This is a genomic window from Hymenobacter ruricola, assembly GCF_015694525.1.
Classification (GTDB): Bacteria; Bacteroidota; Bacteroidia; order Cytophagales; family Hymenobacteraceae; genus Hymenobacter; species Hymenobacter ruricola.
In genome coordinates, this window is sequence record NZ_JADQDM010000002.1 from 628,452 (window position 1) to 855,776 (window position 227,325).

A 227,325-nucleotide genomic window follows, 5' to 3' on the forward strand; every position below is an offset into this window, starting at 1 on the left:
GCCGAAGGGTTGGCCGGCGTGTCCGTTTTCGAGTCGGAGCAAGCCATGGAGCCCAGTAATAGGAGCAGAAGCAGCAGCCAGGCAGCAACGGGCTTGAAGGGTGCAGCTATTTCAGGAGTGTGTTGCATGGGGTTTGAACGAGAATGAAGTTGGAAATCATGCGTTAGAAGCAGACGGTGCGGCCCTGATAACTGTCTAAAACTACCCGCCTCTATCAGGCGCTGCCAGCTTAATAGCCCAGCCGTGCGCGGGCAAAGGCGACGCCGCAGCGCGATGGATTAACGACCTGTTCTGTCGTTTATCGACCGCACCAGGTGGCTGGTCGATGGCCGGCGCAGGCGACCTTCACGCTTGCCGGGGAAATGATTCTATTTTTGCAGCCACCCCCAACCGCCCCTCACCCCTTCTTTTAATGCCCACCCATACCATCTCGTCCGCGCAGCCCCTCACCCTGGCCGCGCTGGCCACCGTGCTGGCCGACGGCCACCCCGTGCAGCTCGGCAACGACGCCAAAGCCCAAATTGCCGCCTGCCACGCCTACCTGCACCAGCGCCTCTCGCACGACGACAAGCCGATTTACGGCATCAACACCGGCTTCGGCTCCTTATATAATGTGGGCATTGCGCCCGAGGAGCGCGCCCAGCTGCAGGTGAACCTGATGATGTCGCACGCCTGCGGCACCGGCGCCGAAGTGCCCCAGCACCTGGTGCGCCTCATGCTTTTCCTCAAGGCTCAAAGCCTGAGCTACGGGCACAGCGGCGTGCAGGTGGCCACCGCCGAGCGCCTCGTGGCCATGTACAACCGCGAAATCCTGCCCGTGGTCTACGAGCAAGGCAGCCTGGGTGCCTCCGGCGATTTGGCTCCCTTGGCCCATCTGTGCCTGCCCCTGCTGGGTCTGGGCGAAGTGAATTATCAAGGATACCGACTGGCGGCGGCCGACGCCATGAGCCTGTTTAGCTGGGAGCCCATTGCGCTGCAAGCTAAGGAAGGCCTGGCGCTGCTCAACGGCACGCAGTTCATGCTGGCCTACGCCGTGGAAGGCGTGCTGCGCGCCCAGCAGCTGGTCAGTGCGGCCGATGTCATCGGCGCGCTTTCCACCGAAGCCTTCGGGGGCTGTACCGACCCGTTCAACGAGAACCTGCACCGCATCCGGCCGCACGCCGGGCAGGTGACGGTGGCCCGCCGCCTGCGCGAGCTGCTGGCCGGCTCGGAGCTGCAAACCCAGCCGCGCCACGCCGTGCAGGACCCCTACTCTTTCCGCTGCCAGCCGCAGGTGCACGGCGCCTCGCGCGATGCCCTGGCCTACGTGGCCCAGGTGGTGGAAACCGAGTGCAACTCCGTGACCGACAACCCCAACATCTTCCCCGACGAAGACCTGATACTAAGCGGCGGCAATTTCCACGGCCAGCCCCTGGCCCTGGCCCTCGACCACCTGGCCGTGGCCGTGGCCGAGCTGGGCAGCATCTCGGAGCGCCGCACCTACCAGCTCATTTCCGGGCAGCGCGGCCTGCCCACCTACCTGGTGGCCGAGCCGGGCCTGAACTCCGGCCTGATGATTCCGCAGTACACCGCCGCCGGCATCGTGAGCCAGAACAAGCAGCTCTGCACGCCCGCGTCGGTCGACAGCATCGTGAGCAGCAACGGCCAGGAAGACCACGTGAGCATGGGCGCCAACGCCGCCACCAAGAGCCGCCGCGTGCTCGACAACGTGGAGCAGGTGCTCGGCATTGAGCTGCTCACGGCCGTGCAGGCGCTGGCCTTCCGCCGCCCCGGCCGCACTTCGGCTGAGCTGGAGCGGGTGGTGGAGGCCTTTGGCAAAGAAGTCAACTTTGTGGCCCGCGACCGGGTGCTGTACCCCGATTTGCACAAAGCCGCGGCCTTCGTCCGTAAGTTTGACTGGCAATAAGGCGCCGGCTGCGCTTTCAAAGGAAAAGCGGCAGCGCGGCTTTGGCGCCAAGCGCGGCCTGAATTTTGCGCGCCCCGGGCGCTAAGCCGCTGCCTTTTGCGTTACGAGTGCTGTTTATGAAGCTGGTGAACCGCTATTTCTTGCTCCTGACCCTGTGGCTGGGGGTGGCCGCTGCCGCCCGTGCCCAGGTATGCCCTTCGCCAAACCAGCCCGCCTGCACGTTCGATGCAGTAGACAACGTTAGCGGCCAAGTGGTTACCTCTTTTTGCGTGGGCAAGCCGGTGCGCTTCGTGCTGGCCTGCGGCCGCAATATTCTCCCCACCGAGCTGTATTATGGCGTGCGGCCCGGAGTAAGCACTGTTTTTCCCGGTTGCAAACCATCTACCTCGCCGAATGCCGCCACTTTCGTGTATACCCCCACCCGGGCTGATGTAGGACCAGTTACTGTTTCGGAGCTGGCCACCGCCGACCCCACTGCGCCAGGCGGCTCTACCTACTATATCCGTAACTACCAGGTCTACGACAACGTGGCGCCCGCCTTCACCGTGGCGCCCTGCCCCAGCAGCAACGCGCTGATTACCATTACCGACCTCACCTACGACTTCTACTCGGTGCAATTTGGGACCAATCCGCCGGTGAACCTGGCGCCGGGCCAGCGCCGGGCGGTGGTGCCGGTGCCCGGCGGGGCTACGTCCGTGACGGTAACCGGTCATTACACGGCGCCCAACATTTGCGAAAGCCTACCGGCCACGCAAAACATTGCGCCGCTGCCGCCACCCCAAACGCCACTTTTCACCACCCTGACCCTGCTGGCGCCCCTGCCCGGCGGCACGGCCACGCTGGCCATTGGGCAGTTGCCCACCGGCTACCTCTACACCCTGCAGCGGACCGATGCCAGCGTGCCCGGCGGCTTTGCCACGGTAGCCAGCCTGCCCGCCAACGCCAGCAGCTTCACGCTGACTGGCGCCGTGGCCGGCGGCTACCGCGTGCGCCGCACCGACCCCTGCCACCTCGATTCCGCGTTTTCGCCGCTGCGCTACCCGCTCAGCCTACGGGGCACGTCGACCCAAAACAGCAACCAATTGCTGTTTGACGACGGCGGCAGCCCGGGCACCACCTACACCGTCACGCGCGATGGCAACAACCTGCCAGGGTTCACGCCCATTGCGGGCGGGGGCGGGCTGGAAGACGCCACCGGCGAATGCGGCACCAGCTACCGCTACGTGGTGACGGCTACCTACCCCGACGGCGGCAAGTCGGTTTCCAACGAAGTGACCATTCTCACGGCTTCGACACTGCCGCCGGCCCGGCCGCTGCTGCTGGCCAGCTTCAACGTGCGCAACGTGGTGGAGCTGACGCCGTTGCTGGCCAGCCCGCCGCTGGGCAAGGGCAGCACCCTGTTTTACCGCCGCACGGCGGGCGCCAACGCCCCCGCCGATTACGGCACCGCCACCACGCTGCGGCCACAACGTGATTCTTCGGCCCTGACGGAGCTGCGGAAGGCGCCGCCCTGCTACTCGGTGCGGGTGGTGGACGTGTGCGGCAACGCCTCGGCCGAGAGCCCCAGCACCTGCCCCGCCCTGCTCGCGGCCCGGCCCACCGATGCCGCCGGCACCACCACGGCCCTGACCTGGTCCGCCTTCACCGGCCCCGACCCCACCGCGCCGGCCACCTACGTGCTCCAGCGCCTCGGCCCCGATTTCAGCGTGCTGCCCAACCCGGTGCCGGTGAGCGGCGGCAGTTACACCGACCTCGGCCCGCCCACCGACGAGCAGGTGCTGCGCTACCGCCTCCAAATCAGCGGGGCGGGGCTGCCCGCCAGCGCGGTGAGCTACTCCAACGTGGCCACCGTCATGCGGCCGCTGTTTCTCACCATTCCCACGGCCTTCACGCCCAACGGCGACGGGCTGAACGACGTGCTGGAAGTGAAGGGCAAGTACTTGAAGGACTACACCTTTGTGATAGTGGACCGCAACGGCCAAGAGGTTTTCCGCGGCTCGCAACGCGCCGACGTGTGGGACGGGCGCATTCAGGGGCACGCGCCGGTGCTGGGCACCTACGTGTGGCGCTTCCGGCAAGACAACGCGGACGGCACGCCCTTCACGGCCTCGGGCTCGGTCACGATTTTGAAGTAAGCCCTAGCCGCTGCGAACCCTGGGGCCATTTCCGGCGTCTTTGAGGAAGCAAGTCGCCCACTTTTGGGCTTTGGCTTGTTCCTGCTAATACAAAAACTGTTAACTGATACCATGGCATTCGACCTGACCGGCATGATGGGCAAAGTGAAAGAGCTGCAAGACAAGATGCAGCAGGCCCAGCAGGAAATTCAACACCTCACCGCCACGGGCGAGGCCGGCGGCGGCCTGGTGCGCGCCACGGCTAGCGGCCACCGCAAGGTGCTCAAGCTCGAAATCGACGAGAGCCTGCTCACCCCGCAGGACCGCGACATGCTGGCCGACCTCGTGGTGGCCGCCGTCAACAAAGCCCTGGACGAAGCCGCCGAGCTGGCCCGCCAAGAGCTCCAACGCAAAACCAGCGGCCTGATGCCCAACGTGCCCGGCCTCGACCTGAGTGGCTTTGGCGCCTAGGCCCGCCGCGGTCGGCGCCTGCGCCGACGTGGCCATTGTCATCCTGAACTGGAACGGCGCGGGCTTCCTGCGCCGCTTTCTGCCCGGCGTGCTCACCCACGCCGACGGCGCCCGCGTCATCGTGGCCGACAACGCCTCGACCGATGACTCGGTGGAGGTGATGTCGCGCGAGTTTCCGCTGGTGGAGCTGCTGCTGCTGGAACGCAACTTTGGCTTCTGCGAGGGCTACAACCAGGCCCTGGCCCAGGTCGACAGCGACTTTTTTGTGCTGCTGAACTCCGACGTGGAGGTGACCCTGGGCTGGCTGCGCCCGCTGCGCGCCCTGCTCGAAGCCGGCCCGCGCATCGCCGCCGTGCAGCCCAAAATCCTCGCCCACGCCGACCCCACGTACTTCGAGTACGCCGGCGGCGGCGGCGGCTACCTCGACCGGCTGGCCTACCCCTTCTGCCGCGGCCGGCTGTTCGACACCCTCGAAAAAGACCACGGCCAGTACGACGACCCGCGCCCCGTGGCCTGGGCCAGCGGCGCCTGCCTGCTGGTGCGCCGCAGCGCCTGGCAGGCCCTGGGCGGCCTGGAACCGGCCTTTTTCGCGCACATGGAGGAAATTGACTTCTGCTGGCGCCTGCAGAACGCGGGCCACGAGGTGTGGTACCACGGCGGCAGCGCGGTGCACCACGTGGGCGGCGGCACCCTGCCCAAAACCAACCCGCGCAAAACCTACCTCAACTTCCGCAACGGCCTGACGCTGCTCTACAAAAACGCCGCGCCCGGCGAGGTGTTCTGGGCCATGTGGCAGCGGCTGGTGCTGGACGGCGTGGCCGGCATGAAATTTCTGCTGGGCGGCGAGTTCGGCAATTTCCGCGCGGTGCTGCGGGCTCACTTCAGCTTCTACGGCAAGCTGGGCTACTGGCGCAAGCGGCGGCAGGCGGCCCGGCCGCACCTGCGCGTGGCCGAGCGCCAGGGCGTGTACAACGGCAGCCTGGTGTGGGCCTACTTTGCCCGGGGCAAGCGGCGGTTTTCCGATTTAGGCATCAAATAAGGTCTTCATTCGGCCGGGGCTATATTTGGCGGCCGTTGCGTAGCCGTTGCGCCGCCGTCTTCCCGTTTTGCTTACCGATGCAAAAAGCCCTTCTCCTGCTGCTGGCTGGCACGCTGCTGGTCCTAACCTCACTGGCCCCGGCGTCGGCGCAGGGGTTCCACCGCTTTGGCCACGCCAACCGCGCCCTCACCAAAAAGAAAGAGCATTCGACCAAGCACGTCAAGCACCGCGATAAAACCAAAAAGGTGAAAAAGCGCAAGCCCAAAAACGGCGAGGAAAAGCGCCACAAACAAGCCAAACAGCAAGAGCTGAACCGGGAGGCCAAGAAATACGACGCCGAGGAGTAAGCCAGTCGCTCAACAGTCCTCTAAAAAGCGTTGGCCGGTGCGGAGGGCCTGCCTACAAGTCCCACACGGTGCTGCGCTGCTGGCGCATGGCCCTGCGCACGTTCATCCAAAAAGCCCCCGCGAAATAGAGCACAATGGGCGAACCAAACGTGAAAAACGAGGCGTACACGAACGACAGCCGCACGCTACGCGTGCTGAACCCCCACTTCTGGGCCAGGGCCGAACACAACCCAAACGATTGGGTTTCGAGGTAGTCGGTGAAGCGTTTCATGGGCGGTAGGGACTGGCGAAATACGGATTGTCTGGGCTAAGATAGGGCTTCGGCGGCGCGGGGGCAAGCCCGGCCGTGTAATTTCGCCCATTCCCGTTTGACTAATTTTGGGTCTTTTACGTTGAAAGGGCAGGTTTTCGTTTCCCCGTTGCACCATCTTGATGAGTAAATTTTTGCGGCCAATGGCCCACGGGCTGCTGGCGGCCCCGCTGTTGCTCTCGGCCTGCGCCCTGCCGCGCGTGCTGAAGCAGGCCGAAGCCGGGCGCACCGTGGCGGCCCGCCCCACCCCGCTGCTGGCCTCGGGCGAGGCCGTCCCGTTTGAGGTAACAGCCCGCGTGCCGGCCAGCCACCTGCACAAAGGCGTGGCCTACGAGCTGCTGCTGCGCTACCGCTACGAGCACGGCCTGCGCGAAGACACCCTCGGCCGCCTCACCTTCGCGGTGGGCAATTTTGTGTACGACGACGAGCACAAGGGCCAGCTGGTGGCCACCCAGAAGTTCAGCATTCCCAACACGCCCGGCCGCAACCCCGGCGAGCTGCTGGCCCGTGGCCAGGTGCGCGAGCTGAAGAAAAACGGCAAAGTGCTGCGCGCCAACGCCGACCTGCTGGTGGCCCGCGGCATCGCCGACCCCGCCCGCCTCGTCACCCGCGAAGACACCGTGCTGACGCTGCTGCCCGAGCACGCCAGCAATACCATGAGCGGCACCCGCGTGCTGCCCTTCTACTTCGATGAGGACAAGTGGTTTATCCGCGGCTACCTGGGCACCAACGTGCAGGCCCTGGAAGACCTCATCGACGCCAACCAGCACACCCGGCAGGTGCTCATCATTGCCGGCCACTCGCCCGACTCGACCGACGCCCACAACCGGGCCCTGGCCAGCAAGCGCGTGCGCATGCTGCTGTACTACTACAAGCAGCGGGTGAAAACCTTCTCGTACCTCAATAAGAACGAGAACATTCGCTACGACACCCTGGCCTACGTACGCAAGTGGGACACTTTCCTGGGCAAGGTCACGTCCTCGGCCCTCAAGCCTGAGCAGATGGATTCGGTGGTGTCCATCATCAACGACACGAAGGGCACGTTCGAGCAGAAAGAAAAGGCCCTGCACCAGCTTTCCTACTTCGACTACATCGAGCAGTACATCTACCCGGTGCTGCGCTTCGGCACCGTGGCCGTGACCTACACTGCCCCCAAGCGCTACGATTCGGAAGTGTACCTGCTGTCGAAGAAAATAGTGGAAAAGCAGGTCGAAGCCGATGCCCTTACGCCCGAGGAGTTGCGCTACTCGGCCACGCTCACGCCCCTGCTGGCCGAAAAGCAGCGCATCTACGAAGTGGCCGCCGCCAACAACCCCAACAGCTGGGAAGCCTTCCACAACCTGGGCGTGGTGCTGCTGCAGCGCGGCGAAAAGGAGCCCACTCCCAAAACCCAGAAAGCGTATTACCACCGCGCGGCCGTCAATTTCACGCTGGCGGCCCACCGCAACCCCACGGCCGAGTTCTTCTACCACGCCGCCACGGCCTACCACCGGGCCGGCGACCGCCTCGAAGCCCTGCAGAACTACGATTACGCCATCAAGCTGGGCGGCCCGCGCCCGCTGCTGCGCAAGGTGTTCTCCGACCGCGCGGCGCTGGAAATTGAAGTGGGCCAGCCCGATGAGGCCCTGCGCAGCCTGCAATACGCCGGTCCCTCCTACCAGAACGCCCTTAACAAAGGCCTGATTCTGGTGGGGCGCGAGGGCTACGACCTGGCCCTGGAGCAGTACCGCCTCGCCCAAACCCTGCGCCCCGCAGCCGCCGCGCCCGTCTACGGCATGGCCGTGGTGGCCGCCCGCCAGAAAAACGAGGCCGAAATGGGCCAACTGCTCAAACAAGCTGTAGCCCTGGACCGTGCCTACGCCCAGCGCGCCGTGGAAGACCTGGAGTTTCAGGATTATGCCCAGGGCAAGGTATTTCGGGAGTCGTTGAAGTAGTTTTTGCCCGGGCGCCGGGGCCGTCGTAGCTTTGTCAGACGGCATTGGGCCGTTTTTTACTTAGCTGAACAGATGCGTCAAATTCAATTTCGTGAGGCCTTGCGCGAGGCCCTGTCCGAGGAAATGCGCCGCGACCCGCGGGTGTTCCTCATGGGCGAAGAAGTGGCCCAGTACAACGGTGCCTACAAAGTGAGCCAGGGCATGCTCGATGAATTCGGGCCCGAGCGGGTGATTGATACCCCGATTGCCGAACTGGGTTTTGCCGGCATCGGCGTGGGCGCCGCCGCCAACGGCCTGATTCCGGTCATCGAGTTCATGACCTTCAACTTCTCGCTGGTGGCCATCGACCAGGTAATTAACTCGGCCGCCAAGCTGTATTCCATGTCGGGCGGCCAGTACTCCTGCCCCATCGTGTTCCGCGGCCCGACGGGCAACGCCGGCATGCTCAGCAGCCAGCACTCGCAGAACTTTGAGAACTGGTACGCCAACACGCCCGGCCTGAAAGTGGTGGTGCCCTCGAACCCCTACGACGCCAAGGGCTTGCTGAAATCGGCCATCCGCGACCCCGACCCGGTCATTTTCATGGAGTCGGAGCTGATGTATGGTGACAAGGGCGAAGTGCCCGAAGAAGAGTACCTGCTTGAAATTGGCAAGGCCAACGTGGTGCGCCAGGGCCAGCACGTGACGCTGGTGAGCTTCGGCAAAATGATGAAAATTGCCTACGCCGCCGCCGATGAGCTGGCCAAGGAAGGCATCGAAGCCGAAGTCATCGACCTGCGCTCGGTGCGGCCGATTGACTACGACACCCTCGTGGCCTCGGTGAAGAAAACCAACCGCATGGTGGTCATCGAAGAAGCCTGGCCGCTGGCCAGCATCTCCAGCGAGCTGGCCTACATCGTGCAGCGCCGCGCCTTCGATTTCCTCGACGCGCCCGTCATCCGCATCACCTGCGCCGACGTGCCGCTGCCCTACGCGCCTACCCTCATCGAAGCCTCGCTGCCCAACGTGGCCCGCGTGGTGAAAGCCGTGAAGGAAGTGACCTACGCCAAAGCCTAAGCAATTCTTAAGTCTTGCTCTCAAAAAAGCCTGCCCCAGCGCAGGCTTTTTTATTGCTCACAGGCGTGGGAATGTCCATTTACGTTATGCACGCTGCTTCCCCTTTTCGCTCAACCCGAACGTTGACCTGCTTTTGGGCTGCGTTGCTCGTCGGTGGGTGCCTGCCGGCGCTGAGTGGCTGCGACTCACGCCCCAGCCAAGCGCCGGGGGCTACCTCTGTGCCGGCTCCAGACAGCACCCAGCGGCCTCAAGCCGATACTGCAACGACTACCGCACCGCCCGCCTCAGCGGCCGAACCGGCGCCGGCGCCCATCAAGCTCCGGGTTGAGGACGGCAAACCGCCCTACCGCCTGCTGCCCGGGAGCACTACAACGTATCGACGCTACGTGGGGCGGCTGGGAGCGCGGCCGGTGGTGATGGAAATATGCATGGGCAGCGAATACGCCGACCAACGCGAGCCCCAGCTTTTTGGCAGGTGCTACGACGCCCGCAGTGGAAAAACGATGGCGTTTTCGCACCCGGATTTTAATCTGCGTCGTCCCCTGCGCCTGCAACTGTATTCCGAAACCGACTCGGCTGAGCACTGGCAGATGCGGCAGCCGCTGGGCCCCTGGCTGACGGGCACCGTGACGACCGCCGGCCAGCCCGCCCGCCGCTTCACGCTCCGCGAAGACTATCGCGGGGCGGTGCCGCTGGCCATCCGTTCGGCCACCATGTATGGGCGGCCGGTGGTGGCCGAGCTTGGCGACCGGGGCACGCCGGGCCAGTTCACGGGCAGCTATTACCGGAAATACGTGCAGCTGTTGGGAAGCGCTGCTCAGCGGCCCGAGCTGCAGCGCGCCCTGCCCAGCCGCCCGGCGCAGGTGCGGGCCCAGCTGCGGCAGGCGTTTGAGGAAGGCGAGGCCGGCATCTGCAACATCGAGGATTACGGCTTTGGCCTGGACCTGAACGACTACGACATCTTGAGCTACAGCAAGGCCGTGAGCGACTTCATGGCCGGGTCCGCTCACCCGCTAAACCTGTTCGAGTCATTCAGCTGCGACCTGCGCACCGGCCGGCGCATCACGCTGGCCAGCTTGTTGCGGCCCGGCCGCGAGCCGGCCCTGCGGCGCCTGGCCCTGCGCTACATGAACAGTAGGTATCGTACAGACATCGAGGAATGGAACAACGACCCGCAAGCTCCCGCCGAACTGTTGGAATCCGTGGACCTGGAAGAATCTTTCGGCCTCACGCCCGAAGGCCTGCTGCTGGATGCCAACATTGGCCCGCACGTCATGGGCTCCACCACCATTATTATTTCCTACGCGGCCCTGCGCCCCTTGCTGCGCCCGCGCACGCCGCTCAATCGGGTGCTCGTGGCGCGTGGGCTGGCGCCGGTGCAGTAGCCACATCGGCAGAAAAGTGGGGCTAGTGTTTTTGCTTTGACGCTTAGTATTTCCTGCCTCTCAAAGAGGCCTTTGCCGCAGTGAGTGCGCCGCTTCGCCTACCCAACCCGAAAGTTCTCGTACCTTCTGCCCTCTCCCACCCCTCAATCTTCATTTTCATGAACCACCGGCTGCACCTCAAATTTGAACAACTGGAGCGCGCCACCGAGCGCCTGCTGGCCACGGCCGAAGCGCTGGGCGCCGACGCCGGCACGGCACCGGCGCCCGGGCACTGGTCGGCTACGCAGGTGGTGCACCACTTGCTTTTCATCGAAGGCAACATTCTGCAGTACATCCAGAAAAAGCTGCACGCCGAGGAAATGCTGCCCAAAGTGAGCTTGTTCACGCGGCTGCGGGCCCGCTTCGTGCGCCTGCTGTTGCGGCTGCCGGGCTTCAAATACAAGGCGCCGCGCGGCGTGGCCACCATCACCGACGCCGGTAATCTGCCCACGCTGCCCGAGCTGCGCCGCACCTGGGAAGCCACGCGCCGCGGGCTGGAGCGCCTGCTCAACGAGTTTCCGGGCCGGCTGATGAACCGCGCCATTTTCCCGCACCCGCGCTCGGGGCGCATCACCATCAGTCAGGTCATGGAGTTTCTGCTCGACCACCTGTTGCACCACCAGCAGCAGCTGGGGCGCATCACCAAAGTTCTGCGGCCGGCGCCGGCCGCGGCCTAGCCCTTGGGGGCCGGGGCTTCGTAGCGCGGCATCGAGGCGAAGGCCGCGGCCAGCTCGGCGGGCGGCACGGTGAGCTTGCGGCGGTCGAGGTCGAGCCAGGCGCCGTCCACGGCCACGGTGGCGGCCAGGCGGCCATCGGCTTTGAAAATGCGGTGCACGATGCTCCAGCGCGAGCCGTCTTCGTTGACGGCGGCCAGCTGGCTGTCGACGCGGATTTCTTCGCCGATGTGCACTTCTTTCAGGAATTTGGTTTCTTCCCGAAACAGAATGGGGCCGATGCGCAGTTCGCCGAAGCGCTTGATGTCGAAGCCCCATTGCGAGAGGAGCACCACGCGCTGGTCGGCGGCAAAATCGGCGTAGGCGGAGTGGCGCATGTGGCCGTTGGGGTCCATGTCGGCCCAGCGGGTGCGGTAGGTAATGGCGTTGTCCAAAGTGAGTTAGTTGATTTGAGGAGATGAAACGCCTTGCGGCGTCAGGCGCACGAGGTATTGTTCGTTGTCGTCTTCGCCAATGAAATCGGCCGTGTAGCCGGCGGCTTCGGCGGCGTCGTTGAGCAGGGCCGCGTCGATGAAGAGCCACGGGAAGGGCTCGCCGTCTTGGCCCTTGTAGCTCAGGGTGTACTGCACTTCGCCGTAGTACGGGCCGTTGAGGTTGATGCGCAGGGCGCCGTCTTCGTCCTCGTACAGGTAGCGGACGTCGGAGGAAGTGGCCAGAATCTGGCCGTCGGGCGCCAACAGGGTTTTGGCGTGGGCCAGGAACTTGTCGAGGCCTTCGAGCGTGCCCGTCAGCCCGAGGCCGTTCATGAGCAGCAGAATGGTGTCGTAGGGCAGCTCAGCGGGCGCCCGAGGCGCAAACAAGTCGTGGCGCGCCACCTCCCGCACGCCGCGCTCGGTCATCACCTGCGCGGCGCCAGCCGAGACGTCCACGGCTTTCACGTCGAAGCCGCGGCTTTGCAACTCCAGGCTGTGGCAGCCGGCGCCGGCGCCGAGGTCGAGCACGCGGCCGCGGCTTTCGTCGAGGGCCTGGCGTTCCAGCTCGGGCATCTGGAGCACGGTGCGGAAGAAGTAGGCGGCGGGCAGGGGCTCGTCGTCGGCCGCGCTGCAGTGCACCGTGACGGTGGCGCTGGCCTGGCCGCGGTGGTAGTCGAGCAGGGCGTGGCCCAGAATGTCGGGAGCAGAGGTGGTGGTCATACAGAAGAAATGGCCCGGTAGCGGCCGCGGCGCCGAAACCGTCGCCGGGTGCCTTACGGCTTTGGCGCCGAAAAGTACCCAAAACTTCGCGGGCGTGCCGGGCGTTTGATTGGCATTCGCCCGTATTTCCCCGCCCCATGCTTCCCGCCAAACTGCGCAAAGGCCAGCTGCCCACCAAAATCTGCCTCACCTGCGGCCGGCCCTTCGAGTACCGAAAAAAGTGGCGCAACAGTTGGGCCGAGGTGAAATACTGCGGCGAAAAGTGCCAGCGCAACCGGCCCGCCAGCGGCCCCCACGCTCCGGCTGCCTGAGCCGCCAGCGGCTACGGCTGTATCTTTTGGGCCCATTGGCCCGTTTTTGCTCCCAACCCTGTCCTTATCAAGCTTCCCCTTCATGGCTTCCAACCTCGATTACCTTGACCCTGCCCTCGTTCCGCTGGAAGAAAAAGTGGATGCGTACCTGGAAACCGAAAAAGCCCTACAGCGCGCCCTCGTGGCGCAGAAAGCCAACCCGCCGGGCGAACCCGCCCAGAACCCGGAGCAGCTCCGCCAGAACCTAACCCGCATGGAGCAGGAAATCATCGCCATGCTGCCCACGCGCGACGAATGGCTGAAAGTGAACCTCGGCTACGGCCCCAGCCGCGTGGGCGCCTGGCACGTGCCCGGCACTCCCGAGCGCTACGAGTTGCGGATAGTGCACTAGACACTGCACTTCATGAAAAATGAGGAATGAAGAATTAGCCCAACGACAATTCTTCATTCCTCATTCTCAATTCCTCATCAAGCAAAGCGTCAGTGCCCCGAGTCCCAGTCGTAGCCCAGCTCGGCCCAGTAGTCGCGCGGGCGGGCGTCGGCGAAGGCGATGGTGCCGATGCGCTTGAGATGCTTGATGCCGTATTTGAGCGGGGTGACGAGGCGGAGCGGCGCGCCGTGCTCGGGCGTGAGGGGCTGGCCGTTCATTTCGTAGCACAGCAGCGTTTGCGGGTGCAGGGCGCTGGCCATGTCGAGGCCCACATAATAGAGGCCGTCGGGCGTTTCAATGCCCACGTAGGGTGCCAGGTCGGCCGACGGGTTTTGCGGGTCGGCTGGACGGCCGGCGCGGGACGCCAGCGGGTGTTTCGCCAAAAAATCGGACAGCCGTGCGCCGGCCCAGTGCACCACAATGCTCCAGCCTTCGATGCACTTGAGCTCGGTGGTCATCTCGATTTTGGGCAGGGTCTGGACGTCGGCCAAGGTGAATTCCTGAAGTGTATTGGAGCCGTAGGCCTGCACGCGCAGGCGCCAGGCGGCCGGGTCCAACTCTGATTCCAGGCCCACGTCGCCGTTCACGCGGGGCCGGCGGGCGCGGCTGCGGGCAAACTCCGGCGCAAGGCGCGTTTCCTTGAAATAAGCGCCGCTGAGGCGGCCGTTGGCATCGAGCACCTTGCGCAGGGGGCGCGGAATGCCCTGCTCGGTGGGCTGAGAAATGAGCCAGTTCCAGCCGGCCAGGCCCGCCAGGCCCGCCAGCCCGAGGCCAATAAACGAGCGGCGCGAGCGGCGCCGGGCTTCGGCCAGCACTTCGGCTTCGGGACGCAGGGGCTCCTGGGGGTTCCCGGCCGGAGCCGGAACGGGCGTTTCTTCAGTCATGGCTGCTGCGGGCAATTATTTGGCAGAAAGAGAAGCATCGGCGGCCGGCAAGGCCGTGGGGCCGGCCGTGACTTCGTGCGTGGCGGGATTGACTTCCACCACCTCGAAGCCGGCCACCATGGCCCGGAAGTTGTTCCAGCCGGCGCGCACCACCTGAGCAATGTGCAAGACGAAAAACAGCACGTAGCCGATGGTGAGGGCAAAATGGATGATGCGGGCAAACTCATACCCGCCCAGCAGCTGCGTGAGCCAGCCGAACTGCACCGGCTTGTAAATGGCCAGCCCCGTGAGCAGCGAGCCCAGCCCCATCAGAATCACGCTGGTGTATGCAATCTGCTGGGCGCCGTTGAACTTGCGCACCGGCGGGTGCTGCTTGCGCAGGCCCAGGTCGAAAAGCGTGACCTGGATGGCTTCTTTGAAGGAATGGCGGGTGGGCAGCAATGCGCGCCACTCGCCCGAAAACAGCGTGTAGAGCACGTAGAGCAAGCCGTTGAGGAAGAACACCCACATCAACACAAAGTGCCAGCTCATGCCCTGGGCCAGCTTGTGGTCGAGGTGAAAAGCCTGGTAGAATGAGTTGGGAAAGAATTTGAGCAGTGTGGTCTTGCCCCAGCCGAGGCGGTACACGTCGTTGGCCCAGTAAATCCACATCCCGCTCCAAATCATCAGGCTCAGGACGGGGAAGTTGACCCAGTGAAACCAACGAATGGCCAGCGGGTGCTTTTCAACGAGTTGCTTCATAAACGACGCGGCGGCAAAAATTAGCAGGCGCAAGGTACACCCTACTACCGGCCAGCCTTCGAACTCATCAGACGCCGCCTCCGGCCCGGCCTTACACACCAGGCAATAAAAAAAGAGGCGTCCCAAAGGGGCGCCTCTTTCCATACCAAAACACCTTAAAAAACTATTCTTTCACGATGATGCTAACAAGAATTGCTCCAAAAGATTCCGGCGCTTATAGTTTTCTTGGTAAGTCACTTGAAATTTGTGATTTAACCCAACTATTTTCCTTTTCAATTCAATTGCTAACATAAAAAAGCCCGGACTTTGGTCCGGGCTTTTTTGTTGCTTCAGGGCGAAGGGCCTGCCGGCCTAGCGGCCCATCATGCCGCCGCCACCGCCGCGCATGCCGCCCATCATCTTCTGCATCTGGGCCAGGCCGCCTTTGGTCTGGCTGAGCTTGTTCATTTTGCGCATCATCTGGCGCATCTGGTCGAACTGTTTCATCAGGTCGTTCACCTGCTGCAGCTCCGTGCCCGAGCCTTTGGCCAGGCGGCGCTTGCGCGAGGCGTTCAGCAGGTCGGGGTTGGCGCGCTCCTGCTTGGTCATGCTCCGGATGATGGCCTCAACGGGCTTGAAGGCGTCGTCGTCGATTTCGACGTCCTTCATGGCCTTGCTCATGCCCGGAATCATGCCCATCAAATCCTTGATGTTGCCCATCTTCTTGATTTGCTCAAGCTGGCCGAGGAAGTCGTTGAAGTCGAACTGGTTTTTGCGGATTTTCTTCTCGATGCGCTTGGCTTCGTCCTCGTCGAACTGCTGCTGCGCGCGCTCTACCAGCGAAATCACGTCGCCCATGCCCAAGATGCGCTGGGCCATGCGGTCGGGGTAGAACAGGTCGAGCGCGTCCATCTTCTCACCGGTCGAGATGAACTTGATGGGCTTCTCCACCACCGCACGAATCGAGAGGGCCGCGCCGCCGCGCGAGTCGCCGTCGAGCTTGGTGAGCACCACGCCGTCGAAATTGAGGCGGTCGTTGAAGGTTTTGGCGGTGTTCACGGCGTCCTGGCCGGTCATGGAGTCCACCACAAACAGCGTTTCGCTGGGGTTGATGGCCGACTTCACGGCCTCAATTTCGCGCATCATCTGCTCGTCCACGGCCAGGCGGCCGGCGGTGTCGATGATGACCACCTTCTTGCCGTTTTTGCGGGCGTAGTCGATGGCGTTGCGCGAGATTTCAACCGGGTTTTTGTTCTCGACTTCCGAGTACACTTCCACGCCGATTTGCTCGCCCAGTACTTTCAGCTGGTCGATAGCGGCCGGGCGGTACACGTCGCAGGCCACCAGCAAGGTATTGCGGCCCTGGCGCTTCACGTAGCTGGCCAGCTTGCCGGCGAAGGTGGTTTTGCCCGAGCCCTGCAGGCCCGAGAGCAGAATCACGGCTGGGTCGCCCTTAATGACGATGTCCTTCTTCTCGCCGCCCATGAGCTCGGTGAGCTCATCGTAGACGATTTTGACCATGAGCTGGCCCGGCGACACGGCCGTGAGCACGTCGCGGCCCATGGCGGCGTCCTTAATCTTGTCGGTTACTTCTTTGGCAACCTTGTAGTTAACGTCGGCATCGACCAGCGCGCGGCGGATTTCCTTGATGGTGGCCGCGACGTTGATTTCCGAGATGCTGCCCTGCCCTTTGAGGGTTTTGATGGCCCGGTCGAGCTTATTGGAGAGATTATCAAACATGAATCGCTGAGTTGAGCGGGAGGTAGGGAGAGGTCAGCTGGAAGCGGGCGAGCCCCGCAAAACCAGTCAGTTATTGAACCCCAAAAGTAACCACAAAAGGCCGAAAACCGGCAAAGCGTGTACCTTCGCGGCCCGCTTGCCCTCCCCCGTTCCCGTGCCCGCCACCCGTCCGCTGCGCCTGCTCGTCATCACCTATTATTGGCCGCCTTCGGGCGGGGCCGGCGTGCAGCGCTGCCTCAAGTTTGTGAAGCACCTGGGCCAGTTCGGCGTGGAGCCCACCGTGATAACCGTGGACCCCGCCCAGGCCACCTACCCCGTGCGCGACGAAAGCCTGCTGGCCGAAGTGCCGCCGGCCGTGCGGGTCATCCGCACCAAGACCTCGGAGCCTTTCGAGAGCTACAAGAAGCTGACGGGCCGCGCCGTGCCCTACGGCGGCTTCGCCAACGAGGGCAAGCCCGGCCTGATGCAAAAGGCCCTGCGCTTTGTGCGCGGCAACCTGTTCATTCCGGACCCGCGGCGCGGCTGGAACCGTCACGCGCTAGCTGCCGTGGAGCAATTACTAGCCGCCGGCGAACGGTTCGACGCCGTGCTTACGTCCTCGCCGCCACATTCCACCCAGCTTATTGGCCTGGAGCTGAAAAAGCGCCACGGCCTGCGCTGGCTGGCCGACATGCGCGACCCCTGGACGGATATTTATTATTACAAAGACTTGCATCACACACCGTTGGCATCCTGGCTCGATGCGCGCTACGAGCGGCAGGTGCTCACGCAGGCCGACACCGTGCTGGTGACTTCGCCTGAAACCAAGCGGCTGTTTATGGCCAAGCTGCCGGAGCTGCCGTCGGGCAAGTTTCAGGTGCTGCCCAATGGCTATGACGAGTCGGACTTCCGGCAGCCTTCGCAGCCGCCTGCCGACTGCTTACGCATCACGCACACCGGCACCATCACGGAGCTCTATAACATTGAATGCCTGCTGGAAGCCGTGGCCGAGTGCGCCCAGCACCACCCCGACGTGCCGCTGCGGCTGCGGTTTGTGGGGCAGGTGTCGGCCCAACTGCGCGGGCAGATTGCGCGGGCCGGGCTGCTGAACAACACGGAGTTTATTGCCTTCGTGCCGCACGATAAATCGGTGGAATACCTGCTCAGCGCCTCGGTGCTGCTGATGGCCATTCCGGACGTGCCGCGCAATTTTGGCATTCTGCCGGGCAAGATATTTGAGTACCTGGCGGCGAATAAGCCCATTTTGTGCGTGGGACCGGCCGGCTCCGATGCCGATAACCTCCTGCAGGAATGCGACGCCGGCCAGGCCCTGCCCTACCGCAACTCGGCGCTTATGTTCAGCACATTGGAAGATTTGGTGGCGCAGTGGCGCATCAGTCCCAACCTCGACTTGCCGGCCGTGAGCCACCACCGCTACTCCCGCCGGGCCCTGACGGCGCGACTGGCTGAAATTGCCGCCAGCTAACCTTTCCGACGACGCGCTATGAAAAGCGGCAGCCTTTTTTTGCGGCCTCTGAGCCTGGCATTGCTTGGGCTGTGCCTGTTTTTGGTACCGTTTCTGTTGTTGCGCAGCCACAGCTTCATCACCATTCACGACAACCTCGACACGGAAATCGGCAGCCCCTACCTGCTGAATAAGTTCCGCGTGGTGTTCGACTACCGGCCCGCCGCGGTCATTCCGAGCATCATGAACGGGCTGCCGCGCAACGCCCTGCGTTCGGGCCTGAACCCGACGGTGTGGTTGTTTGGAGCGTTTTCGCCGTGGGCCGCCTACCTGGTTAATCAGGCGTTGGTGCGGCTGCTGGGGCTCCTGGGCATGTGGGCGCTGCTGCGGCGCCGCTGGCTGCCGGGGCCGCGGCGGCGCGGGCTGGCGGCCGGGCTGGCGCTGGCCTGGGCCACGCTGCCCATTTATTCCATTTACGGGCTTACGGTTCTAGGGCAGCCGGCTCTGCTACTGGCGGTGCTGCGCCTGCGCGAAGGGCGGGGGCGCTGGTGGGACTGGCTGCTGGTGGCGTCGTTTCCCGTGTGGTCGTTTTTTGTGTTCGTGGGGCCCTTCCTGGGCGGCGCGATGGCCGGGCTGGCGCTCTACGATGCCTGGCACGGGCAGCGGGCGGCAGCGCTGCGGGTAGGCGCCGCCACGGCCCTGCTGGGGCTGGTGTACGTGGTGGTGGAATGGCCACTGTTTTACTCCCTGCTCGTGGCGCAGCAGTTCGTGTCGCACCGCGTGGAGCATGACCTGCTGCGGACGGTGCCGCGCGGACTAGGTGCGGGCCTGCGCTCGGCGACTAACTTCCTGGTGCTGGGGCAGTACCATTCCAGCCAGTTTTTCCGTGGGGCCATGGCGCTGGCGGTGCTGGCGGCCCTGGCCTGGGCGCCGGGCGGCTGGCGAGCCGCGGCGCGGCGGCTGGCGCCCTGGCTGCTGGGCATGGTGGCGGTGGCGGTTTTTTGCGGCTTTGTGCTGCAAGGGGTGGCGTTGGTGCAGCACCGGCTGCCGCTGCTGCACGCCTTCAACCTCACGCGGCTGGGATTTTTGCTGCCGCTGGCCAGCTTCGGCGTGCTGGCGCTGAGCCTGCGGCTGCTGCCGCCGCGGCGGCACGTGGCGGCCGGGCTGCTGGTGGCGGCCCAACTTGCCATCGGCCTGCTCATGAATGCGGAGTGGACCAACAACCTCCGGGAACTGGCCGGGCGTCCGAAAAAGCATCAGCCCAATTACGCGGCTTACGTAGCTAAACCCCTGTTTGACAGCATCAAGACTTATTTGAGCAAGCGCACAGGCGGGCCGCCCAGCAGCTACCGCGTGGGCTGCCTGGGCTTTGCGCCAGCCGTGGCCCAGCTCAACGATTTCTACACCCTCGACAGCAACCAGAACAGCTACCCGCTGAGCTACAAGCACCAGTTCCGGCCGCTGATTGCGGGCGAGTTGGCCAAAGACGCGGCCCTGCGCACTTACTTCGATGCCTGGGCCAACCGCTGCTTCTTTTTCTCGCACGAGCTGGGCCGCGACTTTCTCGTGCCAGCCACGCCCGTACGCACCGTCCAGGATTGGGCGCTGGATGCCGCGGCATTTCAGCACCTCGGCGGGCGCTTCATTTTCAGCGCGGCGCGGCTGGCCCACCCCGCCCGCAGCGGCCTGCGTTTCGTGGCCGATTTTACCAACCCGGATGCCTACTGGCACATTTACGTGTACGAAGTGGCCGGGCCATTGCGCTAGCCGCCGTTAGCGCGTCAGTTGCCGGGCCAGGTCCTGGGCCAGGCGCTGGCTGAACGGCCCGCTGGCTTCGCGCTGCAAATGGTTGCCGTCGGTGGTGGCGTAGGGCTCGCGGCTGTAGTCGAGGTAGGGCACCGCCGCTTGCGTGGCCACTTGGCGCATCAGGCCATCAAAACCGGGCTGATAATCGTTTTCCAGCGCCAGCAGCGGCGAGCCCACCGGCAGGCGCACCAGCACCACCTGGCCGTGCTTTTGCAGGAACTGAATGGTTTGCCGCAGGGCTTCCAGGCGGCCGGCCGAGAGGTGCTGGCGGGCGGCCAAGAGGCGGTAGTCCTGCAGCTTGCGGGCGGTGCGGGCCTGCACCTGGGCGCTGTCGGTGCCGATGTTGACTTCCAGCCAGCCATCGGGGTGCAGGCGCTCGGTGGCGGTGGCGTAGTCGAGCAGCAGGCGGTAGAGCGGCTTGGTTTGATAGGCGGTGAGGTAGGCGAAGTTGGGATTTTGGCTGACCTGATGGAGCTGACCGATGAACGACTGGTCTTCGGGATAAACGCCTTCCGGCCCGCTGAGCGACAGCGACCACGGGTCGACGGCCACGACGAACAGGCCGTTTTTCACCTCCGGCCGCAGCTTGCGCCCGATGCTGCGCAGGTAGGCCGGGCCGTAGGGCGAGTGCGTGAGCGTGAAGGAATAGTTGAGCAACGGCCCTGCAAACCGCGCCCCCAGCGCACCCGCCAGCACCGTCGGCTGAATGCCCTGCGCGGCCCGCGAAGTCCCCAAAACCAAGGAGCCCGCCGGCGGACTCGCAAACCGCCCGTAGAAAGCATCGACCTGCCCCCGCAGCACCACCGGCGCCAGCGCCAAAGCGCCCAGCAGGGCCGCGCCGGCCAGCAACCCCAGCCGCCCCAGCAGCTTCCAAACCGCGTAAGGTTGAGGCGTTTTCAAAACTGAAAATAGATAAAGGACGTGCTGTTGAACACGCCCAGGTACAGTATCAGCAGGGCCAGGCCCACGTAGCCCGCCCAGCGCCCGGCCGCCGGCCGGGCCGAAACCCAGGCTTGCAGGCTGCGCGCCCGGCCAACATATTCGAGCCCCAGCATGACCACCACGCTGAAGGCGGCCACGGCCAGTTCGGGGCGGTAGTGCTGCGAAAATTCGAGCAACAGCGTGGCCGTCCCCCGGCCGCCCAGCCCGCTCCACCCGCTCAGCAGGTGCTGGCTGATAAAAATGGCATCGGTAAAGCTGTTGGCCCGGAAGAAAATCCAGGCATAGGCCACCAGCCCGAACGTGAGCAGTCTGCCGCCGGCCCGGCGCAGGCGCGGGTGCGCGGCCAGCCCCATGAGCCGGGCCAACCGGTCCTTCAGCGGCCGTGCCCAGGTGCTGAGCACCAGATACAAACCGTGCAGGCCGCCCCAGGCCAGAAACGTCCAGTTGGCCCCGTGCCAGAGGCCGCTGATGAGGAACACGGCCAGCAAATTGCCGTAGGCGCGGGCGGGCCGCACCCGGCTGCCGCCCAGCGGGATGTACACGTAATCCCGAAACCAGCTGGAAAGCGAAATGTGCCAGCGCCGCCAGAACTCCGGCACCGAGGCCGACAGGTAGGGCTGCCGGAAATTGAGGTTGAAATCGAACCCCAGCACGCGGGCCGCGCCGCGCGCCATGTCGGTGTAGCCGGAAAAATCGCCGTAAATCTGGAAGGTGAAGGCCAGCGTGGCCAGCAGCAGCAGCGGCCCCTCGGGGTGCTGGCGCGGGTTGTTGAACACCGGGTTGACGAGCAGGGCCAGGCGGTCGGCCACCACCACTTTCTTGAACAAGCCCCAGGCCATGAGCCGCAGCCCGCTCACCACGCGGGCGTAGTCAAACGTGTGCACCCGCCGGAACTGCGGCAGCATGTGCCCCCCGCGCTCGATAGGGCCCGCCACGAGCTGCGGAAAAAAGGCCACGAACAAGGCAAACCGACCGAAATTCCGCTCGGCCTCCAGCCGGCCCTGGTACACGTCGATGATGTAGCCGACGGACTGAAACGTGTAGAACGACACGCCCACCGGCAGCAGCAAGCCCAACGTGGGCCCGGCCGCGTGCGGCAGGTGCAAGGCCTCGGCCAGCTGCAGCACGGTGTCGCGAAAAAAATTGAAGTACTTGAAAACGAACAGCGTGCCCAGGTTGCTGGCCAGGCTGAGGTAGAGCCAGGGCCGCCGCGCCGGCTTGGTGGGCAGCTGGCTCATGCGGTAGCCGCTGTAGTAGTCCAGCAGCGTGGTGGCCAGCAGCAAGAGCGCATACACGGCCCGCCAGCTCATGTAGAAATAGTAGCTGGCCAGCAGCAGCAGCGGCCCGCGCCAGCGCGGCGGCAGGCCAAAATACAGCCCGACAACCAGCGGGAAAAAGACCAGAAAATGGAGGGAATTGAATAGCATTCTAACCGCGGCAGACCACTCCGCCGGCCAAAGGTCGGGATTGTAGCGTGGACTCTGCGAGTCCGCGCATGGCGGTTTTGTTTGGTGCAGGTGCGGTCTTGCTTCGTGCAAACGCGAACTCGCAGAGTCCACGCTACAATCCTGCCGACTACTTTTGTCCTCCTGTTTCGGATTCCTTCATTTCATGGCTCTCGACCTCAACCACAAATCCATCCTCGTCACGGGGGGCACCGGCTCGTTCGGCAAGCAGTTCGTGCGCACCGTTTTCGAACAATTTCCGCTGGTGAAGCGGCTCGTGGTCTTCTCGCGCGACGAACTGAAGCAGTACGAAATGAGCCAGGAATTTAGCCCGGCCAAGTACCCGGCCATCCGCTACTTCATCGGCGACGTGCGCGACCCCCAGCGCCTGCACCGCGCCTGCGAAGGCATCGACATCGTGATTCACGCCGCCGCCCTCAAGCAGGTGCCCGCCGCCGAATACAACCCGATGGAGTGCATCAAAACCAACATTTTCGGGGCCGAAAACGTCATCAACGCCGCCCTCGACTCGGGCGTGAAGGACGTGGTGGCCCTGAGCACCGACAAAGCCGCCGCGCCCATCAACCTCTACGGCGCCACCAAGCTGTGCTCGGACAAGCTCTTCGTGGCGGCCAACAACATGAAGGGGGCCCGCGACTTACGCTTTTCGGTGGTGCGCTACGGCAACGTCATCGGCTCGCGGGGTTCGGTGGTGCCCTTCTTTTTGCAGGAGCGGCACAAGGGCGTGCTGCCCATCACCCACCCCGACATGACGCGCTTCAACATCTCGCTCGAAGAGGGCGTGGACCTCGTGCTGTACGCGCTGGAGCACGCCTGGGGCGGCGAGATTTTTGTGCCCAAAATCCCGAGCTACAAAATCACGGAAGTGGCCCGCGCCATCGGGCCCGAGTGCGAGCAGCGCATCGTGGGCATCCGGCCCGGCGAGAAGCTGCACGAGGCCATGATAACCGAAACCGACGCCCTGAGCACCGTGGAACTGGACCGCTACTACGTCATCCTGCCCTCGATGCCGACCTGGGACGTGGAGAAATTCATCGCGAATTTCCACGGCAAGCGCGTGCCGCTGGGCTTTCAGTACGACTCGGCCAACAACGAGGAGTGGCTGGACGCCGAGCAGATTCGCGAGGAAATCCGCCTGCACGTCGACGCTGATTTCGTGGCCTAGCCACTAGCGGCGCACTTCCAGCCAGCCTTTGAGCTGCTGCCCGGAGGCAGATTTGGTCAATAAGTAATAATAAGAACCGTCCGGCTGGCCCTGAGCCGTCCAGGAATTGTCGTAAGCGGCTTGCGAAAAAACTTCGCGGCCCCAGCGGTTAAAGACCCGCAGCGCCCAGTCGGGCGCGTGCAGTCCTTGCAGCACGAAGGCCTCGTTCTGGTCATCGCCGTTGGGGGTGATGATGTTGGGCACCACCACGGCGCAGCCCGCGTCCGCCACGTTGATTTCGTCGTAGCTGCTGCAGCCGTTGCGCATGACTTCCACCCGGTAGGTTCCGGGCACGGTCACGGCCAGTGTGGGCTGGGTAGAGCCGTCCGGCCAGCGGTATTGCGTGCCGGCGGGCTGCGCGCTCGGGCGCAGCACCAGGGTGGTGCCCTGGCACATGGCGGTGTCGGGGCCGAGGCGGACGCTGGGCCGGGCTACGTACTCGATGCGCACGGAATCCTGCACCGAGCAGCCCTGGGGCGAGGTCACCGAGACGCGGTAGGTGCCGGGCGCGGTCACGGTCACGGCCGGCCCGGTGAAGCCGGATTGCCAGCGGTACGTAGCGCCGCCCGGCTGCGCGGCCGACAGCGTCGGCGTCTCGCCCTGGCACACCTGCTGCACTTTGGGGCCCAGCTGCACCACGGGCCGGGCGTGCACCAGCACCGTGCGGGTGGTCGTGAACGGCCCCGCCCCGTTGGGCGACACCACGCTCAGCGTCACCTGAAACTGCCCGGCGCGGCTGAAGACGTGCGTGGCGGCCAGGCCCGTCGCGGCATTGGCCGGCCCCGAGCCCGGGTCGCCGAAGTCCCAGCTCACGCTGCCCACGCGCCCGAGCGGGGCCGCCGTGGCGGCAAAAGCCACCGGGGTGCCTTCGCACTCATCGGCGGCCGTGATGCGTAGCGCGGGCACGGGGTACGCGTTGGGGAAATTGGGCAGCCCGCCCATCAAGGTACGGCCCATGGGCAAGGAATTGGGCCGGTAGCCGCAGGCCGTGCCCAGGGCGTTGGGGGCGGTAATGACGTACAGGCTGTTGCGCCCCCACACGCTCATGTAAATTTTATTATCGGGCCCCAGCAGCATGGCGCCCAGCTGCGCATCGTCGGAGCCCAGGAGCTGGGCCGAGTTCAGGATGGCCGTCGGCGACCCGGCCAACAGGTTGTACTGAAACAGCCTGCGGGCAAACCCGGAATTGACGTACAGGCGGGAATTGTCGGGCGAGAACTCCAGCCCATAGGCACGGCCGCCGCTGTTGGGGAGCAGGGGCAGGCTGACGGGGTTGGCAACCACGCCCGTGGCCGGGTCGAAATCGAACAGTTCCAGGGGCAGGTTTTCGGCCGCCACGGCTATGCGGCGCCCGTCGGCGGAAAAGCGCATGTACCCTATCGAGTTATTGACGCCCCCGGCAGTAGCGGAACTGGTGTGCACCGTTCCCACCCGGCTGACCACCGGCGTAAGGCCAAGGCCGGCTTCGGTGAGCGGAAAGCTATAAAAAGCGTCGCTTTGCCACCCGTGCACCACAATCCAGTAGTCGTAGCCGTTGGCGTGGCGAATGGCCGCCAGCTTTTCGGTAACGGGGCTACTGAGCGTGGGCGTGGGCATGCGCACGCCCTTTACCGCCGTGGCATTTCCCAGCCCTCCGTTCAGGCGCATGTCCACGATGGTGTGGCGCAGGCCGCCGACGAGAGATTGCTCGACGGCGTCGAGGGCGAAGACGTGAAACAGGTCGGTGCTGCCGGGGTCGGGCACAATCAGGGCGCCCTGCGTGGCCGACTGGTGGCCGCCCAGGCCGGTGGCCATCACGTTGTCGTTGCGGTTCCAAAGCGTTTCGCCGTTGGTGTAGAACAACGGATTGCCCCGCGGGTCAGAGGCCGCCGAACAGGCCTCGTTCGACGCGATGGAGCTGATGAGCACCACGGGACTGCCCGTGCGAAAGCTCAGCCCCGACCCGCTGCCAAAGTACCAGTTGCTGGTTTCGAGCTGGCAATAGGCCGGCCGCGCGTCCAGCAGCAAGCCCCACAGCAACAGCGGGACGAGCACGGCCCGGAAAGACACGGCCCCGGCCAACGGAGCACGAAACAAAGCAAGCATACGGCGCAGCACAAACGAAAAAGACTGGTAGACCAACAAACTTACGGCCGCCCGCGCGGAGTCCAATTGTCGCCGCCGTAGCAGCGTCTTCTTGGCCCAGCGCGCCTACCTTTGCCGGGAGGAAGCACCACGCCGGTTGCCGCGGCGCTTCCTTCCGGCTTTTAGCGCAAGTTCTCCGTGGTTCCTACCCGCCCCCTCCCCTACGGCCGCCAGCACATCACCGAGGCCGACGTGGCCGCCGTCACGGCCGCCCTGCACGCCGACTACCTCACCCAGGGGCCCACCGTGGCCGAGTTTGAAAAGCAGTTTGCCGCCTACGTGGGCGCCCGCTACGCCGTGGCCGTGGCCAACGGCACGGCCGCCCTGCACCTGTGCGCCCTGGCCCTGAACGTGCAGCCCGGCCAGCGCGTCATCACCACGCCGCTCACCTTCGCGGCTTCGGCCAACTGCGTGCGCTACTGCGGCGGCGAAGTCCATTTTGCCGACATCGACCCGGCCACGGGGTTGATTGATTTGGCGAAAGTGCGGGCGTTGCTCGAAACGCATTCTAACGGCTATTTCACGGGCCTGATTCCGGTGGATTTTGCCGGGCTGGCCGTGAACCTGGAAGAAGCGCGCCGGCTGGCCGATGAGTTTGGCCTCTGGATAATCGAGGATGCCTGCCACGCGCCGGGCGGCTTTTTTGTTGATTCCAAAGGCCAGGAGCAGCGCTGCGGCAATGGCCAGTTTGCCGAGTTGGCCATTTTCAGCTTCCACCCGGTGAAGCACATTGCCACCGGCGAAGGCGGCATGATTACCACCAACTCCGAGCAGTTGTTCCACCACTTGCTGCGGCTGCGCACCCACGGCATTACCCGCGACCCGGCCGACCTCCGGCGCGAGCCCGACGGCGGCTGGTACATGGAAATGCAGGAGCTCGGCTACAACTACCGCCTGCCCGATTTTAACTGCGCTCTGGGCCTGAGCCAGCTCGCCCGCGCCGACGAAGGCCTGGCCCGCCGCCGCCAGCTGGCCGCCCATTACGATGCCGCTTTCGCCCAGGTGCCCGGGGTGACGGTGCTGGCCCCCGGCCGGCCCGGCCACGCCTACCACCTCTACGTCATCGAAGTAGCCGACCGCAAAGGCCTGTACGACTTCCTGAAAACCCGGCAGATTTTCGCCCAGGTGCACTACATTCCGGTGCACCGCATGCCGTATTACGAAGGCCTGGGCTGGCAGGCCGGCGACTTCCCGCTGGTGGAAGAATACTACGCGCACTGCCTCAGCATCCCGCTTTTTCCCACGCTGACCGACGAGGAGCAGGCCTACGTGGTGGCCTGCATCACTGAGTTTGTGACTGCTGAAAATGCCGGCTAGCGTCGCCCTTACAGCAGCTGATTTCGTGGGACGGCTGGCGCTGGGCACGGCGCAGCTCGGGCTCGATTACGGCATCAACAACACCGCCGGGCGGCCCCCCGACGCCACCGTGCACGAGGTGCTGAGCACGGCCCAGGCCGCCGGCATCTCCCTGCTCGACACCGCCGCCGCCTACGGCGACAGCGAAGCCCGCCTGGGCCAGTGGCTGAGCCGGCACTATCCGTCGGGCTCGCTTTTCCAAGTGGTGACCAAAGTGGCGGCGGGCCCGGCCGCCCAGGTGCAGCAGCAGCTGCGGGAGTCGCTGGGGCGGCTGCGGCAGCCGGCGGTGTATGGGGTGATGTTTCACAGCTTCAGCGCTTTTCGGGAGCAGCCCGGTGGCTGGGCGGCCTTGCAGGAAGCCCGGCACGGCAGGCTGGCTCAACGCATTGGGGTCTCGCTTTACCATCCGCAGGAAGCGGTTTGGCTCTTGGAAGAAGGGCTTGACGTGGACCTGGTGCAGGTGCCGTACAACGTGCTCGACCAGCGGTTTGGCCCGCTGCTGCCGGAGCTGGCGCGGCGCGGCGTGGAAGTGCACGTGCGCTCGGCGTTTCTGCAAGGGTTGTTGCTGCGCGAACCGGCCACTTTGCCCGCTTTTTTTGCCCCGCTGGCCCCCAAGCTGACTCGGCTTCAGCGCCTGGCTCAAACGGCCGACGTGCCGCTGCCCGCGCTGCTGCTGCAGTTTGCCGCGTGTGCGCCCGGCGTGAGCCGGGCCGTGGTCGGCGTGGACTCAGCGGCCAATCTGCGCGAAAACCTGGCCGCGGCTACGCACTTGATTGCCGCCGAACAGCGTCGGCCGGAACTGCAGGAGCTGGCCGAAAAAACCGACGACTTCATTCTCCCCTACACATGGCCGCCCCGCTCCTAGCCGATTATTCGCAGTTGTTCAACCTGTCGGGCCGCCTGATTCTGGTGACCGGCGGCTACGGGCACCTGGGCCGGGCCGTGGTGCTGGGCCTGCTGGCGCACGGCGCCCGGGTGGTGGTGCTGGCCCGCCACGAATCCAGCTTCGCGGAGCAGTTTGCGGCCGAAATTCCCGCCGGCCACCTGCACTTCCAGTCCTGCGACGTGGCTGCTACGCCTTCGGTGCAGGCCGCCCTCCGCGCCGTTCGTGAGCGGCACGGCTTGCCGCACGTGCTCATCAACAACGCCGTGTACAGTGCCGGCCAGCAGCCCGATGCCCTGACCGATGAGCAGTTTGCCCTCGGCCTCGACGGCTCGGCGGGCAGCGCCTACCGCTGCCTGCGCGAAGTGCTGCCCTACCTGCGCGAAAACGGCGGCGGCAAAATCATCAACGTGGCGTCGATGTACGGCGTGGTGGCGCCCGATTTCGCCGCTTATGAGGAGTACCCCAGATTTCTGAACCCGCCCCACTACGGCGCGGCCAAAGCCGCTGTCATCCAGCTCACCAAATACTTTGCGTCCTATCTCGGGCCGGAGAATATTCAGGTGAACTGCGTGTCGCCGGGCCCCTTTCCCAGCGAAGGCGTGCAGGCCGAAAGCGGTTTTGTGGCCGAGCTGCGGCAGCGCAACCCGTTGGGGCGCATCGGCCAGCCCGCCGACCTGGCGGGTGCCTTTGTGTACTTGAGCGCCGCAGCTTCCGATTTTGTGACCGGCCACAACCTGGTGGTGGACGGCGGCTGGACCATTCGCTAACTTCCTATGACTACCTCCTGGCCCGTGCGCGTCGTCGTCGTCATTCAGGCGCGCATGAATTCCTCCCGCCTGCCGGGCAAGGTGTTGCTGCCCCTGCCGCTTTCGGCCGGAACCACCGTGCTGGGCCACGTGGTGGCGCGCGCCCGGCAGGTGGTACCGGGCGCGCAAGTGGTGGTGGCCACCTCCGCGCTGGCCGCCGATGATGCCGTGGCGGCCGCCGCTGAAACCTTGCGGGCCTCCGTGTTTCGGGGCGACGAGCAGGACGTGCTGAGCCGCTTCGCGGGCGCCGCGCAGGCCCACCACGCCGAGGTCGTTGTGCGCCTCACCGCCGATAACCCGGCCCTTGACCCGGCTTTTGTGCGGGCAGCAGTAGCGCAGCACCTCGCCACCCGGGCCGATTACACACTGACCACGGGCTTGCCCCTGGGCACCAACGTGGAAGTCATGGCCGCCGCCGCGCTGCGCCGGGTGGCCGCCGAGGCGACGCGTCCCGAGGAGCGGGAGCACGTGACGCCCTACCTGCGCCGCCACCCCGAGCTTTTCCGGCTGGAAGAGTTGCCCTGCACCGTGCCAGCTTTGGTGGCCGGGCTGCGCCTGACGGTGGACTACCCAAGCGACTACGCGCTGCTGCATTTGCTGTACTCGCAGCTGCCCGCCGATTTCTCCCTGACCGACCCGGCCGGGCTGCCCGCCTTGCTGGCAACGCACCCCTGGCTCATGCATATCAACGACCAAAACAGTCAGGTTCAGCCTTAAACTTTGTTTTTTGATTTGTCGCAACGGCTTGGGGTAAGCTGAAGGCTCCTAAAAAAAACAACGCCCGGCGAGTGGCCGGGCGTTGCTGGTATGCGGCTTGCGACGCCGGCGTTAGCGGGTGAGCACCATGCGTTTGCTGGTGGCTTCTTTGCCATTCACGGTGAGGGTGTAGAGGTACACGCCGGCCGGCAGCGAGCCGGCTTTGATTTCCACGGTGTGCCGGCCGCTGGCCAGGTCCGCTATGCTGCGCACCGTACGGCCCTGCATGTCGACGATGCTGAGCACGGCGCTCGTGACGCCGGCGGGCAAGGCGTACTCAATGCGGGTAGCCTCCTGGAACGGATTGGGGGCGTTCTGCTCCAGTTTCACCTGGCTCATGTCGGGAGCGGTGGGCGTCGGCTGCGTGCCCGGGGCCTGCCCAGTTTTGCCTTCCACCAGGGCCCGTAGCTCGGCCATTTGCGCTTTCAGGTCGGCCACTTGCTGCTGCAGCTCCGTGGTTTCGGCCTGTTTGGCATCGAGCTGCTTCACGGCCTCGACCAATACCGGCACCACCTCGATGTAGTTGACGCCGTAGAAGCCATCTTTCTGTTGCTTAACGGCTTCGGGCAGCGTTTTCTGCATTTCCTGGGCAATGAACCCGTACTGCCGCTCCTTCGGAAAGTTGCGTTTGGCAAACTCCGTCGACTGCTTAAAAGTGTACGTCGTCCCGCGCATCTGCCGAATCAGGCCCAGCCCATTTTCGATGGTTTTCACGTCCTCCTTGAACCGTTGGTCGGAAAACGTGATGAAGTTATTGGCATACACATCGCCAAAAGCGACAATGGTCCCGGAGGTAATACTACCTCCGCTAATATTACCAGAGCTGACATCTCCGGTTGGCGAAACCGTGAACACGGGCTGGGTAAGGTTGCTTACGGCAAAAATGGGCCGGTTGACAACCTGCGTGTTGTTGGAGAGGCGCCCCTGGACGTTGACGAGGGGGCGCAAATTCCCGAAGGGGTCCGCCACGTCGTTGCCCGGGGTGATGTTGCCGCCAAAGAACAGGGCTTCGCGCGTGTCAGTGGTCCGGGTGCCCACGATGGTGGGAATAAACTGCCCGGCGGCCCCGGTGCCGTTGCTGATGGTAAAGAAATCGGTGGGCGCGTCGGCCACGCCGATGCGCAGCGGGGTTTCGCCCCCCGTCAGGGCGGTGGCCGTGATTTCGGCCGCCGGGGCAAGCGTGCCGCCTTGCAGCTTCAGCACGTCGGTGAACTGGTTGGTGAACTGGTTGCTGAGGAAGCGCAGGCGCAGCAGGCTGCTTGCATTCTCGCCCCAGCCCACCACCAGGTCCTCGGCGCCGGTGGCCGGGTTCGTCACTTGGTTGAAAAGGCCGAATTGGCTGTTTTTCTGCAGCCGCAGGCCGTAGGGCAGCACGCCGCCCACGCCGAAGGGCGACTCGCCCAACGCCAACCAGTTGTCGCTGGGCGCGAACTGCCCGAACAGGCCGCTGCGAATCTGACCCAGGGGCCCCGTGGCGCCGGTAGCCGGAGCCCCGTTTACCGAAGGGCCCTGAATGGTGGCGCCCGGGGTCAGCACCTGGGCAACGGATGAATGGACGGCAACAATGCCCAGGGCGAGGGCCAGCGCCGAGGCGCGGGCCAGTGTAGTTTTTTTCATGGCGAGGAAGTGCGATGTGGTTGATGATAAATGCCGAGGAATGATGACGCTGCAATGCACGGGCGCTTCGGCAGCTGCCCGGCGCAGCACGCTGGCAATCAATGGTGAGCAACAGCATTACTTGTGCGCTTCCTACCAGCGGAGCGGGCACAGCTGTCCTGGCTACCTCCTTTCAGAGCTTAGAAGTTGGGCAAATCCGATATCAGCCGGGAAAACCGTAGACAACACGGTTTTGAAACGGCCCAAAACAAGGCCGTTCAGCGAGTGCAAAACCCAAGAAGCCAATGCGGGCCGCCGGCGGCCGCATCCTTCCCAAACCGTGAACTGAGATTTCTCTGCCAGCAGGAGGTGGTCCTTAACGGCGCAGAGAGAAAGGGTAGAGTGGTTGACACAACACCTGTGATTCCGAACAGGCGGGCAATAGGCAACCGGTTTCAGGACCGGTAGAGCAACAGTCAATCCGCGGGATTGATGATGTAAACGTACCCGCTAATTAATTAACAGTCAATACACAATTATTATATTATGCATAACCTTTCTAATATCCTTGATGCTTCGGGCTAGCTGCGTGGTTTGCGGGGAGCCTTGCGCTAATTGGCGCGGCCAGTATCTTAGCGCACGGCTCCGCAGGCGCCGTTGTCGACGGCCTCGCCTGCCCGGAGGTTGGGTGTGGCCCTTGCCGAGGGCCTGTGGAGGCCTGCATTCCCATCCCGTTGCCTATGCCCGCGCGCTCCTACTCCGCTTTGCGTTTAAACCAGTACGAGCAGGCTGGCTACCAGCTAGTGCCCATCCGCTACGAAGACCGGGAGCCCATCCGGCAGTGGCGCAACGCTCAATTGGCGGTGTTGCGCCAGGCCGCGCCGCTCACGGCCGAGCAGCAGGACGCTTATTTCCAGCGCGTGGTGCTGCCGCTGTTTGAGCAGGCGCGGCCGGGGCAGTTGCTGTTTTCGTTGCTGCGTGAGGGCGAGTTGGTGGCGTACGGCGGCCTGGTGCACATTTCCTGGCCCGACGAGCGGGCCGAAGTGTCCTTCCTGGCCGACCCGGCGCGTGCCCTGGCCCCCGCCACTTACCGGCAGGACTTTCTCGCGTTTCTGCAGCTGCTCTACCGGGTGGCGTTTGAAGACCTGCGCCTGAACCGGCTGGTGACCGAAACCTACGACCTGCGGCCGGCGCACGTGGCCATTATGGAAGAAAGCGGCCTGAAGCCCGAAGGCCGGCTGCGCCAGCACGTGCAGCTGGCCCCGGGCACCTTTGCCGACTCGCTCATGCACGGCCTGCTGGCCGCAGACTACGCGGCCGGGAAGCCCGGGGCCTAAGCAGGGCCCACTACTTTTACCCCGGGGCCGGCACCATTCCCCGCTGATTTCTCCAGTGAAACCCCGTTCTCTTTTCGTTGCCCATGAATAACGACATCCTGCGCCCCCTCACCGCCGACGACCTGGAAATGGTGCGCGCCTGGCGCAATTCCGACGCCGTGGCTCAGTACATGTACACGTCCACGCCCGTCTCGGCAGAGCAGCAGCAGGCGTGGTTTGCCCGCATCAGCGCCGACGCCAGCAAGGCATATTGGGTTATTCAGAACCAGGGCCGGCCCGTGGGCGTGGCCAACCTCTACGACATCAATGCCGCGTTTAAATCCTGCTACTGGGCCTTTTACCTGGGCGAGACCGACCTGCGCGGCAGCGGGCTGGGGGCCAAGGTGGAAATGGCCGTGCTCGATTACGTGTTCGAGGAGCGCAAGCTGAACAAGCTGCTCTGCGAGGTGTTCGTGAGCAACGACAAGGTGATTGCCATGCACGAGAAGTTTGGCTTTCGGCGCGAGTCGTACTTCCGCCAGCACGTCCACAAAAACGGGGTGTTTCACGACGTGGTGGGCCTGGCCATGCTGCAACGGGAGTGGCAGCAGTTGCGTGAGGGCCTCAGGGCCCGTTTTTTGCGAACCTAAACGCGGCCCCGGCCGGCCGGTGCGGTGGCCGGCCTGCCCTTTTCTCCAACCCTGCGCAATGCCCCTGGCCCCCGGCGATACCGCCTCCCTCAGCAAAACCATCACCGACGCCGACGTGCAGCAGTTTGCGGCGCTCTCGCTCGACACCAACCCGCTGCACCTCGACGAGGAGTACGCGCGGCAGTCGCGGTTTGGGCAGCGCATCAGCCACGGCATGCTCTACGGCGCGCTGGTGAGCGCCGTGATTGGCACGCGGCTGCCCGGGCCGGGCACCATTTACATCAGCCAGAGCTTTACCTTCCTGAAACCGGTGTTTCGCGAAGACGTCATCACGGCCACCGTGACCGTGACGGCGGTGGAAGCCGCCCGCCGGCAAGCCGTGCTGCGTACCGACTGCCACAACCAGCACGGCACCCTGGTGCTCACCGGCGAGGCCCGCGTGCTGCTGCCCGCCTCCGCAGGTCAGTAAGCGCCGAATGGGCCGCGCGGCGGCCGTTACCTTTGCGTTCTTGCTTTTTGCCTCATGACTGAGATTACCATTGGCGGCCGCTCGGTGGGCCCTGCCCACAAGCCGTTCATCATTGCCGAGATGTCGGGCAACCACAACCAGAGCCTGGAGCGGGCCCTGGCCCTGGTGGATGCCGCCGCCGCGGCCGGCGTCGACGCCCTCAAGCTGCAGACCTACACCGCCGACACCATTTCGATGGACACCGGCTTTGCCATTGCCGAGCAGGGCCAGTCGCTGTGGGAAGGCCAGAACCTCTACAAGCTCTACCAAGAGGCGCACACGCCCTGGGAATGGCACGCCGAGCTATTTGCCCGCGCCCGGCAGCACGGCCTGCTGGCTTTCAGCTCGCCGTTCGACGAAACGGCGGTGGATTTCCTGGAAACGCTGGACGTGCCCGCCTACAAGATTGCCTCGTTTGAAAACGCTCACTGGCCGCTGCTACGCAAGGTGGCCGCCACCGGCAAGCCCGTGATTGTGAGCACCGGTGCCGCCACCCTGGCCGAAATCGACGACGCGGTGCGGGTGCTGCGCGAAGCCGGCTGCCGCGAGCTGGTGCTGCTGAAGTGCACCAGCACCTACCCCGCCTCGCCGGCCAACACCAACCTGCGCACCATCCCGGTGCTGGCCGAAACCTTCGGCTGCCCCATCGGCCTGAGCGACCACACCATGGGCGTGGGCGCCAGCGTGGCCGCCGTGGCCCTGGGCGCCTGCGTCATCGAAAAGCACTTCACCCTGAGCCGGGCCGAGGGCGGCGTGGACGCGGCGTTTTCGCTGGAGCCGGCCGAGCTGCAAGCCCTGGTGGTGGAAACCGAGCGCGCCCACCAGGCCCTGGGCGGCGTGCAACTGTGCGTGCAGCGCAGCGAAGAGAAAAGCCGGCTCTACAAGCGCAGCATTTACGTGGCCAAGCCCATTGCGGCCGGCGAGGAATTTACTACTGACAACCTGAAAATCATTCGCCCCGGCGACGGCCTCTGGCCCCGCCACTGGGAAACCGTGCTGGGCCGCAAAGCTGCGAAAGCCCTCAAGCCCGGCACGCCGCTGAACTGGGACGCCATTTAGGGTAAGAGGGTAAGAGGGTAAGAGGGTAAGAGGGTAAGAAGGCTCACTTTAACCAGGATTTCAGGTTTCACACGCATGTCAACTGCCTCAACAGAAACAACTCCTGCCCCCATACCCTCCCACCCTCCCACCCTAATCAAGCGCCTGCGCGACATCCTGCAGCTCCGTTTCTCGGACGTGTACGCCGCCGTGCCGGCCGCGGCCATGGCCAGCATTTCGCCCGCCAACCCGCTCAAACGCCTGGCCCGCGTGCTGGCTTACGCCGGCCTGCGGCTGGTGGGCAACGTGTTTCGGCCCATTAAGAACCCGGAGAACCTGCACGGCAAGGTGTGGCTTTACGTGGTGAGTGCCAACAACTACGACGCGCTTTCCTTCATTAAAGAAGCCCGGCCCGACGCCGTGTTGCTGGCCGGACAGGCCAAAAACATCGGGCGCTACAACGGCGCGGTGAACCGGCTTTCGCTGCGACGCAAGCTGCTGTACTACTGGCAATTTCCGGTGGTATTTGCGGGCTTGCTGCGGTCGGAGGGCCGGCGGGCCTGGCGGTTTTTCGACTTTATTTTCTACGCCATCGGCTACTACGAGGTGTACCGCCGGGCCCTGCGCCACTACCGGCCGCAGGCGGTGGTGTTTTCCAACGACCACAACGACGACTCCCGCTCGCTGCTGCTGGCCTGCCGCGCCGAGGGCGTGCCCACCGCCTACGTGCAACACGCCAGCGTGAGCACCAGCTTCCCGCCCCTGGGTTTCGACCTGAGCCTGCTCGAAGGCCAGGACGCGCTGGACAAATACCGGCAGTGCGGCCCCGTTCGTGGCCGCGTGGAACTGGTGGGCATGCCCAAAGCCGACGTTTTTTTGAGCGCAAAAAACAACGCGCCGGCCGTGCGGCGCGTGGGTGTAGCCAGCAACGTGCACGACCCCGTTCCGGCCCTACAGGAATCATTAGGCTTTTTAATACAGGAATTTCCAGACCTCACGTTCACGTTGCGGCCGCACCCGAGCGACCCGCGCAACTTCGGGCCCTTGCGCCGCGCCTTGCCCGCCTTGCAGTGGTCGGATGCCCGGCAGGAAAACGTGTTTGCCTTCCTGCAAAACCATGACGCGCTAATTGCCGGCGATACCTCGACGCACCTGGAAGCCACGCTGTTGAACCTGGTTAGCATTTACTATCAATTCAGCGCCAACCCACTTATCCACGACTACTACGGCTACGCGGCCCACGGGCTGGTAGACCAAGCCCGGACGCTGCCCGAGCTGCGGGAGCTGCTGCTACGCTACCAGACTCAGAAACCGGCCACCCACTTTCGGCGGGCAGCTTATTACAACGCGACGCTGGGCACTGAGCACGAAGGCCATAGCCAGCAACTGGCCTTGCAGTTGCTTTCCGAATGGCTGGCGTGAGAAGCGCCGACGACCAACCGGGCGCGGCGGCCCCCGGGCTTATCTTCGCGGCCGTGTCGGCCCGTTCTTCTTCCCCGTCTTTGCCCGCGCCCAGAGTCGTGGCCATCACTTCGGAGCTGCGCTTGGCTTACGTGTTGCGGCACTTTTGGCAAACCTATCCCGCCGCGCCGCGGGTGACGATTGGCTACGGACCCGCGGTGGGGGCCGTGGCCGTGGCCGACGGGGCCGGCGACTTTTTCGCCCAAGCCCGGCCCTACCCGGCGGCGCCCAACTGGCGCGAATGGCAGGGCCAACGCATTCCGTTCTTTTTCGACAGCTCGCCCGAAAAAGACCTCCTCACGCTGGGCCCGGAAACCGTTTTACTCAATGCCGACATCATTGCGGGGGCCTTTTATTTGCTGAGCGGCTGGCAGGAATATTTCTCGGCCGAGCGGGACCGGCACGGCCGCTTCCCCTACGCCGCCAGCGTGCAGCAGCAGTACAATTTCGTGACGCTGCCCGTGGTCAATTACTACTTCGACGTGCTGAAAACGGCGGTGGAGCACGTCACGGGCCAGCGCCTGCAGCCGCGGACGTGGGGCGCCAATGCTCCTTTCGCCGCCTTCATCACCCACGACATCGACAACCTGCACAGCGCCTGGAAAGCGCCGGCCAAGGCGGCCCTGCAACAGCGCCAGTGGCGGCGCTTCGGGCAGCTGGTGTGGCAGCACCTCACCCGGCCCGATGCCTGGAATAACCTGGAAGCCGTGGCCGCTGGCACGGCGGAATATGGGGCCAAATCAACCTTTTTCTTGTTGCCCGAAACCCGGCCGGGAGCCGACGGCACGCCCAATGCCGACTACAACGCCCAGTCGGTGCTGCCCCGCCTTGCGGCGCTGCAAGAGGCGCTGGGCGCCGAAATCAGTCTGCACGGCAGCATCGGCACGGCCACCGACGCGGCCCGTCTGGCCCGCGAGGCCGAGGCCCTGCAATACGCCACGGCTGGCCTGCGCTTTCATTACCTGCGCTGGGAGCCGCGCCTCACGCCGGCCGTGGTCGACGCGGCGCAGTCGTTCATCTACGATTCCACGCTGGGGTTTGCCGAGCATTTTGGCTTTCGGAACTCCTACTGCCTGCCGTTTTACCCGTTCAACTTCGCCACCGGCAGCGAGCACGACTTTCTGGAAATCCCGCTCAACGTGATGGATGCCACGCTGCACCACCCCAACTACCTGCAGCTGCGTCCCGAGGAAATGCTGCCCGCCCTCGCGCCCATGCTGGCCGAGGTGGCGCGCTTTGGCGGCGTGGCCACGGTGTTGTGGCACAACGAAAACTTCGACCCCGCCAACGAAACCAACGGCCCCCACCAATTCGCCGAGCTGATGGAATATTTGCAGCAGCAAGGCGCCGCTTTCCTTACGGGGCGCGAAATTTGGCAGCAGTTTCCCGCTTAGCGGCGGCGCCTTCACTTTTTCAACTTCGCACTTTTGGGCATCGTTCTGCGCCAGGGCATCCGCAACACCCTGATTTCCTACGTTGGCTTGGCCATCGGCTTTGCCAATACCATTTTCGTGCTGCCGCGGCTGCTGACCACCAGTCAGTTGGGCCTGGTGGGGGTGTTGGTGTTCCTGGCCACGGTGGGGGCGCAGTTTGGCATGTTTGGGTTTGCCAGCGCGGGGCTGCGCTACTTCCCCTACTTCCGCAACCAGGGGCGCAACCACGCGGGGTTTCTGCCCCTGCTGCTGGGGCTGCCGCTGCTGGGCTACTTGCTGGTGGCCGTTCTGATGGCCGTGGGCCAGCCGCTGGTGCTGCACTGGTACAAATCCAGCGACGCCGCCCTCATCGCGCCTCACTACGGCGTGGCCATTGGGCTGGCGGGCGTCATCATGCTCGGGGCCTTGCAGGATGCCTACCTGAAGTCGTTGTTTCACACATCGTTTGCTTCTTTTTGCCAGGAAATCCTGCTGCGCCTGCTCATTGTGGCGGCGGCCCTGGCCTACGGCGCGCACTACCTCACGTTTGCGGGCTTTGTGGTGGCCTACGCGGGCGCCTACGCGGTGGTGGCGCTGCTGCTGGCAGTCTATCTGGCGGCTATTGGCGAGCTGCACCTGCGGCCTACCCGGGCGGCCCTTCGCATCAAGCCCTTGGGCGAGATGCTGGCCTTCGGCGGCTTCGCGCTGCTGAGCAACATCTCGGGCACGGTGCTGCTGCAGGTCGACAACGTGATGGTAAGCGCCAAGCTCAGCCTGGCGGCGGGCGGCATCTACCTGCTGGCCACCAACGTGAGCACGGCCCTCACCCTGCCCTTTCGGGCCCTGAATAAGACGGCCTTTTCCCTCATCGCCGAATATTGGAAGGAAAGCGACATGGCCCAAATGGGCCTATTCTACCAGCGCGTCACGCGCATCAATACCCTGCTGGGCTGCTACCTGGCCCTGGGCATCGGCTTGAATCTCAATTTCATTTTCGGCCTCATTCACAAGCCCGAGTACGCCGCCGGGGCCGGCGCGGTGCTGCTGCTGCTGGCCGGCCGGTTGTTCGACGGCATCACGGGTGTCAATGGCACCATCGTGGTTACCTCGCCGCGCTACCGCTACGACCTGGGGTTCAACGTGTCGCTGGCCCTGCTCATCGTCGGGCTGAACTGGGTGCTGATTCCGCGCTACGGGCTGGAAGGCGCGGCGCTGGCGTATTGCGCGGCCCTGGTCGGCATCAACACCCTGCGCACTTGGTTTGTGTGGCACAACTATCGGCTGCAACCCTTCGACAGCCGCTTTCCGCGCATCTTGCTGGTGGCCGCCGTGGCCGGCGTGGCCGCCTGGGCCCCGCCGGAGCTTCCCAACATCTGGCTTACTCTTTTGATGCGCGGTGGCGTTCTAACGCTGGTGTACGGCCTAGGCATTTTGCTAACCAATGCAGCACCGGAAGCAGTAGCCTTGTGGGCCAGCCTGCGGCATCGGTTTTTCCCGGCAGCGTAGACGTTCAGCCCAAACGCCCCGCCCACAGGCAGCAATAAAAAAGCCGGCCCCGCAAACGGGACCGGCTTTTTGGTTAAACCAGAAGTTATTGCGCTGCTCAGGCGCCCACCAGCACCGGCCGTTCTTCCAGCACTTCTGGCGCGGGGCCGTCCTGGTGCATTTCGCGGTAGAAGAAGGCGAAGATGAGCGGGAAAATCAGCAGCGTGAGCACGGTAGCCGTCACCAGACCGCCAATTACCACGATGGCCAGGGGCTTCTGCGTTTCGGAGCCGATACCGGTGCTGAGGGCCGCCGGAAACAGGCCAATCATGGCCATGAGGGCCGTCATCACCACGGGGCGCACGCGCGAGGCCACACCGTCTTTCAGGCTTTGGGCCAGCGTCATTTTCTTGCGCAGGTTCTCTTTGAACACCGTAATCAGCACGATGCCGTTTTGAATACATATCCCGAGCAAGGCGATGAAGCCGATGCCGGCCGAGATGCTGAAGTTGACGCCGGTGATGTGCAGCGCCGCGATGCCGCCGATGAGCGCGAAGGGCACGTTGGCCAGCACCAGCGCGGCATCTTTGCCGTTGCCGAAGGTGATGAACAGCAGGATGAAAATGATGACCAGCGACACCGGTACCACCTGCGTGAGGCGCTTGGTGGCCCGCACCTGGTTCTCAAACTCGCCGGCCCACTCGATGCGGTAGCCCTTGCCGAGCTTGATTTGCTGGTCCATTTTCTTCTGCGCCTCGGCGATGGTGGAGCCCATATCGCGGTCGCGAATGCTGAACTTCACGGCGATGAAACGCTGGCCGTTGTCGTGGTACACGAAGGCCGGGCCGTTGCTGGTGCCGATGTCGGCAATTTCCTTCAGGGCCACCTTGCTGCCGCGGATGGTGGGCACGCGCAGCTCGCCAATTTTGGCTTCGGTGTCGCGGTCCTGCTGCGGGTAGCGCACGGTCACGTCAAACTTGCGCTCGCCCTCGTAAATCTGGGTCGCGGCCTTGCCGCCCACGGCCATCTCCACCACGGTTTGGGCATCGGCGGTTTGCACGCCGTAGGCGGCCATGCGGGTCTGGTCGAGCTTCACGCTCATCTCGGGCTGGCCCAGGTTGCGCAAGATGCCCAGGTCTTTCACGCCGCGCACGCCGCCGAGCACCTTCATCACCTCGTTGGCCTTGCCGTCGAGCTCCTTGAGGTCGTTGCCGAAAATCTTCACCGCCAGCGCCGCGTTGATGCCCGCCACGGCCTCTTCCACGTTGTCGATGATGGGCTGCGAGTAGTTGAAAATGATGCCGGGGTACTCCTTCAGCTTTTTGTCCATCTCGTCAATCAGCTGCTCCTTCGTGATGTTGCGCTTCCACTCCTCTTTGGGCTTGAGGTTTACCTGGGCCTGCACGTAGTAGATGCCCGAGGGGTCGGTGCCGTCGTTGGAGCGGCCGGTCTGCGAAAGCACCGACGTCACCTCCGGAAACGAGCGCAGGATGCGGCGGTAGTTGGCCGCCATCTTGTTGGTTTCCGTGAGCGAGGACGACATCGGCAGCTTGGTTTCCACCCACAGCGCGCCCTCGTTCAGCTCCGGCAAAAACTCCGAGCCCAGGAATTTGAACGAGTACAAGCCCGCCACCACAATGGCCATGGTCACCCCGAAGCTCAGCAGCTTGTGCCGGTAAGTGAAGCCAAACGCACTCGTCACAATGTTGTCGAAGAAGGTCACAATGGGGTTGTGCTTCTCCTTCACGTTCTTGTTCAGCAGCAGCGCCGACAGCACCGGCACCAGCGTGAGGGTCAGAATCAAGGCGCCCACCAGGGCAAAGCCCAGCGTGTAAGCCAGCGGGCTGAACATCTTACCCTCCACTTTCTCGAAGGAGAAAATGGGCAACAAACAGGTCAGAATGATGAGCTTGGAAAAGAAAATGGCCTTGCCCAACTCGCCGCCGGTTTTCTTAATCATGCCCAGCTTGGCCAGCTTGTTGAACTTCTCCATGCCCACCTGCTGGGCCTTGTGGTCGAGCACCACGAAGATGCCTTCCACCATCACCACGGCCCCGTCGATGATGATGCCGAAATCGATGGCGCCCATGCTCAGCAGGTTGGCACTCATGCCTTTGAGGCGCAGGCACACGAAGGCAAACAGCAGCGCCAGCGGCACCACAATGCCCACCGTGAGCGTGGTGCGCCAGTCGGCCATGAAAATGAGCACGATGAGCGTCACCAGCACAATGCCCTCAATCAGGTTGTGAATGACGGTGTGCGTGCAGTGGTCCATCAGCACGTCGCGGTCGTAGAACGTTTTGAGGTACACGCCGCTGGGCAGCACTTTCTCGTTCAGTTCCGCGATTTTGGCTTTCACGCGGCCCAGCACCTCGGCCGGGTTTTCGCCCTTGCGCATAATCACGATGCCTTCCACCACGTCGCTCTGGTCGTCGAGGCCGGCCTGGCCCACGCGCGGGGCGTGGCTTTCGGTCACTTTGGCCACGTTGCGCACCAGAATGGGCACGTTGTTGATGTCCTTGACGATGATGTTGCCGATGTCCTCGGGCTTGGTGAGCAGGCCGATGCCGCGCACCACGTAGCTCTGCGAGTTCTTTTCAATCACGTCGCCGCCCACGTTCAGGTTGCTCTTCTGCACGGCGTCGTACACTTCCAGCGGCGTCATGTCGTACTTGGCCAGCATGGCCGGGTTCACGCTGATTTCGTACACCTTACGCGTACCGCCGAAGGCCGCAATGTCGGCCACGCCGGGCACCGATTTAAGCTGCCGCTCCACCGTCCAGTCCTGAATGGCCAGCAGCTCGTTGGTGGTGCGCGGCGTGCGGCTCTGCACCGTGTAGCGGAAGATTTCGCCCGTGGGCCCGTACGGCGGCTGCACGTTCGACTCGCAGCCCGGCGGCAGGTTCACGCCCTGCAACAGGTTGTTGACCTGCTGCCGCGCGAAGAAATCCTCCACGTTGTCCTCGAAGTTAATCTTGAGCACTGACAAGCCGAACATGCTGATGCTGCGCATGTTGCTTTTCATCTGCACCGAGTTCATGGCCACCTCAATGGGCGTGCTCACAAACCGCTCCACTTCCTCGGCCGAGCGGCCGGGCCAGAGGCTCACAATAATCATCTGGGTGTTGGTGACGTCCGGAAACGCCTCGATGGGCGTGTGCACGTAGCTGTAGGTGCCGCCCGCCACCAGCAGCGCCGTCATGAAAAACACGAAAAACCGGTTTTTCAGCGAAAAGGCAACGATGCCCGAAATGAATTTATTCATGGATAGACAAGAATTAATATGGTGTCATGCAGAGCGCAGCGAAGCATCTTGCTCGGAGCAGTAAACCAATCGTAAATAATTACTTGCGCAAGCGAGATGCTTCGCTGCGCTCGGCATGACGGGCTGGTTACGTTGCCCTATCTAGTCGTTCAGTTCATCGTACACCAGCAATTGCTCCTTGGCAATCACCACGTCGCCGGGCTTCACGCCGGCGCTCACGTAGCTGTAGTCGCCCACGGTTTTGTTGATGGTCACGGGCCGGGTTTCCACGTGCGTACGGTCCTTGTACACCATCACGAAATTGCGGTCCTTGTCGAACACCACCGACTTGGCGGGCACGGCCAGCGCCTTGGCGGCTTCGGTGTTCTCGACGCGCACCTGGGCGTACATCTCGGGCTTGAGCAGGTAGCCGGGGTTCTGGAGGCGCACGCGCACCTTCATCACCTTGCTGTCGGGGTCCAATACGTTGAACACCTTGTCAATCCGGCCGCGGAAATGCTTGTCGGGGTAGCTCAGCGTGGTCACGTCGGCCGCATAGCCCACCTTCACCTTCGAAATGTCCGACTCGAAGACGTTGGCCATAATCCAGACGTCATCCAGGTTGCTCACCGTGAACAAGTTGCTGACGTTGTCGTTGTTGAACTGCTCGTGCTCGGTGGCGTTTTTCTCGGTGATGAAACCCGAAATGGGCGCCCGCAGCTCGTACACACCGTCTTTGCCGATGCCGTACACGCTGAGCTGCTTCACGTTTTTGCCCACGGTGCCGCGGGCTTTGGTCACCTCCGCACGGGCCAGCACCACGTCGCGCTCCGAGTTCAGGCCGGCCTTGTACATGTCCTCGGCCACGGCCAGGTTCTTCCTGGCAATGTCGAGGTCGGAAGTGGCGGCCGTGGTCTGGTTCTGCACGTCGGCAATTTCGCTCGACTTGATGACGGCCAGCACTTGTCCCTTGGTCACCTTGTCGCCGAGCTGCACGTTCAGCTTTTCCACCACGCCGCCCACCAACGGGTACACTTTCACGGTGTTGTCGCCGTCCGACTGGATTTCGCCGGTCAGCACCAGCTCGTCCTGCACCGGGCGTTCGCGCACGGTGTCCAGCACAATCTGGTGCATCATGGTGTCCGATAGCCGAAAAGGCGCTTTCGCTTCTTCTTGCGCTTCGGGTTTTGAACAGCTGGCTAGTGCAACAGCCGCCAGCAGGGCAAAATAGGTACGTTTCATTATTTTAAGCTGTTAGCTATTAGCGACTAGCCGTTAGCCTTTGATGAGTTATAGTAAATTGACGGAGGCAAGAGTTGCTGGCGAACAACTAGCAGCCAATGGCTCAGCCCTTTCTATTCGGCCCGGAACACGGGCTTGCCCACGGCAAAATTCAATTGCTCGAACGCCCGCACGCGGTTGGCCCGCAGCGTGTTCAGTTGCACAAGGTTGTTCTTATAAGACTCAAAGAAATCCAGATACTCCACCACCGAGAGAATGCGCTTGGCGTAGCTCTGCTCGATGCCGGTCATCAGGCGGGCGAAGGGCTCCGTGTCGCGGTTGGTATTCTGAAACAGTTCGTCGTTGCGGGCCGCCAGCTGGTAGGCCTGCTGCACCTCGCTCTGCACAATGAGTTGCTGCTGGTCGACTTGTAGTTTGCTGCCGGCTATCTGCGCCTTGGCCGCCTGAATATTCCCCTGGTTGCGGTTGAAGATGGGCACGGCCACGCCCAGCGTGAAAGCGTGATAGTCATTGATATAAGAGCCCGCTTTGTCGTAGGTGTAGCCCACGGCCAGGTCGGGTGTGGCCAGCTTTTGCTGCAGGCGCAGGTTGAGGTTTTGCTGCTCCAGGGCGGCGCGCCGGGCGTTCAGGTCCGTGCGCAGCGCCTGGGCCGTGTCGGCCAACTGCTGCTCGGAGTAGCCGGTCAGGCTCAGGGCCCGGGTGCGGGCCAGGTCCACCACGGGCACGTACTGGGCGCCGGTGGCGTCGCGCAGCAGTACGTGCAGGTCGGTTTGCTCGGCGGCGATGTCGGTTTGCAGCGCCTGGCTTTCGCTTTGCAGCGAAAACAGGAAGGCCCGCAAGCGAATCACCTCTTTCAGCGCCACGTTGCCCTTTTCAAACTGGGTCTGGTACAGGCCCACCGTCCGGCTCAGCGAGCTGATTTCGGTGTTGTACACCTTCAGCGTTTGCTGCTTGAAGAACAAGTCGAAGTACGTGGTGCGCAACTGGTAGCGCAGCGTACGCAGCAGGTCCTGCAGGTTGTACTGCTCCACCACGGCGTTTTGCTGGGCCACCTTGCCCGCCGCCTTGCGCCGCCCGGCAATGGAAAACAGCTGCTGCACCTGCAGCACCACCTCGCCCGGGGTGCGCCCCTCGAAATGCTCGCGGTTGATGTTCTTGTTGATGGCGTTCTGCTCCAGCGTCACCGTCGGGTTGTCGATGAGGCGGGCCTGCAGGGCCTGGGCCTGGGCCACCGTCACGTTGTATTGCTGGGCCAGCACGGCCAGGTTGTTCTGAAAAAAGTGTTGCTCGGCCTCGGGCAAGGTGAGGCGTACCGTGTCGGCGGCCGGAACTGCCGCGGGGGCTTGGGCCGCGGCGGGGCCGGCCAGTGTCCAGGCGCCCAGCAGGGCCAAAAGGGTTACTCGAAACATACTCGGCGTTGATTACCTGACAAAGGTGACCGGGCCAGCATGAGGATAAAATGAAACATTCTAATAGGCCACGAACAGCATCGGCCGCTCGGTGAACCAGCCTTTTTACCAAGCGAAATTCCAAAGCTTGGCCACCTCAAGCGTGGCCAGCGGAAAACTCAGGTCCACGGCGGGCAACATCCCAATGGCCCACTTAGACAGGGAAACGTGACCGCCGGCTAGCCGAAGAATGCCGGCAAAGCCGCCCGCCATCCCAGCCAGAGCCGCCAGCCCCTGGCTAACGCGAAGGGGCCATTCCATTGCCGCGCCGCTACGCCGCGCTGGTTCGGGCACGCTGTTGCGCTGCGCCTTTCTCGGTTTTTGCTCCGGCACCAGCTTGGTCAGCAGCGCCAATTGGCCCGTGGGCAATGTTTTTTGTACCTGCCCATGCCAGCTCGCAAGTGCTGCGGCAAGCTCCTGCGCGCACAGGTGGTGGGCGGCCGCGTGCGCGGCCAGCATGGCAGGCAACACCGCCCCCACAAGCGGCAGCAGCGCCGCCGCCGTCGCCGCTTTCACGCCGGAAAACTCACCAACCGCCTCTTGGGCCACCGTTTTAGTGGCCCCAAGCAGCTCCACGAGCAGGGCCTCGGCCTGCCACATGGCCCCGCCCACGGCTGCCCCGCTCCCCAGAATGCCGAGTACGCCTGTGACTGTGCTGGCTCCCGCCGGCGCGAGGCGCAACGCCTGCTGGCTCAGCCCCAACAGCTCTTGCGCAGAGCCTGTGGCTGCTTTGGCAACAAGGCCGCCCAAAAGCACGGGTATAGCCGCATCCAATGCCTTTTGGGTTCGCTGCTCGCTTTCGCCCAGGCGCGCGGCCAAGTGCCCCACCAGCTCCGGCGAAAAAGTAGTTTTTAGGGTATCAGGTAACGTATTCATATCGGTAGAAAAGGAGTCGGAAAGCTTTCGGATTCGGAGATAAGCAAAGGTGGCCCCGGCAAAGTCTTTACGGATGAGTTTGCCGATAAAACCCGTTTTTCACACGGTTAACCGCGTGTAATTTCCGTCGAACGATTTTCAGTCATTCCCAAATGCAATCGTTCCTCTTTTCTCTTAACGATAAAAAAGACCCAATGGCTGACAAGAGCTTGAATAGATTAATAAATAGATGTTTACAAACGTAATCCAAGTATTCCTTTGGTGCAAGGTGGCTTTTGTAACCAGTTGTATTCCCTTTTAATCGTCTTCGTAATCCAGCCCCAGGCAGTGGTTCAGGGCCTGCAGCAATTCGCTGGCGGCGTGCTGCTGGCCGGCTTTTTTAGCCACCGCCAAGCCGGTGCGGTAAACTTTTTCGGCCTCGTCCTTCTTACCAAATTGCTCCAGCAGCTTGCCAGCGTGGTAGTACGTGCCCACGTAATCAGGGTGTTCGGTCAGCAGCTTTTGATAAAACTCCCACGCGCGCTCCGGCTCCTGGGCCCGGTATTCGGTGGCGAGGGCGTAGACGGTGAAGGCGTCGGTCGGGTCGTCTTCGTAGAATGCCAGCAACTGCTGCAAACGGGTGGGCGGAGTGTTCATCAGGGCGCGAGTTTTGTTTACCTTTGGGGCAAAATTGCGGCTTTTCTACCGCACTTTGCCTGTTAATAGTTTGGCTACCGGAAACGGTAAGAGCCAATAGGTTGTTATGCATGCAGCCTTTTTTCTCGCTTTTTCGCTCACTCAAGCCCCGTTTAGATGAAGTTTCTGGTTTGCATTTCCAACGTGCCCGACACGACCACCAAAATCACCTTTACTCCTGATAATAAGGAGTTCAACAAGGCCGGGGTGCAGTTCGTGATTAATCCTTGGGACGAATACGCCCTCACCCGCGCCATCGAGCTAAAGGAAGCCGCCGGCAACGGCACCGTAACGGTGCTGAACGTGGGCGAGGCCGACACCGAGCCCAACATCCGCAAGGCCCTGGCCATCGGCGCCGACGACGCCATCCGCGTCAACGCCGCGCCAACGGATGCCTACTTCGTGGCCGAGCAGATTGCCGCCATTGCCAAGGAAGGTGCCTACGACGTGATTCTAATGGGCAAGGAAAGCATTGATTACAATGGCTTTCAGGTGCACGGCATGGTGGGCGAAATGCTGGGCATTCCCACGGTGGCTCCGGCCATGAAGCTCGACCTGAGCGGCAGCACCGCCACACTGGAGCGCGAAATCGAAGGCGGCAAGGAGATTGTGACCGTGAACACGCCCTTCGTGGCCTCCTGCCAGCAGCCCATGTGCGAGCCCCGCATCCCGAACATGCGCGGCATCATGACGGCCCGCACCAAGCCCCTGAAAGTGGTGCCGCCCGTGGGCGAGCCCGCCCGCACGCAGGTAGCCGAGTATGCCCTGCCGCCCAAAAAGCAAGGCGTGAAGCTCATCGACGCCGAAAACGCCGGCGAGCTCATCAAGCTGCTCCGCAACGAAGCCAAAGTAATCTAGTTTAGAACTAAGATTTGAGAACTCAGAACTTAGACCGGAGAGAAAGTCTCCAAGGGTAAGTTCTAAGCTCAAAAAATCTAAGCTCTACGTTCTAATCTCTAAGCTCTAAAAAAATGTCTGTATTAGTTGTAGTTGAATGCGCCGATGGCGAAGTAAAGAAGTCATCGCTGGAAGTGGCCTCGTACGGCGCCCAGGTGGCGGCGCAGCTGGGCACCACCGCCACGGTCATTGCCGTGGGCGAAGCCAACGAGGCCAACCTGGCCAAGCTGGGCGAGCAAGGCATCACGAAAGTGCTGTATGACGCCGAACCCCGCCTCAAGGATTTCGTGAACAATGCTTACACCAAGCTCATCGCCACAGCGGCCGAGCAGGAACAGGCCAAAGTCATCGTACTGGCCAACAGCAACATTGGCGCGGCCGTGGGCTCACGCCTGTCGGTGCGCCTGAAGGCCAGCCTGGCTACCAACGTGGTGGAGCTGCCCAAAACGGACGGCGGCCAGTTCACCGTGAAGCGCGGCGCTTTCTCGGGCAAGGCGTTTTCGGACGTGGTGCTGAGTGGCGACCGCAAAATCATTGCCGTGAAGAAGAACTCGACCGAAGCCCAGCACGACGCCGGCAAAACCGCCGAAGTGGTGAGCTTCTCGGCCCAGCTTTCGGACGCCGATTTTGCGGATGCGCCCAAGCAGGTCATCATGCAGGACCAGGCCGGCGGTGTGCTGCTGCCCGAGGCTGAGCGCGTGGTATCGGGTGGCCGCGGCATGAAGGGCCCCGAGAACTGGAATCTGATTGAGGACCTGGCCAAAGCCCTGGGCGCGGCCACGGCCTGCTCCAAGCCGGTGTCGGACGTGGACTGGCGCCCCCACCACGAGCACGTGGGCCAAACCGGCATCACGGTGTCGCCGAACCTGTACATTGCCTGCGGCATTTCGGGTGCCATTCAGCACCTGGCCGGCGTGAACAGCAGCAAGGTCATTGTGGTCATCAACAAAGACCCCGAGGCCCCGTTCTTCAAAGCCGCCGATTATGGCATCGTGGGCGACGTGTTCGACGTGTTGCCCAAGCTGACCGCGGCCGTGAAGGCGCTGAATTAAGTTGTTTTTAATGAATTTGGGGGCTTGAGCGGCTGGTTTTCGTGCGAAAACCGGGGCTTGGGCCCTCAATCTTTTTTTGGCATTCCCGTATTACGAGGCAGGATTTGGGCGGCAGATGGCCGGACTTTTCTTTATTTGCACGTACATCCCTCCTACCGGCCGCGGCCGGGCTGCCTGCCCTTCCTTTCCAAGCCACCCAAGCCACTCAGTACCATTCCCTTGAAAAAAATCCAGCTTGAAATCCTGGGCCTGTCGTCCAGCCAGTCGCAGTCTGGCTCCTTTGCGCTGATTTTGGGCGAAAAGGGCGGCAATCGCCGCTTGCCCATCATCATCGGCATGTTTGAAGCGCAGAGCATTGCCATTCAAATCGAGAAAATCAGCCCCAACCGCCCGCTGACGCACGACTTATTCAAGTCTTTTGCCGAGCACGTACACGTGGTGATTCTGGAAGTGGTGATTTCTGATTTGAAGGAAGGCGTGTTCTATTCGCGCATCGTGTGCTCCGACGGCGCCACCACCTTCGACATCGACGCCCGCCCCTCCGACGCCATTGCCATCGGCCTGCGCTTCGGCGTGCCGATTTACACCGTAGAAAGCGTGCTCAGCGAAGCCGGCATCATTCTCTCGGACCTGGACGAAGCCGAAAGCGAGGCCGAAGACGACGAGGATGAAGACGACGAGGACGACGACTCGGACGCTCCCCGGCCCAGCCGGGCGCAGCCCGAGCCGCGCGAGCCCAGCGGCCAGGTTTCGTTGGACGAGCTCACCAAGATGCTGGCCCAAGCCCTCGAAAAAGAAGATTACGAGAAAGCCGCCAAGATTCGCGACGAGCTCAACAAGCGCAACGGTTGACCGCAGATTTAACAGATTTCAACGGATTGAACGGATTACCTGCGGAGCCTTCTTTCCCTTAGCTCCAATGCAAAGCGCTGCCTCCATCCGGGGCAGCGTTTTTGCTTTCTTTGCAGCCATGAATCAACCTGAGGAAACCCTGAAATACCCCATCGGCCGGCCCCAGCTGCCGACCGGGCCTCTCACCGCAGCTGAGCGCACGGCGCTCATTCAACAGATTGCGGACTTGCCTGCCCAGCTCACGGCCGCGGCCAGGGCCGTGGGCGGCGTGGGCCTGGAGCGCCCCTACCGCCCCGGCGGCTGGAACGGCCGCCAAGTCATTCACCATGTGGCCGACTCCCACATGAATGCCTACGTGCGCTTCCGGCTGGCCCTGACGGAGGACAACCCGACCATCAAGCCCTACGAGGAAAGCGCGTGGGCCGAGTTGCCTGATGTGGCCGCCACACCCATAACCGTGTCGCTGACGCTGCTGGAAGCGCTGCATTCGCGGTTTGTGACGCTACTGCACCACCTTACGGACGAGCAGTGGCAGCACACGTTCTACCACCCGGGCAACCAGCGCACTTCGACGCTGGACCAGACGCTGGCGCTGTACGCCTGGCACGGGCGGCACCATTTGGGGCATTTGCAGCTGTTGCTGCCCAATGTGTGAGGAAAGGGCACTTTGGGATGTAAAAACGTCATGCTGAACGCAGTGAAGCATCTCTACCGCAGTAGTAATTGCTATTGCGGTAGAGATGCTTCACTGCGTTCAGCATGACGTTTTTATTTTTTACTCTTTCAGTCAAATGCCGCCGCCGGCTTCACTTTCCTCGGCGAAGGCGGAAATGCCACCTTCGGTCTCTTCGTCGATGCGCTTGGCGGCGCGGACGAGGCTGCTGCTGAAAATGAACTCCTTGAGCTCGGGCACGGTGGCGTTGAGGATTTCGTCTTTGGTGCCGTCCCAAAGCTTTTTGCCCTGGTGCAGGAAGATGATGTGCTCGCCGATTTCAATCACCGAGTTCATGTCGTGGGTCACGATGACGGTGGTGATGTTGTATTCGTGCGTGATTTCGTGAATCAGCTCATCAATCTTGATGCTGGTGGCGGGGTCGAGGCCGGAGTTGGGCTCGTCGCAAAACAGATAGGTACACTGCGGGGCAATGGCGCGGGCAATGCCGACGCGCTTTTTCATGCCGCCCGAAATTTCGGCGGGCATCTTGTTGCCGGCGTTTTCGAGGCCCACGCGCTTGAGGCAGAACTCGACCCGCTCGCGGCGCTCCTCGGGGCTCATTTCCGGCGTCAGCATCTGAAGCGGAAACTCCACGTTCTGGGCCACGGTCATGGAGTCGAACAGGGCCGAGCCCTGAAACAGCATCCCGATTTTGCGGCGAATTTCCTGCCGGATGTCAATCTTGCTGTTGGTGTACACCGTGCCGTCGAAGGTAATGGAGCCGATGTCGGGCTTCATCAACCCGACGATGCACTGCAGCAGCACACTTTTGCCGGTGCCCGAGCCGCCGAGCAGCAGGTTGCACTTGCCGGATTCGAACACGCACGAAATGCCTTTGAGCACCGGCGTGCCGTTGAACGACTTTTCGATGTTGGATACTTCAATCATTTTCGTAAGCTGATAGCTAGTAGCTGATAGCTGGTAGCTTTTTTGAATCAACGTTTTGAAATGCTAACAACTGACAGCTGTTAGCTTAAAGCTTAAAGCTTAAAGCAAAAGTGCCGCCAGGGCGAAATCCGCAATCAGGATGGCGATGATGGAGTTGGTGACGGCGCCGGTGCTGGCTGCGCCTACTTCAAGAGCGCCGCCGGTGGTGAAATAGCCTTTGAACGACGAGATGCCCGAGACCAAGAAAGCAAACACGACGGCTTTGATGAGGGCAAACAGGATGTTGTAGGGAATGAAGTCGGTGCGAATGCCTTCGACGTAGTCCTGTGCCGTCATGACGCCGGTGAGGGTGCCGGCCAAGTAGCCGCCCAAGATGGAAAGCAGCATGGCCATGATGACTAGGAGCGGAAACATGAGGATGGCCGCCAGAATGCGCGGCAGCACCAGATAGGAGGTCGAATTGATGCCCATGACTTCGAGGGCCGAAATCTGCTCAGTGATGCGCATGGTGCCCAGACCGCCAGCGATGCTGCTGCCCACTTTGCCAGCCAGCACGATGCTGGTGATGGTAGGCGCGAGCTCCAGAATGGTCATTTCGCGCACCATGTAGCCGATGGTGGACTGCGGAATGAGCGGGTTGGTGAGGTTGTAGGCAATCTGGACGCAGGTAACGGCCCCGATGAAGGCCGACACGATGGACACGATGACCACGGAATCGACCCCGATGAGGATGGCTTCGTCGATGGTGCGGTTCCAGAGGACGCGGAACCGCTCGGTGCGCGTGACCATGCCGCGCAAAAAGAGGACGAACGAGCCGAAAGTTGTTAGCATGAGGAATTGTTGAGAATTAAAAACCGAAGTTTGGGCTGGGGAATTACTGCCAGGGTAGTTCCGCGCGACTCGGGACTTTACGTAAAATCAAGTTTAAACAGTGGAAACGAACGAAAAATTAATTGTCGTGACCGGCGGCAGCAAAGGTATCGGCCGCGCCGTAGTGTCGCGCTTCCTGCGGGCCGGCTACCCAGTGGCCACCTGCGCCCGCTCGGCGGAGGATTTGGCTGCCCTCACAACCGCACTGGCAGACGAAGTTCCCGCCGGAATATTGCACACGCGGCCCGCCGACCTCAGCCAGGCCGCCGACTGCGCCGCGTTTGCCGCCTTCGTGCTGGGTTTGGGCCAGCCGGTGGAGGTACTCGTGAACAACGCCGGTGCCTTCGTGCCCGGCCGCCTGCAGGACGAGCCCGACGACGGCTCGCAGCTGCGCCAGATGCTGGCCGTGAACCTGCTCAGCGCCTATGACGTGACCCTGCCCCTGCTGCCGGGCTTCCTGGCCCGGGGCCGGGGCCACATTTTCACCATTTGCTCCACGGCCAGCATCACGGCTTACCCCAATGGTGGCTCCTACGGCATTGCCAAGCACGCACTGCTGGGCTTCACCAAAAACCTGCGCGAAGAGCTGAAGCCCAGCGGCGTGCGCGTGACGGCCGTATTGCCCGGGCCTACTCTCACGGCCAGCTGGGCCGGCGTGGAGCTGCCCGCCGAGCGGTTTGTGCAGGCCGAAGACGTGGCCGAGGCCGTGTTTGGCACCTACTCGCTCTCGCCCCACGCCGTGGTGGAAGAACTGCTAATTCGGCCGCAACTCGGCGACTTGTGAGGCTAGGCCTGGGGCGAAGCTGGCTCTGGCCGCCGAATCCAGCGCTGGTAACCATAAAGCAGCGCCATGCCCCAGAAAAGAGCTTCGGCAATGCCGGCCACGGGCCTTACGAGGGCATGAGACGTGGCCATGGCCACCACCGAGGCGCAAGCCGCCAGCACCCAGGCCAGCTTGAGGTGGTCAAGCAGGCGGCGCGGACGCTTGGCCCGGTACCACCAGGCGTAGGCACTCGCCATGAGGGCCGCGCCGGCCAGCAGCAGCTCCGAACCAAACGCCCAATGCTCAATTTTGAACAGCGTGCCAATGGCCGTGAGCCCGGCCCCGCCCACCAGCAGCGCCACCAGCAGCCAGCCGCTTTTGCGCCATAATTCGCTGCTGAACGCCATCAGAACTAGCAGCCCGAATTTTATCACCGGGTAAGCCAGCGCTAATCCCGAAGCAAACTGAAAATCCGGCAGGCTCATGTGGGGTTGTGCTGAAGCAAGCGGGCAAACTTACTCGGTTTTCTTGCCGCCCTTGCCCGTCACGCGGATGTCGACGAACGCGGGCTGCCCGCCGTAATACAAGGTGCCGTTGCCGGCCACGGTGCCGCCCAGGCGCTGCGACGCCCGCACGTGCGCGTCGCCGTCGCTGTCGCGGGTCAGTTTCACGTCGCAAATCTGCGGGGTGATGCCCTGCGCGAAAAGCCGGCCCGCGCCCCCCACCGTGCAGTTCATGTAGTCGGCGGTGCCGCGCACGGTGAGGTCGCCCAGCTCGTACTGGTCGACGAACAGCTGCTTGGCTCTCACAGTGAGGTCAAAGTCGCCGGCCCCAATGAGGTGGAAGAAAATGGTGTCCTGCACGAATTCGCCCACGGTGCTGCCGTTGCCCTGACCGCGCAGGAAGACGTTGGTGATGCGGGGCAGGTGCAGCGTGACTTCGCGGGGCGAGTCGTAGCTGCGGGTCCAGTTGCAGGTGCTGGTGTTGGCGATTTCGAGGGTGTTGCCTTTGCGGGTGAGCACGATTTCGTCAATCAAATGCTCGCCGGCGCGCACTTCGGCGTAGGTTTTGGTGTCCTGCACCAGGCGCAAGTCTACGTTGTCGAAAGCCGTGACGGTGACCAGGCCGGCGTCGACGGCGCGCTGCTGCGTGACGATGGGGCCGGTGCTTTTGAGGCAATCGGCGGTGGGGCCGCAGGTGCTCAGGCCCACGGCCAGGGCCGCGCCCAGCGCGCCGCGGGCCGCGGCGCGCATTCCGTTGAACCACCCCAGGCCGCTAACTTGCGGCCGCAAACTCGTATAGCGCATTTGCATCCTTAATTTTCTCAAAGATAAATGGACCTCACCGGCAAAGTCGCCATTGTTACCGGCGCAAGCAAAGGAATTGGCCGCGCCACTGTGGAGGCGCTGCTGGCGCGCGGCGCAGCCGTGGCCGGCTGGGCCCGCACGGCTCCTGCTGGCCTCGTCCACGACCGGTTTCAGTTTTTCGAGTGCGACGTGCAGGATGAGCACTCCATCACCGAAGCCTTCACCAACACGCAGCGCGAACTGGGCCCGGATATTCACGTGCTGGTCAACAACGCCGGCCTGGGCATCATGGGCGAGGTGGACGGCTTCCGGACGGAGGACTGGAAAACGATGTTCGACACCAACGTGCTGGGCACTTTCCTGTGCACCCGTGCCGTGCTGCCCCAGATGAAGCGGCAGCACGCGGGCCACGTCGTGAACGTAGCCTCGCTGGCCGGCACGGCAGGCACTGCCGGCATGAGCGGCTACTGCGCCACCAAATTCGCGGTGCGGGGCTTTTCGGATGCCTTATTCAAGGAGGTGCGGCCGGCCGGCATCCGCGTAACGTGCGTGATGCCGGGCTCGGTCGAAACCAACTTCAACGGCAAGGAGCCCGGCCCCGCTCCCGACCCGCACAAGATGCAGCCCGAAGACATTGCGGCCGCCATTGTGCACGCCATCGAAGCGCCCGACACGACCATGATTTCGGAAATCCAGCTGCGGCCGGCGCAGGTGAACAACTAGTGCTTGGTGCATGGTGCTTAGTGCCTGGCACCAAGGAAGCAAGCGAGAAAACCAAGCACCAGGCACCAACAACCAAGCACCAACCAATGGTAGAAATTGAACACCTGACCAAAACCTACGGCGCCCAGAACGCCGTGGACAACATCAGCTTCACGGCGGGCAAGGGCGAAATCGTAGGCTTTCTGGGACCGAACGGCGCGGGCAAGAGCACGACGATGAAAATTGCCACCGGCTACCTCCCGCCCACCGCCGGCACCGTGCGCGTGGCCGGCCACGACGTGCTCACCGACAGCTTGGCCGTGCGCCGCCACGTGGGCTACCTGCCCGAGCACAACCCGCTCTACCTGGATATGTACGTGCACGAGTACCTCGAATTCATCGGCTCGGTACACGGCCTCGGCGGCAAAGCCCTGCGCGCCCGCGTGGCCGAGCTGGTGCGCCGCGTGGGCTTGAGCCGCGAGCAGAACAAACAGATTGGCGCGCTCAGCAAGGGCTACCGGCAGCGCGTGGGCCTGGCCCAGGCCCTCATCCACGACCCCGACGTGCTGATTCTCGACGAGCCCACCACCGGCCTCGACCCCAACCAGATTCTGGAAATCCGCCAGCTCATCCGCGAAGTGGGCGAAGATAAAACCGTCATTTTCAGCACCCACATTCTGCCCGAAGTCACGGCCCTGTGCTCGCGCGTGCTCATCATCAGCCGGGGCAAGCTGGTGGCCGACAGCCCGGTGGCCGAGCTGGCCGCCCGCGCCGCCGGCGAAACCGTGGTCCGCGCCGAGTTTGAAGGCGCCGTGGACACCGCCCAGTTGTCCCAGTTGCCCGGCGTGCGCCACGTGGAGGCCGCGCCCGATGGTGCCGTGCTACTCCGCACCGCGCCGGGCGTGGATGTCCGCGCGGCCGTGTCGCGCCTGGCCGGGCAGGAAGGCTGGATACTGCTGGGGCTGCGGCAGGAGCACCAGAGCTTGGAAGAGGTGTTTGGGGAATTGACGAAGTAGAATTTAATATCCAGAACAACCAGAAAGAACGTCATGCTTCGCTGCGCTCTGCATGACGTTCTTTGACTGACGTTCAAACCAGTATGCTCACCATTCTCCAAAAAGAATTCAACGCCTTCCTGAACTCCCCCGTGGCTTACGTAGTGCTGGGGGTTTTTCTGGTTGCGACGGGCCTGTTTGTCTGGGTTTTCCCGGATAGCAGCGTGCTCGATTACGGCTACGCCGACCTGCAAACGCTGTTCAACCTGGCGCCGTGGATTTTCCTGTTCCTGATTCCAGCCATCACCATGCGCACGTTTGCGGAGGAAAAAAGGGCCGGTACCATTGAGCTTTTATTAACCCGCCCGTTGACGGACGGGCAAATAATTGGCGGGAAATACCTAGCGTGTTTTCTATTGGCTTTGTTGGCATTAATTCCAACGCTGCTGTATTATTTCTCAGTTTATAAACTTGGCAGCCCGGAAGGCAACATCGACTCGGCCGCGACGGTCGGTTCCTATTTAGGCTTGGCGCTGCTGGCGGCGGTGTTTGCGGCCATTGGGGTGCTGGCCTCGGCGCTCACGCGCGACCAGATTATTGCGTTTCTGGTGGCGGTGGTGGGGTGTTTCCTGGTGTATTCGGGGTTCGATTCGCTGGCGTCGGTGCTGGAAGGCAGCGCGGCTTATTACGTCAGCCAATTGGGCATTGCGGCGCACTACCGCGACCTGAGCAAAGGCCTGATTGACTCGCGGGACCTGGTTTATTTCTTTAGTGTGGTAGCCGTGGCGCTGCAGGCCACGCGGCTGGCCTTACGCAGCCGCAATTGGTAATGGAAGATACGTTGACCCCCGCTCCGGTTCCGGCCGCCGCCTCGCGCAAGCAGCGCGACTTGCTGACGTTTGCCGCCATCCTCGGCGGACTGCTGCTGTTCAATTTCATTGCGCAGCGCTTCTTTTTCCGGCTCGATTTGACCGAGGAAAAGCGCTACACCATGTCGGATGCCACCAAGAAGCTGCTGCGCGACCTCAAGCAGCCGGTCACCGTCACGGTGTACCTCACCGGCGATTTCCCGCCCGCCTTCCGCCGCCTAGAGCAGGGCGTGCGCGAAACCCTGACCGAATTCCAGGTCTACGGCGGCGCCAACCTGAACTACATTTTCATCGACCCCAGCGCCGGCGGCACCGAGGCGGCGCGCAACGCCTTCTACACCAGCCTTTTCAAGAAAGGCCTGAAACCCACCAACCTCGGCGCCACCGAAAACGGCAAGCGCGTCGAGAAAATCATCTTTCCCTGGGCGGTGGTGAGTGTGGGCGGGCACGACAAAAACGTGCTGCTGCTGCGCGGCAACCAGGCTGCTCCGGCCGACGTGCGCCTCAACCAGAGCATCGAGGGCCTGGAATACGAGCTGGCCAGCACCATCCGCACGCTGGTGCCGGCCCTGCGCAAGCGCATCGGCGTGATTGAGGGCCATGGCGAGCTGACCAACGCCCAGGCCGGCGACATGCTCGGCACCTGGCAGCAGCAATACGACGTGTTTCGCGTGACGCTGAGCAAGGTGAAGGACCTGAGCGCCCTCGATGCCGTGGTGGTGGCCCAGCCCAAAACGCCCTACACCGAGGACGAGAAATTCAAGCTCGACCAGTTCATCACCAGCGGCGGCCGGGCCTTGTTCTTCATCGATGCCCTGCGCGTGGACCTCGACAGCGTGAGCCGCAACGGCGTGGCTTTGGCCACGCCCTACAACCTCAACCTCGACGACCTGTTCTTCAAGTACGGCCTGCGCCTGAACCAAGACCTGCTGCTGGACCTGAACAGCGGCCAGATTCCGCTCGTGACCGGCATGGATGGCAACAAGCCCAAAATTGAGCCCATGCCCTGGCAGCTCTACCCGCTCATCAACAAGTTTAGCCCCCACCCCATCACCCGCAACCTCGACGCGGTGTACCTGAAATTCGTGGGCAACATGGACACGGTGAAAGCCACCGGCGTCCGCAAAACCGCGCTGATGACCACCTCGCGCTACACCCGCGTACTGCCCGCGCCCGTGCCCATCAACTTCAACGACGCCCGCCTGGAGCCCAACCCCAAGCTCTACCAAAAAGGCTTCCAGCCGGTGGCGTATTTGCTGGAAGGCCAGTTTACCTCGCTCTTTGCCAACCGCGCCCGGCCGGGCACGCTGCAATTCCAGCCCGAAAAGCCGGCCAATGCCAAGCCCAGCAAAATCCTGGTCGTGTCCGACGGCGACTTCATTCGTTCCGACATCGACCCCAAAACCGGCAACCCCTACCGCCTGGGTTTCGACCGCCTCGCCAACACTGAATTCGCCAACCGCGAGTTGGTGCTCAACGCCACCGACTACCTGCTCGACGAAACCGGCCTCATCGCCGTGCGCGGCAAGCAAATCACCCTCCGCCCCCTCGACAAGGTGAAGCTGGCCGAACAGCGCCGCCGCTGGCAGCTGCTGAACATCGGGGCTCCGCTGGCGCTGCTGGGCGTGTTCGGGGCCGTGCGGGCTTGGCGGCGCAAGCGGCGGTACGCGGGGTTTGGGGCTTAGCTGAATTCAGGTCAACTTTATTAAACCTTGCCCGAACTGCATGGAAGAGCTATTTGGAGAACTCATCGGCCAGGCTTTCATGGCTGTGGTGTTCACTGCCATTGGGTTTGGGTACTTGTACTTGCGCTACCGTAACACAGTGCAGGTGCAGCAGGTATTGGTCAGAAAATACGAAAACAGCTACGCAAACGCTGGGATGGCCGTGGTGCTCAACGTGGCCGCCGCTACCTTCATCCTGCTCATAATCGGCTTGCTAGTGGCGCCGCTGCTCCATTGGCTTCGCGGCTTGGGCTCCTTCAGTAGCTGAGCGCAGCGGGATATTCGCCACCTTTCGCCGTAGCCGGAACGGCCCTCCGGCAAAGTCTCAAAGGCCTGCGGAAACCGAATGGTGCCCGTAACTTAAGTTGCAGAGCACTTTCAATTTCCGCAGGTGCCGGTAACCCGGGTTACCGGCACCTATGTATATCTGCAGGCCTCTGTAACCCGGGTTTTGGAGACCTGTGTATTTCCGCAGGGGTCCGAAACCCGGGTTACAGAGAAGACGCATCGAAAGAAGCGTTAAGCGGCCCGCTGCGCGCTTCCAAAGCCCACGGCCACCGCCTATCTTTGCCCTCCCCTAGCCCAAACCTTAGCCTTACGTCATGAAATTTATTGTCTCGTCATCCGCGCTGCTGAAGCAGCTGCAAAGCATCAACGGCGTGGTTACGAACAACCCCGTGGTGCCCATTCTGGAGAACTTTCTCTTTGAGATTGAGGCCGGTAAGCTCACCATCACCGCCTCCGACCTGGAGACGAGCATGATAACGGAGCTGCCCGTGGAGGCCCGCGACACCGGCCGCATTGCCGCGCCCGCCCGCATCCTGCTCGACACCCTCAAGAACCTGCCCGACCAGCCCGTGACCTTCACGCTGGACGAGGAAACCTACACCATCGAAATCAGCTCGGCCAACGGGCGCTACAAGCTGGCCGGCGAAAATGCCGCCGACTTCCCCCGAGTGCCGGTGGTGAAGGGCTCGGCCCCGATTGAAATGCCGTCGTCGTCGCTGGCGCGCGCCATCAACAAGACCATTTTTGCGGTGAGCACCGACGAGTTGCGCCCGGCCATGACCGGCATTCTGGTGCAGCTGGCCGACTCGCAAGTGACCTTCGTGGCCACCGACGGGCACCGCCTGTTGCGCTACCGCCGCCAGGACGTGGGCGCCGGCCAAACCGCCAACCTCATCATCCCGCGCAAGGCCTTTAACCTGCTGAAAGGCACACTGCCCTCGGAGGCCACGCCGGTGAAGATGGAGTTCAACCAGAGCAACGCCTTCTTCTCCTTCAACCAGATGCGCCTCGTGTGCCGCCTGATTGACGAGCGCTACCCGGACTACGAAAACGTGATTCCGGTGAGCAACCCCAACAAGCTCATCATCAACCGCCAAGAGCTGCTCAATTCGGTGCGCCGCATCAGCATCTATTCCAACAAAACCACCCACCAGGTGCGCCTGCGCCTGGCCGGCTCGGAGCTGGTGGTATCGGCCGAAGACCTGGATTTTAGCAACGAAGCCAAGGAAACCCTCACCTGCCAGTACGACGGCGAGGACATGGAAATTGGCTTCAACGCCCGCTTCCTACTCGAAATGCTGTCGAACATCGACTCCGACGAAATCACCCTGGAGCTGAGCACGCCCAACCGCGCCGGCCTGCTGATGCCCACCACGCCGGACGACAGCGAAAGCATCCTGATGCTGGTGATGCCGGTGATGCTGAATAACTACGTTTAACTTTTTGCCCTCATTTCTGTCATCCTGAGCGCAGCGAAGGACCTTATTCCCGCCGAACGATTATCGTTCTAGCTTGATAAGGTCCTTCGCTGCGCTCAGGATGACACATTTTTACCTAAGATGAAAAAATCAGAAATTCGTTTCAGCATCGCGCTGGATGACAATAAAGTACCCGAAGCCATCAGCTGGTCGGCTACCGACGCGGGGCCGGACATTCACTTTGCCAAGGCCATCAACATCGCGCTGTGGGACCGGGAGCAGGTGGGCACCATGAAAATTGACCTCTGGACCAAAGACATGCCCGTGGACGAGATGAAGCGTTTCGTGGTCGACAACATCGGCTCGATGGCCGAGAACATCGTGACGGCCACCGACGACAAGGAAATGGCCAACAAGATGCGCGCGCTTTGCAAAGAGCTGTCGGACTACCTGGACAAGCAGGAGCAAGGGCAATAGTCTACGATTAAAATAGAAAAAGCCCCGTCGGATTGCTCCGATGGGGCTTTTCAACGGAAGTAAAGGCGGAAGTTACCGGGCGTTTCGGCCCAGGTTGCCGGCCGGCCGGTTGACCGGCTTGGTGCTGGCGGGCGCGATGGTGGCGTCGTTGGCGCGGGCCGGGGCCGGGTTCTGCACCGAGTTGGTGAGCAAAATGCTGGCGGACTGGGAAGCGTAGTCCTTGTCGTATTTGTTGTAGGAGGCGCGCGAGCTAAAGTAGCTGCTGTACTGGTCGTTGCTCAGGAAAGCCTGAAACTCCTTGTCGCGCTCCTTGCACACGCCGTTGCACTCGGCGTCGATAAGGCTGGGGTTGCCGGCATTTCTGCGCTCAATGGCGGCCATTTTGGCGACTTTCTCGGCATTTACGGCGCGGAGCTTGGTAGCCTGGTAGTTGTTGAGGTGCAGGTCGCGCACCATGTGGTCGCTCAGCCGGTCGGCGCGGGCCTGCACCGGGTTCAGGCGGGGCGAGGATTGGGTCTTGTCCTGCGGCTCCACGGTGGTAGCGCGGGAAGCTTGCTGGGCGGAAGCGGTGCCGGCCATCAGCGCCAGCAGCAGAGAAGCAAAAGCTGATTTCGTCGTCATCGTCGTAGGGGGTTAAGTACACACTTACGCAAGGACCGGGCCAGAGGGAAAGGGCTCAGTAGTGGGTTTAAACGCAAGAAAACCTCCGACGGTTCGGAATCAACCGGCACGCATAGTGACGGTTGAATATGCTACCAGTTATTTTTCCACATCATCGACTCCACCGGTTTGTCGGTGCGGTCGTTGTATTTGGCGTTTTGCTTGCGGTTGTAAAACGTCTCAACGTCGCCCTGCACGGTGAAATAAATCAGCTGGCCGATGGGCATGTTGCGATACACCCGCACGGGCATCGACACGCTGATTTCCAGCGTCCAATGGTTGCAGAAGCCCACGTCGCCCTTGCCCGCGGTGGCGTGAATGTCGATGCCCAGGCGGCCCACGCTGCTCTTGCCTTCGAGGAAAGGCACGGTGGCGTGGGTTTCGGTGTATTCCTGCGTCACGCCGAGGTAAAGCTTGCCGGGCTGCAGCACGAACCCTTCCGTTTCGGGGATTTCAAACGTGTCGATTTCGTTGTGGCGGCGCGCGTCCAGCACCGCGTCGCGGTAGGTGGCCAGGTAAGGGCCCAGGTGCACGTCGTAGGAATTGGTACCCAGGCAGCTACGGTCGTAGGGCTCGATGACGATGGTGCCTTTTTCGATTTCCGCGAGGATTTGCTGGTCGGTAAGAATCATTAAGTTGAAAACAGAAGAGAATGCAGAAAAAGTAAGCGGGGCGCCAATAGGCATTAGTCATCGTCGTGGTGGCGGGCCGGGTCGGTGGGCTCGAAGTCGTCCTCGTCTTCGTAGCTGTCCTCTTGCAGGCCCTGCGAGCGGGTGGGCCGCAGGCGGCTCACGATGCTGCGCGGCTCGGGTTCCGGCTCGGGGTCGGCCGCCAGGTTGTTGATGCGCCGGCTCATGCCCGGCAACACGCTGGTGGCGAGGTAGAGCAACGTGAGAAAGCTGCCCAGGCTGAGCAGCAGCGTGAAGTAGTCGAGCCAGTCGTGGCGCGGGGCGCCCGCGGGGTCGGGCGCCGCCACGGGCGAGCTGCTGAGCGGGGCTTCGTCGGACGAGGCGGCGGGGGCTGCTTCCAGGCCGTCGGCGTCGTGGGTGGTGAGGGGCGCGGCCACGGGCGCTTCGGGCTGGGCGTCGGCATCAGCGGGGGGCACGGCGGCCGTTTCCTCCGAGCCGGAGGCGTTGAACTGGGCACTGGCCTGCTGAATGAGGCGCTGCTCGGCCCGGATGAGGGCCACCCGCTCGTCGCGCGGCAGGTTGTGAATGAAGAACTCAAAGTTCTTGTCCAGCAGCACCGATTTGAGTTGCTTCTCGAACTCGGCCAAGGTCATGGGGCCGTTGCCGAAGCGGTTTTTATACCGTTCGGCAATGCCGTTGTAGTTCATGAACAGCTGCTTGAGCGCCGCGTTGGTGCCGAAACCGTCGAACTGCCGGCGGGCGGCGGCGGTGCGCAGCGTGAGCGGAAACTTGCCGCGGGTGAACGACTTGTCGTACACCGTTTCCATGGTCCGGAAATTCAGCTCGTCGATGGTTTTATCGAAGAGGCGCTTGTTGGCCTGGGCCGGCGTTTCGGCCCGGGCCAGCGGCCCAAGAAGTAGCAGCAGAGCAAGAAAAAGCTGTTTCACCATGGGGCAAAGGTCGCTGAATAATTCAGCGCAAGGTTAATCAAAGCGAAAAATAGGTTTTGACCCGCCGTAAAAACGCCGCGCGGCCAAAACCTATTTTGCTTCGCCAGCGACGCGCGGCTACAGATTGTGCGCCTCTGCCAACGACTCGCGGCACGCCTTCAGGTACATTTCCACCAGCTCGTCGGTGATGGCCGTGGACACGAACAAGGCCTCAAACTGCGAAGGTGCCAGGTAAATGCCGCGCTCCAGCATGGCGTGGAAATAGCGGCCGAACGCAGCGATATCGCACTTTTTGGCGTCGTCGAGGTTGGTCACGGGCTCAGCGGTGAAGAAGAGGCTGAACATGGAGCCCACGCGGTTCACGGTGTAGTTCAGGCCCAGCTCGGCGGCAATCTGGCGGGTGCCGTCGGCGAGGCGGGCGCTGCTGGCTTCCAGGGCCAAGTACAGCTCGGGGTGCTCGTGCAGGTAGCGGAGCTGGGCCATGCCGGCGGCCGTGGCCATGGGGTTGCCGGAGAGCGTGCCGGCCTGGTACACCTTGCCGGCCGGCGCCACGCAGTTCATGATGTCTTCGCGGCCGCCGTAGGCACCCACGGGCAGGCCGCCGCCAATGATTTTGCCCAGCGTGGTCATGTCGGCCTTGATGCCATAGAGCTCCTGCGCGCCGCCGGGCGCGAGGCGGAAACCGGTCATCACCTCGTCAAAAATGAGCACAATGCCGTGCTCGGTGCACAGGTCGCGCAGGGCCGGCAGGAAGCCTTCGGCAGGCGCCACGAGGCCCATGTTGCCCACCACGGGCTCCAGGATGAGGGCCGCCACCTGGCCGGGATTGGCGGCGATGAGGGCCTGCACGGCGGGCAGGTCGTTGTAGGGCGCGGTGAGGGTGTCCTGGGCCACGCCATGGGTCACGCCGGCCGAGTCGGGCTCGCCGGCGGTGAGGGCGCCGCTGCCGGCCGCAATCAGGAAGGCGTCGCCGTGGCCGTGGTAGCAACCTTCAAACTTGATGATTTTGGCGCGGCCGGTGTAGCCGCGCGCGGCCCGGATGGCCGACATGCAGGCTTCGGTGCCGGAGTTTACCAAGCGAACTTTCTCGATGCTGGGCACCATTTCACGAATCAGCTCGGCCATTTCTACCTCGCGGTGGGTGGGTGCGCCGAAGCTGAGCGAATGCGGCAGCGCCTTGGTCACGGCCTCAAGCACCACCTGCGGGGCGTGGCCCAGAATCATGGGGCCCCAGGAATTGATAAAATCGACGTAGCGGTTGCCGTCCACGTCGGTCAGCCAGGCGCCGTGGGCGCTTTGCATGAATACCGGCGAGCCGCCCACCGAGCGGAAGGCGCGCACCGGCGAGTTGACGCCGCCGGGAATAAGGTGCTTGGCGCGTTCGAAGAGGGTAGCGGAAGTGGTGAGGTTGAGCATTAGGGATTGAAAATCGGGATAAAAGTCGAAAGGCCGCCCTGTCGAGCCACCTCGCATGAGAAAGTGAATAATTACTTCATCGCGCGAGATGTCTCGACAAGCTCGACATGACGTTCTGGGTTTTTTAGTAAAAAAGGCATCACCGCACTACCTGCAGTTCCAGGTTATTGAGCTTGATGATGGGCACCACCTGGTTGTCGTGGGTGCCGCCAGTATAGTTCTGGCCCTCAAAAATGGCGCCTGGCACCGCCCCGGCACTGGCCAGATTAGTTTGAAAAGCGGGCCCGTACTGGAAGAGTGCCGTGCCGAAATACATCAGCAATTCAAAGCCCTGGCTGGCAAAAAGCGACGGCGGCAGGTGCTGGCGCTGCAAATACAATTGGCGAAACCGGCGGAAACCCGGCCCCTGCTCGTCGTAGTATTTCGGCTGCAGCATGTACACGCCGGGGGCGGCGAACTGGCCCACATCGAGGCGGGCGTTATCGAGCCAGGAGCCGGGGCAGAGCAGCGCCGGGCGGGTGGCCGCGGGCTGTTGCTGCCAGAGCCTGAAGGCGGCCGGCCCCACGCGGCGGTTGTCCGAATACACCACCAGGTGGCTGGCATTGGTGAGGTCGAGGCCGGTGAGCGCGGCGTTGAGGCTTTCGTCCACGTCGGGGTCGAAGCGGCGCAGGGCGCTGATTTTGCCGCCGTCGGCCTCGTAGGCGGCTTTGTAGGCGTTCGCGAAGGCGGCGTCGTCCTTGCTGTCTTCGTGGAGCACGATGCCGGGCCGGCCCGCGCCAAAAGCCGTGAGGGCAAACTGGGCGGCCACCCGGCCCTGAGTGGCCGTGCTGGGCGCAAACAGGTAATGCCAGGGGTTGTCAAACACCAAGTCGGCGTCCTGCGACAAGGGATTGACGCACACAATCTGGTGCTCGCGGGCGTAGCGGCCCAGCAGCTTGGCGCCCGATTTATAGACCGGGCCGATGAGCAAATCCATGCCGGCCAGCTCGGGCAGGGCCAGTACCTGCTTGAGGGTGAGGGTGTCGGCGCCGGTGTCATAGGCGAAAATCTGCAGGGGCCGGCCCGCCCGCTGCAGGCTGTCCTGGGCCAGGCGCAGCCCGGCGTAGAGGTCGGTGACGAACTGGTTTTTGCGGATGTTCTGCCAGCTGGGGTCGTTCAGCTCAAAGGGCAGCAGCACGGCCACGTTGTAGCTGGGTTTCTTGGCCACCACGGCGCGGGGGCGCGGTGTGTAGCGGGTGCGGTCGAGGCTGAAGCGGCTTATCAGCGCGTCGAGCTGGGGCCGGTCGGCGTCGGTGAAGGTGCCGCCGATGACGAGGTTTTCGGCGTAGGCGCGGGCCAGGGTGGCGTCGTCGGGGTAGCGGCGGAGGTTGCGCTGCCAGGTGCTGCGCTCCTTGATGCGGGGCAGGTAGGTGGCCTTCATGGCCTCGCGCTCGGGCCCGAACTTATCGGCCGGCAGCTGGGCCAGGGTTTTGAGGGCGGTGTCGTAGTCTTCCTGCTCGAAGGAAGCCTGGCCTTGCAGCAGCAGGGCGTCGGGCAGGTTGGGGTAGGCGGGGTACTCGGTGCGCAGCAGGTTGAGCATCTGCTCGGCCTCGGGCCACTGCTTGAGGCGGGCGTAGGCCACCGCCGCGAGGTAGGCCGCATCGGCGGCGCGGGCGAAGCGGGCGGCGGGCTGGGCCAGCGGCTCCAGCAGCGCGGCAGCGGCGGCGTAATGGCCCTGGTCGAGCTGGGTTTTGCCGCTGCGGTAACGGGCGGCCGGGTCGGCGGCCGGGGCAGTGGGTGCGGGTTTGGGCCGGGCAGCCGGGGGGGCGCTGGCCGGCCGCGCAGCTGCCCCAGCCGCCGGGGGCGCGGGTTTGGGCTGGGCGGGCGTTTGGGCCAGCGCGGGCGTAGCCAGCAGCAGGCCGGCCGCCACCCACCGCAGCGGGCGGCACAGCAAAGAAACTAGTGTCATCAGGAGCAGTAAACAGGCTTTCGCGTCTACGGAAAGCCGGGCAAAATTAGCCATAAATAGCGGGGCACTGGCCAACCCGTTGCGCCGTACCCGGGGCCTGCTTATGGCTCAAATTAAAGCGCCATTAAACGCGAATTAAAGCGTAATTAAACCCGGGTTAAATCGCAATTAAAAGCACTGGAATGGCTTTCACGGGCAAAAACGGGGGTGAAATTTTGCACCATCAAAGGCTCACTCATGCTTTCCCCGCTTCGTTCCGAGGTCCAAACGCTGGGCGGTCGATTTGGTGGCGGCGCCGGCCGTGAACCCGGTTTTTGCCCACCCGCAGGGGCTAATGACTCCCCGTGGGAATCGGCGAACACGCAGCGCTTCTGCCCCTCTCCTCCCCTTGCAATGACTTTGGTGCGCTGGCACCTTTCTGAACTGGCTGGTGCCAGCTTGATTCAATTCCCCTGCAACGGCTTGTAATTATGGCAACTACGCATTCGTTAACTCCCGTGCAGCGCTTGTTCCGCCTGTTTGCGGCCGAGCGCACCGACATCACCTACCTCTACGTGTACGCGGCGCTGGCGGGCCTCATCAGCCTGAGCTTGCCGCTGGGCGTGCAGTCGGTGATTGGCTTTGTGAGCAGCGGGGCGGTCAGCACCTCGCTGGTGGTGCTCATCGGGCTCATTGTGCTGGGCACGCTGCTGGTGGGCGGCCTGCAAATCATGCAGGTGACGCTGGTGGAGTACATGCAGCAGCGGCTGATGGCGCGGATGGCCCTGGACTTTGCCGTGCGCCTGCCTCAGGTGCGCGCCGAGGCCCTGGAAGGCGAATACCTGCCCGAGCTCATGAACCGCCTGCTCGACGTGCCACCCCTGCAAAAAGGCCTGGCCACGCTGCTGATTGAGTTTTCAGCGGCCGCGCTGCAAATTCTGTTTGGGCTGCTGCTGCTGTCGTTTTACCACCCCATCTTCATTGCGTTCGGCGGGCTGCTGGTGCTGGGCTTGTACGGGCTGATAGTGGCAACCGGTCCCAAAGGCCTGAGCACCAGCATTGCCGAAAGCCAATACAAATACCGCGTGGTGGCCTGGCTTGAGGACGTGGCCCGCACGGTGAGCAGCTTCCGGCTGCCCCTGCGCCAGGGCCTGGCCCTGGGCCGCACCGACGACCTGCTGAACGGCTACCTCGGGGCCCGCGCCGCGCACTTCCGGGTGCTACTCACGCAGTCGTGGGGCTTCGTGGTGTTTAAAACATTGATAACAGCCGCGTTGCTCAGCATCGGGTGCTGGTTGCTGATTGAGAAACAGATAAACATCGGGCAGTTCGTGGCCGCCGAAATCGTCATCATCCTCACCATTGGGGCGGTGGAGAAGCTGGTGCTCAAGCTCGACGTGGTGTACGACGCCCTCACCTCGCTCGATAAAATCGGGCACGTGCTGGACCTGGAAGCGGTGCCGCCGCCGCGGGGCACGGCCCTCCTGCCGGCCCTGCCCGCTGCCGGCGCGGGGCCGGGCCTGGCGGTGGAAGTGCGGGACTTGGCTTACCGCTACCCCAAGGCCACGCACCCCACGCTCGACGGCGTTTCGCTGACCTTGGCCCCCGGCCACCACCTGGCCTTGGCGGGGGCCGATGGCGCCGGCAAAACCACCCTGCTGCGCCTGCTGGCCGGCTTGCTCGATGGCTACTCCGGGCAGATTGTGTACGCGGGCCTGCCCCTGAACGACCTGAGCCCGGAAGCGCTGGCCGCGGCCGTGGGCGACAACCTCTCGCACCAGCACCTGTTTTCGGGCACGGTGCTCGAAAACATCACCCTCAACCAGCCCCACCTCAGCGCCGCCGACGCGGCCTGGGCCGTGGAGCTGGTGGGCCTGCGCGACCACCTCTACGCCCGCCCCACCGGCCTGCAAACGCCCGTAGGGCCCGGCCACGCGCTCGGGGCCGGCGTCACCCAAAAGCTGCTGCTGGCCCGGGCCGTGGTGGGCCGCCCCCGCCTGCTGCTGCTCGACCACATGCTGCCCGCCGCGTCGCTGGCCGAGCGGGTGCGGGTGTTGCGCCGTCTGCTGGCGCCCGGCCTGCCGTGGACGGTCGTCCTCGGCACCACCCAGCCGGAGCTGCTGGCCCTGCTGCCCCGCGTGGCCGTGCTGGACGAAGGCCGCCTGGTGGCCGAAGGCACCCTGGCGGAAGTGAGCCAAACGCAGGAGATGCGCGCCTTGCTCGGGGCCTAGCGCCAGCATCGCTGCCGGCCCACTGGCCGGCAGCCAACGCGGGCCGGCCAGCGGGCCGGCGCCCTGATTAACTGCAAAATTTAATACCTGACCACCATGCCATTTGCTGAGCATCCTCATCCGGAAACCCACCCCGACGCGGGGCGCTTCACGGCGTTTCGGCGGGCGCGCACGCCCCGGGCCGGCCGCACGCTGGCCCGCTGGGCGGGCGGGCTGGGCCTGCTGGTGCTGCTGAGTGGCTTTCTGCCGTGGACGCAGAACATCCGCTCCACGGGCAAGCTGACCACGCTACGGCCCCAGGACCGGCCCCAGACCGTGCCCAGCACCATTGGCGGCCGCATCAAAACCTGGCGCGTGCAGGAAGGCCAGCTGGTGCAAAAAGGCGACACGCTGGCCGAAATCGTCGAAATCAAAGACAAGTACTTCGACCCCGAGCTCTTGGCTCGCACGCGCGAGCAGCTGGAAGCCAAAATCGCCGGCCTGCGCGAAAACGCCGCCAAAACCCAGGCCCTGGGCAGCCAGCAGGACGCCCTGCGCCTGGCCCTGCAAGCCAGCCTGGCCAAAGCCCGCAACAAAGTGCGCCAGGCCGACCTGAAAGTGCGCTCCGACCGCGCCGAGTTGGTGGCGGCCCGCGCCGACTACGCCATTGCCGAGCGCCAGCTCGAACGCCAGGAACTGCTCTACAAGCAAGGCCTCAAAAGCCTGACCGAGCTGGAGCAGCGCCGCCTGAAATTCCAGGAAAGCACCGCCAAGCTGCAAGCCGTGCAGAACAAGCTCGGCGCCTCGCGCCAGGACTCGGTGAGTGCCCGCATCGAACTGCAATCATTGGATGCCGAGTACGCCGACAAGCTGGCCAAAAGCGAAAGCGACCGCCGCTCGGCTACCGGCTACCAGTTTGATACCGAAGGCCAGATTGCCAAGATGCGCAACGAGCTGGCCAATCTGAGCATTCGGGCGGGCTACTACTTCATCACGGCGCCCCAAACCGGCTACGTGGTGCGCGCCCTAAAAGAAGGGCAGGGCGAAATCGTGAAAGAAGGCGAAGACTTGGTGACGCTGATGCCCGCCAACCCGCGCTTGGCCGCCGAGCTCTACGTGAAGCCCATGGACGTGCCGCTGCTGCGGGTGGGCCGGCGGGTGCGGCTGCAGTTCGACGGCTGGCCCGCGCTGGTGTTCACGGGCTGGCCGGGCAGCAGCTTCGGCACCTTCGGCGGCGTGGTGCAGGTGATTGACAACATCGACTCGCAGGGCCAGTACCGCATTCTGGTGACGCACGAGCCCGGGACGGAGCCCTGGCCCGCCCCGCTGCGCGTGGGCTCGGGCGTGTACGGCTGGGCCCTGCTCGACAACGTGCCGGTGTGGTACGAACTGTGGCGTCAAATCAACGGCTTCCCGCCCAACTACGTGGGCGCCGAGCCGGCCTACGCGGGCGGCGCGGGCAAGGAGAAAAAAGCGGACAAAACCAAATCGGCGGGCTATGGCGAGGAAGAGTAATTTGGCTTTTGGCGCGCGTATGGCCCGGGCGCTGCTGCGCCGCTTCGGCAGCTGCTGGCTGCTGTGGCTGCTGCCGCTGGGGGCGCGGCCGCAGGTGCCTTCGGCCGTGGCTGACTCCGTGGAAATCTCGCACGCCGAATTTCTGGCTTTGCTGGACCAGTTTCATCCCATCGCGCGGCAGGCCAACCTGAACCCGGAGCGGGCCCAGCAGGAAATCCGGCAGGCCCGCGGGGCGTTCGACCCCAGCCTGACGGGAAAGTACTACGGCAAACAATTGAAAGGCAACGACTACTACCACGACTGGGAAACCGCCCTGCGCGTGCCCACCTGGTTTGGGGTGGACGTGAAAGCCGGCTGGGACCGTGGCGTGGGGCCCTACGTGAACCCGCAGGAATACACCGCCAGCAGCGGCCTGAGCTACGTGGGCCTGAGCGTGCCCCTCAGCCAGGGCTTGCTGATTGACGAGCGGCGCACGGCCGTGCGCGTGGCCCAGGCCCTGAGCGGCTTGGCCGAAGCCGAGCGCCGGGGCATCCTGAACAAGCTGCGCCTGAGCGCCAGCAAGGACTACTGGGAATGGGCCCTGGCCACCCAGCGCCTGCGCCTGCTCACGACCAACGAGCAGGTGGCCGGCACGCGCTTCGCCGCCACGCGCCAGCGCGTGCTGGCCGGCGACTTGGCGGCCATCGACTCGGTGGAAGCCCTTTCGGAACTGCTAAACCGCCGGGCCCAGCGTGTGGCGGCGCGCGTGCAGTGGCAAAACGCCGCGCTGGTGGCCTCCAGCTACCTCTGGGACGCCGACGGCCGGCCCCGTGAGCTGCCGCCCACGGCCCGGCCGCAGGCCCTGCCGCCCGCGCCGGCCTGGCGCCCGCTCCGGCCCGATTCGCTGGCCCAGCTGACCGAGCAAGCGCTGCAACGCCACCCGGACCTGGCCAAAACCCGCGCCAAGCAAGTCCAGCTGGGCCTGGAAAACCGTCTGGCTCTCAACAAGCTGCTGCCCAAGCTCAGCGTCGACTACAACCTGCTGCTGCCCGGCCAGCCCTTTGGCCTGGAAGGCAGCCCGCGCCCCTTCGCGGGTGGCTATTCCGCCAACAACTACAAGCTGGGCCTGAGCTTTGCCCAGCCCATTATGCTGCGCGCCGAGCGGGCCAAGCGCCAGCTCGTGCAGCTCAAGCTGCGCGATGCCGGCTACCAACTCAGCCACGAGCAGCGCCAGGTAACCAACGCCCTGCAAACCGCCGCCAACGACTGGCAGGCCCTCCTGGAGCAGTTGCGCCTGCAGCAGCAGGCCACCGCCAACTACCAGCGCCTGCGCAACGGCGAGCAAATCCGGTTCGAGAACGGCGAGAGCACCGTTTTTCTCATCAACTCGCGCGAAGCCAGCCTGCTGGCCGCCCGCCAGAAGCTGGCCGAGCTGCAAGCCAAATACGCCCAGACGCAGGCCCAGGTCCGGTACGCGGCCGGCGGGGGGTGAGGTCCGTTTAACAAGGCAAAAAACCTCTTTATGAACGTCATGCTGAGCTTGTCGAAGCATCTCGCGTGTGGTAGTAATCCAATCGTAAGAGTTAGTTGAAGCACGCGAGATGCTTCGACAAGCTCAGCATGACCGTTTAAATACTTTTTCACGCAGTCACGTCTGAAGCTGCCTTTGCCGGCACAATACGCCGGGGCGTTTTGCAGTTCTGCCTGCCGTGGCCGGCGGTACCTCCCGTTCGGCCCATCCGTATATTAGCGTTATGCAAGCAGTTCCTCTGTCCAACAGTCCCTTTTCCCGCGCCCGGCTCACGCTGATGTTTGTACTGGGCACTTCGCTCGCCCTCAGCTTCTTGCTAATAGTGGGCCGGGTGCTGATGACGGGGCATTTTACGTTTCTGTTCCTGATTTGGAACCTGTTTCTGGCGGTCATTCCCTTTGCCTTGAGCACGCTGCTGGGCATTGCGCAGGGGCCGCTGCGGGTGCGGCTGCTGCTGCCGGTGGGCGCGGCCTGGCTGCTATTTTTCCCGAACGCACCCTACATCCTCACCGACCTTTTTCACCTCGATGCCCGGCCCGGCGTGCCGCTCTGGTACGATTTGGCCCTGATACTGAGCTGCGCCTGGAACGGGCTGATGCTGGCCTACGCCTCGCTGTCGGACATGCAGCGGCTGGTGCAGGCGCGCCTGGGTTTCTGGTCGGGCTGGGTGTTTGCCACGCTGGCGCTGCTGCTCAGCAGCTTCGGCATCTATTTGGGGCGCTACCTGCGCTTCAATTCCTGGGACGTGCTGGCCAACCCACTCACGCTGTTCTACGACATCGTGAACCGGATTTTGCACCCGTTTTCTTTTCCCGGCACCTGGGGCGTGACGTTGGTTTTCGGCCTGTTTTTACTGGTGGGCTACGGCACGGTGCGGCTCATGGGCCGGGCGCAGGTGGAAGCCTAAGGAGCGGGAAATTCCGATTATCAGGCAGCTTTTGCCTTGGCCACGGTCAGCCAATACCACAGGACCGGCGGCACCAGCAGCAGCCCAATGAAGACGGGCAATGACCAGGCGCCCAGGCCCTCGGCCTGCCCCGTGGCCACTTGCGCGGTCTGGTACACGAGCAGCAGAAATACGAGCACCATCCCGATTCTCAGGCTGCGGCCCAGCCGGATGGCCCCGCGGTACTGCCGCAGCGCATTGGCGGGCGTGATGGCGACGGGGTAGTTCAGCGCTTGAGGGTACTTGCTGGTGACCGCCGTGACGGCCGATAGCCCCGCAAACAACGCCGAAGCCACCAGCGGCAGCGCCAGCAGGCTGCCCCTTTCTCCGTAGCGGTCGGGAATACCGGCGCCGTTGAAATGCACCGGAATGGTGTCGGGCAGCCGAAAAAGGTACCAGATGGTCAGGGCCCACAGCAGGGCCAGCGCCCCCCAGGCGAAAAAATCCACCGCCTTATCGGCTGGCCTGGGCGGCACGTCAATTTTCGGTCTTGCTTCCATCTCTTTCTGGTCGAAAATCAGGTCACGTTTTGCTGCCTGGTTTTATCGCCGAGGTCAGTCAATCATTACCAACGCGGCTCCAACATCAACTCAGCCGGCAATGATGCGCAAGGTTTTTTCGTCGCGGGCGCCGTCATAAAACCGGTCCAGCACCTGTTGAAACACCGCCGGGGCGCCGGGCAGCGCGGCAAATAAGGTCATCGAGGATTTCAGCTTGAGCTCGTCGGGGCTGCCGAAAATGGCGTGCGCGTCGCTGGATGTTAGCGCCAGCAACGCGGTGCTGATTTCGACCAGGCGGGCGCCCAGCACCGGGTGCTGCAAATACGCGGCGGCTTCGGCCCGGTCGCGCAAGGCGTAAAACCGCGCGGTTTCGCTCAGGCCCAGTCCCTGAATCTGCGGGAAGATGTACCACATCCAGTGGCTGCGCTTCCGGCCGGCTTTTATTTCGGCCAGGGCGGTTGGGTAGGAGGCTTGCTGCGCGTCGAGAAAGCGTTGCAGGGAAGTGGCGGTGGGCATGGAGTGCGAGCGGCTGATGAGCTCCGTTGAACGAAATTCCTGCCGGTGGCGATGCAAAGTGCGGCGCCGGTTGGTAGCCGCGCGCCCGCGTCCTGCCGTTCTGTTCTCCGCCGCGCCGTAGCTTCGCCCCGGGGGCGCGGCTCTACTCCCGGCCCACCGATTTCAGCATGACAAAACGTTTCCTCTTCGGCCTGTTGGCCCTCCTGCCCGGCCTGGCCCTGGCCCAGCGCCGCTCCAAACCCAAGCCCGCCGCCCCGGTTAAAGTCTCGACGGCGTCTTATTTCCAGCAGGAAGTCAACTACTCCATCGACGTGAAGCTCGACGACCGCAGCCATTTCCTGCGCGGCCACGAAGAACTCACCTACCTGAATAATTCGCCGCAGCCGCTGACGTTCATCTGGTTTCACCTGTGGCCCAATGCCTACCGCGACAACCACGCCGCCTTTGGGCGGGAGCAGCAGCGCCAGGGCAACCGCAAGTTTCTGTTTGCCAAAGCCAAAGACCGGGGCTTTATCGACAGCCTCGGCTTCGTGGTGAACGGGCAGGCGGCCAAGCTCGAATTCGACCCCCAGAACCCCGACATTGCCAAGCTGCTGCTGCCGCAGGCGCTGGCGCCGGGCGCGTCGGCCACCATTGCCACGCCGTTTCGGGTGAAGCTGCCGGCCTCGTTCTCGCGGATGGGGCACGTGGGGCAGAGCTACCAGATTTCGCAGTGGTACCCCAAGCCGGCGGTGCTGGACCGCCGCGGCTGGCACCCCATCCCCTACCTCAGCCAGGGCGAGTTTTACTCGGAGTACGGCTCCTTCGACGTGAGCATCACCCTGCCCAGCAACTACACCGTGGGCGCCACCGGCCTGCTGCAAAACCCCGACGAGCAGGCCCGCCTGGCCGGCCTGGCCGCCGCCACGGCGAAGAAGAAAACCGCCGCTGATTTCGGCAGCGACCTGGCCTTTCCCGCCTCGGCGCCCACCACCAAAACCCTGCGCTACAAGCAGGACCGGGTGCACGACTTCGCCTGGTTCGCCGACAAGCGCTTCAACGTGCTGCGCGACTCGGTGCAGCTGCCCTCGGGCCGGGTCATCACCTCGTGGGTGCTCTTCACCAACCGCCAGCCCGAGCGCTGGACAAAGGGCCTGCAGGAGGTGAACGACGCGCTGCTCAATTACTCAAAATGGGTGGGCGACTACCCCTACGCCAGCGCCACGGCCGTGGACGGGGCCCTCTCGGCCGGCAGCGGCATGGAATACCCCATGGTGACCGTGACCGAGCCCGACGCCATTGTGCACGAGGTGGGCCACAACTGGTTCTACGGCATTCTGGGCTCGAACGAGCGCGACTTTCCCTGGATGGACGAGGGCGTGAACACCTACGAGCAGTTCCGCGTGGAAGAGCTAAGCACCCCCCAGGTAGGCATGCTGGCGCCGCTGCTTAAGGTAAAACCCGTGGCCAATGCCTTCGGCCTGGAAAACCTGCCCAGCTCGGCCCTGAGCTGGCTGCCCTACCAGGCGCTGGCCACGCGCGGCCTGGCCCAGCCCGTGCAGGGCCCCACCTCCGCCGACTATACGGCAATCAACTACGCAGCCACGGTGTACGAGAAAACCGGCCTGTCGCTGAAGTACCTGGCCGGCTACCTCGGGCAAGAAAAGTTCGATGCCGCCATGCACCTCTACTACACGCGCTGGCAGTTCCGGCACCCCTATCCGGAAGACATGCAGGCCGTGTTTGAGGAAAGCACGGGGCAGAAGCTGGGCTGGTTTTTCCGCGATTTCCTGGGCACGGCGCAGCCCTACGACGCCGACATCAGCGCGCTGGCCGTGTTCAACGACGTGGTGAAGGTGCTGGTGCGCACCGACTCCTCCATTCCCTGGGCGGTGCCGGTTTCCACCGTCGATGCCCAGAACAAGGTGCTGGAAACGCTCTGGACGCCGCCCTTCGGCAACACCGACCCCAACGCCGACGAAGAAGTGACGAGCCAGCTCAACTTCAAGCGCGAAAACGTGGCCGCCGTGGTGGTCGACGCCACCTACCTCACCCCCCAACTCAACCGCCGCAACGACCGGGTGAAGCTCGAAAACGGCCCCCTCGACCGCTCCGAGCCCGTGCGCCTGCGCCCGCTCTTCAGCGTGGAGCGCTGGGACAAGGCCACCGTCAACTGGCTGCCCGTGCTGGGCGCCAACACGTCCGACAAGCTCATGCTGGGCGCCGCCTTCTACAACAACCCGCTGGCCCCCAAAAAGCTGCAATACCTGGCCATGCCCCTGTACAGCTTCAACCGCAACGAGCTCAACGGCATCGGGCGCATCCAGCTGAATGCCTTGCCCCAGCACGCCTCGCGGCAGTTCATCACGGCCCTCACCGTGCAGCGGTTCGAGCGCTATTTCAAGACCGAGCCCAGCCTCACCTTCGTGCTGCCGCACCGCGTGGGCTACGTGCCCCGGCAGCAAATTCAGGTGGCCCTCACCTCCGTCACCGACCAGGACCGCGACCGCACCAGCAGCATCGTCACGGCCAACTATTCGGTGCGGCACAGCGATGCCCTGCAGGACTGGTCGGCTAATGTGGAGCTCAATCACCTGCTGGCCAATTCGGTGGAAAGCAACGACCAGGGCGCCATTCTGCTGCGGGCCGAGGCGGCGTACCAGCGGTTCTACAGTCCCCAAAAGCGCGTGCAGGTGCGCCTGTTCGGCGGCCGGTTTCTGCAAAGCGGCGCCCAAACCGATTTCGTGCTGGGCCTGAGCGGCAGCCCCGACTACCGCCGCCAAACCCCCTTCCTCGACCGCCAGCAGATTTCGCACGCCCTCACCGCGCAGGTGCACCAAACCGACAACCGCGACGGCGCCTTCAAAGCCTTCGTGCCCGTGGCCAGCCAGAAATGGCTCAGCTCGCTGAACGTGCAGGCCGACGTGCCCGCACTGCCCCTGGCCGTGTTCGCCGACCTGGGCGCCACCAGCGAATCGCAGTTTCTGGCGGGCCGCGCCACGTCGCAACGCCTGTTCTACGACGCAGGCGTCACGCTGCCCTTCGTGCGCAACGTCTTCGAGGTGTACGTGCCCGTGGCCGGCTCGCAGTTCAACAACGGCCTGCCCGGCAGCCGCCAGGAGTTCACCGACGGCATCCGCTTCGTGCTGAACCTGAACAAGCTAAGCCCTTTCCGCCTGCTGGACGAGAACCTGACACGGTAGGGCTATTATTTGCCTTACCAATGTCGGCAAGGACGTATTTGAATCCAAAGACGCCGCTACCAACGTTGGTAAGGCCGCCTTCAGGACCAAAGATGCCGTTACCAACGTTGGTAAGACTATCTTCGGGGCCAAAGGTGCCATCAGCAACGTCGGTAAGACCCTGTTTGAGTTTAAAGATGCCGTTACCAACGTTGGTAATGGCATCTTTGCTTTTAAAGCCTGCCCCCTGCTCTAACGGGTGGCCGGAGTTTCCCTTATGCCCGCACCCATGCTCTGGCCGCGCCTGCTCTCGCCGCGCCGCTTCCCCGACCAAAAACTCAGCACCCCCAGCGTGCTGCCCGAGCGCGGCGACTTCGTGCGCGACTACGACCGGGTGGTGTTCAGCTCGGCCTTCCGGCGCCTGCAGCGCAAAACCCAGGTGATGCCCCTGCCCGAAACCGACTTCGTGCACACCCGCCTCACCCACTCGCTCGAAACCGCCGTGGTGGGCCGCTCCCTGGGCCGCCTCGCTGCCCGCCACCTCCAGGAAGCCGATGCGGAGCTGGCGAGCCAATTGCCCAACCTCGACCAGGATTGCGGCGACATCGTGGCCGCCGCCTGCCTGGCCCACGACATCGGCAACCCGCCCTTTGGCCACTCCGGCGAAGACGCTATCAGCAGCTACTTCCTGAGCGCGGCCGCCGCGCCGTATCTGGCCAGGCTGACCGAGGCCGAAGCAGCCGATTTGCAGCATTTTGAGGGCAACGCGGCCGGTTTCCGCATCCTCACGCACACCTACGCGGCGCACAGCAGCGGCACCGCCGGCCTGGGCCTTACCTACGCCACGCTGGGCGCCTTCACCAAGTACCCACGCCCCAGCCTGGTGGCCGAGGCTTCCAAAAAAGGCGGTGCTTCGGAGAAAAAATACGGCCACTTCCAAACCGAGGCCGCCCGCTTCCGGCACGTGGCCGCCGAGCTGGGCCTGCTGCCCAAAGACGCCGCGGCCGGCTTCTACCACCGCCACCCGCTGGCCTTCCTGGTCGAAGCCGCCGACGACCTCTGCTACCGCATCATCGACTTCGAGGACGGGCTGAAACTGGGCCTGATAGCACCCGAAACCGGCCTGCCGCTGCTCAAAAAGATGCTCAACGACCCTGCCGGCCGCAAGGGCAGCGTGCAGTGGCACGACTGGCGCGAGGAGCTGGGCTACGTTCGTGCCCGCCTCATCGGCAAGCTCGTCGCGGAGCTGGCCGACTTATTTGGCCAGCACGCCCCCGCCATCCTGCGCGGCGAATACGACCAGTCCCTCATCAAGGAGCTCAGCTGCTGGGCCGATTTGCAGGAAGTGCAGCGCCTGAGCATCAACCAGCTCTACCGCAGCCGCCCGGTGCTCGAAATCGAAGCCGCCGGCTTTGAAGTCCTCGGCGGCTTGCTCGACGCTTTTCTCTGCGCCGTGTTTGACGAAAGCCAGGGCCACCGCAGCCGCAAGCTGCTGCTGTTGCTGCCCGAGCAGTTCCGCGCCGAAGGCCACCAGGCCCACGTTTCGGCCTACGAAAAAATCCTGCTGCTCACCGATTTCGTGGCCGGCATGACCGACCAGAACGCCCTGAGCTTGTACAAGACCATCAAGGGAATCGAGTTGCCGAAGGGATTTTAATTGCTTGGTATGAACGATGTAGAGACGCAACACTTTGCGTCTCGTCGTTGAACGATGACGACGCGAGCATGGTGCGTGGACGAAATCCGCACGGCGCGGCTCTTTCCGTTCAGCGATGAGACGCAAAGTGTTGCGTCTCTACATCCCTTCTTCCTGCCCTTGCAGCGCCACCAGGTTCGCCAGCAGCGCCTCCAGTAGCTTGCGCCCCTTCCACACCGATTTCAGCTTGCTGCGAATCTGCCCGGCCGTTTGCACGAATTCCTGCTCTTCGGCGTGCTCGTGGTGTTCAAATGCCATGAGCTGCTCCACCATTTCCACCGTCATTTCGGGGTGAAACTGCAGGCCAATCACCCCATCGCCCCACACGAAACCCTGCGTGGCCGTTGCGGCCGACATGCCCACCCGCACGGCCCCCGGCGGCACCGTAAACGTGTCCATATGCCAGTGCAGCACGACGGCCTTCTCGGGCCACCCGCGCAGCAGCGGGTGTTCCAGAGACTTCGCCGAAAAGCGCACCGTCCAGAAGCCAATTTCCGGCGTGTGGTTGGGCCGCACTTCGCCGCCCAGGGCCTCGGCCACCAGCTGCGCCCCGAGGCAAATGGCCAGCGTGATTTTGCCCACCCGCAACGCCTCGCGGATAAAGGCTTTTTCCGCCCGCAGCCACGGGAACACGTCCTCGTCGTGTACGCTCATGGCTCCGCCCAAAATTAGCAGGCCATCGAAATCGGCCAGCGCCGGGAACGTCAGGTTGGGCTCAAACAGCTTCGTAAACGTGAGCGCATGGCCGTGCGCGGCCAGCCAGTCGGCGGCGTGGCCGGGGCCCTCGTCGGGCAGGTGTTGGAGGCAGTGCCAGCGCATGATTATTTGTTAGAGGAAATCGTAAAAATAGAACGTCATGCTGAGCGCAGTCGAAGCATCTCGCGTGTGGTAGTAAATCTTTCCTTGCGATTGAATTACTACCACACGCGAGATGCTTCGACTGCGCTCAGCATGACGTTCTGGGAAGGCCATGGCCGACTACTCCCACTCAATCGTCGCCGGGGGCTTGCTCGAAATGTCGTACACCACGCGGTTGATGCCCCGCACCTGGTTGATGATTTTGTTGCTCACCTCGGCCAGAAATTCGTAAGGCAGGTGCGCCCAGTCGGCGGTCATGCCGTCCACGCTGGTCACGGCGCGCAGGGCCACCACCCGTTCGTAGGTGCGCTCGTCGCCCATCACGCCCACGCTTTGCACGGGCAGCAGCATGGCGCCGGCCTGCCACACGTGCTGGTAAAGGTCGTGCTCCTTGAGCAGGTTGACGAACACGGCGTCGGCGCGCTGCAGCAGGTCCACTTTCTCGGGCGTGATGTCGCCGAGGATGCGGATGCCCAGGCCAGGGCCGGGGAAGGGGTGGCGGTTCAGGATTTCGCCCGGCAGGCCCAGGGCCGCGCCCACTTCGCGCACTTCGTCTTTGAAGAGCATGCGCAGCGGCTCCACCACTTTCAGGTGCATTTTCTCGGGCAGGCCGCCCACGTTGTGGTGGCTTTTGATGGTCACGGCCGGGCCTTTCACCGACACCGACTCAATCACGTCGGGGTAAATGGTGCCCTGGGCCAGCCACGCGGCGCCCTGCACCTTGTGCGCCTCGCGGTCGAACACCTCGATAAACGTGCGGCCAATGGCCTTGCGTTTGCCCTCTGGGTCGCTGATGCCGGCCAGGGCGGCGTAGAACTCGGGCGCGGCGTTCACGCCGGTCACGTTCAGGCCCAGGCCCTCGTAGGCTTTGAGCACGGTTTCAAACTCGTCCTTGCGCAATAGGCCATTGTCGACGAAAATGCCGTGCAGGCGCGGGCCGATGGCGCGGTGCAGCAGCAGGGCCGCCACGCTGCTGTCCACCCCGCCGGAGAGGCCCAGAATCACCTGGTCGTCGGGCCCGATGGTGTGCTGCAAGGCTTCCACCGCCGAGTCCACGAAGTGGTCGGGCGTCCAGCTTTGGCTGCACTGGCAGATGTCGACCACGAAGTTTTTCAGCAGCTGCTTGCCTTCGGTGGAATGCGTGACCTCGGGGTGGAACTGGATGCCGTAGGTGTCTTGGCCTTCAATTTTGAAGGCGGCCACGGCCACTTCCGGCGTGCTGGCGATGATGTCGTAGCCGGCCGGCAGCGTCTGGATGGTGTCGCCGTGCGACATCCACACCTGCGAGCCGGCGTGCATGCCGGCCAGCAGCGGGGAGGCGTCGTTCAGTTCGGCCAGCCGGGCGCGGCCGTACTCGCGGATGGTGGCCGGCAGCACCTCGCCCCCGCCCTGCTGGGCCAGCAGCTGCGCGCCGTAGCACACGCCCAGCAGCGGCACGTGCCCCAGCAGGTGGCTCAGGTCAGGGTTGGGCGCGCCTTCCTCCCGCACCGAACAGGGCGAGCCGGAAAGAACAACGCCCCGAATATCGTCGCTGAGGACGAGGTTCGGGGCGTGGGTGTAGGGGTGAATTTCGCAGAACACGTGCAATTCGCGAATGCGTCGGGCTATCAATTGCGTGTATTGCGAGCCGAAATCCAGAATGAGTAGTCGTTCCATGCCGCAAAGCTACTCACGGCGGCAACCGCAACGCGACACCCCAGCGAAGATTCCGCCTTGGGTTTCCCATCCATCCGTTCGGGCTGAACACTTACCCGAAAATATGTACCCTTTCGTATATTGTCGGCCCGTCCTTCATTTATCATTCATTCCTTCCTCGCTATGAAAAAACTCTTACTGCTGTTTGCGCTCACCGGCAGCTTTGCGGCGCAGGCCCAGGTCGTCACGGTGTCGGCGGGCACGTCGCTGAATATTTACCTGCCGCTGAACCAGTTCAACGCCTACGGGGCCTACGAGGTGGTGTACTTGCAGAACAGCCTGAACCAGGCCGGCACCATCACGCGGTTGGCGTTTGAGAAAAACGATGGCACCGACCTGCGCGCCATCGACGGCGTGAGCATCTACCTGAAAACGACCGCCGCCGCCCTTTCCACCAACGCCACCATCGACAGCACCGGCTACCAGCGCGTGTTCAAGGGCAGCTTCACCAACGCCACCACCAGCGGCTACCAGGAAATCCAGCTCGACCAGCCGTTTGTGTACACCAACACGGCCAACCTGTCGCTGCTGCTCATCCGCCGCAACGGGCAGAACGTGGCGGCTGCCAGCAATGGGCCGCGGGCCCGGTGGCTCTACGGCCTCAACACCGCCGGCATTTCGCGCCGCTACGATGGCGGCGCGCCCATCACCAGCACCACGGCATTTCAGTCCTCCAACGTGCTGGCCAACCTGCGGCTCACGTTCAGCACCGGCACGGCCACGCGCACCCTCACGCTGGCCACGTGCAGCCGGCTTTTCCCGGTGCCCGCCACCAGCTCCGTTTCGCTCGATGCCGCCGGGCTGACCGGTCCGCTCACCTATTTCATTACCGATGCGCTGGGCCGCACGGTGCAGGCACCCGCCGCCCTGCCGCCCACCACCGATAGCCAGTACCAGTTCGATATCAGCCAATTACACGCCGGCCTGTATCACCTGCACCTCACCCACGGCACGAGCCAGGAGGTGATGCCCTTGGTGCGGGAATAGGCCGACCGCGGCGTAACGGCCCTCCTACAACTGATAGGCCGCAAGGAAAGCGTTTTGGGCTTGCCTCTTTGCTTTTTCCGTCGTCCCGCTTCCACACCTCGTCACCTCACCCAATCAGCAAGTTACTCTTGCACATTTTACTATGAAAAAACTCTTATTCCTTCTGGCCTTCACCGGTGGCCTCACGGCGCAGGCGCAGGTTGTCACCGTATCCGTCGGGACCAGCGGTTCGGCGCTGAGCCCCTTCAACAGCACCCAGGCCAACAGCGTGTACGAGGCCATTTACAAGCAAACCCAGCTCAACCAGGCCGGCAACATTGTCCGGCTGGCTTTTGAGAAAAACAGCGGCGCCTACCAGTCGCCCCTCACCCGCACGGTGGTTTACATGAAGCACACCACGGCCGCCGTCTTCACGGCGGGCCCCCTCGACACCACGGGCTACCAGCGCGTGTGGGCGGGCGCCTTCACCAACAGCGGCACCACCGGCTACCAGGAAGTGGTGCTGACCACGCCCTTTGCCTACAACAACACCGACAACCTCTCGCTGCTGGTGCTCCGCAACGGCGGCAGCACGGGCACCACGCTCTGGAACTACAATTTTATGGGCACCAACATTGCCCGGCGCAACACCTCGGGCACGGCCATTGCCAACACGCCTGCCCTCTCGGCCAGCGACGCGCTGCTGAACCTGCGCCTGACCTTCGGGGTGGCCTCGGCCGCGCGCACGGCCGCCACGCTGCTGGCCGATGTGTACCCCAATCCGGCCAGCACTGCCTGCCGGGTGCAGCTGCCCAACGGGCTGCCCGCCAGCTACCGCCTCACCGACATGCTCGGGCGGACCGTGCGGGCCACCGCGCGCCTGGCCCCGGCCGCCGATGGCATCGCCACCCTGCCGCTGGCCGACCTGCCGGCCGGCTCCTACCTGCTGCACCTCACGCAGGGAGCGGCCACCTCGGTGCAGCGCCTGGTGCGGGAATAGGGCCGCCGCCCGCGGCGTGCCCGATGCGGGCGGCTCGTGCAGCAGCACCCTATGCACTGCCTAATCAACCCACTACGCCCAGCGCGTCCACAAAAAGGAGAAATCCTTTTTAATCTGCGCCAATTCGTGCTTACCTTTGCAGCGGCAAGTCAGAACGACCAGCTCCTGCTGAACTCCCCCAGGACCGGAAGGTAGCAAGGGTAGGTGGTTGTAGCGGTGCGATTTTGGCTTGCTTTTTTTTGCCTTTTTCCGTCGGCCCCGGCGTTACTCCCTTCCGCAGTTTGGCGGGCGAATGAGTAGCTTTGGGGCCGATTCTTTTTTAGGGACTTGGGGTCCTGGAGACGTAGGAGTTTGGTTTTTAAACCAATTCACTGCCTCTGAAAACCACGACCCTACGCTCCCAAGTACCCAAGACCCCATTATGAAATTTTTCATTGACACCGCCAACCTCGACGACATCCGCGAAGCCGTGGAGCTGGGCGTGCTCGACGGCGTGACCACCAACCCCTCGCTGATGGCCAAAGAAGGCATCCGCGGCCTCGATGCCGTGATGGCGCACTACCGCCAGATTTGCGAGCTGGTGGACGGCGACGTGTCGGCCGAAGTCATTGCCACCGATTTCGACGGCATCATCCGCGAAGGCGAAGCCCTGGCCGACCTGCACCCCAACATCGTGGTGAAAGTGCCCATGATTAAGGAAGGCATCAAAGCCATCAAGTACTTCGCCGACAAAGGCATCAAAACCAACTGCACCCTGATTTTTACCGCCGGGCAGGCCCTGCTGGCCGCCAAAGCCGGCGCCACCTACGTGTCGCCCTTCGTGGGCCGCCTGGACGACATCGGCCACGACGGCCTGCAACTCATCGAGCAGATTGTGCAGATTTTCAGCAACTACGGCTACCCCACCGAAGTATTGGCCGCCTCGGTGCGCCACGTGCCGCACCTCATTCAGTGCGCCGAGATTGGCGCCGACGTGGTGACCTGCCCGCTCAACGTCATCACCGGCCTGCTCAACCACCCACTGACGGACAAGGGCCTGGCCACCTTCCTGGCCGACCACAAGAAAGTCAATGCTTAATGTGCTGATTTTTTGATGTGCTGATGTGCTGGCCTCTGGAGGCGATGCACCGCAGCACATCAGCACATCAATCAATTAACACATCAACACCATGTACATCATCAAAGTAAAGGGCAAGGCCAAAATTCCGGATTACATCCAGCTGCGGGACGAGGCTTTTGTGCTCATCGCCTACTTCCGGGCCGACCGGCCGCTCAAGGACCTGCACCGCTACGGCCTGGAGGGCAAGGAAACGGAGCTGGCGGCCGTCATTGCGGGGCTGGAATTTGGGAAACTGCAGCCGCTGAGCTTGTAAGGACATGACCGAAAACGTGATTGAGTTGCACGACGCCACCATCATGCAGGAGCAGCAAGCCGTGCTGCAGGGCGTGACGTTCGCGCTGGAAAAAGGCTCCTTTGCCTACTTGGTGGGCCGCACGGGCTCGGGCAAGTCGTCGCTGCTGAAAACGCTGTATGCCGACCTGCCCCTGCAAATCGGCATGGGCACCGTGGCGGGCTTTCCGCTGGCGAAGCTGCCGGCCAGCCAGGTGCCCTACCTGCGGCGCCGGCTGGGCATTGTGTTTCAAGACTTCCAGCTGCTGTCGGACCGCACGGTGGCCGAAAACCTGCTGTTCGTGCTCAACGCCACGGGCTGGAAGGGCAAGGCCAAAAAGCAGCAGCGCGTGAGCGACGTGCTGACCCAGGTGGGCCTCAACGGCGCCGCCAACCGCATGCCGCACCGCCTCTCGGGCGGCGAGCAGCAGCGCGTGGTCATTGCCCGCGCCATGCTCAACGAACCCGTGCTGCTGCTGGCCGACGAGCCCACCGGCAACCTCGACCCGGAAGTGTCGGACAGCATCATGCGCCTGTTTGCGGAGATAAACAACGCCGGCACGGCCATTCTCATGGCCACGCACAACTTCCAGCTGCTGGAGCGCTACCCCCACCGCGTGCTCACGTGCAAGGACGGCGAGCTGCTGGACTCGGCGCGCGGGTAACGGGCCTGATAGTAAAATTCTCTCTTGGCTTAGATGACGGGCATGAGCAGCGCATCCATCCGAAAAGCGGTATCCGTTTTATCCCTGTTATTGATTGCCGTTTCAGGCCATGGACAGGGTGTAAACTTTAACACTGGCAAAGGACAAGATAAAAAGCTTTTTGAGGCTGTTTCGGCTCAAGACTCCACGCAGGTGAAGGCGGCGCTAAACAAAGGTGCCAACCCAAATTTTCGGGTAAAAGCGGGCTTTTTTGAAATGAGCTTATTAATTCTGGCCGTTCAGAAAAATGATTTTGCAACGGTTAAGCTTTTGCTTGACCATAACGCCGAGGTCGATTTTAGGGATGCGTTCAACATGACTGCGTTGATGTTTGCAGCTCATGGGGGAAATACCAGGATGGTTTCGTACCTGATTTCTAAAGGGGCTGATGTGCAGGCGAATGATGGGAAAGGCAACTCGGTGCTATCTGCCGCTCAGGAAAGCAAAAACCAAGAAGTTATCCAACTGATTGAATCGAAGTTGAAGAACTGAATCGAAGAGTCCTCGGACCGTAACCCATTTTTTCAAGTTGAATGACACCCGGCTTATCCATTCTGATTCCAGTATATAATCGGGTTGTTAAGCAATTAGTTACTTCGCTCGTTAGCCAAAACGGTACGTGGCCCGGGCCGGTCGAAATCTGCTTATTCGATGACGGCTCACTAGAAGAATTCCGGCAGCCGAACCGGCCACTGGCCGACCTGCCCGGCGTGCGCTACCACGAATTGCCCCGCAACGTGGGCCGCGCCGCCATTCGCAACCAGCTGGCCGCCGCCGCGCAACACGAATGGCTGCTGCTGCTGGACAATGACAGCCTGCTGCCCGATGCGCAGTTCCTCGGCCGCTACGCTGCTGCGTGCGCGCTGGCCCCGGTACTCATCGGGGGGACTTGCTACCACGCCACGCCGCCGCCCGACCCGGCGTTGCGCCTGCGCTGGCAGTACGGCCGGGCACGGGAGGCACGCCCCGCCGCGGTGCGCCAGATGCAGCCTTATCAGCAACTTACCATCAACAACGCGCTGATTCGGGCCGAAGTGTTTCGGCGCTACGCGCTGGATGAGCAACTGACCGGCTACGGGCACGAAGACACAGCTTTTGGCGAAGAGCTGGCGGCGGCCGGCGTGCCCGTGCGCCATCTCGATAATCCCGTGCTGCACGACGGGCTGGAACCGGCCGACGTTTTCCTGCAAAAAAGCGAGCAGGCGGTGCGAAACCTGGCTCAGGTGCACCGCCAGAAAGGCCAGTGCGCCGACTCCCGCCTGCTGCAAACCGCGTTGCGCCTGCGCCGCCTCGGGCTAGGGGGCGCCGTCGGCGCGGGCCTGAGCGCGGCGGCCCCGGCCCTGCGCCGCCAGCTGCTGTCGGCCGCCCCAAAGCTGCGGGCATTCGACCTGCTGAAATTGCATTGGCTGCTGCGGGAACTGGCCTGAGTTTGGCCAGTATCTTTGGCCGCTCCAGCTCCTCGTGTTGCTTTGATACTTCCCGCCCCGCCCGTCCCCATTCACCTGCTCGATTTGGCCGCTGAGCACGCGGCCCTGCAACCGGCCCTGGACGAGGCGATTCAGGAAGTGCTGCGCACGGCCGCGTTCATTCAGGGGCCGGCCGTGGGCGCGTTTGCGGCGGAGCTGGGCGAGTATCTGGGCGGCGCCCACGTCATTCCCTGCGCCAACGGCACCGACGCCCTGACCCTGGCCCTGATGAGCCTGGACTTGCCAGTGGGCGCGGAGGTAATTATACCGGCTTTTACTTACGTGGCCACGCTGGAAGCCGCCGCCCTGCTGGGGTTGAAGCCGGTGCTGGTGGACGTGCGGCCCGATACGTTTAATGTGGACCCGGCCGCCGTGGCGGCGGCCATCACGCCGCGCACGGGCGCCATCGTGGCGGTGCATTTGTTTGGGCAGTGCGCCGATTTGAAAGCTTTGCAAGCCATTTCTACCCATCACGGCGTGGCGTTGATTGAAGACAATGCCCAGGCCATTGGGGCCACGTTCCAGATGACTAACGGCAAAACCGCCGTGGCCGGCACCGTGGGCGAAGTGGGCACCACGTCCTTTTTCCCATCTAAAAACCTCGGCTGCCTCGGCGATGGCGGCGCCCTGCTCACCCGCGACCCGGCCCGCGCCGCCCTGCTCCAGCAGCTCGCCAACCACGGCCAGAGCCGCAAATACCACCACCAGCGCATCGGCCTCAACTCCCGCCTCGACACCCTGCAAGCCGCCCTGCTGCGCGTGAAGCTGCGGCAGCTTTCCGCCAACACGGCCGCCCGCCAGGCCGTGGCCGCGCGCTACGACGCCGCGCTGGCCGACGTGCCCGGCATCAGTATCCCGGCCCGGGACCCGCGCAGCACGCACGTCTTTCATCAGTACACCATTCAGGTGGCCGAAGCTGGGCGGCGTGATGACTTGCAGCACTTCCTCAAGGGCTGCGGCGTGCCGACCATGATTTACTACCCGCTGCCGGTGCACGCGCAGCCGGCGTATCAGTATCTGGGCTACCGGGCCGGCCAGTTTCCGGTGGCCGAGCGGCTGTGCGGGGCGGTACTGTCGCTGCCCATTCACCCGCTGCTGATGGCCGAGCAGCAGGATTACGTAGTGGAAATCGTGCAGCAGTTTCTACAATAATTTCATTGGGTGACCTTTTGAAACTTGTTTCTATAAAGGGCATGGCTAATTCGCAAAGTGCCGCATGGTGGCATTGTCCGGAGGGCTGGCTACTAGCTGGCCAGTCCTTGTTAATCAGTGCCTTCCTATTCTTCGCCGGCTGGGTTTATTATAAGGGGTTCTACGCTTATGTACCCCCGGCTAATGAAAAGTGGCGCTGTGCTACGGGCGAAGCGGCGGCGCTCATGGCCAGCCTGCTGCTAATTGGCTATAGCGTCCCGTTCTGGTTGTGGCAGCTAGCTTTGGTCAAGCGCCGCCGACGGGGCCTGCCGCCAAGCTGGTGGTGCTGGCCAGCCTTCGTCGGAGCATTATTGCCCATCATGTGGCTGATTGGCTAGGGTTTTCAAACTGCAACATGTCTTCCTCCCCTCTCGTCCGTTTCGCCATTTGCGGCGTGGGCCACATTGGCCGGCGCCACGCGGCGCTGGTGGCGCGCCACGACGGTGCGGAGCTGGCCGCGCTGATTGACGTTCGCGCTGACTTGCAGCCCGGCCTTGCCATGGAATTTCCCGGCGTGCCGTTTTTCGCTTCGCTCGAAGACTACCTGCAAACCGGCCCCGCCGCCGACGTCCTCACCGTGGCCACGCCCAACGGCCTGCACGCCCCGCAGGCGGTAGCCGGCCTGCGCCACGGCCTGCACGTGGTCATCGAGAAGCCCATTGCCCTGCACAAAGCCGACGCCGAAACCATTGTGCACACGGCCCTGCAAACCGGCCGGCTGGTGTTTGGGGTGATGCAGAACCGCTACTCGCCCCCGGCCGCCTGGCTGAAGCAAGTGGTCGATGAAGGCCGCCTGGGCCAGGTGTACTTGGTGCAGCTGAACTGCTTCTGGAACCGCGACGCCCGCTACTACCGCCCCGGCGGCTGGAAAGGCACCCAGGCCCTCGACGGCGGCACGCTCTTTACCCAGTTCAGCCACTTCGTCGATTTGCTCTATTGGGTGTTCGGCGACATTACCAACGTTTCGGCCCGCTTCCGCGATTTCACCCACGTCGGCCTCACCGAGTTTGAGGACAGCGGCCTCGTCACCTTCGACCTGCTGCGCGGCGGCAGCGGCACGCTCAGCTACAGCACCGCCGTGTGGGACCGCAACCTCGAAAGCTCCCTTACCGTGGTGGCCGAGCGCGGCAGCCTGCGCATCGCCGGCCAGTACATGGACAAAGTCGAGTATTGCCACCTCGACGGCTACCAGATGCCGGAACTGGCCCCCACCAACCCCGCCAATAATTACGGCGCCTTCCAGGGCTCGGCCGCCAACCACGTGCAGGTCATCGAAAACGTGGTGGACACCGTGCAGCGCCGCAGCTTTGCTACTACCAATGCGCTGGAAGGGCTGAAAGTGGTGGAAATAATCGAGCGGATTTACGCGCTGCGGCCTTCTTGACCAGTTGCATATAAATTAATTTCTCTTCCTCCCCAGAATGAAATACTTCTTGCTGTTTGCGTTGCTGCTGGTAAGTTCCCCCATCTTTTGTCAGGACCTGGGCGTGGGTCAGCATATACCCGCATTTACCATCAGCAACGACCAGGAAACCATAAAATCACTGGACTTAAAAGGCAAGGTTGTCCTGATTAACTTTTTTGCCACTTGGTGCGGTCCCTGCATGCAGGAGCTGCCGCTAGTGCAACAGTTCTGGGCCACCCACAAAAGCAATAAAAAGCTAGTCATCATAGTGATTGGGCGCGAGCATTCGCAAAGCGAGATAACAGCTTTCAAAGCCAAGAAAGGCTTTGACCTACCGATGTATCCGGACGAAAAAAGGCAGGTGTATTCGCTTTTTGCTACGCAATACATTCCCAGAAACTATCTCATCGATGCCAAAGGCAATGTTGTCTTCACGTCCGTAGGATTCGTGCAAACGGAGTTTGACCAAATGGTCAAAAAAATTGACGAGTTGATAAAATAACAGGCCTTAATTGACGGTGCGTGTTGTTTTAGCATAAAGGGCTGGCTTACTTCGCGCCGCTATTGTCAGCAATGCCCCCGCTTTTTATGATGTGGTGGATTATGCGCTACGAATTGGCGCACGCGGGGCGAGAATGCGTTGCAGACCATTCGGAAAAGTTGGGTAGTAATCGAAATTCATTACTTGAAATACCCCATCACAATATGGAAAGCAATAACATTTCACACGGCGAAGGCTTCATTTTAGATGCCGGCCCTTTTTACCATGGCACCAAAGCGGATTTGCAGATTGGCGATTTGCTGACGGCCGGGCATCGGTCGAATTACAGGCCCGAAATCGTCATGAATCACATCTATTTTACCGCTTTAGTAAATGGGGCGGGCCTTGCTGCGGCCTTGGCCGCCGGAGAAGGTCGCGAACGGGTGTACCTCGTGGAGCCAACCGGAAGCTTCGAGAACGACCCGAACGTGACGGACAAGAAATTCCCAGGCAATCCGACCCGCTCCTACCGCAGCCAGGCACCTGTGAAAATTGTGGGCGAAGTGACTGATTGGGTACGGCTAACTCCTGAAGAACTCAAAATGTGGCGCGAAAGGCTGGCGAGAATTAGCGCGGACTCCGGCGCACAAATTATCAATTAATTTCTGCCCTGACCTAGCCCCATGCCCCATTCCCTCCCCGACCTGGCGGCCCGCTGGCACGCCCTCACCGCCCCGCTGCTGCCCGAGGCGGCCCGCCGCGAGGCCGTTTTTCAGAAGCTGGCCGCCGCCTATGAGGTGCCGGACCGGCACTACCACACCTTGCACCACATCGAAAACCTGCTGACCCTGGCCGACGCGGCCCCGCTGCAAGACGCCGTGGTGGTGCAGCTGGCGGTGTGGTTTCACGACGTGGTGTACCAGTCGCTGCGCTCCGACAACGAAGCGAAAAGCGCCGAGCAAGCGCTGGCATTCTTGCAGGAAACCAACCTGGAGCCGGCGCGGCAGCAGCGGGTGGCCTTCCTCATTGAGCGCACCGCCGACCACACCCAGCCCCAGCCGCCCGACGACGCCGACCTGCTCTGGTTTCTGGATGCCGACCTGAGCATCCTCGGCGCGCCGGAGCCGGCGTATTGGGAGTACGCCCGGCAGGTGCGCCGCGAATACCGCCTCGTGCCCGACCTGCTGTACCGCCCCGGCCGGCGCAAGGTGCTGGCCAAAATGCTGGCCGCGCCGGTGCTCTTCCGCACCCCAGCGATGCAAGCGGCGCTGGAGGCGCGCGCGCGCCGCAACCTGGCCGCCGAAATCGCAGCCTGGGACCGGGGCGGGCTGTAGCGCGGACTTTTAGTCCGCGGGTATTGTCACCCCGCGGACTAAAAGTCCGCGCTACTTCTTGGCGTCCGCGAAATTCTGCACGGCGTAGGCCACGCCGATGGTGAGGCCCTGCGAAAACTGCACGCCGTGGTCCTGGTCGTAGTCGTAGAGGGCGATACCGTTGAGGGCCACGTTCACGTACTTGCCCACTTTGGCGGTGAGGCCGACGTCGAGGCGGTGGTCGATTTCTTTTGGGTTGATGTTTTTGTAATTGGCGAAGAGCAGGTAGCGGGCCTTGAGGTTGACGTTGGGGCTGAGGTTGCGGTCCAGTTCGGCCAATACCTGCGCGGCCAGCACCTCGAAGCGGGTGCTGTGGCCGGGGTTCACGCCGTAGGGCGTGTTGCCGAGGGCCTCCACGAACCGCTCGGCGCGGCTCACCACCGTCAGGCGCGGGGCGAAGGGCGACAGGCGCAGGTGGAAGTAGGTGGCCGGGTGGTATTCGAAGCCGTAGGCGGCCGTGAGGAAGGCCGGGGCGAAGAAATCAGAAGTCAGCCGGGCGCGGTCGAGGCCGTTGGCGTCGGTATCATACTTGTAGCCGGGGGCGAATTGGGAGAGCAGGTTCAGCGACAGAAACATGTCCCACTGGCTGCTGATGGCGCGGCCGTACTTGGTGTCGAGGTAGAGGCGGTCCTGGCCCTTGCGGTAGCCCAGGCCGGCGGTTTCGGAGAAGGCAAAGAGGAAATCGGCTTCGTTGTCGAAGCTATGGCCGCCGAGCTTGCGGTTGGCGCGGGCGTTGAACAAGGCGTTGAAGCCGATGGTGTTCACGCCCCCGCCGCGCCAGTTGCTGCTGAGCAGGGACTCGTTCAGGCCCAGCCCGGTTTTCAGACTTTTGCGCCAGAGCGGCTCCGGGGCGGGCGCCACCGGCGCAGGCTCGGGGATGACGGTGGGCGTGGTTTGGGCCCGGGCGGCGGTAGCCAGCAGGGCCAGCAGCGGCAGGAGGAGACGTGCTTTCATGGAGAAGCGTAATGAGCGGCGGATAAGCTGGGCTGAAGTAAACGCAAAGAAGCTTATTCGGCGCCGCGCGGAAGTAGCGCGGACTTTGTAGTCCGCGTCCCCACTTGATAGCCGAACGAGGCCTACGGCTTTATTGGCGCGGGGACGCGGACTGCAAAGTCCGCGCTACTGCGCCACGGCCTTGGTATCTTTACGGTGATGCCCGCCCACCCTGCTTCCGACGTTTTTTCTGCCGCTACGGCGCCTTCCGCGGCGCCGGTTTCCTTCCTGGCCACGGTGGCCCGCGAGCTGCTGGACCGCTACGGCTCGGGGCCGCTCGATGAACTGTCCGACATCGTGGTGGTGGTGCCCACGCGCCGCGCCGTGGTGTATCTGAAGAACGAGCTGGCCGTGAACCTGCCCGTGGGCGCCCCGCTGTGGGCCCCGCGCGTGGCGGCCATGGAAGACTACATGGTGGAGCTGGCCGGCGTGCAAGTCGAGGAGCCCATTGCCCTGCAGCTGCTGCTCTACGACATCCTCAAGCGCATTGATGAGCACCTCGATTTCGACCAGTTTGTGGGCTGGGCCGGCCTGCTGCTGAGCGACTTCTCCAACCTCGACCAGAACCTGGCCCCCACCCACAAGCTGTTTGAATACCTCAGCCAAGCCAAGGCCCTGGAGCGTTGGGACCTCGAAGCGCTGCCTGAGAAAAGCCGCGCCGCTGCCCACTCCTTCAGCTTCTGGGACCAGCTGGAGCGGGTGTACCGCGAGCTGCAGCGCCGCATGAAGGCTAACCACCTGGCCTACCCCGGCCTGGCCTACCGCCTGGCCGTGGAGAAGCTGGAAAAGAGCATCCAGGACCCGGCGGCGCCCGAAGTAGCCCGGCACGTGTTCGTGGGCCTGGGCAATTTGTCGCGCTCCGAGGAAAAGCTCATTCGCCTGCTGCTGAATGCCGGCCGGGCCGAAGTGCGCTTCGACGCCGACCCCTTTTACCTCGAAAAAAACTCGCCCAACCGCGCCGGCCAGCACCTGCGCCGCTACTTCGAGAAGTGGCAGTTGCCGCTCGACAACTTCGGGGGCGGCGTGGAATGGCTGCGCGGCCGGGCCCACCACGTGCGCTACCTCGGCGTGGCCAACCCCAGCATGCAGGGCAAGCTGGCCGGCCAGCTCCTGGCCGAAGCCCGCCGCCAGCACCCCGACGCCACCGTGGCCGTGGTGCTGCCCGACGAAACCCTGCTCCTGCCCGTGCTCCACGGCCTGCCGCCCGACGAGGTGCCCGACTACAACGTGACCATGGGCCTGAGCTTCCAGGCCACGCCGCTGTTCAACCTGGTCGATTTGCTGTTCGAGGTGCACCTCACCGGCATCCGCGAAGGCAGCCAGGAAACCGGCTACGGCGTGCCGCGCTACCACCACCTGGCCGTGACCAAGCTGCTGAGCCACCCCTTCCTGCGCCGCTACCAGCAGTGGCAGGACCGCCAGCCCGACGAGCCGCAATACCACGGCGTGCTCGACCAGATTTGCCGCGAAATCGTGCGCCTCAACGCCGTGCTGCTGCCCGCCGAGGAGCTGCTGAAGCTGGGCGCGCACCACCCGCTCATCGAGGCCCTGTTCCGAACCTGGGACAACTGCGACGACATCATCGCCGCCTGCAACACCCTCATCGACCTGCTGAAGCAAGTGTACGCTGACCAGCAGGGCGGCATCGAGGCCGAGTATTTGTACCTGTTTTACACCTTGGTCAAGCAGCTCGATTCGGCTTTTGACTGCCGCGAGCAGCGCCTGTCGGTGCGCTCGTTCCGCCGGTTTTTGTACGAGCAGATGGGCCGCACCCGCCTGCCCTTCTCGGGCGAGCCGCTGGCCGATGTGCAGGTGATGGGCCTGCTGGAAACGCGGGCGCTGGATTTCGACCACCTCATCATCCTCAGCTGCAACGAAGGCGTGCTGCCGGCCCCCAAAAAGCAGCAGTCGCTGTTTCCCTACGACGTCCTCACCGAGTTCAAGCTGCCCACCTACGCCGACGCCGAGGCCATCACGGCCTACAACTTCTGGCGCCTGCTCCAGCGCGCCCAACGCGTCGACCTGGTGCACGTGTTGCCCGGCGCCGAAGGCATGAAAAGCGGCGAGCGCAGCCGCTTCCTGCTGCAACTGCAGAACGACCTGCTGCCCCAAAACCCGCAGCTCACGCTGGAAGACCTGACGGTTTCCGTAGCCGGCCCCGACACCGAAGTGGGCGTCAACCCCTACGAAGGCGACCTCATTTTGGAGAAAGATGAGGAAATGCTCACGTCGCTGCGCGGGGTGCTGGAGCGCAACATTTCGCCCTCGCGCCTTAACGATTTCCTGGCCTGCTCGCTCCGGTTTTATTTCTCGAAAGTGGCCCGCTTCCACGAAAACGAAGCCGTGGAAGAAACCCTCGAAGCCAGCAGCTTCGGCACCATGATACATGAGGCCCTGGAAAACCTCATGCGCCCTTTCGAGCAGGACGCCCGCCTCATCACCGCCGCCGACATCCCCGAAATGGTGCGCCAGGCCCCGGCCGAGGTGCAGCGCGTGCTGCGCCAGGAAGAATCGGAAAAGCACGCCCGCGCCGACGAAGGCCTTAACCACGTCTACGGCCAGGTGGCCACCCGCTTGGTCATTCGCCTGCTCGAAAGCCTCACCGCGCAGCCCGACCTGCTGCCCATCCGCCTTTTCGGCCTCGAAGCCGAACTGGCCGCCACCATCTTCGTCGACGTGCCGGGCCGGGCCGAAAAGCTCGCCGTGCGCCTCTTCGGCCTAGCCGACCGCGTGGACGAGCTGCCCGACGGCCGCCTGCGCGTGGTCGACTACAAATCCGGCCTCGTGAAGCGCAACGACCTGCAGCTGCGCGGCTACCGCGACCGCCTCACCCCCGCCGAAGCCGTCGACCGCCTCCTGCACGAAGCCAGCAGCAGCGCCGACAAAGTGCGCCAGCTCTGGCTCTACCGCCTCATGCTGGCCCACACCGCCCAGCGCGAAACGGCCGAAACCGCCATCCTCTCCCTGCGCAACATCGACGAAGGCCTGCTCTCCGCCGACCTCAGCTTCATCACCGACGGCGGCCAGGACTTCGTGGCCACCTCCGAAGAATTGGTGCGTAAAATTGTGCTGCGAATCCTGGACCCCGCCGAGCCCATCCGCAAAACCGACGACTTCACCAAGTGCGAGCATTGCCCCTACCGCGGCATTTGCGCCCGCTAACCCCGCCGCCCGACCACCCAATGAAGTACGTTCTGAGTCTGTTGCTGGTCCTGAGCTTACGGCCGGCGTTGGCGCAAACGCCTCCGTTCACGGTGCGCCCGGTTTCGCTGCCCAAGGAGTTGGCGTTCTACGACAACCAGTTTTCCGGGCTCGCCATCAGCCGCGGCAAGCTCTACTTGCTGTCGGAAAGCCGGCTGCAAGACAAGGCCGAAGCCAAGCTCTACACCGTGCCGCTCGCCGACCTGGACCGCAAACTGCGGGATACCGCCTACGTGCTCCCCTTTCGGAAGCTGCCCATCACCGGCCTGCCGGGTTTGCGGGGCCAGATGAAAGCAAGCGGCCAAGATTACGAAGGGCTTGAGGCCATGCTAATTGACGGCAATACCGTCTATTTCTCCGTTGAAACGGCTACCCCTTCCACCAGCTGCTACATTCTCAAAGGCCGCATCACCTCCACGGCGGTCATCCTGGACAACCAGTTGCTGGCGGCGCTGCCCAAGCCGCTGGCCGCCGACGGCTCCCACGTTTACAACGCCGGATTTGAGGCGATAACCAAAGCCCGAAAGCAGCTGGTTGCTTTTTTCGAGTACAATTCCTTTCCCGGCCAGAACTACGTTTGCGGCTTTGATAAGCGCCCGCGCCCCTCCGCGCCGGTCCCGCTCCAGCTCCCATTCACCCCGCTGCCGTTCCGCATCACGGATATTACCCCGGTCGGAAAAAATCATTTCACGGCCATCAATTACTTCTTCAAAGGCGACGGCGAAGATGCCGTGTACCGCGTCCCGGCCACCGATTCCGCCAACACCAAACTCATTACCGGTCCCACCGGCTTCAAGAACTACTGCCGACTGGTAGACATCGCGTTCCACAACAACCGCTTCACCTGGCAGCCCCTGTGGGAGTTGCCCGAGCCCTACATGGGCTACAACTGGGAAGGCATCGCCGCCTACAAAGGCGGCTATTTCATCATCAACGACAAGTACACCCCGAGCCGCCCCTACCGCACCACACTTTTGTACCTGCAAAGCAGCCACTAAGCACCTTTTTTACTTCACTCCACTTCCTATGCAACCCCAAAACTCCTCCCCCGGCAAAGACGAATTCATGCAAGCCGCCATCGACGAGGCCCGCCTGGGCCGCTCGCAAGGCGGCATCCCCATCGGCTCGGTGCTCATCCGCGACGGCAAAATTGTGGGCCAGGGCCACAACAAGCGCGTGCAGGAAGACTCTGCCATCAAGCACGGCGAAATGGACTGCCTCACCAACGCCGGCCGCCAGCGCACCTACCGCGACACCGTCATCTACACCACCCTGATGCCCTGCTACATGTGCGCCGGCACCATCGTGCAGTTCAAAATCCCGAAGGTCATCGTGGGCGAGTCGCGCACGTTCGGCGAGTCGCGCGCCTTCCTCGAAAGCCACGGCGTGGAAGTGGTCGACCTCGACCTGCAAGAGTGCGTCGACATGATGAACGAGTTCATCGAAGCCGAGCCCACCCTCTGGAACGAGGACATCATGGAGCTATAAGCGGGCCCGACCGTTGAAAATTAGTGCCCTGACCAAAAGGCTAGTGAGTGTTTGCTTACCAATAGTGAGCTAACACTTATACGGCTTTAGCAAACGCTCACCTACCTTTGTTTCGCTATCGGAAATCACGGTGACCGGTCAGCCAATTCCCACGTCCTCTTTCGCTAGGTGTATCCCACCCCACCTAGGAAAACATCGGTTGAATCTGTTCGGGTCTCCGCCCTAGGAGCTACGGCATGCAGAGGTCAACACGTTACAGCCGGCTGAGTCGAATGCGTTCGATTTGGCCGGCTGTATTGTTTTAGGAAATGAGGCGCAGCCAAAGTGAGGCGTTGAATGAAACACCGGGCGGCGGAAGCGGCGGGCACGCCAAATGCCTGCGGTCGGCCTTATCTTGCCGCCGGGCTAGGTCTGAAAAGGGCCCTGGGACTGATTTTTGGCGGTTTATTTATATTCGGTTGGGCTATGACCAGTCATTCTAAAATTGAGCAGGCGGCCCTGCAGCTGTTCGGCGAGCGGGGCTACGACAGCACCTCCACCCTGCTGATTGCCAAGGGCGCCGGGGTGTCGGAGGCGTTGCTGTTTAAGTACTTTCTGAGCAAGGAAAAGCTGTTTGAGTACCTCATCAAGCAGGGCTTCCGGCGCATTGTGGAAGCCAACCGCGGCATTCTGACCGAGAAAAACCCGCGCGTGCTGGTCGAAAACGTCATCGACCTGCCCTATAAGCTGGTGCACGACGAGCCCGATTTTTGGAAGATGCAGGACAAGGAATTCAACCGGCCGCTGGTGCAGAAGTACTTCCAACGCTTCATGAGCCCGATTGACAGCCTGCTCAAGCAAGCCTTCACCGACCTGGGCACGCCCAGCCCGGAAATGACCACCCAGCTCCTGCTGCTGCTCATCCAGAGCCTGTGGCGCAACCTGCTCTACGAGCACGACCCCAACCTGCTGCAACTCGGCGCCCACCTGAAACGGACGTACCTGCAGGGCGTGCCCGCCGCGAAGTGAGCTGCCCGCAGCCGCCGGCCTGAGAGGCCATGCCAAGCAACCCGCCGGCCCCGGCCTCCGAATCAGCAAGGACGAAGAAGATACTTTCGGCTATAAGAGCTGTGCATCTGTCGGCATTTTATTTGCGTTGATGCTTCTGCGTTGACTTTCCGCTTTCGCTTATGCACCACCACGCCGTTCACCGCTTGTTGCGCCCGCTGCTGGTTTGGCGGGCCCGCCACATCAGCGAACGGATGTACATGCTCATTCTGAGCATCTTGGTGGGTGGGGCGGCGGGCCTGGCGGCGGTGCTGCTGAAAACCTGCGTCCGGGCGCAGTCGCAGCTGTTGCAAAGCGCCGTGACGGAGCCCAACCGGGTATTTGCCCTGTCGGTTTACCCCATCGTCGGCATCACGCTTACCGTGCTGGTCACCAAGTATTTGCTGGGCGGGCAGCTGGGCCGCGGCATCGGGCCCATCATTTACAACACGGCCCGCGAAGGCAGCATCGTGCCCCGCTCCAAGCTCTACTCGCAAATGATAACGGCGTTTCTGACCGTCAGCTTCGGGGGCTCGGCCGGTACCGAGGCGCCCATTTCGGTGACGGGGGCCGCCCTGGGCTCCAACGTGGGCCGGGTGCTGCACGTGGACCGGCGGCGGCGGCGCCTGCTCACGGGCTGCGGCGCGGCGGCGGGCGTGGCGGCCATCTTCAACTCGCCCATCGCGGGCGTGCTGTTTGCCGTCGAAACCATCTTGCTGGAGCTGCCGGCGCAGTATTTCATCCCCCTGCTCATTTCCTCGGCCACGGCCACGGTGATTTCAAAAGCCTTGTACGCCGGCCAGCCTTTCGTGCTCATCACCACCAGCTGGCCCGTGGATGCGGTGCCGTTTTACGTGCTGCTGGGCTTGTTCACGGCCTTTTTCTCGGTGTATATGATTCGGACCTACCACTGGTTCGAGCATTTTTTTGAGCGGTGGCCGGGGCTGAACTGGCGCAAGGTGCTGCTGGGCGGCCTCACGCTGGGCGGCCTTATTTTCCTGTTTCCGACGCTGTACGGCGAGGGCTACAACACGGTGGAGCTGCTGCTGCGCGGCCACCCCGAGCACATCACCGACGCCAGCATTTTCTCGGTGTACCAGGACAACAACCCCTGGCTGCTGCTGGTGCTGGTGGTGTTCAGCATGCTGCTGAAGGTGGTGGCCACCAGCATCACGGTGGGCAGCGGGGGCAACGGGGGCATGTTCGGCTCGTCGCTGTTTACGGGGGCGCTGGCGGGGTTTTTCTTTGCCCGCCTGATAAACCTGAGCGGGCTGATTCACATTCCCGAAGTGCATTTTGTGGTGCTGGGCATGGCCGGCGCGCTGGCGGGCGTCATCCACGCGCCGCTCACGGCCATCTTCCTCATTGCTGAAATCACGGGCGGGTACGCCCTGTTTGTGCCGCTGATGCTAGTGAGCAGCTCTTCCTACCTCATCACCAAGTACTTCGAGCCTTATTCTGTCTATACCCGCAAGCTCACGGCGCGGGGCGTGGACGTGTACGCCAACCGCGACCGGGGCCTGCTGGCGCAGCTCGACCCGCGCCAGCTGCTCAAAACCGATTTCATTCCGGTGCGGCCCAGCACCACGCTGGGCGAGTTGGTTGACATCTTCCGGCATTCCTCGCGCGACCTGTTTCCGGTGGTGGCGGCCGGCGGCCGGCTGCTGGGCGTGGTGAGCCTGAATTCGGTGCGCGACGCGCTGTTTGACGACGCCCACTACGCCACCACGCACGTGCGCGAGCTGATGAAGCCCGTGGAGGCCGTGGTGGGCCCCAACGACAACCTGGAACACACCCTGGGCCTGTTCGACCGGCACGAATTCTGGGCGCTGCCGGTGTGCGAAGAGGACGGCCGCTACCTGGGCTTTATCCTCAAAACCGACATTCTGGCCCGCTACCGACGCCAGCTCATTCAGGAGAGCGAAGCGTGAGCGCAGAATTTGTGGCCGTTATCGGCGGGGGACCGGCGGGCCTGCTGGCCGCCCAGCGGCTGGCCGAAGGCGGCCTGAAGGTGCGCGTGTACGAGGCCCAGGCCACGGTGGGGCGCAAGTTTCTGGTGGCCGGGCACGGCGGCTTCAACCTAAGCAACGCCGAGGACGCCGAGCCCTTCGCCGGCCGCTACGGCGCCGAGGAAACGCGCTTTCGGGCGCTGCTGACGTACTTTTCGCCCGACGACCTGCGGGCCTGGGCCGCCGACCTGGGCATCGCAACCTTTGTGGGCACCAGTGGGCGCATCTTTCCGGTGGCGGCGCACAAGCCCGCTGACTTGCTCCGGGCCTGGCTGGGCCGGCTGCGCGAACTGGGCGTTGAAATCAACACCCGCCGGCGCTGGATGGGCTTTGATGGGGCCAATGGGCTGCGGCTGCGCGACGAAACTAGCGGGCAGGAAACCACCCTGGAGCCCGCCGCCACCGTGCTGGCCCTGGGCGGCGCCAGCTGGGCCAAAACCGGCTCGGATGGCGCCTGGGTGCCGCTGCTGCGGGAAATCGACGTGCCCGTTGCGCCCTTTGCCCCGGCCAACTGCGGCGCGGAAGTGGCGTGGTCGGAGTTCTTTAAGCAGAAAGTTGGCCGGGCGCCGCTCAAAAACATCAGCCTGCGCGTGAACGACGGCCCGCCGCTGCGCGGCGAGGCCATGCTGACCGAATACGGCATCGAGGGCACGCCGGTGTATGCCCTCACGCCCCAGCTTCGCACGGCGCTGGCCACGGGTCCGGCCACGCTTTTTCTGAACACCAAGCCGGACCTGCCCCCCGAAACGCTGCTGGCCCGGCTGCGCCAGCGCCGAAATAGCGCTTCGCTGCCCGATTTTCTGCGCAAGGCCCTGGGCCTGGGAGCGCCGGTGCCCACGCTGCTGCGCGAGGCGGCGCCAGCCGTGGCCACGTACCCACCGGAAGCCCTGGCCGAACTGCTGGCGGCCGTGCCCCTGCCCGTGAGCGGCCTGCGCCCGCTGGACGAAGCCATTTCTACGGCCGGCGGCATTCCCTTTTCGGAAGTAGATGAGCACCTGCAGCTCCGGCAGCGGCCGGGCACCTACGTGGCCGGCGAAATGCTGGACTGGGAAGCGCCCACGGGCGGCTATTTGCTGCAAGGCTGCTTCAGCACCGGGGCGTGGGCGGCGCGGGGGATTTTGGTGAGGCTGAGTTGAAGGCAAGTAAGTCGTTTGTCATTGCGAGCGCAGCGTGGCAATCCGTCCTCTCTCAGCGGCCAATGCTCTTTCCCAAAAACCCTATCAATTAGAAAGCCCCGACGCGGTGCGGTGTCGGGGCTTTGTCACAAAAGAAAAGGTCTGGTTTTGACAGGACGGGTTGCTTCGCTACGCTCGCAATGACAATTCCCGCTCCTGCTCTATTCCTTCGCCAGCGCTTTGGCCTTCGCTTCGGCTTCGCGCAAAATCTGGCGGGCTTCGCCGAGCAGGCGGCGGCCGGGGTCCAGCTCTTCGCGGGCGATGAGGGCGAACAGCAGAAAGAAGGAGGCCAGCGGCAGCACCCAGCCCAGCACAAACCACAGCCAGAACGAGCGGCCCCGGCTCTGGGCGCAGTAGCCGGTGAGGATGGGGATGAAGGAAATGGCCACCGCCACCACAAAAAGCATGTCGACGAAGAGCATAGGCTGGCGTGCGAAAGGGCGGTGGAAGCCCGGCGGCGGCAGGGCCGGCGGGGGGCCGAAGTTACGAATTTCTGAGCGGCAGATGAAGCCCGAAAACAGGAAATTTGTTTGGCTATACCTCTATCCGGCGGTTTTTTCCGTAGTTCGGCCTGAAGCCGGGGCCGCAGCGAGGCCCGGCCGTCTTGTATTTGCCCATGTGGGAACACCAAAGTCTGTTTCGCGTTTCGGCCCAGCTCTTCGCCGAGGGGGTGTTTAACTTGCTCGACCGCAACCTGCGGCCGGAGATTTTTCTGCTCGGTTTTGCCTCGGCCAAAGAAGGCGACGAGCCCGACGCCGTGGTGGTGGAGCCGCCCACGGCCCGCTACGCCCCCGCCGATTTCCGGTACGTGAAAACCCACGCCGCCGCCCTGGAGGCCGACACCGGCCCGCAGGGCTCCGTGTACCACCTGCACCCCAACGACCACGACCGGTTCGAGAAGCACCACTGGTACGAGCTGATGTGCCGCGCCACCGAAACCACCCTCAACGACCTCACCCGCGCCCGCCGCGAAAACCGCCGCTCCTTCTGCTCGGTGCCGGTGAGCCTGCAGGGCTACCTCGTGACGGTGGTGCTGCAGCTCTCGGCCGATTGCTACGACGGCTACTACGCCCTGCCCAAGTCCACCAGCGCCCGCCCCGCCAACCTGCCCCACGCCACGGTGACGGAGTTTCTGCACGACTGCTCGCGGGCTTTGCGCGAGGCGGATACCGCCGACAACGACCAGCCCGTGCTCGACCGCGACTACAACGAGCTGCTGCGCTCGGCGGGCCGCCGGCTGATGCTGCGCGTGGCCCCCGCCGGCACCCACGGCCTGTACGATGCCTGCAACGGCGTGGCCGCCCTGCGCCACGAGGGCGACGAAGGCATCGGGACCATGCTGGTGAGCCGGCGCCTGCACCCGGCCGTGATTCCGGTGCTGACCCTGGAAACGCCCGTGCCCATGCGCGACCACCGCTCCATCCGCAAGCTGCTGGAGCTGAGCGAGGGCCACACGGCCCTGATTTCGGACGCCTCGCACGTCTTCGGCCTGGGCCAGCTGGTGCCCGAGTCCGACGGGCAGTACGAGCCCCTGGTCACGGTGCACTTCACCAACCACTACAGCTGGGAAATGAGCCACGCCGGCCACGTGCTCATGCGCGTGGTGAGCAACACGCCGCGCCTGCCGCAGGGCCGCGTGGCCCAGGAAAACTTTGCCCGCATCGTGCGCATCGTGTTTCCCAGCCTCGACGTGGACAGCACCGACTACCTTTGGGACCTGGCCCAAAAGGCCAGCACGCAGCCCACGGGCACCATTCTGGTCATCAGCACCGGCGCAGCCCAGGAGGCCCAGCGCCTCACGCGGCAGTGCTTCCGGGTGGTGCCGCGCATCATGACGCCCTCGGTCCTCAAGCTGGTCACCAACATCGACGGGGCCGTGCTCATCGAGCCCAACGGCATGTGCCACGCCATCGGCGCCATCCTCGACGGCCTGGCCACCGACAAGGGCGACTCGTCCCGCGGCGCCCGCTACAACTCGGCCCTGCGCTATGCCAACAGCAGCAAGTACCCCATGCTGGCCGTGGTGGTAAGCGAAGACGGCTGGATTGACCTGCTGCCGAGTTAGAATGACGTCGTACAGAATAAAGAACGTCCTGCTGAGCTTGTCGAAGCATCTCGCGTGCCGAAGTAATTACTCTTGCACGCGAGATGCTTCGACAAGCTCAGCAGGACGTTCTTTTTGAGCCTAGCGGCTAGCCGTTTACCGAGCCCATCATGGCCGCGGGGTAGCGCAGGCCAGCCGTGGCGCCTTTGGGCGCGATTTCATCCAACTGGGCCAGCTCATCCCGCGTCAGTTCCACTTCCAGCGCGCCCAGGTTTTCTTCCAGGTATTTCACCCGCTTGGTGCCGGGAATGGGCACCACGTCGTCGCCCTGCGCCAGCACCCAGGCCAGGGCCAGCTGGCCGGCGGTGCAGTCTTTTTGCTGCGCTAAGTCGTTGATGCGGGCCACGAGGTCGAGGTTTTTCTGGAAGTTTTCGCCCTGGAAGCGGGGCGTGTGGCGGCGGTAGTCGTCTTCGGCCAGGTCCTCAAACTTCTGGATTTGGCCGGTGAGGAAGCCCCGGCCCAGCGGCGAATACGGCACGAAGCCCACGCCCAGCTCCCGCATTGCGGGCAAAACTTCGTCTTCCGGCTCGCGGGTCCAGAGCGAATATTCGCTTTGCAGCGCGGCGATGGGATGCACGGCCACGGCCCGGTGCACGGTGGCCGGCGCGGCCTCGCTCAGGCCCAGGAAGCGCACTTTGCCTTCTTCCACCAGCCGGCTCATGGCACCCACGGTTTCTTCGATGGGCGTGTTGGGGTCCACGCGGTGCTGGTAGTAGAGGTCGATGTAGTCGGTGCCGAGGCGCTTGAGGCTGGCTTCGCAGGCGGCTTTCACGTATTCGGGCCGGCCGTTGATGCCGCGCCGGGTGGGGTCGGTGGGGTCGCGCTCGATGCCGAATTTGGTGGCCAGCACGATGCCGCCGCGCTGGCCTTTGAAAACGCGGCCCAGCAGTTCCTCGTTTTTGAAGGGGCCGTACATGTCGGCGGTGTCGAAGAATGTCACGCCCAGCTCGCGGGCGCGGTGCAGGGTGCGGGTGCTTTCGGCGTCGTCCTGGCCGGCGTAGAAGTCGGACATGCCCATGCAGCCCAGGCCCAGGGCCGAAACGGTGAGGCCGGAGCGGCCGAGTTGGCGGGTTTTCATAAAGCGAAACGGTAGGTGAAGTGGTTAATGGGATGGCAGCGCCTGCTGGCTCTACGCAACGCCCCCTTCAACCGGCCAGCCTGGGCTTTTGATTTCGGCTTTTTCCCAACCCCCGCCTCAATGAGCCCAACCCCGGCCACGCCTTTCCCAAGCCCCGCCCTAAGCATCCAAACCTTCGCCTCTGCTGCCCAAATCCTCGCCGCGAGTCTCCAAACCCCCGCCACGGGTTTCCAAATCCAAGTCACGCATAGAAAAATCCTAGTCTCCGTTTTCCAAACTCCCGCCACGCCTTTCCAAAGCCTCGACACAGGCTTCCAAACCGTCGCCACGCCTTTGCCAACCACGGCCTCACCCTTCCCTCACGCCCGCCGGCCGTACCTTTGCGCCGTGAACATCGCCCCGAAAAACCTCTTCCCGCTGGCCCTGGCTGCCCTGGCCTCCGCTTGCTCGCCCGGCACCATCAGCGAAAACGGCGCCCCTTCCGAAGCATCGGCCGCCGAGATGGCCCTCATGAACCGCCACGACTCGCTGATGGCCGAAACCTCGAAGCTTTACGAGTACAAGGCCAAGCTTTCGGGCTACCACACCGAGGCCGCCGCGCCCTACATCCACGGCCTGCTGGCCGCCGATGCCGCCATGATGAGCTGGATGCATCGGTACAAAGCGCCCGACACCACGGCCACTCCGGCCGCCCGGGTGGCCTATTTCCGGCAGCAGCAACAGATTCTGGCCGGCATCAGCCGGCAGTACCGCGCCACGCTGGATTCGGCCGTGCGCTTCACTACCGAGCACCCCGCCGCCGGCGACGTACCGCCCCCCGCTTCCAAGTAGCCTATTACCTATCAATATGTTGAGACGCCTGTTGCTGCTGCCCACGCTGGCGGCCACCCTGCTCACCTCCTGCACCGAAGCGCCGAAACAAGCCGCCCGGCTGCCCATCATGGGCGAGCGCGACGTGGTGCCCCGTGCCGACGGCGGCCCCGCCGACACCGTGTACGCCGCCGTGCCCGCCTTTCGCCTCACCGACCAGTTCGGGCAGGTGCTCACCAACCAAAGCTTCGCCGGCCGGGCCTACGTGGCCGATTTCTTCTTCGCCACCTGCCCCGGCATCTGCCCCAAAATGCAGGCCGAGCTGTTGAAAGTGTACAAGCAATTCGGCCAGAAACCGGAGCTGGCCTTCCTCTCGCACACCATCGACCCGGCCCACGACTCCATCCCGGTGCTGCGCGACTACGCCGAGCGCCTGGGCGTGGGCACGGCCCGCAACTGGCACTTCGCCACCACCGGCGCCCACGGCGAACCCACCGCCCGCGACACCGTGTTTCAGTTGGCTCAGGCCTACTTCACCGCCGCCCTGCCCGACAAGCAGGCCCCCGGCGGCTTCGCTCACAACGGCACCTTCGCCCTCGTGGACGACCAGGGCCACATCCGCGGCCTCTACGACAGCCTCAACCCCAAAGAAGTGGCCCGCCTGCTACAGGAGCTGCCCATCCTGCTGGCCGAAGTAGACGGCCGCCGGAAGGGCGTGGCCCGGAAATGAAGGGCTGTCTGGCTAGCGTGTCTTCAATCCAGAACGTCATGCTGAGCTTGTCGAAGCATCTCGCGCGCAATAGTAATTACTTCGGCACGCGAGATGCTTCGACAAGCTCAGCATGACGTTCTTTAGCTCTGCCTGACGTTCTGCGACCGTTATTTTCCATGACCCTCCGCTCTTCCCTTCCCTTCGCCGCCCTGCTCCTGCTGCTGCCCGGCTGCTTCAGCAACAACCGCCACCAGGGCGAGAAGCTGTACGCGCAGCACTGCTCCGGCTGCCACGGCGACGAGGGCCAGGGCCTGGGCCGCCTCATCCCGCCCCTGGCCGGGGCCGACTACCTGACGGACCACCGCGCCGAGCTGCCCTGCCTGCTGCGCAACGGCCAGCGCGAAGTCATCATCGTGAACGGCGTGGCCTACCACAACGTGATGCCCGGCAACAAGGCCCTGAGTCCCGCCCAGCTCACCAACCTGCTGAACTTCATCGAAACCCACTGGGGCAACAGCGCCTCTCCGCGCACCATCCGCGAGGTGGAGCAGCAGCTGGATGCCTGCCGCGTGCCGTGAGCGGGCATTCTAACCCCGAGTGGGTATTCCAAACGCGAAAACCCAGCACGTCATGTCGAGCCTGTCGAGACATCTCGCTTGAGAAAGTATAACTAATTACTGCTGCTCGCGAGATGTCTCGACAGGCTCGACATGACGTTTTGGAGTACTACTTCATTCTGTTCCCACCCCTCAGAAACCCGTTTTTCGCCGTAGATTGCACCCCAATCCATCTGCATTCCAATTCCATTATGGGCCTGTTTGACTTCCTGAAAAATAAACCCGCCGACACCCCGGCCACCCCCGCTCCCGCCGCCAACCCCGCCGGCCCCGCCGCCGAAAAACCCGCCGGCGGCCCCCGCTACCAGGGCTCCAAATTCGTGGCCCCGCCCGAGCCCGCGGCCCCGGCCCCGGTGTACCAGCTGCCCGAGCCGCCGCCCCTGCCCTTCCAGCCCGAAAACGTGCTGGAGCAGCTCCTGCTGCTGGCCGCCACCGACGAAAATGCCCGGCCCGCCTTCTACCAGGCCCTGCTCCAGGAAGAAATCCTGATGATACTGGCCCCCACGGAAGGCATGGAGCCCGGCGAAGTGACGCTCACCGAAGGCCAGGAAATCCAGCTCCAGATACTGAACGACGGCAAGCTGCCCATCTTCTCCTCCGTGCCCCGCCTCTCCGACGGCGGCATCGAGCAGCCGCCCATGAGCTACGTGCGCCTGCCGGGCCACGCGTTTTTCCAGATGGTGCAGGGCCAGGACTGCGTGCTGAACCCCTTCTCGCCGGCCGGCAAGCTCCTGCCCAAAGACGAAGTGGCCGCCCTGCTGGCCGGCCAGCTCACCGGCCCGCTCTCGCCCGGCGGCGGCGAGGCCCAGGTGCTGCTCAGCCAGCCCGCCGAGTACCCGCAGGCCGTGGCCGACGCCATCGCCGCCTGGGCCGCCACCCAGTCGCACATCGAAGCCGCCTACCTGGCCCAGATGCAGCTCGCCGACAACCCCGACGTGCCGCGCCTGCTCCTCGCCTTCGTCAGCACCAGCCCCGACCCGAGCTTCATGCAAGACCTCGGCCCCGTGCTGCAAGGCCAGACCAACGCCTACCAGTTCGTGGACTTGATGCTGCTGGACGTGAACTCGGAAGAAGGCGTGAACCCCTATTTCCGCACGGTAGAGCCGTTTTATCAGAAGGGGTAACGGCTAGTTCTCGCCAGCATGGCTTTCCTCCGAACGTCATGTCGAGCGCAGCCGAGACATCTCGCGTGCCGCCACTAACTCAATCGATTGGATTGGTAGCGGCACGCGAGATGTCTCGGCTGCGCTCGACATGACGTTCTTTTTTATTTTGTTTCATGTCATCTTCCTGTCATTCGATTCCCTACCTTCCTTCTTCCTATGAAACTTGCTGCTCTCTTCCTGGCTTTTGCGCCCTTCGCCGCCCTCGCCCAAAAGCCCGCCCCGCTCCTGCCGCCCGCCGACCCCGCCATTCAGAAGCTGGTGGATGAAATCTCGGCCAAAAACCTGGAAGCCGACGTTCGCAAGCTGGTTTCTTTCGGCACGCGCCACACCCTGAGCGACACGCAGAGCCCCACCCGCGGCATCGGCGCGGCCCGCAACTGGGTACGCGACGAGTTTCTGAAATACAGCAAAGCCGGCGGCGGAAGAATGACGGTGGAAATGGACACCTTCACCATCCGACCCGACGGCCGCCGCATCAACCGGCCCGTGCTCATGGCCAACGTGCTGGCCACCCTGCCCGGCACCGACCCCACCGACACCCGTGTCATCCTGGTGAGCGGCCATATCGACTCGCGGGTGAGCGATGTGATGAACGCCACCGCCGACGCGCCCGGGGCCAACGACGACGGCTCCGGCACCGTGTTGGTGATGGAGCTGGCCCGCGTGCTGGCCGGCCAGCGGTTTCCCTGCACCCTCAAGTTCGTGGCCGTGCAGGGCGAAGAGCAGGGCCTCTACGGCTCCGGCCACCTGGCCGAGCGCGCCAAAAAAGAAGGCTGGAACCTGATTGCGATGCTCAACAACGACATCGTGGGCAACTCGCACGGCTTCGACCCCGAAATCAGCGACGACCAGCACTTGCGCGTGTTCAGCGAAGGCGTGCCGGCCAATGAGACGCCCGAGCAGGCCAAAACCCGCCGCCAGCTCAGCTCCGAAAACGACGCGCCCAGCCGCCAGCTGGCCCGCTTCATTGCCCGCGCGGCGCAGCTCTACGGCCACGGCCACCAGGCCGTGCTGGAGTACCGCCCCGACCGCTTCCTGCGCGGCGGCGACCACACGCCCTTCAACCAGCAGGGCTTCGCCGCCGTCCGCTTCACCGAAATGAACGAGGATTTCACCCACCAGCACCAGGACCTGCGCACCGAAAAGGGCCGCGCCTACGGCGACGTCATTGAGGGCATGGACTTCGCCTACCTGCGCCGCAACGCGGGCATCAACCTCGCCACCATGGCCGCGCTGGCCCTGGCCCCCGCCGCGCCCGCCAAAGTCGAAGTCCTCACCGCCAACCTCACCAACCGCACCGAGTTGCGCTGGCAGGCGCCCGCCGCCGGCCCCCGGCCCAGCGGCTACGTGGTGCTGGTGCGCGAAACCAGCGCCCCGCAGTGGCAGCAGCGCATCCCGGTTTCGGGCCTCACGGCCGATTTGTCCATTAGCAAGGACAACTTCATTTTCGGCGTGGCGAGCATTGACGCGGCCGGGCACGAGAGCGTGGCGGTATTGCCGATGGTGGGGCGGTAGGTTCTAAAAACATGGCTAAATCAAACAGAGACAACTTTCCGCAAAAAGTGATTACGACTCTGGCAGGGCGAGTAGCTTACCTGTGCTCAAATCCTTTTTGCAGAAGAGTGACAATCGGTCCACACACTGCAACCGATAAAACTACTTTAATTGGTGTAGCAGCTCATATAACAGCTGCTTCCCCAGGTGGACCGCGCTATGACCCAAGCTTATCTGATATTGAGAGAAAAAGCATTGGAAATGGTATTTGGCTTTGTAGCAACTGCGCAACTCTGATTGATAAAGATGAAAAACATTTTCCGGTTTCTCATTTAAAAGATTGGCGCAATAAAACAGAGGCATATGCTGCGCAACAATTAGGCAATGGTCAACCATTACTTACACTCAGGCCCAAAATTGAGGCTATTCTCTTATATCAAAACGGAATATCTTCAAATGAAGGGTTTGCAGAATATATTTCTCCAGGCAGTCTTATACGCATTGAAGAAGCAAAACTTATCATTAGTGCTAAAAGACACTACAAGCTTCAATTAATAAATAACTCAAGCATCGCTGCAATCAATATACGACTGCAACAGACTGGGAGCAATCACCTAATTCTTGATGAATCGATTCCATCAGTAAACAACCTGGGACCTTTTCTAGAGAGAAATATCAAATGCACGTTATCTAATTTTTATATCATGACCGGCGGGGAACGTGTTACTAGCCAAAGAGCCGAAATGGCGTACCCAGAAGAATTGTCTGACCTTCAATTAGCTATTGATTACACTAACGAACATGGGCAACAATTTCAAACCCTGACCTCTTTCAGCGGCAAGCAACCTAATAATATTTTCCATTAATAGTCCCTCTGTAATGCCTACCCCACTTCAGCGATACATCCCCCGAAAACCTCACCAACTCCCTTTCGGCCATGTCGCTGTATATCGTTCTCCTCGTTGTTGCCTTCCTGCTCTCCGGCCTGCGCATTGCGCAGGAATACGAGCGGGCCATTGTGTTTCGGCTGGGCCGGTTTGTGGGCACGCGCGGGCCGGGGCTGTACTGGATAATTCCGCTGCTCGAACGCCAGCAAACCATTGATATCCGCACCAAGACGGTGGATTTGGAGCAGCAGGAAACCATCACCAAGGACAGCGTGACCATCAAGGTGAACGCCGTGCTGTGGTTTCGGGTGGTGAACCCGGCCGATGCCATCATCAAAGTAGCCAATTTCAACCAGGCGGTTTACCAACTGTCGGTGACGGCGCTGCGCAACATCATCGGCCAGCACCAGCTGGACGAGGTGCTGCGCGAGCGCGCCGCCATCAACGCCTCGCTGATGCAGATTGTGGACGCCGCCACCGAGGCCTGGGGCGTGAAGATTGAGCTGGTCGAAATCAAGGACGTGGAAATTCCGGAGTCCATGCAGCGGGCCATGGCGCGCGAGGCCGAAGCCATTCGCGAGAAGCGCGCCCGCATCATCAAGGCCGAGGCGGAGCTGGAAGCGTCGATAAAGCTCACGCAGGGCGCCAAGCAGATGGAGGAAAGCCCCGTGGCCCTGGAGCTGCGCCGCATGCAGATGCTGTCGGAAATCGGCATCGACAACAACACGACCACCATCATGCTCATCCCCTCGGAGTTTACCAACGCGGCCAAGAGCTTCTCGCAGCTGGTGAGCCAGCAGGGCACCCAACCCGGCGCTTAATCCTGGGCCACGCGCTGGTGGCGTTGCTGGTTCAGCCAGAGGGCCAGCACTCCAATGGCGTAGCTCAGCAGGGCATGGCCAAGGAATTGGACAAGCCAGCGCGGGTCCAGGGCTATTCGGGGCAGTACGGACAACAGCGGCAGGCAGCCCAACGCCGTGCTCAGCAACAGCGCCTGCCCCGGCACCAGCCAAACAGCCCGCGCCGGCCACCCCAGCGGCCGGAACCGCTGCAGCTGCCGCAGCACCAGCCACCAGATGCCAAACAGCACCATCGGGCCCACCAGCCACTGCCAGTAGACGGTGCGGTATACCTCGACAAGGGAACCGAAGAGCAGCCAGCGCAGGACCCAAAACAGCCCTTGATTGAGAAAGAAACTGGCCCCAACCAGCGCCAGGGCCACGCCCCAGGTACTGGCCTGGGGCTGGGTGCGGCCGGCCACTTTGCTGGCGGCCCACAGCCACACCGCAAAAGGCAGCGATGCCGCCAGAAAGGGATTGAGGTCGCCAAAAAAGGGAATGCCGCCGCCGTTGTCGCGGCTAAACACCTGTTCCCAAACCAGCCCCGGTAGCAGGCCTACCGCATTCACCGCGTAGCTGGCCGCTGCCAGTCGCCAGGAGTTGGGCTTCCAATAGGCCAGTGCGCTGAGCCCCATGCCCAGCAGGGCCAGCCCCCATAAGGCGGCCAGCACTTCCAGCATAAAAACGGCACCGTCCAGGGCATCGGCATGCGCCAGGCACGGTCAAAAAAGCAACAGCCCGATGGCTAGCGGAATAATTCGACGCATGAAGGTGCAGAAACAGGAACGAGATGGAGAAGGGCAAACTTACGCCTGCCCCGCCGCCGCTACATCCAAGGCTCCGCGTAACCATTGTCGAAGTCAGGGTTTTGCACGACCTTAGTCACCCGACCCTATTTCTTCTTGGCTCAACACCACTTACGCTTACAACGATGAAACAACCCGTACTCCTGCTACTCGCAGCCGTGCTTAGCACCTATTCGGCCCGGGCCCAATGGAGCCCCAACCCCGCCCAGAACCTGGCCGTGCGCGACGCGGCCGCCACCGGCGAGGTGACGCCGCGCATCTCGCCGGCCCTGAACGGCGGCACCTGGGTGGCCTGGTTTGAAACCGTGGCCACCACCAACTACCAGATGCGCCTGCAGCTGCTCGACGCCAACGGCCGGGCCCAGTTCGGCGCCGCCGGCCTGCTGGTGAGCAACCAGCCCCAGGGCAGCGCCCTGTTCCGCTACGACCTGAAAACCGACAACTTGGGCAACGCCGTCCTGGCGTTTCAGGACACGCGCTCGGGCGCCAACCAGTGCGTGGCCTACAAGGTATCGCCCACCGGGCAGCAGCTGTGGGGCGCCACCGGCATCCCGCTGCTGGACCCCAACGCCACCTCGGGCCTTTCGCCCGCCATCGGGTTCACCTTCGGCAACAACGTGGTCATTGCCTGGAATTCGAGCGGCGTGGCCAATGTCGCGCACGCCAGCAAGTGGGTTTCTTTCCAGAAGCTTTCGCCGGCCGGCGTGGCCCTCGGCGGCGTGAACCGCGTGCAGGACCCCGTAAAAAAGTACACCCGCCCGGGCATCATCGGCATGACCATCAATGCCTTCGGGGCCGATGACGTGGTGATGCAGTACGTGGAGGAAACCGGTTCGGGCCTGGGCATTTCCACCGTTTTTGCCCAGCGGTTCAGCACGGTGGGCGCCCCGGTGTGGGCGGCCCCCACGCGCGTGAGCGACAAGACCATCGGCTTTGCGGCCATCCCGGAGCTGGTGCCCGATGGCAGCGGCGGTTTCTACGTGCTGCTGGGCTCGGGTAACCCCGCCAACGCCAACCTGGGCGATATGTACGCCCAGCGCGTGCTGGCCGACGGCACCCTGCCCTGGGGCGCCACCGGCACCGAGCTGCTGGCGGGCACGGCCACGGCCCGCATCGGCGGCTCCTTGCAATACGTGGCGGCCCGCAACGAGGTGTGGGCCGTGGTGAACGAGCTGAACAGCACCCAAAGCAACTCGGGCTTCACCGTGCAGCGCCTCGACCCGGCCACCGGCGCCGTGCAGCTGGGCCCCGGCGGCGTGCCCGTGATGGGCGTGAGCGCCAGCTATTATGCGGCCCAGACCCTGCGCGACACCGGCACCGGCCTCATCATCACCTATAGCGAAAACACCGGCGGGATGAACCGGGCCTTGTGGGCCACAAAGGTTGATTACCAGGCCCAATCGGCGTTCCCGACGGGCAGCGGCATCATTCCGCTCAGCGTCGTGGCCAGCCCTAAGCAGAACTACGCCACCCTGCCCTTCGCCAATGGCCAGCTGGTGAACGTGTGGCAGGACCAGCGCACGGATGACGGCATTTACGCCCAACCCATCAGCGACACCGGCGCGCTCGGTGTGCTGGGCACCCGCAACGCGGTGGCCGCGCAGCCGCTGGCCCTCAGCCCCAATCCGGGCGTGGTCCCCGCCCTGCACCTCACGCTTGGCCGCGCCCAGGCCCTGACCGTACAGGTGCGCGACCTCACCGGCCGCACCGTGCACCAACAAACCACCGAGGCGCCCGCCGGCGCGGCCAGCGTGGCACTGGAAGCGCCGCAGCTGGCGGCCGGGGTCTACATCGTGGAAACCACCGTGGCTGGGCAGCCCTGGCGCGGCCGTTGGGTAAAACCTTAAAACCCAGGAGTATTTCTTTGCGGAAGGCCTCGTCGAGCAATTGGCGGGGCTTTTTAGCAATTTATCAGGTGGGAGTCGGGGCGTGGCTGCCCGGGAAGGCCCGGCTGCAGTTCCGCATCGCGGACCAGCCCGATGGCACCACGCCGTGGAGCAGCTGGCCGCCTACCGCCCGCGCGGGTTGGCGGGCCGGCTGTACTGGTACTCGGTGCTGCCTTTCCACGGCATCATTTTCAAAGGCATGGTGAAGAACTTAGTGGCAAACAAGCCCAATTTGAAAAGTCAGACTAATCATCTTTAAAACAATTAACAACAATAGTTTACGGTAAGAATTTGAAAAAACTAAAGTCTGGGCAGCAGACATTTTGACTGGCGCCGCAGGAGTAACGGGGAGTTCCTTTGGAGCATCAATTCACCACTTTTTTTCCGCACCCCATGTTCCGCCGTTTCGTCGCCGTTTTCGCCGTTTTGCCCGCGCTGCTGGCATCTTCATTCGCCCACGCTCAAACGGGCAGCCCCGAGCCCGCCAAAATCGAAACTTCCCGCAGTGTGGAGCTGCGCGGCGGGTACACGAGCGGTCGGTTCTCCCACGGCACCGAGGACATTCATTCCTCCTTTAGCTTGTTTGGCGGCGGGGGCAACTCCCGCCCGGGCGTAGCGGTCGAACACCGTTTCGACGGCCTGCTGCTGGGAGCCGACTACGCGCTGGCCCAGCACCGGCCCGGCCGCTCCACCACCACGCTGCGCGTGGGCCTCGACGTGGTGAGCGCCGCCGACCGCCTGCGCATTGGTGACGGTCGCCGGGCCACGGTGGGCCTGTTGGCCGCGCACCCGCACATGAGCGTCGATATCCAGAAGAACCGGTGGCAAACGCGCGTGGGGGTGGGCATGCTGGTGGGCCGCGTGGGCTACTACGGCCAGGAAAAATCCTTCGACCTGCTGAGCACCAACATCGTGGTCGACACGGTGCGGGCCGTGCCCACCTTTCAGTTCGAAATGAACTGGAACCATTGGGTACAGTACGAACTCGGCTACGGCGGCAACGGGCTGCTGGGCTTGGCCAACCCAACATCTTACCTGGGCGTGGGCACGGGCTTTGGGCCCCGCAGCCCGCTGGCGCTGGTGGTGGGCGTAAGCAGCGCCGCCTCGCTCAACTTCGAGCGGTCGGCGAGCTCTTTCACCTACGCCCGCGTGGCGTTGGCGCCGGCCGGCAAGCCGTGGCAGGCGAACGCCTTTGCCACGTTCGGGTCGGGGCAGTACCAGCGGATGGCCGTGCAGGTGGGCTACACGCTGCCCGGCAAAGCTGCCCGCAGTGCCGGGCACTAGGCCGGCAAAAAGCCAGAAACTCGCTCTAGTCTACGCAAACACCGGCACCACGCGGCCCTCCTCCACCTTCAGCGCGGCGTCGTATTTCTTGCCGGTTTTGCCGGAGATGAAGCCTTTGATGACGCCGGTTTCGCCGCGGCGCAGCAGCAGCTTGAGCTGCGCTTCGGTGAGCTGCTTGCCGCCCCACTCAAAGGGCAGGCGGAACTGGCAGTCTTCGCGGAAGCGGGAGCAGCCGTAGGCGGCTTTGCCTTTGAGCATGGTGCCCAGCTTGCACACCGGACACGGAATCTGGCCGGAGTCGGGCGCGGCGCCCGGCTTGGCGTCGGCCACCAGCAGCACGGTGGGCTGAAAGGCCATATCAAGCCCGATGGCGGCGTCGAACTTCTGCCCGTCGGCCCCGACGAAGCCTTTCATCACCGGCGTGCGGCCTTTGGCCAGCAGGGCTTTCACCTGCGGGTCGCTCAGCTTCTTGCCGTGGATTTCGGCGGGCAGGCGGAAGGTGCAGCCCTCGCGGAAGCGCGCGCAGCCGAAAGCGGTTTTGCCGCGCACCACGTGGCCGGTTTTGCAGGCCGGGCAGTAGCCCAGGCCGTTGGCGCCGGGCAGGGTGGCCGGGCCGTGGGGCGTGGCGGGCCGGCCGCCGGTCATGCCGGCGGGCACTTTGCTGCCGCCGTTGGCGCCGCTGGCCTGGGCTTGCTGCACGGCCAGCTCGGCGCTGCCGGAGGTGACCATGCGGCCGCGGCCGTCGTTCTTCACTTCGGCCACCATCTCCTTCACCAGTCCCGACAGCTCGCCCAAAAAGCCTTCCGACGACAATTCGCCGCGCTCAATCTGGCGCAGCTTGTGCTCCCACTGGCCGGTGAGCTCCGCCGATTTCAGCGTGGGGTTGCGAATCAAGCCAATCAATTCTACCCCCGTCGGCGTGGGCACGATGCGCTTCTTCTCGCGCCGGATGTAGTTGCGCTTAAACAGCGTTTCGATGATGGCGGCGCGGGTGCTGGGCCGCCCGATGCCGTTTTCCTTCATGGCCTGGCGCAGCTCCTCGTCGTCGATGTTGCGGCCGGCCGTTTCCATGCCGCGCAGCAGCGTGGCCTCGGTGTAGTCTTTGGGCGGCTGGGTCATCTTGCTTTCCAGGCGCGGCTCGTGCGGGCCGCTTTCGCCCTTCACGAAGTTGGGCAGCACCGTCGATACGGCGTCGTCATCATCTGGTGCCTGGTTGTTGGTGCCTGGTGCTTGGGCTGGTTTCGGAGCGGCTTGTTGGGTCGGGTCGCCGTACACCACGCGCCAGCCGGGGTTCAGAATCTGGCGGCCGCGCACGCGGAAGGGGCGCTCGGCGGCTTCGGCCAGCACGGTGGTGTTGCTCACCTCGCAGTCGGGGTAGAAGGCAGCAATGAAGCGGCGCGCAATGATGTCGTACACGCTGGTTTCCATGCCGCCGCCGGGGCCGGCCGCGCCGGTCGGAATGATGGCGTGGTGGTCCGTCACCTTATTGTTGTTGAAGACCTTGGGCGTCTTCGGAATCTTGGTGGCCAGCAGCGGCTTGGTCAGCGCATCGTAGCCGATGCCGCGCAGGATGCCGGGGATTTTGGCATACTGGTCATCGGGCAAAAACGTGGTGTCGACGCGCGGGTAGCTCACGGCCTTTTTCTCGTACAGCGCCTGCACGATTTTCAGCGTGTCTTCGGCCGACAAGCCCAGCTGGTTGTTGCACTGCACCTGCAACGAGGTCAAATCGAACAGGCGCGGCGGGGACTCCCGGCCTTTCTTGATTTCCACGTCCGTCACGCGCAACGGGGCAGGGCGCACGGCTTCCAGAGCTTCGCGGGCCTCTTCCTCGGTCACGAAGTAGCCCAGGGCGCGCAGGCGGCTCTTGGTATCGGGCGCGGCGTCGGCGTCCTTGGCTTTGTCGGGCGCGGCCATGTGGCTGAACAGGGTGCCGCGGTATTCGGTCTTGAGCACCCAGTAGGGCTCGGGCCGGAAGTTCTGGATTTCGTGCCAGCGCTCCACCAGCAGGGCCAGCGTAGGCGTTTGCACCCGCCCGATGCTGAGGAGCTGCTTGTCCTGGTAGGTGGTGTATTTCAGGGTGAAGAGGCGGGTGGCGTTGAGGCCCAGCAGCCAGTCGCCCACGGCCCGGCTCTTGCCGGCTTGGTAGAGCGAGTCGAACTCCTTAGCCTCGCGCAGGTTGGCGAAGCCCTGGCGAATGGCCTCCTCGGTGAGCGACGAAATCCAGAGGCGCTTCACGGGCTTGCGGCACTTGGCCTCCTGCAGCACCCAGCGCTGAATCACCTCCCCTTCCTGCCCGGCGTCGCCGCAGTTAATGACTTCGGTGGCTTCGTCCACCAGCTTTTTGATGGTGTGGAACTGCTTCACCACGCCCTCGTCGCGGCGCATGAGCTTGATGCCGAACTTGTCCGGAATCATGGGCAGGTTGTGCAGGCTCCAGCGCTTCCACTCGGGCTGGTAGTCGTCGGGCTCCTTGAGTTGGCAGAAGTGTCCGAAGGTCCAGGTGACCTGGTAGCCGTTGCCTTCCATGTAGCCGTCCATGCGGCGGGTGGCGCCCAGCACGTTGGCAATCTCACGGGCCACGCTGGGCTTTTCGGCAATGCAAACTATCATGGATTTTCGCTGATTGAATCGGGGACGCGGATTGATTTCGGCGCGAAGAATCAACAAAGGTAACCGTAGAAAAGGTCGGTTTTCGCACCCAAAGCCGCGGGCGCGCCCGGGCCACGCGCGGCCCGGGCGGCGGGCAGCTGGGGCGGGCCCGGTGCCGCGGGTGGCTTTGGCCTGACTTATTTCAATGCTATGTATGAATTAACTCTGGTTCATGCTTAGCTTTCCGCAAGCGAATGCCGGCCTTGCTTCATCTAAGCAACACCTTTTCACCCGGTTATTCCTGCTGGCCTTGCACCGCCCATTTCTCTTTTTACCTAACCAACCCCCTACTTCCCCCCTGATGAAAAAACCCTTTACTCGTTATTCGCGGCTGTTGCTGCTGGCGCTGGCCGGGGCCTTTGCGCGGCCGGCCGCCGCCCAAACCTACACCCCAGTGGCCCTGACCGGCTACAACCACGACGTGATAGCCGAGGGCACCGGGCCCACCACCGCCATGACCACCTACGACGTGGACGGGGCCGTGGGCACGGGCTACGTGTTTGCGAGCGCCAGCTACGTGAACCCGGCCGGCGAAACCCCGGCCGGCAAGGGCATTGTGAACCCGCTGCCCAACAGCGGGCTCATCACCAGCATTGCCTCGGCCACCACCGGCCTCACGTTTCAGCTGGCCGGCTACGCGAGCAACAACGTGCTGCGGGTGCCGGCCACCGGCAACACCGGCACCGGCACGGGCGCCGGCCCGGGGCCCGACCAAGGCACGCTGGGGCTGGCGTCGCCGGTGGCGGCCAGCACGGTGTACGCCCTGGTGACGGGCGGCGGCGGCCCCCTGAGCAGCAACGTGAACGTGACGCTCACCTTCACCGACGGCACCACGCAGGCCTTTACGGGCCTGTCGATTAGCGACTGGTTTTCGGCCGGCACGGCTACGGCGGCGTACCGGGGCTTCGGCCGGGTGGGGCGCACGGCCACCAGCGCCATTGACGCGGCTTCGAGCACCACGCCCCTGCTGTACCAGCTGACGTTTGCGGTGGCGGCGGCCAACGTCAACAAGCCGATTTCGGCCATCACCTTCGGCAAAACCTCGACGGCCACGGGCGTTATCAACGTGTTTGCCGTGTCGGTAATCCCCACGAGCGGGGTGCCGGCCTGCAGCGGCACGCCCACGGCCGGCACGGCCAGCAGCAGCGCCAGCAGCACCTGCCCGGCCGGCTATTTCACGCTGAGCCTCACGGGCAACACCAGCGCCGCCGGCCTCACCTACCAGTGGCAGTACTCGACCGACAACACCACCTGGACCAACCTGCCCACCACCAACGCCACCGGCCCCTACAGCCAGAACGCCAACGCCGTGACCTGCGTGGTGACGGGCCAGCAGGCGGCCAGCACCTCGTACCGCTGCCAGGTGAGCTGCCAGGGCAGCACCGCCACCTCCACGGCGGTAGCGGTGACGCGCAGCCCAGCCGCCAACTGCTACTGCACGCCCCCGGCCCGCTCCAGCAGCACCAGCACCAGCTACGCCAGCGTGTCGGCGGTGAGCCTGCCCGGCGACGGCGGCGTGACGCTGAGCAACGCGCCGGGGGCGCTGACTACGCCCTTTTATACCCTCTACCCCACCAGCACCACCACTACCGCGCTCAGCGTGAATTCCAGCTACACGCTCAGCGTGGGCGTAATTGCTTTCGCCCGCGCCTCGGCCTGGATTGACTTCAACCAGGACGGAGCTTTTGACGCCAGCGAGTTTTTCATTCTGCGCACCAGCGGCGGGGCGGTGTATTCGTCTTCGGCCACTACGCTCACGGCCAGCATTGCGGTGCCGGCTACGGCCGTGGCCGGGCCTACCCGCCTGCGCATTCGCAACGACTACTACAACAACGCGCCGCTCAACACCCCCGAGAACTCGTGCACCCAGACCCAATACGGACAGACGATGGACTACACGGTGAGCATCACGGCCGCGCCCTGCACGGGCGGTCCGACCAGCGTGACGGCGGCGGCTTCGGCTGCGAGCACCTGCCCGGGCAATGCCCTGACCTTGAGCGTGACGGCCGGCAACGCGGGCATCAGCGGCCTGAGCTACCAGTGGCAGAGCAGCCCGGCCGGCGCCAACACCTTCACCAACCTCGGCACTGCCCAGGCCTCGTCCACTTACACGGTGCCTGCCCAGACGGCCGCCACCGACTACCGGGTGCTGGTGAGCTGCACCAGCGGCGGCGCTACCACCACCTCCAACGTGGTGGCGGTAGCGCAAACCCCCTTCCTGAACTGCTACTGCACGCCTACTTACAGCAATGGCGGCGTCAACGAGACGATTACGCGGGTGCGGCTGGATGTGCTCGACAACGCCACCACGGGCAACGCCTCGCCCTACTACCGCGACTACGCTTCGGCCCAGACCGGCAGCGCGGCCACGCTGCAAGTGCCCACGCTCTACGCCGGCACCCCGACGCCGCTGACGCTGAACTTCGGCTCGGACGGCAACCAGTACAACGGCGTCTGGGTTGACTTTAATCAGAACGGGGTATTTGAAACCAGCGAATTCTTCACCTCCGGCACCAATGCGGGGGTCAGCGGCACGGCCACGGTCACCATCACCATTCCGGCCACCGCGGCCGTAGTGGCCGGCCAGACCAAGATGCGCATCCGGGGCGGCGACGACAGCCAACCCACCAGCGCCCAGGCCTGCGGGGCCAGCAACTCCGGCTACGGTGAGGCCGAAGACTACCTCGTGAACATCGTGGCCACGCCCTGCGCTGGCACCCCGCCGGCCCTCACGGCCACGGCTTCGGCCACGAGCGTGTGCGGGGGCAGCAGCTTCACGCTGACGGCCACGGGCCTGGCGCCGGGCACCACGGGCGTCACGTACCAGTGGCAGCGCCGCACGGGCACCAATGCCTTTGCCGACATCATGGGCGCTACCACCAATCCCTACACCGTGGCCAGCCAGACGGCGGCCACCGACTACCGGGTAATTGCTACCTGCGGCAGCGGCAGTGCCACCACGTCGAGCGTCGTGACCGTGGCGCAAAACACGTTCCTGAACTGCTACTGCGCCCCCGTGAGCACGGGCACCAACGAGTACGTGAAGAGCGTGGCCCTGCCCGGCACCCCGGGCTTTGCCAACGCCACCGGCGCCAACTCGACGGGCGGCTACGGCGACTTCACCGCCGACCCGGCCCTGACCACCACCCTGGTGGCCGGCACCACCTACACCGGCAGCACGGGCGTGAACGTGACGGTGCGCTCGAACGCCACCAACTCGCAGGGCGGCCTCTGGATTGACTACGACCACAGCGGCACCTTCGAGGCCAGCGAGTACACGCTGCTGGGCACCTCCAGCCTGACGGCCACCGACGTGACGTTCGCGGGCGTGACGCTGGCCGTGCCCGCCACGGCCCTGGCCGGCCCCACCCGCGCCCGGGTGCGCTGGCGCAACAGCGCCTTCACCGGGGCCGACGCCTGCGTGTCGGGCGCCACGGCCTGGTACGGCGAAACCGAAGACTACCTGGTGAGCATCTGCCTGCCCGCCACGGCCGGCTTCAGCTACGGCAGCGCCAGCTACTGCGTGAGCGGCGCCACCAACCCCGCAGCCACGCTGGCCACCGGCGCCACGGCCGGCACCTTCACCTCAACGGCGGGCCTGACGCTGAACGCCACCACCGGCGCCATCACGCTCAGCAGCAGCACGCCCGGCACCTACACCGTGACCAACACGGTGAGCGGCAGCTGCAACGCCCCGGGCACCACGACGGTTACCATCAACGCCGCGCCCACGGCGGGCTTCAGCTACGGCAGCGCGACGTATTGCGTAAGCGGCACGACCAACCCCACGGCCACCCTGGCTTCTGGGGCTGCGGCGGGCACATTCAGCAGCACCACCGGCCTGACGCTGAATGCCACCACCGGCGCCATCACGCTCGGCAGCAGCACGCCGGGCACCTACACCGTGACCAACACGGTAGCGGCTGCTAACGGCTGCGCAGCGGTGACCAGCACGACCGTCGTTACCATTACGAACGCGCCGACGGCGTCCTTCGCTTTCCCGACGGCCACCACCTGCGCCGGCAGCACCGCCACGCTCACGCCCACGCTCAGCACCGGCGCCATTGCCGGGACCTTCACCTTGCCCGCCGCTACGGGCCTTTCGGTGAATGCCACTACGGGCGCCGTAACCGTGGGCGCCACGGCCGCCGCCGGCACCTACACCGTGACCAACACGGTACCCGCGGCTAATGGGTGCGCCGCCGCCACCAGCACCGCCACCTTCACGCTGACTCCTCAGGCGTCGGCGGCCTTCAGCTACGGCACCGGGCCTTTCTGCACCAGCGGCACCACCGTCCCCACGCCCGTCATCACCGGCGCGGCCGGCGGCACCTTCTCTTCGGCCACGGGCCTGACGCTGAATGCCACGACTGGTGCTATTACCCTCGCCAGCAGCACGCCAGGAACCTACACCGTAACGTATACAGTGGCAACCACTGCCACTCAGTGCGGTGCGGCATCCACTTATTCTGTGACCATTACGGCCCCTGCCACGGCAGCCTTCAGCTACCCCACGGCCACGACCTGCGCCGGCAGCAGCGCCACGCTTACGCCCACGCTCGGCACCGGCGCCACGGCTGGCACCTTCTCGCTGCCGGCCGCCACGGGCCTCACGGTGAACGCCACGACGGGCGTGGTGACGGTAGGCGCCACGGCCCCGGCCGGCACCTACACCGTGACCAATACCGTGGCCGCTTCGGGCGGCTGCGCGGCCGTGACCGGCACGAGCACCTTCACGCTCACGGCGCCCGCCACGTCTACCTTCACCTACCCGGCCCCGGCGTTTTGCCTGAGCGGCATCGTGCCGCCCACGCCCACCGTCACGGGCACGGCGGGGGGCACGTTCTCGGCGGCCCCGGCGGGCCTGGTGCTGAATGCCAGCACCGGCGTCATCAACCTGGGCAGCAGCACGGCCGGCACCTACACCGTCACTTACGCGGTGAGCGGCACTTGCGGCAGCAGCAGCACGGCCACCGTGACCATTACCACGGCGGCCACGGCGGGCTTTAGCTACCCCACGCCGGCCCTGGGCACGGCTTGCGCGGGCAGCACCGGCAGCTTCACGCCCACCCTCACGGGCGTGGCGGGCACGTTCTCGGTGGCCCCGGCGGGGCTCACGGTGAACGCCACCACGGGCGCCATCAGCCTCACGGGCGCGCCGGCCGGCACCTACACCATCACCAACTCGGTGGCGGCGGGCGGCGGCTGCGCGGCGGTGAGCAGCACGGCTACCTTCACGGTGAACGCGCGCCCGGCCACGCCCACCATCACGGCTACTTACAACGGTACGACCACTACGCTCACGTCGAGCACGACGACCGGCAACCAGTGGTACCTGGGCCAGGGCGCCGTGACCGGCGCCACCGGCCAGACGCTGGTGCTGACGGGCCTGCCCGCCCAGCTCGGTTCCTATACCGTGACGACGACCAACGCCACCGGCTGCACTTCACTGCCCTCCAACCCGCTGGTGGTGACCTCGGCCAAGAACAGCCTGGCCGGCACTTCGCTCACCGTGTACCCCAACCCCACGCCCGACGGCCGCCTCACCCTGGAGCTGAGCGGCTACCGCGAGGCGGTGGCCCTCACGGTGCTCAACGCCCTGGGGCAGCGCGTGTACGAAGGCACGGTGACGGGCAACGGCCTCACGCAGCAGCAAACCCTCAACCTGAGCGCGCTGCCCAGCGGCATGTACACGCTGCAGGCCCGCACGGCCAGCGGCAGCGTGGAAGTGCGCCGCGTGGTGCGCGAATAGCGCCGGGATGAACCCACTGCTTTTCCACAAAAAAGGCCGGCCGCGACATGCGGCCGGCCTTTTTGTTGGGGCGGGCGGCTTAGCGCGGGGCGCCGTTGATGTAGACGGTGGTGTTAGGAAACCGGGCAACCAGGCGCTGGGCCTCGGCCGGCGCGATGGTGCCCGTGAGCCAGAGCGTGCCGATGCTGATGCGCGTGAGCTCGTCGGGCACCACGATGTCTTTCAGAAAATTGAGGTGCAGCTTGTCGATGCGCTTCAGGGCGTAAATGTCTTCGGGCACGACGCTGACGTGGCTGATGGACAGGTCCTCGATTTCCGTGGTGTTGCGGAACTCGGAATGGCTGGCGTTGAAATGCTCTTTGTTGACCACGGCCCAGGCGATTTCGGGGCGCAGGGCGTAGGAGGCGCGGTCTTGCCGCAGGCCCACAAAGCCGGCCCAGAACTCCATCTTGTACGTTTTGCGCGCGGGCTCGTCTTTCAGGATGAAGGGCACTTTCACCAGTTCGGGGGCCAAGGTGCCGATGTGCTTGATGGGCTTGAACTGGGTGCGCTGGCCCTTGTTGGTGAAGGGGTAAAACTTCACTATCCAGCCGTCGATGGTGGTGGGCGAGCCGTACTTCTTCTCGGTGTGGGCCTTCACCATGTTCATCCAAAACTGCTTGCGGCCGTGCCCTTTCGCGGTGCTGATGAACTCGCGCAGGATGGGCTCCAGCTCCGACGTCCACCAGCCCAGCTGGTAGCGCGAGAGGTACTGGGTTTTGCGCAGCACTTTTTCCCAGTCTTCGGGCGTGCCTTCCAGCGTCACGCGCGGAATGCCGCAGCCCAGGATGATGACTTCGTACTCAAAGTACGACTTCACCGCTTCCATGACGGTGATTTGGCTGGCCACGCGCGTGACGGGCGTGGTGGTGCTGAAGTCGCAGGTGAGCGCCGCGGTCAGGTCCGGGCCGGCGTAGTCGGCAATCTGGGCGTTGAACTGCGGAAACACCTGCTCCCAGTGGCTGGCCGGGTTGCCCACCTGAATGTCGGTCACGGCCACAATTAACTTCTTTTTGCCTTCAAAGCCCACCAGCTCGTGTTGCAGCAGGGCCGCGTTGGTGGCCACGTGCCGCGCAAAGCCCTGGCTGATGAGCAGCCACACCATGTCGGGCGACAGCACCACGGGGCGGTGCTCCTTGTAGGCCGTCAGGAAGCCCGTCAGCACGGGGTTGTCGCCGAAATAGGCGAGGCTGTCGGGCAGCGGCGACGTCTTTTCCACGTCGGCCCGCCAAGCGCCCACTACTTGCTGGGCCGAGAGCTGAAAGACGTGGTTTTTGGGCTTGGGCAGCGTTTCAATCTCGAAGGTGACGCCGGGTTGGGCGCGGCCCGCGAGGGAGGCCAGTAGCAGCAGGCAGAGGGCAAAGGCGGTTTTCATAAGCGGCCGGAAGGTACTGCTTCCGTCGATGCCGAACCGGCGCGTTCTGCACACGGCGCGGCTGGCCCACGGGCCGGCCGCCCCTACTGCCCCAGGCGCCGGAGCGTGGCCTGCAGCTCCTGCTGGATGAGGCGGGTGATGTGGGCGGCCTCGTCGAGGCTGGACTGCTGGTAGGCGCGGGCTTCTTCGCTGTCGGGGGTTTCCCACTGGCTTAGCCCGGCGAGGGTGTCGATGCGGTCGAGCGACTGGCTGACGTGCTCGTCGAGCACGGTGCGCAGCTGGGCCAGCAGGGCGGGGTTGTCGGACTGGGCGGCGCGCAGGTCGAGCAGGCTCATGGCCACCTCGGCGAGGTTGTGGAGCAGGGTGCGCTCGGGCATGGAGAAGGGACGGGCCTGGCGGTCCATCACGCAGAGGGCGCCGATGGGCATGCCGGCGGCCGTGCGCAGGGCGCAGCCGGCGTAGAACTGCAGGTTGAAGTTCTGGGCGGCGGCGTCGGTGGTGAGGTGGCAGGGGCGCTGCAGCAGGTCCTCAAACAGGGTGATGCCGTCTTGCAGGATGGCCACCGCGCAGAGGCTGTCGGCGCGGGGCACGGCGGCCACGCCGGGCAGGCCGGCGTTGCCGAGGAAGTGCACGTCTTCGGCCTGCACCAGCGAGAGCAGCGCCACCGGCACGTTGAAGAGCCGCGCCACAATGGCCACCAGGGTGTCGAACGCCTCGCTGCCGGTCACGCTCCGCACGTGGTAGCGGCGCAGGGCCGCCAGGCGCTGGGGCTCGTAGGCCGGGATGAGCTCGGGGTGGTACTGGGCGGTGGAGTTCATGGCGGAATAGGCGACCGGCGAGGGAACAGGAAGGGGAAATTTTACCGCAACATAGTGCAATTGGAGCGGGGGCCCACGGCGGTAGGCGGCGAGTGGCGGGGTTTGGCCCGCGAATGGTTGGGCTTACCCGGTTAACGGAATGGCCAATGCCGGGCGGTTTATTTCACTGGAGCCTTCCGGCGCAGCTCCACCACGCAAGCACACCGAAACCCGAGCCACTCGCGTGGTCCGTCGTATGGGAAACCCGTTTTCAGGGTGAACTCCAGAACGGAATGCTCAAACGAGCCGCCTTTGGCAACGCCAGGCGTGGCAGTTAATTCGGCTGCGTTGCCAATCATGTTGAACAGCCCAAAGCCGTTGGGTGGATGGGCATAGAGGTACTGCGGAAAGGCTCCACCGCCATATCTTCCATTAAACAAATCCGTTGCTTGTTGGGAGTTGCAGCGAAAGGGGGCCATTGTGCGCCCCACATAAGCTTTTTCAAGAAGGGTGAATTCCATCTTAAAAATGGGTTCATCAGCGGGCTGGGCTCCGGCGATACGGGGCAGGCACTTATCAAAATCGTTGCTCTTCCGCAGCAATTGGTGCTTGTAGCGCGCAGTGCCCGGCGTGGGCGGGCGCAACACGCCAAAAGGCGCCTTAATCGGGTCGAGGCCACCGGCGGCGGCGGCTTCCCATTCGGCTATGGTAGGCAAGCGGTAGGTGACGCGTACCTCATATTGCGCCAACAGTTTCTTGTGTTTCTTTTTGAACTCCGCCGATTGCAGATATCCCCGTTGCACCGTCGCCGTGCGCCAACGGCAGTAGTTTACCGCCTGCTCGTAGCTGATGCCAACCACCGGGAAGTAGTAAAAATCCCGATACCCGTAATAGTAATATGGGTTCGCGTTAAGGGTATCATGCCGGGCATAGAGCCACCGGCGCAAGCGGATGGTATCGGGCTGCTGCGACTGATAGAAGGCTTCAGAAGAGTCTTTTTTCAACGCATGCAAATACTCCAGCCAATGGATGTTGGCCACTTCTGCTTCGTCCATGAACAAGCTGTCCTGCACCGGCACCACGCCGGGCGCATTCACGGAGCGTAGCAACTCCCGCCGGGCCTGGGCTGCACTTGGGGTAAGGCCACCCAGCTGTAACAATGAGGCAAGCATAAAAACCAGGAGTAGCTTCATGCTTCAAAATAACAACCCGGAACTCCGCAATAGCGTCTTCCCCGCCGGCGAGCCCACTCCGGAGCTCCGCAACGCCCATTTGCAGCCGGCGAAGCCCACTCCGGAGCTCCGCAACGCCCGTTTTCGTCTGGCGGAGCCCGTTGCGGAGCTCCGCGACGGCCGTTTCCACGCGGCGGAGCCTATTCCGGAGCTCCGGAGTGGGCAAATTGGCACGAAAAAGCCCGTTGCGGAGCTCGGCAACGGGCTTTTCGGCAAAAACAGCTTTTTACGCGCCTTCCGGTACTAAGCCGCGGGCAGTTTGGCTTTCTTGCCGCCGCCCGTATCGGCGTTGCTGAAATCGAAATACGCGGCGGCGCGCCGGGGCTGCTCGGCGTATTCCAGCAGCAGGGCGAGGTAGGCGCGAAACAGGGCCAGGCAGGTGGCTTCGCGGCCGTCGTGCAGGTCGAGGCGCTGGGTGTCGGTGGTTTTGGCGGCGCCGTCGGTGCGCTTGAGGGCTTCGCTGAGGACTTCCAGCAGGCCGCGGCCCTCCGTGCGCAGGGGCGAAGTGAAGACGGTGGGGCGGGCGTCGAGGGCGTCGAGGAAGGCCGCGAAGGCGTCTTCGACCTCGGTTTGGGCGGCTTTGGTGAGGGCGGGGCGGCCCTGGGGGAAGATGGCCTTCAGGTCGGCGCTGCCCTCGTCGTAGGTGGGGTTGATGACTTTGCGCTCCAGCCGCTTCACGTAGGCCTTGAAATCGGCCAGGGCCTGGCCCAGGGTGATGGTGGCGGCCTGCCCGGCGCCGGACAGCTGCCCGGCGTGGGTGGCGCGGTAGTTGGCCAGGGCCTTGCCGAGGGCTTTGGCCGGGGCCGCGAAGGCGTCGTTGTCGTCCTGCTCCAGGGCTTGCAGGGTGAAGGCGGCCATGTCGGCAAACTGGTCGCGGTTGAGGCGCAGGTTGAGGAAGAAATTCTCGAACCGGGCGGCGTACTTGGGCTGGGCCATGCGGTAGACGGGGGGGGGGGTTGGTGCAACGGGCCGGGCGCCTTGCCCGGCCGGGCGGTAAGGTAGCGGAATAATCCGGCATTGGGCCCCCGCCCCGGCCCGGCCCTTACGCCAAAAAGCAGGACGCCCCTCGCGAAGCGTCCTGCCCGATGCGGTGTGTGCCAACCGGCCCGGTTTGGCGCGGCGCCCGCGCCTAGTAGATGCGGTAGAACAAGGTTTTGCCGTTGCCCGAGCCGCCGCTGCCGGTGGTGGTGATGTGGCCGGTGTTGCCGTTGCCGTCGTAGCCGCTGGCCTTGTTGTTGCTCGAGGTGCAGCCCGTGACGGTGTGGGCCACGTTCTGGCCCGCGCTGCCCAGCTTGAAGCCGTTGCCATCGCCGCTGCCGCCAAAGCCGTTGTTGGTGGCCGTGCAGTTGGTGATTTTCACGGTGGAGGGCTGGCCGTAGAGGTCCCAGCCGTCGTCGGAGTTGTGGTTGGCGGTGCAGTGGTCGAACTTGTTGTTGGCCCCGGCCGAGAGCTTGCAGGCGAAGCCGTCGGCGTTTTCGCCGCCGTTGGCCACGTCGTAGTTTTCGGTGGAGGTGCAGTAGGTGATGTTGCAGTCGTGGGCGCCGTTGTACACCTGCAGGCCGGAGTCTTTGTTGGCCGTGGTGGTCACGTTGTTGGCGTAGTTGTAGCCGCCCAGCTGAAACACCAGGCCGCAGTCGGGCGCGTTCTTGATGGTCATGTTGGTGATGTTCCAGTAGCTGCCGTTCACCTTCACGCCCCAGCCCGAGGCGATGCCCGAGCAGTTGAGGGTGCCGCCGGTGAAGTTGATTTTGGCGCTGGCCGTGCCGCTGCGCAGCAGCTGCAGGGTGCTGGTGAGGTTGATGGTGCCGCTCACGGTGATGACGTCGCCGGGGTTGGCGGCGGCAATGGCGTTTTTCAGGGCCGTTTCGGTGGTCACGGTCACGCTGGCGTTGGCCGAAGCGGGCGCCGCGGCGGGGGCGTCGGCCGCGGCGGGGTCGTTGCGTTTGGAGCAGGCCGTCAGCGACGCGCCCAGGAGTAGAAGAGCAAAAAGTTTGTTCATGGCATGGTGGGTTTTGGGAAGTAACGGTGGGTACTGAAAGCCGCTTTCCAAACGGCCGGCTGGAGCCCCAAACGTAGACGCTTTGGTACAGGCCACAAGGCGTTTAGCCGCATTAAACTGCGCAATCGATGCCGGCATCGATACCGGCATCGATTGCATAGCAATAGCTCGATTTTTGCTGATTCTGCGCCGCCCGCCGGTGTGGTAGCGCCGCAACGCGCCCCCGGCCCCGCCGTAGAACCCGCACACCTTCCCCGCATCCTCATGGCCCGTACCGTCGTCGGCTTATTCAACCGCGCTTCCGAAGCCCAGGCTGCCGCCGAGCAGTTGCTGGCCGCCGGCTTCCCCGGCAGCGCCCTCCACCTCGCCACCTCCGCTACCCTGCGCGCCGAACACCTCCCCGCTCCCACCGCCGATGCCCCCGACGCGCACATAGAACCAATGGGCACCGGCTTCATCCGCTTCTTCACCGACCTCTTCGCCGGCAACGAAAACGCGGCCGATGATGCCCAGGCCCACGCCACCGCCACCCACGCCGACAGCGCCGTGCTCACCGTGCGCGCCGCCACCGAGGACGAAGCCAACCGTGCCCGCCAAACCCTGGACGCCGCCGCCGCCGTGGACGTGTACAAGCAAGCCGCGCCATCTGCTCCCGCGGGCGCGGCCGATGACGTGGTGGACCTGGAAGGCAGCCTCGGCCGCGTGCGCGACAGCGACGAGTTGGATGCGAACGGGCTGACCACGCATTAGCAGTTAAGGGTTAGGAGTTGGGGGGCGTCTGTCATCCTGAGCGCAGCGAAGGACCTTCTCACGCGAGAACGAATTGCATAAATTCATTTTCCGCAAACGTGAGAAGGTCCTTCGCTGCGCTCAGGATGACAGACGCCCCCCAACTCTTAACCCTTAACCACCCTCCTGTGCCAGCCGCAGCTTGCTGTGCTTGCGCCCGTAGCCGTAGTAAATGGCCAGGCCCAGCGCCAGCCACACGAGGAGCCGCAGCCACGTTTCCCAGGGCAGCGAGGCCATCATCACGAGGCACACCACGATGCCCAGGATGGGCACCACCGGCACCCACGGCGTGCGGAACGAGCGCGGCGCGTCGGGGTTGGTCCGGCGCATCATCATCACGCCCAGGCACACCATCACGAAGGCCAGCAGCGTGCCAATGCTCGTCATTTCGCCCACCACCGAGATGGGCACGAAGCCCGCAAACAGCGCAATGAACGAGCCCAGCAGCAGCGTCGACTGCGCCGGCGTGTTGAAGCGCGGGTGCAGGCGCGAGAACACCGGCGGCAGCAGCCCGTCCTTCGACATGGAGAAAAACACCCGCGACTGCCCCAGCAAATCGACCAGAATAACCGAGGTGTAGCCCACGAGAATGGCCAGAATCACGGCCGAGCTGAGCCAGGCGTAGGGCGTTTTCTCAATGGCCACGGCCACCGGCGCGGCGTTGTTCTTGAACTCGGTGTAGTTGGCCAGGCCCGTGAGCACGTGCCCAAACAGCACGAACAACACCGTGCACACCGCCAGCGAGCCGAGGATGCCCACGGGCATGTTGCGCTGCGGGTTCTTGGTTTCCTGCGCCATGGTGGCCACGATGTCGAAGCCGATAAATACGAAGAAGATGACGCCCGCCCCGCGCAGAATGCCGCTCAGCCCAAACTCGCCAAACGTGCCGGTATTGGCCGGGATGTAGGGTTGGTAATTGGCCGGGTCGATGTACTGCCACCCCAGCGCGATGAACACCAGCACCACCGCCACCTTCAGCGCCACCACCAGCGCGTTGAACCACGCCGAGCCCTTGGTGCCCCGCGTCACGATGGCCGTAATGGCCAGCACGATGAGCATGGCCGGCACGTTCACGAAGCCTGACACCGTGCTGCCATCAGCCAGCTTCGCACTTTCAAACGGCGACATCACCAGCCGCGCCGGGATGTGCAGCCCGTACTTCCCCAGAAACTTGATGAGGTACTGCGACCAGCTAATGGCCACCGTGGCGGCGCCCACCGAATATTCCAGCACCAAATCCCAGCCAATAATCCAGGCGAACAGCTCGCCCATGGTGGCGTAAGAATACGTGTAGGCCGAGCCCGACACGGGCACCAGCGCCGCAAATTCGGCGTAGCACAGCGCCGAGAAGGCGCAGCCCACGGCCGCCACCACAAAGGAAAGTGTCACGGCCGGCCCGGCGTTGTTGGCCGCCGCAATGCCCGTGAGCGAAAACAAGCCCGCCCCGATGATAACGCCGATGCCAATGGCAATCAGGCTGACGCCGTTGAGGCTACGTTTGAGGGTATTCGCCCCCGTTTCGGCCGCTTCAGCGCGCAGCAGGTCTAATGATTTTTTAAGCATGAACTGTTTGGGCACCCCGGTTGGGGTGCCTTGAAATGAAGCAGTATTGCGCTAACTGCGAAAAGAACAGCGGTGATAATACCGTCATGTCGAGCTTGTCGAGACATCTCGCGTGCTGAAGTAATCACACCCGATTGAATTACTTGCTGCACGCGAGATGTCTCGACAAGCTCGACATGACCGTTCTACTGATTGACGCTCTACGCCAGCACCCGAATAACCGACTCCGAGAACCGCTCCATCTCCTCCAGTTGCGGGCTGGCTTGCAGCAGGAAGAAGTCGACCCCCACCTGCCCGAACGCGCCGATGCGGTCCTGAATCTGGGCGGGCGTGCCCGTCAGGCCCGTGCGCAGGCCGCGGTTCGACACCGAGTAATCCTGCAGCGACACCTGCTGCTCCAGCTGCGTGCCGGCCAGCCACTGCTGGTAGTTGCCGTAGCCCGAGGCCGAGGCCTGCACGTTGGTGATGCGGTCGAGCTCGCGCTTCACGGCCTGCTCGGTTTCGCGCACCACCGTGTAGCCGGCCACGCCAAATTTCATCGGCGGCAGGCCTTTCTGCTCGCGGCGGCGGCGCATGTCGGCAATGCGCGCCCCAATTTGCTCGGGCGAGTCGCCGTGCATCACGTAGCCGTCGCACTGGCTCGAAATGAGGTCCTTGGCCGCTTCCGACTCGCCGCCCGCGTACAGGAACGGGGCCTTGGCGGGCTTGGGCTGCAAGATGTTATCCGCCACCTGGTAGTACTTGCCCTCGTAGCTGAAATGGTCCTGCTTCCACAGATTGGTCACCACGTCGAGCCACTCTTTGGTGCGGGCGTACCGGTCGTCGTGCTGCTCGAAGTGCAGGCCATACTTGGTAGCCTCATCGCGCCACCAGCTCGACACCACGTTCAGCGACAGGCGGCCCGGCGCAATCAAGTCGATGTTGGCGGCTTGCTTGGCCAGCAGCGCGGGGTTGTGGAAAGTGGGGCGCACGGCCACCATGATTTCCAGCTGCTCGGTGACGGCGGCCAGCGCGGCGGCCGTGCTCCAGGCTTCCAGCGAGGGCGCTTCGGTGCCCTTGATGTCGTTCAAGTACAGCTCCGCAATCAGCGTGAGGTCGTAGCCCCAGGCCTCGCTGCGCTGCGCCAGCTGCTTCACGTAGCTCCAGTCGGTGGGCATGTGCTCGTCTTCCACGTTGCGCAGCCAGCCCCCGAAAATGGGCATCCAATATCCGAATTTCATAGCGGTTTTTCTGATGAAAGACCGTCAGCTAGCGCGCAGCGAAGCATCCTCACCAAGTGAGTATTCTTCGCTGCAACGAAGCGGCAAGAATGCCTCGCTGCGCGCCGCGTCGACGGCCAATTTATTTCTGATGAGCAGCTTAAACAGCGGCCAGCTCCCGTTGCGCGGTGGCCGCCGCAGTAGCGGGCAGCTGCGATTCCAGATAATCCACAAACCGCGCGTAGGGGTCAAACCCCACCACGTTCACGGCATCGGCCACGAAGTTGGACAGGGCGTTGATGTCGTAGAACAGCACGTCGCCGGTGCGGTCGTCGATGAGGTATTCGATGCCGCCCACGTCGATTTTGGCGGCGGCCACGATGCGCTCCACGGCGGCCACCACCTCAGCCGGCGGCGTGAAGGCTTCCACCTGAATGCCTTTTTTCGGTGCCTCCGTCAGGCAAAACTCGGCCGACTGCTCTTCCGGAATCTGGCAGATTTCGGCCGGGCACAGGTTGAAGCTTTCGCCGGTGGTGTACACCTTCATGGCGTAGAGAAACTTACCATCCAGCGTTTCGACGCGGTGGATGTGGCCACCGCGGGGCGTCACGTATTCCTGCACCAGCGCGGTCTGGTCGATGCCGAGGTCAATCTGGTTGGCGTCCACGGCGGCCTGCAGGCCTTCCAGCGTGTCGAAGCGGATGATGCCCGCGCCGCTGCCGCCGATGTTCACCTTCACCACCACCGGAAAGCGCAGCTCGCGGGCCGCGTCCACCGCCCGGGAGGCGTGGTTGATGACGCGCGAGGCCGGGTATTTCAGCCCCAGTGACTCAAACAGCGAGAGCTGCCGGGCCTTGTTCGTCTCGATGGCCGTGGCCGCCGAGCCGTTGATGATGCGCGTGCCGATGCGCTCCAGGTGCGTGGCGTAGCCGGCCGTGTGGAAGATGCCCTGCCCGTGCCCGCGCAGGTAGGCCGAGGAACTCATCCGGTTCACCACCAGCGAGTAGCGGCTTTCTTTTTCGGAAGGGTTGAAGAGGTGATGCGCGGCGTCGATTTTCTCGTAGGGCAGCCCGCGCCGGTCCAGTTCGGCGAAGAGCGGCTTGAACCATTCGGGGTGCTCGAAGTAGATGCCAATGGGCTTTTGCAAGTGCGACATAAGGTAAAAAAGAAGGGGGATGATGCGGTGAAAAGGCCCGGGCGGCGCTTCGATGCGCCAGTGCCGGCGAACCCGGAAAAATGAGATAAAGCCCTGCTATGGGTTCTGAAGCGCCTAAAATCTGCTGAGTTGCCGCCGGGCCACGACGCTCAGAAACCGCAGCAGACGCAAGCACAAGCCGCCAAATGAGCGCACGGCACAAAGCCGCATCCCTCAAAGGCCAGAGCAGGCAACAACCCAAAAAATTTAGAACGCCAGCGCCGCGAAGCATTCCGCTTCCGCTCGCGCCGACCTACCCGCGGTGTTTCACCCGGGGCAGGTTAGGCCAGGCAACAACAGCAACAACACGCCATGCCAGTCCGCGGCATGGCAGCCAGACGGGCACTAAAAGCAGCGAGAAAAACGGGTTGGTTGTTGGAGGCTTCCACGGCAACTTGTTTTTATATGGTCAGGAATTAGCTTCGCTGACCTTCGGTTGGCACCGTTTCAGGAGTATCCTGAATGGTTGCCGGCGCGTCGTCGAGCCTGTCTCTCAGCGCCTCTGTATAAAAACAATCCTTTGGGGGAAAGAATTGATACGGCAAAGATACAGCAAGGCCTCTCGATTTGTTCAAACCGAGGGGCCTTGCTGCCGAAAAACGGCCTACTTGCGCAGGGCCAGCCGCAGGCCGCCCATCAGCCAGCGGGTGGGCATCTGGGCGCCCAGCAAGTCGGCGTAGTGCTCGTTAAATAGGTTCTGAACCTGCCCGGTGAGCCACAGCCGCTGCGGCAGTAAAGCCACTTCCAGCCGGGCATTGAACACCACGTACTCGGCGTTTTGCACGCGGTTGATGGCCGCCACGGCATTGGCATCGCGCTGCTTCCACAAGCCGCTGAGGCTGCCATTGAAGCGGTTGGCAGTGAGGCTGAGCGTGCCCGAAACCACCTGCCGGGCTATGTTGGCCAGGTATTGCGAGGCGAGGTTTTCGGCATTGCTTACCTTCACCAGTGTGTAGCCCACGCTGCCGTCCAGGCGGGTTTTGGCCGTGAACTGACGCTGGTAGGTCAGCTCCGTTTCCAGGCCGCGGGTGGTCACGTCGAACAGGTTTTGGGCAAAGCGGTAGGTGGCAGCGGGGTTGAGGTTGGCAAGGCCGCTGGCTTCGATGACTTGCGCGCCGGGCGTGGGCACGTAGTCAATCTGGTTGCTGCCCTTGCGCAGGAAGCCGGTTACTTTGGCCGTGAGCCCGGGCAGCGGGCGGTAGTCGGCGCCCAGCTCATAGTTCATCGTGCGCTCGGCTTGCAGGGCGGCATTGCCCACGTTGAAGCCATTGGGCACGACGCCGGGCCGGCCGTTGGCGTTGTAGCGCTCGGTGAAATCGGGCGCCCGGATGGCGCGGCCCACGGCGCCGCGCACGGTCAGTTCCGTTCCCAGCTGCTGGCTCACATTGAGTTGGGGCACCACTTCGGTGCCGTAGGCCTGGTCGTGGTCGAGGCGCAGGCCGCCGGTGAGGGCCAGGCCGGCCGTGGGCGTGAGGGCCACCACGCCGAAAACGGCGTAGTGCCACTGGTCGTGGTTGCCGCGGTCGTTGCTCAGCACCGCGCGGTGGTCGGCCTGGGTGCCCAAAGTAGCGCGCAGCTTGTCCGAAAACTGCTGCTGGTGGCTGAGCAGCACGTTGGTGTAGTGCGTGAGGTGGTCGCTGGCCACCGAAGTGGGCGTGTAGAGGTAGTAATCGGTGCCGCGGCTGGTCGAAACCTGGGCTTCGGTGCGGGCGCGCTCGGTGGGCTGGTAGCGCAGCTGGCCCTGGTACCAGTCCTTGTTGGTGGTTTCGCGCGAGAGGTCGCCAATGGCCGTGGTGTAGAAATACTGGGCGCTGTAGTCGCGGCGGTCCAGGCTGGCGCGGGCGGCCACATTCAGCCTGGGCGTGAGGTCGTAGGCCGCCGAGAGCGAGTAGGTTTTCAGGTTCACGTCGCTGCGCGAGGTGCCAGGGTAGTCGCGCAGCTGGCCATCGGTGGTGTTCAGCAGGAGGCCGCCGCCCAGCCGCAGCTTATCGGTGGCCAGGAAGCCGCCGGTGTTGGTGTGCCACAGGTTCCACTCGCCGCGCAGGGTGGTGCTGGCCAGTTCGGCCTCGCGGCGGTGCTCGGAGGCGGCGAAGGTCTTGGTGACGATGTTGATGACGCCGCCCACGGCATCGGGGCCGTAGAGGGCCGCGCCCGCGCCGCGGATGATTTCAATCTGCTCAATCTCGCTGGGCGTGATGGGCAGGTAGGCGCCAAAATGGCCCGTGAGCGGGTCGTTCAGCCGCATGCCGTCGAGCAGGAAAAGCACCTGGTTGAAGGTGCTGCCGCGCATGCTCACGTCGGCCTGCGCCCCAAAGCTGCCGCGGCTCTGAATCTCCAGCGCTGGCAGGCAGCGCAGCAAGTCATCGAGGGAATTGACGGGGTAGCGGGCCACGCTGGCCCCGGAAATGACCGTGACGGCGTGCCCGGTCTGGTTGCCGGGCTGGCTCAGGCGCGAGGCAAAAACCGTGACTTCGCGCAAGCTGCGGGCGCTATCGGCGGCCGTCTGGGCCAGGGCGTTAACCGAGATGAAAGCTAGAAGTAAAGAGGGTGAGTAGCGAGAGAGCCGCATTAAGCAGAAAATTGATGAGGCCGCAAACTTACGGCTGGGAGTAGCGCGGACTGTGTAGTCCGCGTCCCCGGCGGATACCCGAACGATTCCGTCTGAACGGCGCGGGGACGCGGACTACACAGTCCGCGCTACTTTCGTGGCCGGGGCGGGCAACCTCCGCGCCGTTGCCCGGTCCTTCGCGCGAACTCCCATTTTCACTCACCGCCGTTACTTCATGAAACATCTTTCCCTGCTGGGCCTGCTGGGCCTCGTGGCCGCCAGCCCCGCCCAGGCCCAGGCCCCCGCCGCCAAGCCGGAATCGCCCTACCGCGCCTCGGCCACCAAGGTTAACGACCTGGTGCACACCAAGCTCGACGTGCGCTTCGACTACGCCAAGCGCTACCTCTACGGCAAAGAGTGGGTCACGCTCAAGCCCCACGCCTACCCCACCGACTCGCTGCGCCTCGACGCCAAAGGAATGGACATCAAGGCCGTGGCCCTGGTGAGCGGCGGCCAGCAAACCCCGCTCAAGTACAGCTACGCCGATGGCCTGAACCTGCGCATCAACCTGGGCCGCAGCTTCAAGCCGGGCGAAGAATACACCATTTACCTCGACTACACCTCCAAGCCCGACGAGCTGAAAGTGAAAGGCTCGGCCGCCATTACCGACGCCAAGGGCCTGTATTTCATCAACCCCGACTCCGCGGTGGCCGGCAAGCCGGTGCAAATCTGGACGCAGGGCGAGACGGAGGGCTCCTCGGCCTGGTTCCCGACCATCGACCGGCCCAACCAGAAAACCACCGAGGAAATCTCGATGACCGTGCCCGCCAAGTACGTGACGCTGAGCAACGGCAAGCTGGTGAGCAGCACGCCCGCCGGCCCCGGCCTGCGCACCGATACCTGGAAAATGGACCTCCCCCACTCGCCCTATTTGTTTATGATGGCGGTGGGCGACTTCAAAATCTACAAAGACACCTGGCGCGGCAAGGAAGTCAATTATTACCTGGAGCCCAAGTACGCGCCCTTCGCCAAGCAGATTTTCGGCAACACGCCCGACATGCTGGAGTTCTATTCCAACCGCCTCGGCGTGGAGTACCCGTGGAATAAATACGCCCAGATTGTGTGCCGCGACTACGTGAGCGGGGCCATGGAAAACACCACCGCCACCCTGCACGGCGAGCAGGTGCAAATGACGGACCGCGAGCTGCTCGACCGCCAGTACAGCAGCGAGTCGGTGATTGCGCACGAGCTGTTTCACCAGTGGTTCGGCGACTACGTGACGGCCGAAAGCTGGAGCAACATCACCGTGAACGAAACGATGGCCGACTTCTCAGAAGGCCTTTACGCCGAGCACAAGTACGGCAAAGACGCCGCCGACGCCCACTACTACACCTACCTGCGCCGCTACCTGATGAGCCCGCGCGACGCCGCCAAAAACCTCGTGCGCTTCCACTACGACAACCAGGAGGACGTATTCGATTTGGTGAGCTACCAGAAAGGCGGCGCCGTGATGGACATGCTGCGGACGTATCTGGGCGATGACGTCTTCTTCGCCGGCTTGCAGAAATATTTGAAAGACAACGCCCTGGGCAACGGCGAGGCGCACCAGATGCGCTTAGCATTTGAAGCCGTGTCGGGCCAGGATTTAAACTGGTTCTGGAACCAGTGGTACTACTCGCCCGGCCACCCCGTCGTGACCATCGACTACGCGTGGGATGCGGCCAAAAAGGTGCAGTCCGTGACCGTGAAGCAGACTCAGACCGGCCAGACCTTCCAGCTGCCCTTCACCATCGACTACTACGTGGGCGGCAAGGTGATGCACCAGCCCGTGATGATGACCGAGGCCACCCAAACCTTCACCATGCCCCTGGCCGCCAAGCCCGAGCTGGTGAACGTGGACGCCAATAAGAAGCTGCTCTGGAACAAAACCGATAACAAATCGGCCGCCGAGTTTGCCTATCAGTACAGCCACGCCCCCATGTACGTGGACCGTCGCGAGGCCGTGGCCGCCGCTGCGAAAGACCAGACCACCAACGCCGCTTCGCGTGCGGTGCTGCTGGCTGCTCTCAACGACAAGTTCTACGCCATTCGCGGCGCGGCCGCGCAGGCGCTGAAACTGGACGACAAAACCGTGGCCAAAGCCGCCGCGCCCGCACTCCGCAAGCTGGCAGCTAGCGAGAAAAACACGGTGGTGCTGGCCCAGGTGCTTAACTCGTTGGCGCAGCTTAAGGACAAGAAAGACGAGAAGCTGTTCAACCAGAACCTCAACAGCCAGTCATACAGCGTGCAAGCCGCTGCATTGAAAGGCCTGGCCGCCGTGCAGCCCGCCCAGGCCCTGACCCGTGCCAAAGCCCTGGAAAAAGACAGCAACGGCGCCCTGGCCCAGGCCGTGACGCAGGCCTATGCCCAAGGCGGTGGGGTGGCCGAGTGGGCCTACCTGCGCGACAAGTTCGACGCGGGCCGCCCGCAGACGCAATTCGGCATGATGGAATCCATCGGTACGATGGCCGGGCGCCTCAACGACGCCACCGCCATCACGGAAGGCATCACCCGCCTCAAAACCATGGGCGTGAAATACAAGATGTACGGGGCCGACAAACCCGTCATTGAGCAGTTGAAAGCCATTGCCGACAAGCAAGCCAAAGGCCCCAACGCCGCCCTGGCCAAAGAGCAAACCGACAAGGCCATTGCCGAAATCGAAGCCGCCAAGTAAGCCCTGCTTGCTATTCCAGCTCACAAAAAAGCCTGCCGCACAATGTGGCAGGCTTTTTTTGTGGGCGGCGGGTGGGCCGGGGAAAACGATTATTTTTTGGCCGCCTTGGCAAAGCCGGGTACTTCTTTGGCAGGGTCCTCGGTGGGGCCTTCGTAGGTATTGGCCTGGTTGTCGGCCGGCTGGTCGGGTTCGGGCACGGCCGCCTCGGTGGCGTAGATGGACTCGATTTCGCTCATCACTTTCTCGCTGCTGATTTCGAGGTCCTTGAGCACGCCGTCGGCGATGTCGTAGACGAGGCCATGCAGGCGGGGCGGGTTGTCGCCGCGCATGGCGTTCTGGATGATGTTGGTTTTGGCCAGGTTGCGCACCTGCTCAATCACGTTGAGTTCCACGAGGCGGCGGGCGCGCTGGGTGTCATCCTTGATGCGCAGGTATTCCGTTTCGTGCGCCCGAATCACGTCGCGGATGTTCACCAGCCAGTTGTCAATCAGGCCGTACTGCTTGTTGCTGGCCGCCGCGGCCACGCCGCCGCAGCCGTAGTGGCCGCACACCAGAATGTCCTGCACGCCCAGCACTTCCACGGCGTATTGCAGGACGCTCAGCAGGTTCATGTCGGTGTGCACCACCAGGTTGGCGATGTTGCGGTGCACAAACATCTCGCCCGGGCCCGTGCCGGTGATGCCCGACGCCGGCACCCGCGAGTCGGAGCAGCCGATGAACAGGTATTTGGGCTGTTGGCCATTGGCGAGGTTCTTAAAAAAGTTGGGGTCCTTGGCGTTGCGGTCCGAAACCCATTTCTTGTTGTTTTCGAGAATTTTGCTGATTCCAGCCATAAGCGTGAAAAATGGTAAGTTGACAGCCCGCGCGACTGCGCCAAACGGTGGGCTGAATATACGGCCGCAACCAAATTAGGCTGTCGGCCAAGGGGCAAGGGCGGCTAAGGTAGCGCCTCAGCGGCGCACCACTCGGCGGGCCGGGACCGCGGAATAATTGCCCGCCCGAGTTCGGCCTAGTGCCCGGCCAGCGCCACCTGCCGGATGCCGCGCAGCTCCAGGTTGATGCCGCGCGCCGGGGCGGCCTGCCGGAAGGCCTCGATGGCTTCGAGCACGTCGTGGTCGATGACGTCGGAGCGGCTGCCGTCGAGGATGACCTGGCTGCCGGTGGGCAATTGCTCCAGCGTGGTCACGATGCTGGCTTTGTTGAGGAAGGACACGTGCTCGGGCAGGCGCAGGTGCAGCGGGGCGTCGGGGTTCTCGGCATTGTCCACCGACTCGTCGCGGCGCAGGTAGGAGCCCGCTTTGGCGTTGTCGCGCAGAATGAAGAAGAAGCCCAGCGCCAGCCCAATGCTCACGCCCTTCAGCAAATCGGTGAAGAGCACGGCCACGATGGTGATGATGAACGGAATGAACTGTTCGCGCCCCAGGCGCCACTGCGTGCGGTACAGCGCCGGCTGGGTGAGCTTGTAGCCCACCAGCAGCAGCACCGCCGCCAGCGCCGACAGCGGAATCATGTTCAGCACCGAGCCCAGAAACAGCAGGCTGGTCAGCAGCAGCAGGCCGTGGATAAAGGCGGACATTTTGCTTTGAGCCCCGGCCGCGATGTTGGCCGACGAGCGCACGATGACGGCCGTGAGCGGCAGGCCGCCCAGCAGGCCGCTGGTCATGTTGCCCACGCCCTGGGCCAGCAGTTCGCGGTTGGTGGGCGTGTGGCGCTTCTGGGGGTCGAGGTTGTCGACGGCTTCCACGCTGAGCAGGGTTTCGAGCGAGGCCACGATGGCAATGGTGAAAGCCACGCCGTAGGTGGCGGGGTTGCGCAACACGCTGAAATCGGGAAAGGTCATTTCGCCGGCCAGCTGGCCCAGCGACGTGAGCACCGGCAGCTTCACCAAGTGCTCGGGGCGCACCTGGATTTCCGGGGCCACGGCCTTCAGCAGTTGGTTGATGGCCACGGCGGCCACCACCGCCACCAGGGCGCCGGGCACCAGCCGCGACCACGCCTGCCGCCGCACGGGGGCCGTGTTCCAGAGCAGCAGCAGGCCCAGCGACACCACGCCCACCAGCACCGAGCCGGGGCTGAGCCCCTTCACCGCCGCGCCAATGGCCGAGAACGTGTTCAGCCCGTCGACCTGCAGGAACTTCATGTCCTCAAAATAGTCGGCATCGGCCCCAAAGAAGTGCGGCAGCTGCTTCAAAATCAAGATAATGCCAATGGCCGCCAGCATGCCGCGGATGACTGCCGCCGGGAAATACAGGGCGATGATGCCGGCCCGCGCCAGCCCCAGCACCACCTGAATGGCCCCCGCTACCACCGTGGCCGCCAGCACCGCCGGCCAGGAACCCAGCGTGGCAATGGCCGAGAGCATGACCACGGTGAGGCCGGCCGCCGGCCCGCTCACGCTCACGGCCGAGCCGCTGAGCAAGCTCACCAGCACCCCGCCCACGATGCCCGCCACCACGCCCGCCAGCAGGGGCGCGCCCGAAGCCAGCGAAATGCCCAAACACAGCGGCAACGCCACCAGAAATACCACCAGCCCCGCCGGCGCGTCCTGGCCCAGGGTGCTGAACAACGACTTCCTGGGCGCGGCCGGCTCGGGGCTGGCGGCGGAAGAAATGGGGGTACCGGTATGAGACGGCGACGAAACAACCTGGGGCATAAACCGATGCGAAGGGCAGAAGAGGGCGAAAAGAGACGGTGGCCGGAAGCAAACCGCCGGAATCGTTCCCGGAGAGTCCAACGCAAGGTTACGGGGGCGTTATTAAGACTGAATTAAAGGCGAATTAAAACGGAATTAAAACCACCGAAGCGGCCTTTACCGGTGGCGCAGAGGCCATTCCAGCCACACTTGGGTGCCGTGGCCGGGCTCGCTTTCGAGGCGCACCGTGCCGCCGTGCAACGCCATGATGCGGGCCGCCAGCGGCAGCCCAATGCCGTGCCCCGGCACCCCGCGCGCCGACGCCGCCCGGAAAAACGGCACGAACACCTGCTGCAAATCGGCGGCCGGCAAGCCGGGCCCTTCGTCCGTCACCTGCAGGGCAATGCCCGTGCTGCTGCGGGCCAGCGTGGCCGTGACGGGCCGGCCCGTGCCCGCCGAAAACTTGCAGGCGTTGTCCAGCACGTTCAGCACCGCAGACAGCAGCAGGGTTTCGTTGCCCAGCACCGCAAAAGGACCGGCACCGGCGTCCCCTCCCTCGCCAAAGTCCAGGTCGACGCGGCAGGTGGCGTGGCGGCGCAGCAGCTGCTCGTGGGCCTGCAGCAGCAGCTCGTCGAGCTGCACCTCGGCCATGGGCACCTGCGAGGGGTCGTCGGAAGCCCGCGCAATCTGGAGCAGGCCGTTGGTGAGCTGGTTGAGCTGCCGGGCCGAGTCGAGGGTGCTTTGCAGCACGCGGCGGTACTCGGCCGGCGGCCGCTCGGCCTGCAGCAAGGCCACTTCCAGCTCGCCAATGAGGGCCGTGAGCGGCGTGCGCAGCTCGTGCGAGGCGTCGCGCACGAAGGTGCGCTGGCCCGCAAAAGCCGCCTGCAGGCGGTCGAGCAGCCGGTTGAAGCGCTGGGTGAGCAGGCCGATTTCGTCGGTACTGCCGGCGCCCTGGGTCAGGCGCTGGCCCAGGTCGGTGGCCGTGATGCCGTCCACTTCGCGCACCATGCGCCGCAGGGGCCGCAGGGCCCGGCCCGCAAAAAACCAGCTGCTGCCGCCCATCACCACCAGGGCGGCCAGCAGGCCCAGGGCCAGCAGGTGGCGCAGCTCGCCCAGCTGCTGGCGGCTGTCTTCGTCCACGGAAGAGGCCACCACCACCAGCGGGCCCAGGCGGGCGTCGTGATAGAGCAGGCCCACGGTTTCGTGGTAGTTTTTTTCGGGTTCGAGCACGGCGCGGCCGTTGCGGCGCACCTCGGCCAGCCACGCGTTGGGCACGGGCTTGGCGGCCCCCTGCCCTTCCCGAAACACCAGCCGGTCGGCGGCGTCGTACACCCGGCCTTCTTCGTCGGGCAGCGTGCGGTAGAGCTGGCGCAGGTAGCGGCGGTAGAGCGCGTGCTGGCTGGCTTCGTGCTGGTTGCGGTGGCCTTCGGCGTAGGCGTGCCCCACCACCAGCGTGCGCTTGAACAAGCTCTGGGTAAACAAATTACGCCGCGACTGCAGAGTGGCGAAGTAGATGGCCAGCGCAAACAGCAGCAGTATCACCGCCAGTATCATCCCAAACTGCAGGGCAAGCCGAAGGCGAATGGTCATTGTCTAGTATGCTGATTATTTGATGTGCTGATGTGCTGATACATTGATTTTCTCGGTGTATCAATGTGCTTTATTAACTAATCAACACTGCTGAAAAACAGCACATCAGCACATCAAATAATCAGCACATTAACGTCAATCCACCTTCATCACATAGCCCATGCCCACCAGCGTGTGTATCAGCTTCGGGTCGAAGCCTTTGTCTACTTTCTTCCGCAGAAAATTGATGTACACGTCAATCACGTTGGAGCCCGTGTCAAAGCTCATGTCCCAGACGTGCTCCAGCAAATCGGCGCGCGACACCACCCGGCCCTGGTTGCGCAGCAGGTATTCGAGCAGCGAAAACTCGCGGGCGGTGAGCTGAATGGCCTGGCCGGCCCGCTCCACGCGCTTGGCGCCGGGGTCGAGGCTGAGGTCGGCCAAGTGCAGGGTGGCCTTCGGCGCGGGGGCTTCGGTGCGGCGGCGCACCAGGGCCCGCAGCCGCGCCAGCAGCTCTTCAAAGGCAAAGGGCTTGACGAGGTAGTCGTCGGCGCCGGCGTCGAGGCCCCGGATTTTGTCGTCGGTTTCGCCCAGCGCGGTGAGCATGAGGATGGGCACGCCGGGGTCGTGGGCGCGCACCTGGCGGCACACTTCCAGGCCGCTGAGGCCGGGCAGCATCTGGTCCAGAATCAGGCAGTCGTAGTGCGCCGACTGGGCGCGGCGCAGGCCGATGAGGCCATCGGCGGCGAGGTCGACGGTGTAGTCCTGCTCGGTGAGGCCCTGGTGCAGGAACGCCGCCACGGAGGGCTCGTCTTCAACTAAAAGGATTTTCATGGCGCCGGAAGGTAGCGCGCGGGCGCCGAATCTGCCGGTTTTGCGGCCGGGCCAGGCGCTGCGTTGGGGTATGGCGCGGGCCTAGCGGGCCGCCGTAACCGCCGCGGCTGCCGGCGCCACCGGGGGCCGGGCAGGCTGCTCAACTGGCATCTGGGCCGAGCCCAGCGGCGCGGCCTGCAACCGAATGCCCAGCGCCAACAAAGCCGAAAGTATCAACGCCAGATAAAAGCGAAAATGCTGCTGAAGATTGGTGAGCATGACAATAAAGCAACTTCCACATTGACCAGCCAGCGCGGCAGAGTCAAATTTTTATGCTCAAAATTACTTTTAGCCGGGGTTGAAAACCGTGTTTCTAGCCGAGCTTAAGTTTACGCAGGACAAATGGCCGGTTCTTCTCGGCGAGCAAGCGCACCGCTGCGCGGACACCGGGAACCGCCCAGGCAACGGCCATACAACCTGCGCTGCCACCGCCCCCATCCCGCGCCCGGGGCGCAAACGGATTAGTTGCTAGCGACAACACTACCCCGCCCCCGGCACGTATAGGAAACTCAGCCGTGGAAAGTGAGGACGTTGATTCCGAGCATCTTTTTTCCGCGCCCCACTTCTTCCTTTTCCACCTTATGAGCCACGTTACCCAAGCTCCGCTGGGCCGCCCGCCGGTGGCCCTGGCCCCCACCCAACCCGTTGCGCTGCGGATAAACGGCGCACTCCATTCCCTCAACATTGCGCCGTGGACCACGCTGCTCGATGCCCTGCGGGAATACCTGGACCTGACCGGCACCAAAAAAGGCTGCGACCACGGCCAGTGCGGCGCCTGCACGGTGCTCGTCGACGGCAAGCGCATCAACTCCTGCCTGAGTTTGGCCGTGATGCACGAGGACTCCGACATCACCACGATTGAGGGCCTGGGTACGGCGGAACAACTCAGCCCGCTGCAACAGGCCTTTATCGACCACGATGCCTTTCAGTGCGGCTACTGCACGCCGGGCCAGATTTGCTCGGCTCAGGGCCTCATCAACGAAGGCCGGGCCAAAACGGAGGATGAAGTGCGCGAACTGATGAGTGGCAATCTGTGCCGCTGCGGGGCGTATTCCAACATCCTGACCGCCGTGATGGAAGTATTGGACAACCAGCAGGCCGGACTGCCCGCGGGCGAATGGTCGGCCGGCGCGGCCCGGCCCCACGATGCGCCCGCCGAGGCGCCGAAGCAATAACTCCTCATTCAGACCTGATGAACAGCTTCACCTTTACCCAAGCCCCGGCCGTGGCCGCGGCCGTGCAGGACAACCTGGCGCACGAAGACGCGGCCTACATCGGCGGCGGCACCAATCTGCTGGATTTGATGAAGGAAAACGTGGCCCGGCCCACGCACCTCATCGGCCTCAAAAAGACCGGCCTCGCCGCCATTGAGTCCCTGCCGGATGGCGGCCTGCGCCTCGGCGCCCTGGCCACCAACGCCGACACCGCCTGGCACCCCGACGTGGAAAAGCGTTACCCGCTGCTCAGCCAGGCCGTATTGGCCGGGGCCAGCCCGCAGCTGCGCAACATGGCCACCGACGGCGGCAACCTCATGCAGCGCACCCGCTGCTACTACTTTTACGACCTGGCCACGCCCTGCAACAAGCGCGAGCCGGGCTCGGGCTGCTCGGCCATTGGCGGCTACAACCGCATTCACGCCATTCTGGGCACCAGCGAGAGCTGCATCGCCACCCACCCGTCCGACATGTGCGTGGCGCTGGCCGCCCTGGCCGCCACCGTGCGGGTGAGCGGGCCCCACGGCGAGCGCACCATTGCTTTTGGGGATTTTCACCGCCTGCCCGGCGACGCGCCCGAGCGCGACAACACCCTGGAGCCCGGCGAGTTAATAACCGGCCTCGACCTGCCTGCCAAAGGCTTCGAGAAAAACTACAGCTACCTCAAGCTGCGCGACCGCACCAGCTACGCCTTTGCGCTGGTGAGCGTGGCCGCCGCGCTGGAGCTGGACGGCGACACCATAAAGGATGCGCGGCTGGCGCTGGGCGGCGTGGCCCACAAACCCTGGCGCGACCCAGCGGCCGAAGCCCTGCTCATCGGCCAGCCCGCCACGGCTGACACCTTCCGGCGCGCGGCGGCGCAGGTGTTGGAAGGCGCTCAGGGCTATGGCCACAATACGTTCAAGATTGAGCTGGCCCGGCGCGCCATCGTGCGCGCCCTCAAGCAAGCCACCGAAATGACCCAGCGCACCGACGACAACGCCTTTCTAAATTCCAACCCGTGAATGTTTGGCCGTCATGCAGAGCGTAGCGAAGCATCTCTACCTCAATACTAAAATCAGTTAGTTGCGCGGTAAAGATGCTTCGCTGCGCTCTGCATGACGTTCTCAATTCTAGTCGGAACACACAACATCCCACGCTCTGAAACTCCATGACACTCCAAACCGACTACATCGGCAAGCCCACCAACCGCGTGGACGGCCCGGCCAAAGTGCTGGGCACCGCCAAGTACGCCGCCGAATTCAACGTGCCCAACTTGCTCTACGGCTACGTGGTGAGCAGCCCGATTACCAAGGGCAACATCACGAAAATCGACGCGGCGCCGGTGCTGGCGCTGCCGGGCGTACACCGGGTGTTCTCGCACGAGAACGTGCCCTCGCTGGCGTGGTTCGACCGCAGCTACAAGGACGACGTGGCGCCCGGCGGCTCGCCGTTTCGCCCGTTGCATTCGGCCGAAATCAAGTTCAGCCAGCAGCCGGTGGCGCTGGTGGTGGCCGACACGTTTGAGCTGGCCCGCTACGCGGCTTCCATCCTGCACATTGAGTACGAGGAAGAGGCCCACGAAACCGAACTGGCGAAGCACCTGGACGAGGCCTACCAGCCCGGCAAGGGCAAAACCGGCTACCAGCCGCCGAAGTCGCGCGGCAACTTCGGGCGCGGCTGGGCGCAGGGCGTGGCCCACATGGAAGGCCAGTACTCGCACCACGCGCAGCACCACAACCCCATGGAGATGTTTGCCAGCACGGTAGAATGGCTGGGTGACAAAAAGCTGAACGTGTACGACAAAACCCAGGGCGCCTTCAACAGCCAGCAGTACATCATGAAGGTGTTTGGGCTGAGCAAGGAGCAGGCGCGGGTGGTGTCGAAGTACACCGGCGGCGGGTTCGGCTCGGGATTGCGGCCGCAGTACCAGCTGTTTATGGCCGTGCTGGCCGCGCTGGAGCTAGAACGCTCGGTGCGCGTGTCGCTCACGCGGCAGCAGATGTTCAGCTTCGGCCACCGGCCCGAAACCCTGCAGCACGTGGCCCTGGCCGCGGCGGCTGATGGCTCGCTCACCGGCATCAACCACGTGGCGGTGGCCGAAACCTCGCAGTTTGAGGATTTCACCGAAAACGTGGTGGGCTGGAGCGGCACACTCTACGATTGCAAGAACGTGCAGCTGGACTACCGCCTGGCCAAGCTCGACGTATTTACGCCCCTCGACATGCGGGCGCCGGGCGCGGCCACGGGCTCCATCGGGCTGGAAATTGCGATGGACGAAATGGCCTACGCCGCCGGCCTCGACCCGCTCGAATTCCGCATCCGCAACTACTCCGATTTCGACCAGGCCCAAAACCTGCCCTACAGCAGCAAAAACCTGCGCGCCTGTTACCGCGAAGGCGCCGCCAAATTCGGCTGGGAGCGGCGCGACCCGCGCCCCGGCTCCATGCGCGACGGCAACCTGCTGGTGGGCTGGGGCATGGGCGGCGGCATCTGGGACGCCCAAAAGCAGCCCGCCCAGGCCCAAGCCAGCCTCGACGCCGACGGCCACCTCACCGTGAGCAGCGGCTCCAACGACATCGGCACGGGCACCTACACCATCATGACGCAGATTGCGGCCGAAAGCCTGGGCCTGCCCCTCGAAGCCGTCACCTTCGTGCTCGGCGACACGGAGCTGCCCGAAGCGCCCGTGCAAGGCGGTTCCTGGACGGCTGCGTCCATCGGCACGGCCGTGCAGGAAGCCTGCGCCGCCCTGGGCGAAGAGCTGCTGAAACAGGCCCAAAAGATGGACCATGCCGCTTTCAAAGGCGTCAAAATCGACGACGTGCAGTTTGCCAACGGCCAGATGCGCCTGCGCACCGACCTCACCCAGGCCGTAGTGCTGCGCGACCTGGTGCAAGCCAGCGGCCAGCCCAAAATCGAAGCCAAAAACGCCAAGCTGCCCGGCCTCATCGACATGGTGAAACCGCCCAAATACTCCATGCACGCCCACAACGCGGTATTTGCCGAGGTGAAAGTGGACCCGGACCTGGGCACCGTGCACGTCACCCGCGTGGTGAACGCCGTGGCCGCCGGCCGCATCGTCAACCCTAAAACGGCCCGCAGCCAGGTGCTGGGCTCGGTGGTCTGGGGCATCAGCATGGCCCTGATGGAGGAGTCGGTGATGGACCACCGCTTCGGCCGCTTCATGAACCACAACTACGCCGAGTACCACATTCCGGTGAACGCCGACATCCACGACATCGACGTGATTTTCGTGCACGAGGAAGACGCCGAAGTGAACCCGCTCGGCATCAAAGGCCTGGGCGAAGTGGGCCTGCTGGGCGTGGCCGCGGCCGTGTGCAACGCCATCTACCACGCCACCGGCAAGCGCGTGCGGGACTTGCCGGTCACCATCGACAAGCTGCTGTAGCGACTGCGGCGGCCGGTGCCGCTGACGTAACACGAGAACGCCCCGCAACTGGTTAGTTGCGGGGCGTTTTTTATAGGTTACTATTTCAATGCTATGCTTTCACCTGCACCACTTTGCCATTCTCGGAAACTACTACATAAGAATTCGTCTGGCGCTTTTTCGTCAGCATCCGCTCCACTGCCAGCTTAGTGCCTTGCAGTACTTTTTCTTTAATTTCTGTCTGAGTCATAGCCAGCGAGTTGGTGGATTATCTGCCACTTAGGCAAATCTACAATAGTATCTGATAGCGTACTCTGGCTTTCGGCAATTAGTTCGGGTTGGGTGCGCGAATTGTCGATGAGCAGCCAGTAATCTACCCGGCTTTTATACAGATGCAGAAAGTTGCTCAACCCCGCCCGGTAGCGGCGGGCAATAACCTCCGCAGGGATATGATGCCCGCCCTCCGCCACGCGCGCCCGCACCCGTACAACCGCTAGCTCTATGCTATCTAACCAGTAGTACACCAGCGTAACGGTGTAACCCTGCGCTTTGGCGCGCTCAATCAGCCCCACAAAGCTGCGGGTTGCCAGGGTGGTTTCAAACGCGAAATCAGCCTGTTGGGCTAGCAAATCCTGTATCCGACGCAGCATGATGCGGCCCGCTTCTATCGACACCTTTTCCGGTCGGAAAGGCGAAAGCCCCCGGGCAATTTCATCCGCGTTGACAAACTCCCGCACTTGCAAAAGCTCCGGCAGCACCGTGAAGGAAGCCGTGGTTTTGCCAGCCCCGTTGCAACCGGCAATGATATAGAGACTGGGCAATTTGGTGGACTGGTGAATGATTCTCCGGCAAAGAAACCTTCTCCGCTCCAAACAAACCGCAGAAGTGGGCCTGCTGGGCGTGGCCGCGGCCGTGTGCAACGCCACCTACCACGCCACCGGCAAGCGCGTGCGCGACCTGCCCGTCACGATTGACAAGCTGCTGTAGCAACCCCGGCGGCTGGTGCCGCTGCAGTGACATGGAAACGCCCCGCGACTGGTTGGTTGCGGGGCGTTACTGTTTTAATATTATGCTTCGCTACCGGCCCAAAGCCTGTATTATAGGTCTTTTCTCTATTGTATTTCGTACTCTGACACTTTATGCCATGTCGAAATATTTCCTTGAAATTTTTTATATCCTTCTGAAATCATGCTTCCTTGCCCAAATCCAAGTTCAGTTAACTTTTTATCCAATTCATCAATCTTTGGAATGTCATGCAACAACATTTCGATAATCATCCTCGAAGCCAAAATTTGTGCGTATTCAAAGAATAATTCGAACTTAGCAAAATCCTTACTATTCATACCTGAATGGACTAATTTCGAACGGTAATTATAAAGTAAATTAGCGTTTTTGTATATTTTATTGCCTCTTTCGTAAGATTCAGAGCACAACACTGCAAGATTTCTCCTAAACCTATAGGAAAGTTGTTCATTTCCTGGAACTATTGTCTCTAAACAAATACACAGGCAGATAAACGACATTTCAATACTATTTACATTAAAAGAATCTAAGTAGTATTTTATTGCATTGCGAACATAGTCTCTCTTTCCATAATTCTTTTTATAAAACGCCAAGAAATCGTTAGTTTCTTGAATATGCTCCTCAGGGTATATAAAGTAATGTTTTTCCGGTTCTTGGTATTTGTGCCAATGATAATTGTTGTATGTACTCCAACCATTGAAGTAAATTCCTTTTCCATCAAAGTATTGAGCGTCCAGCACATTCAATATATACAATTCTGATGGATGGATAACTTTAATAGCTCCTATTACCTCAAAATAATCTTTCTCTGACGGAGGGTTATTAAAATCTAATGGCCAAAGGAGATTCATATATTCCCAATCCCCATGCATACCCGCCCCTCCGATTCCGTCTGAACTTTGAGAAACATCCTTTACGCGTTTCCAATTTCTGTCTGCCATATCGGGCATAGAATTCTTTCGAATAAATTCCTCGGTACTCTTACTTTCTATCAAACCACCTTTTATACCCCAAGGTGTTAAATCTAAATGGTCAAAGTCAATGTAAGTACCACCAACAGTTGCAAAATGTACATATGATTCTTTTAGCTCCATTGTGTCGCTTTGTGAAATGATGTATAACATCTAGATTGCTGCTGTTACCAGTAGCAGCAGTTTGCGTTTAGTAAGCAGGTTAACTGTGGCAATCTACCAAGCGTTGGCTAGATAACCGCTACCACCACCTAGAAACTTCATTAATAGTACTCGCTAGTTCCACCCATACCAAACGCTGGGTCCACCGAAACCAAATGGTGGTACAGGATATATGGGGTACATTTATTTTTGTACCAGCCCCATCCTGTACCACCCCATGCGTACCACCCTCCCCCGCGCCGGCTCAATGCCGGCCCTGCGCCGCTACCTGAGCCTCTCCCAAGCTGACCTGGCGCGCCTGCTGGGAATAAACAGGGTGCGCGTGGCCGAGGCCGAGGCCGGCACCCGCTTCCTGACTGCCGAGGCGCGTGAGGCGCTGAGTGCCTTGCTGGCGGCCCTGCCCCTGGCCACGCGGCAGGCGCTGGCCGTGGCCCCCGGCGATGCCCCGCCGCCCCTGCCGCCGACGGTGCCGGCCCCGCCCGCGCCCCTGCCGCGCCCGCTGGCCCGCCGCCGGCACCTGGCCACCCAGGAGCTGGATAGGGTATTGGCTACGCTGGCCCCGCTCGAAGCGCGCCGGCTGGCCAGTGCCGCCCGCCTGGCCCTGCTGGCGGCCCCGGCTTGCCCGCCGGCGCTGGCCCAGGACGAGCTGTTTGCCGCGCAGGCCCGCCTGTGGGCCGGCCCCGCCGCCGAGGCCGAGCGCCGCCTGCTGCTGGCCCGCGCCGCCGGCCTGCGGGCCGAGCTGGCCGCCCTGGCCGGCGAAGCAGGCCGCTAGTGCCCGTCAGCACGGAGCTTCGCGCCCCTGCCCGAACCGGTGAACGAAGCAGCCGGCCGCGGGCACACCCCCTTCCTGCCATTATAGAGCCTGTTTAGGAAAGGGGTCGGCGGTTGGCGCGCGCCTGTGACGCGTGCCGCTTGGCTTCGAGCCTGGGGCTCGGGAATAGAATGCCAACCTGCGGGTCGTTTGAGTACGAGCCGCAGGCTCGGGCCCAGGCGGCACGCGTCGCAGACGCGCGCCAACCGCCGACCCCTTTCCTAAACGATTTGATGCTACGAGCTTACGCTACCAAAATCTTATTAGAATAATTAATAATACAGCCTTATGCATTTTCGTTACTTGCGGGGCCGGCGGGTGCCGGTGAGTTGTCTCTTTTCCTTTATTTACCCATGAACGTTCCCACTTTCGATTTCTCCGCCCTCACTACCCGCGCCGCCTGCGACAAGGCCCTCGCGCCGGCTCGCCGCATCCAGAGCCGGCTCGAAAAAAACGAGGCCGTGCTCGGCTTCAACGAGTCGGAAGGCAACATTCGCACCAGCCAGGCCCAGCAGCAGTACGCCCGCGCCGACCGCAACCTGCAAAGCGTGACCGCGGAGCTGGCCGACCTGCCCGCCGGCCCCTCCACCGAGCGCGACCAGCTCGAAGCCGAACAGGCGACGCTCGTGGCCCGCAAGAAAAACCTGGCCCTGCAAGGCGCTTCCGGCGACGAAAGCTCGCTCCAGGACCTGGCCGAAGCCCGCAACGACGCCGACCTGGAAATGGTGACCGGCTACATCGGCCAACTCGAAACCCACCGCCTCGGCTTGCCCGCGTAACGGGAAGGGGTGCTGCGCCTCGCCGCGAAGGAATTTGCGCCGGGGAAAGCCGTTGCTTTTACATCAAAACGCCCCGCAACTGGTTGCGGGGCGTTTTTTATACGGCTGGTTCAGGAAGTCGCTGCAATCAGCTCAGGTCGGACGGGCAATTTATTTTCGGCCCTACCCCGCCGCCTGAAACGCCGCGGCAAATTCCTGGGCGAAATCCTCCAGCTTCACCCGGCCCAATGCGGACTTGTGCTGCTCGTAGTCCTCGCTCAGCGTGCCGTTGCCGATGCCGGCGTAGATGTCGACCACCTCGGTGGCCCGGGTGGCGGGCAGGCCGGCCCGCTCCAGGTTTTCCTGCATCTGCTCGTTGGTGAAGGCCACCCATTGCAAGTCGGGCCGGCCGATGGCAGCGCCGAAGACGCGGGCCACGTCGTGGGCCGTGCGCTCGTCGCTGGCCACGTAGCGCACGTGCCGGCCGGGCGTGGCCGGAGTGGCCAGCTCGTCGGCGGCGGCGGCGGCAATGTCCTGCGTGTGCACGAAGGCCACCCGGGTATCGCCGGCGTAGTTGACGCCGATGATGCCCCGCGCTTTTATCAGGCCGATGAAGCTGAACATGTTGTAATAAAACGAGGTGGCCCGCAGGTGGGTAAGGGCCAGGCCGGGCAGCTCGGCCAGGATTTCCTCCACGTCGTGCGTGCCGATAATGCCGCCGATGCCCTCCGAGCGGTGCGCCCCCCAGCTGCTGAGCTGCACCACCCGCCGCACGCCCGACTGCTGGATGGCTTGGGCGTAGCTGCGCCCGAGGTGCTGGTGGTAGGCCCGCGAATCGCGGACGGTGAAGTTGGGCGGCACCATGAGGTACACGGCATCGGCGCCGCTGAACGTGGCGGTAAGAAACGCCACATCGTCGACGGAGCCGATGGCGGCGGTGGCGCCCAGTGCCTCTATTTCCGCTTGCCGTTCTGCCTTGCTGCTGATGAGCGTGACGGCGTGGCCCTGCTGCACCAGTTCGGTGGCCAGGGGCTTGCTGATGTTCCCGAGGGAACCGGTTAGGATGATTTTCATGGGACAAAGCTCCGGCCGGCGGCGGCCCGGCGAAAGGGCCAAACGGCGGGAAGATTGGGCCCAAGTGCGGCAGGCCTCACGTTGCCGAGAAAGCGACTACCCTCTACAGCCGCTGCCGGAATGCCGCGGGCGAAACCCCCGTATTGTTCCTAAAAAACCGGCCAAACGTGGACTGGTCGGCAAAGTGCAGGGTATCGGCCACTTGGGCGATGCTCAGGGCCGGGTTCTGCAGCAACACGTTGGCTTCGAGCAGCACGGCTTCGGCCAGCCATTCCACGGCGCGCTTGCCGGTCACTTCCTTCACGGTTTCGGCCAGGTGCTTGGGCGTGATGCAGAGCTTATCGGCGTAAAAAGCCAGGCTGCGCTCGGTGGCGTAGTGGCAGCTGGCCAGCTTCTTGAATTCAGCGGCAATGAGCTGGCTGCGCGTTTGAACGGCGCTTCCCAAAACGTGCACGCCACTGTAGATGGGCGCAATTTCGTGCAGCAGAATGTGAATGAGGCTGCGCAGAATTTCCTCGCGGTAAGCATGGGCCGCCGCGTATTTCTGCCCAATGCTGCGCAACACCGCCCCGATGCCCTCGGCCTGGGCAGGCGTCAGCTGAAACACGTGCCGGGCATCCCGCTCGAAAAAAGCGAACGAACCCAGATTCAGGCTGCTGGTGGCCGCAATAAATTCCTGGGTAAAAAAAATGCTCAGCCCTTCAAAATCAGCCGAGAAAAACGGCCATTGCTTGATGACGTAGGGCGAAAGCACCATCAGCGAACCAGGGCCCACGTCATAGGTTTCGAGGTCGACCTGCAGGCGGGCCCGGCCGCGCAGCACCAAACCAATCTTGTAGTAATTGCTGCGGTATGGCCGGTTGATGGGCAATTGCGAATGCGCGGAATCCGGCCCCAGGAATAACACCGTCGCCGGCTTTTCCCTAGGCTCGGCCAGGGCGCTTAATTGATAGACGGGGATATTAACGCTCATACCCAACAATATTACAAGCCATCAGCGGGTGGCCTACTGCTGCCCAAACCACTTTCGCCGGCCAGTAGTTTTCATAACCCCGCCCCGCTGCCGGGCGTACAGCCTGCACCCGCCATGACCGAACTCCAACGCCTGCTCCTCGCTTACGACCAGCACCGCGCCGCCGCCCGGCCCTGCGCCCTGGCCACGGTGGTGGAGGTGCTGGGCTCGGCCTACCGCCGCCCCGGCGCCCGCATGCTCGTCACCGAAGACGGGGAGCTCACCGGCGCCATCAGCGGCGGCTGCCTGGAAGGCGATGCCCGCCAGCGGGCCCGGCAGGCCATTTTCCGGGGCCAGCCGGCATTGGTAACCTACGACACCCGCGACGAGGACGACCCGCGCCACGGCCTCGGGCCCGGCTGCCAGGGCGTGGTGCGCATCCTGCTCGAACCCCTGGATTTTGCCGCGCCCGACAACCCGCTGGAACTGCTCCGCAGCTTCGCGCAGCACCCGGAGCCGGCGGTGCTGGCCACGGTTTTTGAGACGGATGCCGCCGGCCTGCGCGCCGCCGTGGGACAGCGCGTGCTGCTCTCGGGCACGGGCGCCGTGCGCGGCACTCCCCTGCTGGCCGGGCCCCTGGCCGAGGCCGCCCGCACCACGCTAGCGCAAGGCCGCTCGCAGGTGCTGGACCTAGAAACCGACGCCGGACCCGTGCGCGCGCTGCTCGAAATGCTCACCCCACCCCTGCGGCTGGTCGTATACGGCGCCGGCAACGACGCCCAGCCGCTGGTGCGCCTAGCCGCGTCGCTGGGCTGGCATATTACTGTGGTCGATGGCCGCCCGAACCTGGCCACCGCCGCCCGCTTCCCCGAAGCGGCCGAAGTACGCGTCGTGCCGGTGCGGGAGCTGGAAACGCAGGTGCCGGAGGCCACTGCCTACCACGTGCTGCTCAGCCACAACTACGCCTACGACCTGGCGGCCCTGCAAACCCTGCTGCCCTCGGCCGCGCCCTATATTGGCCTGCTGGGGCCCCGCGCCAAAGCCGGCCGCCTGCTGGAGGAGTTGAACTTATCCGAAGCCGAAAGCCGCCGCGTGCTGCGTGAGCGGCTGCACAGCCCCATCGGCCTGGGCTTGGGCGGCGAAACGCCCGAAGAAATTGCACTGTCCATCGTGGCCGAAATTCAAGCCGTAAAAAACGCGCGGCGCCCGCAGCACCTGCGCGATACTACCGCGGCCATTCACGCCGACTCGCCCCAGCCGGACCTTGCTGTTGCCGAAGCTCAGCCGGTCGAACGCGACTAAGCTCCGTTTGAAACCAAGCCTGGTTCAGGGCGTCGGCACGCGGTAGCTCAGGACCAGCCGAAACGCCAGCCCCTTTTCAATCGCGGGATTGAGCGGCGTGGGTTCCTTGCCCAAGCCGATGTAGTCGATGGTGGCCGGCCATTGGTCGTCCTTCTCGAACACGTCCAGTCGGCGCGTCACAGCGTAGGCCGCGGTGGCCCGCAAGGCCCAGTGCGCGCTCAGGTAGGTTTCGGCAAACAGCCCATAGTGCCCCTGCTGGTACTGGAAATACCGGTCCTGCTCCCGCAGGCGATAGGCCGTGTTGATGCCATTGAGGTTGAACCCCACGTTGACGCGCTCTGCCACCGCATAGCCGACGTTGAACGTGGTGGGCAAGTCGCCAAACACGCGCCAGCGCGGCCCCAGCCGCCAGTCGACGCCCAGCAGCAGCACATATTGGGGCCCGTAAAATTGCTGCCGGTAGCCCACCGTGAGGCGATACGCCCGCCGGGGGCTGGCCTGGTACGCGGCCCGCAGCACGCCGCCCCAGGTTACGTCGGCGCCGCGTACCTCGCGCAGGTCCGAGTTTAAAGCCGGCAGGGCTAGTGCGGTCAGTTCCACGCGGGGCGAAACACGGGCCCGGTAGCCCAGGACGGGCGAAATGCCATACACGTCATCAACCGCAAAGCCCGGCCGGCTACCGCTGAACTTCAGCGCTTCCAGGCTGGCCCCGACGAGCAGGCTGCGGCTGCTATCAGCCGCCACGGCCACCGGCGCAACCACGCTGGCGCGAAAAACATCGGCCCGAAAGCGATACTCGCCGGCATTGCGCAGCGTCAGGGGCAGCACTTCGTAGCTCAGGCCCACGCCCTCCGCGTAGCCCTGGGCGTGGCCAGCCAGCGGCAGCAAACCCAGCCCCAGCAGCGGCACAAACCGGGGCACCCGTGCGGTAAATTTCATAAAAGCAAAACCAGGATTTTGCCAAAGAACGGGCACGAAACCCAACCATGCCGAAACCGGGGCGGACGGGCACAAAAAAGAGGCTACCCGCCTCGTCAGCGAACAGCCTCTTGTTAATTTTTTGCCTCTGCGGCTGCTTATTAGCGGCGCCGACTGTGGCCGCCGTGGTAGCCATTGTCGCCCTGGTAGCCACCGTGGTAACCGCCACCATGGTAGTAGGGCCGGGCCGGCACTATCACGGCCGGGCGGGGCGCCCGGTAGTACGGGCGGGCGTAATAAGGCCGGGGAGCATAGTACGGCTGAACCGGTGCGTAGTAAGGTTGAACCGGCGGGTAGTAAGCGGCATCGTAGCCAGTGCCCACCGTAGCAGCGCAGCCGCTCAGCAGCAGCAGGCACAGCCCCAGAGCAAATATGAATGGTTTCGTTTTCATGGCAGTAGGTGCATCAGCACGTTAGATGACAAACAAGTATCGTCTTGATAGTAAGACAAAATGCGCGCCAAAATAGTTGACTCCAACGGCAATTGCCTTCCCTTACCAGACCTTGTTTTATACGAACCAAGCACTTTGTTAGTTGAATTTTGCTGGTCGCAGCCTTCGTTCCGCTGCACCCTTTTTACTGCTCAGTAAGTGCGTAAAATGAAATCCTGAGCTAAACTCCGCGCAAAGAAGAAGGCCTGCTGAGTCATCAGCAGGCCTTCTTTATCCTTGCATCTAGTGCCTAGTTCAGGCATCGGCGGGCACTTCGGTTTCGCCAGCGTACACGCGGGCTTTGCCGGGCAGCGTTTTGTGGCGCTCCTTGCCCAGGGCCGCGGCCGGCTCGGGCACCCAGTGGTGGCGGCCACCGGCCTTCTCGTCGTTGAACTCAACCGGGATGTCGCCGGCTTCGGTGCGCTCCTTCCAGGTGAGGTGCTGGGTGCCGGAATCCGTCTGCTCCATGGTGATGCAATTTTCCACGGGGCACACCAACGAGCACAAGTTGCAGCCCACGCAGTTTTCCTCGATGATTTCGGGCACCCGCGTGCCGGCGTTCAGCTTGATGGCCTGGTGGGCGCCGTCCTCGCAGGCCGTGTAGCACAGCTGGCAGCCAATGCACTTGTCCTCGTGGATGTTGGCCGTCACCTTGTACTTCATGTTGAGGTCTTCCCAGTGCAGCACGTTGGGCAGGGCCTTGCCCACCATCTGGTCGATGGTCTGGAAACCCTTCTCCACCATGTACTGCTCCAGGCCGGAAGTCATCTCGCGGATGATGCCGAAACCGAAGTGCATGGCCGCCGTGCACACCTGCACCGAGCTGGCCCCCAGCAGGATGTGTTCCACCGCGTCGCGCCAGTTCTCGATGCCGCCGATGCCGGAGATGGGCAGGCGCACGTCGGGGTGCTGGGCGCAGTTTTTCACCATGTTCAGGGCAATGGGCTTCACGGCCGGGCCGCAGTAGCCGCCGTTGGTGCCCTTGCCGTCCACAATCGGATACGGCGCAAACTTGTCGAGGTCAACCCCGACAATGCTTTGAATGGTGTTGATAAGCGAAATGGCGTCGGCCCCGCCGCGCCGCGCCGCCATGGCCGGCTCGGTGATGTCCGAAATATTCGGCGTGAGCTTCACGATGACGGGCTTCTGCGCCACTTCCATCACCCACTCCACTATCATTTGCAGCACCTTGGGCTCCTGCCCTACTGCCGAGCCCATGCCCCGCTCGCACATGCCGTGCGGGCAGCCGAAGTTCAGTTCGAAGCCGTCGGCGCCGGCGTCCTGGCTTTGACGCACGATGTCGTGCCATTCCTGACGCGACTGCACCATGAGCGAGGCAATGACGGCGTGGTTGGGAAAGCGCTTTTTCACTTCCTCAATCTCGCGCAGGTTATCGGCCAGCGGGCGGTCCGAAATCAGCTCGATGTTGTTGAAGCCCACGAGGCGCTTGTCGCGGTAGTTCACGCCGCCGTAGCGGCTCGACACGTTCACGACGGGCACGCCCAGCGTCTTCCACACCGCGCCACCCCAGCCGGCGTCAAACGCCTTCATGACCTGGTAGCCGGAATTAGTGGGCGGGGCCGAAGCCAGCCAAAAAGGGTTCGGCGATTTGATGCCGGCGAAATTGATGGATAAGTCTGGCATGAATTATTTCCAATTAAAACAGTCATGCCGAGCGCAGCGAAGCATCTTGCCCGCAACAAGTGATTAATACCATCACAACGAAGCGGTGAAGATGCTTCGCTGCGCTCTGCATGACGCGCGTTTTGGTGCGAAAAAGGATTTACTTGCTCAAATAAGCATGAATGCCCCGCGCAGTCAGCTTGGCTTCGGCGGCGGCGTTCACCACTTCCGCGCCGCCGTTCCAGGCATCGCCGGAAGCGAAGTATTTGGGGTTGGTGGTTTGCCCGGTGTGAGCATCTGCCACAATGCGGCCTTTGCTATCGGTTTTCAGACCTGGAATCAAACTTAGGAAATTGGTTTGCTTGGCCTGGCCGGTGGCCTTAATCACCATGTCGCAAGGCTCCACAAACTCCGAGCCCGCCACTTCCGATACTTTGCCATCTTTGGTTTCGGTGCGAATGAATTTCACGCCCGACACGTAGCCGTTGCCCATGATTTCGACCGGCGCTACGTTGAATAAGCCCTGCACGCCCACGCCTTTGGCTAAATCGTACTCGAACTCGTAAGCGCCCATTTCCTCTTTGCCGCGGCGGTAGGCCAGAATTACATTTTCAGCTCCGAGGCGCGACGATTCCGAAGCGGCGTCCATGGCGGTGTTGCCGCCGCCGAGCACAATCACCTTGCGGCCCACAGCCACTTCGTGATGATGCTGACGCAATTCGGCAATAAATTCTACCGCGCCTGTGCAGTTTATTTTGTCTTCGCCGGCCAGTCCCAATTCATTGGTTTTGCCCAAGCCAATTCCGAGGAAAATAGCATCGTATTTCTCCTCTAATTGAATTAATTCTTCGCGGGAATTAATAAGCGAATTAAAGTGCACATTATATCCGAATTGCGCCTGCAGATAATCCATTTCGGCCAGCGTTTCTTCGTTGGTAATTTTATAGGGCGCCACGCCGTAAACCGTGAGACCCGAAGGCTGCGCCTTGGCTTCAAATACATCCACCACATACCCCAGCGCACGCAGTTCACAAGCCGCCGAAATGCCCGAAGGCCCGGCCCCAATTACGGCCACGCTTTTGCCATTCGCTTCGCCAGGGCCGAATAGCTTTTTGCCGCTTTCAATGACCTTGGTGGTGGCATAGCTCTGCAAACGACCAATCTCAATGGGCTTCACATCCTGCAGGTTATACACGCAGGCGCCTTCGCACAGCACTTCGGTGGGGCACACTTTGCCGCAGGCGTTGCCGAAGTAATTGGCTTCGTATATGGTGCGTGCCGCGCCGGTGTCGTTGCCCGAATTTATCTGGCGAATAAACTGCGGAATGTCGATGCCCGACGGACAGGCTTTGATGCAGGGCGCGTCGAAACAAAACAGGCAGCGCGAGCTTTCGTACAGCGCCTCCGTCCGGTTCATGTGCGGCTTGAGCTGCGCGAAATTCAGCTGGAATTCCTGCTCGGTGGTTGGGGTGGAAAATTCGGCCATAAGTAGGCGTATTATTTCATTTGTTAGAAAATCAGAACGTCATGCCGGGCGCAGCGAAGCATTTTTACCGCTTCGTTGTAATAGCATTAATTACCATTGCGGTAAAGATGCTTCGCTGCGCCCGGCATGATGTTCGACCCGATAGTAAGCGGAAGGCCTACAATTCCACCAGTTTCTCGTAGGTCTCCGGACGGCGGTCGCGGAAGAACTGCCAGGTGTTGCGCACCTCGTCAATCATGTCGAGGTCGAATTCTGAGATGAGCAGTTCGTCTTTGTATTCGTCGGCTTGCGCGATGATTTGGCCGCGCGGGTCCACGAAATAGCTGGTGCCGTAGAAGCGGCCCAGGTTCCAAGGCTTCTCTTCGCCCACGCGGTTGATGCAGCCCATGAAATAGCCGTTGGCGGCCGCGTGCGCGGGCTGCTCCAGTTTCCAGAGGTACTGCGAGAGGCCGGCCACGGTGGCCGAGGGGTTGTACACGATTTCGGCGCCGTTTAAACCCAGGATGCGGGCGCCGTCGGGGAAGTGGCGGTCGTAGCAGATGTAGACGCCCACTTTGGCGTATTTGGTCTGGAACACGGGGTAGCCCATGTTGCCGGGCTTGAAGAAAAACTTCTCCCAGAAGCCGGTGGTGTGCGGAATGTGGTTTTTGCGGTATTTGCCGAGGTAGGTGCCGTCGGCGTCAATCACGGCGGCCGTGTTGTAGAGGAAACCGGCCGATTCGCGCTCATACACGGGCACAATCATCACCATGTTGTACTTTTTGGCGTATTCGGCCATGCGCTCGGTGGTGGGGCCGGGCACCGCTTCGGCCGAGGCATACCAGGCTTTGTCCTGGCCGGGGCAGAAATACGGGGTGTTGAAAATCTCCTGCAAACAGAGGATTTGCACGCCCTGGCGGCCGGCTTCCTCAATCAGCGGGATGTGCTTTTGCACCATGGCTTCCTTGATTTCCTCGATGGAGCCTTCGCCTTCGGTCATCGGCAAGCTCATTTGGATGAGGCCGGATTTAATAATTCTGGGCATTGTGTAGGTTGTGGTGGGGTTAGAATCTTTTTGTTATTGCGAGGAGGCACGACGAAGGAATCCGTCCTGGCCTAGGCGCAAATGGTTGAAATGTAATAAAGGCAAATTTGAGCAGTGAGCCCAAAACGGGCTAAAAGTTAAGCAAAAAACAGGGCTTCTCACTTTAAAAAGTGAGTGCTTTTGAGGGGACGGATTAGCTGCGCTGTCCTTCGGGTGCCGCGTTGCGCTGCGCTCCACTCGCAATGACAAACGGAGGCCTAAAAAGCGGTTTTGCCGCGCTTGATGAACTGCCCGTAGCCTTTCTGCACTTTGGTTTCGCCAGCGGCCACGGCTACCTGGCCGCGCAACAGCACGGTGTCGATTTTGCCGGTCAGTTCCCACCCTTCATAGGCGGAGTAATCGACGTTCATGTGGTGGGTTGCGGCCGAAATGGTGTGCTTTTTCTGTGGGTCAATTACCACCAAATCGGCGTCCGCGCCGATGCTAATGGTGCCTTTGCGCGGAAACACGCCGAAGATTTTGGCGGCGTTGGTCGAGGTGACTTCCACAAATTTCTGGAGCGTGATTTTGCCCTTCTGTACGCCTTCCGAAAACAGCAATTCCATGCGGTGCTCCACAGCGGGGTGGCCGTTGGGAATCTTCGAGAAGTCGTCTTTGCCCATTAATTTCTGCTCCCACATGAAGGGGCAGTGGTCGGTTCCCACCACGTTCACGAGGCCCTGGTTCAGGCCGGCCCAGAGCGTGGCCTGGTCCTTCTTCTCGCGCAACGGTGGCGACATCACCACTTTCGCACCGTTGGCTTCGTCTTCGTACAGCGACGCGTCTAGCGTGAGATACTGAATGCAGGTTTCGACCAGCACGCGCTGGTTGCGCTCGGTGGCGCGGCGCACCTGGTTGAGGGCGCCCTCGCAAGTGAGGTGCACGATGTAGGCGTTCACGCCGGTGTAGTTGGCGATGTCGGCGAAGCGGCCGGAGGCTTCGGCTTCAGTTACTTCGGGCTGCGAGAGGTAGTGGTAGAGCGGCGTGAGCTTGCCCTGCGCCCGGTGCTGGGCGATGAGCGTGTCAATCATGTCGCCGTTGGTGGCGTGGGCCGTCACGAGGCCGCCGTGCTTTTTCACTTCCTGCATCAGGCCTACCATCTGCGCGTCGTCAATCATGAGCGCGCCCTTGTAGGCCATGAAGGTTTTAAAAGACGTAATACCCTCGGCCACCATGTCCTTGATTTCCTCCTTCGTGCTGGGGTTGAAGTCGGTCACGGCCATGTGGAAACTGTAGTCGCCCACGGCGTTGCCGGTGGCGCGCCCGCTCCATTCTTCAAAGGCCGAGCGCAACGAGTTGCCCTGCTTTTGCAGAATGAAATCAATGACCATAGTGGTGCCGCCGTGCAGGGCCGCGCGGGTACCAGTCTCGTAGGTATCGGAACTGAAGGTGCCCATGAAAGGCATTTCCAGATGCACGTGCGGGTCGATGCCGCCGGGCACGATGATTTTGCCGGTGCAGTCGATTACCTCTGCTCCTGCCGCCGCCAGGTTGCGGCCGATGGATACGATGGTTTCGCCTTCAATCAGGATATCGCAGACGGCGTCCGAGTCGGCGGTGACGACGCGGCCGTTTTTGAGGAGAATGGACATGTGGAAAGTAGCGCGGACTTTGTAGTCCGCGTCCCGAAACGAATGGTGAAACGATAGTGTAAGTGCGCGAAGACGCGGACTACAAAGTCCGCGCTACTTGCCTAATCCACGTGCTGGTCGGCGATGCTGATGGCCTCCGAAATAATGGCCAACCCTTCGTCGATTTCATCTTTCGTAATGTTCAGCGGCGGGCAGATGAAAATGTAGCTCCAACGCACGAAGGTGTACATGCCCAGTTCGCGAATTTTGGCAGCTACCTGGTTCATCACGTCCATTTGGGCGGGTGTGGCGTTCCAGGGGGCCATGGGCTCTTTGGTTTCCCGGTTGCGTACCAGTTCCAGGCAACCAAACAGGCCGGTGTTGCGCCAGTCGCCGATGCTGGGGTGGTGGCGCATGAGCTGGGCCACTTGCTCGTCCATGTACTTGCCCATCTCCACCGTGTTTTCGAGCAGGTTGTCGCTCTCGTAGATGTCGAGCACGGCCACGGCGGCGGCACAGGAAACCGGGTGCGCCGAGTACGTGAGGCCCAGCGGCAGCGGCTTGTCGTCGAACGATTTGGCAATTTTCTCGTCTACCATCACGGCGCCCAGGGGCAGGTAGCCGGCGGTGATGCCCTTGGCCATGCACATGATGTCAATTTTGACGTTGTGATGGTCAGAACCGAACCACTTGCCGGTGCGACCGAAACCCGACATCACTTCATCGGCAATGAGCAGGATGCCGTGCTTGTCGCAGATTTCGCGGACGCGCGTCCAGTAGCCGGGCGGGTACTTGATGCAGCCCGACGTGCCCGACTCCCCTTCCATAATGATGGCGGCCACGCTGCCGGGATTTTCGTAGCCGATGATGCGCTCCATGGCATCGGCAGCGCGCTGGGCGCACTGCTCAGGCGTTTCGGAATACCAGGGGCAGCGGTAGAAATAGGGGTTTTCGACGTGCACGGTGCCGGGCATGGCCTGGCTGTCAACGGCAAATTTGCGGGGGTCGCCGCCCACGCTCATGGCGCCGTAGCTGGCCCCGTGAAACGACTGGTACAGCGACACAATCTTGTGACGGCCGGTGTACACCCGCGCTAGCTTGATGGCGTTTTCGATGGCCTCGGCCCCACCCAGCGTGAAAAACGCTTTAGTAAGATTGGGTGCGGTGATTTCCGCCAGCTTCTTGCCGAGGTCGCCGCGAGCTTTGGTAATCATGCCGGGGTACACGTAGCTGAGCTCGCGCATCTGGGCAGCCACGGCTTCGGTCACGCGCTGGTCGCCGTGGCCGATGTTCACGTTCATGAGCTGAGCCGAGAAGTCGATGTAGCGCTTGCCGTCGCGGTCCCACACGTACACGCCCTCGGCGCGCTCGGCGTTGATGGGGTTCAGGCCGGTTTGCTTCGACCACGAGAAGAGCGTGTGGTCGAGGTTGTCGTGTAGGATTTGGTCTTTGTCGAGGTCGTAGGTGGTTTCCATGAAATGGCGAAGGAAAGGATTAGGGGAAACGGAAGCGGAGGACTGTCCCGTTGAGCGCAACAACTTACGAAGCAATGGGCAGCCTTCTATCTCTGCGGCCCGGTGCCAGTAAAATGTCTGGGTGAAATGCGCTTTTCAGAAGAGCCCTCCGTTCCGCCACGGCGCGGGGCGGAATCGCGACGTGTTGAGTGGGAATTCTCGTGTGGTGTTGGTTGGGGTTTATTTATTAGTTGCTGGCTACCAGTTGTTGGCCACGTCTGTCATCCTGAGCGAAGCGAAGGACCTTATCACGGTTGAGCTAGTTATCAGCAGGCACAAACGGCGCGAACCTGATAAGGTCCTTCGCTTCGCTCAGGATGACAGACTACTAACAATCGTGACTACCTAGCTCATCCAGTTCACGCGCGACTCGGGGTTCCACTTCGTCGTGGTTTTCTTAAGCTGCGTCCAGAATTCGATGGAGCTTTTGCCGGTAATATCGCAGGCGCCGAATTTCGACTCGTTCCAGCCGCCGAAGGAGAAGGGCTCGCGGGGCACGGGCACGCCGATGTTCACGCCAATCATGCCGGCGTTGGCGTGGTCCATGACGTAGCGGGCGCTACTGCCGCTGCTGGTGAAGACGGCGGCGGCGTTGCCGTAGGGGTTAGCATTTTCGATGGCCAGGGCCTCGTCCAGGGTGTTGGTGCGCATGATGGCAAGCACCGGGCCGAACACTTCTTCCTGGGCAATGCGCATGTCGGGCGTCACGTAGTCGATGATGGTGGCGCCCACGTAGTAGCCGTCTTCGTGGCCGGGCACCACGGCGTTGCGGCCGTCGAGCAGCACCTTGGCCCCGGCGGCTTCGGCTTCGGTGATGTGCTGTTCGATGCGCTGCTTGGCTTCCTTGCTGATGACGGAGCCGAGGTTTTGGCCGGCTATAATCTTGCGGGCTTCTTCCACGATTTTAGCCACAATGTCATCCACCGGGCCCACGCCGACCATGGTGGAGCCGGCCATGCAGCGCTGGCCCGCGCAGCCCGACATAGAGGCGGCCACGTTCGAAGCCGTCATTTCGGGGTGAGCGTCGGGGAGCACCATCAGGTGGTTTTTGGCGCCGCCGAGGGCCACGCAGCGCTTCAGGTTGCTGGTGGCGCGGATGTACACCACTTTGGCAATTTTGGTGGACCCCACGAAGCTCACGGCTTGAATATCCGGGTGGTCGCAGATGGCTTCCACGATTTCCTTGTCGCCGTTCACCACGTTCAGCACACCGTCGGGCAGGCCGGCTTCTTTCAGCAACTCGGCGATTTTGACGGCACTCAGGGGCACTTGCTCCGAGGGCTTCAGAACCATGGTGTTGCCGAGCACGATGGCGTTCGGGATGGTCCAGTGGGGCACCATGTTGGGGAAGTTGAACGGGGCGATGCTGGCCACCACGCCCAGCGGCTTGCGCTCGGCGCGGGCTTCCACACCTTTGCTCACTTCCAGGAATTCGCCCTGGATGAGTTGCGGCATGGAGCAGGCGAATTCGGTCAACTCGATGGCTTTTTCGACTTCGGCGCGGGCTTCGTCGTAGGTTTTGCCGTTTTCCTCGCGCACGAGGTCGGCCAGGGCTTTCATGTCGCGCTCCAGGAGCGTTTTGTAGCGGTAAAAAATCTGCACCCGCTCCTTGATGGGCGTGGCCGACCACGAGGGAAACGCGGCTTTGGCGGCTTGCACGGCGGCGTCGAGCGCGGCGGCGTTGCTTAGCGGCAGGGTGGAAATCACTTGCCCGTTTAGCGGGCTGAATACGTCCATGGTGGACGTGGAGGCATTTTCAAGGGGCTGGCCAGCCACGTAGTTGCGGATGGCGGGATACTTCAACGTCTGGACTTCCATATTACCTTATTGTTAAGCGGGGTGCAAGCTAAGGGTTTTGCGGGACTTGATTACGCAACCACAATCGTTTCCGGAGAAAATATTTTGTTCCGGACGAACGGCAGGCTCGTTTTGTACTGATTGGGAAGCCAAGGTACTCAGGCTGCTGATGAAAATACTCAGCGGCGCGAAGCTGACCGGTTTTTGGGAAAACGGCTTGCAGCGCTTCCTGAAATCTGGCCGCAGCATCCTCAGCTTTGGCTACTGACTGGCCCTGTCATTCAATGCCGGTAGCAAGGCCCTGCTCCTCGCCATGCCACAGTTCGATGCTGCCGACTCTAGCGCGCCCTGACCAACTCAATGGCGCCCGCATAGTTGGCTTTTTGTTTCCAGTGAAGCCAACGCAAGCAAGCGCAAATAAAAACCGGGGTTGGCCTCATCTCTGTGTTACGCTAATGTTAAGTTTCCCGTATGAGCCCATGTTAAATCACTTCCATTCCTCGATTCCATCATGCGCTCCCCACTTTTATCTTACCTCACAGCATTTTTCCTGCTCATAGGTAGCATTGCTCCGGCTTATGCGCAGGTGCCCACGGCCCCGGCCCCCACCGATACCACCAAAAAATACGCAAACCCCGGCGGCGTGTCGGCAGCGGTGAAGGCGCCCTGGTACAAGAGCAAGCTGGTGAAGGCCGTGGCCATTCCGGCCGTGATGATAACCTACGGCGCCATCACGGCGCAGGGCGACGCGGGCATCAACCACCGGGAAAGAACCTTCGTCCAGAAGCAATTTCGGCCCGTCAATACCACCATCGACAACACGGTCATTTTCCTGCCTTACCTGGAGCTGGGCGCCGTGGCGCTGGCGGGCGTGCAATCCCGGAACGACCGCATCAATACGCTGCTCATCATTGCCAAAGGCGAGGCCATCATGCTGGCGTCCACGTTTGCGGTGAAGTACCTCGCCCAGGAAACCCGGCCCAACGGCTCCGACAACCTCTCCTTTCCGTCGGGGCACACGGCGCAGGCGTTTCTGGCGGCCAGCATCGTGCACACCGAGTTCAGAGACAAAAGCCAGTGGTACGGCATCGGCGCCTACACCATTGCCAGCAGCGTGGCCGCCCTGCGCATGATAAACGACAAGCACTGGCAGAGCGACGTGGTGGCCGGCGCCGGCTTCGGCATCCTCTCGGCCCACCTGGCCTACCTGAGCCACCGCAACCGCTGGGGCCGCAAGCCCATCGGGCGCGACGTGAGCCTGTCGCCCACGTATTTCGGCAACGGCACGCCGGGCATGGCCATTACCTGGCGCCCCACCAAGTAGGGCCGCTCGCCCATTTCCCCAGAACTGAAAAGGCCCGCGCCGGCCCCAAATTCTGGAGCCGGTGCGGGCCTTTTTCGGCACTTAGGGCTATTGGTGGGCGCCGAACTGGAAGGCGGCATAGACCTGAAACACCCGGTTTTGCAGGCGCGGGTCGTTGATGCCGGCCAGGTTTTTGGCGTCGTTGATGTCGTTGAGGCCAGCCACCAGCCGGGCGCCCAGCGAGAAGCCGGAAGAGAGTTTCAGGCCGGCGCCGCCCACCACGCTGAAATCGCCGCGCTTGAAGCTGCCGGTGGCCGGGCGCGACACGTTGCCGTAGGCCGGGGTGCCATCGGGCGCGAGGCTCACCTGCATGTCGCCCGACTGGTTGGCGTTGAGCAGCACGCCAAACTGCGGCCCGGCTTCCAGAAACACGGGGCCCACGGTGAGCTTGGCCAGGACGGGCACGGTGAAATAGTGGAGTTGGGTGTCGTAGTTGGTATAGGCCGACTTCAGGGTGCCGCCCTGCAACGAATACTGCACCTCGGGCTGGATGGACAGCGGGCCGAGAATGTTGGCCTGGTAAAAAATGCCGACGTGGTAAAACGCTTTGTACGAAGCGTCTTCGCCGTTGCGGCCCGTGAGTTCGGCCACGTTCAGGCCGCCTTTCACCCCAAACTGCGCATGCGCGGCGGGCAGGCAAAACAAACTCAACAGCAGGATAATCAGGCTCTTTTTCATAGCGCACAAAATGAATAAGGAGGGTTGAGAAATCGTAAGGGCCAGCTAAAACGGGGCTCGTCATCGTGGGGCTTCCCCAGTTTCAGTCGTTGCCGCTGAGAGAATTACGGCTGCCTGCCCCCGGAATGTTGCGGGGCAAACGCGCATTCACCAACGGGAAAAAGACGTTTTTCGCGCCTTGCCCGTTCGCTCAACCTCTCTTTGATTCAATTTCGCACCTCAGCACGAATATCAACCATATGATAATCACTGTACTAATTCGAATTTACCCGCTTTAGCCAAGCCGGGTATTCCTTTTCCAGCAGCTCCGCGGGCCAGGTGCTGGCGTAGACGTAGCCGGCCCGGCGCTCGTTCTCAATCTCGCTGAGCTGGTAGTGCACCCGGCTGTCGCGCCCCACGTAGATGGGCCGGTTGGTGCCCAGCTCGTAGAAGCGGGCCCAGAGCGTGGCGCCCGGCTGCGGCACAATCACCCGGTCGCGGTGGGTTTTCTCCTGCGGCGCGGCAATTTCGCGCAGGGCGTAGCCGGGCATTTTCACCTGCTCAAACCACGCCATAGCCCCCTCGATGGCGGCTTTGACGGCGGGCGTGGCGGGCTCGTCCAGCAGAAACCGTACAATGCCCACCGATTCGGCCCCGCTGAGCGAGGGCAGCTCGAAGGCGCGGGCCTTGGCCGGCAGCAGGCTCACTTCGTCGTATTGGGCGCACCAGGCGGTGGGCCGGCCGTTTTGAATTATCTGCGTTTTGAGGATGCAGTCGACGCCGCGGGCCACGGCGGCCTGGGCCAGCGGCCGCAGCTCGGGGGCCACGGCGGCGTAGCGCTCCTCCTGCCGGGCCACGCGGCGCAACACGGTCAGGGCCCGCACCATGGCGTCGTCGTTGAAGGTGATTTCGTGGCGGTAGCCGCTCAGGTCGGGGTAAAACTGGGGTAAGCCGCCGTTGGGGTACTGCATTTTCAGCAGGTAGCGAATGCCGGCTTCGGCGCCCTGGCGGTAAGCCGGGTTGTGGGTTTGCTGAAAGGCCTTGAGCAGGTAGTGGATTTCGCGGGTAGTGGCGTCGTTGTCGATGGTGGCGTCGTTCTGGTTTTTGCTGTCGAGCAGGCCCGCGCGGGCGCCTTCGCTGAGGCGGGCCGCGTAATTAATTTTCACTTCGCCCAGGGCTTTGGGCCAGCCGCCCACGGCACGCTGGTAGAGCAGCATCTTTTCGGCAGTGGTGTCCACGCGCACGGGTTGGGCGGTTTCGGTGGCGGCCACGGCGCCCGTCAGCGGGTTCCAGCGCCCGCCGAAGGTCCAGGCGGGCGTGAGGTCTTTGGGCCGAAGCGCGCCCTCGGCCGAAGCGAGGTTGTCGCGGTGCCAGGCGTAATCGCCGCCGCGGCGGTGGCAGTTGGCATAGTATACGCGCCGGCCCCACTGCCTAGGCCCGGGGCCCGAAGCCGCATGGTAGATATCGGCATCGGCCATATTCCGGGCAAAAGTGCAGTCGACCAGGTAAAACTGCGCTTCCTTGTGAAAGCGGCCCAGCTTGAAGCCGTCGTCGCCGCTGAAGCTGCAGTTGCGCAGCACCGTTTTCGAGTCGCGGTGGCCGGAGCCGTCGTGCCAGATGGCCGCCTCCTTGCTGTGGCAGATGAAGCGGCAGTTTTCGGCGTAGGCCCAGCCGCGCGGGCAGTAGAAGTCCACGCCGCCTTCCAGGGTGCAGTCCTGGAAATAGTAGGCGCCGGCCTCGGTGTCCCAGGGGCTCACCGTGTCGCCGCCCAGCGCCCGGAAAGTGCAGTGCCGCGCCACGAGGCGCGTGGCGCCGGGCAGGGCGCGCAGGGCCATCTGGTGGCCGGTTTTGCTCACGGTTTTCTGGCCGCCGGGGGCCGTGGGGCAGTCAATTTTCACCTCACCCGCCGCCTCAAAGCCGTAGCTGTTGATGACGCTCAGGTTTTCGAGGGTGACGTCGGGGCTGTTGCGCAGGTTGAGGGTGGCCACGCCCCAGTCGCCGGCTTTGGCGTCGGGGCCGCATAGCCACATGTCGCGGGCCTGCGGAAAAGTGAGGACAACGCCCTTTTCGCTCTGGCCTTTTAGCGTGATTTTGGCCTTGCCGTCGATGTAGACTTTCTCGCGGTAGGTGCCGTTTTTGAGGTAGACCGTGCGCGGCGTGGCGGCCGTGGCGGGCAGGCTGTTGATGGCCTCCTGCACGGTGCGGAAATCGCCGGAGCCGTCCGCCGCCACCGTCACGGTCTGGGCCACGGCCGGGCGCAGGCACAGCCCCAGCAACAGTAAAATCAGCAGGCCCAGCAGGCGCAGCGCGGTTGTTTTCATGGGAAGCAGCAGAGTAGCAGCACAAGCAAGCCCGGTGGGCCTAGGCCAGAAAATCGTCGCGCCGCGGCGTGAAGGCGTCCACCAGCACGCCGGCCTCCCGGCACTGCACGCCGTGCCAGGCCAGCGGTGGCACGTAGCAGCTGTCGCCGGCGCGCAGCGTCTGGGTTTCGCCGGCAATGGTGTACTCAAACACGCCGCTTTCCGCGTAGCTCAGCTGGGCGTGCGGGTGGTTGTGCACGGCGCCCACCGCGCCCGTTTCGAAGGCCACGCGGGTCAGCATCAGGTCGGGGCCGTGGGCCAGCACCTTGCGGCGCACGCCGGGAGCAGTGGCTTCCCAGGGCGCTTGCGCGTCGGGCACGAAGGCGTGCGGGGTGGTTTCGGCGGGGGTGGCAGTATTCACTTCTATAAGGCCGTGAGGGTGGAAATCCTGGTTAAAAGTCCGACCATTTAGGGTATGGGGCAAGCTTCCGGGTGCTTTTACTTGCGCAATCGTTCCCGAAAACGAGGCCGCCGCGGGACCTTTTGCCCAAGCATTCGGCAACAAAAAAAGCCCCCGCAGTTGCGGGGGCTTTTCTGCCTCAAAGCGTCCGGACCAGCCGGCGCCCTGAGAAAGGCTTAGTTCTTCTGAATGCGACGCACGGCGAACACATCACCCTGGCGCACTTCGAGCATGTACACCCCAGCCGCGAGGCCGGCCGGCAGCAGCACCTGCTTGTCGGCGCCCAGCGCGGTGGGGGCCAGCACCAGGCGGCCCGCCAAATCGCGCAGGGCCACCGTGGCGGCACCGGCGGCGGGCAGGGTCACCGTGAGGCGGTCGGTAGCGGGGTTCGGGAACACCGTCAGGCCGGGCAGGGCCTGGCTGGCCAGCGCGGCCGACACGATGTTGAACGAGCCGGTGCTGGTGGCCGTGCCACCGGGCGTCACCACCGTAATGGGGCCGCTGAGGCTGCCCGTACCATTGGGCACCACAAACGTGATGGTCGTGGCCGATACCACCGAGTAGTTGGTTACGTTAACCGCGCCGATGCGTACTGCCGTGGCATCCATCAGGTTAGTACCGGTCACGGTAACCGTGGTGCCGGGGCCGCCCGAGGTGGGCGTGAAGCTGGTGATGGTGGGCGCCGGGGGCACGATGGTAAAGGTCACCGTGTTTGAAGTACCACCGCCGGGGGTGGGGTTCACCACGGCCACGGTGTAGGTGCCAACCGGGGTTCCGGCGGGAACGGTGCCGGTGAGCTGCGTAGCCGATACAAACGTGCTGGGAATGGGCTGGCCCCCGGCCACCACCGTCGAAGCGCTGGTGAAGCCGGTGCCCGTGATGGTCACGGTGACGGTGGTGTTCACCACGGCCGAGTTCGGCGTGATGCTGGTTATAACGGGCACGGGGTTGGAGGCGCCGGCGAAATCCGAAATCGAGATGTCGTCGATGTTGATGCGCTGCGTATTGATTGTGGCAGTGCTGGTGATGCGGAAACGCACGTTACCGGCCTGGTTCACCGTGAAGGTGTAGGGGGTAATAACGTTGGTGAGGGTGGCCGGGGCGCCGGGCACCGCGGTGAAAGTGGCGCCGCCATCGGTCGATTTTTCGAGGACGAAGGTGGCGCCCGTGTCGGTGCCGAAAAGGCCGGCATTCACGATAACCGTACCGGCCCCGTTTGGCTTGTCAAAGTCCATCCGAATGAAGCCCACGCGAATGCGGGCCGCCTTCAGGCCGTTGGCGCGGTCGTTGAACGCGTTGCCAATCAAGGCGTCGGAGAACGTCCAGGAACCGCTGGTCAGCACCACCGCGGCGGAGGCGTAGCCCGTTTTGGTGCCGGTTTCGAAGTTTTCGAACGCCCCGGCCGTGCTCACGTTATTCACCGTGAAGGTGAAGGCGTTGGAAGTGCCGGCCGAGTTCGTCACCGTCACCGGAAACGAGCCGACCGTGGTGAATGCGCTGGCCGGAATCAGGGCCTCAATGCTGGTGGCCGTGCTGGTGGTCTGGGGGTACGAAACGCCGTTGAAGTTAACGGTCGAGGTAGAGGTGAAGCCCGTGCCGGTAATCACAAACGTGACGGCGGCACCGCCTACTACCTGCACGCCGGGCGCCAGTTGCGTAATGACGGGCGTCACGGCCGGAACCGTGACCGTGAAGCTGGCGGTGCTGGTGCCCGTGCCGGCCGGCGTGGTGATGGCGATGACGCCGCTGGTAGCGCCCGTGGGCACGGTGAACGTGGCCGACGTGGCGCTAACCACCGTGAAGGCGGTCACGGCCGTGCCGTTGAGGGTAGCGCCGGTGGCGCCCGTGAAGTTGGTGCCCGTCACGGTGACCGTGGTGCCCACGGGGCCGCTGGTGGGCGTGAAGCTGGTGATGGTGGGCGCCGTGGCCGGCGCGTTGAACGTGAAGGTGCCGGTGCTGGTGGCGGTGCCACCGGGCGTGGTCACGGCAATGGTGCCCGACGTGGCCGTGGTGGGCACGGTGAAGGTGATGGTGGTGGCATTCACCACGGTATAGCCCGTGATGGCCACCCCGTTCAGGGTCACGGCCGTAGCGCCCGTGAAGTTGGTGCCCGTGATGGTGACCGTGGCCCCGGGGCCGCCGTTGGTGGGCGTGAAGCTGGCGATGGTGGGCGCGGCCGCCGCCGCTACGGGCGCGAAAGTAGCGCCGCGGAAAGCCGTCATGCTGGCCGCCGTGGCAATGGGCGCAGGCACCGCCGTGGTGCTGGGTGCGGCGTTGTAGCCGGCGTTGTCGCTCAGCACGTACAGGCCGCCGTTGCCGGCCGCTACCATCGACACCGTGGTGCCGGTGGTCTGGCCGTCGAGGCCGCGAATGGGCGTGGCGTTCGTGATGGTGCCATTTAGCGTCCAGGTGCTGCCCACGAGGCTCCACTTCTGGATGCCGCCGCCCGTGGCGGTGGCGCCGTCATCGGCCACGTACACCACGTCGAGGCCCGGCACGGTGGTGCTCAGGTCGGCGAAGTAGAAAGCCAGCGGGCTGATGCCGGCCGTAGTCGACGTGGTGCCCTGCATGCCGGGCAGCAAGGTGGTGGTTTGGCCGCTGGTGGTGGGCAGGCCCGTGCCGACTTGGCTCAGGCCGATGTAGGGCGAAGAGCCGCTGCTCACGTACAGGTTGCCACCAAACGTGTTGACGTAACGCAGGTTGCTGGGCGTGCCGCTAATCACCACCGAAGCGCCCGCGTTGGCGTAGGGCACGTAGCGCACGCCGCCGCTGGAGCCCGACGTGTAGAAGCTGCTGCCGTCGACCGTGGCCGCGGAGCGCAGGTTACCGGTGGCATCGGTCAGGCGCGTGCTGGTGTCCACGGTGCCATCGGCGGCCACGCGGCCCACGATGCGGTTAGCGCCGGTAGAGGGGTCGAGGCCGGCCACCGCAGCCGTACCAGGAGCGGCGTCGTAGCCAGCCAGCACCAGGTAGGCGCCGTTGGCCGAGCGGGTCATGCCGCCGTCGGTGCTCGACGAGCCGGCCACGGTCAGGCTGCGGTTGTTGCCCGAGGTGGCCGTGGGCAGCGGGATGGTTTGCACCAGCACCCCGGCCGGGGTGTACTCCTGCAGGTAGGCGGGCGTGGCAGCCGAGGTCAGCGAAGCCGCGCCGTCGCCGACGCGCAGCACCACGAGGTTGCCGGGGGTGAAAGGGGCTGCCGAGCCCAGCATGGGCCACAAACACAGCAGAAAGGCCAGGCATTTGAGCAGCCTTGTTGTGAAGAGTTGCTTCATAAAAAATGAAAAGGTTGGAAAAAAGTAGGACAAGAATGACAGAAGAAGCCGGAGCAGGCGCGGCAAAGGTAGCCCCATTGGCGCCGGGTGGAAAGTTACGGAATAATGACCTCCCGCGCGGCCGAATGGTTGCCGGCCGTTATTCCCACAAGGGGTAGTGCTCCAGGTGAACTTCCTGCTCGAAAAAGATGCGCGTGCTTTCTTCAAACGAACGGGTGAAATCGGAAACGTAGAAATGGTGGGCGGGCGCAGTGGCCGCAGGTGGGGCCAGCAGGCCGTGCGCGGCCAGGTAGGCTTCGGCGTCGGCGGCCACCACGTCGGAGGCGTCCAGCACATCTACACGGCCGGCGTAGTAGCGGGCTATCTGTTCCTTAATGAGCGGGTAGTGCGTGCAGGCCAGCACCAGCGCGTCGATGTCGGCCAGCGTGGCATTGCCGAGGTACGCCCCGATGATGTCGTCGCTGATGGAATTCTTGAAAAAACCTTCCTCAATCATGGGCACCAGCAGGGGCGTGGCCAGCGAGTGCAGGTCGACGTTGGCATCCAGCTCATCCACCTTCTTCTTATAGACGTTGGAATTCACCGTTTGCTTGGTGCCGATGAGGCCCACGCGCCGGCCGGCGTAGGCCCGGCCCAGGTGCGCCACAATGGGGTCTATCACGTTCAGCACCCGCGCTTTGGAACCCACGTACTCGCGCACCAGCTCGTATGCCGCGGCCGAGGCCGAGTTGCAGGCTATCATGATGAGCTTGCAGCGCTGGCGCAGCAGCAAGTCGCAGATTTTGACGGAATAGGCCTGGATGGCGGCGGCGCTTTTGTCGCCGTAGGGCAGGTGGGCGGTGTCGCCGAAGTACACGATGCGCTCGTGGGGCAGCCGTCGCGCCACGGCCCGCGCCACGGTGAGGCCGCCAATGCCGGAGTCGAACATACCAATGGGGCGGGCAGCCAGGCTTTCGGCCGAAGCCGCGGGCGCCGCAGGGACAGCAGTTGTCATGCCGCAAAGGTAGCGCCGGCCCGCAAGGCCGCCGTGGTGGCCCGGCAGGAGTTTTTTGGATTCTGGAAAACCTCGTTATATTTCCGCCCCTTTTCAGCTCACTCGTTTATTATGAGCACCATTCTGGCCGAAATCGACCACGCCCTGGCCGCGCACGACGCCCGCCAGGGCCGTCCCGTGGCCATCTACCTCGGCGCCCGCAAGCTCACCCAGCTCACCCTCGACGCGGCCCGCGCCCCCCTCCCCGACCTGAGCACCGACGCCGGCCGCCCCCTCGCCTACCGCAACCTGGAGCTGCTGCGCGACGAAGTGAACCTGGACGGCCTGCGGGTGATATAGTTGGGCAGTAGCGGCTGCAGCACCGTCCACACCGTGCGCGCCACAATGCGGTGCCCGGCCGGCGTGGGGTGGATGCCGTCGGCCTGGTTGAGGCTGCGGTCGCCGCCCACGCCTTGCAGCAGGAAGGGTATCAATACCAGATTGTTTTGGGTGGCCAGGTCTTGGTAAATGGCTTTGAAGTCGGCGGCATACTTCGCGCCCAGGTTGGGCGGAATCTGCATGCCGGCCAGCACGATTTGAGCCTTGGGGCTGCGGCGGCGCACCGTGTCGATGATGCCTTGCAGGTTGCGGCGGGTGGAGGCGAGCGGCAGGCCGCGCAGGCCGTCATTGCCGCCCAGCTCCAGCACAAACACCGCCACCGGCTGGCGCAGCACCCAGCCCACGCGGCTGAGGCCACCGGCGGTGGTTTCGCCGCTCAGGCCGGCATTGACGACTTCATAATCGAGCTGGAGCGAATCGATTTTCTGGCCAATCAGGCCGGGGAATGCCTGGTCGGGCTCCACGCCGTAGCCTGCCGTGAGGCTGTTGCCGAAGAAGAGCAGGCGCTTTTTGCCGCTGGTGGCGCCGGGCTTGGGGCCCACGGCCGGCGCGGCGGAAGTGGCGGCCGGGGCCTTCGCCGTTTCGGAAGAAGAGTTGGAATGGCAGGCGGTGAGCGCCAGGGCCAAGAGGCCGGCGAGGGAGAAACGAACGAAGCGCATGGATGAGGATTTGGGCACGAAAACGGAAAGGCAGAAAACATCGGGAAGGTTTTCGCGTCTTTGGTAACGAAGGGCGGCCGGGGTGGTTGTGGCGGGTGAATTCTCGAACGACCAATGAAACGGTCATGCCGAGCGCAGCGAAGCATCTTGCCCGCAGCAAGTAAACCAGTCAATTGGAGTTTAGTGGTGGCGGGCAAGATGCTTCGCTGCGCTCGGCATGACGTTCTTTTCTACGCTTGTCTTCTTCCTGCCCGCCTACCCCCAACCCCTCCTGCCTTACATACATGAGCATTCTTCGCGTCGATAACCTCACCAAAACCTACCCCAGCGCCGGGCACGAGCTCACCGTGCTGCACGCCGTCAGCTTCGACCTGGCGGCCGGCGACACCTTTGCCATCGTCGGGCCCTCGGGCTCGGGCAAAACCACGCTGCTGGGCCTTTGCGCCGGCCTCGACCGCGCCACGTCGGGCAGCGTGTGGCTCAACGGCATTCAGCTCGACCACCTGAGCGAGGACCAGCGCGCCGCCGTGCGCAACGAGCACGTGGGCTTTATTTTCCAGAATTTTCAGTTGCTGCCCACCCTCACGGCCCTCGAAAACGTGCTGGTGCCGCTGGAACTGCGCGGGCAGCGCGGTGCCTCCCAAACGGCCCTGGCCCTGCTCGACCGCGTGGGCCTGGCCGCCCGCGCCCACCACTACCCGGCACAACTCTCGGGCGGCGAGCAGCAGCGCGTGAGCCTGGCCCGCGCCTTCGCCAACCGCCCGGCCGTGCTCTTCGCCGACGAGCCCACCGGCAACCTCGACCCCGACACCAGCGAGCGGGTGGTGAACCTGCTATTCGACCTCAACCGCGAAGCCGGCACCACCCTCGTGCTGGTGACCCACGACCTGGAACTGGCCGCCAAAACTCAGCGGACCTTGCGGCTGCGCGGCGGCAAAGTGGTGGAGGAAGCCAGCCCCGCCGTCCCGGAAAAACACTAACTGGTTTTTTTTGCCCTCGTCCCCGGCAACCGCGTTTGCAGCGAATGGGGGCCGGTTCTCAACTCATCAGTATGTTTTGCCCAAAACATACTGATGAGTTGGGCAAAAGGTCCCGTCGAGTTGGGCAGCTCGACGGGACCTTTTGCCCAAAAGAACAAGGGCTTTTGCCGCCTTCGTATTGTTCAATTCTGATTTGTCTCCCGTGACGCCATCCTTGCCGCCTACTTCCCGCCCCACTTTCTCCTGGCTTTTCCGCATGGCCTGGCGCGACAGCCGCCGCAGCCGGGCGCGGCTGCTGCTGTTCATGGCCAGCATCATCCTGGGCATCGCGGCGCTGGTGGGCATCAATTCCTTTGGCGACAACCTGGCCGGCAGCATCAGCGGGCAGGCCAAGGAATTGCTGGGCGCCGACCTGGTGCTGACCGGCAGCAAGGCCTTCTCGAAGGCCCTGCGCCCGGAGCTGAACAAGCTCGGCACGGCCCGCACCCGCGAAATGGCCTTTGCGTCGATGGCCGAGTTCCGGCCCGGCGGGGGCGTGCGGCTGGTGCAGGTGCGGGCCCGCGACGGCGGCTTCTTTTACGGCGACTGGCAGACGGAGCCGCGCAACGCCGCCCAACGCTTCGTGCAGGACAGCACCGCGCCGGGCGCGCTGGTCGACGACGCGCTGCTGGCCCAGTTCGGGGCCCGGGTGGGCGACTCCGTGCTGGTGGGCCGGGTGCGGCTGCCCATCATCGGGCGGGTGCTGAAGACGCCGGGGCAGTCGGGCATCAGCACGGCGGTAGCGCCCACGGTGTTCATCCCGCTGAACCTGGTGCGGCAGACGGGCCTGATTCAGCGGGGCAGCCGCCTGCAATACCGGCGCTACTACCAGTTCGCGCCCGGCACCGACGTGACGGCCGTGGTCAAGAACCTGCAAACCCGCCTCGACAAGGCCGACCTCGACGCCGACACCGTGGCCACCCGCCAGGAGCAAACCGGCCGCGCCTTCGCCGACCTCACCCGCTACCTCAGTTTGGTGGCCTTCGTGGCCTTGCTGCTGGGCTGCGTGGGCGTGGCCAGCGCCGTGAACCTCTACGTGCGCGAAAAGCTGGCCGCCGTGGCCGTGCTGCGCTGCCTGGGTGCCAGCGGCCGGCAAGCCCTGCTCATTTACTTGATTCAAACCGCCGGGCTGGGCTTGGTGGGCGCGGTACTGGGCTCACTGCTGGGGGCGGTGGTGCAAAGCCTGCTGCCGCGCGTGCTGGGCGACTTTTTGCCGGTCGATATCACCGTCAGCGTGTCGTGGCCGGCCGTGCTGACCGGCCTGGCTACCGGCCTGCTGATGGCGGTGCTCTTTGCCCTATTGCCGCTGCTGAGCGTGCGGCGCGTGTCGCCGCTGCGGGTGCTGCGCACGGCGTTTGAGGACGAGGCTGAGCGGCCCGACCCGTGGCGCGGACTGGTGCTTGCCGTCATCGGCTTGTTCATTCTCGCTTTTGCCTACCAGCAAACCCAGAGCTGGAAGATGACGCTGGGCTTCGGCGCGGGCCTGCTGGTGGCGTTTGTGGCGCTGGGGGCCTTGGGCCGCCTATTGATGGAGCTGGTGCGCCGCTTCTTTCCCAGCCGCTGGAGCTACGTGTGGCGGCAGGGCCTGGCCAACCTCTTCCGGCCTCAAAACCAGACGCTCACGCTGGTTACGTCCATCGGCTTGGGCACCTTCCTGCTGGCCACGCTTTTCCTCACGCAGTCGCTGCTGCTGGGCCGCGTGCAGGTAGCCGGCCAGGGCCAGCAGCCCAACCTGGTGCTCTTCGACATTCAGCGCGAGCAGCGGGCCGGCGTTGAGGATTTGCTGAAGGCGCAAAAGCTGCCGGTGCTGCTGCGCGTGCCCATCGTGACCATGAGCCTGAAGGCCATCAACGGCCGCTCGGTGGCAGAGCTGAAAAAGGACACCACCACGGGCATTCCGCCCTGGGCCCTCACCCGCGAGTACCGCGTCACGTACCGCGACTCGCTCAACTCGTCCGAAAAGCTGGTGGAAGGCAGCCTGCCCGGCCTGGCCCCCGACGGGACCCCGCGCATTTCGGTGGAGGCCGGCTACCTGCAGCGGGCCAAGCTCAAGCTCGGCGACACGCTCGATTTCAACGTGCAGGGCGCGCCCATGCGGGTGGTCATCGGCGGCACCCGCGAGATTGACCGGGCGCGGGTGCAGCCCAGCTTCCTGGTGGTGTTTCCGGCGGGTGTGCTGGAGCAGGCGCCGCAGTTTACCGTCCTGCTCACGCGCACGCCCAACACGGCGGCGCTGGCGGCCGTGCAGCAGCGGCTGGTGCGCGATTTCCCCAACGTGTCGGCCATCGACCTAGCCCTGATTCTACAAACCCTGGACGACCTCATTGGCAAAATCTCCTTCGTCATTCGTTTCATGGCCGGGTTCAGCATTCTCACTGGCTTGCTGGTGCTCAGCAGTTCGGTGGTCATCAGCCGCTACCAGCGCGTGCGCGAAAGCGTGCTGCTGCGCACGCTGGGCGCCAGCCGGGCCCAGATTCTGCGTATCACGCTGGTCGAATACGGCCTGCTGGGGCTGCTGGCCGCGCTGGCCGGCATCGGGCTGGCCCTGCTGGCGGCCTGGGCGCTGGCCGTGTGGGTGTTCAATGCCAGCTTCGGGCCGGCGCTGCTGCCGCTGCTGGGCTTGGCCGCGCTGGTCACGGTGCTCACGGCGGCCATCGGCCTGTTCAACTCCCGCGACGTGCTGCGCCGCTCGCCGCTGGAAGTGCTGCGGGCGGAGGGGTAAGCCCGGCTTGCGGCGGGGATAGTGCCGCCGTTAGAAGGTCACCTCGAAGCTGCCGTTGGTCACCGCAACCTGGCCGGTAGCATTCGCGTTGGCATCGGCCACAAACTCAAAGCGGCCCGTGGCGATGCCCTGTTCCGCATCGTAACGGGTGAGGGTGACGGTGCCCACCGGCGCGCCCACCGAGTAGGTTACGTACCGGGAAAAGCTGGCCAGCGGGCCGTTTGGATAGGTGGTGAACTCGGCAAAAGCACCCGCTTCGCTCACGCCCAAGGGGTAAGTGCCCGGCCCGGCAAATATTTTTCCCTGTTTGTTCTCTTCGGGAATAACGAGGAATACATCGTTCCATTGCGCGGGAGCTCCGGCGGCTTTATAGGAGCCGCGCAGGTACAAGTAGGGCCCAAACTTACCGCCGAACTCCGTGGCCGAATAGGTGGTGCCGTTCAGCGTCCAGCTCATCTTTCCCCGCACCACGTTGTCGTGCGTCAGCACTGGCACCTGGGCCGTGGTGGTGCTCCCGGCCACCACGGTTACCGGGATTCGCCACGGAGATGACGTGCTGGTGTTGGTGCTGAACGTGAGGGTGTAAGTGCCGGGGGGCAGCGTCGGAAAAGAGAAATTACCCTGGGCATCGGGCGTTGCCGTGTAGGTGTGCCCGTCGGCGGCGGTGGCCGTCACGGCGGTGATGCTGCCCACCCCGGCCACGGGGGCCAGCGCCCCCACCACGGCCCCGCTGGGCGCCACGGCATCGCGCGAACACGAAGTAGCAAACGTCAGAAAGGCCAGGCTCAGCCCTGATAAGTAGGTCCGGAAGCGGGGTGCAGTGCGCATAGTGGTGCGGGAAGGCTAATTGTAAAGCAAATATATGCGCCGCGTGCCGCTAAGCATCCACCCGTTGGGACGGGTGGCGGTGGAAGCCGGCGCGACCGGGCTCACGTCTTCCCGAAGCAGCACGCAAGGTTCAGCGCCGGCCTCTGAGCAATGCGCTGCATTACCCCAAGTCCACGGCAATCCTGCGGGCTTCTCAAATAGCCTAATCGCAAAGGCATTCACCCCCAACAGCACTCATTCCAGAAAATCTTAGCCAAAGCCCACCTCCAATTAATTCTGTTTGCACTATTTGAATTACCCCCTGAAAAATAATTAAAAAAGACTATCAAAGCTCATTATTTCGTACAATAAGTTAATTGAATTATGTTTTGAAATACATTGGACTTATTCGTAAAAATCATTGATTCACAAACTTTTCAAAAAAATAATTTTTACATTTTTCTGATAAATCAACTCTATTCATAAGCGCAGAAACTATACTTGCAATTACGCTTTCAATTCAAGTGCTTCACTGCTACTTGAAAGCAATTAAATCATATTCCGCACTCATTTACTTAACCTACCCTTATGAAACAACTCTCCTTTTTCAGTTGGTCTTGGCCAACCCGTCCGCTGGCCGCCTGGGCGCTCGGCTTTATGGCGTTGCTGGGCTCCGCGCATCCGGTGCGGGCTCAGTTTCCGCGCGTCGAGTCGTTCCAGAACAGCACGGCGGCGAGCTTTACGCTGGGCGGCACCGCGGCCCTGACGGCCGCCACCAGCACCGACCCCAACGGCGCCGGCTACCTGCGCCTGACCACCGACGCCACCAACCAGTCGGGCTTTGCCATCGACCAGGGTTCCTTCCCGGCGCCCAACGGGTTCAGCATCTCGTTTGAGTTCTTTGCCTACGGCGGCACCGGGGCCGACGGCTTTTCGGTGTTTCTGGTAGATGCCGACCAAACCTCGGCGGCCACCTTCACGCCGGGTGCCTCGGGCGGCTCGCTGGGCTACGCCCAGAAAACCGTGGCCCCGCTCAGCAACGGGGTGCCGTTTGGCTACATCGGCATCGGCATCGATGAGTTTGGCAACTTCTCCAACGCCACCGAAGGCCGGGTGGGCGGCATCAACTCGCCCAACCGGACGCCCAACGCGGTGGCCCTGCGCGGCGCCGGCAACGGCAACAGCTCTACCGATTATCAGTACCTAACGGGCACGCCCACCCTGCCCTTCAGCCTCGACGTGCCCACGGTGCGGGCGCAGGCCGGCGCGGCCGACTACCGCCGGGCCTACATCGACGTGGTGCCCACCAACGGCACCTACCGCGTCACGGTCCGCATTCAGCACGGCTTCGCGGTGGAAACGGCGGTGCGGAATTTCGTGGTGCCCCGGCCGCCCGATAACCTGCGCATCGGCTTTGCGGGCTCGACCGGCAGCAGCACCAACTTCCACGAAATCCGCAACCTGGCCATCCGGCAGACGCCGACCCTGGACGACGACGTGGCCAGCACCACCTACAACCAGCCGGTTTCGGTGAACGTCATCAGCAACGACCTGTTTTCCTACGCCAACTACGCGCCCGGCAGCGTCGACCTGAACCCCAACCAGGCCGGCATTCAGACGACGCTGGCCGTGCCGGGCCAGGGCTCGTTTGCGGTGACGCCGGCGGGCGTGGTCACGTTTACGCCCAGCGGCACGTTCGCGGGCGTGGTGACGGTGCCCTACACGGCCAACGACGTGCTGGGCGAAACCGGCTTTCCGGCCAACCTCACGGTCATCGTGCGCGGGGCCGACATTGCCAACAGCGTGAGCGGGCCCACGGCCGCCGCGCCCGGCAGCCAGGTGCAATACACCGTCACGACGGCCAACCTGGGCTCGCTGCCCGCCACCAACGTGGTGCCCACGCTCCAGCTGCCCGCCAACTTGGGCGGCGTGGTGGTGAGCAACGGCACTTACGCCAACGGTTCGGGCCTCGTCACCTTCGGGAGCAGCAGCCTGGCGGCGGGCGGCACCCCGGCTACCAACACGGTCAGCTTCACGGCCCCGGCCAGCGGCTCGGTGACCGGCACCACGGCCAACACGGCCACCCAGCCCGACCCCGTGAGCGAGAACAACATCGCCACCATCACCACGCTCATTAGCGGGCTGGCCAACGTGAATGACGTGTGCGCCACACCCGGCAACGACGGCGTGGGCAGCCTGGGGGCCGGCTCGGCCCCGAACACCTACTTCCCCGGCGTACTGGCCACTACTACCGGCGGCGCCACGAGCATCGTATTGGGCCCGGCCCTGACCGGCACGGGCGCCAGCAACACGCCCATCGCGGCCGGCGATTTGGTGCTGGTGATGCAGATGCAGGGCGCCGTGCTCAACACCACCAACGCGGCCAGCTACGGCAGCGGCGGCAGCGGCGGCAAAGGCAACCTGACCGGCAGCAACGACAAGTTCACGGCCGGCCTCTACGAATACGCCGTGGCGGCCAATAGCGTCAGTTCGCTGGGCGGCATTTTGGTGCTAAATCAGGCGCTGACCAATGCCTATGACAACCTCGACTTCGACGCCAGCAGCAACCCCACCGGGCAGCGGCGCTTCCAGGTGGTGCGGGTGCCGCAGTACTCGGCCCTGGCCGTGGCCGACTCGGTGGCCGGCGCGGCCTGGAACGGCGCGGCCGGCGGCGTGCTGGCCCTTGACGTGGCCGGGCAAACCACCTTCGCCACCAATGCCCGCCTGACCATGACGGGCCGCGGCTTCCGCGGCGGCGGGGGCAAGCTCTACACCGGCGTGGGCGCGAGCGCGCTGTTCAGCAGCACCGATTTTAATCAGCTCAGCAGCCTCACTCTGCTGGGCACCGGCGGCTCGAAGGGCGAAGGCACGGCCGGCACCCCCACCTACGTCAACGGCAACTACACCTCGCTCATCGGGCAACTTCTGCAGGGCTACCGCAACGGCAGCAACGGCCGCGGCGCCCCCGGCAACGCCGGCGGCGGCGGCACCGACCTTTCGCCCAGCAACAACGCCCGCAACACCGGCGGCGGCGGCGGCGCCAACGGCGGCGAAGGCGGCTTCGGCGGCTACGGCAACAGCTACACCGGCAACGTGAGCGACAACGCCCAGGGCATCGGCGGGGCCGCGTTTGGCGCGTCGGTGGGCCGCCTGACCATGGGCGGCGGCGGCGGGGCCGGCGTGGCCAACGACGGCGGCCTGGCCAGCGGCGGCAACGCCGGCGGCGGCATCATCCTGCTGCGCACCGGCGCCATTGCCGGCACCGGCGCCGTGCGGGCCAACGGCCTGGGCGCGGCCACCACCACCACCGACGGGGCCGGCGGCGGCGGTGCGGGCGGCTCGGTGCTGCTGCTGGTGAGCAACGTCAGCACCCTGGCCAACCTCACCGTGACGGCCCGCGGCGGCCGGGGCGGCAGCGCCAACCTCAGCGGCGCGGCCTACGGCCCCGGCGGCGGCGGGGGTGGCGGCGTGGTGCTGGCCAACGGCGCAGTGGCCGCGGCCTCCTCGGTGGCGGGCGGCGCCAACGGCACCACCGGCGGCCTCACCAACGCTTTCGGGGCCACGGCCGGCACCAGCGGCAGCCTCCTGACCAATGCCGCCACCAGCGGCTCGGGCACGGCGGCCTGCCTGCCGGCTCTCACCGTGGCCGTAAGCACCTCCACGCCTCTGGTGGCGCGCGCCGGCGGCGCGGCGGGACCTGTCAACCCGGCCCTCTACACCATCACCATTGCCAACACCGGCGGCACGGCCACCGGCGTGAGCGTGCTGGGCAGCCTGCGCAACAACCTGTTTAAGTACGACGGCACCTACGCGCCCACCGCCACGCTTACCCAGGCCGACGGCAGCACCTCCACCCCCACCGGCATCAGCCTGCCCACCAGCGGCGTGAGCCAGCCGGTGTTTGCGGGCTTCACCATTCCGGCCGGGGCCACGCTCACGCTCACCTTCCGGGCCACCATCGATGCCACGGCGCAAAACGGCGTGCCGTATCGGGCCTCGGCCACGGTGAGCTACACCAACCCCCTGCGCACGTCCGTGGCCACCGCCACCGTGCAGCCCGGCGAGAACTACGCCGGCGGCACCGACACCAGCCTGGGCACCGCCACGGGCAGCAACTACGCCGGCGGCGCGGGCACGCCCGAAAACGTGACCATCCAGGCGCCCCTGCCGGTGACGCTGACCCGCTTCGCGGCCCTGGCCGCCCGCACCGATGCGCAGCTGAGCTGGCAGACCGCCAGCGAGCACAACAACGACCGTTTCGTGGTGGAGCGCAGTGTAAACGGCACTTCCTTCGCCGAAATCGGGGTGGTGCGCGGCCAACGCGAAAGCCGCACAGGTGCCGACTATGCCTTCACCGACCTCGGCGCGGCCCGCCAGGTAGCCGCCGGCAAGCCGGTATACTACCGCCTGCGGCAGGTCGACGTTGACGGCACGAGCAGCTACTCGGCGGTGCGCCCGGTGGTGTTTGGCGCCACTAGTGTGGCCACCGTGTACCCCAACCCCGCCGGCCGCGCGGCCACCCTCGACCTGAGCGGCCTGCCCGCCGGCGACTACACGGTGCAGGTGCTCGACCTCACCGGCCGCCAGGTGGCCTCCTACGCCCTGCCCGGCGCCGGCCAGCACCCGCTCGACTTGCAGCCGCTGGCCACCGGCACCTACGTGGTGCGCATCCGCGGCGGCGCCGTGAGCCAGTCGCTGCTCCTGACGCGGGAGTAGCCGCAGAAGCTTGTAGAAGAAAAGGCCCCTGAGTTGCTTCAGGGGCTTTTTTTTATTGGCGTGTTGGCATCAATTGGTAAACCGGCCTGCAAGCGGCCTTCGCCCTCGCCGTGTTTGCGTATAAATTCATTCGTCGCATCCAAAACGCTGGCCGTCCGCCTCGTCATTCCGCCCGCCATGCATTTCCTCCCCACCCTCCTGCTGGCCGGCGCCGCCGTGCTGGCCGCCCCCGGCCCGCGCTACCTGGTGGTGCCCGGCCGCAGCATCGGCACCGTAGCCCTCGGCACCGACCCGCTCAACTCCCTGGCCCCCCTCGGCCCGCCCACCCACACCGAAGGCGCCCTGGGCGAGTCGTGGAACACCTGGGTGGGCAAGGAAACCGTGGCCGGCAACCGCCCCAGCCAGCTCGACGTGTTCTGGGCCCGCCCGGCCGGGGCCGCGCCGGGCTCCAAGGCCCGCACCGTGCAGCTCATTCGCACCACCTCGCCGGCCTTCAAGCTGGCCAACGGCCTGCACATCGGCTCGCCGGTGGCCGACATTGCCCCCCGCTACCCGCGCCACGACAAAGCCCTCACCCTGCAGCTCGGCACCGAAGAGCCCCGCTCCCTCCTCGACGCGCCCTTCGACGGCATTGCGTTCGAGCTGAGCCGGCCCGAGCGCGGCAAGTCGGCCGCCATCGTGGCCTTCCTCGTGCACGCGCCCGGCGTCATGCTCTACAAGCAGGACTTCGGCCTCAAAGCCTACCTCGAAGCCCAGGCCCGAAAGTGAGAACGGCAGCCCCGCGGGTGTAGCAGCAACGCAAAAAGCCCATCTCCGCGCGGGAAATGGGCTTTTTGTAGGGCGGCAAGCCGGGGCTGGCCTACGAAGTTTTGGGCTTGGCCTTGCGCACGGGCTTCTTGCGTTCGCTCTTGCGCACGCCGCCGGCCATCTCGTATTGCGAGCTGTCGTCGCCGTACTTGAACTTCACGCCGTTCAGGGCGCGGGCGCTCCAGGTGCCGAGGGCCTTTTCCTGCGCGTTGAGCTGGTTGAGCAGGTCGTCGGCGGTTTTCAGGGCCTTGTTGTAGTCGCTGAGCGTTTTGGCAGCGGCCGCGATGCTGGCCGTGCCTTCGGCCACGGAAATGGTTTCGCCGAGGTCCAGCTTGGGGTCGATGGCGGCCAGGCCGTTGACGCGGGCCTGGGCTTTGGCAATGGGGGCAGATTCTCGGGCTTTGTATGCCATAAGATGGGTAAATGAAAAGGTGGTAAGAAGTTTACCTCCGCAATATACCGGTATTCTACGGCGCTGCTAATTACCCGGCTTTTTTATCTTCTTCAAGGCGTTGCCCGGCGCTAAACGGCTCATTGCCGATGCCTTGCAGCCATATGCAAACAGCTTCAAGCTGTTTGCATATGGCTGCAAGCTATTTGCATATGCAAACAGTCTATTTGCATGTACCATCAAGCCATTTGGATATGTCTTGAAACTGTTTGGATATGCAAATAGCTTGAAGGCATATCCCAACAGGCCATTCGCATATTCCATCAAGCCATTTGCATCTCCGCCGCCCCTACGCCCCCGCCGCGACGGGGCGTGTCGGGCGCCGCGGGTGGGGCTGGGAGAAACAGAAATGATATTATTAGTTGTCGGGGCCATTCATGTGCCAACGCTCGACATGAGCATCACCACCGCGAATGTATGCAGCTGCTATCTGCGTAGTCAACGCGTCATCTTTTGAAATTGAACGAGGGTTAGTACCTGCAAAAGAGCCTGTGAAAAGCACAGGTGTTCCAGCCAGTCCGAAAGCGCCATCGGGGTCCGGTTTACCAGCGGTAGTGCTGTCAGTAATTCGATACATGCCGTATTCGTCGGCCTCGTCAGAGAATTGCAGACCCATCCATTCATTGCCCCCCGTTTTTTTATCACGGTTAAAGCCAGTAAGTGTCTGGCCAAATTTGTTTGCGACCATTATCATCGTCGGACGCAAACGGGCAATTAGCTTCTTGGTGATTTGTAATTGCTCCCAACAGAAACCCGCTGCTTCTGGCGTGGCCCACAAATCTTTCTGCAACTGTTGTTGCTTGGTTGTGCGCATGTAAAGCAGGTCTAAGTGCGACCATTCTAGTTTCCCAGAAAAGAACAACTGCCCATAAGCCTCTTCAGGCACTTGATGCAATAAAGCATCGTATTTGTCACTTGCCTGACGCATAAAATTCTCCATTCGATTAAAATATCCTTTGCTGAAATAATCCGGTTTGTAGGAGGTCAATGAGCGGTGCTTTTGATTATAAGATGGGTTTAGCCCTAATACCAAAATTTGCTCCCGCAGTGCGTAAGCTGGGAATAACGGAGCTAGCGGGCCTTGCTCGTCGTGAGTCCAGGGTTGAATGGAATACCGTGACCATAGTTCTGCCAAAGCGGGTCTAATTGCTGATTCGAAGTTGATTTGATTGGTGTCCATGAAATGTTGAGGTAGTTGAGAAATCTAGTATACCACCTTTTCATCCGGAGTTCAAGTTCAGCCGTCAAAAGCAGCACATTATCCCAACCCCGCCCGCCCCGGCCGTACCTTTGCGGCCTATGAACCTGTTATCCGCCGAGAACATCTCGAAGAATTACGCCGACCGCTGGCTGTTTAAAGACCTCAACTTCGGCCTCAACCAAGGCCAGCGCGTGGCCTTTGTGGGCATCAACGGCACCGGCAAAACTACCCTCATGAAGGTACTGGCCGGCCTCGAAGCCCCCGACACCGGCGAGGTGAGCGTGCGCAAAGGCATCCGCGTCACCTACCTGGGCCAAAACCCCGTGTTCGACGAAAGCCTGAGCGTGGAGCAAACCATCTTCGCCAGCCAGAACGACACGCTCAAGGCCATCCAGGAGTACGAGCACGTCGTCAACGACCCCGACCACAAGCCCGACGACCTGCAGCGCGTGCTCGAACGCATGGACGCCCTCAACGCCTGGGACTACGAAGCCCAGGTGCAGCAGATTCTCGGCCGCCTCGGCATCCTCGGCGAGCTGCTCACCCGCAACGTGGCCCAGCTCTCGGGCGGGCAGCGCAAGCGCGTGGCCCTGGCCCGCGTCCTCATCGAAGAGCCCGACGTGCTGCTCCTTGACGAGCCCACCAACCACCTCGACCTGGCCACTATCGAGTGGCTCGAAAACCGCCTCTCCTCCCCCACCCTCACCCTGCTGATGGTGACCCACGACCGGTACTTCCTCGACAAGGTGGCCAACGAAATCGTGGAGCTCGACAAGGGCCAGGTGTACCGCTACCAGGGCAACTACGCCTACTTCGTGGAGAAAAAGGCCGACCGCGAAATGCGCGAAACCGTGGAAGTGGAGAAGGCCCGTCAACTCTTCAAAAAGGAGCTCGACTGGATGCGCCGCATGCCCCAGGCCCGCGGCACCAAGCAAAAAGCCCGCATCGACGCCTTCTACGTCACCAAGGAAAAGGCCAGCACCAACCTCACCAAGCAGCAGGTGGAGCTGAGCGTGAAAACCACCCGCCAGGGCGGCAAAATCATCGAAGCCGACCACCTCAACAAGCGCTTCGGCGACAACGTGGTGCTCGACGATTTCAGCTACGTGTTCAAGAAAAAGGACCGGATTGGCCTCGTGGGGCCGAACGGCGCGGGCAAGTCCACGCTGCTCAACATGCTCACCGGCAAGCTGCAGCCCGACTCCGGCACCATCGACGTGGGCCTGACCACCGTGTTCGGCTACTACACCCAGACCGAGCTGGAATTCGACCCCTCGCAGCGCGTCATCGACATCGTGAAGGAAGTGGCCGAAGTAGTGGAGCTGGCCAACGGCGACGTGCTCACCGCGAGCCAGTTCCTCAACCTGTTCCTCTTCCCGCCGGCCCAGCAATACACGCTGGTAAGCAAGCTGAGCGGCGGCGAAAAGCGCCGCCTGCAGCTGCTGCGCGTGCTCATCAAAAACCCCAACTTCCTCATTCTTGACGAGCCCACCAACGACCTCGACCTGGCCACGCTCAACATCCTGGAAGACTTCCTGCTGCACTTCTCCGGCTGCCTGCTCATCGTCAGCCACGACCGGTACTTCCTCGACCACCTCGCCGAGCACCTCTTCGTGCTCGAGCCCGGCGGCGCCGTCCTCAACTTCCCCGGCAACTACACCGACTACCGCGAATACCTCGAAGAGCGCGAAGCCGAAGCCGCCCTCATCGAAGAAGAAAAAGCCGCCAAAGCCGCCCGCGCCGCTGCCAAGCTGGCCGCGCCCGTACCCGTGAGCACGGCAGTAGCCCCGTCGCCACAGAAGCGCCGCGCCACCTTCGCCGAGAAGAAGGAATACGAGCAACTCGAAAAAACCATGGCCACGCTCGAAACCGAGAAGCAGGACATCACCGCCAAATTGAACGGCGGTAGTGGCTCGCCGCAGGACTTTGCTGCCTGGGGCGCACGCCTGTCGGCGCTGAATCAGGAGTTGGAAGAAAAGGAGTTGCGCTGGCTGGAGCTAGCCGACCTCCTGTAGCTCCTACCGCGCTGAAACAAAAAGGCCTGCGCAACGGTGTTGCGCAGGCCTTTTTGTGGTCGTTTGGCTTGGATTACTGCCGCTTGCGCACCTGCGCAAATTCCAGCGGCACCACCGCGCTGCCCACCGGCGCGCGCAGCACGAAGCCATCGGCGGCGTCGTAGCGCGGAAAATAGAGGTAGCCGCGCACCTGCTGGCCGGGCTCCAGCGTGACCTTGCGCAGCGCGTAGTCTTGCAACATAGCCGCGCGCTGCTGCAATACCTCGGCTGCCACGGCGTGCTCGATTTTGGTGGCCGCGGAAATGGCGTTGTAAGTCACGGCTGCGTCGTGGATGGCGGCGCGGCTTTGGTACTGCGCGGCCGTTTCGCGCTTGCCGATGCTGGCCACATCGGTGGCCAGGCTGGCGGCGCCCAAAGCCAGCCCCAGCCAGTCGAAGCGGGCAGCTTTCTCGGCTTCTTTGTCGGCTTTGGCACGCAGCGAGCTGATTTCGGGCTCGGGGTCGAAGGCGGCCACGGGCCGGGGCGGCAGCGGCGGCAAGGGCAGCGCCATGCTGGCTGCGGCCACGGCGGCCGTCACTTCGGCGCCGGGCAGGGGCTTGGGGCGCTTGGCTTTGGTCTGGGCGTCGGGGGCCGGGGCGGGCAGGCGGTTGGCTTCGTACTGGAAAGCGGCCGGGTCGACCACCAGCGAGCGGCGCGTGGGGTTGCGGTATTCGGCCTCAAACACCACCCGGTTGGCCTCGTAGCACACGAAGCTCAGGCGCACTTCCACGCTGTCGGCCACGGCCTGGGCCTGCTCGCGGCCTTCGGCAAACAGGCCGGTTGATTTGGCGGGTTTCACCCCCAGCTGATAGGTGGGCGCGCAAGCCGTGGCCAGCCCCACCAGGGCCAGCCAGCGCAACGGACGGAAGTAAAAAGACAGCATAAAACTGACTGTTTAAGTATAGAAGCTTCTGGGCGGAAGATGCACGGCGCCGCGCCACGGTTGCACGGCTTCAAAAAAATTATGCGCCGGCCGGCTGTAACTCAGGAGGCAGCTGAAACACTTCCTGCTCATTGGTCCCAAACGGCCAGGCGCGGCGCACGGCCGCCAGCGGCACCGGCCCGAAAACATGCGCGAAGTGCTGCTGCCGGCTCGCCACCCATTCGCGCTCCACGCGCACGCGGGCGGCGGCCAGGGCGGCCTCGTCCCATTCCAGCAACACCAAATCGGTGCGCCCGGCGTAGTAGCGGCGGGCCGTTTCGAGAATCTGGTGCGGCTCGGAAGAATGGATAAAGCCCTCGGCCGCAAGGTCCGGGCTGGCGAAGTGGCCGGTTTGCTGGGCGTGGAGCCAGTCGGCGGGCTCGGCGATGCGGTAGAGCATGGGGTAGTTGGGGTTATTGGGGTAAAAGTAAACCGTCATGTCGAGCGCAGTCGAGACATCTCGCGCGCCATAGTATTCCTTTCGATTGGTCTACTATGGCATGCGAGATGTCTCGACTGCGCTCGACATGACGGGGTTTTGATTTTGTTAAGAACCCGGCAGCTTAGGCTTTCCAGAGTTCCTGCTGCACCTGCTTGCCCACCGTGAGCATGATGCGCACGGGGTTGGGCACCAGCGTGATGCGGGCTTCTTTGCCGGGGTATTTTTCCGAATCGACCCAGACGCCTTCCTTGGGCGAGGGCGTGGAACCGGGCGTGCTGGGCAGGTAGGCGGTGGGCAGCAGCACGTCGGTATCCGATTTCAGGTCGGTGTGCACCTTGTCGAGCGCCGTTTCCAGGAAGTCGCCGTACTCGTCGTTGAAGTCGTCTTCGAGGTCGTGCAGGGCTTCCTCCACGTCGTCGTAGCGGGCGTCGTCGTACTTGAGGGTGTGCAGCTCGGCCTTTTTCTCAATCAGGGCCACGAGGGCGCGGTTCAGTTCTTCGGTGTTCATGGGGGCGCTAAGGCAGATGATTGGGCACAAAAATGGGGATGAATTGCCAAACCTGCGCGGCCCGGCGGCCGGCCCGGCCCGGCGCGCCGGCAAATCGGGGCCGGAACCAATCAAAGCTGTATTTTTACTGCGTTCATCCCCCACCCCTTTTCTTTCGTACCCCGCCTATGCAAACCATGACTTCGCCCGACGTGCAGTCGGCCACCGCCCAGGACTTCCTCCCGCTGAAAGGCACCGACTACGTCGAATTCTACGTCGGCAACGCCAAGCAGTCGGCTTACTACTACCAGGCCGCGTTCGGCTACGAACTGGTGGCCTACGCCGGCCCCGAAACCGGCCTGCGCGACCGCGCCAGCTACGTGCTGCAGCAAGGCAAAATCCGCCTGGTGCTCACCACCTCCCTCCTGCCCGATTCCGACATCACCCAGCACGTGGCCAAGCACGGCGACGGCGTGAAGGTGATGGCCCTGTGGGTGGACGACGCCCGCAAATCGTGGGAGGAAACCACCAAGCGCGGCGCCAAGTCGGCCTTCGAGCCCTACACCCTGGAAGACGAGCACGGCTCGGTCACGCTCTCGGGCATCTACACCTACGGCGAAACCATCCACACCTTTGTGGAGCGCACCAACTACAGCGGCCCGTTCATGCCCGGCTACGTGGCCAAAACCAGCGGCGTGCCGCAGGGCACCCCGGTGGGCCTCATTCACGTGGACCACTGCGTGGGCAACGTGGGCTGGGGCGAAATGAACCAGTGGGTGAAGTTTTACGAGGACGTGATGGGCTTCAAGCTCCTGCTCACCTTCGACGACGAAGACATTTCGACCGAATATTCGGCCCTGATGAGCAAGGTGATGAGCAACGGCAACGGCTACGTGAAATTCCCCATCAACGAGCCCGCCGAAGGCAAGAAAAAGTCGCAGATTGAGGAGTACCTGGACTTCTACCACTCGCCCGGCGTGCAGCACATCGCCATCGCCACCAAAGACATCCGCGCCACCGTGACCGAACTGCGCCGCCGCGGCGTGGAATTCCTGACGGTGCCGGGCTCCTACTACGAAGACCTGATTGAGCGCATCGGCGCCATTGATGAGGACATCGAGTCGCTGAAAGCCCTGAACCTGCTGGTGGACCGCGACGACGAAGGCTACCTGCTGCAAATCTTCACCAAGCCGGTGGAAGACCGGCCCACGGTATTCTACGAAATCATTCAGCGCAAAGGCGCCAAGAGCTTCGGCAAGGGCAATTTCAAGGCGCTGTTCGAGAGCATCGAGCGCGAGCAGGCCCTGCGCGGCAACTTGTAAGCCAGTCTGACGCACAACCCCGGCACGTCATGCTGAGCGTAGCCGAAGCATCTCTACCGCGCAAGTAATTCAGTTACTATTGCAGTAGAGATGCTTCGGCTACGCTCAGCATGACGTTCTTTTTTTGCATTTCCGATGCTGAAAACCGTTACTCCCTTTCTGTTTCTGCTGCTGGCGCTAGCCACCTCAGGAGTCCGCGCGCAAAACGGCTGCACCGACCCGCGCGCCACCAATTATAATCCCGCCGCCACCGTCAACGACGGGTCCTGCCAGTACGCCAGCACCAGCGCCACCCTCACCACCAAAACGCCCCTGGGCAGCGCCGTGCCCGAAAGCTCGGGGCTGCAATACACCGACCGCAGCCTCTGGACCCACAACGACAGCAACAACACCCCCAGCTTTTACAAGATTGATTCGACCTCGGGCGCGGTGTTACAACAGGTCGTCATCACCAATTTCATCAACGTGGACTGGGAGGACCTGGCCGCCGATGCGCAATACCTCTACGTGGGCGACTTCGGCAACAACAACGGCGACCGGCGTGATTTGCGGGTGCTCCGCGTGGCCAAAGCCGACATTGGTGCTGGGCCATCGGTGGCCGTAACAGCGCAGAGCATTGCCTTCAGCTACCCCGACCAAACCAACTTCAGCCCCGGCACTAATAACCATAACTTCGACTGCGAAGCTTTTTTCTACTTCAACGACTCCCTGCATCTTTTCACCAAGAACTGGGCCGACCTGCGCACCAAGTACTACACCATTCCGGCGCACCCCGGCACCTACGTGGCGCATTTCAAAGGCAGTTTCAACGTGAATGGGCTGATTACGGCTGCTGACCTCAACCCCGCGGGCACCGGCGCGGCGCTGCTGGGCTACAACGCCAGCACCGGCGCCACCTTTATGTGGCTGCTGTCGGACTTCCGCAACGGGCAGTTTTTAAGAGGCAACAAGCGCCGGATTGAGTTGCCCAACGCCTTGTTCATTGGCCAGGCCGAGGGCCTGACTTTCGTGGACCAATACCGCGTGTTTATCTCAAATGAACAGATTACGAGCATCGTCACGGTCCCGGCGCGGCTCTACGCCCTGAACACGCGGCCCTGGCTAGCCCCGGCCGTGCCCACCGCCACGGCCACCCCACAAGCCAACCTGTTCACGGTGGCGCCCAACCCCGCCAGCCAGACCCTGCGCATCGAGCGGGCCGGTGGCTTCGCCGGTGAGTTCGCCCTGGAACTGCGCGACCTGCAGGGCCGGGCCGTGGCAACAGGCCGCCTGCCGGCCGGTGCCGCCGCGCAGGAGCTAGCGGTGTCGACGTTGGCCGCGGGCTTGTATGTATTGCAGGTAACTTCCGCTACCGGCACCTTCTCCCGTAAAATCGAGCTTCGCTGACCTGGTTTGGGCAAACTTTCTGGCCCAGAAAATTGAGCTGATGCTCCGGCGGGCCATTTCCGGCAAAACACTTTCCTTTACGGTCCGTTTCCGGCTTACCAATCCCTTTTCTTTCTTCCTATGCCCCTTACCCCCGAAGTCCAGAACACCATCAATACCTGGCTCACGCCCGACTACGACGCTGATACCCAGGCTGCCATCCGCCAGATGCAGGCCGACGGCCAGGACGACCAGCTCACCGACGCCTTCTACCGCACGCTGGAATTTGGCACCGGCGGCCTGCGCGGCATCATGGGGCCGGGCTCGAACCGCATGAACCGATACACGCTGGGCATGGCCACGCAGGGCCTCTGCAACTACTTGTTGCAGAGCTTTCCGGGCCAGCAAATCAAGGTGGCCATTGCGCATGACTCGCGCAACAACAGCCGCGCCTTTGCCGAAATCGCGGCCGGCATTTTCTCGGCCAATGGCATCGTGGCGTACCTGTTTGAAGCCCTGCGGCCCACGCCGGAGCTGTCGTTCGCCATTCGCGAGCTGCAGTGCCAAAGCGGCTGCGTGATTACGGCTTCGCACAACCCCAAGGAGTACAACGGCTACAAAGTGTACTGGAACGACGGCTCGCAGGTGGTGGCCCCGCACGACCAGAACATCATCGCTGAGGTCAACAAAATCACCAGCCCCAGCGAAGTAAAATTCCAGGCCGACCCGTCAAAAATTGTCAGCATCGGGGCCGATATCGACGCGCGGTACTTCGCTGCCGCCAGCAAGCTCAGCATCGACCCGGCGGCCATTCAGCGGCAGCACGATTTGAACATCGTGTACACGCCCATTCACGGCTCGGGCATCACGCTGGTACCGGGCTTGCTGCGCGAGTTCGGCTTCACCAACGTGAACGTGGTGCAGGCCCAGGCCACGCCCGATGGCAACTTCCCCACCGTGCAGTCGCCCAACCCGGAGGAGAAAAGCGCCATGCAACTCGCCCTCGACCAGGCCAAAGCCACCAACGCCGATATCGTGCTGGCCACCGACCCCGACGCCGACCGCGTGGGCGTGGGCGTGAAAAACGACCAGGGCGAATGGGTGCTGCTCAATGGCAACCAGACGGCCGCCGTGCTCACCAACTACCTGCTGAGCGCCCGCCACCGCGCCGGCCAGGCCACGCCGAAGGACTACATCGTGTACACCATCGTGACGAGCGAAATCCTCGGCGACATTGCCCGCTCCTACAACGTGCACAGCTACCGCACGCTCACGGGCTTCAAGTACATTGCCGGCCTCATCCGCGAAAAAGAAGGCCGCGAAATCTACATCGGCGGCGGCGAAGAAAGCTACGGCTTCCTCATCGGCGACTTCGTGCGCGACAAGGACGCCATTTCGGCCTGCGCGCTGGTGGCCGAAATGGCCGCCGTGGCCAAAGACCAGGGCCGCACGCTCTACCAGGAAATGGTGCACATGTACACCCAGCACGGCCTCTACGTGGAAGACCTGATTTCCCTCACCAAAAAAGGCCAGCGCGGCGCCGAGGAAATCCAGGAGATGATGGCCAGCCTGCGCGCCAACCCGCCCGCCACCATCGCCGGCATGAAAGTGGTGGAAATCCGCGACTACAAAACCGGCCGCATCCACGACCTGCGCACCGGCCTAGCCACCGACACCGGCGTGGAAAGCTCCAACGTGCTGCAGTTTCTCACCGACGACGGCAGTAAAATCTCGGCCCGGCCCAGCGGCACCGAGCCCAAAATCAAGTTCTATTTCAGCGTGAAGCAGCCGCTGAAATCAGCAGTGGATTTCGACCTGGCCCAGCGACAGGCGCACGAGAAAATTCAGGCGATAATTGCGGACATGAAGCTCCAATAGCGTGCGGCCAAGTTCTGAGTGAACGTCATGCTGAGCGAAGCCGAAGCATCTCTACAGCGCAAGCATACAATTACTGCTGCGATAGAGATGCTTCGGCTTCGCTCAGCATGACGTTTTTAATCCAAAAATTCAAATGCTATACAACAGGAATATTCTGTATTTACTGCTATTAATAGAACTCGTATTCTTCTTGCTTTTCAGAAATAATTCTGATGGAGAGATGGCCGCAAATTTATATGCCGGTTTAATTCTCTGGCTTATGATATTCGATATAATTTTGATTCTATTGACCTCAATTAATTACTTACGCTCAAAAATTCAAGGCCTTACTAATGCGCTCATGCTCATTAATATGATGGCGTTTTGTGTTCTAATAGTGGCCCCACTGTCTTTTATGATTATGGTTCGTTTGAGGTGAAACGTTTTGGAATTAACAACTACTGCGCGGGAGAGATGCTTCGACTGCGCTCAGCATGACGTGCTGGCTTGGGTTGTTCACAACCTAACCCCGATGCCCGGCCCCAGCATAAAAAACCACTGGCTGGTGCCCAGCAAATAGCCGCCGCCCAGATACAGCGGAAAGGTGAATTTGGCCTCGCGCCGCGTGGGGTACACCGAGCCCAGAATGACGACGCCCAGGTCGCGGTTGGCGGTGCTGCTGCCGAGGTTGAAGGCGTTGAGGGCCACGAAGCCAGCACCGATTTTATACGGGCGCAATCGGTTGATTTTGTTGGGGCTGTAGAAGCTGAACTGAGCCAGCGTGGCCAGCGAAATGCCGCCCAGGTCACCGAATTTGTCTTCTTTTTGCTTGCGCGTGAGCAGGCCGGCCGGAAAGCTCACGTCGATGTCGAACTTGTAGCTGCGCTTGAGCACCAGCTCCACGATTTGGGTGTAGCCGGTTTCGCTGTATTGACTGGCCTGGTGCTTCACCGTCACCACAATGCGACTCCACTCGTCGAGGTCGTAGGTTTTGCGGCCGAGGATGGCGTTGAGGCTCAACGGGTCGGTGCGGCACTGCTTGTCGGCGTAGAAGGCGGCGCGGGGCGAGTTGTCGCCGGGGCAAATCACCACGTTGTCGATATTGCGCAGCTCCACCAGGTCGCCTTTGGCGTTGAGGGTGCGGATTTCGAAGCTCAGAAACTGCTTACCAAACAGTTGCTCGGCCTTGTCGATGCCCGCCGGATTGAACTGAAACACCACGTCGCGGATGGTGCCGTCGTACAGCACCGGGCCGTTGAGCTTCGTGATTTGCCGGGCCGCGTCGCCGTAGGTCACCGACACGAAATCCAACGGGTGCGGCCGCTGAAACTCGCGCACGCTCAGCGCATAGCCCGTGGGCTGGCCCAGGTTGTAAATCGTGCTTTTGCGCTTGTCGAAATTCACCGGCACGCGCACGCGGTACACCAGCCGCGCATCGGTGCGCACCGACGAATCGGACGGAATGATGGGCAGGTCCTCGAACGACACGCGCGCCTTTTGCAGGCCTTCGCCTTCGAGGCGCACGTCCACGGTTTCGCCAGGGCTTACGCCCAGGCTGGGCGTCCACTCGCCGCCGCGGTGCAGCACCTGCACGTTCCGAATCACCGTTTGGGGCGTGATGTCGAGGTTGGTGAGGTAGCGCGGCGCGTCGTTTTCCTTGATGTAGAGGTAGCCGGCGGTTTGGCGGTGGGTGTTGTAGGGGCGGAAATAGCACAGCACCCGGTCGTTGCTCAGGTACTGGCGGGTGTAGATTTCGGCGATGAGCGCGCCGCCCGGCTCCTCCTGGTCTTCAATGCGGTAGGTGCGGTGCAGCTCGAAGCTGCGGCCGTTGTCGAGGATTAATTCCACGCCGCGGCGCCGGCTCACGTCGTCCATGGTCACGCTGCGCTGGTCGGGCGAGAGGAAGCGCAGGCGGCTGGCTTTCACGTTGAATTCCTGCCTGAGCACCGGCAGCTGGTAGCTGAGCTTGTTGCCGGCCAGCAGCGTGGGCCGCTCGGTTTGCAGCTTGAGCTGCAAGGTGCGGTTGCCCAGCTGGTTGGGCAGCACGTGCAGGCGCAGCAGGCCGTTGCTTTCGGCCACGAGGCGGTAGTCGAATTCCGGGCCGCGCACCCACTCGCCGGTGGCGTGCACGTTACGCGGGTTCGAGCTGGTGAGCTCAAACACCTTCTCCTCCCCCACAAACAGCTCGTTGTCCGTCACGCGCAGGGCCAGCGAAGTGCGGGCCAGCGGCAGCAACGGCACCACCTGCCGGCGCGGCTCCCGCCCGGCCGAGTCGGCCGCCTGCTCCACCACCAGCCGCAAAAACTGGCTGCTGGTGAGGTTCTGGAACTTGAGGCGGGTGCGGAAGCTGCCGTCGGTTTCCCGGGTCAGCGAATCGAGTTGCTGGTAGTCGGGCGTGCGGCGCAGGCGCAGGGGTTTGGCGTTGGCCGTATTGGCCGGGAACAAGCGCAGCTCCAGCGTCTCATCATCGAGCCGGAACCAGAAATAAAGCGTCGGCGTGCCCTGCACTTGCACCGTGTTGCGGCTGAGCAGGTAGGTGGCGGTGTCGGTTTGCAGGCTGGCTTCGCGCAGCACCGGCGGCCCGGCCGGAGCCATTTGGGCCGAGGCAAGGCGCGGCACCATTCCCAGTAAAATACCAAAAAGGCCCAGAATTACGCGGGAGAATAAAAAAGAGGGCATGCAGTCACGCGGGCAGAAATGGCGCCCACGCCGCAAAGGTCGGGCTTACCCAGCGCGGCTACCAAGCTTCAAAGCCAAATAATTGCTGAAGCCAGTACAAAAAAGCTTCCTAAATACCTCGGCTGGTGGCGCACTGCCCGCTGCATCTTCTGCGCCCTTACGCTATGCCAACCAACGTCCTACTTCTCCCGCCGGCCGGTGCCCAGCAGCAGCAAAACCAGCAGCATAAAGCCTGTGGCGCCCAGGCTCCACCACGTAATTTCGGGCACGCCGCGGTGGTAGGGCATGTCGGGCGAGTAGCGGCCCATGAGCGAAAGGCCCGAAAACAGCAGCCCGCCCACGCTCAGCAGCGCCAGAATGGTGCGGCTCACGAGCTGGTCGGCCTTGCGCATCAGGCTTTGGTAGCCCACCAGCTCAAACTTCAGCCGCAACTCGCCCTTGCTGATTTTACGCACGATTTGGCGCACGTCGGCAGGCAGGGTTTGCAGCAGGGCCAGCAGCTGCGTGCCGGTGTATTCGGCTTCGCTGAGCAAGTTGGCCCGCGAGTACTGCTCCCGAATAATTTTGGCGCCGTAGGGCCGCACAAACTCAAACGTGTTGAAGCTGGGGTGCAGCACCTTGCCGATGCCTTCCAGAATAACCAGCGCCCGCAGGATGAGGAACACCGCGCCCGGCACCTGCAACTTGTAGGTGTAAATGATGCCCTGCAGAGCGTCGGCCAGGTCGCTCATGCTCATTTCCTTCACGTCGAGCGTGGCGAAATCCTCAATGAGCTGGCTCAAATCCGACTCGAAGGCGCGCATGTCCGGGATTTCGGCCGTGATGGCCAGGCGGCGGAAGTTGAGCGCCATGCTGCGCGCGTCCTGCCGCGCCATGCCGATGAACACGCCCGCAAAGGCGTATTTCTGCTGCTTGGTGAGGCGGCCCACCATGCCGAAATCGATGAGCACCACCGTGCCATCGGGCTGCACAAGCACGTTGCCGGGGTGCGGGTCGGCGTGGAAGACGCCAAACTCAAAAATCTGGGTCAGGTAGATGTCCATGCCGTTTTCGGCCACGGTTTCGGGGCTCAGGCCCCATTCCAGCAGCTGCGCCTTGTCGGTGATTTTGCAGCCGCTCACGAACTCAATCACCAGAATGCGGGCCGTGCTCAGCTCCCGAAACGGCTTTGGGATGTAGAACGTGGTGTAGTCGGCGTAGAGCTTGCGAAACTGCTCCATGGAGCGGGCTTCGGCCGTATAGTCCAGCTCCTTGCTCATGCTGCGCTCGAAGGCGTCCACGATGTCCTGCGGGTTGGCCAGGCCCTGCTTCTGCAGGAAGCCCGCGGTCAGGCGCACCAGCTCGTGCAGCAAGGCCAGGTCCGATTTCACCTTTTGCTGCACGCCGGGGCGCTGCACTTTCACCACCACTTCCTCGCCCGTGAGCAGCCGCGCCCGGTGCACCTGCCCAATGCTGGCCGAGCCCAGCGTGGTGTCGTCAAACTCGCTGAAAACCTCCGAAATGGGCCTTCTCAGCTCCTCCTCGATAATCTGGCGGGCCACCGCCGTCTCGAAGGGCGGCACGTTGCTTTGCAGCTTCTCAAACTCGTCAATCAGCGCCTCGGGCAGCAGGTCGGCGCGGTTGCTCATGGCCTGCGCCAGCTTGATGAAGGTGGGCCCCAGTTCTTCGATGATGAGGCGCACCCGCTCCCAGCGCGTGGTTTCGAACACCTGCCGTTCGGCGCGCTGCCAGTTGAGGCGGCGGGCCTGGCTCACGAGGCGGCGCAGCGGCGTGGTGGTCACCACGTCCTCAAAGCCGTAGCGCAGCAGCACCTCGGCCACTTCCCGAATGCGGGCCAGGTTGGAAATCGTGTTTTTGAACATCGACAGCGAATGTAGGGCTTTGGGCCGGCCAATGGTGAGTAGCGCGAACTTTGTAGTTCGCGTCCCCGCGCCGTTCGGGTATCGTTCTGCCACGCAAACTACAAAGTTCGCGCTACAGTAAAAGCCCCGTTCACGAAACGCAAACGGGGCTTTTACCAAAAGTTAACCGACGAGCTTACGCTTGGCCTTCGCCATTCGGAGCGGCCGCGGCGGGCTTCTTGGCAGCCGGTTTCTTAGCAGCGGCACCTACTTTGGCCGCAGCCGATTTCTGGGCCGAGCCGGCGGCGCTGCTCACTTTATCGGCCGCTTTTTTGGTGGCGCCGGCGGCCTTGGCCGTCGCCGAGCTCTGCTTGCCGGTGGCGCTGCTGGCGGGCTTGGCAGCCGACGAAGACTTTGCGGCCGGCTTCTTGGCGGCGGGCTTGGCTTTCGATTTAGAGTCGCCCAGGCCGACGGTGCTTTTCACGCGCTCGGCCAGGCCCTGGAACTGCTTTTCGAGCTCGGCGCGCTTGCTTTCGCCGCTCTTCATCAGCTCATCCACGATTTTCTTCCCTTCTTCCTGGGTCATCTTGTTGTCCTGCACCAGCTTCTCGATGGTGGTTTGCAAGGACTTGCTGCCCTGGGCAATGTAGCCGACGCCGGCATTGACGAACTTCTTGAACAAATCTTCCATGGGTACGAAACGGGTTGAAGTGAAAAGGTGAAATACGAAGTAGTTGAAACAAAGCCCTTTGCTCTGAAAAATTAGTATGCAAGCCGACTATTTTCGCTGCAAACGTACGAACACTCTGCAATATAGTTGAGTCGTGTACGCCGGATTTGGTTTAAAGTGGCTCAAAATCATCAAAATGCGCAATATTTTTTCTCGGCAGCACGCCCCCGTTTTCGCCCAAGCGCCAGCCACTTGCCAGGTTCGGCGCCTAGGCGGCTAGCTGCCGGCGCGGCTGCGGGCGCAACGAGTGGCCACGGCCACCGTCGCTGCTTTTTTCCGCTTCAGCCCGGGCCCACATTTTCTCCAGAAAAGCAGCCACCTGGTCAAGCGCCTGCCGCGCCTCGGGCACGATGCGCCAGAACAAATGCCACCAATGCACCAGGCCTTCAAACGGTTGCAGGGTAACCGACACCCCGGCGGCCCGGGCCTTGTCGGCAAATTTCAGGGCGTCGTCGTACAGCACCTCGGCCGTCGAAACCTGGATGAGCAGCGGCGGCAGCCCGTGCAAATCGGCTTGCAGGGGCGAGAGCAGCGGGTGCGTGAGCGGGGTTTTGTGGGCGTAGAGGGGGCCCCAGGTGCGCATTTGCAGGGCTTCGAGCAGGAGGCCTTCTTCGCGGGCCACGCGGCGCAGGGCGGTGATGGGCAGGTTGAGGTCGGTCCAGGGCGAGAGGCCGACGCCGGCGGCGGGCAGGGCCTCGCCGGCATCGCGCAGGGCCAGTAGCAGGGCCAGCGCCAGCCCACCGCCGGCCGAGTCGCCGGCCACCACGATGTCGTGCGGCTGGTGGCCGTGGCGCAGCAGCCAGCGGTAGGCGCGCCGGGCATCGTCCAGGGCCGCTGGAAAGGGATGGTCGGGCGCTTTGCGGTAGTTGATGGTGAGCACATTGAGCCCCGAGCGCTGGGCCAGGCTGCCCACCAGGCTGCGGTGGGTGTTGAGGGAGCCCAGCACGTAGCCGCCGCCGTGCAGGTACAGCAGCACGCGCGTGGGGTGGGCGCCGCGCGGCCGCAGCCACTCGGCTTCGAGGCGGTTGTCCAGCTTCAGGCTTTCGAGGTGCACGCGCCAGGGCATGAAATTGAACAGGGAGCCGGCTTCCATGGCCAGGCGCATGGCGCCCACGCTGGGCTTGCGGCGGGCCAAAGGCGCAGCCGCGGCCGTGAGGAACTGCTTGAGCAGCAGGTGCTGGAACGAGGGCATGGGGTGGGATTTTGGGGAGAGTGTATGAAACCGTCTGTCATCCTGAGCAGAGCGAAGGACCTTACTACGCCTGCAGTCGTCGGTAATTATGGCGAACAGTTCTACTGTAATAAGGTCCCTCGCTCTGCTCAGGATGACAGACGGTTTTTGGGCAAAACAATTATGGCTTCTGCCCCAGCTTATTGCCCTTATATCCTTTGATGGCCAGAGGAATCCAGCCTAGCAGGGGCACGAAGTAGGCGAGCGTGATGGGGTTGCGCCACAGCATACGCAGCCAGGCGCCGGGCTGGTCGAGTTTCATGCGAAAATTGCGCTGGCCTTCCTTCACGTACAGGCGCTCAAATTCCGTGAACATGGCGGGCCAGGCGAAGGGCAGGAAAAACGGGAAGAACCGGCGGTTTTCCTTCATGCGCTGCCAGAGCTCGCCCCAGCGGTAGGGCTTTTGGCCGTGGGCAACCACGGCGGCGTCCATTTCGGCCTGCATTTGCTGGCGGATTTGCTCCGAGAGTTGCAGGTAGTCTTCGCGGGTGAGCTCGGCGGTGGTTTTGGGGGTGAGGTCGGAGGGCCGGATGCGGGTGCCCATCACGAAGATGAGCTTGGCCGGAAACGCCAGGTAAAAGGCCCAGGGCTGCACCAACACCAACAAGAGCAGCAGCGTAAGCGGCAAAAACGGGATGCCGATTTTCTTGGTCAGGTTGTTAATCCAGTCCCAGCTGTAGGCGTAGGGGTTGAGGTATTCGGCGTTGATGGTGTAGAAGGGCACGATGTCGGTGCCGTGCTGCAGGCCCAGGCGCACCATGCTGGTGGCCAGCCGCTGCAGCTCGTACTTGCGGTTGAACCCCTTGCCGATGCCGGGCACGCCCTCGGGGTACAGCATCAGGTTGTGGTCCTGGTAGTACATCATGGTTTCAAAATTCAGCGTCGTGGCGTCCACGCAGCCGCATTTTTTCCAGAAGTCCTTCACCAGGTAGGGGTTCATCAGGGCCGTTTGCGAGAGCAGCGGGGCCGAGAGCGGGCGCGGCAAGTCGCTGAGGGAACTGGTTTTGGGCAGCTGCCGAAACAGGTGCGACAGGGCCACGATGGCGTCCCAAGGGAAGGCCATGCCGGAGTGGTTCGAGGCGAAAATCAGGGGCCGGTCGGGCCGGTTGCGCTGCGGGAAATTCTCGAACCCGACCAGCTCGGACCGAAACCAGACGCGGTCGAGCAGCTGCAGGATGTTCTCGTCCACCGTCCGGGTGAAGTCCTCTTCGAAATAGTCGTCGTAGATGTGCTGGTTGGCCGCAATGGCCGGCGGGGGCAGCGAAGACGAGGCAGCAGTGGACATTGGTGGGAAGTGAGGCGGCAGTCGGAGGACGGAAGATAGGAGAATTTCTACCGCCGTGCTTGGCGGCTGTGCAGGCGGGGCTCCTCCAAAGGTTCGCTGAACGCCGGCAGCCCTAGCCCCGGCTGCCGAAAATGGCGCTGCCCACCCGCACCAGCGTGCTGCCTTCGGCCACCGCCAGCGGGTAGTCCCCACTCATGCCCATGGACAGCTCGCAAAAAGCCGGCTCATCAGCGAAAAAAGCGCCTTTCAGGTGCTCGAAGTGGCCGCGCAGCTGTCGAAACTCCTGCCGCAGCTGGGCTTCATCGGAAGTGAAGGTGGCCACGCCCATCACGCCGGTCAGGCGCACGTGCCGCATTTGCCTGAACTCTTCCGAATGCAGCATTTCCTCGGCTTCGGGCAGCGTGAGGCCGGATTTGGTTTCTTCCCGGGCGATGTGGAATTGCAGCAGGCCGTTGATGACGCGGTGGTGAGTGGCGGCGTGCTTGTCGATTTCCCGGAGCAGCCGGAGGCTGTCGATGCTCTGGATGGTGTGCACGAAGGGCGCCAGCAGCTTCACCTTGTTGGTTTGGAGCTGGCCGATGAGGTGCCACTCCACGTCATTGGGCAACTGAGGCTGCTTGGCGGCCATTTCCTGGGGCCGGTTTTCGCCGAAGCGGCGCGCGCCGGCGTCGTAGGCCTCCCGCAGCTTCTCGACGGGGTGCGTTTTGGTGACGACGACCAGGCGGGCGGCCGTGCCGGCCAGCTCGTTTTCAATGCGGTGAATATTCTCGGCGATGGACATTGATTGATGTGTTGATTATTCGATGTGCTGATGTGCTGGCATGTGAAAGAATCCGGAACCAAAGCACACAGCGAAGAAAAGGAAATTGTAAAATGCTCAGCACATCAGCACATCGAACAATCAACACATCAACTTAGTCTTCCAGCGGGTTGCTGAGGAAAGTGCCTTTCAGCAGCAGCCACACCAGCCACAGCGCGATGCTCAGCCACAGGTAGGGCTGGTAGAAGTCGCGGGTGTTGCGGAAGCGGAGCTGCTTGATTTCGGACTTTTCCAGCCGGTTGATTTGGTTGAAAACCTCGCGCAGGCCGGCCGTGTCGGTGGCCCGGAAGAAGCGGCCGTCGGCAGCGGCGGCCAGCTGGCGCATGGTGGTTTCGTCGAGGCGGGTTTGCACGTAGCGCGGCCGGCCGTCGGGGCCTTGCCCGTAGGGCACGAAGCCGTCTTTGCCCACCCCAATGGTGTAAATACGAATGCCGAAGGCGTGCGCCAGCCGCGCGGCCAGCAAGGGGTCGAGGCTGCCGGCATTGCTTTCGCCGTCGGAGAGCAGGATGCACACCCGCGAGCGCGCCGTGGACTCGCGCAGGCGGTTGGTGGCCACGCCCAGGGCCGTGCCAATGGCCGTGCCGTCGTTGGCTATCATGCCCACTTTGAGGCCGGCAAGGTCTTCGGCCAGCAGGTCGTAGTCGGTGGTGAGGGGCGCCAGCGAGTAGGCATCGCCGGCAAACGCCACCAGCGCCAGCCGGTCGCCCACGCGGGTTTTGAGGAAGTCGGCGGCAATGCGCCTGGCGGCGGCGAGGCGGTTGGGGCGCAGGTCTTCGATTTCCATCGAGCCCGACACGTCGAAGGCCAGCACAATGTCGATGCCGCGGCCCGACTGCTCCACGCGCTCATCGGTGCGCTGCGGCCGGGCCAGCGCCACGAGGCCGAAGCCCAGCGCCAGGCCCAGCACCACATCGGGCAGAAAGCGCAGCGCCGCCGACCAGTCGCGCGGGCCCGCGCCGGGCCCAAACGCCACGCCCACCCGCGGCCGGCGCCGCGCCAGCACCCGCCGCAACCCAAACAGCAGCGGCACGGCCGCCAGCAGCAGCAGCAGGCGCGGCTGCTGCCACTGGTAGCTGGCCAGCGTGGCGTAGCGCAAAAGGTTGAAAAAGTCGGTCACGCGGGGGCGAAGGTAGGAAAGGGGAAGGTGGGGAGTAGTTAACGTCTGTCATCCTGAGCGCAGCGAAGGACCTTTTCACGCTGCAACGGCTTGTCGTGAATCAACCGGCGCTGACGTGAGAAGGTCCTTCGCTGCGCTCAGGATGACAGGCGTGCTCCCCATCTCCCACTTCTACACCTCCCCATCTCCCAACTTCTACACCTCCCCGCCTCCCCTACTGCACCACCGAGGCGTACCGCCGCTCGGCAAAGCCGCGCAGGCGCTGAAAGGCGCGGTCCACTTCCCGGGCGTCTTCGCTTTGCAGGTTGCCGTAAATCACCTTGTCGGTGGCGGTGAGGGCTTTGCGCACGTCGACGTCGTTTTCAAAATAAGCCACGATTTCGCGGGTGGTGAACGAGTTCAGGCCGCTATTTTCCAGGCCGGCGAGGTAGTTTTTCCAGAGCACCACGGCGCGCTCCACGTTGGTGGCCGAGCGCGAGAGGTCGAACCGCTCGACGTGCCGGGCAAACTGGGCCAGGAAATAGCCGTGGTTTTTGCGCAGCTTGTAGGCCTGGTAGCGCCGCGTGAGGGGCCGCCGAAACAGCGCCGCGCTGCCCGCCAGCAGCAGCAACACCGCCAGCGCCCCCGCCAGCCAGTAGGGGTAGTTGAACGCGGGCTCGACGGGCTGCAGGGCCAGGTTCTGGCGCAGGGCGGGCAGGGCCGGGCCCGCGCCCGCCGGCGCGGTGCGGCGCAGGCGCACGCGGCTGGGCGCCGGCAGCACGCTCAGGGTGTCTTCGCCCTGCAGCACGGCCACGGGCAGGGCCAGGGTTTGCACCGAATCGAGCCGGAACGTGCGCAGGTGGTACACGGCGCGGTCGAGGCTGCGGCCGTGGCGGGTGCGGGTGGGGTAGTAGGTTTTGCCCGCGTACTCAAACGGCGCGAAGCGGGCCAGCGAATCCGGAAACACCACTTCCAGGCCGGGGGCGTGCTCGTAGCGCAGCTCGTAGTCCAGCGGCTCGCCCACCAGCACGGTTTGCTTCAGAAAACGGCCTTCGGGCGCGGGCAGGGGGGCCGGCTGGGCCAGCAGCCGCCCCGGCAGCAGCAGGGACAGCACCAGCAACCGGCAACGTCGGAAAAAGCGAAGGCGCATAGCGGGCACGGCGGGCAAGGCGGGCAAGGGCCCAAAGGTAGCGGCCGGGGAGTAGCGCGGACTTTGTAGTCCGCGTGCCCCGCGCCGTTCGGTTCGTATCCGGGCATCGTTCGGGTTTCCGCCGGGGACGCGGACTGCAAAGTCCGCGCTACTCCGAAACCGCGCTAGGTTCCTAGCACCCCGCCCCTTACCTTGCCCATACTTCCGGCAACGTTACCGGTAGGCAAGAACCCCTTTTATTCCCCTTTTATGCAGAACAATTTCTCTACCGCCATCCCCGACGCCGTGCTGCACAAGGCGCTGGGCTACTTCCAGCAGGGCGCCGCCGAGCTGCGCCCCTACCTGCAGGCCCTCACGCCCGAAGAACGGTCGGCCATGCTCAAGATGGGCGCCAAAACCGTCGATTTCGTGCAAAAAGCCTTCGGCTACGCCCGCAGCAACCCCGGCTTCGTGCCGTCCTTCCTCGACCTCACCGAGTTCGAGCACGACACGGCCGCCCTCAACGGCCTCTCCCCCATCGGGCAGCTGCTCGCCGGCCTGGCCCTCGACGTGGAATCGACGATGATGCTGGCCGGCTCCGACGCCTACGCCGCCGCCCTCGTCATTTACAACAACGTGAAGTTTCTGGCCAAAAACAAGCAGCCCGGCGCCCAGGCCGCCTACGACGACCTGAGCCAGCAGTTTCCCGGCAACGGCGGCGGCCGGCCCGGCAAGGGCCTGAAAGGCTAAGCGCAAGCCCGGTTTTGACATAAAAAGGCCCGGTTTCGCCCCTCGCAGGACCGAAACCGGGCCTTTCTGGGTCCAAGCCGGACCCTGGAGAGCCGAAACCGGAGCCCAAAGAACCCAATTCGGAGCCTGGAGAGCCGAAACCGGCCCTTTTACTGCCATAACCCCCCCTCGGAGGTCCGGTTATGGCAGTAAAAGGGCCGGTTTCGGCTATTTTACCTGCCAATGTGGCAGCGTCAGCAGCCGTTAGGCTCCGCTCAGCAGCCGTGCTTTGAAGTCGGCTGTGGCGGCGTGCGAAGTGGGAGGCCCCTACCCCCGCCGCCCGAACTGCTGCCGGTGCCGAAACAAATTCACGAGCTGCGGCACGAAGTCGCCCTCGGTGCTCAGGGCCAGGAAGCCGGTGCGGGTGCGGCGGCACAGGTTCACCAGCTCGGCCTCCTGGCGGTCGGCCCCGGCTTCGATGCGGGCCCGGAAATCCGGCGACGACGTGTTGACCCAGCGCACCTGGCCGGTTTCAGCGTCGCGCAGCGGCACAATGCCCAGGGCCGGAAACTGCCGCTCGCGCGGGGCGCGCAGCTGCACCACTATCAGGTCGTGGCGCTGGGCCAGCATGGTGAGCTCGCGCTCGTAGCTGCCGTCGATGAAGTCCGAAATGAGCACCACCAGGCTGCGGCGCTTCAGCAGGCCCAGGGCCTGGCGGATGCCCGCGGCCACGCCCGTGCCGCGCGAGGCCGGCACCAGCCCAAACAGGCGGTTGATGAGCGCAACCACCGCCCGCCCGCCCTTGGCCGGCGGCAAATACAGCTCTTTCTGGTCGCTGAACGCGAACAACCCCAGCGCCGAGCCCTGCCGGGCCGCCGACAGCGCCAGCAGCCCCGCAATGTCGCGGGCCACGTCGAGCTTGCGGCGCTGGCCGTCGCCCACGTCCAGCGAGGCGCTCACGTCGAGCAGCACCAGCACCTGCTGCTCCTTTTCCTCCTTGTAGGTTTTCACGAAAGTGCCGTGGCCCTTGCTCGATACGGCCCAGTCGATGGCGCGCACCTCGTCGCCGTACTGGTAGAGGCGCACGTCGTCGAACTCCAGGCCCGTGCCCTTGAACACGGAGTGAAAATCGCCCTGCAATTGGGCCTCCACCGCCTTGCGAATGCGGATTTCGAGGTGGCGCAGGCGGCGCACCAGCTCGGTGAGAGTTGAGTTCATGGCAGCAGCAGGGAGTGGAGAATCAAAGAACGTCATGCCGAGCGCAGCGAAGCATCTTTACCGCGCAACGAGATGCAATCGTCAGAATTAGTGGTGGCGGTAAAGATGCTTCGCTAGCGCTCGGCATGACCGTTCTATAAGCACTGACCCGTACACCACCCACCCCCACCAACTAACCAAAGGCGAAGCTACGGCGCCGGCGTAACTTTGCGGCGTGAAAACCTTCCGTTGCCGTTGCCGGGGCCTGCTGCTGGCGCCTCTCCTGCTGACCGCAGCCGCCTGCGGGCGTCCCGAAGAGCCCGTGGCCCCGGCCGACCTGCTGCCCAAGGAGCAAATGATACGCCTGCTGGCCGACCTGCACGTGCTCGAAGCGCGTACCGAAAACAGCCGCCTGCCGCAAGATTCGGCCCGCGCGCTCTACCTGGAACAGCAAAAAGCCCTGCTTTGGCGCGCCGAGGTCACCGACTCGGCGTTTCAGCGCAGCTACCGCTACTACGGCGTCCACGGCAAGGACCTGGGCGACATTTACGGCGCCGTCATCGACACGCTGACCCTGCGCGCCCAAAGAGCGCCCACCCCCCCGGCGGGCGCCCCGCCCCCCACGGTGGCCCTGCCCGAAAACGCCTCCGCGCTGGCTAAACAAGCTAAATAAGGCGGCTGCCGTTGGGCACGGGGCCGGCCACGGCGGCCAGCACAATGTGCCCGTCGGCATCGGCAAAGCCCGTGACCAGCACTTCGGAGCGGAATTTTCCGATTTGCTTGGGCGGGAAGTTCACCACGGCCTGCACTTGCCGGCCCACCAGGGTTTCGGGCGTGTAGTGGTGCGTGATTTGGGCGCTGGTTTTTTTCAGGCCGATTTCCGGGCCGAAGTCCACCAGCAATTGGTAAGCGGGCCGGCGCGCTTCCGGAAAAGGCCGGGCTTCGAGGATGGTGCCCACGCGCAAATCCACGCGCGCAAATTCGGCCCAGGTAAGGTCAGGTGAGGACATATAGGGGGAAGGAATGTCTGGTAAGGCAAACAGCCCGTCATGTCGAGCTGGTCGAGACATCTCGCGTGCAGTACTAACTCAATCGATTGGATTAGTGGTGGCACGCGAGATGTCTCGACCAGCTCGACATGACCGCCGTGGGTATGGTGGGCTGGGCGGTTTATTCCTCTTAAGCTGGTTAAGCTAGTTTTTCGAGGCAAAGGCTTCGAGTTGGGCCAGCTTTATCTGGGTTTGCTTTTCCCAGTAGTCCTGCTTGGCGGCGTTGAGGCCGTGGTTGGTTTCGGCGTCGTAGCGGTTTTGCTCCCGGTCCCACTGGTCGTACACGCCTTTGGTGAGGTTGTTGAAGCCGGGCTGGAGCTTGGCGCAGTCGGCTTTGGCCTGAAACACGAGCAGCTTCTGGCGCATGATGCGGGCGTAGACTTCCGTGATGTCGAAGTGGATTTGCTCGTGGCGCAGCAGGGCGGGCGTGGCCGTGGCGGGGTTGCGCATCCAGGAGGTGTTGGGGTTGAAGGTGGCGTGCACCGTGCCCGTAAACACGAAGTCCCGGCAGGCCGCGTCGGCCTTGAGGTCGGAAGTGGTGAGGGCCGCCAGGCGGTCGGAAGGCCCGGGGCGGCCCAGGAAGTCGGCCACGGTGAGCGGGCGCGTCGCCGACCATTCGATGGGGGCCGCGGCCGGTTTAGCGGCCGGCGCGGGCTTGGCGGCCGGCCCTTGCAGCCACCCGGCCACTAGCCAAAACGAAGTCAGAAAAGAAAGCATGCGGGAAGAAAGCAAGTAAAACACCGGACGAACCCAACACGGCGGGCCGCGCAAAAATTGCGCAGGCCCCCGAATTAATAGCCTCCGCCAGTCGTCGTGCGGCGCAGCAAGTCACCGAACGTCCGGCTGGGAGCAGCAAAGCATCTTTACCCCAGCCCCAACGTGGTTTCGGAGGCAGTGCAGGCGCCAACAAGTAGCGCGAACGTTGTAGTTCGCGTGCCCGCGCCGCTCGGGTTTCGTTCGGGTGCGCGAACTACAACGTTCGCGCTACTGGCACGGGCAGCGGCGCGCCGGGCGCGGTTTCGCGGCGGAAGCGCAGCAGCAGCACCCCGGCCACAATGCTGAGGCCCACCAGCAGCGCCGCCCACACCCCCGGCGCCCCCAGGTGCAGCCCGAAGCCCAGGAAGTAGCCCAGCGGCAGCGCCACCGCCCAGTACGCCAGCAGGGCCACCACGGAAGGCACTTTCACGTCTTCCAGCCCCCGCAACGAGCCCAGGCCCACCACCTGCAAGCCATCGGACACCTGAAACAGCGCCGCGATGAGCAGCAGCCCCGCCGCCTGGCTCACCACGGCCGGGTCGTGGCTGTACAGGAGCGGGGCTACGTGGCGGGTCGCGATGAACAGCAGCCCCATCGTGCCCATAAACCCAAACCCCAGCACGTAGGCCGCAAAGCCGGCCTGCCGCGCGTCGGCCAGCTGGCCGCTGCCCCGCAGGTTGCCCACCCGGATGGTGGCCGCCGCCGCAATGCCGCTGGCCGCCATGTACGTCATCGAGGCCAGGTTGATGGCCACCTGGTGCGCGGCCAGCGTGGCGGCCCCCAACCAGCCTATCATGATGGCCGACGCGGCGAAAGCGCCCACTTCAAACGCCATTTGCACGCCGATGGGGGCGCCGAGGTCGAAGAGCCGGCGCAGCGTGGGGCCGTCTGGCAGCCAGCTGGTCACGGCGGCGCGGTAGGCGCGCAGGCGCGGCGCCCGCAACACGTACGCCGCCATGAGCCCGGCCATGAGCACCCGCGCAATGAGCGTGGCCCAGGCCGAGCCCATCAGGCCCAGGCGCGGCGCGCCCCATGCCCCAAACACCAGCATGTAGCACAGCACGGCGTTCACCACGTTGGCCAGCACCGACAGCCACATGGCCTGCCGCGTCAGCCCCAGTCCTTCGGCAAACTCGCGGAAGCCCTGGTACACCATCAGCGGCAGCAGCGACCAGCTGATGACCCGCACCCAGGGCGCGGCCAGGGCCACCACCTCGGCCGACTGCCCCAGGTAGCCCAGCAGGTAGGGCACCACCTGCCCTATCCCGGCCAGCACCAGGCCCGCCAGGGCGCTCAGCCCCACGGAGGAGGCCAGCAGCCGGCCCAAATCGGGCAGGTCGCGCCGGCCGTCGGCGGCGGCCACCAGCGGCACGCTGCCCATGCTTAGGCCAATGCCCAGTATCAGCAGCACGGTGGTGCTGCTCACGCCCAGGCTCACGGCGGCCAGCGGCACCGTGCCCGTGCGCCCCACCAGCACCGAATCGACAAACCCCACCATCACGTGCCCCAGCTGCGACAGCACCACCGGCAAAGCCAGCACCAGCGTTGGCCGCAGGTGCGGCCGGATATTCTGCAACATATTTTTCTGCCTTAACAAAGGCCAACAAAGGTACGGCCACCGGTTCCGAACCGGTCGGGAGTGGTTTGGAACCGGTCAGGAGTGGTTTGGAACCACTCTGGGGTGGTTCCGGACTGGTCCCGGGTGGTGTCGCACCGGTCCCGAGTGGTTCCGCACCACTCCAGAGTGGTTTGGAACCGGTGCCAGGTGGTTTAGAACCACTCTGGAGTGGTTCTAAACCGGTCCCGGGTGGTTCGTAACCACTGCGGAGTGGTTCCGAACCGGTCGAAAGTGGTTTGGAACCACCCTAGAGTGGTGCGGAACCACCCGGGACCGGTTCGGAACCACTCTGGGGTGGTGTGGAACCACTTGCCGCTTTTAAATGAGTGGCTGAGTGGCCGGAGCCAGGGTTTCGTGGATGCGCTGCACGGCCAGCCGCAGGTCCGTTTCGGCCACGGCGTAGGACAGGCGCACGAAGCCGGGGGCGCCGCAGGAGGCGCCGTTCACCACTTCCACGCCCGCGCCGGCCAACTGCCGTACCAGCTGCGCCGAAGCTTCGGCCGGGGGCAGGCCGGGGGGCAGGAAGCGGGTGAAATCGGCAAAGACGTAATAAGTGCCCTCCGGCGCCGCAATGGTTCCAGCCCCCGGCAGCGCGGCCAGCGCGGCCAGCAGCAACGCCCGGTTGGGGGCCAGCTGCTGGCACAGCCCACGACTGATTTCCTCGGCGTGGCGCGTGGCAGCCAGCGCCGCCGCCTGGCTGGGCACCGGCACCGGCGCGCCCGTGGCAAACAGCCGGGCCGTCACGGCCTGGGCCAGCGCGGGCGGGGCCACCAGGCAGCCCACGCCCCAGCCCGCCAGCGCCAACGACTTGGAAAAGCCGCTCACCACCACGTGCCGGCCGTGCGGGTCGGGCCATTCGAGCAGGGTGGGCACTGGTTCCAGCCCGAAGCTGATGCCTTCATAAATCTCGTCGCTGAGCACCCAGAGGTCGGGGAAATCAGCCGTCACGGCCAGCAGGGCCGCCCATTCGGCGCGGGAATACACGCGGCCCGTCGGGTTGTTGGGGTTGCTGAGGAGGAGCAGCCGGGTGGCCGGCGTGAGGGCGGCACGCAAGGCGGCCGGCGTGAGGGCGTAATGGTCGGCCGCGGCCAGGGGCAACGTCCGCAAATTGCCGCCCGCCCGGCGCACCAGTTCCCAAAAGCCAAACCAGTTGGGCGTGGGCAGTAGTACGTCGTCGCCGGGCTGCAGAATTTCGCTCAGCAGGGCGAAGAGGCCGGTTTTGGCGCCGTTGGTGACCACCACCTGCCCGGCCGCCACGCCCCCGGCGCCGCGCTCCCGGTAGCGCCGGGCCAGGGCCTCGCGCAGCTCGGGCAGGCCGGCGGCGGGGGCCACGGCCAGCGGGGCCCGTTGGCCGTGGGCCTCGGTCAGCACGTCGGCGGCCGCTACCAGCGCCACCTCGGGCACCGCAAAATTTCCGTAGCCGGAGGCCAGGCTCACTGCATTCAATGTTGGCATAAGATGTAGGGGCGGGGCCTGCCCCCGCCCTTCGTTGAGCGGAAATCAGCGAAACGAGTTGAGCAGGGTTTGTCTCGGCCGTTGAGCGGAAATCGGTGGAAAGTGCGGGCGGGGGCCAGCCCCGCCCCTACCTGGCCAGCACCACATCAGCAAAGTCGCCGGCCGCGTCGGTGAAAATTTTTACCACCCGCAGCCCCGCTTCGGCGGCCAGGGCCTCAATCTGCGGCCGGGTGAATTTGTAGGAATTTTCGGTATGAATGACTTCCCAGGCCGCAAAATTAATGGTTTCGTCCAGCGCCTCGATGCGGACCTGCTGGGCGCGGGTACTCACCAGGAAGGACCGCACGGCACCGGTGAGGGGGCTGTAGTCGGTGTAGTGCTGCCAGTGGGCGAGGTCGAAATCGGCGCCCAGCTCCCGGTTGAGGCGGGTGAGCAGGTTGAGGTTGAAGGCGGCCGTCACGCCCTGGGCGTCGTCGTAGGCGGCCCGGATGCGGCGGGGGTCCTTCTGCAAATCGAAGCCGATGAGCAGGCGGTCGGCGGGCGCGAGGGGCGCGGCCAGCTGCCGCAGAAAACTCAGGCGCTCATTCGGACCAAAGTTGCCGATGTTGGACCCCAGAAACAACACGGCCTTGCTGCCGGGCCAGGTGCGCAGCTGCGTGAGGGCCGTGGCGTAGTCTTCCACCACCGGTGCCACCCGCAGCGCGGGCAGCTCCCGGCGCAGGGCCTCCACCAGCCCCGTCATGGCCCCCGCCGAGATGTCGACCGGCGCGTAGGTAAAATCCGGGCCGGCGGCCAGCAGCTCGCGCAGCAGCAACTTGGTTTTGGCGCCGTCGCCGGCCCCCAGCTCCACCAGCGAAAACGCCTGGCCCGCCGCCGGGCTCAGGGCCGCCGCCAGCGCCGCGCCGTGCTCCCGGAAAATGGCAAACTCGGCCCGCGTGGGGTAGTACTCCGGCAGCGCCATGATTTGCTGGAACAGCCGGCTGCCCGCGTCGTCGTAGAAATACATCGACGACAGGGCCTTGGGCTCTTTGCGCAGGCCTTCGGCCACGTGCTGCGCCAGTTCGGTTAAAACGTTTTGCATTCGATAAGAATGGGGTAGTTAATGAGCAAAAGAACGGTCATGCAGAGCGTGAGCGAAGCATCTTTACTGTAATACTAAATGATTAGTGGTAGCGGTAAAGATGCTTCGCTGCGCTCGGCATGACCGTTCTTTAGTTGTTGAATGACCGCGCCAGCCGGATGCCGGTGAACTGCCAGCGCTTGTCGGCGTGGAAAAAATTGCGGTAGCTGACGCGAATGTGGCTTTCCGGGGTGGCGCAGGAGCCGCCGCGCAGCACCAGTTGGTTCACCATGAACTTGCCGTTGTACTCGCCCAGGGCGCCGGCGGCGCGGGCGTAGCCGGGGTAGGCGTGGTAGGCCGAGTAGGTCCACTCCCAGCAGTCGCCCAGCAGCTGGTGGCACTGGGTGGGGTCGGCGTCGGCGGGCAGGGGCTGCGGGTCGAAGCGCTGGCTTTCGAGCCAGGTGCCCGCCTCGGGCGTGGCCTCGAAATAGCGGGCGGCGGTTTCCCATTCGGCTTCGGTGGGCAGGCGGGCGCCGGCCCAGTTGGCGTAGGCGTCGGCCTCGTAGAAGCTCAGGTGCGTGACGGGCGCGGCCCCTTCCACCAGCCGCAGCCCGTGGTGCGTGAAGCGGTGCCAGGCGCCCTCGCGCTGCACCCAGTACAAGGGCGCCTGCCACCCTTCGGCCTGCGCCAGGTCCCAGCCCTCCCCCATCCAGTAGCGGAAATCGCGGTAGCCGCCCGCCTCCATAAAGGCCAGGTACTCGGCGTTGGTCACCAGCCGGTTTTGCAGCTCAAACGGCGCCACCAGCACCTCGTGGGCCGCCAGCTCGTTATCAAAGCAAAACCCTTCCTCCTGAAACCCAATCCGCTGAATGCCGCCGGGCACCGCCAGCCAAGATGCCGGGGCAGCCTCAATGGCGGAAGCTGGCAGCGCGGCAGCGGGCAGGTACTCCGGGGCCAGCGGGCTGGTGCTGAGGATGTATTTGATGTCGGTGGCCAGCAGCTCCTGGTGCTGCTGCTCGTGCTGCAGGCCCAGCTCCACGAGCTCATAGAACGCGGCGGGCAGGTCGTGGCGCTCGCCTAGCAACGCGCCCAGGGCCTCGTCGACGTGGGCGCGGTAGGCCAGCACGTCGGCCAGGGCGGGGCGCGAGAGGGTGCCGCGGTCGGCCCGGTTCACGCGCGAGCCCAGCGAGTTGTAGTAGGAGTTGAACAGGAAGGCGTAGTCGGGGTGGAACAGCTGGTAGCCCGGCGCGTACTCCTTCAGCAGGAAGGTTTCCCAAAACCAAGTGGTGTGGGCCAGGTGCCACTTCGGCGGGCTCACGTCGAGCGTGGGCTGCACCACGGTGTCTTCGGGCAGCAGGGGCGCGCACAGGGCCTGGCTTTGGGCGCGCACGGCCCGGTAGCGGGCCAGCCAGCCGGTGGCGGCCACGGGCGCCGCCGGGGAAGCGTGGAGTTGGGGCATGAGGGGAAATGGTTGGGTGAGGGTGCCAGGCACTAACCGACAGAGCACGGCCGAGGTTGCGGCGGCGCCCGAATTAGTGGCATCCGGGCGCGGCGCGGCGGCCCGCAAGTTCATCCATAAACACGCAGGTCCCGCCAATTACTACGTAGAAGCTCATCGGTACAAAGTGGTATTTATGTCTCTTTGGCTTCTAAAACACAACTAAACAAGGCCATAAGGGTAGGATAAAGGCGAGGTCCTTCCTACCATTGCATAACGCATTCACATCATTTACCACCTTTCCACCAGTACTATGGCAACTGCTTCCACCGCCGCCACCACCGCCGCTAAGTCGGCCACCCGCCCCGCCAACCGCGTGGGCACCAAAAGCCGTCGCGGCTTCGCCGCCATGAGCCCCGAAACCCAGCGCCGCATCGCCAGCGAAGGCGGCAAAGCCTCGCACGCCAGCGGCCGCGGCCACCGCTTCTCGGCCGAAGAAGCCCGCGACGCTGGCCGCAAAGGCGGCCTCGTGAGTCGCCGGGGCAAAACGGTGGCCTCGTCGGCGAAATAGCCGACCGCCGGCTACCGCGTTTTTTAAAGCCCGGACGGAGCCTGCCGCGCATCTTTGCGGCATGCTCCGTCTTTACTTTTCCCAGCGCGCCCTGCGCTTCAACTTTCCGGCCCGCACCTCGCGCGGGGCCCTGGCCGAACACGTGGCCTGGTACCTGCACCTGGCCGACGACGCCCAGCCCCAGGCCGTGGGCCTGGGCGAAGCCGCGCCCCTGGCCGGCCTCAGCCCCGACTACGGGCCCGACTTTCCCGCCGCCGTGGCCGGCCTCTGCGAGCGGTTCAATGCTGGCGCCTTCGCCACTTTTGCCGTGGCCGATGCGCCGGCATTTGTGGGCCTGGGGCTGCCGTCGCTGGTGTTTGCCCTCGAAACGGCGCTGCTCGACCTGGCCCGTGGCGGCCGGCGGCAGCTCTACGACAACGCCTTCAGCCGGGGCGAAGCGGCCCTGCCCATCAACGGGCTGGTGTGGATGGGCGACGCCGGCTTCATGCGCGAGCAGATTCAGCAGAAGCTGGCGGCCGGCTACTCCTGCCTGAAGCTCAAGATTGGCAGCCTGGACTTTGCTACCGAGCTGGCCCTGCTGGCCGAAATTCGGGCGGCGGCCGGCCCCGAGCGCCTCACCCTGCGCGTGGACGCCAACGGCGCCTTTGCCCCCGCCGAGGCCCCGCAGAAGCTGGCGCAGCTGGCGGCCTTCGCCATGCATTCCATCGAGCAGCCCCTGGCGGCAGGCCAGACCGAGGCGCTGGCCGCGCTCTGCCGCGCTTCGCCCCTGCCCATCGCCCTCGACGAAGAGCTCATTGGCGTAGAAGCCCCGGCCCGGCAGGCGGCCCTGCTTGACGCGGTGCGGCCGGCCTACGTGGTGCTGAAGCCCACCCTGCTGGGCGGGCACGCGGCCACCCGCCGCTGGATTGCGCTGGCCGAAGCCCGTGGCATCGGCTGGTGGATTACCTCGGCCCTGGAGTCCAACGTCGGCCTCAACGCCGTGGCCCAGCTCACGGGCGAATACGACGTGCGGGGCTTTGCGCAGGGCCTGGGCACCGGCCAGCTGTACCACAACAACGTGGCCGCGCCCCTGCACATCGGCGGCGGCGCGCTGCGCTACGACCCGGCCGGTCCCTGGGAACTGCCCGGCTAAAGGCAGCGCGCGCAGGAAAGGCGCGTCTTTGCGCGTACTTTACCGCACTGGTAGCTCCTTCATGGCCATGCTTGTTGCGCGCATTATCTGGTTGGCGGTTTTCCTCAGCCTCGGCGGGGAACTCGGCCAGTGCGTGCGTGCCCAGCCCGTGGCGGCCCCGTTCGCTTTTCGCAACGCCCGCCGCCACCAGGCCCGCGTGCGGGTACAAATGCAGCGCAACCTGCTGGTGGTTAGCTGTGAGTTGAATGGCTTCGGGCCGTTCAACTTTCTGCTCGACACGGGCGTGGCCACCTCCATCATCACCGTGCCCGCCCTCGCCGACTCGCTGCGGCTGCGGCACGGCGAGCGGTTTCGGGTGGTGGGCGCGGGCGGCGCCGACAGCGGCCTGCTGGCCTACCAAACCGACAGCGTGCGCTTCACCCTCGGCGGGGTAGAAGCGCCCCGCCTGGCCCCGCTGGTGCTGGAGAGCGACGTGCTGAACCTGTCGGGCTACGTGGGCGTGCCCATTCACGGCATCCTGGGGTCGGAGCTGTTCCGCAGCTTTGTGGTGGCGCTGCATCCCGAAGAGTCATTCATGCTGCTGAGCGACCCGGCCACCTACCGGGCCCCGCACGGCCGGCAGTGGTCGAGCCTGCCGCTTTCCCTCGAAAAAGGCAAAGCTTACTTCACGGCCCCCGTGCAGCTCACCGATTCGCTCACCCTGGACCTGAAGCTGGTGCTGGACACCGGCGCCAGCCACGCCCTTTCACTCGAAACCGATTCGGACCCGCGCCTCAAGGTGCCCGCCCGCCGCCTGGCCGCCGAGCTGGGCCAGGGCATGAGCGGGGCGGTGCGCGGCTATCTGGGCCGGGTGCCGCTGCTGCAGCTGGGCCGCTACAAGCTGGCGGCCGTGCTCACCTCCTACCCCAACGGGGCCGACGTGCACCGCCGCGCGGACGTGCCCCGCAACGGCAACGTGGGCTACGAGCTGCTCAAGCGCTTTTCCCTCGTCATCGATTACGCCCACCAGCGCCTGCTGCTGCGGCCCAACCTGCACCTGCGCGAGCCCTTCGAGCACGACATGTGCGGCCTCGACCTGCTGGCCACCGGCCCCACCCTCCACCGCTTCCTGGTGCTGCGCGTCGAGCCCGAGTCGCCGGCTTTCAAGGCCGGGGTTGAAGTGAACGAAGAGCTGATAAGCGTCAATTTCCTGCCCACCGAGTACCTCACGCTCACCCAGCTCAGCCGCCTGCTGCGCACCGAAGACGGGCGCCTGGTGCTCCTGGTGCTGCGCCGCCCCAACGGCGACCTGCACACCGTGTCGCTGCACCTGAAGCGGCAAATCTGAGTGGCCGCCGGCCGCCCCGGGCCTACCTTTGCGGCCGTTCTCCTCCCCTTTTCTGTTCTCTTATGACTGCTCGACTTCTGTTGCAACTTGCCGGCATGCTCGGCGCGCTGGGCGTGGCCATTGGCGCCTTCGGGGCCCACGCCCTGCACGACACGCTGGTGAAAGCCGGCCGCCTCGACACCTTTGAGACGGCCGTGCGCTACCAGTTTTTCCACGTGCTGGCGCTGCTGGCCGTGGGCGTGCTCTGGGCCGCCCGCCCCGAGCTGCGCAGCCTGGGCACCACCGGTGGGCTGTGGCTGGGCGGCATCGTGGTGTTCAGCGGCTCGCTCTACGTGCTGTGCTTCACGGGCATCACCAAGCTGGGCGCGGTGGCGCCCCTTGGCGGGCTGCTGCTGCTGGCCGGCTGGCTGAGCCTGGTGCTGGCCGTGCGCGAGCTGTAGGGCCAGCGCCGGCCTGGGGCCCAAACGCAAAAGGGCGGCCCGCACACGCGGGCCGCCCTTTTTTGGTGATGCCAATGAATGCAGCAAAGGCTACTTCGTTTTGGCTTTCAGCTTGGCGTCGCCAACTTTCTCTTTCACTTTTTTGCCTTCGGCTTTCACCGCGGTGCTCGGGGCAGCGGCAGCGGTGGTAGCAGCAGCCGAAGCCGTAGTGGCCTCTTTCACTTCGCCCACCAGCGACACGGTGGTGGAACCGGCGGTGGCGTTCGACTCAATGGTCAGCACTTTGTTCTGCATGCCCATTTTGCCGGTCGAGTTAAAGTGCGCCGAGATGGTGCCGGTTTTGCCGGGGGCCACCGGGTCTTTGGTCCACTCCGGGGTGGTGCAGCCGCAGCTCACGCCGATGTTGGAGATGATGAGGGGGGCGGTGCCGGTGTTGCGGAACTTGAAGGTGTGGTCGACGGTGCCGCCCTGCACCACGGAACCGAAGTCGTACTTCGACTCTTCGAACGTGATGGCGGGGCCTGCCGTGGTGGCAGCTTTGGCGGCCGGCGCCTGGGCTTGCGCAGTGTAAGCGGCAGCGGTCAGGCTCAGGGCGAGGAGCAAGGTTTTTTTCATGAAACGAGACTTTTTAACGTTAGGTGAAGAGTTGAGGTGTAACAAATTTACTGGTTTCGCAGGGACTCACAAATTTACGACCAAACTAATGGCCGCCCCTGAAGATACTGTGAAGTTCCTGCAACCCAACCGGGGCCATTTTCATTCCTACAATATTTTAAATATCTGATTTACAGCACAAAACCAACAGCACCTCGGCTACAACTCCGGTTTGCTGCGGCCGCGCCCTACTCGTCTTCCACGGGGTCGCTAATCAGCTTCTGCTGGAAATTCAGCAAAAATAGCCGCTCCGACGCCCGCGTGATGGCCGTGTAGAGCCAGCGCGCAAACTCGCCGGCCAGCGGCTCGTCGGGCTTCAGAAAGCCGTGGTCGACGAACACGGCCTGCCACTGCCCGCCCTGCGCCTTGTGGCAGGTGAGGGCGTAGGCAAACTTGATTTGCAAGGCGTTGAGGTAGGGGTCTTTGCGCATTTCCTTGTAGCGCTCGGCCTTGGTTTTGAGGTGGGCGTAGTCCTCGCTCACGGCCATGTACAGGGCGTTGTTGCGGTCCGATGGCAGGGCCGGGCTTTCGGTGTGCAGCGTGTCGAGCAGCAGCTTCACTTCGATTTCGGGCTCGTCGGGGTAGTCCACCAGCCGCACCTGGGCCTGCGCGAAATGAAAGCCGTACATCTCCTCGCGCCGGATGACCTTGCGGATTTCCAGAAAGTCGCCGTTGGCCAGAAAACCGATTTCCGAGTCTTTAGGCAGCCAGAAATAGTTGTTGCGCACCACCATCAGGTAGTCGCCGCCCTCAATCTCCTCCTCGGCATCGAACAAGGCCCGCCGGATGAGTTGGTTGTACTGGTTGGCGTTGCGGTTGGAGCGGCAGATGATGGTGGTGTTTTCGTGCCCAAACTGGCGGTAGGCCCAGCGCAGGCCGTCCTCCAGCTTGTCGCCGCCCATCTTGAAAATATCGCGGAAGCCCTTGGTGTGCAGCTGCACGTTGGGCACTTCCTCACGCAGCTCCTCGCGCAATTCGGTGGCATTCACCAATATGCCCGACTGCTGGGCCTGGCGCATCACCTGGCGCAGTTCCACGCTGCCCACCGTGGCCCGGAAGCGGTGGGCCAGCAAATCGGGGTCGAGGGCCGGGCTCAGGAGCTGGCCCACCGGCGGCAGCTGCGCCGTGTCGCCGATGAGCAGCAGCTTGTTGCTGGTTTTCTCAAACACGAAGCCCATTAAGTCGTCCAGCAGGCCGTTTTCGCCGAAGGCTTTCTCGTCCGAAATCATCGAGGCCTCATCCACGATGTAGAGCGTTTGCTCGGTGCGGTTGGGCTGGCGCTGGAAATTGAGCCGCTCAGACGGCGAGCCCGACGTTTGGCGGTAAATTTTCTTGTGGATGGTGCTGGCCGCCACGCCGGCGTAGCCCGCCATCACCTTGGCGGCGCGGCCGGTGGGCGCCAGCAGCGTGTACTTGCGCTGCAGCTTGTGCAGCCACTGCACCAGGGCACTCACCACGGTGGTTTTGCCGGTGCCGGCGTAGCCGCGCAGCACAAAAATCTTGCGCCCCGGCAACTGGTCTTTCAAAAAAGCGTCGAGCTGCGTGAACAGCTGCGCTTGGTCCTCGGTGGGTTCGTAGGGGAAGTAGTCGCGGACGGAGGGGGTGCGGAGGGTAAGCATTGATTACAATTTCAATATCAAATCAAGTTATAAAGTCAATCGGCCCAATAAACGTGCTTTCTCCATAGCCTGAATCCTTGAAGCAGAATACGCCGCAGGACTTTGCGTTCTTGGCGAGGCCAAACTGCCGGAATTGAGCGGTATCCCAGCCTTTGCCATATCCCATCTGTTGCATACAACAGCTCGAATACCCGGTTGCGAACCGGCGCCTTGGTATCGCCGTCAAAAGGTTTTCCGATACTTTGGCCTAAGTCAGAAAACGCATTCCAAACGATTAACGAATTGGCAGGCGGCATTTTTTCTGGATTATCCATCCACGCGGCTACACTATCTAAATCATGCAGTTGCGGCTGCTCTGTTTTCAGTGGCAAGCCCTGTTCCCGGGCCAGCGCAATGATTTTGTCTCTGCTCCGAAATGCGGGCACCCGTTGATTGTCGAAGGTCCAGAAATATTCTTTTTCCAAACCTGCTATCCAAAGCAGGTACATATCCTGACGCTTAAACCGTGCCCATAAAACATGGTAAGTGACCTCGCTCATCTGTACTACCGGCTTGGTTTGCGCAATTCAGTTATTAAGCCGGCTCAATGACCACCATCGTGCCGCTGGCTTTGGCGATGAGCAGGTCGTCGCACCACACTTCCGCTTCGCAGAATTGCAGGCGGCGCCCGGCTTTCAACACCCAACCGATGGCTTTTAATTTCTGGCCCACGCCGGGGTGCAGGTAGGAAACCTTTAAGTCGGAGGTTACCAAGCCGTGGTCGTCGGGAATGAGGGTGACGCCGGCAAACCCGGCCACCAAATCGGCCATCGTGGCAATGAGGCCGCCGTGGGCAAAGCCGCGCTGCTGCTGGTGCTGCTCGCCCATCATAAGCTCAGCCTCGACCCGGCCGGGGGTTATCACCGTCAAATCGGCCCCGATGAGGTGCATAAACCGCTGCCCCGTAAGCTTGCGGCGAATGCGGGCTTCGAGGTCGGAAAGGGCTGTAGAAGTGGGCGTTTTGGAAGAATTGAGCGACACGAAATTCTGCTATGTTTGCTTAAAAGAAAAGGTCAAACTGACGCACTTATGCTTTATACCGCCTTGTACCAATGGCCTTGCAGATGGACTTTTTAGGACTATAAAACCACCTTTGCAGGCTGTTGGCGGCACTTTGCGCATCAGTACGCCAAAGGTACTGGCTGGGCTCTGCCTGTTGGCTCCGGCGCGTTCAGGTAGCATTTCATTGGGGACGTGGAACAGGCTCCGGCATCGTTATAGCCGGCGGCTGTGCGCAACCGTGGCGCTTTTATTTTCAGTTTTGGGCACATAACAACGGCGGACGCCCAGCGTTAGCCGTACACGGTTGCTTGCTTCTCCTTCGGAAGCCTGCTGTGCTACTCCACCCCATGTCCGACGCTACGATACTTTCTCCCGATGCATTGCTGGCCGCCTATTCGGGCAAAGTGCGGGTGCGGGTGGGCGGGCTGCTGCTGCGCGCCGGGGCGTTGCTGCTGGCCGGCCACCGCGGCCTGCTGCCCCAGGGGGCGCCGTTTTGGTCGCCGCCCGGCGGGGGCTGGCAGTTTGGCGAAAGCCTGAAGGCAGCGCTGGTGCGCGAGTTTCGCGAAGAAACCGGCCTGACGGTGCAGGTAGGGCGCTTTTTGCACCTGCACGAATTCAGCACCGACAAGCTGCAGGCGCTGGAGCTGTTTTTTGAAGTGCTGGCCGACGACGACGCGCAGCCTCAGCTCGGCCACGACCCCGAACACGCCCCCGATAAGCAATTGCTCGTTGACGTCGCCTGGCACACGCCCCGGCAGCTGCTGCACCTGCCCCCGGCGCAGGTGCACCCCGTGCTGCAGCACGTCCTCAGCACCGACGATGTCTTTGTGCCCCAGGTGCGCTTCGTGGAATAAGGCTTGAGGACGTCCTGCTGAGCGCCACCGAAGCAGCTCTGCTGCAACGCTGAATCGGAGTAGTTGCGCGGCAAAGAGGTTGCGGCTACGCCCAACGGGACGGGCTTCCATTCCTCGCCAGGCGCGGCGTTATCTTTGGCCTGTTTCGCCCCGATTTCGTGCCCGTTTCCGCTACTTCTCTTTCTTCCGCTTCGGCGGGCGCCCAGCTGCGCCTGCGCGACGAAACCTTCGACCCCGCCAACCTGGGGGCCTACAACCTGTACCTGCTGGCCAGCCCCACACGGCTCCAACTGGCCGCTGTCGACGTGGAGCGCCACAAGTTCGTGCTGCTCGAAGAACACGCCCTAACGGCCGGCGGGCTGGCCGCGCTCGAACTCCAGCACGACTGCCTGGGCCAGCGCGGCTGGAACGCCGTGCGCCTGGCCGTCACGGGCCGGGGCTTCACGCTGCTGCCGGCGCCCCTGTTCCGGCCCGGCGATGAGGAAGCGGCCCTGCGCCTGCACCACGCCCCCTCTGCCGCCGAAACCGTGCGCCATACTACCCACCCGGGCCTGGAGCTGGTGAACGTGTTTGCGGCCGACGCGCGCCAGGCCGACTGGCTGGCCGCTACCCACGGCGCCAGCGGCCGGCTGCTGCACCACACCAGCGCCCTGCTGGCCGGGCTGGTGCACCAGCGCGGGGCCGCCGCGCCGCGCCGCCTCTACCTCAACCCCGGCCCGCAGGAGCTCACCCTGGTGGTGCTGGGCCAGCACCTCGAATACTGCAACGTCTTTTCCTGCACCACGGCCGAGGACGTGGTGTACTACACCATTCTGGTGATGCAGGAGCTGCACCTCGACCCCGACCAGGACGAGGTGACTGTGTGGGGCGAACTCATGCCCGACTCGGCCATTTTCAGCCTGCTGCGCACCTACGTGCGCAACGTGCGCTTCGGCCCGCGCCCCGGCAACGTGCAGTACAGCTACCGGCTCAACGACGTGTTTGAGTACCGGTACTTCGATTTGTTCAGCCTGCACTTTTGTTAATTATCAATCAGAAATGATGAGTTATAAATTTTTGCTTCGCTGGTAACGGCAGCTATAATTCCCAACTCGTACTTTTTAATTCATAATTTCTAATTCGTAATTAACTCCCAATGTCCCGCATTGCAGTTTTCCCCGGCTCCTTCGACCCCTTCACCAACGGGCACCTCGATGTGGTGCGGCGCGGCGTGCGGCTTTTCGATGAGGTAATTGTGGCCATTGGCACCAATAGCAGCAAGCAGCGCTACCTGCCCGTAGAACAGATGGTGGGGCTGATTGCCGATGTATTCCGGGACGAGCCGCGGGTGACGGTGCGCACGTTCAAGGGCCTCACCGCCGAATTTGCCCGCGAAGTGGGTGCCCGCTACCTGCTGCGCGGCCTGCGCACCAGCGTCGATTTCGAGTACGAAAAACCCATTGCCTACGGCAACCAGCACGTTAACCCCGACCTGGAAACCGTGTTTTTGCTCACTTCGCCCACGCTGGGCGCCATCAGCAGCACCATCATCCGCGACATTCACCGCTTCGGGGGCAATGTTGATGCTTTTTTGCCCTTTGCCATGCCGTCGCTGGGCACCTGGAGCAACTAGGGAACTACTATTGGTTCAGCGCAATGGGCAACACCCGCAAGCCGAACAGCCGGGTGGGGTGCTGCGTTTGGAAAACCGGCAGCACCAGGTACTTGTCGGCCCCGAGCTGCAGGCGGGCTCGGCTCATTAGCTCGTCCTCGTTGCTCCCCAGCAGCAGCAAGTCGTTGACTTGCCGCGTACGGTTGTCGTAGGCCACCACCAGGGCCAGGCCCCGGCTCCGGAACAGGGCCAGCGAATCCGCTTTGTCGCCGTGCTGCGGCTCGGAAGCCAGCGTGGGGTCCGCAAAGCCGGGCGGCATGGGCAGCGGCGGCCCTAGCCGCGCGTTCATCTCGTCAATGGAGAGATTGAGCAGGGCCGGCACGTCGACGCCGGCCTGCGGGTGCGCGGCGGGGGCCCGGGGCACGTAGTCGCGCCGGGGCTCGTGCGTGCCGGAGCACGCGCCCGCCCCCATTGCCGCCGCCAAAAGCCCTATCAGAATCGGTCGCATCGACCGCAATATACCATTATTTCCCAGTGGCCGGGGTTTCCTTGGCGGGCTTGCCGGCCATGTGGCTGAGGTAGTAGCGCACCACCAGGGCGATGGAAGCATAGGAATCCTCCAGTTTGGCCAGGGCCTCTTGTGGCGACATCCAGCGCACTTCTTCGATGTATTCCTCGGTCTGGGGCTTCATCACGCTGTCGTCGAGGCACTTCATGAGGTACCAGTTGGTTTTTTTCAGCATCTTGTTGCCCTTGTAGGCGTAGCTGTGCCAGGTGCTGGGCAGCTTGTCGCCGAGTTCGAGCTTGATGTTGGTTTCCTCTTCCACTTCGCGCAGGGCGCCGGCGGCCTGGTCCTCGTCGCTCTTGAGCTTGCCTTTGGGCAGGTCCCATTTGCCGAGGCGGTAAATCATGAGGACCTGGTCGCCCTTCACCACCAGCCCGCCGCCGGCTTTGGCAATTTTGAACTGGTCTTTCAGATGCAGGATGACGTGCTTTTTCTTCTTAACCAGCATGGTCAGCGACTTCAGCTTTTTCAGCTTTTTCACTTCCATCAGGCGCAGGAGGCGGTCGATGAACAGCGGACCGGCGTCCTTCACCAGCACGTCGCCCACCAGGTCTTTCGACGTGAAATCGTCGTCGGGGTTCAGCACCAGGTCGAATTTGTGCTTGTATACTTTCTCGCTGAGCTTTTTGATGACCAGCGGGATGTCGTTGATGAAAATATTCATCGGAAAAGCGGCTAGGGAAAACGATAACGGGCAACGGGGCCGCCGAAATCAGAAAAGAAATGAGAAGAAAGCTCCGGGCAGCGGCCGCAAGATACGGGGCCCGGCCGATTTGCCGGAGTGCCGCATCTTTGCGCCATGACGCGCATTGGCCTGCTTTCCGACACCCATAGCTACTTCGACGAGCGCATCGCGCATCATCTGCGCGGCTGCGACGAAATCTGGCACGCCGGAGATTTCGGCGACGCCCGCGTGGTGGACGAACTGCAGGCCTTAGCGCCGCGCTTTCGGGGCGTGTACGGCAATATCGACGGCGCGGACGTGCGCCGGACCCAGCCGTTGGTGCAAAATTTTGAAATTGAGGGCCTGCGGGTGCTCATGACGCACATCGGCGGCTACCCCGGGCACTACGCGCCGGCGGCCCGCCCCCTGCTGGCCGAAACGCGGCCGGGCCTGTTCATCACGGGCCATTCGCACATCCTGCGCGTCATGCCCGATAAAAAGCTGGGCCTGCTGCACCTGAACCCCGGCGCGGCCGGGCGGCACGGGTTTCATCAGGTGCGCACGCTGCTGCGGTTTGGTGTGGAGGCCGGCCGGGTGGTGGACTTGCAGGCCGTAGAGCTGGGCAAGCGGGCAGGGTAAGTGCCTTTGGGAGAACTCACAGGCTTGAGAGGTTAAAAAGAGCGGTCATGTCGAGCTTGTCGAGACATCTCGCGTGCTAAAGTAATCCTAATGATTTGATTTACTTTAGCACGCAAGATGTCTTGACAAGCTCGACATGACCGCTCTTTAACTGACTGCGCCCCAGCAGCTCCACACCAAAAAGCCCCGGCTCTTTGCAGAACCGGGGCTTTTCACAATAAGATAGGCTGGTTGCAGAGAACAGGACGGATTGCCGCGCTGCGCTCGCACTGACAGCTACCGTCTGTTTACAGCGCGATTTCGGGCTTGGGGTGCTCGCCTTCCTGGCCGTCTTCGTTCACGGGCTTGGTGACGGCTTCGGCGTCGTCGAAAGCTTCGGCGTTGGCGGCGGTGTCGTCGGCAGCAGCGGGCGAAACGGCTTCTTTTACGGTCTCAACGGCGTCGGCTACCACTTCCTTGGCTTTCTCCACCACGGAGCTGTGGGCCACGGTTTCGGCCACTTCTTTCACCTTGTCGACGGCGGCAGAAGCGGTGTTTTTCACGGCAGCCACGGCGCCGGCCACGCCACCGGTGGTGGCGAAACGCGACTTCAGCTCCTCGATGTCCACGTTTTTCAGAACGGGCGTGCGGAGCAACTCCTTGATGATGTGCTGCTTGTTGTTGGCGCGGGCAATGTTCTTGCGGTGCTTGCGCTTGAGGCGGGTAACGGACATGGTGCCGGGATGGTTAAAGTCTAAGCTTACGAAACGGAGGGCAAAAGTAGGGCTTTCATCTGAGAAGTGCAAGCCCGTGAGGCATTTTGCTGAATTACTGCGCTTTCAGGCCCCTTCCGCCGCCCCGGCATTTGGGGGCTACTTTTGCCTATTGAGGGCTACGCGCCGCCTCGTGATGAGGCAGGCGCGGCCCGCCGGGGCATTTTCCCTGACTTCTGCCTTTCTGTTCCATCGTTTGCTATGACTGCTGAAAATTCTGCCCTGCCCAT

The 227,325-nt window shown here is 63.5% G+C and carries 200 protein-coding genes, 1 other RNA gene and 1 riboswitch (2 of these 202 running past the window's edge); of the genes, 106 read left to right on the forward strand and 95 right to left on the reverse strand.

The genetic code is table 11. The annotated features are described in order from the left end of the window. Positions 1-128: the start of a hypothetical protein gene (locus tag I2H31_RS06785; RefSeq protein ID WP_196292236.1), read on the reverse strand. Its footprint begins 646 nt before the window's first position; the window shows 128 of its 774 coding nt (coding positions 1-128); its start codon is at positions 126-128; the stop codon falls past the left edge of the window. A 284-nt stretch (positions 129-412) separates the two neighbouring features. Between I2H31_RS06785 and hutH the strand changes: the two genes are divergently transcribed. The 5 genes from hutH (at position 413) to I2H31_RS06810 (ending at position 5,877) form a co-directional block, all read left to right on the forward strand. Further along, positions 413-1,906, forward strand: coding sequence for a histidine ammonia-lyase (gene hutH / locus I2H31_RS06790; RefSeq protein WP_196292237.1), 1,494 nt, complete (start codon positions 413-415; stop codon positions 1,904-1,906). 116 nt (positions 1,907-2,022) lie between these two features. Continuing rightward, positions 2,023-4,041: a T9SS type B sorting domain-containing protein gene (locus I2H31_RS25455; protein ID WP_196292238.1), complete on the forward strand. Its 2,019-nt coding sequence runs from the start codon at positions 2,023-2,025 to the stop codon at positions 4,039-4,041. Positions 4,042-4,152: 111 nt separating this feature from the next. Further along, positions 4,153-4,491, forward strand: a complete 339-nt coding sequence (locus I2H31_RS06800) for a YbaB/EbfC family nucleoid-associated protein (protein ID WP_196292239.1) — start codon at positions 4,153-4,155, stop codon at positions 4,489-4,491. Continuing rightward, the gene (locus I2H31_RS06805) at positions 4,481-5,530 is read left to right on the forward strand and encodes a glycosyltransferase family 2 protein (protein WP_230687513.1); all 1,050 of its coding nucleotides are present in this window, start codon (positions 4,481-4,483) and stop codon (positions 5,528-5,530) included. The genes I2H31_RS06800 and I2H31_RS06805 overlap by 11 nt, the downstream gene beginning before the upstream one ends. Positions 5,531-5,607: 77 nt before the next feature. Then, complete coding sequence (locus tag I2H31_RS06810; protein WP_196292240.1) at positions 5,608-5,877, forward strand: hypothetical protein; 270 nt, start codon at positions 5,608-5,610, stop codon at positions 5,875-5,877. Between the two features lie 52 nt (positions 5,878-5,929). Here the strand turns inward: I2H31_RS06810 and I2H31_RS06815 are convergent, their stop codons facing one another. After that, positions 5,930-6,148: a PspC domain-containing protein gene (locus I2H31_RS06815; protein WP_046242767.1), complete on the reverse strand. Its 219-nt coding sequence runs from the start codon at positions 6,146-6,148 to the stop codon at positions 5,930-5,932. 182 nt (positions 6,149-6,330) lie between these two features. On the opposite strand from I2H31_RS06815, the gene I2H31_RS06820 reads away from it, so the two are divergent. From I2H31_RS06820 to I2H31_RS06835, 4 genes are all read left to right on the forward strand, one after another. After that, entirely contained in the window at positions 6,331-8,121 is a 1,791-nt protein-coding gene (locus I2H31_RS06820; RefSeq protein WP_196292241.1) for a tetratricopeptide repeat protein, read from the forward strand. 72 nt (positions 8,122-8,193) lie between these two features. After that, positions 8,194-9,177, forward strand: a complete 984-nt coding sequence (locus I2H31_RS06825; protein ID WP_196292242.1) for a pyruvate dehydrogenase complex E1 component subunit beta — start codon at positions 8,194-8,196, stop codon at positions 9,175-9,177. Positions 9,178-9,395: 218 nt separating this feature from the next. Further along, entirely contained in the window at positions 9,396-10,562 is a 1,167-nt protein-coding gene (locus tag I2H31_RS06830; protein ID WP_196292243.1) for an RsiV family protein, read from the forward strand. A gap of 158 nt (positions 10,563-10,720) precedes the next feature. Beyond that, complete coding sequence (locus I2H31_RS06835; RefSeq protein WP_196292244.1) at positions 10,721-11,278, forward strand: DinB family protein; 558 nt, start codon at positions 10,721-10,723, stop codon at positions 11,276-11,278. Here I2H31_RS06835 and I2H31_RS06840 read toward each other — a convergent pair. Both I2H31_RS06840 and I2H31_RS06845 read right to left on the reverse strand, forming a co-directional pair. Beyond that, the gene (locus I2H31_RS06840; protein WP_230687515.1) at positions 11,275-11,709 is read right to left on the reverse strand and encodes a thioesterase family protein; all 435 of its coding nucleotides are present in this window, start codon (positions 11,707-11,709) and stop codon (positions 11,275-11,277) included. The genes I2H31_RS06835 and I2H31_RS06840 overlap by 4 nt on opposite strands. Before the next feature lie 6 nt (positions 11,710-11,715). Next, positions 11,716-12,468 (reverse strand): class I SAM-dependent methyltransferase, encoded by a 753-nt coding sequence (locus I2H31_RS06845; RefSeq protein WP_196292245.1) that lies wholly within the window; start codon positions 12,466-12,468, stop codon positions 11,716-11,718. Between the two features lie 137 nt (positions 12,469-12,605). On the opposite strand from I2H31_RS06845, the gene I2H31_RS06850 reads away from it, so the two are divergent. Further along, on the forward strand, positions 12,606-12,779 hold the full coding sequence (locus I2H31_RS06850; protein ID WP_196292246.1) for a DUF2256 domain-containing protein: 174 nt from the start codon (positions 12,606-12,608) through the stop codon (positions 12,777-12,779). 82 nt (positions 12,780-12,861) lie between these two features. After that, on the forward strand, positions 12,862-13,170 hold the full coding sequence (locus I2H31_RS06855) for a hypothetical protein (RefSeq protein WP_196292247.1): 309 nt from the start codon (positions 12,862-12,864) through the stop codon (positions 13,168-13,170). 89 nt (positions 13,171-13,259) lie between these two features. Here I2H31_RS06855 and I2H31_RS06860 read toward each other — a convergent pair whose 3' ends face one another. The 3 genes from I2H31_RS06860 to ffh all read right to left on the reverse strand — a co-directional run bounded on the left by I2H31_RS06860 (position 13,260) and on the right by ffh (position 16,553). Beyond that, positions 13,260-14,093, reverse strand: a complete 834-nt coding sequence (locus tag I2H31_RS06860) for a molybdopterin-dependent oxidoreductase (protein ID WP_196292248.1) — start codon at positions 14,091-14,093, stop codon at positions 13,260-13,262. Between the two features lie 15 nt (positions 14,094-14,108). After that, positions 14,109-14,834: a cytochrome b/b6 domain-containing protein gene (locus I2H31_RS06865; protein WP_196292249.1), complete on the reverse strand. Its 726-nt coding sequence runs from the start codon at positions 14,832-14,834 to the stop codon at positions 14,109-14,111. Positions 14,835-15,185: 351 nt separating this feature from the next. Further along, a complete protein-coding gene (gene ffh, locus I2H31_RS06870) occupies positions 15,186-16,553 on the reverse strand; it encodes a signal recognition particle protein (protein ID WP_196292250.1) in 1,368 nt (455 codons plus the stop codon). A 154-nt stretch (positions 16,554-16,707) separates the two neighbouring features. On the opposite strand from ffh, the gene I2H31_RS06875 reads away from it, so the two are divergent. Both I2H31_RS06875 and I2H31_RS06880 read left to right on the forward strand, forming a co-directional pair. Continuing rightward, positions 16,708-18,018, forward strand: a complete 1,311-nt coding sequence (locus I2H31_RS06875) for a glycosyltransferase family 4 protein (RefSeq protein ID WP_317192191.1) — start codon at positions 16,708-16,710, stop codon at positions 18,016-18,018. Between the two features lie 39 nt (positions 18,019-18,057). Beyond that, positions 18,058-19,764, forward strand: a complete 1,707-nt coding sequence (locus I2H31_RS06880) for a DUF6044 family protein (protein WP_196292251.1) — start codon at positions 18,058-18,060, stop codon at positions 19,762-19,764. Between the two features lie 6 nt (positions 19,765-19,770). On the opposite strand, the gene I2H31_RS06885 is transcribed toward I2H31_RS06880, so the two are convergent. Then, positions 19,771-20,703: a hypothetical protein gene (locus tag I2H31_RS06885; protein WP_196292252.1), complete on the reverse strand. Its 933-nt coding sequence runs from the start codon at positions 20,701-20,703 to the stop codon at positions 19,771-19,773. Then, entirely contained in the window at positions 20,700-22,172 is a 1,473-nt protein-coding gene (locus I2H31_RS06890; protein ID WP_196292253.1) for an MBOAT family O-acyltransferase, read from the reverse strand. The genes I2H31_RS06885 and I2H31_RS06890 overlap by 4 nt, the downstream gene beginning before the upstream one ends. Positions 22,173-22,356: 184 nt before the next feature. Between I2H31_RS06890 and pseB the strand changes: the two genes are divergently transcribed. Beyond that, the gene (gene pseB, locus I2H31_RS06895; protein ID WP_196292254.1) at positions 22,357-23,376 is read left to right on the forward strand and encodes a UDP-N-acetylglucosamine 4,6-dehydratase (inverting); all 1,020 of its coding nucleotides are present in this window, start codon (positions 22,357-22,359) and stop codon (positions 23,374-23,376) included. 3 nt (positions 23,377-23,379) lie between these two features. On the opposite strand, the gene I2H31_RS06900 is transcribed toward pseB, so the two are convergent. Beyond that, the gene (locus tag I2H31_RS06900; RefSeq protein ID WP_196292255.1) at positions 23,380-25,500 is read right to left on the reverse strand and encodes a T9SS type B sorting domain-containing protein; all 2,121 of its coding nucleotides are present in this window, start codon (positions 25,498-25,500) and stop codon (positions 23,380-23,382) included. A gap of 177 nt (positions 25,501-25,677) precedes the next feature. Here I2H31_RS06900 and pseC point away from each other — a divergent pair, with 177 nt between their 5' ends. The 4 genes from pseC to I2H31_RS06920 are packed head-to-tail and all read left to right on the forward strand — an operon-like array spanning position 25,678 to position 29,304. Continuing rightward, positions 25,678-26,856 (forward strand): UDP-4-amino-4,6-dideoxy-N-acetyl-beta-L-altrosamine transaminase, encoded by a 1,179-nt coding sequence (pseC, locus tag I2H31_RS06905; RefSeq protein WP_196292256.1) that lies wholly within the window; start codon positions 25,678-25,680, stop codon positions 26,854-26,856. Further along, a complete protein-coding gene (locus tag I2H31_RS06910) occupies positions 26,846-27,760 on the forward strand; it encodes an aldo/keto reductase (protein ID WP_196292257.1) in 915 nt (304 codons plus the stop codon). The genes pseC and I2H31_RS06910 overlap by 11 nt, the downstream gene beginning before the upstream one ends. Beyond that, the gene (locus tag I2H31_RS06915) at positions 27,742-28,548 is read left to right on the forward strand and encodes an SDR family oxidoreductase (protein WP_230687517.1); all 807 of its coding nucleotides are present in this window, start codon (positions 27,742-27,744) and stop codon (positions 28,546-28,548) included. Before I2H31_RS06910 ends, I2H31_RS06915 begins: the two co-directional genes overlap by 19 nt. A gap of 6 nt (positions 28,549-28,554) precedes the next feature. Further along, a complete protein-coding gene (locus tag I2H31_RS06920) occupies positions 28,555-29,304 on the forward strand; it encodes a cytidylyltransferase domain-containing protein (RefSeq protein WP_196292258.1) in 750 nt (249 codons plus the stop codon). Positions 29,305-29,415: 111 nt separating this feature from the next. Here I2H31_RS06920 and I2H31_RS06925 read toward each other — a convergent pair whose 3' ends face one another. Then, complete coding sequence (locus I2H31_RS06925; RefSeq protein ID WP_196292259.1) at positions 29,416-30,960, reverse strand: tail fiber domain-containing protein; 1,545 nt, start codon at positions 30,958-30,960, stop codon at positions 29,416-29,418. 719 nt (positions 30,961-31,679) lie between these two features. On the opposite strand from I2H31_RS06925, the gene I2H31_RS06930 reads away from it, so the two are divergent. From I2H31_RS06930 to I2H31_RS06960, 7 genes are all read left to right on the forward strand, one after another. Further along, positions 31,680-32,276 (forward strand): GNAT family N-acetyltransferase, encoded by a 597-nt coding sequence (locus I2H31_RS06930; protein ID WP_196292260.1) that lies wholly within the window; start codon positions 31,680-31,682, stop codon positions 32,274-32,276. An 83-nt stretch (positions 32,277-32,359) separates the two neighbouring features. Then, on the forward strand, positions 32,360-32,905 hold the full coding sequence (gene pseH / locus I2H31_RS06935) for a UDP-4-amino-4,6-dideoxy-N-acetyl-beta-L-altrosamine N-acetyltransferase (protein WP_196292261.1): 546 nt from the start codon (positions 32,360-32,362) through the stop codon (positions 32,903-32,905). A 58-nt stretch (positions 32,906-32,963) separates the two neighbouring features. After that, positions 32,964-33,374, forward strand: coding sequence for a MaoC family dehydratase (locus I2H31_RS06940; protein ID WP_196292262.1), 411 nt, complete (start codon positions 32,964-32,966; stop codon positions 33,372-33,374). Between the two features lie 54 nt (positions 33,375-33,428). Next, positions 33,429-34,472 (forward strand): pseudaminic acid synthase, encoded by a 1,044-nt coding sequence (gene pseI / locus I2H31_RS06945; RefSeq protein ID WP_196292263.1) that lies wholly within the window; start codon positions 33,429-33,431, stop codon positions 34,470-34,472. Positions 34,473-34,547: 75 nt separating this feature from the next. After that, on the forward strand, positions 34,548-35,873 hold the full coding sequence (locus I2H31_RS06950) for a glycosyltransferase family protein (protein ID WP_230687518.1): 1,326 nt from the start codon (positions 34,548-34,550) through the stop codon (positions 35,871-35,873). Then, positions 35,861-37,306, forward strand: a complete 1,446-nt coding sequence (locus I2H31_RS06955) for a DUF7033 domain-containing protein (protein WP_196292264.1) — start codon at positions 35,861-35,863, stop codon at positions 37,304-37,306. Before I2H31_RS06950 ends, I2H31_RS06955 begins: the two co-directional genes overlap by 13 nt. Before the next feature lie 33 nt (positions 37,307-37,339). Continuing rightward, on the forward strand, positions 37,340-38,830 hold the full coding sequence (locus tag I2H31_RS06960; protein ID WP_196292265.1) for an oligosaccharide flippase family protein: 1,491 nt from the start codon (positions 37,340-37,342) through the stop codon (positions 38,828-38,830). A gap of 97 nt (positions 38,831-38,927) precedes the next feature. Here I2H31_RS06960 and I2H31_RS06965 read toward each other — a convergent pair whose 3' ends face one another. The 5 genes from I2H31_RS06965 to I2H31_RS06985 form a co-directional block, all read right to left on the reverse strand. Then, a complete protein-coding gene (locus I2H31_RS06965; protein WP_196292266.1) occupies positions 38,928-42,074 on the reverse strand; it encodes an efflux RND transporter permease subunit in 3,147 nt (1,048 codons plus the stop codon). A 141-nt stretch (positions 42,075-42,215) separates the two neighbouring features. Next, the gene (locus tag I2H31_RS06970; protein WP_196292267.1) at positions 42,216-43,295 is read right to left on the reverse strand and encodes an efflux RND transporter periplasmic adaptor subunit; all 1,080 of its coding nucleotides are present in this window, start codon (positions 43,293-43,295) and stop codon (positions 42,216-42,218) included. Positions 43,296-43,408: 113 nt separating this feature from the next. Continuing rightward, positions 43,409-44,704, reverse strand: a complete 1,296-nt coding sequence (locus I2H31_RS06975; protein ID WP_196292268.1) for a TolC family protein — start codon at positions 44,702-44,704, stop codon at positions 43,409-43,411. Between the two features lie 105 nt (positions 44,705-44,809). Further along, positions 44,810-45,619 (reverse strand): DUF937 domain-containing protein, encoded by an 810-nt coding sequence (locus tag I2H31_RS06980; protein WP_196292269.1) that lies wholly within the window; start codon positions 45,617-45,619, stop codon positions 44,810-44,812. 297 nt (positions 45,620-45,916) lie between these two features. Further along, complete coding sequence (locus I2H31_RS06985; RefSeq protein ID WP_196292270.1) at positions 45,917-46,255, reverse strand: tetratricopeptide repeat protein; 339 nt, start codon at positions 46,253-46,255, stop codon at positions 45,917-45,919. 156 nt (positions 46,256-46,411) lie between these two features. On the opposite strand from I2H31_RS06985, the gene I2H31_RS06990 reads away from it, so the two are divergent. The 4 genes from I2H31_RS06990 to I2H31_RS07005 all read left to right on the forward strand — a co-directional run bounded on the left by I2H31_RS06990 (position 46,412) and on the right by I2H31_RS07005 (position 49,750). Continuing rightward, complete coding sequence (locus I2H31_RS06990) at positions 46,412-47,152, forward strand: electron transfer flavoprotein subunit beta/FixA family protein (protein ID WP_196292271.1); 741 nt, start codon at positions 46,412-46,414, stop codon at positions 47,150-47,152. Between the two features lie 113 nt (positions 47,153-47,265). Then, positions 47,266-48,243, forward strand: coding sequence for an electron transfer flavoprotein subunit alpha/FixB family protein (locus tag I2H31_RS06995; RefSeq protein WP_196292272.1), 978 nt, complete (start codon positions 47,266-47,268; stop codon positions 48,241-48,243). 219 nt (positions 48,244-48,462) lie between these two features. Beyond that, on the forward strand, positions 48,463-49,095 hold the full coding sequence (locus I2H31_RS07000) for a bifunctional nuclease family protein (protein WP_196292273.1): 633 nt from the start codon (positions 48,463-48,465) through the stop codon (positions 49,093-49,095). A 118-nt stretch (positions 49,096-49,213) separates the two neighbouring features. Beyond that, positions 49,214-49,750, forward strand: coding sequence for a YfiT family bacillithiol transferase (locus I2H31_RS07005; RefSeq protein ID WP_196292274.1), 537 nt, complete (start codon positions 49,214-49,216; stop codon positions 49,748-49,750). Positions 49,751-49,882: 132 nt separating this feature from the next. On the opposite strand, the gene I2H31_RS07010 is transcribed toward I2H31_RS07005, so the two are convergent. Further along, positions 49,883-50,698 carry an ABC transporter ATP-binding protein gene (locus tag I2H31_RS07010; RefSeq protein ID WP_196292275.1) on the reverse strand — a complete coding sequence of 272 codons (816 nt, stop codon included), beginning with the start codon at positions 50,696-50,698 and terminating at the stop codon, positions 49,883-49,885. Positions 50,699-50,797: 99 nt separating this feature from the next. Then, the gene (locus I2H31_RS07015) at positions 50,798-51,529 is read right to left on the reverse strand and encodes an MlaE family ABC transporter permease (protein ID WP_196292276.1); all 732 of its coding nucleotides are present in this window, start codon (positions 51,527-51,529) and stop codon (positions 50,798-50,800) included. A 100-nt stretch (positions 51,530-51,629) separates the two neighbouring features. Between I2H31_RS07015 and I2H31_RS07020 the strand changes: the two genes are divergently transcribed. Then, entirely contained in the window at positions 51,630-52,352 is a 723-nt protein-coding gene (locus I2H31_RS07020) for an SDR family oxidoreductase (protein WP_196292277.1), read from the forward strand. Between the two features lie 2 nt (positions 52,353-52,354). Here the strand turns inward: I2H31_RS07020 and I2H31_RS07025 are convergent, their stop codons facing one another. Continuing rightward, on the reverse strand, positions 52,355-52,816 hold the full coding sequence (locus I2H31_RS07025; RefSeq protein ID WP_196292278.1) for a hypothetical protein: 462 nt from the start codon (positions 52,814-52,816) through the stop codon (positions 52,355-52,357). Between the two features lie 30 nt (positions 52,817-52,846). Next, on the reverse strand, positions 52,847-53,638 hold the full coding sequence (locus I2H31_RS07030) for a GIN domain-containing protein (protein ID WP_196292279.1): 792 nt from the start codon (positions 53,636-53,638) through the stop codon (positions 52,847-52,849). Positions 53,639-53,665: 27 nt separating this feature from the next. Between I2H31_RS07030 and I2H31_RS07035 the strand changes: the two genes are divergently transcribed. From I2H31_RS07035 to gldC, 7 genes are all read left to right on the forward strand, one after another. Further along, positions 53,666-54,361, forward strand: coding sequence for an SDR family oxidoreductase (locus I2H31_RS07035; protein ID WP_196292280.1), 696 nt, complete (start codon positions 53,666-53,668; stop codon positions 54,359-54,361). A gap of 86 nt (positions 54,362-54,447) precedes the next feature. Beyond that, positions 54,448-55,356: a gliding motility-associated ABC transporter ATP-binding subunit GldA gene (gldA, locus tag I2H31_RS07040; protein ID WP_196292281.1), complete on the forward strand. Its 909-nt coding sequence runs from the start codon at positions 54,448-54,450 to the stop codon at positions 55,354-55,356. Between the two features lie 83 nt (positions 55,357-55,439). Further along, positions 55,440-56,165, forward strand: a complete 726-nt coding sequence (gene gldF / locus I2H31_RS07045) for a gliding motility-associated ABC transporter permease subunit GldF (RefSeq protein ID WP_196292282.1) — start codon at positions 55,440-55,442, stop codon at positions 56,163-56,165. Then, a complete protein-coding gene (gldG, locus tag I2H31_RS07050) occupies positions 56,165-57,889 on the forward strand; it encodes a gliding motility-associated ABC transporter substrate-binding protein GldG (protein ID WP_196292283.1) in 1,725 nt (574 codons plus the stop codon). Before gldF ends, gldG begins: the two co-directional genes overlap by 1 nt. Positions 57,890-57,929: 40 nt before the next feature. Then, positions 57,930-58,196 (forward strand): hypothetical protein, encoded by a 267-nt coding sequence (locus I2H31_RS07055; protein ID WP_196292284.1) that lies wholly within the window; start codon positions 57,930-57,932, stop codon positions 58,194-58,196. A gap of 334 nt (positions 58,197-58,530) precedes the next feature. Further along, complete coding sequence (gene dnaN, locus I2H31_RS07060; protein ID WP_196292285.1) at positions 58,531-59,655, forward strand: DNA polymerase III subunit beta; 1,125 nt, start codon at positions 58,531-58,533, stop codon at positions 59,653-59,655. 120 nt (positions 59,656-59,775) lie between these two features. Next, positions 59,776-60,111 carry a gliding motility protein GldC gene (gldC, locus tag I2H31_RS07065; RefSeq protein WP_196292286.1) on the forward strand — a complete coding sequence of 112 codons (336 nt, stop codon included), beginning with the start codon at positions 59,776-59,778 and terminating at the stop codon, positions 60,109-60,111. Between the two features lie 72 nt (positions 60,112-60,183). Here the strand turns inward: gldC and I2H31_RS07070 are convergent, their stop codons facing one another. The 5 genes from I2H31_RS07070 to I2H31_RS07090 all read right to left on the reverse strand — a co-directional run bounded on the left by I2H31_RS07070 (position 60,184) and on the right by I2H31_RS07090 (position 65,714). Next, the gene (locus tag I2H31_RS07070; protein WP_196292287.1) at positions 60,184-60,732 is read right to left on the reverse strand and encodes a hypothetical protein; all 549 of its coding nucleotides are present in this window, start codon (positions 60,730-60,732) and stop codon (positions 60,184-60,186) included. Between the two features lie 131 nt (positions 60,733-60,863). Further along, positions 60,864-61,403, reverse strand: coding sequence for a dCTP deaminase (gene dcd / locus I2H31_RS07075; protein WP_196292288.1), 540 nt, complete (start codon positions 61,401-61,403; stop codon positions 60,864-60,866). Between the two features lie 53 nt (positions 61,404-61,456). Then, positions 61,457-62,350, reverse strand: a complete 894-nt coding sequence (locus I2H31_RS07080) for a hypothetical protein (RefSeq protein ID WP_196292289.1) — start codon at positions 62,348-62,350, stop codon at positions 61,457-61,459. Between the two features lie 117 nt (positions 62,351-62,467). Beyond that, on the reverse strand, positions 62,468-63,766 hold the full coding sequence (gene hemL / locus I2H31_RS07085) for a glutamate-1-semialdehyde 2,1-aminomutase (protein WP_196292290.1): 1,299 nt from the start codon (positions 63,764-63,766) through the stop codon (positions 62,468-62,470). A gap of 139 nt (positions 63,767-63,905) precedes the next feature. After that, positions 63,906-65,714, reverse strand: a complete 1,809-nt coding sequence (locus tag I2H31_RS07090; RefSeq protein ID WP_196292291.1) for an ABC transporter substrate-binding protein — start codon at positions 65,712-65,714, stop codon at positions 63,906-63,908. A gap of 497 nt (positions 65,715-66,211) precedes the next feature. On the opposite strand from I2H31_RS07090, the gene I2H31_RS07095 reads away from it, so the two are divergent. From I2H31_RS07095 to I2H31_RS07110, 4 genes are all read left to right on the forward strand, one after another. Then, complete coding sequence (locus I2H31_RS07095) at positions 66,212-67,924, forward strand: peptidase domain-containing ABC transporter (RefSeq protein ID WP_196292292.1); 1,713 nt, start codon at positions 66,212-66,214, stop codon at positions 67,922-67,924. A gap of 96 nt (positions 67,925-68,020) precedes the next feature. Then, entirely contained in the window at positions 68,021-69,418 is a 1,398-nt protein-coding gene (locus tag I2H31_RS07100) for an HlyD family secretion protein (protein ID WP_196292293.1), read from the forward strand. 19 nt (positions 69,419-69,437) lie between these two features. Next, a complete protein-coding gene (locus I2H31_RS07105) occupies positions 69,438-70,889 on the forward strand; it encodes a TolC family protein (protein ID WP_196292294.1) in 1,452 nt (483 codons plus the stop codon). A 262-nt stretch (positions 70,890-71,151) separates the two neighbouring features. Then, the gene (locus I2H31_RS07110) at positions 71,152-71,835 is read left to right on the forward strand and encodes a DUF1361 domain-containing protein (protein WP_196292295.1); all 684 of its coding nucleotides are present in this window, start codon (positions 71,152-71,154) and stop codon (positions 71,833-71,835) included. Positions 71,836-71,855: 20 nt separating this feature from the next. Here I2H31_RS07110 and I2H31_RS07115 read toward each other — a convergent pair whose 3' ends face one another. After that, positions 71,856-72,374 (reverse strand): DUF1648 domain-containing protein, encoded by a 519-nt coding sequence (locus I2H31_RS07115; protein WP_196292296.1) that lies wholly within the window; start codon positions 72,372-72,374, stop codon positions 71,856-71,858. 90 nt (positions 72,375-72,464) lie between these two features. Beyond that, complete coding sequence (locus I2H31_RS07120; RefSeq protein WP_196292297.1) at positions 72,465-72,890, reverse strand: DUF1810 domain-containing protein; 426 nt, start codon at positions 72,888-72,890, stop codon at positions 72,465-72,467. A gap of 167 nt (positions 72,891-73,057) precedes the next feature. Here I2H31_RS07120 and I2H31_RS07125 point away from each other — a divergent pair, with 167 nt between their 5' ends. Both I2H31_RS07125 and dgt read left to right on the forward strand, forming a co-directional pair. Next, positions 73,058-76,072: a M1 family metallopeptidase gene (locus tag I2H31_RS07125; RefSeq protein ID WP_196292298.1), complete on the forward strand. Its 3,015-nt coding sequence runs from the start codon at positions 73,058-73,060 to the stop codon at positions 76,070-76,072. A gap of 268 nt (positions 76,073-76,340) precedes the next feature. Then, complete coding sequence (dgt, locus tag I2H31_RS07130) at positions 76,341-77,708, forward strand: dGTP triphosphohydrolase (protein WP_230687519.1); 1,368 nt, start codon at positions 76,341-76,343, stop codon at positions 77,706-77,708. Positions 77,709-77,846: 138 nt separating this feature from the next. Here dgt and I2H31_RS07135 read toward each other — a convergent pair whose 3' ends face one another. Next, positions 77,847-78,566, reverse strand: coding sequence for a type 1 glutamine amidotransferase (locus tag I2H31_RS07135; RefSeq protein WP_196292300.1), 720 nt, complete (start codon positions 78,564-78,566; stop codon positions 77,847-77,849). Positions 78,567-78,725: 159 nt separating this feature from the next. Then, positions 78,726-80,261 carry a glutamine-hydrolyzing GMP synthase gene (gene guaA / locus I2H31_RS07140; protein WP_196292301.1) on the reverse strand — a complete coding sequence of 512 codons (1,536 nt, stop codon included), beginning with the start codon at positions 80,259-80,261 and terminating at the stop codon, positions 78,726-78,728. A gap of 162 nt (positions 80,262-80,423) precedes the next feature. Here guaA and I2H31_RS07145 point away from each other — a divergent pair, with 162 nt between their 5' ends. From I2H31_RS07145 to I2H31_RS07210, 14 genes are all read left to right on the forward strand, one after another. Beyond that, positions 80,424-81,287, forward strand: a complete 864-nt coding sequence (locus I2H31_RS07145) for a T9SS type A sorting domain-containing protein (protein ID WP_196292302.1) — start codon at positions 80,424-80,426, stop codon at positions 81,285-81,287. 142 nt (positions 81,288-81,429) lie between these two features. Further along, positions 81,430-82,266, forward strand: a complete 837-nt coding sequence (locus tag I2H31_RS07150) for a T9SS type A sorting domain-containing protein (protein ID WP_196292303.1) — start codon at positions 81,430-81,432, stop codon at positions 82,264-82,266. A gap of 141 nt (positions 82,267-82,407) precedes the next feature. Further along, positions 82,408-82,505: signal recognition particle sRNA small type (gene ffs / locus I2H31_RS07155), an RNA gene on the forward strand. A gap of 182 nt (positions 82,506-82,687) precedes the next feature. Continuing rightward, a complete protein-coding gene (gene fsa / locus I2H31_RS07160) occupies positions 82,688-83,344 on the forward strand; it encodes a fructose-6-phosphate aldolase (RefSeq protein WP_196292304.1) in 657 nt (218 codons plus the stop codon). A gap of 91 nt (positions 83,345-83,435) precedes the next feature. After that, the gene (locus tag I2H31_RS07165) at positions 83,436-83,639 is read left to right on the forward strand and encodes a fructose-6-phosphate aldolase (protein WP_196292305.1); all 204 of its coding nucleotides are present in this window, start codon (positions 83,436-83,438) and stop codon (positions 83,637-83,639) included. A gap of 4 nt (positions 83,640-83,643) precedes the next feature. After that, positions 83,644-84,321 (forward strand): cell division ATP-binding protein FtsE, encoded by a 678-nt coding sequence (locus I2H31_RS07170; RefSeq protein ID WP_196292306.1) that lies wholly within the window; start codon positions 83,644-83,646, stop codon positions 84,319-84,321. 42 nt (positions 84,322-84,363) lie between these two features. Next, positions 84,364-84,852, forward strand: coding sequence for an ankyrin repeat domain-containing protein (locus tag I2H31_RS07175; RefSeq protein ID WP_196292307.1), 489 nt, complete (start codon positions 84,364-84,366; stop codon positions 84,850-84,852). Positions 84,853-84,893: 41 nt separating this feature from the next. Then, positions 84,894-85,787, forward strand: coding sequence for a glycosyltransferase family 2 protein (locus I2H31_RS07180; protein ID WP_196292308.1), 894 nt, complete (start codon positions 84,894-84,896; stop codon positions 85,785-85,787). Positions 85,788-85,829: 42 nt separating this feature from the next. Then, positions 85,830-86,978, forward strand: coding sequence for a DegT/DnrJ/EryC1/StrS family aminotransferase (locus I2H31_RS07185; protein WP_230687520.1), 1,149 nt, complete (start codon positions 85,830-85,832; stop codon positions 86,976-86,978). Positions 86,979-86,995: 17 nt separating this feature from the next. Next, complete coding sequence (locus I2H31_RS07190) at positions 86,996-87,355, forward strand: hypothetical protein (protein WP_196292309.1); 360 nt, start codon at positions 86,996-86,998, stop codon at positions 87,353-87,355. 17 nt (positions 87,356-87,372) lie between these two features. Continuing rightward, positions 87,373-88,401 carry a Gfo/Idh/MocA family protein gene (locus I2H31_RS07195; RefSeq protein ID WP_196292310.1) on the forward strand — a complete coding sequence of 343 codons (1,029 nt, stop codon included), beginning with the start codon at positions 87,373-87,375 and terminating at the stop codon, positions 88,399-88,401. Between the two features lie 37 nt (positions 88,402-88,438). After that, the gene (locus tag I2H31_RS07200; RefSeq protein WP_196292311.1) at positions 88,439-88,924 is read left to right on the forward strand and encodes a TlpA family protein disulfide reductase; all 486 of its coding nucleotides are present in this window, start codon (positions 88,439-88,441) and stop codon (positions 88,922-88,924) included. Between the two features lie 203 nt (positions 88,925-89,127). Next, positions 89,128-89,565, forward strand: coding sequence for an NAD(+)--rifampin ADP-ribosyltransferase (gene arr, locus I2H31_RS07205; protein WP_196292514.1), 438 nt, complete (start codon positions 89,128-89,130; stop codon positions 89,563-89,565). 21 nt (positions 89,566-89,586) lie between these two features. Next, a complete protein-coding gene (locus I2H31_RS07210; protein WP_196292312.1) occupies positions 89,587-90,237 on the forward strand; it encodes an HD domain-containing protein in 651 nt (216 codons plus the stop codon). A 51-nt stretch (positions 90,238-90,288) separates the two neighbouring features. Here I2H31_RS07210 and I2H31_RS07215 read toward each other — a convergent pair whose 3' ends face one another. Beyond that, entirely contained in the window at positions 90,289-91,230 is a 942-nt protein-coding gene (locus I2H31_RS07215) for a DUF3078 domain-containing protein (protein ID WP_196292313.1), read from the reverse strand. A gap of 198 nt (positions 91,231-91,428) precedes the next feature. Here I2H31_RS07215 and I2H31_RS07220 point away from each other — a divergent pair, with 198 nt between their 5' ends. The 6 genes from I2H31_RS07220 (at position 91,429) to I2H31_RS07245 (ending at position 100,129) form a co-directional block, all read left to right on the forward strand. After that, positions 91,429-94,431, forward strand: a complete 3,003-nt coding sequence (locus I2H31_RS07220) for a PD-(D/E)XK nuclease family protein (protein WP_196292314.1) — start codon at positions 91,429-91,431, stop codon at positions 94,429-94,431. A 20-nt stretch (positions 94,432-94,451) separates the two neighbouring features. Then, positions 94,452-95,468: a hypothetical protein gene (locus I2H31_RS07225; protein ID WP_196292315.1), complete on the forward strand. Its 1,017-nt coding sequence runs from the start codon at positions 94,452-94,454 to the stop codon at positions 95,466-95,468. A gap of 28 nt (positions 95,469-95,496) precedes the next feature. After that, the gene (locus I2H31_RS07230) at positions 95,497-95,958 is read left to right on the forward strand and encodes a nucleoside deaminase (protein WP_196292316.1); all 462 of its coding nucleotides are present in this window, start codon (positions 95,497-95,499) and stop codon (positions 95,956-95,958) included. A gap of 465 nt (positions 95,959-96,423) precedes the next feature. Continuing rightward, positions 96,424-96,966, forward strand: coding sequence for a TetR/AcrR family transcriptional regulator (locus I2H31_RS07235; protein ID WP_196292317.1), 543 nt, complete (start codon positions 96,424-96,426; stop codon positions 96,964-96,966). 161 nt (positions 96,967-97,127) lie between these two features. Further along, on the forward strand, positions 97,128-98,915 hold the full coding sequence (locus tag I2H31_RS07240) for a chloride channel protein (RefSeq protein ID WP_196292318.1): 1,788 nt from the start codon (positions 97,128-97,130) through the stop codon (positions 98,913-98,915). Beyond that, positions 98,912-100,129 carry a BaiN/RdsA family NAD(P)/FAD-dependent oxidoreductase gene (locus I2H31_RS07245; RefSeq protein WP_317192194.1) on the forward strand — a complete coding sequence of 406 codons (1,218 nt, stop codon included), beginning with the start codon at positions 98,912-98,914 and terminating at the stop codon, positions 100,127-100,129. The genes I2H31_RS07240 and I2H31_RS07245 overlap by 4 nt, the downstream gene beginning before the upstream one ends. Positions 100,130-100,329: 200 nt before the next feature. Here I2H31_RS07245 and I2H31_RS07250 read toward each other — a convergent pair whose 3' ends face one another. Next, complete coding sequence (locus tag I2H31_RS07250) at positions 100,330-100,590, reverse strand: hypothetical protein (RefSeq protein ID WP_196292319.1); 261 nt, start codon at positions 100,588-100,590, stop codon at positions 100,330-100,332. Positions 100,591-100,784: 194 nt separating this feature from the next. Between I2H31_RS07250 and I2H31_RS07255 the strand changes: the two genes are divergently transcribed. Then, positions 100,785-102,233, forward strand: coding sequence for a diadenylate cyclase (locus tag I2H31_RS07255; protein ID WP_196292320.1), 1,449 nt, complete (start codon positions 100,785-100,787; stop codon positions 102,231-102,233). Positions 102,234-102,360: 127 nt separating this feature from the next. Here the strand turns inward: I2H31_RS07255 and I2H31_RS07260 are convergent, their stop codons facing one another. Beyond that, the gene (locus I2H31_RS07260; RefSeq protein ID WP_196292321.1) at positions 102,361-103,350 is read right to left on the reverse strand and encodes an aldo/keto reductase; all 990 of its coding nucleotides are present in this window, start codon (positions 103,348-103,350) and stop codon (positions 102,361-102,363) included. 387 nt (positions 103,351-103,737) lie between these two features. Between I2H31_RS07260 and I2H31_RS07265 the strand changes: the two genes are divergently transcribed. From I2H31_RS07265 to I2H31_RS07295, 7 genes are all read left to right on the forward strand, one after another. Further along, on the forward strand, positions 103,738-104,181 hold the full coding sequence (locus I2H31_RS07265; protein WP_196292322.1) for a hypothetical protein: 444 nt from the start codon (positions 103,738-103,740) through the stop codon (positions 104,179-104,181). A 16-nt stretch (positions 104,182-104,197) separates the two neighbouring features. Next, positions 104,198-104,890, forward strand: coding sequence for an SCO family protein (locus tag I2H31_RS07270; protein ID WP_196292323.1), 693 nt, complete (start codon positions 104,198-104,200; stop codon positions 104,888-104,890). 158 nt (positions 104,891-105,048) lie between these two features. Beyond that, the gene (locus tag I2H31_RS07275) at positions 105,049-105,450 is read left to right on the forward strand and encodes a c-type cytochrome (protein WP_196292324.1); all 402 of its coding nucleotides are present in this window, start codon (positions 105,049-105,051) and stop codon (positions 105,448-105,450) included. A gap of 230 nt (positions 105,451-105,680) precedes the next feature. After that, positions 105,681-106,613, forward strand: a complete 933-nt coding sequence (locus tag I2H31_RS07280; RefSeq protein WP_196292325.1) for an enhanced serine sensitivity protein SseB C-terminal domain-containing protein — start codon at positions 105,681-105,683, stop codon at positions 106,611-106,613. A gap of 198 nt (positions 106,614-106,811) precedes the next feature. Continuing rightward, positions 106,812-108,170: a M28 family peptidase gene (locus tag I2H31_RS07285; RefSeq protein WP_196292326.1), complete on the forward strand. Its 1,359-nt coding sequence runs from the start codon at positions 106,812-106,814 to the stop codon at positions 108,168-108,170. Between the two features lie 47 nt (positions 108,171-108,217). Then, a complete protein-coding gene (locus I2H31_RS07290) occupies positions 108,218-109,015 on the forward strand; it encodes a hypothetical protein (RefSeq protein WP_196292327.1) in 798 nt (265 codons plus the stop codon). Between the two features lie 71 nt (positions 109,016-109,086). Beyond that, the gene (locus I2H31_RS07295) at positions 109,087-109,857 is read left to right on the forward strand and encodes a slipin family protein (RefSeq protein ID WP_196292328.1); all 771 of its coding nucleotides are present in this window, start codon (positions 109,087-109,089) and stop codon (positions 109,855-109,857) included. Here the strand turns inward: I2H31_RS07295 and I2H31_RS07300 are convergent. Then, positions 109,854-110,555, reverse strand: coding sequence for a hypothetical protein (locus I2H31_RS07300; protein WP_196292329.1), 702 nt, complete (start codon positions 110,553-110,555; stop codon positions 109,854-109,856). The two genes, I2H31_RS07295 and I2H31_RS07300, sit on opposite strands and share 4 nt — an antisense overlap. A gap of 251 nt (positions 110,556-110,806) precedes the next feature. Between I2H31_RS07300 and I2H31_RS07305 the strand changes: the two genes are divergently transcribed. From I2H31_RS07305 to I2H31_RS07315, 3 genes are all read left to right on the forward strand, one after another. Then, a complete protein-coding gene (locus I2H31_RS07305) occupies positions 110,807-112,528 on the forward strand; it encodes a T9SS type A sorting domain-containing protein (RefSeq protein ID WP_196292330.1) in 1,722 nt (573 codons plus the stop codon). 145 nt (positions 112,529-112,673) lie between these two features. Then, positions 112,674-112,826, forward strand: a complete 153-nt coding sequence (locus I2H31_RS25075) for a DUF2867 domain-containing protein (protein ID WP_317192195.1) — start codon at positions 112,674-112,676, stop codon at positions 112,824-112,826. A gap of 134 nt (positions 112,827-112,960) precedes the next feature. Then, on the forward strand, positions 112,961-113,851 hold the full coding sequence (locus tag I2H31_RS07315; RefSeq protein WP_196292331.1) for a hypothetical protein: 891 nt from the start codon (positions 112,961-112,963) through the stop codon (positions 113,849-113,851). Between the two features lie 30 nt (positions 113,852-113,881). Here the strand turns inward: I2H31_RS07315 and I2H31_RS07320 are convergent, their stop codons facing one another. Then, the gene (locus tag I2H31_RS07320; protein ID WP_196292332.1) at positions 113,882-116,464 is read right to left on the reverse strand and encodes a type IA DNA topoisomerase; all 2,583 of its coding nucleotides are present in this window, start codon (positions 116,462-116,464) and stop codon (positions 113,882-113,884) included. A 340-nt stretch (positions 116,465-116,804) separates the two neighbouring features. Here I2H31_RS07320 and I2H31_RS25460 point away from each other — a divergent pair, with 340 nt between their 5' ends. Continuing rightward, positions 116,805-122,255 carry a beta strand repeat-containing protein gene (locus I2H31_RS25460; RefSeq protein WP_196292333.1) on the forward strand — a complete coding sequence of 1,817 codons (5,451 nt, stop codon included), beginning with the start codon at positions 116,805-116,807 and terminating at the stop codon, positions 122,253-122,255. Between the two features lie 79 nt (positions 122,256-122,334). On the opposite strand, the gene I2H31_RS07330 is transcribed toward I2H31_RS25460, so the two are convergent. From I2H31_RS07330 to I2H31_RS07350, 5 genes are all read right to left on the reverse strand, one after another. Then, positions 122,335-123,669, reverse strand: coding sequence for a DUF4419 domain-containing protein (locus I2H31_RS07330; RefSeq protein ID WP_196292334.1), 1,335 nt, complete (start codon positions 123,667-123,669; stop codon positions 122,335-122,337). 83 nt (positions 123,670-123,752) lie between these two features. Continuing rightward, positions 123,753-124,487 (reverse strand): GAF domain-containing protein, encoded by a 735-nt coding sequence (locus I2H31_RS07335; protein ID WP_196292335.1) that lies wholly within the window; start codon positions 124,485-124,487, stop codon positions 123,753-123,755. 158 nt (positions 124,488-124,645) lie between these two features. Further along, positions 124,646-125,659 (reverse strand): SUMF1/EgtB/PvdO family nonheme iron enzyme, encoded by a 1,014-nt coding sequence (locus tag I2H31_RS07340; protein ID WP_196292336.1) that lies wholly within the window; start codon positions 125,657-125,659, stop codon positions 124,646-124,648. Positions 125,660-125,941: 282 nt separating this feature from the next. Further along, positions 125,942-126,634: a hypothetical protein gene (locus I2H31_RS07345; protein WP_196292337.1), complete on the reverse strand. Its 693-nt coding sequence runs from the start codon at positions 126,632-126,634 to the stop codon at positions 125,942-125,944. A 193-nt stretch (positions 126,635-126,827) separates the two neighbouring features. Continuing rightward, positions 126,828-127,697 carry a right-handed parallel beta-helix repeat-containing protein gene (locus tag I2H31_RS07350; RefSeq protein WP_196292338.1) on the reverse strand — a complete coding sequence of 290 codons (870 nt, stop codon included), beginning with the start codon at positions 127,695-127,697 and terminating at the stop codon, positions 126,828-126,830. A gap of 264 nt (positions 127,698-127,961) precedes the next feature. Here I2H31_RS07350 and I2H31_RS25465 point away from each other — a divergent pair, with 264 nt between their 5' ends. Further along, positions 127,962-128,447, forward strand: coding sequence for a hypothetical protein (locus I2H31_RS25465; protein WP_196292339.1), 486 nt, complete (start codon positions 127,962-127,964; stop codon positions 128,445-128,447). A 153-nt stretch (positions 128,448-128,600) separates the two neighbouring features. Here the strand turns inward: I2H31_RS25465 and I2H31_RS07360 are convergent, their stop codons facing one another. The 4 genes from I2H31_RS07360 to I2H31_RS07375 form a co-directional block, all read right to left on the reverse strand. Beyond that, complete coding sequence (locus tag I2H31_RS07360; RefSeq protein ID WP_196292340.1) at positions 128,601-130,049, reverse strand: amino acid permease; 1,449 nt, start codon at positions 130,047-130,049, stop codon at positions 128,601-128,603. 200 nt (positions 130,050-130,249) lie between these two features. Then, complete coding sequence (locus tag I2H31_RS07365; RefSeq protein WP_196292341.1) at positions 130,250-131,269, reverse strand: LLM class flavin-dependent oxidoreductase; 1,020 nt, start codon at positions 131,267-131,269, stop codon at positions 130,250-130,252. A gap of 139 nt (positions 131,270-131,408) precedes the next feature. Beyond that, a complete protein-coding gene (locus I2H31_RS07370) occupies positions 131,409-132,404 on the reverse strand; it encodes an ATP-grasp domain-containing protein (RefSeq protein ID WP_196292342.1) in 996 nt (331 codons plus the stop codon). 437 nt (positions 132,405-132,841) lie between these two features. Next, positions 132,842-132,956, reverse strand: a riboswitch (SAM riboswitch). 91 nt (positions 132,957-133,047) lie between these two features. Continuing rightward, entirely contained in the window at positions 133,048-135,012 is a 1,965-nt protein-coding gene (locus I2H31_RS07375) for a TonB-dependent receptor plug domain-containing protein (protein ID WP_196292343.1), read from the reverse strand. Positions 135,013-135,226: 214 nt separating this feature from the next. On the opposite strand from I2H31_RS07375, the gene I2H31_RS07380 reads away from it, so the two are divergent. Continuing rightward, entirely contained in the window at positions 135,227-137,704 is a 2,478-nt protein-coding gene (locus I2H31_RS07380; RefSeq protein WP_196292344.1) for a M1 family aminopeptidase, read from the forward strand. A gap of 89 nt (positions 137,705-137,793) precedes the next feature. Here the strand turns inward: I2H31_RS07380 and I2H31_RS07385 are convergent, their stop codons facing one another. The 5 genes from I2H31_RS07385 to I2H31_RS07405 form a co-directional block, all read right to left on the reverse strand. Then, the gene (locus I2H31_RS07385) at positions 137,794-138,537 is read right to left on the reverse strand and encodes a carbonic anhydrase (protein WP_196292345.1); all 744 of its coding nucleotides are present in this window, start codon (positions 138,535-138,537) and stop codon (positions 137,794-137,796) included. Positions 138,538-138,713: 176 nt separating this feature from the next. Next, positions 138,714-140,357, reverse strand: coding sequence for a SulP family inorganic anion transporter (locus I2H31_RS07390; protein ID WP_196292346.1), 1,644 nt, complete (start codon positions 140,355-140,357; stop codon positions 138,714-138,716). Between the two features lie 156 nt (positions 140,358-140,513). After that, positions 140,514-141,926, reverse strand: coding sequence for a sensor histidine kinase (locus tag I2H31_RS07395; RefSeq protein ID WP_196292347.1), 1,413 nt, complete (start codon positions 141,924-141,926; stop codon positions 140,514-140,516). 135 nt (positions 141,927-142,061) lie between these two features. Beyond that, entirely contained in the window at positions 142,062-142,739 is a 678-nt protein-coding gene (locus I2H31_RS07400; RefSeq protein ID WP_196292348.1) for a response regulator transcription factor, read from the reverse strand. A gap of 81 nt (positions 142,740-142,820) precedes the next feature. Continuing rightward, positions 142,821-142,997, reverse strand: coding sequence for a hypothetical protein (locus tag I2H31_RS07405; RefSeq protein WP_196292349.1), 177 nt, complete (start codon positions 142,995-142,997; stop codon positions 142,821-142,823). Positions 142,998-143,359: 362 nt separating this feature from the next. Here I2H31_RS07405 and I2H31_RS07410 point away from each other — a divergent pair, with 362 nt between their 5' ends. The 3 genes from I2H31_RS07410 (at position 143,360) to I2H31_RS07420 (ending at position 147,383) form a co-directional block, all read left to right on the forward strand. Beyond that, complete coding sequence (locus I2H31_RS07410) at positions 143,360-143,953, forward strand: (2Fe-2S)-binding protein (RefSeq protein WP_196292350.1); 594 nt, start codon at positions 143,360-143,362, stop codon at positions 143,951-143,953. A gap of 17 nt (positions 143,954-143,970) precedes the next feature. Continuing rightward, positions 143,971-144,996, forward strand: coding sequence for an FAD binding domain-containing protein (locus I2H31_RS07415; protein ID WP_196292351.1), 1,026 nt, complete (start codon positions 143,971-143,973; stop codon positions 144,994-144,996). A 146-nt stretch (positions 144,997-145,142) separates the two neighbouring features. Beyond that, on the forward strand, positions 145,143-147,383 hold the full coding sequence (locus I2H31_RS07420; protein ID WP_196292352.1) for a xanthine dehydrogenase family protein molybdopterin-binding subunit: 2,241 nt from the start codon (positions 145,143-145,145) through the stop codon (positions 147,381-147,383). 91 nt (positions 147,384-147,474) lie between these two features. Here I2H31_RS07420 and I2H31_RS07425 read toward each other — a convergent pair whose 3' ends face one another. Together I2H31_RS07425 and I2H31_RS07430 are read right to left on the reverse strand one after the other, a co-directional pair. Beyond that, entirely contained in the window at positions 147,475-147,612 is a 138-nt protein-coding gene (locus I2H31_RS07425) for a hypothetical protein (RefSeq protein WP_196292353.1), read from the reverse strand. Continuing rightward, complete coding sequence (locus tag I2H31_RS07430) at positions 147,593-148,234, reverse strand: zeta toxin family protein (RefSeq protein ID WP_262895761.1); 642 nt, start codon at positions 148,232-148,234, stop codon at positions 147,593-147,595. Before I2H31_RS07430 ends, I2H31_RS07425 begins: the two co-directional genes overlap by 20 nt. On the opposite strand from I2H31_RS07430, the gene I2H31_RS07435 reads away from it, so the two are divergent. Beyond that, positions 148,200-148,349 (forward strand): hypothetical protein, encoded by a 150-nt coding sequence (locus tag I2H31_RS07435; protein WP_196292355.1) that lies wholly within the window; start codon positions 148,200-148,202, stop codon positions 148,347-148,349. The two genes, I2H31_RS07430 and I2H31_RS07435, sit on opposite strands and share 35 nt — an antisense overlap. 125 nt (positions 148,350-148,474) lie before the next feature. On the opposite strand, the gene I2H31_RS07440 is transcribed toward I2H31_RS07435, so the two are convergent. After that, the gene (locus tag I2H31_RS07440; protein ID WP_196292356.1) at positions 148,475-149,479 is read right to left on the reverse strand and encodes a HEPN domain-containing protein; all 1,005 of its coding nucleotides are present in this window, start codon (positions 149,477-149,479) and stop codon (positions 148,475-148,477) included. Between the two features lie 256 nt (positions 149,480-149,735). Here I2H31_RS07440 and I2H31_RS07445 point away from each other — a divergent pair, with 256 nt between their 5' ends. Together I2H31_RS07445 and I2H31_RS07450 are read left to right on the forward strand one after the other, a co-directional pair. Then, positions 149,736-150,290: a hypothetical protein gene (locus I2H31_RS07445; RefSeq protein WP_196292357.1), complete on the forward strand. Its 555-nt coding sequence runs from the start codon at positions 149,736-149,738 to the stop codon at positions 150,288-150,290. A gap of 392 nt (positions 150,291-150,682) precedes the next feature. Further along, positions 150,683-151,108: a hypothetical protein gene (locus I2H31_RS07450; protein ID WP_196292358.1), complete on the forward strand. Its 426-nt coding sequence runs from the start codon at positions 150,683-150,685 to the stop codon at positions 151,106-151,108. Between the two features lie 162 nt (positions 151,109-151,270). On the opposite strand, the gene I2H31_RS07455 is transcribed toward I2H31_RS07450, so the two are convergent. Then, the gene (locus tag I2H31_RS07455) at positions 151,271-152,161 is read right to left on the reverse strand and encodes an NAD(P)H-binding protein (protein WP_196292359.1); all 891 of its coding nucleotides are present in this window, start codon (positions 152,159-152,161) and stop codon (positions 151,271-151,273) included. Positions 152,162-152,264: 103 nt separating this feature from the next. Then, a complete protein-coding gene (locus I2H31_RS07460) occupies positions 152,265-153,134 on the reverse strand; it encodes an AraC family transcriptional regulator (protein WP_196292360.1) in 870 nt (289 codons plus the stop codon). Between the two features lie 114 nt (positions 153,135-153,248). Between I2H31_RS07460 and I2H31_RS07465 the strand changes: the two genes are divergently transcribed. Continuing rightward, positions 153,249-154,415: an XdhC family protein gene (locus I2H31_RS07465; protein ID WP_196292361.1), complete on the forward strand. Its 1,167-nt coding sequence runs from the start codon at positions 153,249-153,251 to the stop codon at positions 154,413-154,415. Positions 154,416-154,439: 24 nt separating this feature from the next. Here I2H31_RS07465 and I2H31_RS07470 read toward each other — a convergent pair whose 3' ends face one another. The 8 genes from I2H31_RS07470 to I2H31_RS07505 all read right to left on the reverse strand — a co-directional run bounded on the left by I2H31_RS07470 (position 154,440) and on the right by I2H31_RS07505 (position 164,899). Beyond that, positions 154,440-155,354, reverse strand: a complete 915-nt coding sequence (locus tag I2H31_RS07470) for a DUF6268 family outer membrane beta-barrel protein (protein ID WP_196292362.1) — start codon at positions 155,352-155,354, stop codon at positions 154,440-154,442. A 140-nt stretch (positions 155,355-155,494) separates the two neighbouring features. Further along, positions 155,495-155,785, reverse strand: coding sequence for a hypothetical protein (locus tag I2H31_RS07475; RefSeq protein ID WP_196292363.1), 291 nt, complete (start codon positions 155,783-155,785; stop codon positions 155,495-155,497). Positions 155,786-156,079: 294 nt separating this feature from the next. Beyond that, positions 156,080-157,468: an NAD-dependent dihydropyrimidine dehydrogenase subunit PreA gene (gene preA, locus I2H31_RS07480; RefSeq protein WP_196292364.1), complete on the reverse strand. Its 1,389-nt coding sequence runs from the start codon at positions 157,466-157,468 to the stop codon at positions 156,080-156,082. A gap of 139 nt (positions 157,469-157,607) precedes the next feature. Further along, positions 157,608-158,933, reverse strand: coding sequence for an FAD-dependent oxidoreductase (locus tag I2H31_RS07485; RefSeq protein ID WP_196292365.1), 1,326 nt, complete (start codon positions 158,931-158,933; stop codon positions 157,608-157,610). 157 nt (positions 158,934-159,090) lie between these two features. Further along, positions 159,091-159,957 (reverse strand): nitrilase-related carbon-nitrogen hydrolase, encoded by an 867-nt coding sequence (locus I2H31_RS07490; protein WP_196292366.1) that lies wholly within the window; start codon positions 159,955-159,957, stop codon positions 159,091-159,093. A gap of 257 nt (positions 159,958-160,214) precedes the next feature. Beyond that, on the reverse strand, positions 160,215-161,588 hold the full coding sequence (gene hydA, locus I2H31_RS07495; RefSeq protein WP_196292367.1) for a dihydropyrimidinase: 1,374 nt from the start codon (positions 161,586-161,588) through the stop codon (positions 160,215-160,217). 101 nt (positions 161,589-161,689) lie between these two features. After that, the gene (locus tag I2H31_RS07500) at positions 161,690-163,042 is read right to left on the reverse strand and encodes an aminotransferase class III-fold pyridoxal phosphate-dependent enzyme (protein ID WP_196292368.1); all 1,353 of its coding nucleotides are present in this window, start codon (positions 163,040-163,042) and stop codon (positions 161,690-161,692) included. A 384-nt stretch (positions 163,043-163,426) separates the two neighbouring features. Beyond that, positions 163,427-164,899: a CoA-acylating methylmalonate-semialdehyde dehydrogenase gene (locus tag I2H31_RS07505; protein ID WP_230687522.1), complete on the reverse strand. Its 1,473-nt coding sequence runs from the start codon at positions 164,897-164,899 to the stop codon at positions 163,427-163,429. A 46-nt stretch (positions 164,900-164,945) separates the two neighbouring features. Between I2H31_RS07505 and I2H31_RS07510 the strand changes: the two genes are divergently transcribed. Together I2H31_RS07510 and I2H31_RS07515 are read left to right on the forward strand one after the other, a co-directional pair. Further along, positions 164,946-165,146: a hypothetical protein gene (locus I2H31_RS07510; RefSeq protein WP_196292369.1), complete on the forward strand. Its 201-nt coding sequence runs from the start codon at positions 164,946-164,948 to the stop codon at positions 165,144-165,146. A 243-nt stretch (positions 165,147-165,389) separates the two neighbouring features. Then, positions 165,390-166,202, forward strand: coding sequence for a phosphatase PAP2 family protein (locus I2H31_RS07515; RefSeq protein ID WP_196292370.1), 813 nt, complete (start codon positions 165,390-165,392; stop codon positions 166,200-166,202). An 87-nt stretch (positions 166,203-166,289) separates the two neighbouring features. Here the strand turns inward: I2H31_RS07515 and I2H31_RS07520 are convergent, their stop codons facing one another. The 5 genes from I2H31_RS07520 to murI all read right to left on the reverse strand — a co-directional run bounded on the left by I2H31_RS07520 (position 166,290) and on the right by murI (position 173,924). Continuing rightward, positions 166,290-166,919 (reverse strand): porin family protein, encoded by a 630-nt coding sequence (locus I2H31_RS07520; protein WP_196292371.1) that lies wholly within the window; start codon positions 166,917-166,919, stop codon positions 166,290-166,292. Between the two features lie 254 nt (positions 166,920-167,173). After that, on the reverse strand, positions 167,174-169,219 hold the full coding sequence (gene pelA, locus I2H31_RS25095) for a pectate lyase (protein WP_230687523.1): 2,046 nt from the start codon (positions 169,217-169,219) through the stop codon (positions 167,174-167,176). 40 nt (positions 169,220-169,259) lie between these two features. After that, the gene (locus I2H31_RS07535) at positions 169,260-169,619 is read right to left on the reverse strand and encodes a cupin domain-containing protein (protein ID WP_317192197.1); all 360 of its coding nucleotides are present in this window, start codon (positions 169,617-169,619) and stop codon (positions 169,260-169,262) included. Between the two features lie 215 nt (positions 169,620-169,834). Beyond that, complete coding sequence (locus I2H31_RS07540; protein ID WP_196292372.1) at positions 169,835-172,930, reverse strand: T9SS type A sorting domain-containing protein; 3,096 nt, start codon at positions 172,928-172,930, stop codon at positions 169,835-169,837. A 139-nt stretch (positions 172,931-173,069) separates the two neighbouring features. Continuing rightward, positions 173,070-173,924 carry a glutamate racemase gene (gene murI, locus I2H31_RS07545; protein WP_196292373.1) on the reverse strand — a complete coding sequence of 285 codons (855 nt, stop codon included), beginning with the start codon at positions 173,922-173,924 and terminating at the stop codon, positions 173,070-173,072. Positions 173,925-174,035: 111 nt separating this feature from the next. Here murI and I2H31_RS07550 point away from each other — a divergent pair, with 111 nt between their 5' ends. After that, the gene (locus I2H31_RS07550) at positions 174,036-174,263 is read left to right on the forward strand and encodes a hypothetical protein (protein WP_196292374.1); all 228 of its coding nucleotides are present in this window, start codon (positions 174,036-174,038) and stop codon (positions 174,261-174,263) included. Here the strand turns inward: I2H31_RS07550 and I2H31_RS07555 are convergent. Beyond that, the gene (locus I2H31_RS07555; RefSeq protein WP_196292375.1) at positions 174,203-174,961 is read right to left on the reverse strand and encodes an arylesterase; all 759 of its coding nucleotides are present in this window, start codon (positions 174,959-174,961) and stop codon (positions 174,203-174,205) included. The genes I2H31_RS07550 and I2H31_RS07555 overlap by 61 nt on opposite strands. 284 nt (positions 174,962-175,245) lie before the next feature. On the opposite strand from I2H31_RS07555, the gene I2H31_RS07560 reads away from it, so the two are divergent. Together I2H31_RS07560 and I2H31_RS07565 are read left to right on the forward strand one after the other, a co-directional pair. Beyond that, a complete protein-coding gene (locus I2H31_RS07560; RefSeq protein WP_196292376.1) occupies positions 175,246-175,941 on the forward strand; it encodes an ABC transporter ATP-binding protein in 696 nt (231 codons plus the stop codon). Positions 175,942-176,197: 256 nt separating this feature from the next. Further along, on the forward strand, positions 176,198-178,702 hold the full coding sequence (locus I2H31_RS07565; RefSeq protein ID WP_196292519.1) for an ABC transporter permease: 2,505 nt from the start codon (positions 176,198-176,200) through the stop codon (positions 178,700-178,702). 30 nt (positions 178,703-178,732) lie between these two features. Here I2H31_RS07565 and I2H31_RS07570 read toward each other — a convergent pair whose 3' ends face one another. After that, positions 178,733-179,530: a carboxypeptidase regulatory-like domain-containing protein gene (locus I2H31_RS07570; RefSeq protein WP_196292377.1), complete on the reverse strand. Its 798-nt coding sequence runs from the start codon at positions 179,528-179,530 to the stop codon at positions 178,733-178,735. A 567-nt stretch (positions 179,531-180,097) separates the two neighbouring features. Here I2H31_RS07570 and I2H31_RS25470 point away from each other — a divergent pair. Beyond that, a complete protein-coding gene (locus I2H31_RS25470; RefSeq protein ID WP_196292378.1) occupies positions 180,098-184,225 on the forward strand; it encodes a T9SS type A sorting domain-containing protein in 4,128 nt (1,375 codons plus the stop codon). A gap of 177 nt (positions 184,226-184,402) precedes the next feature. After that, positions 184,403-184,993 (forward strand): hypothetical protein, encoded by a 591-nt coding sequence (locus I2H31_RS07580; RefSeq protein WP_196292379.1) that lies wholly within the window; start codon positions 184,403-184,405, stop codon positions 184,991-184,993. A 91-nt stretch (positions 184,994-185,084) separates the two neighbouring features. Here the strand turns inward: I2H31_RS07580 and I2H31_RS07585 are convergent, their stop codons facing one another. Together I2H31_RS07585 and I2H31_RS07590 are read right to left on the reverse strand one after the other, a co-directional pair. Beyond that, positions 185,085-185,444: a hypothetical protein gene (locus I2H31_RS07585; protein ID WP_196292380.1), complete on the reverse strand. Its 360-nt coding sequence runs from the start codon at positions 185,442-185,444 to the stop codon at positions 185,085-185,087. A 397-nt stretch (positions 185,445-185,841) separates the two neighbouring features. Then, complete coding sequence (locus tag I2H31_RS07590; RefSeq protein WP_196292381.1) at positions 185,842-186,663, reverse strand: hypothetical protein; 822 nt, start codon at positions 186,661-186,663, stop codon at positions 185,842-185,844. 119 nt (positions 186,664-186,782) lie between these two features. Here I2H31_RS07590 and I2H31_RS07595 point away from each other — a divergent pair, with 119 nt between their 5' ends. Further along, positions 186,783-188,699, forward strand: a complete 1,917-nt coding sequence (locus I2H31_RS07595; protein ID WP_196292382.1) for an ABC-F family ATP-binding cassette domain-containing protein — start codon at positions 186,783-186,785, stop codon at positions 188,697-188,699. 73 nt (positions 188,700-188,772) lie between these two features. Here I2H31_RS07595 and I2H31_RS07600 read toward each other — a convergent pair whose 3' ends face one another. The 3 genes from I2H31_RS07600 to I2H31_RS07610 form a co-directional block, all read right to left on the reverse strand. Further along, positions 188,773-189,621 carry a hypothetical protein gene (locus I2H31_RS07600; protein ID WP_196292383.1) on the reverse strand — a complete coding sequence of 283 codons (849 nt, stop codon included), beginning with the start codon at positions 189,619-189,621 and terminating at the stop codon, positions 188,773-188,775. A 79-nt stretch (positions 189,622-189,700) separates the two neighbouring features. After that, positions 189,701-190,099 (reverse strand): DUF952 domain-containing protein, encoded by a 399-nt coding sequence (locus I2H31_RS07605; RefSeq protein WP_196292384.1) that lies wholly within the window; start codon positions 190,097-190,099, stop codon positions 189,701-189,703. Between the two features lie 124 nt (positions 190,100-190,223). Continuing rightward, on the reverse strand, positions 190,224-190,610 hold the full coding sequence (locus I2H31_RS07610) for a hypothetical protein (protein ID WP_196292385.1): 387 nt from the start codon (positions 190,608-190,610) through the stop codon (positions 190,224-190,226). A 167-nt stretch (positions 190,611-190,777) separates the two neighbouring features. Here I2H31_RS07610 and hppD point away from each other — a divergent pair, with 167 nt between their 5' ends. From hppD to I2H31_RS07625, 3 genes are all read left to right on the forward strand, one after another. Next, positions 190,778-191,911 carry a 4-hydroxyphenylpyruvate dioxygenase gene (hppD, locus tag I2H31_RS07615; protein WP_196292386.1) on the forward strand — a complete coding sequence of 378 codons (1,134 nt, stop codon included), beginning with the start codon at positions 190,778-190,780 and terminating at the stop codon, positions 191,909-191,911. A gap of 135 nt (positions 191,912-192,046) precedes the next feature. Beyond that, positions 192,047-193,297 (forward strand): T9SS type A sorting domain-containing protein, encoded by a 1,251-nt coding sequence (locus I2H31_RS07620; RefSeq protein WP_196292387.1) that lies wholly within the window; start codon positions 192,047-192,049, stop codon positions 193,295-193,297. Between the two features lie 120 nt (positions 193,298-193,417). Next, a complete protein-coding gene (locus tag I2H31_RS07625) occupies positions 193,418-195,154 on the forward strand; it encodes a phospho-sugar mutase (protein WP_196292388.1) in 1,737 nt (578 codons plus the stop codon). A 495-nt stretch (positions 195,155-195,649) separates the two neighbouring features. Here I2H31_RS07625 and I2H31_RS07630 read toward each other — a convergent pair whose 3' ends face one another. The 8 genes from I2H31_RS07630 to I2H31_RS07665 all read right to left on the reverse strand — a co-directional run bounded on the left by I2H31_RS07630 (position 195,650) and on the right by I2H31_RS07665 (position 205,965). Further along, positions 195,650-197,755, reverse strand: a complete 2,106-nt coding sequence (locus I2H31_RS07630) for a hypothetical protein (protein WP_196292389.1) — start codon at positions 197,753-197,755, stop codon at positions 195,650-195,652. Positions 197,756-197,991: 236 nt separating this feature from the next. Continuing rightward, complete coding sequence (locus tag I2H31_RS07635; RefSeq protein WP_196292390.1) at positions 197,992-199,674, reverse strand: ABC1 kinase family protein; 1,683 nt, start codon at positions 199,672-199,674, stop codon at positions 197,992-197,994. A 175-nt stretch (positions 199,675-199,849) separates the two neighbouring features. Further along, a complete protein-coding gene (locus tag I2H31_RS07640; RefSeq protein ID WP_196292391.1) occupies positions 199,850-200,344 on the reverse strand; it encodes a phasin family protein in 495 nt (164 codons plus the stop codon). A 247-nt stretch (positions 200,345-200,591) separates the two neighbouring features. Next, complete coding sequence (locus I2H31_RS07645) at positions 200,592-201,575, reverse strand: alpha/beta hydrolase (protein ID WP_196292392.1); 984 nt, start codon at positions 201,573-201,575, stop codon at positions 200,592-200,594. A 160-nt stretch (positions 201,576-201,735) separates the two neighbouring features. Beyond that, positions 201,736-202,899 (reverse strand): lysophospholipid acyltransferase family protein, encoded by a 1,164-nt coding sequence (locus I2H31_RS07650; RefSeq protein ID WP_196292393.1) that lies wholly within the window; start codon positions 202,897-202,899, stop codon positions 201,736-201,738. Positions 202,900-203,011: 112 nt separating this feature from the next. Beyond that, positions 203,012-203,680, reverse strand: a complete 669-nt coding sequence (locus I2H31_RS07655) for a YggS family pyridoxal phosphate-dependent enzyme (RefSeq protein WP_196292394.1) — start codon at positions 203,678-203,680, stop codon at positions 203,012-203,014. A 133-nt stretch (positions 203,681-203,813) separates the two neighbouring features. Beyond that, positions 203,814-204,836: a VWA domain-containing protein gene (locus I2H31_RS07660; RefSeq protein ID WP_196292395.1), complete on the reverse strand. Its 1,023-nt coding sequence runs from the start codon at positions 204,834-204,836 to the stop codon at positions 203,814-203,816. 214 nt (positions 204,837-205,050) lie between these two features. Beyond that, on the reverse strand, positions 205,051-205,965 hold the full coding sequence (locus I2H31_RS07665) for a hypothetical protein (RefSeq protein ID WP_196292396.1): 915 nt from the start codon (positions 205,963-205,965) through the stop codon (positions 205,051-205,053). A 249-nt stretch (positions 205,966-206,214) separates the two neighbouring features. Here I2H31_RS07665 and I2H31_RS07670 point away from each other — a divergent pair, with 249 nt between their 5' ends. Continuing rightward, complete coding sequence (locus I2H31_RS07670) at positions 206,215-206,694, forward strand: hypothetical protein (RefSeq protein WP_196292397.1); 480 nt, start codon at positions 206,215-206,217, stop codon at positions 206,692-206,694. Positions 206,695-207,000: 306 nt separating this feature from the next. Here the strand turns inward: I2H31_RS07670 and I2H31_RS07675 are convergent, their stop codons facing one another. Continuing rightward, on the reverse strand, positions 207,001-207,891 hold the full coding sequence (locus I2H31_RS07675; RefSeq protein WP_196292398.1) for a DUF58 domain-containing protein: 891 nt from the start codon (positions 207,889-207,891) through the stop codon (positions 207,001-207,003). 214 nt (positions 207,892-208,105) lie between these two features. On the opposite strand from I2H31_RS07675, the gene I2H31_RS07680 reads away from it, so the two are divergent. Further along, positions 208,106-208,543 (forward strand): DUF4296 domain-containing protein, encoded by a 438-nt coding sequence (locus I2H31_RS07680; protein WP_196292399.1) that lies wholly within the window; start codon positions 208,106-208,108, stop codon positions 208,541-208,543. Here I2H31_RS07680 and I2H31_RS07685 read toward each other — a convergent pair. From I2H31_RS07685 to egtB, 6 genes are all read right to left on the reverse strand, one after another. Beyond that, positions 208,536-208,880: a tRNA-binding protein gene (locus I2H31_RS07685; protein WP_196292400.1), complete on the reverse strand. Its 345-nt coding sequence runs from the start codon at positions 208,878-208,880 to the stop codon at positions 208,536-208,538. The genes I2H31_RS07680 and I2H31_RS07685 overlap by 8 nt on opposite strands. A gap of 183 nt (positions 208,881-209,063) precedes the next feature. After that, a complete protein-coding gene (locus tag I2H31_RS07690) occupies positions 209,064-209,636 on the reverse strand; it encodes a DUF922 domain-containing protein (RefSeq protein ID WP_196292401.1) in 573 nt (190 codons plus the stop codon). A 253-nt stretch (positions 209,637-209,889) separates the two neighbouring features. Next, positions 209,890-211,254, reverse strand: a complete 1,365-nt coding sequence (locus I2H31_RS07695) for an MATE family efflux transporter (RefSeq protein WP_196292402.1) — start codon at positions 211,252-211,254, stop codon at positions 209,890-209,892. 357 nt (positions 211,255-211,611) lie between these two features. Beyond that, entirely contained in the window at positions 211,612-212,748 is a 1,137-nt protein-coding gene (locus tag I2H31_RS07700) for a pyridoxal phosphate-dependent aminotransferase (RefSeq protein ID WP_196292403.1), read from the reverse strand. Between the two features lie 127 nt (positions 212,749-212,875). Further along, a complete protein-coding gene (gene egtD / locus I2H31_RS07705) occupies positions 212,876-213,829 on the reverse strand; it encodes an L-histidine N(alpha)-methyltransferase (protein ID WP_196292404.1) in 954 nt (317 codons plus the stop codon). Positions 213,830-213,959: 130 nt separating this feature from the next. Next, a complete protein-coding gene (gene egtB, locus I2H31_RS07710; RefSeq protein ID WP_196292405.1) occupies positions 213,960-215,267 on the reverse strand; it encodes an ergothioneine biosynthesis protein EgtB in 1,308 nt (435 codons plus the stop codon). 292 nt (positions 215,268-215,559) lie between these two features. Between egtB and I2H31_RS07715 the strand changes: the two genes are divergently transcribed. From I2H31_RS07715 to I2H31_RS07730, 4 genes are all read left to right on the forward strand, one after another. Then, the gene (locus I2H31_RS07715) at positions 215,560-215,817 is read left to right on the forward strand and encodes a KGG domain-containing protein (protein ID WP_196292406.1); all 258 of its coding nucleotides are present in this window, start codon (positions 215,560-215,562) and stop codon (positions 215,815-215,817) included. Between the two features lie 61 nt (positions 215,818-215,878). Further along, positions 215,879-216,949 carry an o-succinylbenzoate synthase gene (locus I2H31_RS07720; RefSeq protein WP_196292407.1) on the forward strand — a complete coding sequence of 357 codons (1,071 nt, stop codon included), beginning with the start codon at positions 215,879-215,881 and terminating at the stop codon, positions 216,947-216,949. 61 nt (positions 216,950-217,010) lie between these two features. After that, positions 217,011-218,276 (forward strand): aspartyl protease family protein, encoded by a 1,266-nt coding sequence (locus tag I2H31_RS07725; RefSeq protein ID WP_196292408.1) that lies wholly within the window; start codon positions 217,011-217,013, stop codon positions 218,274-218,276. 62 nt (positions 218,277-218,338) lie between these two features. Beyond that, entirely contained in the window at positions 218,339-218,716 is a 378-nt protein-coding gene (locus I2H31_RS07730; RefSeq protein WP_196292409.1) for a DUF423 domain-containing protein, read from the forward strand. Between the two features lie 90 nt (positions 218,717-218,806). On the opposite strand, the gene I2H31_RS07735 is transcribed toward I2H31_RS07730, so the two are convergent. The 4 genes from I2H31_RS07735 to I2H31_RS07750 form a co-directional block, all read right to left on the reverse strand. Beyond that, complete coding sequence (locus I2H31_RS07735) at positions 218,807-219,331, reverse strand: DUF1573 domain-containing protein (protein ID WP_196292410.1); 525 nt, start codon at positions 219,329-219,331, stop codon at positions 218,807-218,809. A 227-nt stretch (positions 219,332-219,558) separates the two neighbouring features. After that, positions 219,559-220,989 (reverse strand): ATP-dependent DNA helicase, encoded by a 1,431-nt coding sequence (locus tag I2H31_RS07740; RefSeq protein ID WP_196292411.1) that lies wholly within the window; start codon positions 220,987-220,989, stop codon positions 219,559-219,561. Between the two features lie 35 nt (positions 220,990-221,024). After that, positions 221,025-221,528, reverse strand: coding sequence for a hypothetical protein (locus I2H31_RS07745; protein ID WP_196292412.1), 504 nt, complete (start codon positions 221,526-221,528; stop codon positions 221,025-221,027). 34 nt (positions 221,529-221,562) lie between these two features. Beyond that, on the reverse strand, positions 221,563-222,009 hold the full coding sequence (locus I2H31_RS07750) for a PaaI family thioesterase (RefSeq protein WP_317192198.1): 447 nt from the start codon (positions 222,007-222,009) through the stop codon (positions 221,563-221,565). Positions 222,010-222,377: 368 nt separating this feature from the next. On the opposite strand from I2H31_RS07750, the gene I2H31_RS07755 reads away from it, so the two are divergent. The 3 genes from I2H31_RS07755 to coaD all read left to right on the forward strand — a co-directional run bounded on the left by I2H31_RS07755 (position 222,378) and on the right by coaD (position 224,496). Next, positions 222,378-222,884, forward strand: a complete 507-nt coding sequence (locus I2H31_RS07755; RefSeq protein ID WP_196292413.1) for an NUDIX domain-containing protein — start codon at positions 222,378-222,380, stop codon at positions 222,882-222,884. A gap of 158 nt (positions 222,885-223,042) precedes the next feature. Continuing rightward, positions 223,043-223,909, forward strand: a complete 867-nt coding sequence (locus I2H31_RS07760; protein ID WP_196292414.1) for a DUF3822 family protein — start codon at positions 223,043-223,045, stop codon at positions 223,907-223,909. Positions 223,910-224,019: 110 nt separating this feature from the next. Continuing rightward, positions 224,020-224,496, forward strand: coding sequence for a pantetheine-phosphate adenylyltransferase (gene coaD / locus I2H31_RS07765; protein WP_196292415.1), 477 nt, complete (start codon positions 224,020-224,022; stop codon positions 224,494-224,496). Positions 224,497-224,503: 7 nt separating this feature from the next. On the opposite strand, the gene I2H31_RS07770 is transcribed toward coaD, so the two are convergent. After that, positions 224,504-224,983: a hypothetical protein gene (locus I2H31_RS07770; protein WP_196292416.1), complete on the reverse strand. Its 480-nt coding sequence runs from the start codon at positions 224,981-224,983 to the stop codon at positions 224,504-224,506. Between the two features lie 16 nt (positions 224,984-224,999). Continuing rightward, positions 225,000-225,704 (reverse strand): NUDIX hydrolase, encoded by a 705-nt coding sequence (locus I2H31_RS07775; RefSeq protein ID WP_196292417.1) that lies wholly within the window; start codon positions 225,702-225,704, stop codon positions 225,000-225,002. A 135-nt stretch (positions 225,705-225,839) separates the two neighbouring features. Between I2H31_RS07775 and I2H31_RS07780 the strand changes: the two genes are divergently transcribed. Continuing rightward, entirely contained in the window at positions 225,840-226,343 is a 504-nt protein-coding gene (locus I2H31_RS07780; RefSeq protein WP_196292418.1) for a metallophosphoesterase family protein, read from the forward strand. Positions 226,344-226,630: 287 nt separating this feature from the next. Here I2H31_RS07780 and I2H31_RS07785 read toward each other — a convergent pair whose 3' ends face one another. Further along, positions 226,631-227,056, reverse strand: a complete 426-nt coding sequence (locus I2H31_RS07785) for a hypothetical protein (protein WP_196292525.1) — start codon at positions 227,054-227,056, stop codon at positions 226,631-226,633. 240 nt (positions 227,057-227,296) lie between these two features. Here I2H31_RS07785 and I2H31_RS07790 point away from each other — a divergent pair, with 240 nt between their 5' ends. Beyond that, positions 227,297-227,325, forward strand: partial view of a threonine aldolase family protein gene (locus tag I2H31_RS07790; protein WP_196292419.1) — the start only. It continues 1,012 nt past the right edge of the window; only the first 29 of its 1,041 coding nucleotides appear in the window; the start codon lies at positions 227,297-227,299; the stop codon falls past the right edge of the window.

What these genes read in the sequence shown, in the direction of transcription:
- hutH (WP_196292237.1), top strand. Translation starts at nt 413, where the DNA reads ATGCCCACCCATACCATCTCGTCCGCGCAGCCCCTCACCCTGGCCGCG.
- I2H31_RS25455 (WP_196292238.1), top strand. Translation starts at nt 2,023, where the DNA reads ATGAAGCTGGTGAACCGCTATTTCTTGCTCCTGACCCTGTGGCTGGGG.
- I2H31_RS06800 (WP_196292239.1), top strand. Translation starts at nt 4,153, where the DNA reads ATGGCATTCGACCTGACCGGCATGATGGGCAAAGTGAAAGAGCTGCAA.
- I2H31_RS06810 (WP_196292240.1), top strand. Translation starts at nt 5,608, where the DNA reads ATGCAAAAAGCCCTTCTCCTGCTGCTGGCTGGCACGCTGCTGGTCCTA.
- I2H31_RS06815 (WP_046242767.1), bottom strand. Translation starts at nt 6,148, where the DNA reads ATGAAACGCTTCACCGACTACCTCGAAACCCAATCGTTTGGGTTGTGT.
- I2H31_RS06820 (WP_196292241.1), top strand. Translation starts at nt 6,331, where the DNA reads ATGGCCCACGGGCTGCTGGCGGCCCCGCTGTTGCTCTCGGCCTGCGCC.
- I2H31_RS06825 (WP_196292242.1), top strand. Translation starts at nt 8,194, where the DNA reads ATGCGTCAAATTCAATTTCGTGAGGCCTTGCGCGAGGCCCTGTCCGAG.
- I2H31_RS06835 (WP_196292244.1), top strand. Translation starts at nt 10,721, where the DNA reads ATGAACCACCGGCTGCACCTCAAATTTGAACAACTGGAGCGCGCCACC.
- I2H31_RS06845 (WP_196292245.1), bottom strand. Translation starts at nt 12,468, where the DNA reads ATGACCACCACCTCTGCTCCCGACATTCTGGGCCACGCCCTGCTCGAC.
- I2H31_RS06850 (WP_196292246.1), top strand. Translation starts at nt 12,606, where the DNA reads ATGCTTCCCGCCAAACTGCGCAAAGGCCAGCTGCCCACCAAAATCTGC.
- I2H31_RS06855 (WP_196292247.1), top strand. Translation starts at nt 12,862, where the DNA reads ATGGCTTCCAACCTCGATTACCTTGACCCTGCCCTCGTTCCGCTGGAA.
- I2H31_RS06860 (WP_196292248.1), bottom strand. Translation starts at nt 14,093, where the DNA reads ATGACTGAAGAAACGCCCGTTCCGGCTCCGGCCGGGAACCCCCAGGAG.
- I2H31_RS06865 (WP_196292249.1), bottom strand. Translation starts at nt 14,834, where the DNA reads ATGAAGCAACTCGTTGAAAAGCACCCGCTGGCCATTCGTTGGTTTCAC.
- ffh (WP_196292250.1), bottom strand. Translation starts at nt 16,553, where the DNA reads ATGTTTGATAATCTCTCCAATAAGCTCGACCGGGCCATCAAAACCCTC.
- I2H31_RS06890 (WP_196292253.1), bottom strand. Translation starts at nt 22,172, where the DNA reads ATGCTATTCAATTCCCTCCATTTTCTGGTCTTTTTCCCGCTGGTTGTC.
- pseB (WP_196292254.1), top strand. Translation starts at nt 22,357, where the DNA reads ATGGCTCTCGACCTCAACCACAAATCCATCCTCGTCACGGGGGGCACC.
- I2H31_RS06900 (WP_196292255.1), bottom strand. Translation starts at nt 25,500, where the DNA reads ATGCTTGCTTTGTTTCGTGCTCCGTTGGCCGGGGCCGTGTCTTTCCGG.
- I2H31_RS06910 (WP_196292257.1), top strand. Translation starts at nt 26,846, where the DNA reads ATGCCGGCTAGCGTCGCCCTTACAGCAGCTGATTTCGTGGGACGGCTG.
- I2H31_RS06915 (WP_230687517.1), top strand. Translation starts at nt 27,742, where the DNA reads ATGGCCGCCCCGCTCCTAGCCGATTATTCGCAGTTGTTCAACCTGTCG.
- I2H31_RS06920 (WP_196292258.1), top strand. Translation starts at nt 28,555, where the DNA reads ATGACTACCTCCTGGCCCGTGCGCGTCGTCGTCGTCATTCAGGCGCGC.
- I2H31_RS06925 (WP_196292259.1), bottom strand. Translation starts at nt 30,960, where the DNA reads ATGAAAAAAACTACACTGGCCCGCGCCTCGGCGCTGGCCCTCGCCCTG.
- I2H31_RS06930 (WP_196292260.1), top strand. Translation starts at nt 31,680, where the DNA reads ATGCCCGCGCGCTCCTACTCCGCTTTGCGTTTAAACCAGTACGAGCAG.
- pseH (WP_196292261.1), top strand. Translation starts at nt 32,360, where the DNA reads ATGAATAACGACATCCTGCGCCCCCTCACCGCCGACGACCTGGAAATG.
- I2H31_RS06940 (WP_196292262.1), top strand. Translation starts at nt 32,964, where the DNA reads ATGCCCCTGGCCCCCGGCGATACCGCCTCCCTCAGCAAAACCATCACC.
- pseI (WP_196292263.1), top strand. Translation starts at nt 33,429, where the DNA reads ATGACTGAGATTACCATTGGCGGCCGCTCGGTGGGCCCTGCCCACAAG.
- I2H31_RS06950 (WP_230687518.1), top strand. Translation starts at nt 34,548, where the DNA reads ATGTCAACTGCCTCAACAGAAACAACTCCTGCCCCCATACCCTCCCAC.
- I2H31_RS06955 (WP_196292264.1), top strand. Translation starts at nt 35,861, where the DNA reads ATGGCTGGCGTGAGAAGCGCCGACGACCAACCGGGCGCGGCGGCCCCC.
- I2H31_RS06965 (WP_196292266.1), bottom strand. Translation starts at nt 42,074, where the DNA reads ATGAATAAATTCATTTCGGGCATCGTTGCCTTTTCGCTGAAAAACCGG.
- I2H31_RS06970 (WP_196292267.1), bottom strand. Translation starts at nt 43,295, where the DNA reads ATGAAACGTACCTATTTTGCCCTGCTGGCGGCTGTTGCACTAGCCAGC.
- I2H31_RS06975 (WP_196292268.1), bottom strand. Translation starts at nt 44,704, where the DNA reads ATGTTTCGAGTAACCCTTTTGGCCCTGCTGGGCGCCTGGACACTGGCC.
- I2H31_RS06980 (WP_196292269.1), bottom strand. Translation starts at nt 45,619, where the DNA reads ATGAATACGTTACCTGATACCCTAAAAACTACTTTTTCGCCGGAGCTG.
- I2H31_RS06985 (WP_196292270.1), bottom strand. Translation starts at nt 46,255, where the DNA reads ATGAACACTCCGCCCACCCGTTTGCAGCAGTTGCTGGCATTCTACGAA.
- I2H31_RS06990 (WP_196292271.1), top strand. Translation starts at nt 46,412, where the DNA reads ATGAAGTTTCTGGTTTGCATTTCCAACGTGCCCGACACGACCACCAAA.
- I2H31_RS06995 (WP_196292272.1), top strand. Translation starts at nt 47,266, where the DNA reads ATGTCTGTATTAGTTGTAGTTGAATGCGCCGATGGCGAAGTAAAGAAG.
- I2H31_RS07005 (WP_196292274.1), top strand. Translation starts at nt 49,214, where the DNA reads ATGAATCAACCTGAGGAAACCCTGAAATACCCCATCGGCCGGCCCCAG.
- I2H31_RS07010 (WP_196292275.1), bottom strand. Translation starts at nt 50,698, where the DNA reads ATGATTGAAGTATCCAACATCGAAAAGTCGTTCAACGGCACGCCGGTG.
- I2H31_RS07015 (WP_196292276.1), bottom strand. Translation starts at nt 51,529, where the DNA reads ATGCTAACAACTTTCGGCTCGTTCGTCCTCTTTTTGCGCGGCATGGTC.
- I2H31_RS07025 (WP_196292278.1), bottom strand. Translation starts at nt 52,816, where the DNA reads ATGAGCCTGCCGGATTTTCAGTTTGCTTCGGGATTAGCGCTGGCTTAC.
- I2H31_RS07030 (WP_196292279.1), bottom strand. Translation starts at nt 53,638, where the DNA reads ATGCGCTATACGAGTTTGCGGCCGCAAGTTAGCGGCCTGGGGTGGTTC.
- I2H31_RS07035 (WP_196292280.1), top strand. Translation starts at nt 53,666, where the DNA reads ATGGACCTCACCGGCAAAGTCGCCATTGTTACCGGCGCAAGCAAAGGA.
- gldA (WP_196292281.1), top strand. Translation starts at nt 54,448, where the DNA reads ATGGTAGAAATTGAACACCTGACCAAAACCTACGGCGCCCAGAACGCC.
- gldF (WP_196292282.1), top strand. Translation starts at nt 55,440, where the DNA reads ATGCTCACCATTCTCCAAAAAGAATTCAACGCCTTCCTGAACTCCCCC.
- gldG (WP_196292283.1), top strand. Translation starts at nt 56,165, where the DNA reads ATGGAAGATACGTTGACCCCCGCTCCGGTTCCGGCCGCCGCCTCGCGC.
- I2H31_RS07055 (WP_196292284.1), top strand. Translation starts at nt 57,930, where the DNA reads ATGGAAGAGCTATTTGGAGAACTCATCGGCCAGGCTTTCATGGCTGTG.
- dnaN (WP_196292285.1), top strand. Translation starts at nt 58,531, where the DNA reads ATGAAATTTATTGTCTCGTCATCCGCGCTGCTGAAGCAGCTGCAAAGC.
- gldC (WP_196292286.1), top strand. Translation starts at nt 59,776, where the DNA reads ATGAAAAAATCAGAAATTCGTTTCAGCATCGCGCTGGATGACAATAAA.
- I2H31_RS07070 (WP_196292287.1), bottom strand. Translation starts at nt 60,732, where the DNA reads ATGACGACGAAATCAGCTTTTGCTTCTCTGCTGCTGGCGCTGATGGCC.
- dcd (WP_196292288.1), bottom strand. Translation starts at nt 61,403, where the DNA reads ATGATTCTTACCGACCAGCAAATCCTCGCGGAAATCGAAAAAGGCACC.
- I2H31_RS07080 (WP_196292289.1), bottom strand. Translation starts at nt 62,350, where the DNA reads ATGGTGAAACAGCTTTTTCTTGCTCTGCTGCTACTTCTTGGGCCGCTG.
- hemL (WP_196292290.1), bottom strand. Translation starts at nt 63,766, where the DNA reads ATGCTCAACCTCACCACTTCCGCTACCCTCTTCGAACGCGCCAAGCAC.
- I2H31_RS07090 (WP_196292291.1), bottom strand. Translation starts at nt 65,714, where the DNA reads ATGACACTAGTTTCTTTGCTGTGCCGCCCGCTGCGGTGGGTGGCGGCC.
- I2H31_RS07100 (WP_196292293.1), top strand. Translation starts at nt 68,021, where the DNA reads ATGCCATTTGCTGAGCATCCTCATCCGGAAACCCACCCCGACGCGGGG.
- I2H31_RS07105 (WP_196292294.1), top strand. Translation starts at nt 69,438, where the DNA reads ATGGCCCGGGCGCTGCTGCGCCGCTTCGGCAGCTGCTGGCTGCTGTGG.
- I2H31_RS07110 (WP_196292295.1), top strand. Translation starts at nt 71,152, where the DNA reads ATGCAAGCAGTTCCTCTGTCCAACAGTCCCTTTTCCCGCGCCCGGCTC.
- I2H31_RS07115 (WP_196292296.1), bottom strand. Translation starts at nt 72,374, where the DNA reads ATGGAAGCAAGACCGAAAATTGACGTGCCGCCCAGGCCAGCCGATAAG.
- I2H31_RS07120 (WP_196292297.1), bottom strand. Translation starts at nt 72,890, where the DNA reads ATGCCCACCGCCACTTCCCTGCAACGCTTTCTCGACGCGCAGCAAGCC.
- I2H31_RS07125 (WP_196292298.1), top strand. Translation starts at nt 73,058, where the DNA reads ATGACAAAACGTTTCCTCTTCGGCCTGTTGGCCCTCCTGCCCGGCCTG.
- dgt (WP_230687519.1), top strand. Translation starts at nt 76,341, where the DNA reads ATGCTCTGGCCGCGCCTGCTCTCGCCGCGCCGCTTCCCCGACCAAAAA.
- I2H31_RS07135 (WP_196292300.1), bottom strand. Translation starts at nt 78,566, where the DNA reads ATGCGCTGGCACTGCCTCCAACACCTGCCCGACGAGGGCCCCGGCCAC.
- guaA (WP_196292301.1), bottom strand. Translation starts at nt 80,261, where the DNA reads ATGGAACGACTACTCATTCTGGATTTCGGCTCGCAATACACGCAATTG.
- I2H31_RS07145 (WP_196292302.1), top strand. Translation starts at nt 80,424, where the DNA reads ATGAAAAAACTCTTACTGCTGTTTGCGCTCACCGGCAGCTTTGCGGCG.
- I2H31_RS07150 (WP_196292303.1), top strand. Translation starts at nt 81,430, where the DNA reads ATGAAAAAACTCTTATTCCTTCTGGCCTTCACCGGTGGCCTCACGGCG.
- fsa (WP_196292304.1), top strand. Translation starts at nt 82,688, where the DNA reads ATGAAATTTTTCATTGACACCGCCAACCTCGACGACATCCGCGAAGCC.
- I2H31_RS07165 (WP_196292305.1), top strand. Translation starts at nt 83,436, where the DNA reads ATGTACATCATCAAAGTAAAGGGCAAGGCCAAAATTCCGGATTACATC.
- I2H31_RS07170 (WP_196292306.1), top strand. Translation starts at nt 83,644, where the DNA reads ATGACCGAAAACGTGATTGAGTTGCACGACGCCACCATCATGCAGGAG.
- I2H31_RS07175 (WP_196292307.1), top strand. Translation starts at nt 84,364, where the DNA reads ATGAGCAGCGCATCCATCCGAAAAGCGGTATCCGTTTTATCCCTGTTA.
- I2H31_RS07180 (WP_196292308.1), top strand. Translation starts at nt 84,894, where the DNA reads ATGACACCCGGCTTATCCATTCTGATTCCAGTATATAATCGGGTTGTT.
- I2H31_RS07195 (WP_196292310.1), top strand. Translation starts at nt 87,373, where the DNA reads ATGTCTTCCTCCCCTCTCGTCCGTTTCGCCATTTGCGGCGTGGGCCAC.
- I2H31_RS07200 (WP_196292311.1), top strand. Translation starts at nt 88,439, where the DNA reads ATGAAATACTTCTTGCTGTTTGCGTTGCTGCTGGTAAGTTCCCCCATC.
- arr (WP_196292514.1), top strand. Translation starts at nt 89,128, where the DNA reads ATGGAAAGCAATAACATTTCACACGGCGAAGGCTTCATTTTAGATGCC.
- I2H31_RS07210 (WP_196292312.1), top strand. Translation starts at nt 89,587, where the DNA reads ATGCCCCATTCCCTCCCCGACCTGGCGGCCCGCTGGCACGCCCTCACC.
- I2H31_RS07215 (WP_196292313.1), bottom strand. Translation starts at nt 91,230, where the DNA reads ATGAAAGCACGTCTCCTCCTGCCGCTGCTGGCCCTGCTGGCTACCGCC.
- I2H31_RS07220 (WP_196292314.1), top strand. Translation starts at nt 91,429, where the DNA reads ATGCCCGCCCACCCTGCTTCCGACGTTTTTTCTGCCGCTACGGCGCCT.
- I2H31_RS07225 (WP_196292315.1), top strand. Translation starts at nt 94,452, where the DNA reads ATGAAGTACGTTCTGAGTCTGTTGCTGGTCCTGAGCTTACGGCCGGCG.
- I2H31_RS07230 (WP_196292316.1), top strand. Translation starts at nt 95,497, where the DNA reads ATGCAACCCCAAAACTCCTCCCCCGGCAAAGACGAATTCATGCAAGCC.
- I2H31_RS07235 (WP_196292317.1), top strand. Translation starts at nt 96,424, where the DNA reads ATGACCAGTCATTCTAAAATTGAGCAGGCGGCCCTGCAGCTGTTCGGC.
- I2H31_RS07240 (WP_196292318.1), top strand. Translation starts at nt 97,128, where the DNA reads ATGCACCACCACGCCGTTCACCGCTTGTTGCGCCCGCTGCTGGTTTGG.
- I2H31_RS07250 (WP_196292319.1), bottom strand. Translation starts at nt 100,590, where the DNA reads ATGCTCTTCGTCGACATGCTTTTTGTGGTGGCGGTGGCCATTTCCTTC.
- I2H31_RS07255 (WP_196292320.1), top strand. Translation starts at nt 100,785, where the DNA reads ATGTGGGAACACCAAAGTCTGTTTCGCGTTTCGGCCCAGCTCTTCGCC.
- I2H31_RS07260 (WP_196292321.1), bottom strand. Translation starts at nt 103,350, where the DNA reads ATGAAAACCCGCCAACTCGGCCGCTCCGGCCTCACCGTTTCGGCCCTG.
- I2H31_RS07270 (WP_196292323.1), top strand. Translation starts at nt 104,198, where the DNA reads ATGTTGAGACGCCTGTTGCTGCTGCCCACGCTGGCGGCCACCCTGCTC.
- I2H31_RS07275 (WP_196292324.1), top strand. Translation starts at nt 105,049, where the DNA reads ATGACCCTCCGCTCTTCCCTTCCCTTCGCCGCCCTGCTCCTGCTGCTG.
- I2H31_RS07280 (WP_196292325.1), top strand. Translation starts at nt 105,681, where the DNA reads ATGGGCCTGTTTGACTTCCTGAAAAATAAACCCGCCGACACCCCGGCC.
- I2H31_RS07285 (WP_196292326.1), top strand. Translation starts at nt 106,812, where the DNA reads ATGAAACTTGCTGCTCTCTTCCTGGCTTTTGCGCCCTTCGCCGCCCTC.
- I2H31_RS07295 (WP_196292328.1), top strand. Translation starts at nt 109,087, where the DNA reads ATGTCGCTGTATATCGTTCTCCTCGTTGTTGCCTTCCTGCTCTCCGGC.
- I2H31_RS07300 (WP_196292329.1), bottom strand. Translation starts at nt 110,555, where the DNA reads ATGCTGGAAGTGCTGGCCGCCTTATGGGGGCTGGCCCTGCTGGGCATG.
- I2H31_RS07305 (WP_196292330.1), top strand. Translation starts at nt 110,807, where the DNA reads ATGAAACAACCCGTACTCCTGCTACTCGCAGCCGTGCTTAGCACCTAT.
- I2H31_RS07315 (WP_196292331.1), top strand. Translation starts at nt 112,961, where the DNA reads ATGTTCCGCCGTTTCGTCGCCGTTTTCGCCGTTTTGCCCGCGCTGCTG.
- I2H31_RS07320 (WP_196292332.1), bottom strand. Translation starts at nt 116,464, where the DNA reads ATGATAGTTTGCATTGCCGAAAAGCCCAGCGTGGCCCGTGAGATTGCC.
- I2H31_RS25460 (WP_196292333.1), top strand. Translation starts at nt 116,805, where the DNA reads ATGAAAAAACCCTTTACTCGTTATTCGCGGCTGTTGCTGCTGGCGCTG.
- I2H31_RS07330 (WP_196292334.1), bottom strand. Translation starts at nt 123,669, where the DNA reads ATGAAAACCGCCTTTGCCCTCTGCCTGCTGCTACTGGCCTCCCTCGCG.
- I2H31_RS07335 (WP_196292335.1), bottom strand. Translation starts at nt 124,487, where the DNA reads ATGAACTCCACCGCCCAGTACCACCCCGAGCTCATCCCGGCCTACGAG.
- I2H31_RS07340 (WP_196292336.1), bottom strand. Translation starts at nt 125,659, where the DNA reads ATGAAGCTACTCCTGGTTTTTATGCTTGCCTCATTGTTACAGCTGGGT.
- I2H31_RS07345 (WP_196292337.1), bottom strand. Translation starts at nt 126,634, where the DNA reads ATGGCCCAGCCCAAGTACGCCGCCCGGTTCGAGAATTTCTTCCTCAAC.
- I2H31_RS07350 (WP_196292338.1), bottom strand. Translation starts at nt 127,697, where the DNA reads ATGAACAAACTTTTTGCTCTTCTACTCCTGGGCGCGTCGCTGACGGCC.
- I2H31_RS25465 (WP_196292339.1), top strand. Translation starts at nt 127,962, where the DNA reads ATGGCCCGTACCGTCGTCGGCTTATTCAACCGCGCTTCCGAAGCCCAG.
- I2H31_RS07360 (WP_196292340.1), bottom strand. Translation starts at nt 130,049, where the DNA reads ATGCTTAAAAAATCATTAGACCTGCTGCGCGCTGAAGCGGCCGAAACG.
- I2H31_RS07365 (WP_196292341.1), bottom strand. Translation starts at nt 131,269, where the DNA reads ATGAAATTCGGATATTGGATGCCCATTTTCGGGGGCTGGCTGCGCAAC.
- I2H31_RS07370 (WP_196292342.1), bottom strand. Translation starts at nt 132,404, where the DNA reads ATGTCGCACTTGCAAAAGCCCATTGGCATCTACTTCGAGCACCCCGAA.
- I2H31_RS07375 (WP_196292343.1), bottom strand. Translation starts at nt 135,012, where the DNA reads ATGCGGCTCTCTCGCTACTCACCCTCTTTACTTCTAGCTTTCATCTCG.
- I2H31_RS07380 (WP_196292344.1), top strand. Translation starts at nt 135,227, where the DNA reads ATGAAACATCTTTCCCTGCTGGGCCTGCTGGGCCTCGTGGCCGCCAGC.
- I2H31_RS07385 (WP_196292345.1), bottom strand. Translation starts at nt 138,537, where the DNA reads ATGGCTGGAATCAGCAAAATTCTCGAAAACAACAAGAAATGGGTTTCG.
- I2H31_RS07390 (WP_196292346.1), bottom strand. Translation starts at nt 140,357, where the DNA reads ATGCCCCAGGTTGTTTCGTCGCCGTCTCATACCGGTACCCCCATTTCT.
- I2H31_RS07395 (WP_196292347.1), bottom strand. Translation starts at nt 141,926, where the DNA reads ATGACCATTCGCCTTCGGCTTGCCCTGCAGTTTGGGATGATACTGGCG.
- I2H31_RS07400 (WP_196292348.1), bottom strand. Translation starts at nt 142,739, where the DNA reads ATGAAAATCCTTTTAGTTGAAGACGAGCCCTCCGTGGCGGCGTTCCTG.
- I2H31_RS07405 (WP_196292349.1), bottom strand. Translation starts at nt 142,997, where the DNA reads ATGCTCACCAATCTTCAGCAGCATTTTCGCTTTTATCTGGCGTTGATA.
- I2H31_RS07410 (WP_196292350.1), top strand. Translation starts at nt 143,360, where the DNA reads ATGAGCCACGTTACCCAAGCTCCGCTGGGCCGCCCGCCGGTGGCCCTG.
- I2H31_RS07415 (WP_196292351.1), top strand. Translation starts at nt 143,971, where the DNA reads ATGAACAGCTTCACCTTTACCCAAGCCCCGGCCGTGGCCGCGGCCGTG.
- I2H31_RS07420 (WP_196292352.1), top strand. Translation starts at nt 145,143, where the DNA reads ATGACACTCCAAACCGACTACATCGGCAAGCCCACCAACCGCGTGGAC.
- I2H31_RS07425 (WP_196292353.1), bottom strand. Translation starts at nt 147,612, where the DNA reads ATGACTCAGACAGAAATTAAAGAAAAAGTACTGCAAGGCACTAAGCTG.
- I2H31_RS07435 (WP_196292355.1), top strand. Translation starts at nt 148,200, where the DNA reads ATGATTCTCCGGCAAAGAAACCTTCTCCGCTCCAAACAAACCGCAGAA.
- I2H31_RS07440 (WP_196292356.1), bottom strand. Translation starts at nt 149,479, where the DNA reads ATGGAGCTAAAAGAATCATATGTACATTTTGCAACTGTTGGTGGTACT.
- I2H31_RS07445 (WP_196292357.1), top strand. Translation starts at nt 149,736, where the DNA reads ATGCGTACCACCCTCCCCCGCGCCGGCTCAATGCCGGCCCTGCGCCGC.
- I2H31_RS07450 (WP_196292358.1), top strand. Translation starts at nt 150,683, where the DNA reads ATGAACGTTCCCACTTTCGATTTCTCCGCCCTCACTACCCGCGCCGCC.
- I2H31_RS07455 (WP_196292359.1), bottom strand. Translation starts at nt 152,161, where the DNA reads ATGAAAATCATCCTAACCGGTTCCCTCGGGAACATCAGCAAGCCCCTG.
- I2H31_RS07460 (WP_196292360.1), bottom strand. Translation starts at nt 153,134, where the DNA reads ATGAGCGTTAATATCCCCGTCTATCAATTAAGCGCCCTGGCCGAGCCT.
- I2H31_RS07465 (WP_196292361.1), top strand. Translation starts at nt 153,249, where the DNA reads ATGACCGAACTCCAACGCCTGCTCCTCGCTTACGACCAGCACCGCGCC.
- I2H31_RS07470 (WP_196292362.1), bottom strand. Translation starts at nt 155,354, where the DNA reads ATGAAATTTACCGCACGGGTGCCCCGGTTTGTGCCGCTGCTGGGGCTG.
- I2H31_RS07475 (WP_196292363.1), bottom strand. Translation starts at nt 155,785, where the DNA reads ATGAAAACGAAACCATTCATATTTGCTCTGGGGCTGTGCCTGCTGCTG.
- preA (WP_196292364.1), bottom strand. Translation starts at nt 157,468, where the DNA reads ATGCCAGACTTATCCATCAATTTCGCCGGCATCAAATCGCCGAACCCT.
- I2H31_RS07485 (WP_196292365.1), bottom strand. Translation starts at nt 158,933, where the DNA reads ATGGCCGAATTTTCCACCCCAACCACCGAGCAGGAATTCCAGCTGAAT.
- I2H31_RS07490 (WP_196292366.1), bottom strand. Translation starts at nt 159,957, where the DNA reads ATGCCCAGAATTATTAAATCCGGCCTCATCCAAATGAGCTTGCCGATG.
- hydA (WP_196292367.1), bottom strand. Translation starts at nt 161,588, where the DNA reads ATGTCCATTCTCCTCAAAAACGGCCGCGTCGTCACCGCCGACTCGGAC.
- I2H31_RS07500 (WP_196292368.1), bottom strand. Translation starts at nt 163,042, where the DNA reads ATGGAAACCACCTACGACCTCGACAAAGACCAAATCCTACACGACAAC.
- I2H31_RS07505 (WP_230687522.1), bottom strand. Translation starts at nt 164,899, where the DNA reads ATGGAAGTCCAGACGTTGAAGTATCCCGCCATCCGCAACTACGTGGCT.
- I2H31_RS07515 (WP_196292370.1), top strand. Translation starts at nt 165,390, where the DNA reads ATGCGCTCCCCACTTTTATCTTACCTCACAGCATTTTTCCTGCTCATA.
- I2H31_RS07520 (WP_196292371.1), bottom strand. Translation starts at nt 166,919, where the DNA reads ATGAAAAAGAGCCTGATTATCCTGCTGTTGAGTTTGTTTTGCCTGCCC.
- pelA (WP_230687523.1), bottom strand. Translation starts at nt 169,219, where the DNA reads ATGAAAACAACCGCGCTGCGCCTGCTGGGCCTGCTGATTTTACTGTTG.
- I2H31_RS07540 (WP_196292372.1), bottom strand. Translation starts at nt 172,930, where the DNA reads ATGAAGCAACTCTTCACAACAAGGCTGCTCAAATGCCTGGCCTTTCTG.
- murI (WP_196292373.1), bottom strand. Translation starts at nt 173,924, where the DNA reads ATGACAACTGCTGTCCCTGCGGCGCCCGCGGCTTCGGCCGAAAGCCTG.
- I2H31_RS07550 (WP_196292374.1), top strand. Translation starts at nt 174,036, where the DNA reads ATGAGCACCATTCTGGCCGAAATCGACCACGCCCTGGCCGCGCACGAC.
- I2H31_RS07555 (WP_196292375.1), bottom strand. Translation starts at nt 174,961, where the DNA reads ATGCGCTTCGTTCGTTTCTCCCTCGCCGGCCTCTTGGCCCTGGCGCTC.
- I2H31_RS07560 (WP_196292376.1), top strand. Translation starts at nt 175,246, where the DNA reads ATGAGCATTCTTCGCGTCGATAACCTCACCAAAACCTACCCCAGCGCC.
- I2H31_RS07565 (WP_196292519.1), top strand. Translation starts at nt 176,198, where the DNA reads ATGGCCTGGCGCGACAGCCGCCGCAGCCGGGCGCGGCTGCTGCTGTTC.
- I2H31_RS07570 (WP_196292377.1), bottom strand. Translation starts at nt 179,530, where the DNA reads ATGCGCACTGCACCCCGCTTCCGGACCTACTTATCAGGGCTGAGCCTG.
- I2H31_RS25470 (WP_196292378.1), top strand. Translation starts at nt 180,098, where the DNA reads ATGAAACAACTCTCCTTTTTCAGTTGGTCTTGGCCAACCCGTCCGCTG.
- I2H31_RS07580 (WP_196292379.1), top strand. Translation starts at nt 184,403, where the DNA reads ATGCATTTCCTCCCCACCCTCCTGCTGGCCGGCGCCGCCGTGCTGGCC.
- I2H31_RS07585 (WP_196292380.1), bottom strand. Translation starts at nt 185,444, where the DNA reads ATGGCATACAAAGCCCGAGAATCTGCCCCCATTGCCAAAGCCCAGGCC.
- I2H31_RS07590 (WP_196292381.1), bottom strand. Translation starts at nt 186,663, where the DNA reads ATGGACACCAATCAAATCAACTTCGAATCAGCAATTAGACCCGCTTTG.
- I2H31_RS07595 (WP_196292382.1), top strand. Translation starts at nt 186,783, where the DNA reads ATGAACCTGTTATCCGCCGAGAACATCTCGAAGAATTACGCCGACCGC.
- I2H31_RS07600 (WP_196292383.1), bottom strand. Translation starts at nt 189,621, where the DNA reads ATGCTGTCTTTTTACTTCCGTCCGTTGCGCTGGCTGGCCCTGGTGGGG.
- I2H31_RS07605 (WP_196292384.1), bottom strand. Translation starts at nt 190,099, where the DNA reads ATGACGGTTTACTTTTACCCCAATAACCCCAACTACCCCATGCTCTAC.
- I2H31_RS07610 (WP_196292385.1), bottom strand. Translation starts at nt 190,610, where the DNA reads ATGAACACCGAAGAACTGAACCGCGCCCTCGTGGCCCTGATTGAGAAA.
- hppD (WP_196292386.1), top strand. Translation starts at nt 190,778, where the DNA reads ATGCAAACCATGACTTCGCCCGACGTGCAGTCGGCCACCGCCCAGGAC.
- I2H31_RS07620 (WP_196292387.1), top strand. Translation starts at nt 192,047, where the DNA reads ATGCTGAAAACCGTTACTCCCTTTCTGTTTCTGCTGCTGGCGCTAGCC.
- I2H31_RS07625 (WP_196292388.1), top strand. Translation starts at nt 193,418, where the DNA reads ATGCCCCTTACCCCCGAAGTCCAGAACACCATCAATACCTGGCTCACG.
- I2H31_RS07630 (WP_196292389.1), bottom strand. Translation starts at nt 197,755, where the DNA reads ATGGTGCCGCGCCTTGCCTCGGCCCAAATGGCTCCGGCCGGGCCGCCG.
- I2H31_RS07635 (WP_196292390.1), bottom strand. Translation starts at nt 199,674, where the DNA reads ATGTTCAAAAACACGATTTCCAACCTGGCCCGCATTCGGGAAGTGGCC.
- I2H31_RS07640 (WP_196292391.1), bottom strand. Translation starts at nt 200,344, where the DNA reads ATGGAAGATTTGTTCAAGAAGTTCGTCAATGCCGGCGTCGGCTACATT.
- I2H31_RS07645 (WP_196292392.1), bottom strand. Translation starts at nt 201,575, where the DNA reads ATGCCCTCGTTCCAGCACCTGCTGCTCAAGCAGTTCCTCACGGCCGCG.
- I2H31_RS07650 (WP_196292393.1), bottom strand. Translation starts at nt 202,899, where the DNA reads ATGTCCACTGCTGCCTCGTCTTCGCTGCCCCCGCCGGCCATTGCGGCC.
- I2H31_RS07655 (WP_196292394.1), bottom strand. Translation starts at nt 203,680, where the DNA reads ATGTCCATCGCCGAGAATATTCACCGCATTGAAAACGAGCTGGCCGGC.
- I2H31_RS07665 (WP_196292396.1), bottom strand. Translation starts at nt 205,965, where the DNA reads ATGCGCCTTCGCTTTTTCCGACGTTGCCGGTTGCTGGTGCTGTCCCTG.
- I2H31_RS07670 (WP_196292397.1), top strand. Translation starts at nt 206,215, where the DNA reads ATGCAGAACAATTTCTCTACCGCCATCCCCGACGCCGTGCTGCACAAG.
- I2H31_RS07675 (WP_196292398.1), bottom strand. Translation starts at nt 207,891, where the DNA reads ATGAACTCAACTCTCACCGAGCTGGTGCGCCGCCTGCGCCACCTCGAA.
- I2H31_RS07685 (WP_196292400.1), bottom strand. Translation starts at nt 208,880, where the DNA reads ATGTCCTCACCTGACCTTACCTGGGCCGAATTTGCGCGCGTGGATTTG.
- I2H31_RS07690 (WP_196292401.1), bottom strand. Translation starts at nt 209,636, where the DNA reads ATGCTTTCTTTTCTGACTTCGTTTTGGCTAGTGGCCGGGTGGCTGCAA.
- I2H31_RS07695 (WP_196292402.1), bottom strand. Translation starts at nt 211,254, where the DNA reads ATGTTGCAGAATATCCGGCCGCACCTGCGGCCAACGCTGGTGCTGGCT.
- I2H31_RS07700 (WP_196292403.1), bottom strand. Translation starts at nt 212,748, where the DNA reads ATGCCAACATTGAATGCAGTGAGCCTGGCCTCCGGCTACGGAAATTTT.
- egtD (WP_196292404.1), bottom strand. Translation starts at nt 213,829, where the DNA reads ATGCAAAACGTTTTAACCGAACTGGCGCAGCACGTGGCCGAAGGCCTG.
- egtB (WP_196292405.1), bottom strand. Translation starts at nt 215,267, where the DNA reads ATGCCCCAACTCCACGCTTCCCCGGCGGCGCCCGTGGCCGCCACCGGC.
- I2H31_RS07715 (WP_196292406.1), top strand. Translation starts at nt 215,560, where the DNA reads ATGGCAACTGCTTCCACCGCCGCCACCACCGCCGCTAAGTCGGCCACC.
- I2H31_RS07720 (WP_196292407.1), top strand. Translation starts at nt 215,879, where the DNA reads ATGCTCCGTCTTTACTTTTCCCAGCGCGCCCTGCGCTTCAACTTTCCG.
- I2H31_RS07725 (WP_196292408.1), top strand. Translation starts at nt 217,011, where the DNA reads ATGGCCATGCTTGTTGCGCGCATTATCTGGTTGGCGGTTTTCCTCAGC.
- I2H31_RS07730 (WP_196292409.1), top strand. Translation starts at nt 218,339, where the DNA reads ATGACTGCTCGACTTCTGTTGCAACTTGCCGGCATGCTCGGCGCGCTG.
- I2H31_RS07735 (WP_196292410.1), bottom strand. Translation starts at nt 219,331, where the DNA reads ATGAAAAAAACCTTGCTCCTCGCCCTGAGCCTGACCGCTGCCGCTTAC.
- I2H31_RS07740 (WP_196292411.1), bottom strand. Translation starts at nt 220,989, where the DNA reads ATGCTTACCCTCCGCACCCCCTCCGTCCGCGACTACTTCCCCTACGAA.
- I2H31_RS07745 (WP_196292412.1), bottom strand. Translation starts at nt 221,528, where the DNA reads ATGAGCGAGGTCACTTACCATGTTTTATGGGCACGGTTTAAGCGTCAG.
- I2H31_RS07755 (WP_196292413.1), top strand. Translation starts at nt 222,378, where the DNA reads ATGTCCGACGCTACGATACTTTCTCCCGATGCATTGCTGGCCGCCTAT.
- coaD (WP_196292415.1), top strand. Translation starts at nt 224,020, where the DNA reads ATGTCCCGCATTGCAGTTTTCCCCGGCTCCTTCGACCCCTTCACCAAC.
- I2H31_RS07770 (WP_196292416.1), bottom strand. Translation starts at nt 224,983, where the DNA reads ATGCGACCGATTCTGATAGGGCTTTTGGCGGCGGCAATGGGGGCGGGC.
- I2H31_RS07775 (WP_196292417.1), bottom strand. Translation starts at nt 225,704, where the DNA reads ATGAATATTTTCATCAACGACATCCCGCTGGTCATCAAAAAGCTCAGC.
- I2H31_RS07780 (WP_196292418.1), top strand. Translation starts at nt 225,840, where the DNA reads ATGACGCGCATTGGCCTGCTTTCCGACACCCATAGCTACTTCGACGAG.
- I2H31_RS07785 (WP_196292525.1), bottom strand. Translation starts at nt 227,056, where the DNA reads ATGTCCGTTACCCGCCTCAAGCGCAAGCACCGCAAGAACATTGCCCGC.